Here is a 180,280-nt window from a genome sequence, read left to right on the forward strand (position 1 = left end):
GGGAGTGAGCTTGCTCACGAAGACTGACTTCCAGGCACAACCCTTCGACTGAGTACAACGCCCCCTTCGCGGAGGAGTCCGCTCCCACTGGCTGAATGTACCTGCCTATTCGTGGACGAGCAGGCGTGAAACCTGCCCTCACTTCGCCTCGCTGACAATCTGCCGGATCGCACTGACGAACACGTCCACCGGCTGCCCGCCCGATACGGCGTACTGGTCGTTGAAGACGATGGTCGGCACTGAGCTTACGCCGCGAGACGTCCACAGCTTTTCAGCTTCACGCACTTCACTCGCGTACTCGTTGCTGTCGAGCACGGCCTGAGCACGCACGCGATCCAGTCCCACTTTCTGCGCAGCATCCGCCAGAGCCTGGTGGTTTGAAGGGTCTTTCAGCTCGCTGAAGTAAGCCTCGAACAGCGCGTCCTTCAAGGCGTGTTGTTTGCCTTCAAGCTCGGCCCAGTGCAGCAGACGATGCGCGTCGAAGGTGTTGTAGATACGCCGCTCGCCTTTGGCAAAGACAAAGCCCTGCTCGGCACCACGCTCACGAATCGTGTCGTGAATGCTTTCGATCTGTTCGGGCGTGGAGCCGTATTTCTCGGCGATATGCTCTTTGATGTCCTGGCCTTCGGCCGGCATGTTCGGGTTCAGCTCGAAAGGCTGAAAATGGATGTGCGCCTGGACTTCATCACCCAGCTCTGCCAGCGCCTTGTCCAGCGCCCGCAGGCCGATGACGCACCAGGGGCAGGAAACGTCGGAAACGAAATCGATTTTCAGTGCAGTGCTCATAGTGGCCCTCGCTCAATCGGCAAAAGCCACACGATACACCTCTGCCCACCCCTTTCAACCGCACGGGCTTCTACAACTGCGCCAGATTCCTGCCGTCGTCATGCTGCGCTTTCAGATAAGGCAGCACCGCACCGAGCAGCGGAGCCTTGAACGCCTCTTGAAACCGATGCGCAAGCCCCGGAATCAAACGCAACTGACTGCCCTGAATGTGCGCCGCAACGTGCACGCCATGCATCACGGGCAACAGCGGGTCGGCGGTGCCATGAACCACCAGTACCGGCAGACGCAGGCGATTGAGCAGTTCGACCCGGCTGGGCTCGGCCAAAATCGCCATGATCTGACGCTTGACGCCCTCGGGGTTAAAGGCGCGGTCGTAGGAGACCGCCGCCTGATGCAGCAGCTGTGCGCGATCATCCTTGACCTGCGGGCTGCCCAACGCCGCCAACAGATCGGCCTGTTGCTCAATGGCGATTTCCCGGTTCGGCGCGCCACGGCGGGCCAGCAATTGCATCAACGCCGCACTGGGCATCGGCAGGCCCTGAGCGCCGGAGCTGGTCATGATCAGCGTCATGCTCTCAACGCGCGAAGGCGCAAGGTCCGCCAGATGCTGGGCGATCATCCCGCCCATGCTTGCGCCCAATACGTGAAACTGCCGAATCTGCAGGCTATCCATCAGGCCCAACGCATCATCGGCCATATCAGTCAGTGAATAAGGTGCGGAAACCGGCAGGCCGAGCTTGTAGCGCAGCACTTCGTAGGTGAGGTTGGCATCGGCAGGCTGTTGCACCCACGTGGAAAGGCCCACGTCACGGTTGTCATAGCGAATCACCCGATAACCCTGCTGACAGAGCGCGACCACCACCTCGTCAGGCCAGTGAATCAGTTGCCCGCCCAGGCCCATGACCAGCAGCAAGGCAGGGTCGGATTCACTGCCAATACTCTGGTAGGCAATTCGCACTTGCTTGAGTTCGGCAATTTGCACAGGAACATCGACGTCGCAACGATCGGCCGCAAAAGACTGCAAGCTGCACAGAAGCGCGGCCAGAAAAATTAACACCCGCATGAAAAACACCAAAAAACAGATCCCCAGTAGGCAACAAGTCTGATGATGTTTTGCAAAGCGCGCTGCCACAGTTGCGTGACAATTTGATGAAGGGGGCTCAACGGTCGTCTACGAGACCGGCATGCACTCGATCAGGCGCAGGCCAGCAGCAGGTTTTCGCCAAAACGGGCGCGTGCTTCCTGAACCAGCTCGACCTGATCGCCGACGAGACCGAGGGACAGGACCTTGTAGGTCGGCAGACGATCGAACACCGGCGCCAGTTGCTCTGACACGCTGACACGGTCGATGTGCAGGCCGGTGACCGGCAACAGAGCCGCCACGCCAAGGTTGTCCTTGAGGTCGCCGCGGTAGGTCGCCACCAGCTTTTTCAGCGGCGAGTACTGAAGAATGTGGTAAGCGCGTTCGAATGCATTGCGCCATTCCAGGGGCAGGTCGAGGGTCAGGATCGGCTCATCAATCTGCACCCACTCAACACCCCTGGCCGCCAGACGACCGAAGATTTCGCCATAGGCTGGCAGCAGGCGATCAAGCAGATCGAGCTTGTCGAAGTCCTGGAATGCCTGAGAAAACCAGAGGTACGTGAGTGGACCGATAAGCGAGGGCTTGCGACCTTGCTCGCTGGCCGCTTGTGCATCCTTGAGCAGCCGTTCCCAGTCCGGCTGAAAACGCTGATTCTGAGTCAGTTGTGGAATCAGTGATGGACACTGAACGGCCAGCCATTCGGCGGCGCCGGTCATGGACGACTCTTCGCGCTGCCAGCACGCCTGCAAAGCCTGCTGCAGTTCATGATCAGCGCCTATGCGCAGGTAGTCAGCGTTGAGTGCCAGGGCCATGAGGCGTCCTCCATAAAAGATGGCGCTATTGTCGACAGCCGGAGCAACATGAGACAAACTCATTTTTTTCGTGTTGATCACAAATACTATTCATGGAGCACTGACCGTGCTTGAGATACGCCACCTTAAAACCCTCCACGCGCTGCGTGAGGCCGACAGCCTGGTGGAAGCCGCCGAACGCCTTCACCTGACACAATCGGCGCTGTCGCACCAGTTCAAGGAGCTGGAAGAGCGCATGGGCATGCCGCTGTTCGTGCGCAAGACCAAACCCGTGCGCTTCACCAGTGCCGGGTTGCGCTTGCTACAACTGGCCGATTCGATCCTGCCTCAGCTTCGCGGCGCAGAACGGGATATCGCACGTCTGGCGGGCGGTACTGCGGGCCGCCTGCACATGGCCATCGAATGCCACAGTTGCTTTCAGTGGCTGATGCCGACCATCGACCAGTTCCGCGATGCGTGGCCTGAAGTCGAGCTGGATCTGTCTTCAGGCTTCTCGTTCGCGCCGCTGCCCGCGCTGGCCCGAGGAGACCTGGACCTGGTAGTGACCTCGGACCCGCTGGAACTGCCTGGTATCACCTACGTGCCGCTCTTTACCTACGAGGCGATGCTGGCCGTCGCCAATCAGCACGCGTTGGCCAGCAAGCCTTACATCGTCCCGGAAGATCTGCTGGACGAAACCCTGATCACCTACCCCGTAGAGCGTGATCGACTGGACATCTTCACGCGCTTCCTGGAGCCGGCCGATATCGAGCCCGCGCAGGTGCGGACCTCGGAACTGACCGTGATGATGATGCAACTGGTCGCCAGCGGACGCGGGGTGTGCGGGATGCCGCATTGGGCGCTGCACGAGTACAGCTCGCGGGGCTATGTGAAAGCCAAGCGTCTTGGAGAGAAAGGGTTGTTCGCAACGCTCTATGCCGGCATACGCGCCGACATGCTCGACGCGCCTTACATGCGCGATTTCCTGCTGACGGCCAAGGACACGTCATTCTCGACGCTGGATGGCGTCAGCGCAGTGCGCTGACGCCCGGCGTATGCTCAGGCCACCTCGATCTGGCGCTGCCGGTACAACGGCAGAATCAGGTCGCGGGTCAGCGGGGCCAGATGCAGCTCCGGATGAGGTTCTGCTCCAATCCAGATCACCTCCTCGATCTCGGCAGCCGGTACCACCGGCGCATCGGTCATGACTTCGAACAACTGACAGTGCACTTCAAAGCCCGGCTCGTTGGCGGCCGGTGCCGTGAACTCGCCGAGAAAAACCGCCTGCTGCGGATCGATGATCAGCCCAAGCTCCTCCTCCAGCTCACGGGCCAGCGCCAGTGACGCAGCTTCGCCAGGCTCGATCTTGCCGCCCGGCTGCATGAAGGCCTGGGTGCCGCGCTTGCGCACCAGCAGGGTCTGGCCGTCAGGATTGACTAACAAGGCTGCCGCAATGGTGATGAGCTTCATGCAAAAATGTCCGTTTTGAGCAGTCGCGCCTCGTCAGCGCGCTCCAGTGCCAGTGCGATCAGACGATCAATCAGCCCGGCGTAGGACAGACCGCTGGCCTGCCACAGTTTGGGGTACATGCTGATGGAGGTGAAACCGGGAATGGTGTTGACCTCGTTGATGATAATGTCGCGTGCTTCGGTGACGAAGAAATCGACCCGTGACAGCCCCTCGCACCCCAGCACCTTGTAGGCTGTCAGCGCGACGTTACGTACCTCATCACTCAGATCGGCCGCCAGCTCTGCCGGAATGGCAATGCGTGCCTGATCACCGTTGAGGTATTTGGTGTCGTACGCGTAGAACTCGTCGTTGGCGACCACTTCGCCACACACACTGACCTGCGGGTCGCGATTGCCCAGCACCGCGCACTCCACCTCGCGGCCAGCGATGCCTTGCTCGATCAGCAGCTTGTGATCGAACTGAAACCCGAGTGCCAGAGCGGCCTCGAAACCGGCTTCGTCGACCACCTTGCTGACACCGACCGACGAACCCTGACTGGCAGGCTTGACGAACATCGGCAGGCCGAGCTGTTCGGCAACCTGCGAAAACCGGACGGCCTGACCACGGCTCAGCACCACGAAAGGCGCAACCGCGATGCCTGCATCGCGCAGCAGGCGCTTGGTCACGTCCTTGTCCATGCAGACAGCGGAGCCCAGCACCTCCGGCCCCACGAAAGGAATCGCCAGCAGACGCAGCAGGCCTTGCAGCGAACCGTCCTCGCCATAGGCACCATGGATCAACGGGAACACCACGTCGATGCGCGGCAGTGGTTCCCCGGAGCGAACCTCGACGAACTGCCCCTCGGTGCTGCCGGGCAGCAATGCCAGGCGCTTGCCGGACGCGCTCAAGCTGATTTTTGCCGGATCGCCCGCGTTGAGCAGGTAATCGCGCTCATCGAACCGCAGCCAGCCGCCGTGTTTGTCGATGCCTATCAGGGTCAGCTCATAGCGTTCACGATCAATTGCATTGATCACGTTGCGCGCTGACTGCAACGAAACTTCATGCTCGCTGGATTGCCCACCGAAAATGATGGCCACTGACTTTTTCAAAGCGGGTACTCCTGTTTTTCAGGCCGCGAAGATAAAAGCAATTCCTGCTGTTAGTCCAGAGGACGAGTGGTCGCAACCCTCACTCCGGGCAAAAAAAATCCCGGCCCAGAGCCATCCTGTGCGGATGCCCTCGACCGGGACGGCAGATGGAACATTATTCGGCCGACGTGTCTTTCTTGCCAGCGGAACCAAAAGTGGCAAAACGCTTGTTGAAGCCTGCGATTCGACCTTCGCTGGTGGTCTTGCGCTGTTGGCCCGTGTACATCGGGTGCGACGCGCTGGACACGTCCAGAGCGACATACGGGTAGGCATTACCGTCGGTGTGCTGCTGCGTACGATCAGTGTCGACGGTGGAGCCGATCAGGAAAAACGCGTCAGCGGCCGTGTCGTGAAACAGCACGGTGCGGTAAGCGGGATGGATATCGGGTTTCATGGAGACCTCCGGTCACACAGGTGATTTAAGTGTTACACAGTAACATAATGAATCCTGTAGATGATAATGATTCCTGTCGATGGGCCGTATCGAGAGGCTTGATCGGGCAGGCACTTGAAGCTAAGGTTCGACGCGCCTCTGCCAATCGGTGCCCAGGGACGGCCCCCGAGCCGCGGAGGGGACAACAATAAAAGCCAGTAGGACTTTCATGCCTGACACCGCCCGCTACGACCTGCCTGCACATGCTTATGAACGCCTGATCGAAGCCCGGGATTCACTGCGGCTGCTCGATGGTTACGTCAACAAGACCCACGTCATGTGCAACCCTTCGATGCTGGTGGGTTATGTGTCGCTACTGCAGAACGTACTGCAGGACGTGATCACAGCCAGCACACCCGCCCAAGCTCGCGACAACTTCATGAACAAGGCAGATGAACCAGGTTTCGTGGCCCTCAACCCTAAGGAACTGGCCCTCATCCAGCACCTGCGCTGGATCAACCTGGAGGGTCGCGAAGAGGTGTACGCCGCCACAGAGCGCTTGAGACACCAGAAACCCTGGGTGCTGGAAAGCTGAACGAACGCTGCAGCACCACCAGAAGCCATCGCTGGCGCCGCACTTACTGCTCACATCCATGGCGGCAATCCGCTACATTTCAGTTGCGCCCTGCGCTGGATCGCTTATGCGAACCGGCCAGGGTGCGCAAAGTCCGGTAGCCCTGCGGTCCTGCATGCACTCATTCGCAGGCGAAGACGGGGCGCCTGGCGCTGAAAACCATTAGCCCAAGGATGTCGTATGAGCCTCTCACTACTCAGCCGTTACGCAGTCTTCGTCGGATGCGTACTCTTCACCCTGTTCAGTCTGCCGTTCTGGCATCACGAGTGGCTATGGCCGTTCACCCTCCTGACCGCACTACTGAGCGTTGTCGGCATCATCGACCTGCTGCAGAAACCGCACTCGGTACGCCGCAATTACCCGATTTTGGGCAACATCCGCTACGCGGTTGAAGCCATACGCCCGGAGATTCGCCAGTACCTGCTCGAATCCGACAGCGACGCCCTGCCCTTTTCCCGCGCGCAACGCTCACTGGTGTATTCGCGCGCCAAAAATGAGTCGGCCGACAAGCCGTTCGGCACGCTGATCGATGTCTATCAGACCGGTTTCGAATTCATCGGCCACTCCATGCGACCCGCTCCGTTGAGCGACCCCAACAGCTTTCGCGTGTCGATCGGCGGCCCGCAATGCACGCAGCCGTATTCAGCCTCTATCTTCAACATCTCGGCCATGAGTTTCGGCTCGCTGAGCGCCAACGCCATCCGTGCGCTGAACAAGGGCGCGAAACTGGGCAACTTCGCCCACGACACCGGGGAAGGCAGCATCAGCCCTTATCACCGAGAGCACGGGGGCGATCTGACCTGGGAACTGGGCAGCGGCTATTTCGGTTGTCGCACGGCGGATGGCCGCTTCGACCCGCAGCGGTTTGCCGAGCAGGCCAAGGACCCGCAAGTGCGCATGATCGAAATCAAGATGAGCCAAGGGGCCAAGCCCGGTCACGGCGGCATCCTGCCCAAACACAAAGTCACTCAGGAAATCGCCGACACTCGGGGTATCCCGATGGGTGAAGACTGTATTTCGCCGTCACGGCACAGCGCGTTCTCCACACCCTTCGAGCTGATGCAGTTCATTGCGCAGTTGCGCGAACTGTCGGGCGGCAAGCCGGTCGGCTTCAAGTTCTGCCTGGGCCATCCATGGGAGTTCATGGGCATCGCCAAGGCCATGCTCGACACCGGCATCTACCCGGACTTCATCGTGGTCGATGGCAAGGAAGGCGGAACCGGGGCCGCGCCGGTCGAATTTACCGACCACATGGGCACGCCGATGCGCGAGGCGCTGCTGTTCGTACACAACACGCTGGTCGGCCTGAACCTTCGCGATCAGATCCGACTGGGCGCCAGCGGCAAGATCGTCAGTGCTTTCGATATCGCCAGCGTGCTGGCCATTGGCGCCGACTGGGCCAACGCCGCGCGCGGCTTCATGTTCGCCATCGGTTGCATTCAGTCACAAAGTTGTCACACCAACAAATGCCCCACCGGCGTCGCCACTCAGGATGCCCTGCGTCAACGCGCACTGGTCGTGCCGGACAAGGCCGAGCGGGTGTACAACTTCCATCGCAACACGCTCAAGGGGCTGGCCGAGATGCTCGCCGCAGCAGGTCTGGATCACCCTTCACAACTGGAAGCCAAGCACTTGGTGAGGCGCATGTCGGCCACTGAAATCAAGCTGTTCTCGCAAACTCACGTGTTCCTGCAACCGGGCCAGTTGCTCAACGGCGTGAAGGACGACAGCTTTTATTCACGCATGTGGCAGATGGCGCGAGCCGACAGTTTCGAGCCCGCCGACGTCGCCTAAGCAGGCTGGTGTGGAGACATTCTGTAATAGCCTGATTTTGCAATTATCCTGATTTAACGCCACCCTGCCGCGCCGCCGAAAGACACTGACTGGCGGCGCGGAACCTCAGCCCTCTGTGGCCCATCTTATTAGCAACTTTCAAGAGTCCACCGTTATGACTAACGGACGCGATCATCGAATCGACTTCTTTCGGGGCCTGGCGCTGATCTTCATTTTCTGGGATCACGTGCCAGACAACCCGCTGGCCCAACTGACCGTGCGCAACTTCGGTTTCAGCGATGCGGCGGAGATCTTCGTCTTTCTGGCCGGTTACGCGGCGATTCTTGCGTACGGGCGCATTGCCCGACGCGAGGGCATGCTGGTCGCAGGCGTGCGTATCCTGCGGCGCACCTGGGTGCTGTATGTGGTGCACATCTTTCTGTTGACCTTGCTGATGGGCATCGTCTTCGTCGCCAACAACCATGTCGAGACCCGCGATATGGTGCAGCAGATGGGGCTCGAATACTTCGTCGGCAACCCCCAGCAGGCGCTGGCCGATGAACTGCTGCTGCGCTTCAAACCCAACCTGACCGACCCGTTACCGTTGTACATCGTCCTGTTGCTGACGCTGCCTTTGATCCTGCCGCTCATGCTGCGCAAGCTGGAGCTGGCGGTCGGCCTGTCGATTGCCCTGTACCTGATGGTGCCGCTGTTTGGCTGGAACCTGCGCGCCTATGAAGGCGGCGGCGTCTGGTATTTCAACCCGGTGGCCTGGCAGTTGCTGTTCATCCTCGGCGGTGCCTGTGCGCTGCGGGCCGAGACGCAAATCGCCAGGGAACGTGTCCCGTTGCGTCAACAACCGCTGTTCATGCTTGCCGCCGTTTACGTGCTGATCGCTGGCGTACTGACCTTCAGCGAGAAATGGCCAGGGTTGCACACCGCACTGGTATCGACCCTGCAACTGGAAAGCCTCTACCCCATCAGCAAGACCGACCTGGCACCTGTGCGGCTGCTGCACTTTCTGGCGCTGGTCTACGTGGTCGCCCGCTTGCTGCCCGCCACCAGCACCTGGCTCGAAAATTGGCCTGCTCGCCAGACCTGCCGCATGGGCCGCTACTCACTGGAAGTGTTCTGCCTGGGCGTACTGCTCGCCCCTTTGGCCGACATGGCCAATGCACTGGCGGGAGACACCTGGCCAATGCAAGTCACCACCGCGATCGTCGGCCTCGGGTTGATGATGCTGATGGCCAACGGGCTTGAGTTGAACAAACGCTTCGATAAAGCGCCCCGTCTCTTGCCAACCTGAGAATCGCATCACATTCAATCGCCCTCTCGGAAAGTTCCTACTGCTTTATCAGGCCAAGTTTTTCTTGAAATGGCCGTTATTCGGTATGAACTTAACGGGAGGGTAATGCCTTGAATATTGATACCGTCACAACCCACATGAAGACCTTGCAGCCTACGGCCATGCCACGCGCATTGGAATCGGGAATGGTTGGCGGCGCTGCGCCAAAAAAAGAGGCTATGACGGCTGACGCCACAACAGCGAAAGAAAAGCCTTTTTATGAATGTGAGAAAGAACCCTGGCTTTCAGAGCCAGTGGATCCGCTGATCACGAATCGTGAAGAGTATGTGGCGCATCAAAAAATGTTCAATGCTATCGATTTGAGACTCATGCAGATCACGTATGACGCTTACAGAAAAGAGCTGATAGATACCCATCCAGACATCGCAAACAAAAAATTTGGCTTCACACTGGACGAAAGCGCATCCCTGAAAATCATTGGTTATGACAACAGCTTAACCGAAACCGACAGAGCGGTGCTGACGGAATCCATCAACAACTTCCAAGAACTTAAAAGCATGGTCCAGGCAAATGCAAAAATGCTCATGACCCTGGTGGACCATGATCACGAAACGTTCGGAAATCGATACAACCTGAACATCGAGAATTTTCACAGCATTATAGATTACGACAAGATACTAAACACTGGCATTAACCTTATGCAAAGTGAATGGGTACGGCAAGTTCAGAGCAATGCTGAAAAGATCAGCCATTCATATATTTCTGTATCGGCATAAAAAGTCTGGCGGGATTTTTTTCATACCAGAGCTTAACGCCACACTGAAAAATACAGGCACAAGCCAGAGGCAGACGTATCTCTTGTAAATCATCCTCATTATAATTTTTTAGACAGGGCTGAATGCCGCTGATAAAACCGACATAATAGAAAGCCACCCCATCAGTCAACCCACACTAACCAAAACAAGAAAACTCCTACAATAAAATCATCCATTCAAATTCTAGAGAAAAATCCTACAACATTATCAGGGCAAGTTTTTCAACCTAAGGCCGTTAGCGAGTTAACTCATCAGCAGGAATACCTGACATGAAAATCAGTGCAGCAACCATGAGCCTCGCGTTCCAACCTGACCTCATCAAAAAAGCGACCTCCAGCCCGGCACTTGCGGAGTTGTCAAAACCTCTGCCGACGCCTGTCAAACCTCCGCGCGATCCAAATGAAGAATTTTACCGGTTCGAAGAAAGCCCTTGGCTGCCAAAAAACGACAAAGGGGAAATTGACGAAATTTACAAATTCCTTTCGGCCGAAGACATAAAACCAATGAGGGATAAGTTTCTCGAAATTGAACTGAAAAAATTTGAAAGCTCGATCTGTAGCATGTTCGACGACTTTCACAATTTCAAACAGCAACTCGCCTATTTGAACCCCGGACTTGCAGGCAAGCACTATGGCTTCACCTTGAGCTTCGACGAAACCATAAAGATAACTGACCCGGATGGCGTATTAACGCCCGCGGAGCACACCTACCTCACCGAAGAACTCAACAAACGCAAGCCGCTCAAGGATGCGTTGATCACCAACGCCAAAAGCATCATGACCTTGCTGGATCACTACTCAGAAAAATTCGGTACCGAGCACACGCTCAACCTGGAGAAATTCAGCAAGGTCATTGACTACGGACAAGTGTTCAGCCGCAACACCATTGGTAACTTCATGGACACCATCATCTACCAGATCGAACGCTATGCACCAAAGCGCGAGGTCAAGGAGGAACCGTTGGTGGACGTTCACGCTTGAAACCGAGAAAGGCATCACACCACCGCCCTCATCCGGAAACTTCCTACAGGGTTATCAGGCAAAGGTTTTCTCCACATCGCCGTTATCAAGGAAGCGTCATCCATTCAGCAAGGAGCGAGACATGAATATCAACAGCGCAATTCCATACTACATACCCGCTCAAACACCTCGGCAGACTCTTGCGCCTCTGCCGACCAACCCGCCCTCGTCCGATGTGTCAACGCATCAGGAGAAGAAAGAAGCCTATGCGAAAGAGTTCTACACAAGGGAGGAAGAGCCTTGGAACAAAATATCTTACGATTACATGCAGGACGGTGTACCCGTATCAATGCAGCATTATGCGAAGGAATGCTATTTACTGTCCATGAGAGTGTCGGCCGCTAGAGAGCTGGGCAACCAAGAACTATTTTTTGGTGCTTTTAAAAAACAAGTCGCACATATCCGACCGGACTTGGCAGAGAAAAACTTCAGCTTTACTCTTGGCGACGACGCGGAGATCAAAATATTGGACCCCGGAAAAAAACTGAACGACGACGACTTACAATGGTTAACCAGAGCCATTAATTCAGACGGCGACTTCAAGGGTTCGGTAAGAGAAGGTGCGAAGCTTATAATGACGATATTTGACCATGACTCCAAAAATCTTTCAGGAAAAACCAACCTGAACCTTTTGAACTTTCAGGATATTGTCGACCTCGGGAAGGTACTCTCAGACCCGATTGACATGACTGAAGGATGGATGAAGCAAGTGAAGGAGCATGACGAGAAAAATGGGAATTCTCTGATAAACACCTACGCGTAGGTGTCAAAAAGGGCGCTCCGTAGACAAGCGGAGCCGCCCTTTCTTAAAATTTACGGCCTTGTATGCAAATTGGTTAGCCAACGCTTACACAAATGCCCTAGCTTGAACTCATAAACTTTGTCCTCCAGCCGCCCCGTCAAAATATTACTGGCACTATAAACCCCCTCCTCGTAACGCGTACTCCACGTAAGCCTTTTCTTATCGACGTTTTCATATATGCTGTCTGCGAGCCAGCCTCCTTCGCAACGCTTGAATTCTATCAGCTCTGATATTTTTCCATTTTCATCAGATAAAAAGGTTTTTTTCACCTCCTCTCCGGCACCCGTAGTCAGTGAAAAGAACAACTGCCCCCCCTCCAAGGGATACGCCTTGCTGTCCGTAAAATTCGCCTCCAGCGTTACCTCCTTGAATCCTTGAGTGGCTAGAAACCCTTTCTTGTCACTCTGAATTGCCGAAATCGGTAAAATACCTTTCTCGTTGAGCAGGTCGTAACTCATGTGAGGAAACGACCCGAGCACAATCCTGTATTCCGCGCTTTCAAACTTGCTCCCTTCAACGGTGATTACGCGGACATTGACCTGAGCACCGGGGTTCAAGCCGGATATCAGTTGAGCGCTTGCAAAGCGTTTAGGCTTCCACTCGCCACTGTCAACTTGATATTCAACTTTCCAGAGTTTGTCGTATTGACTGCCAGGCGTTGCCAACAAAACATTCTGGCCACGAACCGCGGTAAAGCTGTACTGATGGACCGCCGAAACACTTTCCAGCGTCTGAGTAATTTGGTGAATCTTGTCGGAGAGCACGACCACACCTGGGTTTTCTGCGCGCAACACCGATGTTTCGTGCAGCGCATCCGACGCAATGCTGACAACACCGCTTTCACCCTGTGCAAGCGCATGGCAGGACATTGCCAGAAACAGTCCCGACACGAGCATGCGGCACGTATTACTTTTATTGTTTTTCATTTTAAATTCTCAACGTAAGTCCATTAATGTACGCCGGGCCTCATTGCCACTGACTGCCTGGACGTAATCAGCGAATACGTTGAAGATCAATACCGAGAACAACTTTACGGAAACATCCTACACATTAAAAAATCGTGCGTATTCAAACAACATGCTGGATCAGTCACTCCAGGACGCCCCCGACTGCAATTTTTCTGACCGCCCCGCATCGGCTGCACAGTCTCACATTGAGCCCGACAATTTCTCCTGTAATCCCAACCAGCGTCTAAGCTTGTCTCAGGTGCGTTAACAGGGTGACGGGCCATCGACTATGGGCGTATTCAGGCATTCCGATAGCAGGCAAGATGTGATTTCCGCTGACCGTCAGGATGACCCACGCGCGCCGCAGCAGCCCCGTCGTAAACGTTATGGATGGCGGGTGTTCTGGGTGGTCGTGGCACTGGGCGGTGTCGCGCTGGGCGCAGCGGTGGCCGTGGAAAGCCGCAGTTCCAGGCTTCAGGCACGCGAATTCAGTCGCTTTGCCGCCAGCCTCGGTTATTCGGTGCAGCCAGGGCCGAGTACGCAGGTGGTGTATCCGGGTGACGGGCCTTTCGATAAACGCTTGGGCTACTCATCGCTGGATGAATTCCTGCCGCGTTTGCTCAAGCGCGATTATGTGATCACGCGGCAGGCGCGCTTTTCCCCCGAACTGATGCGCTACAGCCAGCACGGCTTCTTCGTGCCGTATCAGGAAAAGATTCAGGCCGGGCTGTCGATCACCGACTGCCGTGGCGCGCCGCTGTATGAGTTTCGCTATCCGCAACAGTTCTACCCGGCATTTGCCGACATTCCGCCAGTGGTGGTGCACAGCCTGCTGTTCATCGAAAACCGCGACCTGCTTGACCCGCAGCAGCCGCTGGCTAACCCGGCGGTGGACTGGCCGCGATTTGCCAAGGCCGCGTGGTCGCAAGTGGCACGGCTGCTGTCGCTGCCTGGTCAGTCAGCGGGCGGCAGTACGCTGGCCACGCAACTGGAAAAGTATCGCCACTCGCCGGATGGGCTGACGCAGTCTGGCTCGGAGAAAATCCGGCAGATGATTTCCGCCAGCGTCCGGGCTTATCAACCCGGCGCACAGACGCTGGAAGCACGTCAGCATGTGGTCAGGGATTATCTGAACAGTGTGCCGTTGTCCGCGGTTCCCGGGCACGGCGAGGTGCATGGTCTGGCCGAGGGTTTGCGAGTCTGGTTCGGTGTGGACTTTGCCAGAACCAATGAAATCCTCGCGTCCAGTCCTGCAGACCCAAAAAGCCTGGCCGAAAAAGCGCTGGCCTTGCGCGAGGTGCTGTCGCTGGTGATTGCCCAGCGCCGCCCTTCCCATTATCTGGCCAAGGGTCGTCTGGAACTGGCTGAGCTCACCGACAGCCACATTCGCCTGCTGGCCCAGGCCAAAGTGATCGATCAGCCCCTTGCAGATGCGGCGTTGGCGGCGACTGTCACCTACCGCGACTGGGTGCAGCAGCCGACGATTCAGCCCATTGAAACCAACAAGGGCATCAGCGTTGCGCGCACCCGGCTGTCGAACCTGCTGAATCGTCCGCTGTATGACCTGGACCGCCTCGATCTGTCGGCCACCAGCACCTTGCACGGTCAGTTGCAGACCCAGGTCAGCCAATACCTGCGCGACCTGGCCGACCCGGCGTTTGCGGGCAGCATCGGTCTGATGGGTGAGCGTCTGCTGACCCCTGCCAGTACCACGCAAGTGCGTTACAGCTTCACGCTGTTCGAGCGCGGGACGGATGGCTCGCGGGTGCGCGTGCAGACCGACAGCACCGATCAGCCGTTCGACATCAACGAGGGCAGCAAGCTGGAACTGGGTTCGACCGCCAAGATGCGGGTGCTGACGACCTACCTGGAAATCATCGCCGAACTGCACGGGCGCTATGCCGACATGAGTGTCGCGCAACTGAGGAAAGTCCCCATCGAAGAGCCCGATCGCCTGACACGCTGGTCGGTGGACTACCTGATACAGAACAAGGACCGCGACCTGTCGAAAATGCTTGCAGCCGCGCTGGATCGCACCTACTCGGCCAGCCCCGGCGAGGCGTTCTTCACCGGCGGCGGTATGCATCGTTTCAACAACTTCCGACACGAAGACGACGGGCGAATTCCGACCTTGCGTGAGTCGCTGCGTGAGTCCATCAACCTGCCGTTCATTCGTCTGATGCGCGATATTGTGCGCTACAGCACCTATCAGGCCCCCAGCAACAGCGCGGCACTGCTCAAGGACGACGACAACCCGCGTCGCCAGGAATACCTGAGCCAGTTCGCCGACCGAGAAGGCACGGTGTTCCTGCTGCGTTTCTGGAAGCGCTACAAGGACAAGACCACGCAGGAACGTCTCGACACGTTTCTGGACGGCATCAACCCGACCGCCATCCGTCTGGCCGCCGTGCACCGTTACCTGTTGCCGGGGGCTGACCGCAACACCTTCAATGCCTTCGTTCGTGCGCACCTTGAAGACCCGAGAGCCACAGTGAAACTGACCGAAAAACGTCTGACGGATCTGTATGACAGCTATGGTCCGGGCGCGTATGACCTGCCGGATCAGGGTTACATCGCGCGCGTGCATCCTCTGGATCTGTGGCTGGTGGGCTATCTGCTCAAGCACCCCGACGCGCAGTTCAAGGACGCCGTGTCGGCCAGCCGCTTCGAACGTCAGGAAGTCTATGGCTGGCTGTTCAAGAGCCGGCACAAGGGCGCGCGTGACAGCCGGATCCGCACCATGATGGAAGTCGAGGCGTTTCTGGACATCGAGCAACGCTGGCAGCGCGTGGGCTATCCCTTCGATCATCTGGTGCCCTCGCTGGCGACGGCCATCGGCAGCTCCGGCGATCGCCCGGCAGCCCTGGCCGAGCTGATCGGTATCATCCAGAACGACGGCATCCGTCTGCCCGCTGTGCGTATCGACAGCCTGCAGTTTGCCGCCGCTACGCCTTATGAAACCGAACTGACCATCAACCCGGAACTGGGCCAGCGGGTGTTGCCGTCCGAAGTGGCCGCAGCGATGCGCGAAGCGCTGTCGCAGGTAGTGGACGGCGGCACCGCAAAACGGGTGCAAGGCACCTTCAAACTGCAAGACGGCAGCGTGCTGGCCATGGGCGGCAAAACCGGCACCGGCGATAACCGTATCGAAAGCATCGGCGCAGGCGGACGCGTCATCAGTTCGCGGGCCATCAACCGTACCGCGACCTTCGTGTTTTATATCGGCGAGAACCATTTCGGCGCCCTGACAGCGTTCGTGCCGGGCCGCGCCGCTGAGGGTTTCCGTTTCACCTCGGCACTGCCGGTGCAGGTGCTCAAGGGCATGGCACCGATATTGACGCCTTATCTGGAGCGCAATGGAAAAGCGATGTGCAACGCGCCGCCTCTCGACAACCGCACGCAGACATAGCCCGTTACCGTTCGTCATGATCACTTGCAGCTCAGTTTAGATATATCTTAAGGTATATCTAAATCGGACAACGAGAGATGACAACTATGCGTGATGACGCTCATCACCCCCACCCCCGCCCCCATCATGTTCGTGAAGACCGCGACGGCTTTGAAAAGCGCCCCGGCCGTGAACGTGGCGGACGTGGCCCGCGTGTATTTGCCCCGGGCGACCTGAAATTACTGCTGCTGGCGTTGATCGCCGAGCAGCCTGCCCACGGCTACGACCTGATCCGCAAGATCGAAGGCCTGTTCGACGGTGCGTATTGCCCAAGCCCAGGCGTGATCTATCCAACCCTGACCTTCCTGGAAGAAAGCGAGCTGATCCTCGGCGACGCCCAGGCAGGCAAGAAGCTTTACACCGTGACCGATGCCGGTCGCGCCTCCCTGCTGGAACAGGCCGTTGCGCTGGACGGCGTGCGTACACGCATCGACGTCAGCAAGCGCTCGTTGCGCGGACATGATCGGCCGCCGGAAATTCACGAAGCGGTGCACAACCTTCGCCATGCCATGCACATGCATGACGGCCGCTGGAGCCCGGAAGAAATCATTCGGGTTCGTGATCTGCTCAATAACACCGCCAAAGCCATCGTCGATGGGCCGCAATCAGCCTCGGAGCAGTCGCAATGACGTCAGAACCCACGACTCAGGAGCAAACAATTCACCGCGTGATGCACGACATCAAGCGCCGCAAGCTCACGGTGCTGCGCGTGACCCAACTGACACCGCTGATGCGCCGTATCACCCTGCAAGGCCCGGAACTGAACGGGTTCATCAGCCTGGGCAGCGACGATCACGTCAAACTGTTCTTCCCGCGCACCCCGCAGGAACACGAAGCGCTGGAAACCCTGACGCCCGCCACCGACAAGGACGCGCCACGTCCGCCGATGCGCGACTACACGCCACGTCGCTATGACGCAGCCAACGGCGAACTGGACATCGATTTCGTGCTGCACGGCGAGGGCCCTGCCGCTACCTGGGCGGCTCAGGCTGAGCCGGGGCAGTTTCTGCATATTGCGGGACCCAAGGGTTCGATGGTGGTGCCGGACATGTTCGACAGCTACTTGCTGATCGGCGATGAAACCGCGATCCCGGCCATTGCCCGACGCCTGGAATCGCTGCCAGCCAACCGCGCTGCACTGGTGGTGGTCGAAGTGGCCAACGAGCAGGAGCAGCAGGTGTTCCAGAGCGCGGCGCAGGTCGATGTAATCTGGATCGTGCGCGGCGAGCAGAACCTGATTGACGTGACGCGTCGTCTGGAAATGCCCGAGGGCAAGCTCTATGCCTGGGTCGCCACCGAATCCGGTCTGTCACGCAAGCTGCGTCGTGTGCTGCTGGAAGAATTCGGACTGGATGAGGCGTTCGTCAAGGCTGCCGGTTACTGGAAGCTGGACGGCGAAGAAGCCTGAACCTGAGCGGTCTGGCGCTATCGGCAACGTCAGACCACCCTACTGTGCGCCTGATCATTTCTGACGGCGCGACGCCCAGTGGTCCACACCCAGCAGCACCAGCGCAATCATCACGAACCCCAGCAGAACGCCCAGCGCATTGATGAAGGCCTGGGTGTAACCGATGGTGCCGATATCAATGAACGGGTACATGTAGTCGCCGATCACATCGCCGCGCAGCAGGATGTAAGCGAAGTACACCACCGGGTACAACGCCCACAGCAACACGTGGCCCAGACGCAGCCCCCCTTTGGGCACGCACAGCCACCAGTACGCCAGAAACGCCAGCGGCATCACGTCGTGCAGCAGCTCATCGGCGATGAACTGCCAGCCCTGCGGATGCCACAAATGGCGCAGCAGGATGTTATAGGCGATGCCGACCACGGCAATGCTCACTGCAATACCGCTGCACACCACGGGACTGCGGAAAAACCGATGCCCCGCCGACTGCCGCTCGCTGAGCGCACAGCTTAGTGCAATCGCCACCAGCGTATTGGTGAGCACCGTAAAGAAGCTGAAGAACCGGACCAGCCCGCCCAACAGGCTGGCGTGATCCATCCAGCGCCCGATAAAGATCAGATAAAGCTGAATCGCAAGCCCTGACCAGCCCAGGCAGGCGGCCAGAAGAATGAAGGTGCGCTGCCGTCGGGAACGAGGCAGGTGTTGACTGTGCATCGGTGTGCTTCCTTGAATATCAGCCTCCCTGCCATGTGTTGATTACCAACCCTTGCTGCGGTGCAGCTTTGCGTACAGGCGTTCCACCTTTTCCCGCGCCCAAGGGGTCTTGCGCAGGAACGTCAGGCTGGATTTGATGCTCGGGTCGCTCTTGAAACAACGAATATCGATGCGCTCGGCCAGGCCTGACCACTCGTAGTGCTCGACCAGGGCGTTAAGAATCTGCTCCAGCGTGACGCCGTGCAGCGGGTCGGTAGTGGGTGTTGTCATGTCGAACCTTGAAGCCGATGAGTGACGCGATAAAGGAAGGTGCGCACCTTAGCCGAGCGCTCGCACGGCGCAAAGCACTTCGTGCGCAAAGCGTCGCAGCGCCTTTAACCATAGTCGCTCAAAGCACTGTTACCAAACCTGCAATGATCCATGTCAGGTTAATGTCTTTTTGCAAACTCGTTAGCGTCCTATCATTACGGCTCTAGCTGAACCGATTCTCTGCATTGGAAGTATTTCCCCGACGACTGCCCAGACAGTCGCGGGAGAGCCTTGTCGTTCCCAAAAAACTTAATAAAGAATGCCCCTTTTCATGCCTAGTTCATCCAAGCATCATCGCGTCGTCACGGTTCATCGTGCTGTCAGTCTGTGGGGGCTGACGCTCATCGGCCTGGCGAGCACCGTCCATGCCGCGCCGGCCCTGTCCACCGATTCGCCCTGGATGCTGGGCGATTGGGGCGGCAAGCGCACCGACCTCTCCACGCAAGGTATCGACTTCAAACTCGACTACACCAGCGAGACGGGTGCCAATCTGCACGGCGGCTACAACCACGACAAGGCGACCCGTTACAGCGACCAGATCGCCGTGGGCGCTCACCTGGACCTGCAGAAAATCCTTGGCTGGCACGACGCCGAATTCCAGCTGACCCTGAACAACCGCAACGGCGACAACATCAGCAACGACCGAATCGGCGACCCACGCACCGGCACACTCTCCTCTTCCCAGGAGGTCTGGGGGCGCGGCAGCGTCACCCGGCTGACGCAGATGTGGTATCAGCAGGCGTTCTTCGACCAGGCCTTGAGCATCAAGCTCGGCCGTTTCAACGAAGGCGAAGACTTCAACAGCATGCCGTGCGACTTCCAGAACCTGTCGCTGTGCGGCTCGCAGGCCGGCAACTATGTCGATACTTGGTACAACTGGCCGATCAGCCAATGGGCGATGCGTATCAAGTATCAGCTCACGCCCGAGGTCTTCGTTCAGATCGGTGCCTTCGAGCAGAACCCGTCCAATCTGGAAAACGACAACGCATTCAAACTCAGCGGCAGCGGCACCCAGGGTGCGCTATTGCCGGTCGAGCTGGTCTGGTCGCCCAAGGTCAACGGGCTGCCGGGTGAATACCGCGCCGGTTATTACTACAGCACCGCTGATAGCAAAGACGTCTACAAAAACAGCGACGGGCAACCCGCCGCCCTCACCGGGACGGCGTATCGTGGTGCCTCAAGTAAACACGGTCTGTGGCTCAACCTGCGCCAGCAGGTCACGCAGCATGACGGCGACGCCAGCCGTGGCCTGAGCCTGTTCGCGAACGGCACGCTGCACGACAAGAAAACCAACAAGGTCGATCACTATGTTTCGGTCGGTATGGTCTACAAAGGTCCGTTCGATGCCCGCACTCAGGACGACATCGGCCTGGGCCTGTCGCGCATTCACGTCAATCCTGCGTACCGCAAAAACGCTGATGCACGAAATCAGGCAGCGGCGGTCTACGACTACAACGACCCATCCTTCATGCCTCTGCAGGACACGGAATACAACGCCGAGCTGTATTACGGCGTGCACGTGGCCAACGGGTTGACCGTGCGACCGAACCTGCAATACGTCCGCCATCCAGGCGGGCTGGACGAGGTCGATGATGCGCTGGTGGCCGGGTTGAAGGTGCAACTCTCGTTCTGACCGGCGGTTGAATTCAACCGGCGGTAAATCGTCTCAACAGTACGCTTGGTTTCAAAGGCTGTTCAAGAGTGACATCAAGGTCTGCCTTACAGCATTCCAGGGCGTCAATCATTCAATTCTCGCGGAGATTCGCATTATGAGCACTGATGGTGCTTCGGGTAGAAATCGTCTGTTACCGACATTGCTCGGCCTGGTGATTTTGTTGATGGGGCTGGCCTTGGTGGTCGGTGGCATCAGATTGCTGCAACTGGACGGTTCGCTGTATTACCTGCTGGCCGGTCTCGGCTTCGCGGTGACTGGCCTACTGCTGATCACCGGACGCAGCGCTGCGCTTGGCCTGTACGCGCTGCTGCTGTTCGCCAGCACCGTCTGGTCTCTTTGGGAAGTCGGTCTGGACTGGTGGCAACTGGTACCGCGTCTGGCGTTGTGGTTCGCGCTGGGTCTGGTGTTGCTGATGCCCTGGTTCCGCCGTCCACTGCTGCGTAACGGCCCGGCCCGCATGGGCACCGGTGCGTTGAGCATCGCGGTGGTGCTTGCCGGTCTGACCGCGCTGGCCAGCCAGTTCACCCACCCTGGCCGCATCGAAGGTCAGCTGGACCGCGAGACGGCCGGTACGTCCAACACCGCGCCAGCCATGCCTGACGGCGACTGGCAGTCTTACGGCCGCACCGGTTTCGGTGATCGCTACTCGCCACTGGCGCAGATCACACCGGAAAACGTGAGCAAGCTGGTGCCGGCGTGGACCTATCGCACTGGCGACATCCCGGGGCCGAATGATCCGGGCGAGACGACTGCCGAGAACACCCCGCTCAAGGTCAACGGCATGCTGTATGTCTGCACGCCGCACAGCCAGGTCATCGCGCTTGACCCGGATTCGGGTAAGGAAATCTGGCGCTTCGATCCGAAGATCAGTACCCAGAACGCCGAGAACTTCAAAGGCTGGGCGCACATGACCTGCCGCGGCGTTTCGTACCACGATGACGCCGCCTATGCCGCCGCTGGGGCTCCAGCACAAAGCCCGGCAGCGCCTGCTGCGCAAGGTACCTCGACAGCCAGCGCCTGCCCACGCCGGATCTTCCTGCCGACCGCCGACACCCGTCTGATCGCCCTGAACGCCGACACCGGCAAGATGTGCGAAGACTTCGGTAACAAAGGCTCGGTCGATCTGACAGCCAACATGGGCACCTTCGCTCCGGGCGGTTACTACTCCACCTCGCCTCCGGCCGTGACCAAGGATCTGGTGATCATCGGTGGTCACGTCACCGATAACGTTTCGATGGACGAACCGTCCGGCGTGATCCGTGCCTACGACGTGCACACCGGTCGTCTGGTCTGGAACTGGGACAGCGGCAACCCTGAAGCCACAGCCCCTATCGCTGAGGGTCAGGTCTACACCCGCAACTCGCCGAACATGTGGTCCATGTTCAGCGTCGACGAAAAGCTGGGCATGATCTACCTGCCGATGGGTAACCAGACGCCGGACCAGTGGGGCGGCGACCGTACGCCGGAATCCGAGAAGTACAGCGCGGGGCTGGTTGCACTGGACATCGCGACCGGTCGCGTGCGTTGGGATTATCAGTTCACTCACCACGACCTGTGGGACATGGACGTGGGCGGTCAGCCGACCCTCATGGACATGAAAACGGCTGACGGCATGAAACCCGCTGTTCTGGCCTCGACCAAGCAAGGCAGCATCTACGTGCTGGACCGCAGCAATGGCCAGCCTATCGTGCCGATCAACGAAGTGCCGGTGCCGCAAGGCGCGGTCGAAGGCGACCACACTTCGCCGACCCAGCCCAAGTCTGACCTGAACTTCATGCCGCCTCCGCTTAAAGAGCGAGACATGTGGGGTGTGACCCCGTTCGACCAGATGTTGTGCCGGATCGACTTCAAGTCGCTGCGTTATGACGGCCCATTCACTCCGCCATCGCTGCAAGGCTCGATCGTTTATCCAGGCAACTTCGGCGTGTTCGACTGGGGCGGTATCTCCATCGACCCGGTTCGCCAGATTGCGTTCGTGAACCCGAGCTACATGGCGTTCCGCTCCAAGCTGGTGCCATCGGCCGAAGTAGAAGGCGGTCCGGGTCGCAAGAGCGAAACCGAAGGCGTACAGCCAAACAAAGGCGCACCTTACGGTGTGATCCTCGAAGCACTGCTGTCGCCGATGGGCCTGCCTTGCCAGGCGCCAGCATGGGGTTACGTGGCTGCGGTCGACCTGACCACTCACAAGACCATCTGGATGCACAAGAACGGCACCGTGCGTGACAGCTCACCGGTTCCGATCCCGCTGACCATGGGCGTTCCAAGCCTGGGCGGTACGTTCACCACGGCCAGCGGCCTGGCGTTCCTGAGCGGCACGCTTGATCAGTACCTGCGCGCCTACGATGTTCGTAACGGCAAGCAACTGTGGGAAGGCCGCCTGCCAGCGGGCGCACAGACGACACCGATGACCTACACCGGCAAGGACGGTCAGCAATACGTGCTGGTCGTGGCTGGCGGTCACGGCTCGCTGGGCACCAAGCAAGGCGACTACGTGATGGCGTTCAAACTGCCGAAGTGATGCGTTGCTGAGGCAAAGGAAAGGCGGCTATCGAAAGATAGCCGCCTTTTTTTGTGCTCTCAGATGAGCGGATGCATTTCCCGTGGGAGGCGGCTTGCCGGCGATGGCGTCAGTTCAGTCACCGATAGGTCGCCCCGGAAAAAGCATCACCGGCAAGCCGGTCTCCCACCGTCCGATGGCTGCAGCAGGACTTGTGTATAACGATGCGCGCGGAGCGATGGACGCGCTCAAGCGCTAACGCGTCTTCCCGCCCGCCTTCCCTCCCGCCCGCAGGATGTCGCTCCAGCGTCGCACGAGATAGTTGTGCTCGTTCATCACCGAGTTCCACACCGCGATATGCCCCATGCGCTCTTCGTATGAGCCGCCGTCACGCACTTCCCCGGCATCGATCAGCGGCAGGCCATCGCTGCCGAGCAGTTGCTCGCGTGCGGGCAATCCGGCGTACCAGTAGTCCCACTCGGCTGCGCTGAGGTGATCGCGGCTGCGTGCCGGGTTGCCGATGTAATAGCCCTGACGCGCCATCACTGCACCCGGCCAGCCGGACAGCCACCAGTTCAGATACGCGTACGCTGCGTCGAGCACCGGACCTTTGGCGTGGCGTGAAAGCGACAGCCCACCGAACCAGCCGCGATAACCTTCCCTGGGCACGGCAACGCGGTACTTGACGCCTGCGCGATGCAGTCGCACCAAGGTCGGCGACCACAGACTCTGAATGTCGATGGTCGGGCTGAGCATCAATTCCGCCGCTTCTTCGTCATCCGACCAGAATGCACCGAAATGCCCTTGTTGCTGTTTGCGCACCAGCACGTCGGCGAGCCGGTCGATTTCCTCGATGCTCATGTTGCCGATGTCCTTGAACTGCGCCAATCCCGCGCCCTGCACCGCCAGTGCGGCGTCGAGCGCACCGATGGCGGCATCACTCTGTAACGCGATGCGTCCGCTCCAGACCGGGTCCAGCAGCCAGCCCCAGCTTTCATCGGCGGTGCTGAGGCTTTCCGGAAGGCGCTCCGGGCGGTAGGCGAAACTGTCGGCGTTGTGGGTCAGCGGCAGCATACTGATGCGCTCGGTGACCGCGCTGCCCAGGCTACCGTCGTGCTGCACGAACAGGCGCTCGCTGGGCACGCTGCCGCTGCCGGGTTGATCCGTGGGCCTCAAACGCCCACGCTTGGGCAGGTCGTTGATCTCGTGCCACAGCGCGATACGCCGCGTATCGATAGGCTGAATCGCCCGCGCCGGCCAGACAAAATCGACGTTGTGAAACCACTGATCGTAAAGGTCGTAACTGTCCGGCTGCATGACCGCAATGCGCTGCGCGGTCTGCACGTCGTGAATCTGATAGACCAGTTTGATGCCCAACTCCTGCTCGGCCCGTTCACGCAGGGAGTCGAGCAAGGTGACCGAGGTGCCCAGCACACGCAACGTGATGGTCATGCAGCGGTCTCGCTCTGGAGTAAGGTCAGGGGCGGTGCGAAGGTGCTGGAAAACACCTCGAACGAGCGACGCAGCAATTCAGGGTCAAGCCCGCGCAGGATGAACACCAGCCGCGAGGTGCGATCCTCACCCGGCCAGGTCGCAAGGTGGACTGGCGCATGCAGGCAATGCTGCACACCATGGATCACGACAGGGGCCTGATTGGCATTCACGTTGAGCAGTCCTTTGACACGCAGGATACGTTCGCCATGGCATCTTAACAGCATCGACAGCCACACCCCGAACCCGACCCAGTCCAGCGCACGCTCCAGGGTCAGGCAGCAGACCTGTGCGTCCCCATGCCGGGGCAGTGTCGATTGCGGCCGATGCAGTTGCCAGCGGGTCACTTCCTGCGCAGGTTCCGCGCTGCGGATGCCCTCCCCCAGCAACAACTGATCACCACTGTGGACCTGTGCCGTGTCGAGCAGTGGCGCGGAAAAATTAAGGGCCTGTAAATGCAGACGCAAAGCGTCGAGGTTCGCCTCGTCGACCAGATCGGTCTTGCTCAGCAGCAACCGGTCCGCTGCAGCGACCTGCGCCAGCCACTCAGGGTGCAGACGCTCCTGCAGCGCGGCATGACAGGCATCGACCAGGGTGACGATCAACCCGATATGAAAACGTCCGCGCAATTGTGGATCGTTGCTCAGTGTTGTGAGGATCGGTGCCGGATCGGCCAGACCGGTGGTTTCCAGAATCACGCGACGAAACGCAGGGATTTCACCGCGACTGCGGCGCTCCAGCAAACCGAGCAATGCGTCTTTCAGTTCACCGCGAATCGAGCAACAGATGCAGCCGCTGGGCAACAACACAGTGTCGGGTGCGACCTCCTCGACCAGCAGATGATCGATACCGACATCACCGAACTCGTTGATCAGCAGCGCGGTGTCGCCCATGTCTTCGTCGGCCAGCAGGCGCTTGAGCAGCGTGGTCTTGCCACTGCCCAGAAAACCGGTGATCACGTTCAACGCAATACTCATGAGGACCTCTGCAAATGGTCAAGCAGCTGGGAGTCGAGTGGGTCCAGCGGACGACCGATCAGAAGTTCGGCCTTCTGCCAGAGCTGTTCCAGGCCTGTCGCCAGTTCCTGCTTGCCGGTAGCGCCAAGCAACAGGTAGGAGACGCCCTGAAAGTCCTCGACCCTCAGGCGAAACGGCGCCATCACCTTATTGATGGCGGCAATGCGTCGCAGGCGTTCACGCCGTCTGGGTAGCTCACCACTCAATGGATCGCTCCAGTGCACGTCTTCGCCCAACAGGCCGCACAGTCCACACATGGGTTATTCCTCGTTCAAATGCATCACGGCATTACATCGCCTGAGTTGGGCCCCAGTGTCTGACCGACAAACAGGTTGCCGCCCGGCTCGCTGGCCAGCAGCACCGCAACAGGCGCCACTTCTTCTGCAAGGCCAAAGCGGCCCAACGGCAGCTCGGCCGCCTTGGCGGTTTTCCAGGCGCTGCTGATGCCGGCCACCAAGGGGGTTTCAATCGGACCGGGCGCGATGGCATTGACCAGCACGTTGTCCTTGGCCACTTCCAGCGCCAGGGACTTGGTGAAGCCGATCACACCGGCCTTGGCCGCGGCGTAATGAGTCAGCTCCGCGCCGCCCTTGATGCCCAGTTGCGAGGCGACGTTGATGATCCGCCCCCAACGCTGCGCCAGCATGTGTGGCAGGGCCCGCTGACTGGCGACGAACACGCTGGTGAGGTCGACGCGCAGCATGTCGTTCCACATCTCTATGCTCAGGTCTACGCAACGTGCTTGCGTCAGCATGCCTGCGTTGTTGACCAGAATATCGATGCCGCCGAACTGCTCGACGCACGCATCGACACTGGCCTGTGCGCCTTCGACGGTCCCGACGTCGGCCACACATTCCTGCACCTGCGCGCCGAGCGTGCGGCATTCCCCGGCGATCTTCGCCAGACTGTCGGGATTACGATCGCCCAGCACCAGACGTGCGCCTTCGGTGGCGTAGGCACGCGCAATGGCGGCGCCTATCCCGCTGCCTGCGCCGGTAATCACGGCGCGTTTGTCTTTGAGTTGTTGCATGGTGAGTTCCTTACTGATCAACGAAATGAAGCGCGCTCGCTCACATCACACAGGCAACCGGCTGAATAAGCGCAGCCCCAGTAGGAGCGAGCTTGCTCGCGAAGGCCATGTTTCAAGCACAGCCTCTCGATTGGACGCACCGGCCCTTTCGCGAGCAAGCTCGCTCCCACAGGTGTTGCATTCGGTCAGCAAGATCGCCTTGTGTTCTGGCAGCGATCAAACAGGTCACTCCGGCCAGCGCACGGTCAGGCCGCCGTCGATCACGATGCTTTGCCCGGTCAGGTAGCTGGCCTCGTCGCTGCACAGAAACCGCACCAGCGCTGCCACTTCATCCGCCCGCCCGACTCGCCCGAGCGGAATGGCTCTGGCGGCCTGTTTCAGGCCTTCCGGGCCCAGCGAGTTCTTGCTGTCCAGCGACTGGGGCGTCTCGATCAGGCCCGGAATCACGGCGTTACAGCGGATCCCTTTCGGCGCCAACTCAACCGCCAACGAACGGCACAGACCCGGCACACCCGCTTTGGCCGCGGCGTAATGCGAATGGTCCTGCCAGCCATACACGCCACCGGCAATCGACGAGATTGCCACCAACGCGCCGCCCTCACCCATGTGTCTGGCGGCGGCGCGAAAGGTGCGCATGACACCGGTCAGGTCCACGTCGAGCATTTCATTCCAGCGCTCGTCGGTCATCTCCAGCAGCGGCGCACGACGCAGCAAGCCTGCGTTGGCCACCGCGTAATCGATCCGGCCAAACGCGTCCAGCGCCTGGCTGGCCAGATCGTCCACCGACTCGGTACTGGTCACATCAAGCGGCAGCATCAGGCATTCGCCGCCCGCCTCTTCGACCAACCGACGGGTTTCATCCGGGTCGTGGGGGTCAGCCGGGTAAAACCCGCCTGCCACTGCCACACCCTGCCGGGCAAACGCTACGGCCAGGGCCTGACCGATGCCGCTGGCGGCACCGGTGACCACTGCAACTTTACGCGTCATATCCCACTCCTCATTTGACGGTTTCAGGACGCACGTGACGAGCGGCAAACATCAGCGCGCCGGACAGGAAGCAAGGCAGCGCACCGAAATACAACGCCGAGGTCTGCCAGTCGCCGCCTGCGCTCAAGACCGAGGTAGCGCCGAAGCCAGCGACCACTGCGCCGATGGGCCCCATGGCATGGATGATCGCGCCACCGGTGGCACGGATGCTGGTAGGAAAGCTTTCACTGATGAAGAACAGCGCGGCCGAGTAAGGCCCGATCAGAAAGAACAGACCCAGGCTGTACAGTCCGACGACCGTCGGCATGTTGCTCGGCCCGTAAAGCATGCCCGCAAACGCCAGACCGCCCAGCATCCAGCCCAGACCGATCACATTGCGACGGCCGATCTTGTCGCCCATCCAGCCGTGGGTCAGGTAACCGCAATAGCCCACCAGGTTGGACAGCACCAGAATGATCAGCGAGTTCTCGAACGAGATGTGATGCACGCTGACGATGACCGTGGTGCCCAAGACGCTGAACACCTGAATCGCCGCCCAATTGAGCAGAATGGCTGCACCTATCACCAGGGTTGCGCGCAGCGAGGTGCCGCGAAATGCAGCGCCGATACCCGCCTTGCTGTGTTCGTCATAATCGACGCCGTAGGTGTGCGCCACGGCCTGCGCCTGACTCACATCGCCCTTCTTGCGCAGTTGCGTGATGCGCTGATGGATCTGGAACTGCGGGCTCTCCTTGAGCTTGCGCGCCATGATCGCGATGACGATGGCCGGAATGGCCGCAAACACAAAGCAGCCCTGCCAGCCGATGATCGGCAAGAGCACCGCCGTGAGCCCCGCCGCAATCAGCGCACCTACCGGCCAGCCGCCCTGCACCAGGCTGTAGATGAAGCCACGGCGTTTGGCCAGACGCGGATCGTCGGATGCCGCATAGATTTCACTCAGATAGGTCGCATTGACGGTCTCTTCCGCATACCCCAGACCGCCGAGCGAGCGGATCAGGATCAACGGCGACTTGCCCCACGATCCACCAATGGCCGTGAGCGCCGAACAGATGGCCGACCCGCTCACGGTAAACATGATCCCCACGCGCCGTCCCAGGCGATCCACCAACGGGCCGATGGCCAGCGCCACTACCGCCGTACCGACCGCGACCCAGGTCGCGATTTCGGCCTGTTCCACTTCACTCCAGGAAAAATGCCGTCCGATTTCGGGCAGCAGGGTTCCGAACAGAATGAAGTCGTATACCGCAAACACCCACGCAAAAAAGGCTATCCATGTGGCGAAGCGCACTTGCTCCGGCGTCAACTGCTCTGGCTTCCAGCCGGTCAGGTCAAGCTTGTTGTATATGGACATGAGTGATGCCTCGGACAGGGCTATGAATCAACGGTTACGTGGGTTGCGACGCACGAAGTCGTCGGCGATCTCGTCGAAGGTGACGAACTTGACGCCCGCATGGCTCTGGATGTGCTCGATCAGGCGCTCCAGCATCAGCAGCACCTGTGGGCGACCGGAGACATCGGGGTGAATGGTCATGGTGAATACCGCGTGCTCATGCTCGCGATAGACCCAGTCGAACTGGTCGCGCCACATTTCTTCCAGGTGACGCGGGTTGACGAAGCCGTGGCTGTTGGGCGCTTTCTTGATGAACATCATCGGCGGCAGGTCATCCAGGTACCAGTTGGCCGGGATCTCCACCAGATCAGTCTCTTCGCCACGCACAAGCGGCTTCATCCAGGTGTCCGGGTGCTGGCTGTAATCGATCTTGGTCCACTTGTCGCCCACACGAACGTAGTACGGATGGAAGTCGTTGTGCATCAGGCTGTGGTCGTACTTGATGCCTTTCTTGAGTAGCAGTTCGTTAGTGACGTTGCTGAATTCCCACCACGGCGCGACATAGCCGGTGGGGCGTTTGCCGGTCATTTGTGTGATCAGTTCGATTGACTTGTCGAGGACGATTTCTTCCTGCTCGGGCGTCATTGCAATCGGGTTTTCATGGCTGTAGCCATGCACGCCGATCTCATGGCCCGCATCGGCCACAGCTTTCATCTGCTCAGGGAAGGTTTCCATGGAATGACCCGGAATAAACCAGGTGGTGCGCAGCCCGTAGCGCTCGAACAGCTTGAGCAGGCGCGGCGCACCGACCTCGCCTGCGAAGAGGCCGCGTGAGATATCGTCCGGCGAATCCTCACCGCCGTAAGAGCCCAGCCAGCCCGCAACCGCATCCACATCTACGCCAAACGCACACAGAATTTCTTTAGCCATTGTTGTTTCTCCGCGGGTTGATCAGACCGGTTTCACCCCATCGAACATGGGCGCCGGTCAGCCATTGATAGGGTGTTCAAGAGCTTGCCATCAGCGTTTCCAACGCCAGAGCGGCGCGCAGCAGCCGTGCGTCCTCGCCTGCCGGGGCGCTGAGCAACAGGCCGGTGGGCAAGCCGCTGCCATCAGTACCGCTGGGCAACGACACACCCGGCATGTTCAGCAGGCTGCCGGGCATGGTCAGGCGCAGCGTGGCGAGGTTGGTCTGAATGAACAGCTCCTCGTCCGCCAGCAAAGGCGCGAGGGCCGGCGCGACGTGAGCGACGCTCGGGGTCATCAGCAGTGCGCCGTCCAGCTCAAGGGTCAGTTGTTCCTGCAAGCGCTCGCGGGCTGCATACAAATGAATCAGCAGGCTGGCAGGCATGTGCCGTGCCGCCTCAAGACGCTTGCGCACTCGAGGGTCAAGCTGGCTGGCGGCATCGCTGTCGAGTAATGGCTGATGCAGAGCGAACGCTTCGGCCGCGCCCAGCCAGCCGCTGTGCTGGATAAGCTGCAGGGTGGCTTGAAAGGCCTCGCAAGGGCGCACCTCGACCAGCGCGCCGCTGCTGCGCAACGCTTCGACGGCGCGCAGCAGGTTGTCGCGAACCGCAGGCTCGACACGCGCATCGTCCAGCACCGCCTGATCGACGATGAAACGCTGGCCGGCCAGGCTGCGCGGCACCCGTGACGTCGGCTTGCTGCGCGCGCACAGCAGGTCGTCGATCACCAGTGCGTCACGAACGCTACGGGTCAGCGGCCCGACACTGTCGAGGGTGAGCGCCAGTGGAAACACGCCATCGCGACTGTAGCGGCGGCTGGTGCTGCGAAAGCCCACCAGGCCATTGAATGCGGCGGGAATGCGAATCGAGCCAGCCGTGTCGGTACCCATCGCGATCGGTACGATGCCCGCAGCGACCGCGACACCTGAGCCTGAGGACGAACCACCGGGAATGCGTGGCGAGTCGTCGCTCAATGGATTGACCGGGGTGCCGAAATGCGGATTCAGGCCAAGCCCGGAATAGGCGAACTCACTGAGGTTGGTCTTGCCCAGGCTGACCAGGCCGGAGCGGGCCAGCAGCCCGACAACCGGCGCGTCCAGCCAGGCGGCCGACACTTGTCGGCGGGTCGCCGAACCTGCCGTGGTGACGGATCCGGCGACATCGAACAGGTCCTTCCAGGCAATTGGAACGCCATCGAGCGCGCCGAGCGGTTGCCCTTGTTTCCAGCGGACGGCCGACGCCTCGGCTTCACGGCGGGCGCGTTCTTCGCTCATTGAAATGAACACGTGGTCGACCTGACGGGCTCGGTGCAGCGCCTGTTCCAAAACCTGCACGGGGTCAGTGCGACCCTGGGCGAAGTCCTCAGCCAGTGCGCAGGCATCAGGCGCAAGTGCGTTGGCAGCGGTATCCATCATCGACATGGCGGACTCTTAAAATGTACTTATTAATAAAATGTACATTTAACGAAGGCAGAATCCGTGCCAATCTCTCGCTCAAGGTTCTTTCGCCCCCCCTCGATCACGACTGAATGCGCCAAGACCATTGGATTAGAAACCTTGCAGGGACAGGACAAAAAGTACGTTCAGGATCAATGTCGCGTTTGGTCGGTGGTCACAATGAAATAATGTATCTTTTATAAAAGATACATTTTAGTGCAGATAGGTAACGGTAGCCCTATGAGTGAGCGCGCAGATGTACCTCAAGGTGACAGTGGCGCATCTGTGCGAGAATCATTCGTCAACCGCCAGAAGTGTAAGAAAACGATGTCAGATGAGGACACGCGCACCGCCTCGCGCTACGCCACGATCCGTGAAGTGTTACGCAATGCCATCCTCACGGGTGCGGCCGCCAATGGACTGGTGCTGCTCGAAGCACCGCTGGCAGAACTGTTCGGCACCAGCCGCGTGCCGGTGCGCAAGGCACTCAATCTGCTGCACGACGAAGGGCTGATCAGCCGCTTCGACGGTCGCGGCTATCTGGTCAACCCCGAAGGCCGTACGGTCGAGCCCTTGCGTCTGAGCCTGAGCCACAAGCAGTTTGGGCTGGACATCGGTGAAGAACTGGTCGACACCCGGCCGTTGGGTGAGCGTATTCATGATGAGATTGGCGCAGCGCTGTCGGCGTGCATCGCGTTCGGTCATTACCGTCTGGATGAACAGAGCGCCGCCGAATATTTCGGCGTCAGCCGCGCAGTGGTTCGTGAGGCGCTGATGCGCTTGCGTGATCGCGGGCTGGTGGAAAAAGAACCCTACTCCCAATGGCTGGCCGGGCCACTGACAGCGCGTGAAGTGACGGATGATTACGAACTGCGCGCCTGCCTTGAACCAGAAGCCTTGCGCCAGACCGCACCGAACCTGAGCCGCGAACACCTGGAAGCCATGCTGGCCAGAGTCATCGAGGCGCAGCAGGCTGAAAGCTGCAGCCTGGAACAGATCGAGCGGCTTGAGGACGATCTGCACCAGCAGTGCCTGGCGGGGCTGCAGAATCGCAAGATCGCGACCCTGATCAGCCAGGCGCAGAGCCCGATGATCATCAACCGGATCTTTTACAAGTTGCTGAGCATCGGTGCCGATGAGGCGATGCTCGCTGAACACCGGATGATCCTTGAGCTGCTCCTGCACGGCGCCTTTGACGCCGCCGCGCTCAACCTCAAGGAACACCTGCACCGCGCCCGCCAACGCATGCTTCAGCGCCTGAAAGTGTTGTCGGTGCTGCCCGAGCAGGAAGTGCCGGGGTATCTGACGCGGCTGAGTTGATCAGCAACGTCAGTCGCCCCCCGTTCTGATTGTTGCCATCTGCGCGTTGGCACGATCAGGTCTGTGCGGGTACTACTTGCCGATCACTTCCCCACGCAACGCAGCCAGGCGTGCGATGAAGCGGTTTTGCACGGGCACCGGAATTTTCTCGGCATCCATGGAAGCAATCAGGTTTTCGACCAGTGCATTGAAGTCGCTGGGGCTCAGGTTCTGCCCCTTGTGGGATTCGGCCAGGCTGTCGCCGGTGTAGGTGCACGGGCCGTCTGCCACGACGCAGAACTTGTCGACCAGCCGGTCGCGCAGCAGCACGATATTGACCCGCCTGAACCGTTCGACGATCCGCTCATCCTTGGCAGCATTGAGCAGCATGCCCTCGACGATGCGCTGAATACCGGCTCGCTGGCCGAGGTCTTGATAAAGGCGATCATCCTTGGCCGGTTGTTGTGCGCAACCCACCAGCAATGCCAGCGTCAGGCACATCAGCAAGCGCATCATCAGAAGCTCCCCTGAACAGACAGATAGGTGCCGTTCTGGTTATCCAGCGTGGCAATTTCCCCCAGGCGTGCGTAAGCCAGCACGAAGGACAGATGCTTGTTGGGGAAGTACCCCACGAACACGTCCGCCCAGTCGCTTTCGCCGGCAAACGACAGGTTGTCGGGCTTTTCGCGGTACTCCACGCCCATGGCCCAGCGCGGGTTGAACAGCACGGCCACCGAGCCTTCCTTGAGCAGACTGCGCGTGTCGCGTCGATCCCCACCAAAACCCAGCAGACCGGTTTCGTTGGCACGGCTGTAGCGCACGCCGCCGTTGACCACCACGTTGTAGCCAAACGCCGCCCCCATGAACAGGCGGCTGGCGGTGAGGTAGCCTTCCACGTCGGAATCGCGCTGCGCGCCGACAAGGCTCGGAATCAGGAAATCGTTCTGATGCTTGTACTGCACGCCCAGCGATACCTGCGGAAGGCTGTCGTAGATCAGATCACCGAACAGCCGCACCTTGACGCCAAATACGTCCTGGCTGAGGTTGTCATCCGGCAGGCTTAGCCGATGTTGCAAGGTGCTGATGTCGAAACGCTGATGCGCGTAGGACAACTCCACGCGATTGCCATAGGCGAAGGCCACGCCTGCCACGTCCAGGTTGTAGTCGGGCAGGTTGACGTGGGTGGCAAACGCTGTCGCGCCCCACTCACCCTGCTCGCTGTAGCCGGTAATCACCGCCCAGGGCGTAATGCCGCCGCCCGCGCTGCCCTCGATGTTGCTGGCACCGCCAGTGGCGATCAAACGACCATTATCGGCCAGGGCAAGGGGCGCAACGGCTCCCAACAGACAACCCAACAACAGCGGTAATTTATAGTGCATGGCTCAGTTCACCATCAGGCCGGGTGTTCTCATGGACTGGACGATCCAGGTTTCAAACGCAGTGGCCGCCAGCGGCCGGCTGATCAGATAGCCCTGCGCGGTATCGCAATGCCAGCGCTGGAGCAGGTCCAGACTGTGCTGATATTCCACACCTTCGGCCACGACCTTGAGCCCCAGGTTGTGGCTCATTTCGATGGTCGAACGCACGATGACCGCGTCCTCGCTGGTTTCATCCAGATTGCGGACAAAGGACTGGTCGATCTTCAATTCCTGGACCGGCAGACGCTTGAGGTGCGCCAGCGACGAATAACCCGTGCCAAAGTCATCCACCGACAGGCTGATACCGCAATCGCGCAGGCGATGCAGCACCACCAATGCCTTTTCCGGCTCGCTCATGACGGCGCTTTCGGTGATTTCAAACACCAGCTGTTCGGCTGGTACGTTGTAGTGCTTGAGCAGGCGCACCACGAATCCGGCCAGGTCGTCACCCAACAGGTCGTCGGCGGAGATGTTGACCGACACCTGCAGCACCAGCCCCCGCTGACGCCATTCGGCCAACTGGCGCATCGCCTCTTCGATGACCCAGTTGGTCAGCAGATGAATGCTGCCGGTGCGCTCGGCCAGCACGATGAATTCCGCAGGCGATACATTGCCGAATTGCGGATGGGTCCAGCGCAACAAGGCCTCGGCCTGGCGTACGGTGCCTTGGCGGATATCCAGTTTGGGTTGGTAATGCAGCGCCAGTTCGCCGTTTTGTGGCGCCTTGCGCAAATCCCGAATCAGACTGATCTGGCGCTGATGCGCCAGGTCACGACCGTCCTGATAGATCTGCAAACGGCCCGGCAGTAAGGCAGCATCCTTGCGAGCGATGGCCGCTCGGCTGACCAGTTCCTGCGCCGAATGACCACTTTCGGGGTAGACGGTGATACCAATGCTGCACTCCAGCGTAATGTCGTGGCTGTCCAGACGCTGTGGCTCGCTGAGCAAGCGTTGCAGGCTGTCCGCCATGGCGACCGCGCCGTCGCTGGTCGTGTGGTCGAGCAGCAACAGAAACTCATTGGCGCTCAGCCGGGCGACCGTATCGCCCGCGCGCAAGGTGCTCTGCAGGCGCTGTCCTATCTCGCGCAGCAACTGCTCCACGCCTTCGGCACCCGAGCCCTCATTGATCAAGGCGAGGTTTTCGATCCCCATGTACAGCAACGCCACCGGACGTTCAGCCGCAACAGCACTGCCAAGGCGCTCCATGACCAGCGCGCGGTTGGGCAGCCCGGTCAGGTTGTCGTGCAGCGCGTTGTGCGCCAGTTGCCCTTCACGCACCGCGATACCGTGTTGCATGCTGTTGATCGCATGCGCCAGCATCCCCAGTTCATCACTGCGGGCCATGTTCACCGGCGTTGCATAGTCACCGTCGCCGATGCGTTTGGCGGCAACGGCCAGCGCGCGCACCGGCAGCGAGACGCTGCGCGCCAGCGCCAGGGTGCCGATCAGCGACGCCAACAGTGCCGCCAGGGAAATCCAGAAAATCTTTTCATCCAGTGGCGCAAAGGCTTGCAAGGCTTTGTCGAGCGGGCTCTGCAGCAAGGCGATCACTTGTCCGTCGCCTGCATTGCCTGTATTGGCGAGCATCAGGGCCTGGCTGAGAAAGTTCAGGTTCGACTGCTCCGTGACCCGCATTTGCCCACCGGACGAGCTGCGCATCAATTCAATCAGACCGGCATGCAGCGCCTCGGGCTGGGTGCTGATCAACTCACCAGGCTGACCGTTTTCAATCGTGAGGAACGACACCTCAAGACCGCTCAACGAGCGAAGCTCCTGAGCGATGTCGCTGTCGATGGAGAAGCCCATCACCACGCGACCGATCGGCAGCGGTGCCAGCACCGTGCTCTCTACCAGAAGATGCGGCGTGCCGCCGCCCGGTACGATCAGCACCGACTGGCTGTTGCGTTTGGCATTACGCAACGCCTGGTCGTAGACGAATTTCGACCCTTCGGGCACTTCGGCCTCGGTACTGGCAATCACAGTGCCGTCCATGCCCAGCAGAAACATGTCGCTGGCGTTGATGCGCTTACCATGGTTGAGCAACACCGAGCGAATGGTCGACGAGTCGGAGCTGGCCACGGCATCACGAAACCCGAAATCAGAGGACAGCAATTGCACGGTATCCCGCAGGCGCTTGCCGCGCAGGTCGATAAGGCGTTCAAAGACCCGGCTACCGACTTCCAATTGCGCCTGGGCTTGCGTGCGAACGGCATCACCCGTCGCGACTTTGACCGCAAGAAAGACGGCACCGACCACAATCAGCAGCAGGGCAGTCAATACGACGGCGATGCGCGCCTGGAAGCTGAGCTTGAGGTTCATTCATGCGCAGCCTTGTGAAAGGCGTCACCGAAACCGCTGGTGGCCGGTTTGGCGGGCGTGTCGGCGGCTTTAGGCTGGCCCGGCAGGATGAAACGTTGCGTGAGGCCCGCAGCCGGAATGTCGAATTCGCCACCCGATATGGGCTGCATGTCCTCGACCTGCGGATGCCAGAGCGTGGCCTGATAATGACCGGCCGGCATCGAATCGAGCTTGAGCTGACCAGTGCTGTCGGTCACGCCAAACCAGGGCTCGTCGGTGACGTAGATATAACCGACCATCCAGTCATGAATGTTGCAGCCCAGCACCACGACGCCCGGCTTGTCGAACAGCAAGGGCTCCGAAGGCGTGCCTTCATAAAGGCGCAACTCGAATCGCTTGGCCGGGGAAAACGAATAGACCTGATGGCGAATGTTATCGCTGTTGGGAAATTTCACCTGCGTGCCGACACGCACGGCCAGAACGTGAGGCGAAAACTCCTGATCACGTTGGTCCATGGCCGCCTTGAGCGGCGCAGGCGAGGCATTCGACGGGCCTTTGAGCGTCACCACGGCATCGGCAAGGGGCGTGCCCTGCTTATCGAGTATTTGCGCCGTCAACGTAGCAGCCGACGCATTCGCCGCCGACGCTATCCATAGCCCGGCAAGCACTGCTGAGAAAAATATGTTGGTCATCACCGATTCAACCCGCCACGGCAGCGCCGTAAATAAATAAGCCAGCCTTGGCGACAATTGAAAGGTCCTGGAAAACCGCTGAACCCGCGGTTTTATCGCCACTCTTCACACTATCGACCAAAGCCATTGAAACCTGAGGATGCTTGCCCCATCTAAGAGCCATGTTCAACTTCTCAGGTGCCCCATGAGCGACCAGCAGACAGACTCGCCAGATTCGCCGAATGACCAGACCGAGCACGAAGTGTCCCTGAGTTCCGACAGCACCTCCCTCGCCCTGCCCGGCCAGAACCTGCCGGACAAGGTCTACATCATTCCGATTCATAACCGCCCGTTTTTTCCGGCTCAGGTCCTGCCGGTCATTGTCAATGAAGAGCCTTGGGCCGAAACGCTGGAACTGGTCAGCAAGTCCGAGCATCACTCGCTCGCCCTGTTCTTCATGGACACGCCCCAGGAAGACCCGCGCCACTTCAATACCAGTGCGTTGCCCGAGTATGGCACTTTGGTCAAGGTTCATCACGCCAGCCGCGAAAATGGCCGCCTGCAGTTCGTGGCACAAGGGCTGAGCCGGGTTCGGATCCGTACCTGGCTCAAGCATCATCGCCCGCCTTATCTGGTAGAAGTCGAATACCCGCAACAGCCCAATGAGCCGACCGACGAGGTCAAAGCCTATGGCATGGCCCTGATCAATGCGATCAAAGAGCTGCTGCCACTCAATCCGCTGTACAGCGAAGAGCTGAAAAACTACCTCAACCGCTTCAGCCCTAATGATCCTTCACCGCTGACCGACTTCGCCGCAGCCCTGACTTCGGCGACGGGCGTGGAATTGCAGCAGGTGCTGGATTGCGTGCCCATGCTCAAGCGCATGGAAAAAGTCCTGCCGATGCTGCGCAAGGAAGTGGAAGTTGCGCGCTTGCAGAAAGAGATTTCCGCCGAGGTCAATCGCAAGATCGGCGAACACCAGCGCCAGTTCTTCCTCAAGGAACAGCTCAAGGTCATCCAGCAGGAGCTGGGCCTGAGCAAGGATGACCGCAGCGCCGACATCGAACAGTTCGAGCAGCGCCTGGAAGGCAAGACCCTGCCGGCACAGGCACGCAAGAAAGTTGACGAAGAAATCGGCAAACTCAAGGTCCTGGAAACCGGCTCGCCCGAATACGCCGTGACCCGTAACTATCTGGACTGGGTCAGCTCCCTGCCCTGGGGCATCTATGGTGCGGACAAGCTGGACCTCAAACACGCGCGTAAAGTGCTCGACCAGCATCATGCAGGCCTGGATGACATCAAGGCGCGGATTCTCGAATTCCTCGCCGTCGGCGCGTACAAGGGTGAAATCAGCGGCTCGATCGTGCTGCTGGTCGGCCCGCCGGGCGTGGGCAAGACCAGTGTCGGACGCTCGATAGCCGAGTCTCTGGGGCGACCGTTCTATCGCTTGAGTGTCGGCGGTATGCGCGACGAAGCGGAAATCAAGGGGCATCGTCGCACCTACATCGGCGCGCAGCCCGGCAAGCTGGTGCAGGCGCTCAAGGATGTGGAAGTGATGAACCCGGTCATCATGCTCGATGAAATTGACAAGATGGGACAAAGCTATCAGGGCGACCCGGCGTCGGCGCTGCTGGAAACGCTGGATCCGGAGCAGAACGTCGAATTCCTCGATCATTACCTGGACCTGCGTCTGGACCTGTCCAAAGTCCTGTTCGTCTGCACCGCCAACACGCTGGACTCGATCCCCGGCCCGTTGCTGGATCGTATGGAAGTGATTCGCCTGTCCGGCTATATCACCGAAGAAAAACTCGCCATCGCCAAGCGCCACCTGTGGCCCAAGCAACTGGAAAAGGCCGGCGTTGCCAAGAGCAAACTGACCATCAGCGACAGCGCATTGCGTGCAGTGATCGAAGGCTATGCGCGCGAAGCGGGCGTGCGGCATCTGGAGAAGCAACTCGGCAAGCTGGTGCGCAAGGCCGTGGTCAAACTGCTGGACGCGCCTGACTCGGTGATCAAGATCGGGCCCAAGGACCTTGAAGCGTCGCTGGGCATGCCAGTGTTCCGCAGCGAGCAAGTGTTGTCGGGCACAGGCGTCATCACAGGTCTGGCCTGGACCAGCATGGGCGGCGCTACGCTGCCCATTGAAGCGACCCGAATCCACACACTGAACCGCGGCTTCAAACTGACAGGTCAGTTGGGCGACGTGATGAAAGAGTCGGCGGAAATCGCCTACAGCTACGTGAGTTCCAACCTGTCGAAATTTGGCGGCGACGCGAAGTTCTTCGATGAAGCATTCGTGCATTTGCACGTACCGGAAGGCGCAACGCCAAAAGACGGCCCGAGCGCAGGTGTGACCATGGCCAGCGCGTTGCTGTCCCTGGCCCGCAACCAGCCGCCGAAAAAAGGCGTGGCCATGACTGGCGAACTGACGCTCACCGGGCATGTGCTGCCGATTGGCGGCGTACGGGAGAAAGTCATCGCGGCGCGTCGTCAGAAGATCAATGAGCTGATCCTGCCGGAGCCCAACCGCGGTCACTTCGAGGAGCTGCCCGATTACCTGAAAGAAGGTATCACCGTGCACTTTGCCAAGCGCTTTGCGGACGTGGCGAAAGTGCTGTTTTAAGCTGTAACGGGTATCGCGCGGGAGTGAGCTTGCTCACTCCCCTACGATGCTGATCGTGCGCCATGTTCTGTGACGGCACTCACCTGCACCTCAAGCTCCCCTCCAAAACCCTGATCGGTTATTCTCCAGCATCGTCTCGCAAAACCGGACCTTGCCATGACTCCTGCCCGCCTCATCGCGCCGTTGAGCCTCGCCCTGTTGAGTGCCTGCGCTCAAACACCTAAAAATATCGTCTCCATCGACAGCCAGAACGACTGCCCGTTGAGCCTGAAAACCGGGCAAACGCTGATTCTGACGCTGCCCAGCAACCCGACCACCGGCTTTCGCTGGCTGACCCAGAACCCGGCGCAAAACATTCTGCGCAGTCTGGGGCCTGAGGTGTACGCCAACGGCGCAAACAAGGAAATGATCGGCAGCGGCGGCGAGTCGGTGTGGCGTTACAAAGCGACCGAGGCCGGCACCGGACGCCTGATGATGGTCTACCAGCAGCCTTGGGCACCGGAAGTCCCGCCGGAGCAGACGTTCGACTGCGCCATCACGGTCAACTGAAGCCTTTCAGGCGCCTGGCGCGGCGACTCATCCGAGAAGCTGCGCTGTACCATGCATCCCGGCGACAACTTGGCTAGAATGCCCGCCTTTCAAAAGCCTTCGCCGGAATCGCCGTGAGCAAAGAACCCGACCGCCTATTCGCCCAGCCTCTGGCTCAGGTGCCTGACTTCGCCTTCAATGAAGACGTGGTGCGGGTGTTCCCGGACATGATCAAGCGCTCGGTGCCGGGCTACCCGACGATTGTCGAAAACCTCGGCGTGCTCGCGGCGCAGTTCGCACAACCCGATACCGTTCTCTACGACCTGGGCAGTTCGCTGGGTGCTGTCACTCAGGCACTGCGCCGCCATGTGCGTGGCGAGGGTTGCCGAGTGATCGCCATCGACAACTCGCAGGCCATGGTCGAACGCTGCCGCGAGTACCTTAACGCGCAGAATTCGATGTTTCAGGAGCTGTTGCCGGTGGAGGTCATCGAGGGCGATATTCTGGGTCTGACGTTCCAGCCCGCCTCGGTGGTCGCCTTGAACTTCACCCTGCAATTCATCGCACCCGAGCAGCGTCTGGAACTGCTGGGCCGGATCCGCAACGCGCTGGTGCCGGGCGGTGCGTTGATCCTGTCGGAAAAGTTGCGCTTCGAAGACGAGCAGGCGCACGCGCTACTGACTGACCTGCACATCGCCTTCAAACGCGCTAATGGTTACAGCGATCTGGAGATTGCCCAGAAACGCAGCGCCATCGAGAACGTCATGAAACCCGACAGCCTCGAAGAACATCGCCAACGTCTGCTCGCCGCCGGTTTTTCCAAGGTGGTGCCGTGGTTCCAATGCCTTAACTTTGCCTCGTTGATTGCCCTGCCATGATTGATCTCGCTCCACTTGCCCGCCGTCTGGCAGGCACCCCGCTTGCTGAGTGGGCCAACGGCCTGCAAGCCCAGCTCGACACCAAGATGACCAAGGGCCACGGCGACCTGCAGCGCTGGCAGAGTGCGCTGGACGCCCTGCCGCCGCTAACGCCGAGCCGCGTGGATCTGGCCGACAGCTTTACCCTGGAAACCGAGTGCAACGGCGAAACCCGGACGGTGCTGCGCAAGGCCTTGATGGGCCTGTCGCCATGGCGCAAGGGACCGTTCAACGTGTTCGGCGTGCACATCGACACCGAATGGCGCTCGGACTGGAAATGGTCGCGGGTATCGCCACACCTTGACCTCAAGGGCAAGCGCGTACTGGATGTGGGCTGCGGCAATGGCTATTACCAGTGGCGCATGCTGGGTGCCGGGGCTGACTGCGTAATCGGCGTTGACCCCAACTGGCTGTTCTTCTGCCAGTTTCAGGCCATGCAGCGTTACTTGCCCGACCTGCCCGCCTGGCACCTGCCTTTCGCGCTTGAGGACCTGCCTGCCAGCCTGGAAGGGTTCGACACGGTGTTTTCAATGGGCGTGCTGTATCACCGAAAATCGCCCATCGACCATTTGCTGGCATTGAAAGACTGCCTGGTCAAAGGTGGCGAGCTGGTCATGGAAACGCTGGTGGTGCCGGGCGACGTACATCAGGTGCTGGTGCCCGAGGATCGTTACGCGCAGATGCGCAACGTCTGGTTTTTGCCTTCCGTACCCGCCCTGGAACTGTGGATGCGTCGCGCAGGCTTCACTGATGTGCGCTGCGTGGATGTCAGCCACACGACGGTCGAGGAGCAGCGCAGCACCGAGTGGATGCGCTACCAGTCGCTGGGCGACTTCCTCGACCCCGAGGACCATAGCAAGACCGTCGAAGGCCTGCCCGCGCCGATGCGGGCGGTGATTGTGGGGCGTAAGCCTTAAAAATCACCAGGACACGATCTGCGGGAGGTCTCGTCTCGTCTAAGACGGCCGCGCTGTCGCGCAGCAAACCTTGTGGGAGGCGGCTTGCCGGCGATGAAGTCGGCGTGATTTATCGCCAGCAAGCCGCCCTCACATGCGGACAGTAGCGCTGCCTATCGTGCTGCCGCGACAATCAGTGCCTTCATCTCAGCCACAGCCGCCTTGAAGCCCACGAACAGCGCATGCGCCACCAGTGCATGGCCGATGTTCAGTTCGTTGATGCCCTTGATCGCTGCCACGGCTTCAACGTTGTGATAATGCAGGCCATGACCGGCGTTGACGATCAACCCCTGTGCCAGACCGAACGCAACGCCATCGGCAACCCGCTGCAGCTCTACCGCGACCTCAGTCGGCGTTTGCGCGTCGGCATAACGGCCGGTGTGAAGCTCGATGGCAGGCGCACCGACACGTCTGGACGCCGCAATCTGGCGCTCATCGGCGTCAATGAACAGCGACACTTCACAGCCGATTTTCGACAGGCGCTCGACGGCCGCCTGGATACGGGCCTCCTGACCGGCAACGTCCAGACCGCCCTCGGTAGTCAGCTCCTGGCGCGTCTCTGGCACCAGGCACACATGAGCAGGACGAATCCGCTCGGCAAACGAGAGCATCTCTTCCGTGACGCCCATTTCGAAGTTCATGCGGGTCTGCAATACGTCCTTGAGCAGCAGGACATCGCGCTCCTGAATGTGGCGACGGTCTTCGCGCAGGTGCACCGTAATGCCATCGGCACCCGCCTCTTCGGCATCCAGCGCAGCCTTGACCGGGTCCGGGTAGCGCGTGCCACGGGCCTGACGCAACGTAGCCACGTGATCGATGTTCACGCCAAGAAGGATGCGGGTGCTTTGAGTCACGGGAGGTCTCCTGATAGTTGATCGAAGCAGGCCGCAGAGCATAAAGCCTGTTTACGGCTTGCGAAACAGTTCACGGCTGACTAATGGACGGCCGCCCAGATGCACGGCCAGTGCCTGACGCATCAAACGCTTGGCAGCCGACAACGCGCCCGGCGCACTCCAGTCCGCTTCGGCCATGGCCAGCAACTCGACACCCTGAAACAGACCGGGCTGCAATAGGTAGACCCGCTCAAGACCGGCGTCCACTTGCAGGCGGTACATCCCGTCTGCGGCGAGTGGCTCGCCATGGATGTCGGCGTCCAGCGCGAAGCCGTAGCCGAGGTCGTCCAGCAAACGCCATTCGAACGAACGCAGCAAAGGTTCGAGCGCACGCCCTTCTGCCAGCGCCATCAACGTGGCGGCATAGTGATCGAATACGGCAGGATGGGGGTCTTCGGAAGGTAGCAGGCGAATCAGCAACTCGTTGAGGTACATGCCGCTGAACAGCGCCTCACCGGTCATCCAGGTAGCGACACCGGCGCTTTCCATACGACCGACATTCTTGAGTTCGCCGCGCCCGCGGAACTCGACTTCAAGCGGTACGAAAGGGCGAGCCAGCGACCCGGCCTTGCCTTTGGCACTGCGCAACACGGCACGCAGTCGACCCTGGGGCGTCAGAAAATCGACCAACGCGCTGTTTTCGCGATACGCACGGCTGTGCAGCACATAAGCAGATTGGCCGGTTGGCGTGCTCATCGGGCGGGCTCGAAAAGAGAAAAGTTCACCCGACCGAAGGCCGGGTGAAAAGACAACCTAGAGGTCGCCGTAGCCCAGCGAACGCAGTGCGCGTTCGTCGTCGGACCAGCCGCCTTTGACCTTGACCCAGAGATTGAGCATCACCTTGGAGTCGAACAGCAGCTCCATGTCGCGGCGGGCATCGCTGCCAATGCGCTTGATGCGCTCGCCCTTGTCGCCAATGATGATCTTTTTCTGGCCATCACGTTCGACGAGGATCAGCGCATGGATATGCAAGGTGCGCCCCTGCTGCTTGAACTCTTCGATCTCGACGGTGATCTGGTACGGAAGCTCGGCACCCAGCTGGCGCATGATCTTCTCGCGAACCAGCTCGGCGGCCAGAAAGCGGCTGCTACGGTCGGTGATCTGGTCTTCCGGGAAGAAGTGATCGTTCTCCGGCAGATGTGAAGCGATCAGACCTTCCAGCGCTTCCAGATTGTGGCCGTGCTGCGCCGAGATCGGCACGATGGACGCATTCGGCAGCTGGCCTTGCAACCACTCCAGATGCGGCATGAGATCGCTTTTGTCTTCGATGCGGTCGGTCTTGTTGATCGCCAGAATGACCGGACCCTGCACGTACTGAACACGCTCCAGCACCATCTGGTCTTCATCGGTCCAACGTGTGCGGTCGACGACAAAGATCACCACATCGACGTCTTTCAAGGCCGCCGATGCGGTCTTGTTCATGTAACGGTTGAGCGCTTTTTCGCCATTCTTGTGCATGCCGGGGGTGTCGACGTAGATCGCCTGCACGGCGCCTTCGGTCTTGATGCCCAGCATGTTGTGGCGGGTGGTCTGCGGCTTGCGCGAGGTGATTGCCAGCTTCTGGCCCAGAATATGGTTGAGCAGCGTGGACTTGCCTACGTTGGGGCGGCCGACGATGGCAACATAGCCACAGCGTGTTGCGGTTGTATCAGTCATGACCGTTCTCCACGCCAAGGGCAATGAGCGCTGCGGCTGCGGCTACCTGTTCGGCAATCCGGCGGCTGACACCCTGACCTCGACTTTTTTCATTCAATAGGGTGATCTCGCACTCGACGAAAAACGTCCGGCAATGAGGCTCACCCTGGATATCCACCACTTCGTAACGCGGTAGATCACAGGCCCGGGACTGCAGAAACTCCTGAAGCCGGGTTTTCGGGTCCTTGTTGGTGTCGACCAGCGTCAGGCTGTCGAACTCGGTCGTCAGCCATGCCAGTACACGCTCGCGCGCCACGTCCATGCCTGAGTCGAGGTAGATCGCACCGATCAACGCTTCCAGTGCATCGGCAAGAATCGACTCGCGACGGAATCCGCCGCTTTTCAGTTCGCCTGAGCCCAGACGCAGATACTCGCCCAGATCGAAACCACGCGCCAGCAATGCCAGGGTCTCGCCCTTGACCAGCCGTGCCCGCAAACGGGACAACTGACCTTCACGCGCCTGCGCAAAACGCTCGAACAGCGCCTCGCCGGCCACGAAGTTGAGAATGGCATCACCGAGGAATTCCAGCCGCTCATTGTTGCGACCGGCAAAACTGCGGTGGGTCAGGGCCAGGACCATCAGTTCCTGATCCTTGAAGGTGTAGCCGAGCTGACGCTCAAGGCGGCTCAAGGATACGCTCACGGTCTGCCCACGCTCAGTTGCTTGTCGAACTTGAGAACCACGTCGATGTTCAGAATCAACGGCTCACGCTGTTCGTAATTCAAACGGGCGTTGAACGCATTGTTCTCCACCGTCACTCTTAACGCCTGTTTCAAATCTATATCCCGGATGCTATTGAGCTGCATGCTCTTTTCGACATAACTGTAAAAATCGCTGACCGTGGTGATACCCAGGCCCTGATTGCTCTCGACCGCCTCGATGATATTTTTCATCCGGCTGTAGTCAAGATAATGGGGGACAAGCTTGAATGCGGTACTGATCGCAAACACGGCCAGAACCAGCATCACCAACCCGCCTACCAACGACAAACCTTTTTGAGAAGCAGAGAACGTCATGTTCCTGTTGACCTCCTTGGATACACACTGGCGCACTGTAAAACGCAATGCCTGCTCAGGACGTGCCTGAAGCGCCCCCAAATGACATACGGCGCTGCCCAGGCAGCGCCGCATCGATTACTTGATCAACCCTACGCGTGAAAAATTAGGGAAGTGGCTCAGCTTGGGTTCGGGCCAGCTCATCCAGACGGCAAAGGCCTTGCCTACGATGTTCTTGTCCGGAACCATGCCCAGCTCGTCCTTGGGAATGTTGGGATCATCCCAGTAACGGCTGTCATTGGAGTTGTCGCGGTTGTCGCCCATCATGAAGTAGTGCGCGGCCGGAACGGTCCATTCGCTGTCGGGCGGTGCACGATAGCGGCTCATTTCCTGACGGATCTGATGCTCTACGGTGCCCAACTGCTCTTCGTACAGCTCGGCACTGCCCAGCGTGCCAGGCTCGGTGCCAATCAGTTTCTTGGCAACCAGTTCGTTGTTGACGAACAGACGCTTGTCGCTGGTGTAGCGAATATGATCACCCGGCAGGCCGATCACCCGCTTGATGTAGTTGACGCTCGGGTCGCTCGGGTAGCGAAAGACCATCACGTCACCGCGCTGCGGATCGCCGACCTGAATCACTTTCTGGTCCAGCACTGGCAGGCGAATGCCGTACGAGAACTTGTTGACCAGAATGAAATCACCCACGTCGAGTGTCGGTTTCATGGAGCCGGACGGAATCTGGAAGGGTTCGACCAGAAACGAGCGCAGCACCAGAACAATGAACAACACCGGGAAGAACGACTTGCCGTACTCGATCAGCAAGGGCTCTTTGTTCAATCGCTCGACGACGGCGATGTCAGGCTCTCCGACACTGCCCTGATACTTCGAAATGGCGACCCGACGACGAGGCGCCAGGAAGACCAGATCGATCAGTGCAAGCACGCCGCAGACGAAGACAGCGATGACCAACAACAGCGGGAAATTTAGTGACATAGGACCTGACTATTCCAACCTGAGCACTGCAAGGAAGGCTTCCTGTGGGATTTCCACGTTGCCGACCTGCTTCATGCGTTTCTTACCGGCCTTCTGCTTCTCGAGCAATTTACGTTTGCGACTCACGTCGCCACCGTAACACTTGGCCAGTACGTTCTTTCTGAGTGCCTTGACGGTTGTCCGGGCCACAATCTGGCCACCAATCGCGGCCTGAATGGCCACATCGAACATCTGCCGCGGGATCAGCTCTTTCATTTTCTCGGTCAATGCACGTCCTTTGTAGTGCGCATTGTCACGATGAACGATCAGGGCCAGTGCATCGACCTTCTCGCCGTTGATCAAAACATCCAGTTTCACCAGATTGGCTGACTGGTAACGGTCGAAATGATAATCCAGCGATGCATAACCGCGGCTGACTGACTTGAGACGATCGAAGAAATCCAGCACCACTTCGTTCATCGGCAAATCGTAGCTGACCTGGACCTGAGTCCCGAGGAACAGCATGTCATGCTGCACGCCGCGCTTTTCGATGCACAGCGTAATGACGTTGCCCAGATGCTCCTGAGGCACAAGAATATTTGCCCGAACGATAGGTTCGCGCATGTCTTCAATGGCTGACAGGTCTGGAAGTTTGGATGGGTTGTCGACGTAGATCGTTTCACCGGTCTTCAGCAACAACTCGAAGATAACGGTTGGCGCCGTGGTGATCAGGTCCAGGTCGTATTCGCGCTCAAGGCGCTCCTGGATGATCTCCATGTGGAGCATGCCCAGGAAGCCGCAACGGAAGCCGAAGCCCAGCGCGTCGGAGCTTTCCGGCAGGTATTGCAGCGACGAGTCGTTGAGCGTCAGCTTCTGCAACGCTTCGCGGAAGTCTTCGAAGTCATCGGAGCTGACCGGGAACAGACCGGCGTAGACCTGTGGCTGGATGCGCTTGAAGCCTGGCAGTACATCAACGTCCGGGGTGGAACTCAAGGTCAGGGTGTCACCGACCGGCGCACCATGAATGTCCTTGATGCCGGCGATGATGAAGCCCACTTCGCCAGCCTTCAGATCGACGGTCGCGGTGTGCTTGGGATTGAACACCCCGACGCTGTCCACCAGATGCATCTTGCCGGTGGATTTGACGAGAATCTTGTCGCCTTTCTTCACGCGGCCGTGGCGAACGCGCACCAGGGACACGACGCCCAGGTAGTTGTCGAACCAGGAGTCGATGATCAACGCCTGCAGCGGATCTTCGATATTGCCGGTGGGCGCCGGAATGGTGGTCACCAGGCGCTCGAGCACTTCGTCAACGCCCATGCCGCTCTTGGCACTGCAGGCCACAGCGTCGGTGGCGTCGATGCCGATGATCTTCTCGATCTCCTCCTTGACGCGGTCCGGATCGGCCTGCGGCAAGTCCATCTTGTTCAGTACCGGCATGACCTCAAGGCCCTGCTCGATGGCGGTATAGCAGTTGGCAACCGACTGCGCCTCGACGCCCTGACCCGCATCGACCACCAGCAAGGCCCCTTCACAGGCTGCAAGCGAGCGGCTGACTTCATAGGTGAAGTCCACGTGGCCCGGGGTGTCGATGAAATTCAACTGGTAGGTGATACCGTCTTTGGCCTTGTAGTACAGGGTTACGCTGTGGGCCTTGATGGTGATCCCGCGCTCGCGCTCAAGATCCATGGAGTCAAGCACCTGCGCTTCCATTTCGCGCTCGGACAGGCCGCCGCACATTTGAATGAAGCGGTCGGCCAGCGTCGACTTGCCATGGTCAATGTGGGCGATGATGGAGAAATTGCGGATATGACTCAAATCACTCACGGATCAACACTCAAAAAGGTTGCAGGCAGATTGCCCGCCGAAAAATAGCCGGGAATTGTACCTGAAGTAAGCCAAGGGCGTCACGCTTGCAGGCACCCGTATCGGTCCTAACCCGAAGCCGGGTCATGAAAAAGGGCGGCCATGGCCGCCCTTCCTCATCAAACCGACCGGTTATTCAGCCAGTTTGAAGGTGATAAACGTCGCACGACCCTGACGCAGGACGCGCATCGAGACCGAACGATCCTTGGGCAGGCTTTTCGCCACATCGGTGAATTGCTTCGCCGAGGTGATGGCCTGGTTGTTCAGATGCGTGATCACATCACCCGCCTGCAGACCGATCAGCGAAGCCGGACCACCGGTCACTTCCTTGATCGCCACGCCGCCTTTCAGGTCAAGCGTCTTCTTCTGCTCGGCCGTCAGCTCAATCACCGACACACCCAGGCGATTGCTGCTGCGTTCAGCACCCGCGCCTGGCACACCGCCCATTTCCTGGCCTTCATCCGGCAGTGCGCCGACCGTGACGGTCAGATTCTGACGCTTGCCGTCGCGGATCACTTCCAGTTCGGCCTTGCTGCCGTCCTTGAGGTTACCGATCAGGTGCGGCAAGTCTGCCGACATGATGATCGGCTGACCGTTGGCGCTCAGAATCACGTCACCGACCTGCAGCCCACCCTTGGCGGCCGGGCCATCTTCAAGCACCTGCGCAACCAGCGCGCCGGCTGGCTTGTCCAGGCCGAACGATTCAGCCAGGTCCTTGTTCACTTCCTGAATCACAACGCCCAGCCAGCCGCGGCTGACTTTGCCGCTTGCCTTGAGCTGATTGGCAACGTCCATGGCGACATCGATCGGAATGGCAAACGACAGGCCCATGAAACCGCCCGAGCGGGTAAAGATCTGCGAGTTGATGCCCACGACCTCACCGGCCATGTTGAACAGCGGACCACCCGAGTTACCGGGGTTGATCGCCACGTCGGTCTGGATGAACGGCACGTAGGTGTCATTCGGCAGGCTACGACCCTTGGCGCTGACAATACCTTTGGTCACCGAGTGATCGAAACCGAATGGCGAGCCAATCGCCAACACCCACTCACCCACCTTGAGCGTGTTGGAATTGCCCAGCTTGGCGGTCGGCAAGTCCTTGCCCTCGATTTTCAGCACGGCCACGTCAGTGCGCGGATCAGTGCCGACCAGCTTGGCCTTGAGTTCGCTACGATCGGAAAGCCGCACGAGAATTTCGTCTGCGCCGTCGATCACGTGGTTGTTGGTCAGGACATAGCCATCAGGAGAGATAATGAAACCGGAGCCCAGCGACTGAGCTTCGCGCTGACGATCACCCTTGCCTGGCGGACGCGTTCCTGGCGGCATGCTGCGCTCGAGAAACTCGCGCAGCATCGGCGGCAGGCCTTCAAGATCCGGCACCTGCTGGTTGGCGATGGCACGATCAGGCAATTTCTGGCGCGTGCTGATGTTCACGACCGCTGGCGATGCCTGCTCGACCAGCCCGGTGAAGTCCGGCAGGTTCTCGGCCTGAACGGCAGCGACCTGTCCGAGCATCAGCACGGCGGCAATGAGAGATAGATAAGATTTCACACGTGGTATCGACATACGACTCCCGTTCACAACGAGCAGAGTTAAGCAGTACAGATCAACCAACCCAGGGAACCAGACATCGTTCGATGCGCTCCCCGGCAGGTTTTCAAGGCCCCACAAACGACAAAGGCCAGAGCTGCGAGGCTGTGACCTATAGAAAAAAATGAGAGTTTTTGCAACTTGCAAACCTCACCAAACATTTCAGTATCTCGGCCCGAGGCCAGGTTGACTGCGGTCTGGGAGAACGTCGAACCCAAGATGAAACCTTTTACATCCCGGGCGATTTTCATCGAATCGACTTATTTTTTGCCTTGAGCATCGGCACCACGTATGGACAGCGCGATACGCTCGGCAGTACCCAAGGGTATCTCTCCAACCACCGTGACCATGGTGTCACCCTGAGGCGTGGTCAGACGTCGTGATACGGCGACCGTCGGGCCCAACTGGGTACGAATGTCAGACGATGCATTGCCGCTGACAGGCTCGATGAACACGGAAAAACGCGCAAGGCCATCACCATACATCAGGCTGGTGACCGGCGAATTCGTTCCAGCGTCCTTGCGAACACCACTGCTGCTCAGCTCGAAGCCAGGCGGCAGCCAGTCGGAACGCCAGGAAACGGCATTGATCTGCGCCTGAGGCTTGCCCTTGGTCGCCATAGCAACCACAGGTTTGCACTCGGCACTGGCCTGAAGCGACTGGTCCGATGGACCATTGGCGGTATCAAAATCGGTGAACTGAAACCGCTCAAGCAACTGACCCTTGTCACTCAACAGCAATGACTTGAGCGCCAGCCCGGTTTCATTATCGATATGCAGTTCCATGCCATAGCGATGCTGATCCTTCGGTGTCACTGCAACAATGGTTGCCGCACGACCGGCCACCCGGGATTTGCCGACAATTTTCATGTCGTACCAGGCAGACAGCTTCTTGACATCGAATGAGCGAGCAGCGGCATCAGGAATATTGGTGACGCCTGCTTCCAGAGTGCCACTGACGCACTGAGTCAGCCCGTCAACACGTGACACTTCCTGAGCAGAGCCATCAAGCTGGAGCAGTCGCTCATGGACTTTGCCATCCGCTACGCGGTGCCAGACCCGATGAGTCGAAAAACTGCCATTACGCTCGTAAACGAACGTACCTTGATAACTCTGCTGTTGATCGACCTGCCCAAGACGCTTGAGCAAGTCCTGTGCATCATCGGCATGAACCGGGAGGGCAAGCCATCCACCTAACAGCAACGGCAATAGCGGAACGGCTCGCATGATCCTCCTTAACGGTTTTCCAGGCTGGCAGCACGAGCGTAAGGCAGCGCACTTTCAGTGCCCTTCAACGCAGCTTCCTGAGCATGTTGGCGCAGGTAGCCTGGCAGACGCTTGTCGCCCTCGCCAGCCTGACCCTGCAACACACCGTTGGCCATAGGGCCTGGTGCCTGCTCGGCGCTCTCGGTATAACCAGCCAGTACGGCCGGACCTTTGACTTGTGGAACAGTCAGGTTGGCAGGCTGTTGGGTCTGCTGTGCCAATTGCGTACCGGTGATTTCGTCCTGGTTGTACAGGCGAACACCAGCCAGAACAGCAACGGTTACCGAAGCGGCGACGGCCAGACGACCCAGCGAACGCCACGGACCGCGCGCTGCTTTAAGAGGGCTGACTTCATCGGCGATCGCGGCAGATACAGCTGCCGAGATGTCCAGATGAGGGACCAGCAATTCTTTGTGCATGGCTGCACGGGCAATCTGATAACGCGACCATGTGGCACGCGTATCTGCATCGTCAATGGCATTCAATACCCGACGCAATTCCAATTCGTCCGCTTCGTTGTCCATCACTGCGGACAGCGATTCCTGCAGGGCTTCACGACTCATGGCGGGTTCCTCTCTTGGGCTATCGCCGCTGTCTCAGGATTCCTGCAACAACGGCTGCAGGGCTTTATCGATGGCTTCCCGAGCGCGAAAGATGCGAGAGCGCACGGTACCAACAGGACATTGCATGACGCTCGCAATGTCTTCGTAACTCAGACCATCGAATTCACGTAAAGTTAGTGCAGTACGCAAATCTTCCGGGAGAAGCTGGATGGTCCGATGGACAGTGCCCTCGATCTCATCCCTCAACAATGCACGCTCCGGCGACTCGATGTCTTTGAGGCCATGATCGCCATCGTAGAACTCCGCGTCCTCAGACCTCACATCGCTATCAGGTGGCCGCCGACCGCGCGACACCAGATAGTTTTTCGCCGTGTTGATGGCGATGCGGTACAGCCACGTATAAAACGCACTGTCGCCGCGAAAATTTCCGAGTGCGCGATAGGCCTTGATAAAGGCTTCCTGCGCAACGTCCTGAGCCTCATGGGTGTCGTGCACGAACCGCACGATCAACCCTAGAATCTTGTGCTGATACTTCAGCACCAACAGATCAAATGCTCGCGTGTCACCGCGCTGAACGCGCTCGACAAGCTGCTGATCCTCTTCCTGGGTTAGCATGAACACTCCTCATTGAGCTTAAAGGAGCGTTGCAACTGATATTGTTCAGGCTCGCAAACATAGACTCGGGCTTTGCGCAAAAGTTCTCCCCCTTCAAGCAAGTTTCCTGCAGACAGTCATTCGGCCTGCACGAAAAACGCAGCGCGACACGGTCGACTGCGTGAATAGTCTTGTCGTCGGTGCGCAGCCGATGATCACTTATCGAACCCTGCGCAAGCCAACGCTGTTCCTTTATAGGCAACCTGCTATTGAGCCCGGATCCCTCTGAAAAGTTCCATGAGCACAAACGCAGGCGTTAACCTCGATCTGCACGCCCCGCCTCCCCATCGTTGCGCCTGAGGCGCTTGAACAAAGGAATCCGGAGCAAAAGCGTATGCATGTTGGCAAGGACTGAAGCACAATCCTCGTTCACCGTGGTTCCACAATGCCATGAGGCGCGGCTATTGTGCCGATCCCCCAAAACTTATACTAGTGGCCGCTAGAGGCAGAACTTACAGATGAGCCAACATTTTCAGCATGACGTACTGGTGATCGGCAGCGGCGCAGCGGGCTTGAGCCTGGCGCTGACTCTGCCCGAACATCTGCGCATCGCGGTCCTGAGCAAGGGCGATCTGTCCAACGGCTCGACATTCTGGGCTCAAGGCGGCGTGGCTGCTGTGCTTGACGACACAGACACGGTGCAATCCCACGTCGAGGACACCCTGAATGCCGGAGGCGGACTTTGCGATGAAGAGGCCGTGCGCTTCACCGTCGAACACAGCCGCGAAGCCATCCAGTGGCTGATCGATCAGGGTGTTCCGTTCACCCGTGGCGACCATGCTGACACCGAGGAAAGCGGCTTTGAGTTCCACCTGACCCGCGAAGGCGGCCACAGTCATCGCCGGATCATTCATGCCGCCGACGCCACGGGCGCTGCCATTTTTCGCACGCTGCTCGAACAGGCCAGCAAACGACCGAACATCGAACTGCTTGAACAACGCGCCGCCATTGATCTGATCACCGAGCGCAGACTGGGACTGCAAGGCCAGCGCTGCCTGGGCGCCTACGTGCTCAATCGTACAACTGGCGAGGTCGACACCTACGGCGCCCGCTTCACGATTCTGGCCTCAGGCGGTGCGGCCAAGGTCTACCTGTACACCAGCAATCCGGATGGCGCCTGCGGCGATGGCATTGCCATGGCCTGGCGCTCCGGCTGCCGGGTGGCGAACCTGGAGTTCAACCAGTTCCACCCCACCTGCCTGTATCACCCACAGGCCAAGAGCTTTCTGATCACTGAAGCACTGCGCGGCGAAGGTGCCTACCTCAAGCTGCCGAACGGCGAGCGTTTCATGCCACGTTTCGACGAGCGGGCAGAACTGGCCCCGCGCGACATCGTGGCCCGCGCCATCGACCACGAGATGAAGCGCCTGGGTATCGACTGTGTCTACCTGGACATCAGCCACAAACCCGAAGCGTTCATCAAGAGCCACTTCCCGACGGTGTACGAACGCTGCCTCGAGTTCTCCATCGACATCACCCGGCAGCCGATCCCGGTGGTTCCTGCCGCGCACTACACCTGCGGCGGCGTGATGGTCGACAGCCACGGGCGCACTGATGTGCCCGGCCTGTATGCCATCGGCGAAACGAGTTTCACGGGGTTGCACGGTGCCAATCGCATGGCCAGCAACTCATTGCTCGAATGCTTCGTCTACGCACGCTCTGCGGCGGCGGACATTGAACAGCAGCTCGGTGATATCCGGATGCCGAGCAACCTGCCGGGCTGGGACGCCAGTCAGGTGACCGACTCCGATGAGGACGTCATCATCGCGCACAACTGGGACGAGCTACGGCGATTCATGTGGGACTACGTCGGTATCGTGCGCACCAACAAGCGCCTGCAACGCGCACAGCATCGCGTACGACTGCTGCTGGATGAAATCGACGAGTTCTACAGTAACTACAAGGTCAGCCGCGACCTGATCGAGCTGCGCAATCTGGCGCAAGTCGCCGAATTGATGATTCGCTCGGCAATGGACCGCAAGGAAAGCCGCGGCCTGCATTTCACGCTGGACTACCCGGATCTGTCGCCGCAGGCGCTGGACACTATTCTGATACCACCCACCTACGCCGGCTGAATTTCAGGCGTACGCGCAGACGTCGATGACCATCCGGCGTCAGCGCATCAAAGGGAATGCAGCAGCTGCTTACCCGCCGCGAAGGCCGCCCGGCACTGACGGTGCGAAAACGCAGAATCACCACCAGCGGCAGCGCCAGGCTGTCCTTGCATAACTGCACGGGCTGCCAGCCGCCCCGTTCGCTCCACACGCGCCACCCCTGATGATCACGCTGCAATCCACTGAACGCCGTGGCACCACGGAGCAGTATCGATCCAGGCAAAACCCGGATTGCATGCACAGCACAGAGCGCAACACCGACGGCTGCCGTCAGGGTTGCAATATCCATCCAGTACAGGGCAAACAGCGCCAGCACCTGGGCCGCGAGGTAGGCCGCCAGTAGCAGGCGAGAAGCCTGCCAGCGGCACTCGAAGCGATCATTTGGGCTGAACACGGTCCAGAATCATGCGAACCATGCGCTGCAATTCAGCATCTTCGGACTCGGCACGCTGCATGAACCAGCCGAACATGTCCTGATCCTCGCACGTCAGCAGACGGCGATACAGATCGCGGTCCACGTCGTCCAGATGTGGATAGACCTCGCGAACGAACGGCACCAGCAGCACGTCCAGTTCAAGCATGCCGCGACGGCTGTGCCAGTAAAGGCGGTTGAGTTCAACGTCTTCGACCATGGAGCGCTCCTCAAAGTAGGCGGCGAGTATACAGCCGTGAGACGACTGAGCGAATCGCGCAATGGTCGCAGCAGTTTTCATGTAGCCGTATTCATATTCATGACTGGGCACTATGATGTGCCCCAGACTTTTCCATTTGCGATGACCATGGCCCACTCAGCTTTCTTCTGCACGCTATCCCATGAGGGCGTTCTTGCCGTTCGCGGCGTGGATGCCAGCAAGTTTCTGCAGGGACAATTGACCTGCAACTTCAATTATCTGAGCGACGACCGGTCCAGCCTCGGTGCCCGCTGCACCCAGAAAGGCCGGATGCAGTCCAGCTTCCGGGTCCTGCTGGAAGGCGACGGATGCCTGCTGGCCATGGCGCTGGAGCTGATCGAGCCGCAATTGCTGGACCTGCGCAAATACGCCGTGTTCTCCAAATCGAAGCTGACCGACGAAAGTGCGGCCTGGGTACGCTTTGGCCTGCACAATGGCGACGGCGCGCTGGTCAGCCTGGGGCTCGACCTGGCGCAGGAAACCGACTCGGTGACACGTGCCAATGATCTTATCGCGATTCGCGTGTCACCTTTGCGAGCCGAACTCTGGGTTCGCGCCGAACAGGCCGGCACCGTGCAGTCACGGCTTGCCTCGCAACTCAGTGAAGGCACGCTCAATGACTGGCTGCTTGGCCAGATCGATGCAGGCATCGGCCAGGTGTTCGCCGAAACCCGCGAAGAGTTCATCCCGCAGATGATCAACCTGCAGGCGGTGGGCGGGGTCAGCTTCAAGAAAGGCTGCTACACCGGGCAGGAAATCGTGGCGCGCATGCAGTATCTGGGCAAGCTCAAGCGCAGGCTGTACCGACTGTCGATGCAGGGCAGCGAAGTTCCAGCGCCAGGGGCGCCGCTGTTTTCGCCCGTGCATGCAAGTGCCGTAGGCAACGTTGTACTCGCGGCGCGGTCAGAGCAGGGTATCGAGCTGTTGGCCGTCCTGCAGGCCGATGCAGCAGAAAGCGCTCAGGTGCACCTCGGCGCTGCCGATGGTCCGGCCCTGCAATTGCGTGAACTTCCCTACATTCTGGACAGCAAGCTCGAAACGCAGCGCTGAAACGAACGAACGCTTCCAGGATCCTACTGTCATTAAAGCGACCCAGCATCCTGGCGCTCACTGAGCGCCAGAAAGACTCTGGACACCCCTAAAGGCTGCGAGACGCAACATGAGCAAGATGGCTGACGAGGTGCAGAGAAATTTGATCAAGGCCATCGACAGAGATGCCTTGTTTCTGCCAACCCTGCCCGAAGTAGCACTGAAAATCCGCCTTGCCGCTGAAGACACTGAAATCAGTATCGCCGCACTGAGCAAGGTCATCGGTAGCGATACCGCGCTGTCCGCTCGCCTCATAAAAGTGGCGAACAGTCCGTTGCTGCGACCCAATTTCGAGGTCAGCGACGTCAACACAGCGATTCGCCGTCTGGGCGTCAATTACACCTGCAATCTGGCCATTGGCCTGGTCGTGGAGCAAATGTTCCATGCCAAGTCGGAAGTCATCGAACAGAAGATGCGCGAGATCTGGAAGCAGAGCCTGCAGGTCGCCGGAATAAGCTATTACCTGTGCCAGCAATACACCAACCTGAAGCCGGACCAGGCCACGCTGGCCGGGCTGATTCACCTGATCGGGATTTTGCCGATCCTGACCTATGCCGAAGACCATTTCGATCTGTTGGCCGACCCTGTCAGCCTCAATCATGTGATCGACAACATTCATCCGGTGATCGGCGAACGCTTGCTGCGTTCCTGGGACTTCCCTGAGCCACTGGCCAGCGTGCCAGGTAAGTTCCAGGACTTCACCCGCGTATCCAGAAGCCCCGATTACATTGACCTGGTGCAGGTCGCGGCGCTGCACATCCACAAGAACACCGACCATCCGTTCAGTCAGATCGACATCGCAGATTTGCCCGCCTACAGCCAGCTGCGGCTAAGCAGGGCCAACGGCATGCTCAGTGCCGAAATGGATGACGCCAAGGACATGCTCTACTGAGCCTGAGCCATACCAAAGCTGACCCTGACCTTCAAACCACGCTCAACGCCATCGTGCAGGGAGATACGGGCAAGATGCGCCCGACAGATCTCCCCGACAATCGCCAGCCCCAGCCCGGCACCACTGCCCTGCTGACTGCGCCGGTAGAAGCGCTCGAAGACGCGTTCACGCTCGGCCTGCGGAATACCGGGGCCGTCGTCTTCGACTTCCAGAATGCCCGGCGCGTAGACGCGCAGCACCACGTTGCCGCCAGACGGCGTATGGGCCAGCGCGTTGTCGATGAGGTTACTCAACAGCTCGTTGAGCAGCGTCGGCTCGCCTCTCAGCCAGACTGGCTCGTCAGCCTCCAGCGCCAGCGCCACGCCGCGTGAATGCGCCAGCGGTGCCATTGCCATCCCTAGCTCCCGTGCCAGCTGACTCAGATCCAGCTGTTGTGCGCCGCCCTCGGCAATCGCTCGGGCTCCGTTTTCGATACGCGCCAGCGACAACAACTGATTGGCCAGGTGGGTCAGACGATCGGTGCCCAGTGCTGCGGATTCAAGTGTGGTGCGCCATTGCTGCGGATCGCGCTCGCGCAAGCCCAGTTCCACACGCGCCTTGAGAGCCGCCAACGGCGTGCGCAACTCATGCGCAGCATCGGCGATAAACTGCGCCTGACGCTCGAACTGCAGGCGCAGACGCTCGGTGAAATGGTTGAGCGCCCCGACCAGTGGTCGCAATTCGTGCTGCACCTCGACCATGGGCAGCGCTCGCAGATCGTCGGGCTGGCGCTCTTCAACGGCGGTGCGCAAACGCTCCAGCGGGCGCAACGCGGCACTGACCGTAAACCACACCAGCAGCAAGGCACCACCGCCCAGCATACCCAGACGCAGCAAGGTATCAGCCATCAGGCTGCGGGCCATGCCCTTGCGCGCTTCCTGGGTTTCGGCCACGCGGATTTCCGCCATGCCGTTCATGCCTGGGTCGGTGACGGGCTTGAGCATACTCACGACCCGCACATCCTGACCTTGGTACGTGCCGTTGTAGAATTTGGCGAGCGCCGGATAATCATCCGTACGCAAGGTGCCTGGCGGTGGCGAAGGCAGGTTTTCGTAGCCGGAAATCAGCTTCTGTCTAGTATCGTTGACTTGATAGTAAATCCGGCCTTCGCTGTCGTTGGCAAAGGTATCCAGCGCCACGTAAGGAATGTCGGCGCTCAGCGTGCCATCGCGCTGAGTCAGGCCGGCCGCGATGGTTCGTGCCGAGGCCAGCAGGGTGCGGTCGTAGGCGGTATCGGCCACTTCACGCCCGTTCCAGTAAGCGCTCATGCCGCTGGCCAGCATCAATACGACCAGCAACAGCGCAAGGTTCCACAACAATCGCCAGCGCAGGCTGTCGTTAATCATCGCGACTTTCCAACAGATACCCCAAACCACGAAAGGTCACGATGGCCACCGAATGCCCGTCGAGCTTCTTGCGCAGACGGTGCACGTAGATTTCGATGGCGTCAGGGCTGGCCTCTTCATCCAGTCCAAAAACATGTGCGGCCAGTTGCTCTTTACTCATGACCCTGCCCGGCCTTGCGATCAGCGCTTCAAGCACGGCCTGTTCGCGGGACGTCAGGGTCAGCAGTTCGTCACCGAGTGTGAAACGCCGTGTATCCAGGTCGTACGTCAGCACACCGCAGCGTTGCTGCCGCTCGCCGCCCAGCACACTGCGGCGCAACAGCGCCTTGACCCGCGCTTCAAGCTCGGACAACTCAAATGGTTTGGCCAGGTAGTCGTCGGCGCCCAGATTCAGCCCGTGAACCCGGTCCTTGACGTCGCTGCGCGCGGTCAGCATCAAGACGGGCAGATTCTTGCTGCGCGCTCGCAGGCGGGCAAGCACTTCAAAGCCATCCATGCGCGGCAGTCCGACATCCAGAATGGCGACGGCGTACTCCTCGCTGGTCAGTGCCAGGTCGGCAGCGACGCCGTCGTGCAAGACGTCGACCGTCAAACCTGCACTCTTGAGCGCCTGCGCGACACTTTCAGCCAGTTGCAGATGATCTTCCACAAGAAGAACCCGCATCGCCGTCTCCTGTTTGTCGGTGTTGTCATGTTGTTATTGAGGCGTGTGAAGGCGGAGTTTACAGGCGTGTCGCCCGCTGTGAAGCACTGAAACAGCTCAACGCGCCTGGACGCCGATCTGAAAGGTAACTGAAAGGTTCGTCGTTTAGCATCGCGATACGACCCGACAAAGGGTACGTAAACAAGGCGCCCGGATGCGTCTGAAAATAAAAACAATAAGTTGGTCAATGGAGTCACGACATGTCTACGCCCTCTCAGGCCAGGCAGCGCATCTATTGCGCTCCCCTCTCGACCGCTACAGGTCGATCCCCCGCACCCGCACCTCTCCAGACGTTCGATGCAGCCTGCTGCAGCGCCGCCAGCGTTCGCGTGTCCGTCACGTCATCGAATGCACCTGACCGACATCCCTTGAGCTGAACAGCTTTCCACATCCAAAAACAAAAACACCTCAGGAGACTGCACATGAAATTTTCCCTGCGTCAGGTAGCCATGACCGCCGGCTGCATGCTGGTTGCCACTCAGTTGCTGGCCGAGCCCAAACGCCCTGAATGCATCGCACCGGCATCGCCGGGTGGCGGTTTCGACCTGACCTGCAAACTGGTGCAGAGCGCGTTGATCAACGAGAAAATTCTCAGCACGCCGATGCGCGTGACTTACATGCCTGGTGGCGTGGGTGCTGTGGCGTACAACGCCGTGGTCGCTCAGCGTCCCGCCGATGCCGGTACGCTGGTGGCCTGGTCCAGCGGTTCGCTGCTCAATCTGGCGCAAGGCAAGTTCGGGCGTTTCGATGAAAACGCCGTGCGCTGGCTGGCGGCAGTCGGCACCAGTTACGGTGCCATCGCGGTCAAGAGCGACTCCCCATACCGCAACCTCGACGACCTGGTCAAAGCGCTCAAGGCCGACCCGAGCAAAGTGGTGATCGGGTCAGGTGGCACGGTCGGCAGCCAGGACTGGATGCAGACGGCACTCATCGCCAAGGCGGCCGGCATCAACCCGCGTGCGCTGCGATACGTTGCCCTTGAAGGCGGAGGCGAAATTGCCACCGCCCTGCTCGGCGGTCACATTCAGGTCGGCAGCACCGACATCTCCGACTCCATGCCACATATCCTCAGCGGCGACATGCGTCTGTTGGCCGTGTTTGCCGAGAAACGCATCGACGAACCGGAAATGAAAGACATTCCGACCGCCAAGGAACAGGGCTACGACATTGTCTGGCCGGTGGTGCGTGGCTTCTACCTCGGGCCGAAGGTAAGCGACGAAGACTACAACTGGTGGAAAGCGTCGTTCGACAAAGTGCTGGCCTCGGAAGACTTCGCCAAGTTGCGTGACCAGCGCGAGCTGTTCCCGTTTGCGATGACCGGCCAGGAGCTGGACACCTACGTCAAGAAACAGGTGGCCGACTACAAGCTGATGGCCAAGGAATTCGGCCTGATTCAGTAATTGCACCCAATTGACTGACATGCGGTTGCGCCCGCACTGCGGGCGCGACTCAGGAGCTTTTCATGGTCATACAACGCATTTTTGCGGGCGTCCTGCTATTGGTCTGCATCGGCCTGGCCCTCATGGCCTGGCCCTACCAGGCGCCCTTTTCCTACGAACCGGTCGGCCCTCGGGCGTTTCCACTGCTGATGCTCGGCTTGATGGGTGCTGCCCTGCTGTACCTGCTGATTCGTCCCACGCCCCTCGTACACAGTGAAGACGAGCCGCCGCTGGACCGCGAAACGCTGGTCAAGATCGGCATCTGCATCGCCTTGCTGCTGGTGTTCGCCGGCCTGTTCGAACCGCTGGGCTTCATTCTCAGCAGCATCCTGATCGGCATTCCCATGGCGCGCCTGTACGGCGGGCGCTGGGTACCCAGTGTGGTGGTGGTGATTCTGATGAGCGTCGGCCTTTACCTGCTGTTCGATAAAGCCATGGACGTTCCCTTGCCTTTGGGCCTGCTCAGCGTTCTGGAGAATTAAACGTGGATACTTTCAGCTATCTGGGCCAGGGCTTCGGCGTTGCCCTTACCCCTTACAACCTCATCACGGCACTGTCGGGCACGTTGATCGGTACCATCGTCGGCCTGCTGCCGGGGCTGGGCCCGATCAACGGCGTGGCGCTGCTGATTCCCATCGCATTTGCACTCGGTTTGCCACCTGAATCAGCCTTGATTCTGCTGGCCGCCGTGTACCTGGGCTGCGAGTACGGCGGTCGTATCAGCTCGATTCTGCTGAACATTCCGGGCGAAGCGTCCACCGTGATGACCACGCTGGACGGCTATCCGATGGCACGCAAGGGTCTGGCAGGTGTTGCATTGTCACTGTCGGCCTGGAGTTCGTTCATCGGCGCCTTTATTGCCACCTGCGGCATGGTGCTGTTCGCGCCGCTGCTGGCCAAGTGGGCGATAGCCTTTGGTCCTGCGGAGTATTTCGTGCTGATGGTCTTCGCCATTGTCTGCCTGGGCGGGATGGCCGGTGACAAACCGCTCAAGACCTTTATTGCGGCACTGATCGGGCTGTTTCTGTCAGCCATCGGGATCGATGCCAACAGCGGCGTGTACCGCTTCACGGGCGACAATATCCATCTGGCCGACGGCATCCAGTTCGTTGTGCTGGTGCTGGGCCTGTTTTCGATCAGCGAGATTCTGTTGCTGCTGGAGAAGACCCATCGCGGTCAAGAGGCGGTCAAAGCCACCGGACGCATGATGTTCAACCTCAAGGAAGCGGCGGCAGTGTTCACGGTGAACATTCGTTGCGGCCTGATGGGTTTTATCCTCGGCGTATTGCCGGGCGCAGGCGCAACACTTGCCAGCGCCGTTGCCTACATGACCGAGAAACGTATCGCAGGCCCCACCGGCACGTTCGGTCAAGGTGACATGCGCGGTCTGGCGGCCCCTGAAACCGCCATTGGCGCAACGGCCTGCGGCGCACTGGTGCCAATGCTGACCCTGGGCGTTCCGGGTTCCGGCACCACAGCGGTGATGATCGGCGCACTGTCGCTCTACAACATCACGCCGGGCCCGATGCTGTTCCAACAGCAACCGGACATCGTCTGGGGCCTGATCGCTTCGCTGTTCATCGCCAACATCATGCTGGTGATTCTGAACATACCGATGATCCGCATCTTCACCCGCATCCTCGCGGTGCCGAACTGGGCGCTGGTGCCGGTCATTGCGATCATCACCGGGATCGGCGTCTACGCCGTACACGCCACCACCTTCGACCTGTTCCTGATGGTCGGCATCGGCATCTTCGGTTACATCCTGCGCAAGCTGGATTTCCCGCTGTCGCCAATTCTGCTCGGGTTCATTCTGGGCGGTCTGATGGAGCAGAACCTGCGTCGCGCGCTGTCGATCTCCAACGGCGAACTGGGGATTCTCTGGGCAAGCCCCATCACCCTCGGTGTCTGGGTACTGACTGTGCTCATGCTGCTGTTCCCGTTGATCCGTATCTGGCGCAAGCGTGCCAGCCAGCGTGCTGCCGTGGCTGATGTCTGATTCATCCTTGCGTAGATGGTGGCCGACCCCGGTGGTCGGCCTGCTGGGCGGTTACCTTGCCAGTCTGGTCGGCTGGCCGTTGCCCTGGATGGTCGGCTCGTTGCTGGCGATCATCCTGGTGCGCTGCCTGACACGCTGGCAGATCACACAGATCCCCGGTGGCCGCAAATGCGGCCAGTTGATCATCGGGATCGGCATCGGGCTGCACTTCACTCCCGTGGTGATCGAGCAAGTGCTGGCGCACTTCGGGCTGATTTTCTTCGGTGCGCTGGTGACGAGCCTGTCGTGCCTGGTGGGTGTCTGGCTGATGTTGCGCACGGGCGAGGACCGACCGACGGCGTTCTTTTCCAGCATGCCGGGCGGTTCCGGCGAGATGGTTAACCTCGGCGCGCGTAACGGTGCAACCCTGAGCAGCGTCGCGGCCGCACAGAGCCTGCGTGTGCTGGCAGTGGTGTTGTGCGTGCCAGCGATCTTCAAATACTTGCTGGGCGATGGCGCGCCAGCGCTGCACGCCACCAGCGTCGATTGGCGCTGGCTGGCATTTTTGCTGCCGTTCGGCGCGTTACTGGCCTGGCTGTGGCAACGTCTCAAGCAACCCAATCCATGGCTGTTCGGGCCACTGCTGTTGAGCGCGGTGGTGAGTGTGGTCTGGGACCTGAAAATCGGTCTGCCCAATGGCGCCAGCCAGTTGGGACAATTGCTGATCGGCAGCGGGCTGGGCTGTCACTTCAACCGGGAGTTTTTTCGTCGTGCACCGTCGTTTCTGGGGCGCACGCTTCTGGGAACCGCACTGACGATGCTGATTGCCGCCCTCGCCGCCTTCGGCCTGAGCGCGTTGACTCATCTGGATCTGCGCTCGCTGACGCTGGGTATGATGCCCGGCGGCATTGCCGAGATGAGCCTTACGGCCGAGGTGCTGCAACTGTCGGTGCCACTGGTCACGGCGATGCAGGTCATGCGCCTGCTGTTCGTGCTGTTTCTGGCCGAGCCGCTGTTCCGGCGCTGGAACAGACGGCTCGCTGACTGAGCGCTTCAGATGTTCGGCAAACGCCAGTCGATCGGCGTAAGGCCGTTCTGCTCCAGGTATTTGTTGGCCCGTCCGAAATGCCCGTTGCCCAGAAAGCCCTTATAGGCCGACAGCGGCGAGGGATGGACCGAGGTCAGTACCAGATGCTTTGTGGCATCGACCAGCTTCTGCTTGCTCTGCGCATGGGCCCCCCACAGCAGAAACACCAGGTGCGGCTGATGCTCGCTGACCACCTGAATGATTCTGTCAGTGAAATGCTGCCACCCCTTGCCGGCATGAGACGCCGCATTGGCCCGCTCGACCGTAAGGGTGGTATTAAGCAGCAGCACACCCTGATCCGCCCAGGCTTGCAGGCAGCCATGGTTGGGAATGTCGATGTTCAGGTCACGCTTGAGCTCTTTGTAGATGTTGACCAGCGAAGGGGGTGTCGGCACGCCGGGCTGCACCGAAAAGCACAAGCCGTGGGCCTGATTGGGGCCGTGGTACGGATCCTGACCGAGGATCACGACTTTCACGTTATCCAGCGGCGTTGAGTTCAGCGCGTTGAACATCAGCGGGCCGGGCGGATAGATTTCCTTGCCTGCGGCATGCTCCTGACGCAAAAACTCACGCAACTGATGCATGTAAGGTTTTTCGAATTCCTCACGCAGTGCCTCCTTCCAGCTCGGCTCAAGCTTGATGCGGTCGTCGCTCGTCATGGTCACATCCGGTAAAAAGATTGCGCGGACACTAGGAAAGCTGGCGGACAATGTCAAATACCCCCCATCGACTTCACCCTTTTCCTACACTGCAGATTTCCCCTTGCAACTTAACAGCGCAGCGCGAAGACCAAGGTTAACGGCAGCGTCTTTATAGAGAGGGTCACGATGAACCTGCAATTCGAAGAACTTCATGCTCAAGGCGGCGCACGTATCGGCGTTGCCACGCTGGACGCCGAGAAGTCGCTCAACGCCCTGTCGCTGCCGATGATTCTGGCCCTTCAGGATCAGCTCGACGCCTGGGCAAGCAATCCACAGATCGCCTGTGTACTGCTGCGCGGCAATGGCCCGAAAGCCTTCTGTGCCGGTGGCGATGTGCGCACGCTGGTGGAAACCTGTCTTGAGGAGCCCGGCACCGTGCCCGCATTGGCCGCAAATTTCTTCGGTGCCGAGTATCGCCTGGACTACAGCCTGCACACGTATCCCAAGCCACTGATCTGCTGGGCGCAGGGTTATGTGCTGGGCGGCGGCATGGGCTTGCTGCAGGGTGCGAACATCCGGGTCGTCACCCAGAGCAGTCGTCTGGCGATGCCGGAAATCAGCATCGGTCTGTACCCCGATGTCGGCGCAAGCTGGTTTCTGTCACGGCTGCCAGGAAAACTGGGTTTGTTTCTGGGCCTGACCGGCTCGCACATCAATGGGCGTGACGCGCTGGATCTTGACCTGGCCGACCGCTGCCTGCTCGATGAGCAGCAGCCGGATCTGATCGAAGGCCTGCTGCAGCTCAACTGGCAGGAACAGACCGATGTGCAGCTCAACAGCCTGCTCAAGGCACTGCAGCACGAGGCGAACAGCCAGTTGCCCGAAGCTCAGTGGTTACCGCGCCGGGAGCGTATCGATGCGTTGCTGGACGTGGGTAACCTGGTCTGTGCCTGGCAGGCGATCAGTCACCTGCAACATCAGGACGACGCCTTACTGGCCAAGGGAGCCCGGAATCTGCTCGAAGGCTGCCCGGTGACTGCGCATCTGGTCTGGGAACAGATCGATCGTGCCCGTCACCTGTCGCTGGCGCAGGTGTTTCAGATGGAATACACCATGAGCCTCAATTGCTGTCGCCACCCCGAATTCAGCGAGGGCGTGCGGGCAAGGTTGATCGACAAGGACCACACGCCTCACTGGCACTGGCCGGACGTAAGCAAAGTGCCGCCTGCGGTCATCGAAGCGCACTTTGAAAAGGTCTGGGAAGGACGGCACCCGTTGGCCGATTTGTCGGAGTATTGATTCCGCATGGCAGGCCGGACGTGGGAGACATCGCAGCCCTGAAGAGGCAGCGGTATCTCCCACCGGCAACAGCGTGTGGCTAGCAACGTTCAGCCATCACGACCGGGCTTTAGCGATGCCCGCCGCGTCCATCACCACGACCGCGCCCATCGCCTCTGCCGCCATGGTCACGTCCGCCGCGACCGCCGTGGTCATCCCAGCCTCGGTTTCCACGGTCACCACGCCAGCCGTCATGCCCCTGGAAACGGTCATTGCGCCAGCCATAGCCCGGTGGGCGTCCGGGTGCGTAATAGCGGGGCTGCGGCGGCGGTGCGTAATACCGGGGTTGTGTGTAGTAACGCGGTTGTTGGTAATAACGGGGTTGAGGCGCCACATAGATGCGCCGCTCCTGGTAATAGGTAGAACGATAGCCGTTGTCATACGCGTATCCGCCCGCCACGACTGTCGTCGGCTGCGTGTACGCATCGGATTCATAGTAACCAGGGCCTCCATAACAACCAGCAAGGAAGAGGGTCAGCAAAACGATAAGCGAGGGTCTTCGATACATAGCGGCCTCCTGGACCGCGATTGGCACAAACCAGCGACGCTGGCCGGCATCCGCCAAACGGGTTGGCAGACAACGAATAAGACACTAAAAACACGATCTAGTGCTCAGTCGCCGGCTCCGCCCATCGGCCGTACGAACGGCTTTCAGGGTGCCAGGCTTGGAAATCAAGGCCTGCAGGGTTGTAGTGCCTTCTTACAAAGATGCTACAAAACATTTCATATTGACGCTTCATCAAGGTGCGCCCGCGCACCAGCACAAGGCAAATCCCACGCCTCCATCAAGCCTCAAAATCTCAGGAGCCTTGCCAGCCGGGCCTTTTGGCGAGTTGGCACAACTCTCGCTTGGTTCTTGTTGTGCAGGAGTCAACACACGGTTCGCGGCACCACAATTTGCAATAGCTGACTAGGGTTCCGGCTTGCCAGAGGGCAAGTGGCTGGTCCGAGAGTTGGCGACCTCCAGTAGAGGTTACACGGCGGGACAAAAGCCCGGGAGACAGGACACCAGTGGTGTCACGTTGCTCCTGGCCGCCCTTTTCACTACTGGAGATATCTCTCGATGCTCAAGTCAACGTCCCGTCTCTCAAGCCTGCTCTGCGCCGGCCTTTTCGCTGCATTGAGCTTCTCGGCAAACGCCGCTCCCAAAGACCACTTCAACGTCTGCTGGACTATCTATGCAGGCTGGATGCCGTGGGAATATGCGGGCACCCAAGGCATCGTCGACAAATGGGCCAAGAAGTACGGCATCAAGATTGATGTCACCCAGCTCAATGATTACGTCGAGTCGATCAACCAATACACCGCCGGACAGTTCGATGGCTGCACCATGACCAACATGGACGCCCTGACCATCCCGGCGGCCGGTGGCGTGGAAAGCACCGCGCTGATCGTCAGCGATTTCTCCAACGGCAACGACGGCGTGGTGCTCAAGGGCGAAGGCAAGAAAATCGCCGACCTCAAGGGCATGGACGTCAACCTGGTCGAACTTTCGGTTTCCCACTACTTGCTGGCCCGCGCGCTGGACACTGCCAGGCTCAGCGAGAAAGACCTGAAAGTGGTCAACACCTCGGACGCCGACATCGCAGCGGCCTTCAACACCAAGGACGTCAAGGCCGTCACCACCTGGAATCCGATGCTCTCGGAAATCAAGGCCAAACCGGGCGTGACTGAAGTGTTCAATTCCAGCCAGATCCCCGGCGAGATCATGGACATGATGGTGGTCAACACCCAGACCCTGAAAGACAACCCGGCCTTGGGCAAGGCCCTGACCGGCGCGTGGTTTGAAGTCGTCGCGCTGATGAACGCTAAAAATGCCCAAAGCAAAGCCGCGCTGGAACACATGGCCAAGGCTTCGGGCACCGATCTGGCGGGCTTCCAGTCGCAACTGGACACCACCAGACTGTTTGCCACGCCCAAGGAAGCGCTTGAGTTCGCCACCAGCAAGCAACTGCCAGACACCATGGGCAAAGTCGCCAGCTTTTCGTTCGCCCACGGTCTGCTCGGTGAAGGCGCCAAAGATGACAAGGCAGTGGGCATGACGTTCGCCAATGGCGTGACCACCGGCGACAAGGGCAATCTCAAGCTGCATTTTGACCCCAGCTACGTGCAGATGGCCGCCGACGGCAAGCTGTAAACCACGTTTCGCACAAAGGTCACTGCCATGCGCTTGATAAACCGCCACCCGGATCGCGCCGGTCGCCTGATCCTGGTGATCCTGCCGTTCGCCCTGCTGCTGTTCGCCTATTTTCTGGGCTCGGCCGGCAGGCTTGCGGAAAACCCCAACGACAAACTGTTGCCCAGCGCGGTGCAGATGGCCGACGCGGTCAATCGCATGGCGTTCAAGGCCGACACTCGCACCGGCGAATACCTGTTGTGGCAGGACACCGCGTCCAGCCTGCAACGGCTGGCGGTGGGTCTGGGCATCAGTGCCTTGCTCGGGCTGTGTCTGGGTATAGCGGCGGGCATTCTGCCGATGTTCGGCGCGCCGCTGTCGCCGTTGCTGACGGTGCTGTCGATGGTGCCGCCGCTGGCGATCCTGCCGATTCTCTTCATCGTGTTCGGTCTGGGCGAGCTGTCGAAAGTGATGCTGATCGTCATCGGCATCACGCCCATTCTGGCGCGGGATCTGGAACAACGGGCACGTGAAATTCCGGTGGAATTGCTGATCAAGGCACAGACCCTCGGGGCCTCGACCTGGACACTGATCCTGCGGGTGATTCTGCCGCAACTGCTGCCCCGTCTGTTGATTGCGCTGCGGCTGGTGCTGGGTTCGGCCTGGTTGTTCCTGATCGCAGCCGAGGCTATCGCCTCCACTGACGGCCTGGGTTACCGGATCTTTCTGGTACGCCGCTATCTGGCAATGGACGTGATTCTGCCTTACGTGGTGTGGATCACCCTGCTCGCCTGGCTGATGGATTGGGGCCTCAAAGCCCTGACCCGGCGTGCATTTCCCTGGTACGAAGGAGCGCGGACATGAGCTTTATCTGCGTGCGCAATGTGTGGCAGCAATACGACGATCAGGTGGTGCTCGAAGGCCTGAATCTGGACGTTGCCGAGGGTGAGTTCTGCACCCTGGTTGGCGCGTCGGGCTGCGGCAAATCGACCTTTCTGCGCCTGCTGCTGGGTCAGGAAACCTCCAGCCGTGGCGCGATCACCCTCGATGGCCAACCGCTTGCCAATGAACCGGACGCCAGCCGTGGAGTGGTCTTCCAGCGTTATTCGGTGTTCCCGCACCTGAGCGTGCTGGACAACGTGGCGCTGGGTCTTGAGCTGCCTCGTTCGCGCTGGATCGGCCGGTTGTTCGGCCAGGCCAAACGGGACGCTCGGGAACAGGCGGCGCAACTGCTGCACAAGGTCGGCCTGGGCCATGCGCTGGACAAGTACCCGTCGCAGCTGTCTGGCGGTATGCAGCAACGCCTGGCCATCGCTCAGGCACTGATCATGAAACCTCGCGTGCTGCTGCTCGACGAGCCGTTCGGCGCGCTCGACCCTGGCATTCGCAAGGACATGCACCACTTGCTGCTGGAGCTGTGGCGCGAAACGCAACTGACCGTGTTCATGGTCACTCATGACCTGTCCGAGGGTTTCAACCTCGGCACGCGCCTGCTGGTGTTCGACAAGGTTCGCTACGACCCGCACGCCCCCGGCGCCTATGGCGCGCGCATCACCTACGACATTCCCCTCAACAGCGAACGCCGCGCCGAGCGTGCGGCACTCGAACTGCTGAAACCGGCTTTAGAGGAGCCCACTCAATGACTGACTCCACCACGCTATACCCCGTTTTCGCCGAAGAACTGCTGCCCGGCGGCGGGCATCGCTCGTTTATCCTCAAGCGCGGCGAACTGTTACGCCTGACCGATCTGCACGGCAACGCCAACGTCAGCCTGACGCTGCTCAACGCTCACGAAAAGACCGAGCGCCTCAATCTGCCTGACAGCCTCAAAGGCCAACACACTGCGCGCCTGAGCGCCGGTCACTGTCTGTACTCGGACATGGGCCGCGTGCTGGCTGCCATCGTCACCGACACCTGCGGTTGGAGCGACAGCATCGGCGGCGTGCTCAACGCTCAGGAAGTCGCCGAAAAATACGGCCAGGGACGCTATCAGGAACTGCGTAACGGATTCTTCCGCAACGGCGTGGATAACCTGCTGGTCGAGCTGGGCAAATGGGGCCTGGGCCTGTCGGACCTGTTGATGACCCTGAACCTGTTCAGCCGGGTCAACGTCGACGGAACCGGCGCCCTGCACTTTGTGCCGGACAACTCCAAAGCCGGCGACTACATCGAGCTGTATGCGCCGATGGACACGCTGGTGGTACTGACTGCCCTGCAACACCCGATGGACCCCAACCCGACCTACGCGCCGCAACCGCTCACGCTGAGCTGGATGAAGGCCGACGCCAGCATTGCCGAACATTGCCGGACCTCGCGCCCGGAAAACGAGCGCGGTTTCATCAACACCGACCGCCTGTTCGCCTGAGGAGAGCCCTGTCATGAATCTGCATGCCCACGACCATCACCACTGTGACGCAACCATTCCTGCCGGTGAACCGTTTCTGGCCGAAGTGAAAGCCGGACAAACGGTGCGCATCCTTGACCTGGAAGGCAATCAGGCCATCGATACGCTGTTCTTCAGCCTCGCCAACCCGCGCGAACGCTATGACGTGCAGCGCACTCTGCGTCGCCAGAACAGCGTCTACCTGACCACCGGCAGCGTGCTGTATTCCAACCTCGGCCAGCCGATGCTGACCATCGTCGAGGACACCTGCGGTCGGCACGACACGTTGGGCGGCGCCTGTGCGCAGGAAAGCAACACCGTGCGCTACGCACTGGAAAAGCGCTACATGCACAGCTGCCGCGACAACTACCTGCGCGCCTGCCTGCACGACGGTCGCCTGAGCAAAAGTGACATCGGCCCGAACATCAACTTCTTCATGAATGTGCCCGTGACAGCGGACGGCGGTCTGACCTTCGAAGACGGCATTTCCGCCCCCGGCAAATACGTCGAACTGCGTGCCGAGATGGACGTGATCGTGCTGATCTCCAACTGCCCGCAACTGAACAACCCCTGCAACGGCTACAACCCGACGCCTGCGCAGCTGCAGGTTCGCGACTAGTTGATGCTTTAAGCCCCACATCTGGGCGGCAACGGACGACCGTTGCATCGAAACGTTTATAAGCGGGACGGCCCGCTTCCCATCACGAAACCGACTCAGTCCGGTTTCCGGGGTCATGCCATGTTCGACAAACTGCTGATCGCCAACCGTGGCGCCATTGCCTGCCGCATCCTGCGAACCTTGCGTAACTTGCAGGTCAAGGGCGTGGCGGTCTATTCCGAAGCCGACGTTGCCAGCCTGCACCTGATGCAGGCCGACGAAGCCCACAGCCTGGGTGAAGGCGGCGCGGCTGACACCTATCTGGCGGTGGACAAGATCCTCGCCATCGCCAAAGCCAGCGGGGCCGGGGCGATTCATCCGGGTTATGGATTTCTGTCCGAAAACGCCGCCTTTGCTCAGGCCTGTGAAGACGCAGGCATTGCCTTCGTCGGTCCGACGCCTGAGCAACTGCGCGTGTTCGGCCTCAAGCACACCGCTCGGGCCTTGGCCAGGCAACACGGCGTGCCGATGCTGGAAGGCACCGAACTGCTGGACAGCGTCGAGGCAGCCCTCACAGCCGCCAGGCTGATCGGCTATCCGGTGATGCTCAAGAGCACCGCAGGCGGTGGCGGCATCGGCATGCGGGTGTGCCGCAGCGCCGAGGAACTGGCCGACTCGTTCGAAGCAGTCAAGCGTCTGGGTCAGAACAATTTCAGCGACGCCGGTGTGTTCATCGAGAAGTACATCCAGCGCGCCCGCCATCTGGAAGTGCAGGTGTTCGGCGACGGTCAGGGCGAAGTGCTGGCGCTGGGCGTGCGGGATTGTTCAGTGCAGCGCCGCAATCAGAAAGTGCTGGAAGAAACCCCCGCGCCCAATTTGCCGCAAGGCATGGCGGATGATCTGTGCGCCGCAGCGATCAAGCTTGCAAAGGCAGTGAATTATCGCAGCGCCGGAACCGTGGAATTCGTTTTCGACAGCCAGGATCAGCGCTTTTATTTTCTGGAAGTGAACACCCGTCTGCAGGTCGAGCACGGCGTCACCGAGCAGGTGTGGGGCGTGGACCTGGTCAGCTGGATGGTGCAACTGGCCGCCGGTGATCTGCCGCCGCTGGCTGAACTGCAAGCGACGCTGAAACCCAGTGGACATGCTATTCAGGCGCGCCTGTATGCCGAGGATCCAGGCCGCGATTTCCAGCCCTGCCCTGGCCTGCTGACCGCCGTGAGCTTTCCGCCTGCCGACGGCCAGGCGCTGAGGATCGATACCTGGGTTGAAGCCGGTTGCGAGATCCCGCCGTATTTCGATCCGATGATCGCCAAACTTATCAGCTGGGCACCCAGCCGCGACCAGGCCAGCGCTGCACTGGCCCACGCGTTGGGCGAAAGCCGTCTGTATGGCGTGGAGACCAATCGCGACTATTTGCGGCAGATCATCGCGGACGTGCCATTCGCCAGCGGGCAGCCGTGGACGCGCTGCCTGGAGGATCTGGTGTATCACGCCGACACCTTCGAAGTGCTCAGCGGCGGCACGCAGACCAGCGTTCAGGATTATCCGGGACGTTTGGGCTATTGGGCCGTGGGTGTACCGCCATCCGGGCCAATGGACAGCCGTGCCTTGCGTCAGGGCAATCTGTTGCTGGGCAATGCCGAAGGGTGTGCCGCGCTGGAAATCACCATGAGCGGGCCTCTGCTGCGCTTCAACACCGATGCCGTAGTGGCCGTGACCGGCGCGACGATTGCGCTGACGCTGGATGGCGAAGCGTGCCCCATGAACACCACGCTGCTGGTGAACGCGGGTTCGACCCTGGCGCTGGGCGCCATCACCGGGACCGGCGCGCGCAGTTACCTGTGCGTGCGGGGCGGGCTGGATGTACCGGATTATCTGGGCAGCAAAAGTACCTTCACCCTGGGCCAGTTTGGTGGGCATGGCGGGCGTGCATTGCGGGCCGGGGATGTGCTGCATATTGCGCCGTTGACCGATCGCAGTGTCGGCGAGCGCATCGCCGATGATGCGCTCGAGGTACTCGGCGAAGTTCGCAACATGCGCGTGATCTACGGGCCGCATGCGGCGCCCGAGTACTTCACTGAGGCGTACATGGAGACGTTTTTCGCCACGGACTGGGAGGTTCACTTCAACTCCAGTCGCACCGGCGTGCGACTGATCGGCCCCAAGCCAGAGTGGGTGCGTGCCGATGGTGGAGAAGCCGGGCTGCACCCGTCCAACATTCATGACAACCCTTATGCGATCGGTGCGGTGGATTTCACCGGCGACATGCCCGTGATCCTCGGGCCGGACGGGCCGAGCCTGGGCGGTTTCGTCTGCCCGGTCACTATCATCGAAGCCGACCTGTGGCAGCTGGGCCAGCTCAAGGCCGGTGACAAGGTGCGGTTTCATCCGGTGAGTGTCGAGGCGTGTCATGCCATGGCATCTGCGGCGCTCGCTAATGCCTTTTCGCGGACAAGTCCGCTCCCACAGGAGAATGCGCCCCCAAGTGAGAGCACATTCCAGAGTGGGGACACATTCCAAAGTGGGAGCGGACTTGTCCGCGAAGGCGATGTAAGCCACACCTCAATCATCGCCCAGTTGCAAAGCCCGATCGTTCTGGACATCGGCCAGGACGACAAACGCCTCGTGGCACGTCTGTCCGGCGACACGCATGTGCTGCTGGAGATCGGCGCGCCGGAGCTGGATCTGGTACTGCGGCTGCGCGGTCATGCGTTGATGCTGGCGCTGGAGGCCAAGGCTCTGCCGGGCGTGATCGATCTGACGCCGGGGATCCGCTCGCTGCAAGTGCATTACCGCCCTGCGCAACTGCCGCTCAAGCGACTGCTGGAGATCGTCGCTGGCGAATGGGATGCCGTGTGCGCCGCGAAAGACCTGCAAGTGGCCTCGCGCATCGTGCATCTGCCCTTGTCCTGGGATGACCCGGCGTGCCAGTTGGCCATCGAGAAGTACATGACCACCGTGCGCAAGGACGCGCCGTGGTGCCCGAGCAATCTGGAGTTCATCCGTCGCATCAACGACCTGCCCAACCTCGACGAAGTGCAACGCACCGTGTTTGACGCCAGCTATCTGGTGATGGGCCTGGGCGACGTCTACCTCGGCGCACCGGTGGCCACGCCACTGGACCCGCGTCATCGTCTGGTCACCACCAAGTACAACCCGGCCCGCACCTGGACCGCGGAAAACTCGGTCGGCATCGGCGGTGCCTACATGTGCGTGTACGGCATGGAAGGCCCCGGCGGCTATCAGTTCGTGGGCCGCACGCTGCAAATGTGGAACCGCTACCGCGAGGTCGCGGCGTTCGAAGGCAAACCCTGGCTGTTGCGTTTCTTCGACCAGATTCGCTTCTACCCGGTCAGCGCCGAGGAACTGCTGCGCATCCGCCGCGATTTCCCGCTGGGACGTTTCGACCTGAACATCGAACACAGCACCCTGAACCTCACGGATTACCAGACTTTCCTGAGCAACGAGGCCGAAGGTATTGCGGCGTTTCGAGCGCAGCAGCAAGCAGCGTTCAACGCCGAACGCGAACGCTGGATCGCCAACGGGCAGGCCCACTTCGAGAGCGAGGAAAGCGTTGCCCCGACCACTGACGAAACCGCACTGGAGCCCGGCCAGCAAGGCGTCGATAGCCACATTGCGGGCAATCTCTGGCAGGTGCAGGTCAAGTCCGGCGAACGGGTCGAGGCAGGCGATGTGCTGGTGGTGCTGGAGTCCATGAAGATGGAAATCCCGGTGCTTGCGCCGATCAGCGGCATTGTGCGCGATGTGCGGGTGCAACCCGGCTCCGCCGTGCGTGCAGGCCAGCGCGTCGTCGTGCTGGACGCCGATTGAACCCAATCACTCAATTTGATGGAACATCACCATGATCCCTAACGACCTGTTGAATGATCTGCGCCTGGATTCTGTTCGCGCCGCGTACCAGTCCGGCACCCTGTCGCCACGTCAGCTGATCCTGGCGCTAAGGGAAAAAGCCGCCGGGCTGAACCCTGAGTATCACCTGTTCATCCATCTGCTCAGCACTGACGAGCTGGAGCCTTACCTGGCCGATCTGGAAGGTCGCGATATCCAGGATCTGCCGCTGTACGGCGTGCCGTTCGCGATCAAGGACAACATCGATCTGGCAGGCGTCCCGACCACTGCCGCCTGCCCCGACTACGCCTACCTGCCAGAAGCCTCGGCGACCATTGTCGATCAACTGATCGCGCTGGGTGCCGTGCCCATGGGCAAGACCAATCTGGACCAGTTCGCCACCGGCCTCAACGGCAGCCGCTCACCCTACGGCCCCTGCCCTAACAGCGTGCTGAAGGACTATCCGTCCGGCGGTTCCAGCTCAGGCTCATCGCTGGCCGTGGCATTGGGCGTGAGCAGCTTCTCGCTGGGCACCGATACCGCAGGGTCCGGCCGAGTGCCTGCCGCGCTGAACAATCTGGTCGGCACCAAAGCCAGTAAAGGCCTGATCTCGACCGCCGGCGTAGTCCCTGCCTGTCGTACGCAGGATTGCGTATCGCTGTTCACCGCCACGGCCAGAGAAGCCAGCCAGTTACTGGGACTGGTCGCACAACCCGACCCACGCGATGAGTACAGCCGCCGCAACCCTGCGTGGAACGACGCGGGCGCATTTGGCAGCCCGCGCCCGTTCCGCTTCGGCGTGCCACGTGCCGAAGATCTGGAGTTCTTTGGCTGCATTCAGGGGCCGCTGCTGTTCAGCGATGCCATCGATCACCTGACTGCATTGGGCGGCGAAGCGGTGACAGTCGACCTGTCGCCGTTTCTGGAGGCCGCCAGCCTGCTGTACGACGGCCCGTGGGTTGCCGAACGCTACAGCGTTGCCGGGCAATTGATGCAGGACAATCCCGCTGCCGTACTGCCGGTCATCCGCGCGGTACTGGCCAAGGCACCTGGGGTAACGGGCGTGGACACCTTTCGCGCCCAGTATCGTCTGCAAGCCCTCAAGGTCATCTGCGACCAAGCGCTGGAAGGGCTTGATTGCGTGGTAACGCCGAGCATCGGCCGGCCAGTGACATCGGCTGAACTGCTCGCCGAACCTGTGTTGCGCAACTCCGAACTGGGCTACTACACCAACTTCGTCAATCTGCTCGATTACGCAGCCGTCGCCGTCCCCTGCACGTTCATGGACAATGGCCTGCCTTGGGGCGTGACGCTATTGGGGCGTGCCTTCACCGATCAATACCTGCTCAGCCTCGCCGACGCCTTTCAGCGTCACACGGCATTGCCCTTGATCGCCGGTGGAGCGCCGCAACTGCCCACGCCGAACAACGCAGCGCGCAACGACAGGGTCAGGCTGGTGGTGTGCGGCGCGCATCTGGACGGTCTGGCGCTCAACGGGCAACTCAAGCAACGCGGCGCTCGCTTGCTGGAAGCCACGCAAAGCTCACCCGACTATCAGCTTTACGCACTCGCTGGCGGTCCGCCGTTTCGACCCGGCATGGTCCGTGTGGCAGAAGACGGCGTGGCGATAGACGTGGAAGTCTGGGAGCTGCCGAGTGCCGAGCTGGGTTCGTTCCTGACCGGCATTCCCGCTCCGCTGGGGCTGGGCAAGGTGCAGTTGGCCGATGGACGCTGGGAAACAGGGTTCATCTGCGAGCACTACGGGCTTGAAGGTGCACGCAATATCAGCGAACTGGGCGGCTGGCGCGCTTACCTGCGGCAGTCGTAAACCTGCTAGTCGATCAGATACATAGTTGTGTCTGATCGACCCAGGCGGTGCGCCATAGTGCGGGATCATTTCCTTCGATCAATAGCCATGAACGCTACACACAGCCCCCTCACTCCAGACACCTCGCTTCACGCTTCGGCGCCGCCATCAGAGTTGCCGCCGAAGCGGCCCACTACCGGAGGCGATCCTGATCGAGCCATCGAGCAACGGCTCAAGGCCCTGCGCGAAAGCCCCGGGTTTGCACTGATCGCCGACTCGCCCCTGCTGCTCAAGGCCTGCCAACTGGATATGGACGCCCCGCCCTCCAGGCGTCACTTCCTGCGCGAGCAACTGGCCTCGTACCTGAAGAACAAGACCGGACTGGCACTGGACCCTGACCAGCTACACATCACCTTTTCCAACAAAGCTCATCCTGAAGTGAACGACGATGGAAGCGAGCACGACGAAATCCGCCTGTCGCTGACCGAGCTGGCGCTCGTCAGCTTCGATCCGCCGCGTTTTATGGCGCTGCACCGCAGCACGCTTGAGGATACTCAGCTCACAGACGATGCACCGTCGGTTGGCGCATCAGAAGTGTTCGCGCTGATACTCAACGCCACGTGGACCCGCGACTACACCATCGCCCTGGAAACATTCTGGTCGCGGCACAGAGCAACCTATCGAGCCTTATCCAGGCTGGGCTTCCTCGACACGCTGGCGCGCCAATATGCCCGTCGCCAGATCAGCCGCTACGGCTACTTCCTGACGCTGGATGCATTGGGGCTCAACGACTTTCCAACAGACATCTCCACACTGGATCAGAGCGCACGCGGCAAGCAGGCACAGGTACGGATGCTCACGTTCAACGGCAAACCCGTGCCGGGCATCTTTCAGGTCAGCTCGGATAACACCTCGCACTGTTTCATTCATGTGCTGGGCAGCAAAGGGCCGGTGGTGGAATTCATCAGCAACGAGCCGCAGCAGATGACCCGCAATCTGCTGGCCGCACTGAATGACTCGGCCCTTCAGGAACACGCATTCCATCTGCTTGAATGTGAAGAAAAAACCGCGCCCGCCTTCGACTCGATACAGCTTGAGGGCGACGTGTTCACCGCACTTGCACAGGCCCAGGAGTACCTTGCCCGTCAACTGCTTGGCGAAGAGCGTTATGACCGTTTCGATTATCTAAAACCGATCGCACGCGGCCTTACCCTGGCAAGCGGCGTGGACCTTTGGCAATCCCGTCCGTCCGTGCTGGAGCAACTGCCCGCGCCGTCGAAACTGGCAGCACAGATCATGGCCCGGTACCTCAAGGCCCAAGGGCTGGAACATGAGCCCGATCACGTCTTCGTTGCCTATCGACGCGGCACGTCAACGACGCCACTGGGAGACGCCCGGACACCCCCCATCCAGGTCAGTACGCCAGACGAACGCCCCATGAGCCTGAGCACGGCACTGGTCACTCAGTACCGCGTTCAGACCCCTATGGGCTACCTCGACCACGGCGCAGCGACGGTGGTGTTTCTGGACACCACGGGCCAGGGCACCTGGCGTGAAGACCAGGTACTGGAACTTGACCCGCGCGCGCTGGAAGATCATCTGAAAACCATCGATTTCCTTCACCTGATGACCGAACGACTCGATGCGTTCTGGGAGCAGAACCAGACCGGGATTGAATCGGCCTTCAGGTCAATGTTCATCAGCCAGGCCCTGATCGGTCTCAAGCAGGAACGCCTGTCACGCGGCAGCTTCGACCTGATTGTGCAGGCGCTTTCCACTGACAGGAAAATGCCCTGGTACAGCCTGAGTTTCTACGTCAAAGGCTCCCTGCTCGATGGTCTGATGACGCAATGCACAGGACTGTTGGCCCTTGAAGAGCCTGGCTTGCCGATCGTGCTGTATCAGGCAGGCCATCCCAAGGCGTTCATGGAGTTCGCCGACGAAGACGCCCTCAACCGCTACCTCAGGGTCGCCACCGCTGATAGCGAGTGGCGCGAGACAGTCTTGCGCCATGTGCCGGTGCGCCATCAGGCACGCCTGAACTACCTGTTCAGGGTCTGGGGCGGCGTCAAGGCACCCACACCGGCGGCGTCTGTCCTGCGTCCCTGGACAGACCTGATCTACAACCCCGATACACATAAGGCCGTGCAGCACTTGTGGTATCGACACGCAGTGGACGACTCGCCCTTTACATTTATGCATCACTTACTGAAGCAGCACGCGCTGATGGATGCGCAGGACCAGATCGTCACGTCCGTACAACTCTCGTTGAGCGAGTGGACGCAACGACTCAATCATCTGCAGCTACTTCTGGCCCCGATGGCTGTGTTGCTGACACCTGCACTGATCGCGTCACTGGCGACCGAGGTTGGCATCACGTCCCTGAACATCGCATCCGCGAACCTGCCTGGCAGCCGTTACGCCGAAAAAAATCAGGCCGTGCTGGCCACTTTATCGCTTGGGTTGATGCACCTTGGCCCGCGAACCCCGGGGCTGCTGCGTTCCATGAACAGACTCGTGAAGCCTGCTCGTCAGGCAACGCGCATCGTTTCGCAGGTGCGCAAGACGCTTAAAGGCCCAGGTACGCGGGCCAGCACTTCGATGTCTGGACACCCGACTCAGCTAGAAACATTCTTTCACACAGACGCACTGCTCAAGCGCTGGACCCTTGTCGGCAGGGCACATTTTAGCGGTGTGCCGGTACACGCCTGGAAACTGGGCCGTCGGTTTTTGCTGTGGACGTCGGACAAGGGTCAGGCCCGCACACTGGTGGTCAGTACGCATGGTCACTACATGCCCTGGGCGTCCAGCGTGAAAATCCCCAATGGCACCGAACTGCGCACCTATGCCCCTCATGGCTACGAACTGGTCGACCCGATGCTGCACAACATTGTCAGCAAGCGTGTACTGCCCTTCGCGATTTCAAACTCAGCCGGCAACATACCTGTTGCCCTTGCGCCCTCACTCGAACCGTTGGTCATGACCGACAAGCTCATGGCGGGCACGTCGCTTCTTGGCCGGTTCAAGAACTACTCACTGGCAAAATTCCAGACACTCCATAATGAGCCCTATGGAGACATCGCCAACGTCGTGCGCAACGCCAACGCATCGCCGTTGCTCGGGCACCTGCCGCCTACGCCCATGGACGTGCTGACGGTGCGTAATCGCTTCGGCATGACTTCCCCTACACTGGCTGACTTGTTCAGCACGCTGTCGGCGCACGGCATTCACTACGACAAAATATTGCTGGTGCATTGCCGCTGCGCTGCCATCGCCGCCGTGCTGCAACGAGCGCCGGTGTATCGGGCGCCGACATTGAAGCCTGCGATTGTTAAGATGCCCTGACGTGATTGCCCCTTCGCCTGGTCCCGATATCGCCATGACAACCGCCGACGATGTAACCCACCTCTGCCCGGTGTGCGGCTTCAGCAACCGCTGCAGCCTGGCCGACCCGCGCACCGCCAGCCAGCCGTGCTGGTGTTTTTCCGAAACCATCGACCCGGCGCGGCTTGAAGCCCTGCCCGATGAAGTGCGCAACAAGGCCTGTCTGTGTCCGCGTTGCGCAGGCGTTGAACAGACGGCGCTGAGCCAACCTGCACGCTAGATCGCGTACCATACGCCACCTCCTTGACCTTGCTCCGACACCATGCGCCTTGACCGTTTTCTCAGCAACCTGCCCCGTTTCAACCGCAAGGAGGTCCGCCTGGCGCTGGTCAGCGGCCGAGTGAAGATCGACGGGCGCGTCACGAGCGACCCGCATCATGATGTGCGGGAATTCAACTGCGTAGCCTTCGACGACGAGATCATTCAGGCAGGCAGACCGGCGCGCTATTTCATGCTGCACAAACCGAAAGGGTGCGTGAGTGCCACTGTTGATCCACATCACCCGACGGTACTGGAGTTGCTGGATGAACCTGACAAACATGAACTGCATATTGCAGGGCGTCTGGATTTCAACACCACCGGTCTGATGTTGATTACCAATGATGGTCACTGGTCACGACGCTTGACCCAACCGCAAACAAAGTTGCCAAAGGTGTATTACGTTGAAACCGAACAGGTTATCGACGAACGGTATATCACCCGATTTGCCGAAGGCTTTTACTTCCCGTTCGAAAACATCACCACACAACCGGCGGTATTAACCGTACTGGGGCCGTATTGCGCTCGGCTGAGTATCGTTGAAGGCCGCTACCATCAGATCAAGCGGATGTTTGGTCACTTCAACAATAAAGTGTTGAATCTGCATAGGGAAAGCATGGGCGCACTGGCTCTGGACCCCGAGCTAGAGCCCGGCAGCTACCGCGCGCTGCACGTCGCGGAAATAGCGCTGTTCTGAAAAAGTCACAACCGTTCGGCGGAATGCGCAACAAGCCTCTGAATGGCACTTGCGGGTTTACGTATCCACTGCTTGAATCCAACCCGTCAGTCCACATGTGACTGAAGAGTCAGGACATCATTCCAAGAAACCTTTTACCGTATTGAGCCGTCAGGGCTCACGGCAAATTGCCCGCCAATAACAATACCTGTCGGACAGATCGTTCGGATCGACATGGGCCTTTAATCGGCTAATGCCTGCCTGTCACGAAACTCGTGCAACGTCGTTGTACGCATACCTGTTTACGCCAGGAGTTATACCTATGTCGCCAGAAAAAGCCGTGCTTGATATACAAGGACAGTTTCGGGTTTACACGGAGTTCTATCGCGCAGATGCCGCGGAAAAAACCATCATCATGGTAAACGGCTCACTGGCCACCACTGCGTCATTTGCACAGACCGTTCGCAACCTTCACCCGACCATGAACGTGGTTCTCTACGATCAGCCGTATGCCGGAAGATCCAAACCTCACAACCTGCATGAACAGCCACTGAGCCGGGAAATGGAAGGCCAGATCCTGCTGGAACTGATTGACCACTTCAACGCCGAACACGTCATGTCATTTTCATGGGGAGGCGCGGCGGCACTGGTTGCGTTGTCGCATCGCCCCAAGCGTATCGAGAGCGCTGTCATCAGCTCGTTTTCGCCGGTCATCAACGAACACATGCGTGACTACCTGAACCGGAGCCTCACCCATCTGGGCGCGCACAATCGTTACGAAGTCGGCCACCTGATCAACGACACCATCGGCAAGCACCTGCCATCGCTGTTCAAGCGCTTCAATTATCGCCACGTCAGCAGCCTGGACCTGCACGAGTACGACCAGATGCACCACCACATCAGCCAGGTACTGGAGATCGATCCGGGCAACTACCTGACCGCTGCGAAGAACATCAACGTACCCGTTTTATTCATGAACGGTGCCTGGGACGAATACACCGCCGCGAACGACGCCGTGCATTTCGCACACTATGTGAAGGACTGTACCTTCAGCACCATCGACACTGCCGGGCATTTCCTGGACATGGAAAATAAGGCCGCATGCCGGGATTCAAAGCTGGCACTGCTGAGTTTCCTGCAACCGGAACCGGCCACGACGCAAGCGTCGCGCCACGCGTACAACCTGGTTCAGAACCATCATGCCCTCGCCCTCTGACACCAGCGCTCGACAGAGCCAGGGAACCCTCCGCCAGCGCACGGACAGCGGCACTCGGCGGAAGGCTTCCATGGTGAAAGTCCGGGAAAAAAGCAGGGATTGGGGAAATTAACGCTTCAAATGCGGGACCGCATCTGGTACAAAGTCAGCCGCTTCGAGCGGGTATAGTTTAGTGGCAAAACGAAAGCTTCCCAAGCTTTAGTTGAGGGTTCGATTCCCTCTACCCGCTCCATCGTTTCATCCCCGAATGATCCCTCTAAGCACCAAACGACCTACAGCCCAGCTATAACGAGCCTTTCCGGGTCAAACTACAAATCCGCATGATCCCTAATATATCCCGCACAGGATTGATTTCCGTGTATGGCGCTATGTATGGCGCTGCGTAGGGTGAGACATAAATCGAACCACACCATACGCCAACGGCCAGCAGGATCAGCAGCACGCCGGCGAGCCGCACACAAATCGATGTCATGGCACGTCCTTGAAGAAAACATTCCGCCCCAGCCTCAGCGTCTGCTTTGCCTTTACAGCCCAGGCAGGCGGCTTTGGCATGGTGGTCGCGTCATAGTGGGTGACACCCGCCGTCGAGTCTGGCTGCATGCCGTCGATAATCAGGTCAGCCGCGATTCGCGCTTGGGCGAACTCACAAAAAGCAATCGGCTTTGCTCCGCTCAAAAACTGGAATTCGGGTCGTTTTTGTTCCAGCATCTGAACTGCCAAGGCCGCTGGCATACACCGGCGTAGCCCTCGCCCCACCAATCCGGCTTAGCGGCCCGTTTTTTGTGGCACAGTACGTCCGCGCATTTGGCTCAGCACCTTTGGTGGCCTAGGCAACATCAGATCGATCATGCTCATAACGGCTGCCCTGTAACCACATCAACGACTTCGAGGGTACGAATTGAAGATAAGTCGCAAGCGTGCCGAGAATTTAAGGCCCGTAGCGGCGATCAGCTGAACGTAGATTCCACTGGCTAGCCTTGGCAACATAGCCAGACCGAAAATCAACCGAGGGCGACAGAATGTTCAAGTTCATGTCCACGCTATTCGGCGACAAGCCATCTGAGGTAGCGCCAACAGAGAAGTCGGAACAGCCAAGTATCGTTTCAACGGCACAGGCACCGCATCCAGTGGTGCCATCTGAATGCATCGCACCACCGATACACCGCGGTAACTCGCCAAAAACAACCACCGCACGGGATCGAAGCGAAGTACATGTGGAAATTAGCAGCCCGCTTAGTCCGCCGATCCAAGTCGGCCATGCCGTTTACAGCTCAAGCGACGACACACTGTCACGTTCGCACTACGGCGGATTCAGCAGTGGCGACAGTTACGACAGTTACGACAGTTACGACAGTAGCTCGAGTTGCTCAACCAGCGATAGCGGCTCGACCGGATCAGGCGACAGCGACTAAACAACCAGCGCCAGCATCAGCCTGACGAAAGCTGCCCGAAGCCCTGGTTCCCGATCGCCTGGCCGCATCGAAGATTGATCGTACCGGGCCCAAGCGGGCTGCAGCGCCAGGATCGCAAAGCCCAGGAAAAGTCCTGAGCCTGATCTGCCGGCCACTACCAGAAACGCGGCGGGAACCAGGCAGGGATTGCGCCCTGGTGTTCCGATCAATATCCGATGCTGATGAGTCCAAACCGTTAAATAGCCCCCCCTGCATCACCTCTCCCTCAAATCAAACGACCGCATCGGCAGGTGCCTGGCCTGGCGTTCTTCGCAATGTACGGTGCTGGGTGATGATCAGCCAGATGCTTGGCATGCAAACTCAGTCCGGCCTGAACAAACTCCGGAACAAAGACGCCACGTTCCCCAAGCCGATCAAGACAAACGATTCGCGTCAGGCACGCCCACGCTGTGAACTGGCTGAGATGGAGGAATGGATCAGGTTGAAGAAGGCGGCAAGAAACACCCGGGAAGATGCCGCTGTGTAAGTTGATTGGCATGCTGCCGATACGGGGCTGGACGATTCATAACAGCCCCCCGAATCCTTATATGACGTCATGTTTGGAGGCGATCTATATAGCCCTGAAAGCCGCGTAAAATAGGGCAAATTCGACTCCCTCTACCCGCTCCATCGTTTCATACCCGCCATTCCCTGCAATATCGCTGTAGCCCCCACACCTTCGTCACCCTGACTCTCGGCCAAGACCGGTCAATGCTGCGTCCTTTCGGCCCTGATTCAGCGCATGGCTGGACGTACGGCGTGCGTAGCCTCAAGTCAGCCGCCTACACTTAACCGTCATCAAACTACTCGAAGTCAAGCCTCGACCATTGGCCAGTACGGTGCCACTCCATGGATCATGAATACCGCACCGCCAACGATGATCAAACCGTCAATCAGTTGCAGGAATACCTCACGCAGAGCCGCGCCTTAGCCAGACGGCACATCACTTTCTTTTTGTACGCATTCCTGGCCGTCGTCGTCCATGGCGTCTCGATGCTGGTGCCGCCGATGCAATCGCCTGATGAGATAGACCATTTGCAGCGCGCATACCTGCTTGCCCATGGGCAGATTTTTCTGCAAACGCCAGCCGGAGCGTCTTCAGGTGGGCAAGTCGATACTGGCCTTGTGGGCTACCTGGTGAATTACGCAACGCTTGCTGGCAAGCCTGATGCACGATTGACTGCCGATCTGAAACGCCACGGCGAAGCGGCACAGTGGACAGGTGTGCACGGCTTCAGCTCCTTGCCCGGCACCGGGTATAACCTTCCTGCGATCTACGCGCCCCAGGCGCTGGCCCTTGCCATTGGCGAGCAGTTGAATCTCAGCATCGACGCCAGTTATCGAATGGCGCGACTTTTCGTACTCATTACGACCCTGTCGTTGCTAATCGCAGCCTTTAAACTCTACAGGCCCAGCCCGCTGGCCCTGATCGTCCTGGTGCTGCCGATGAGCCTTTTTCAGATGACCGCATCAACCATCGACGGAATGTCAATGGCGCTGGCGTTCTTCGCTGTGTCGTGTTTCAAGCGTGACTGGGAGCAAGAAAACACTGATCGGCGAGTATTCATGATGCTCACGGTTTCGGTTGCCGTGCTTGTTACTTGCAGAGCCTACATGGCGCCCATGTTGCTCATGCTCATCGCTCCGGCCATCCTGCACAGATCAAGGCAGAGGCTGATCATAGCGGTCGCAGCGACAGGCGCTGTGGTTGCCTGGACAGTACTGGGCATGGCGGTCACAACAGACCTCAGGTCGGGCCACAAGGTTACGCCGGGAGCGATAGCAAAGTATTACCTGACTGACCCGGCTGCGCTGTGGAATGTCATGTATGCGACGCTGTCAGACGCGGGCTTGACCGCCCAATACTGGCGATCATTTATCGGAACGTTAGGGTGGCTCGACACCACAATGCCCATGTCGGTCTACATTGGCATATCGACACTCATTGCCTTGGCTCTTTTGATAAATGTCAGGCTCAGTGCATTCAAGCCACGCAGCGCATGGGTTCTTTTGCTGTGCGGTTTCGCATCGATGGTTCTCGTATTCCTTGCCATGCTAGTCATCTGGACGCCACACCCTGCACAGGTTATCGACGGCATACAGGGCAGGTACTTTGCCCTGCCTGTGATAGTGATCCTCTGCGCGCTGGATTCAAAATCCGGAGGGTCGCGATGGCTTGCTACCTATGGGATCGTTTTCATGGTGTTCCTCGTGTCCACCTTCAGCATGATTACCACCCTTGCAGATCGATATTACCTGTCAAACACAGGTACGGTGGCTCAATGACCTGTTGCACTAAAAACGAGGCCGGTTCAGAAGCCATCAGTGTGCTCACGGTTGGTGGAAAATTGATGAGTGCCGGGTTTGTTTTCCAATCGCGAATGGCTTGCGGCCCGACCTTATTGATCAACCTCTCGATTTGGCGTCTGGCAATGAGCATCAAAAAACCCCGCCTGGGCGGGGTTGTGTCAGCTCAGAGCAAAGCCGATCCAGTCATTCCAGGATCAGCCTCTCAACGATACCGCTCAAGCCAATGCGCGTAAGGCGCCGGCAAGGTCCAGGACGCGTTCTCCACGCCCAGTTCCTTGGCGGCAAAGTACGCCCAATGCGGATCCGCAAGGTGTGCGCGGCCAATCGACACCAGATCGAGCTGGCCCGATTTGATAGACTCTTCAGCCAATTGCGGTGTACCAAAACCCCACGCCGAGGTCACAGGGATGCCCGCTTCGCGACGCAAGCGCTCAGCGACCGGCCCCATGAAAGCAGGCCCCCACGGGATGTTAGTGTCAGGGATGGTGAAGCCGACGCTGACGCTCAACAGGTCAAGACCACCCGCCTTGAAACGGCGCGCCAGTTCGATGGATTCGCTGAGGGTCTGCTCGTCACGGCCGTCGTATTCGATAACGCCGAAACGGGCGGTCAGTGGCAGGTGCTCTGGCCAGACCTCACGCACAGCGGCCAGGGTTTCCAGCAAAAAGCGGCTGCGGTTGTCGAAGCTGCCACCGTAAGCGTCATTGCGCTGGTTGGAGTGTTCGGAGAAGAAGCTTTGTCCCAGATAGCCATGGGCGAAGTGCAGCTCGATCCATTCAAAGCCGGCCTCCAGCGCACGACGTGCGGCGTGGACGAAGTCCTGCTTAACGCGGGCGATGTCGTCCAGGGTCATTTCACGCGGCACCTTGGGCAGGTTGGCGCCGAAAGCAATGGCGGATGGCGCGATGGTTTCCCAGCCGCGTGCGTCAGACTCGGCAATATGGTCGTCGCCTTCCCACGGACGATTGGCGCTCGCCTTGCGGCCCGCGTGGGCAATCTGGATGCCTGGAACAGACCCGGCGGCCTTGATTGCTTTCACGATGGGAACGAATGCCTGGGCTTGCTGGTCATTCCAGATACCGGCGCAACCGGGTGTGATTCTGCCTTCAGGTGCAACAGCCGTCGCCTCGACCACCACCAGCCCTGCCCCGCCACGCGCCATGCTGGCCAGGTGAACGTGGTGCCAGTCGTTGATCAAGCCATCGTCGGCCTTGTATTGGCACATCGGTGGAATGGCGATGCGGTTACGCAGGGTGATGTCTTTGAGGGTGTAGGGTTGAAACAACGCTGACATGGAAATCTCCAGATACATCGAATTACGATTGTTCGATAGTATTCGAAATATAGCGCTAATTGAAACCCCTCGTTATCATGGCGCCCATGCGAACTCTAAAACACCCAGAACCCGATGCCTTCACTCTCGACCGTGTGCTTTATGCGTTGAGCGATCCCGTGCGGATGGAAATCGTGCGCTATCTGGCGGGCGTACCAGAGGCAACCTGCGGTGAACTGTGTGGCGACCGGCCCAAGTCCAGCGCCTCCCACCACTTCCGCGTACTGCGTGATTCAGGGCTCGTGCATACCCGCAACGTAGGCACGACGCACATGAACTCGCTGCGCAATGAAGAACTCGAGACACGCTTTCCCGGACTGTTGGCAACCATTCTTCGGCAACTGGGATGATGCATAAAGACGTGACTTGCCTGGTTGCCTGCTGACTCACGGTTTCGATTAAAATGGCCTGATCGTCGCATAGAAGCAGGCCGGACATCCCTGCAGCGCTTGCGCCAGAGTCTGACACACGCGGCATAACCAAAAGCACCCGGTGCGTCAGATCGCATGAACCCCTTGAGGGGACCCATGCCCTACGGTAAAGCCGTTTTCAGCGCGTTCTCGCAAGTCAGGTGCTGGGTAAGAGGCGGCTTATCGGGAGAAGGCACGCCACTCACGACCAATCCAGAACCGGCCAGCCTTGCTCCTGCGCATACGCCCGCAGCGTCGGGTCCGGGTTCACGGCAATGGGATTGTCGACACGCTTCAGCAGCGGCAGGTCGTTCCTCGAATCCGAGTAAAAGAACGCGCCTTCCAGAATTTCGTCCTGCACCCTGAGCCACTCCTTCAGCCGCAGCACCTTACCTTCGCGGTAAGTCAGGATGCCCTCGGTGAGACCGGTGAACTGACCTTCCTGCACGTCCAGATCGATGGCCAAAACCTCATCGATACCCAGATGCGCTGCAACAGGCGAGACGATGTGGAAGCCTGTCGCCGAAATGACCAGCAGCCGGTCACCCGCCGCCTTATGCCTGGCGATGGTCTGACGAGCTTCGTGATACACGAGCGGCTCGATGACGGCCTCGATGAAGTGCGCGACGGCCTCGGCCACGTCCTCCACAGTACGCCCGGCCATCGGTGTGAGGCTGAACGCCATGTATTCCTCCATGGCCAGTTTTCCTTGGCTGTAGGCGTTCATCAGTTCCTGGTCGAGGCTGAGAAACGCTTCGTCCTCCACCCAACCCAGTCGCACCATTTCCCGACTCCAGAGGCTGGCACTGTCGCCATGAATCAAGGTGTCATCCAGATCAAAAATCGCTAAAGCCATCGGGTCCTCTCAACTGTTGAACTGCGCCGAACGAGCGCGCCCGAAACGGGCGCGCGCCTGTATCAATTCATGGCGGGAAAGGCGTTGATCGCCTTGGGAGCTGGCGCTGCAATCGCGAACAGATCATCGACCCGCTTCACTTCCGCGGCACTGGGCTTGATGGCGAATGCACACGCGACGAAGATCAATGCGTTGAAGATCAGCCCGATGATCCCGCTGGTCAGGGAACCCAGTTGAGGGATGTCGTCCGGGTAAATCGTCGTCAGCACGATGGCCACGAAGATGCCCACGACCATGCCGGCAATCGCGCCCTGTTTATTGCCTCGCCGGGAGAAGATGCCGAAGAACAACGGCACAGCCAACTGGATGATGCCCTGATAGGAAATCTGCGCCAGCAACTGAAGTCGGGCATAGTCGAAGGTCAGGTAGGCCAGTACCGACGCAGCACTGATGAACACCACCATGCCCACCTTGGCGAGGATGGTCTTCTGCCGGTCGGTTCGTGGTTTGTTCCAGGTCGCCAGGTCGTTGGCGAACTGCGTGCCGCAGACTTGTACACAGCCGTCCACGTGGCCGATGCTGGCGGCCAGCACGATCACGATGGCGACCGCCAACAGCCACGGCCCGCCAATGTCGAACAGCGACAGGAACCAGCCATGCTGTGGATGCGCTGCGACGTTCGGGTCCTGACTGATCGCGGCAGCGAACAGCATCAGAATCCCGTAGAAGCCTGCGACCAGCAGAATGGTAATCAGCGTGCCTTTCTTCACAGACCGCACGCCGCTGGCGGTGTAGATACGCTGGAAGCTCATCGGCCAGCACATCGAACCGATCACGCCAGTGAAGATCAGGCTGAACATGTAAAGCGGTCCGTAGGTGCTGCCTGCGCCGCCCGGAATCACCAGCATGCCGGCGGGCAATTGCGCGAGGTTGGAAAACGACGCCTGATCACCGAACAGAAGGATGATGCAGAGCGCGGCACAGAGTACGTAGGCAATCAGTCCCTGATACATGTCGGTCATGATCAGACCACGCATGCCCATGCTTACGGTCCAGTACTGCCGAATCAGGATCACAACGACACCCACCGTCAGGCAGGTCGTCACGCCCCAACGCCCGAAGCTGGCGAACTGAAACAGCGTGGCCAACGCCTGGATGCCCATCACCACCCACGGAAATACCGAGATAATGCCGATGATCGAGGCGATGCGTTTCACGGCCGGGCTGTCGAAGCGCATGCCCAGCAAATCGGGTTGGGTGGTGAGGTTGAAGCGTTTGCCCCAGGTCCAGGCGCGATTGGCCATCAGGTACATGGCGGTGACCCCGAGGGTCGCGTACACCATGCCGTAAAAGCCCAGCGCACCGCCGACCGAAAGGGCGAAGAACGCTGTGAACGTTGCGCCCGGCCACCACGAATTGGTGTAGCACATCGCGATGTACCACGGCCCGTAGGAACGGCCGCCCACCGCGTAGTCGGAAAATGAGTCACTCTTGCGATTGGTGGCGTACAGCACGCCGATCATCCCGGCCAGAAACAGGCTGATGAGCCCGAAGGTTATGTACAGATCCGAATTGACGAGTGTGCTGATCATTGTGCGCCCCCGTCTTCAGGAATCTCGCCACTGGCGGACTCAACCATATAAAGCACCCAAAGGCCGAGTCCCATCAGCGCAGCGTTCAGAATCCAGTAAAAGATCGGCAACGGAATACCCAGCACGATGACCGTACTGCCACTGACCTGAAGGTAAAACGGCGGGAACAGCGCCATCATCAACAATGCAAAAAAGTAAACGCCGAACACGAGCGTTTTCACACGCCCTGGCCGCGCAATCGAAACAGTACTCATGGAAGACTCCTTGAATTTTGGATCTTGCGATTAATCGATCAAGTAAAACTCAAGCAGTAAAAAAGTTGCCGCCGATAGCCCGATCTTGTGGTTGTCGGGTCTTGTCATACGCAGGTTCAGACCTGTCTAAGCCAGGTTTCCCAGCGCGGATCGTTGATGGCGTTACGCGCCCTCATTTGCTTCCATGCACCGTATTTGTAGAAGTCGAAGTCCAGTTGCGACACGGCATGCTGCACCATCGCCCAGGTGGACCACTTGATATCCGCCAGCGCTTTATTGACCTTGATCCGGGCCAGCGTCCGGGTGTCGACGCGGCCGAAATAGTCTTCGACCAATTCAAGTTCCACCTCGTCGGTGAAGAACATTTCGCCAAACCAGAGCGCCAACTCGTAGTGCCGATCGTTATTGGACGCGTATTCGAAATCGACCAACCTGACGTGCTGCCGGTCGTTGAGCATGAAGTTACCGGCCAGCGTGTCGTTCATGCACGGCGCCAGATCGATGCCTGAGGCTTGCAGCGCAGATTTCGCCCTCTCGTATTGCAGGGATAACCAGGCACCGTCCTGGGGTTTCAAGGCGTTGAGTTCAGCCACCTGAGTCTGATGTTCGGCAATCATGTCGAACACGGTCTTGGTCTGACACAGCAGCGCCTGATCATTGAATGCCTTGAGCCCGAGCAGTGCGTTATGGCGCACGTCGCGCTGCAGAAAATCGAGATTCGACGACGCCCGCCAGCCTTCCATGAACTCGAACACTTCGACACCTAACTCTTCCAGAAACGCAAACACCGGCGCGCCGTATCCCGTCGCCGCTGCGGCGACACTGGCGTCATGAGCCGTGCGGCGATCAATGAACATCTCGGTCCCGGCACCCGGAATCTTGAAGAAATACGCGGTATCGGCGCCCTCGACTTCGACACGCCAGTTGGTGTTGGAAATGCCGCCGCTGACCGGCCTGTACGTGATCCGCTTGCCGCGCCACTGGCTGATGCTGGACACCGCCGCTTCAAGTTGCTGTTCATGAATACTCATGGCCTCTCCCAAAACGTTCATGCGCGCGACTCCTCAACCTGACGTAGCCAGCTCTCCAGACGTGGATCCCGGGTGCTCTGCAAACAGCGCAGGAAGGTCCATTGCCCGAGCTTGGAAAACTCGAGCGACCGGGAAGACACCGTGCCTGCCCAGAACCCCCATAGCGTCCAGTACCAGTCGTTGATCAGCGCATACAGACGGCAGACGGCGTAATCCACTTCAAGGCATTGTCCTGCCCACGCTTCGATACCTTCGCGCCACTGCGCTTCGAACGAAAACAGCTCGTTCAGGGTGATGGCGACGTCGTACCAGGCATCCATGCAGCCGCCGTAATCAAAGTCGACCAGCTTCAGACGCCCGTCCCGCGACACCATGACGTTGCTGGTAACACCATCGCCGTGAATCGGCACCGCATGAAACGGCCGGTTTTGCAGTGCGTCCCAGGCCATGTTGACGCATCGGTCGATCCACGCGTGTTCTGGCGGCAACACCACCCGGTCCCGCGCGCACAACACCCGCAGGCGTTGCAGATCGTCCATTGGCGAACGGATAAAATCCGGTACTGCGCCGGTATGAACAACGCGCTTGAGATCCCACAGCCGCTCAAGTCGCCCCGGCGCGATGAGTTCGTCCAGCCGAGCACAGCGCCAGTCTTTCGGACTCAGCGATTCGAAAATCAGCACGCCGCTGGCGCTGTCTGCACTGATCAGGCGAGGTGCTGAGCCGCTCAGGCCCGCACACTCGCTGGCCTGCACACTGCGCTCGACATCAATCAAGGGCGTCATGTCAGCCTGCAACACTTTTGCGTACCAGGCGGTCTGGCCGTCAGTGACGTGATACCCCAGCCACTCGGTGGCCAGCCTGGACGGCGAGGCAATGCCTGACGACCCGTCCTGTACATTCAGGTTGTCGCCCAACCCTGCTTCCGATAATGCAATGTGAAGACGATCCAGCGGTGCGGTCTCTTTGAACATGGTCTGCCCTCAGCGAAAGGAATCCGGCGCCGTGCAGGCGCGATGAAGCAAGGCAGTCAGCATTTTCAAACCGTTGTGCATGTCCTCGTCGCTGGTGTACTCGGCTTCGTTGTGCGAAAGGCCGTTACGACTGGGGATGAACAACAGGCAGACCGGGTATTTGCTGTTCATGCTGATCGCATCGTGACCGGCCACCGTTGCGCTATCGGTGATGGGCAGACCCAATTCGGTCGCCACTGCATGCGCCAGTTCGGCGAAGCCGTCGGGAAGTACACCGGGGGGGCGCAGCACGCTGCTTTCGATGTGGAAACGGGTCTGGGTCCGGTCGGCGATCTCATGCAATGTAGCGTTCAGACGCTCGGCGGCTGCGCGCAGCAGTTCAGTGTCCCGCGAGCGATGTTCCGCCAGCAGCGACACGCGGGACGGCACCACGTTGGGCGAGTTCGGCCAGATTTCCACGCGGCCTACCGAGCTGTGCATCTGCAACCCGTGCAGGTCGGCTTCCGCACGCACCGCAACGATGGCATGTGCGGCAGCGAGCATTGCATCGCGGCGCGCGGCCATGGGCGTTGGCCCGGTGTGGTTCTGCTCGCCGTCGAAACGAATGCGTTGTTTCAGCGCGGCCCAGGTTTCCCTGACAACGCCAATCGACAGCTTCCGGCTCTCCAGCGCGGTGCTCTGCTCGACATGAATTTCCACGTAACCCGCGATGTCGAGGCTGACCGGGCCACCGCCCAGATAACCGATATCCTGCAATGCCTGCCTAAGGCTGATACCGTCGCCATCGCAACTGTTCCAGGCGTGCTCAAGACTCAGCGCGCCGGTGAACACGCCGCTGCCGATCAGGCTCGGCTGAAAGCGAGCGCCTTCTTCATTGGTCCAGTTCACGACAGCAAGATTGCAGGCCGGCTTTTCTCCGCGTTCCCGCATCTGTCGCCCGAGGCTGGAAACCGCCACGGCACCGGCGAGTACGCCATATACACCATCGAATCGGCCGGCACTTGGCTGGCTGTCCAGGTGCGAACCACACACCACATATGGAGCATGTGGGTCGAAGGTCATCAGGCCGAAAATATTGCCCACCGGGTCGATGTGAACCTCAAAGTCATGCGCCCTGAGCCAGTCGCAGAACAGGTCGCGGACCTGACCGTCCTCAACCGATGCAGCGAGCCGATGCAAACCACCCGCCGGTGTCGCGCCAATGGCCGAGCTCTCGGCGAACAGCGCCTCGAACCGGGCATGGTCGGCTGCATCGGGCGTCAGCAAGTCATGCGTACAGGATGTCGACATCATCTCTCTCCAGGCGAGCCGTAAACTCAGCCGATAGCGGACGGTTCGTGACCAGGGTTGTGATTGCACTGAATGGCAGGGTGTTAACAAAAATCCGGTGACCGAACTTGCCGTCGTCGGCGAGGATCACACGCTGCCGGGAATGCTTGACCAGCGTGCGCCGCAACATGGCTTCCGGCTCGTGGTAATCCATCAGGCCTTGTTCAAGGTCGATGGCGCCGATGCCCATGAACGCGATGTCGTAATTGAACTGGCTGGCGAATGCCAGCGTGTGCGGGCCGATCAATGCGTTGTCGTTGCGGCGCACGTCTCCGGGAGCGACCAGCACCTGGTTGTCGCTTTGATGGGTTACCACCTGAGCGATGTCCAGCGAGTTGGTGATGATCCTCAACCGGCTGAACTGGGACAGCATCTGCGCCAGTGCGAGCGTCGACGTGCCGGTGTCGAGAAACAGCACCATGCCGTCGCTGATCAAGCCTGCCGCCTTGCTGGCGATACTCGCCTTGGCTTGCGGCTTCATGCGACTGCGGACCTGCAACGGCGGCTCGTCATTCAACTGCGGCAGAATCGCCCCGCCATGAATGCGCCGCAGCTTGCCCATCTCTTCCAGGTACTTGAAGTCGCGGCGAATGGTCTCTTCCGACACATAAAGCGACTGTGCGAGCTCGGACGCTTTGACGCGCTGTTGCTGAGCCAACAGGCGCATGATTTCGTCCAGACGAGGCTGATTGAGCATGGGGCTGACATTCCGTTGTGAAGAAAGGCGTTCAGTGTACCCATCTGTCTTCGGCTGCTGATGGCTGCTCATGTCGGGCGTGCTCATTGCGCAAGCATCGGTGGCAACTGTTGATCCCACGGCGAAATCGCCTCGAAGGCGGCGCAGAATTGCAGGACATCACCGTCCGCGAAACGAGGACCGACCACCTGCAGACCGATGGGCAGCCCTTCCGGGGCAAAGCCGCAGGGAATGGTTGCCGCCGGATTTCCTGAAAGATTGAAGGGATAGGTGAACGGCGTCCAGCGTGCCCACGGCACGGCGCCATCCTGATCGGCAAAACCGGAAGGTGCGACCTCATCTGCATCGAAAGGCAGCACGGGAAGGGTCGGCATGATCAGCAGATCATAATCGTCGAACAGCGCATGCACCCGATTGGCGAAGGCGGCACGCTGTTCGAGGGCTTGCAGATAACCGGCAAGATCGTAGCGGGCCGACTGCTCGATCAAATGGGCGAAACCGGGGTCCAGTTCGCCCAGTCTGTCCGCTAGCGCGCGTCCGTAGACGATGCCACGCCCTCCCACCCAAAGCGTTTCAAAGGTGGCCAACGGATCCGGCCAATCAAGCGAAAGAATGCTCACCTCTACCGGGAGTTTTGCAGCGATCTTTTCGACAGCAGCTTCGACCGCGGCCGCAATAACCGGCTCGACGGGCGTGTTGAACAACGTCGGGACGAAAGCGATGCGCAGCGGACCAAGCGGCTGGTCACAGCGGGCCAGATAAGATTCCGTGGGCACCGGAAGCGCCTGATGGTCCAGCGGATGCGGCCCTGAAAGAATGTCGAACAACAGCGCCGAGTCGCGCACGGTACGGGTCATAGGGCCTGCATGGCTGAGCATTTCAGTCGCGGACCATGGCCATGTGGGAATTCGTCCCAGTGAACCCTTGAGGGCGAATATCCCGCAGAACGAACCGGGAATCCTCACCGACCCGCCGCCGTCCGATCCCAGAGACGCTGGAACCATGCGCGCCGCAACCGAAATCGCAGAGCCTGAGCTGGAGCCGCCGCTGGTCAGGCTCGGATTCCACGGTGTGCGCCCGTTGCCGAAAAGCCGCGAGGTACTCGCCCCTGTCCAGCCAAACTCGGTTGTCGCCGTCTTGCCGAGAATGATGGCGCCAGCGTTTTTCAGGCGCTGAATGATGGGCGCGTCCTTGAGCGGGACACTGTCCAGACTCGTCAGTGACCCTTTGGTGGTCCGCAGACCTGCCGTGGAAAACAGGTCCTTGATGCCGAACGGGATGCCATGCAGCGGCCCTTGAACGCGACCGTCGCCCGCCTCGTCATCCTGACGTCGTGCCTGTTCGAGCGCAGCGTCTGTATAAACATCACCAAAGGCATTCAATGTGTGATTGTGGGTTTTGACCGATTCAAGGCTTGCTTCCACCAATGCCACAGACGTGATCGTGCCTGCGTCCAACTGCTCGCGGGCCTGAATCACGGTGGGCATGGAGAAGCGTTTTGACTCAATCAATGGGGATGCTCCGGCAAGTCATGGGCGTTTCGCCCAGGCCAGCGCATTACTGATCAGGTGGTAAAAACCGTCAAGTGGTAAATGTTGCTTTTGTTGTATTTATGGACTTTAAATTTGTAACAGCACCGCTGGGGTGCGAAAAAACACCCCATTTTCAGCCTGCGCCCAACGCTGGGGCAAAAAAAAGGGCCTGCCCGTTTGTGGGTTTCAGGCCCAAAACACTTCAATGCTTCATCAACGTCTCGATCGCTCCCGGCTTGTCATGCACCCCGAACCGGTCCACCAATGTGGCAGTCGCGCTGTTCATGCCGATTACATCCACAGCGATCCCGGCTTGCCTCAGTTTCAACACCACCTTGTCCAGCGCGGCCACGGCGGTGATGTCCCAGAAGTGCGCATCTCTCAGGTCGATAGTCAGGGTTTCAAGCGGTTCCTTGAGGTCGAACGTGCGGGCGAACCGGTCTGCCGAACCGAAGAACACCTGACCGGTGACGTAGTAGGTGCGGTGACTGTAATCAGGGTCGTGTTTCGAACTGACGTCCAGGTAGTACGCGATCTTGTTGGCAAAGAACATCGCCGCCAACAGGGTTCCGGCCACCACGCCGTACGCCAGGTTATGCGTGGCGACAACCACGACGACGGTCACGATCATGACCAGGCTGGTGGACAGCGGGTATTGGCGCAGGTTACGGATCGAGCTCCAGCTGAACGTGCTGATCGACACCATGATCATCACCGCCACCAGCGCAGCCATGGGAATGCGCGCCAGCCAGTCGCCTAGAAAGATCATCATGGCCAGCAGCGAAACACCTGCACTCAGCGTGGACAGGCGCGTTCTGCCACCAGACTTCACGTTGATCATCGACTGACCGATCATGGCGCAACCGGCCATGCCGCCGATCAATCCGCTGGCGATGTTGGCGACGCCCTGGCCTTTGCACTCACGGTTCTTGTCGCTGGACGTGTCGGTCAGGTCATCGACGATGGTGGCGGTCATCATCGACTCCAGCAAACCCACCACTGCCAACGCCGCCGAGTACGGCAGCACGATCAGCAATGTTTCCAGATTCAGCGGCACCTGCGGCCACAGGAAGACCGGCAGACTGTCGGGCAACGCGCCCATATCGCCGACCGTGCGGACGTTAAGCCCCATGTAAATCGAGATCGCGGTGAGCACCAGAATGCACACCAGTGGCGACGGCAGCAGCGTGCCCACGACGGGAATTCGTGGCAGCAGATAGATGATCGCAAGTCCCCCGGCCGTCAGGGCGTACACCACCCAGGTGACGTTGGTGAGTTCCGGCAACTGCGCCAGGAAGATCAAAATGGCCAATGCATTGACGAAGCCGGTCACCACCGAGCGGGACACGAAACGCATCAGCTCACCCAGCCGCAGATAACCCGCGATGATCTGCAAAACTCCGCAGCCCAGGGTGGCCGCCAACAGATAATGCAAACCATTGTCCTTGACCAGATTCACCATAAGCAGCGCCATGGCACCCGTGGCCGCAGAGACCATCGCCGGGCGGCCGCCCACGAACGCGATGACGGTACAGATACAGAAGGAGGCGTAAAGCCCGACGCGCGGGTCGACCCCGGCGATGATGGAAAAAGCGATGGCTTCGGGAATGAGGGCCATCGCGACAACGAGACCCGCCAGTACGTCAGCCCGGACATTGGAAAGCCAGGCAGCCTTTATATTTTCAAGCATTGATTCATCCATGCAGGCACGGCATGGCGCGCAGCGTCGGGCGCTGGGCGATGCAGGTGCGTCTGTCTTCAGTGGTGTTGAGGATGTGCTGCGGCCGAATCAGGCACAGCAGAAATAGACCGCAGCCAGAGGGCGGTCAGGGTGTTGCGAGGGGGCGTAGCGCTAAGGCGGCGTAGGCAGCCAGTTGGAACGAGGCAAGAGGATTCCTTCGTCAGCTCGTGAATTGACCGACCGGATAATAACGCTCGCGGATCACAGGGACAACGTGCAGGTCATTGCACATGACCGACGGCAGAACAGGCAATTTCCGATAGGCAAGCTGCGCAGCACTGTGCTTCCATCACGTCCCCGAATCAGATCCTCAAGGACGAACAATGCGTTTTGCCGCTCTGCCGTTGATCATCGCCTGCGTCGCGGGCTGCGCCTCTACACCCGACTACTACATCTCCCCTGCTCCTGTTTCGATTCCCAAAACCGCCACTTATTGGGTGGACTCTTTCAAGCTCAAACTGGAGGGCGAAAGCGAGCTGTTCATGTCTCGGGAGCAACTGGAAAACGGTATCAGGCTCAAGCTCATCGAGCGCCTGCAACAGGCCAATCGCTATGCGGCCAGCAAGGAGAGCGCCGATTATCTGCTGGATGTCGACAGTGTCTACAGGCGCCGCCTGGGTGATTCGAAAGGCGGGCTGATGTCGCACATCGTGGATGACAACAAGGTCATGGCCAGCGTGGACTTCGGCTATCAGGTTTCGGTAGAGCGATCAGGCAAGCAAGTGCTGCACTTCGGCCAGGAGAGAACAGGCTTGCAGCCTGGCGGAGCAATCGGGCACTGGCAGAATCTCAAGACAGCGGCCAGCGTACTGACCAACAAGAGCAACGCAAGCGTGGAGGACTACAACGTCAACCTGCTACCACGCTTCATTGTGGATGACATCGAGAATATTCCGTCACGCTAACGGCGTGCCTGATCCGGCAAGTGTGGATAAATCGATTATCCGCACTTGTGGGCTTTCAGCCTGATTCGCGGCCTGCAAAGTTTGAAACTTATCGTCGTCTTTTTTACCAGTGTTTAGCAGACGCCTGACGGTAATCCAGCGCCGAAACCGGCACCTGGTTCATCGACATCAGCAGGCGTGCTTCACCTACCAGTTCCGAAATGGCACGACTGGATACCATGCGTTCCAGCTTGATGCCCGTTACGCAGATGGCGTGATCCGGGTTGCCCGGGTTGGTCAGGGTCAATGCCAGGGTACCGCCTTGAGCGGCTTCCCATGTGCAGCGATGGGGCAATAAAGCCTGCTCGACCATGTGTTTGATTTCAAGCGTTGAGAGTCTGTATGCGTTCATGATTGCCTGCTTTACATAAATAAAAATGGGTTATCGACGGTATTCAGAGGATGGGTGTCCGCCAGCGTTCCACATAAATATTTATCAGGGCACCGCTTTTTTAATGCCGCGTCTATTCTTGTACAAAGTCTTAAAAGCCGTATCGATTAAGCTCAACATTCGTAACCTGAAACAGTGCTTTTTATATTGCCCGTTCAATAAACGTGTCTTTTTTCGTTACAACTTCAGATGCATTTCAACGCTGTCGAGCCCCTTGCCATGTCCATCTCGTTTAAAACGGGTGAGGTTGAAGCCCAGCCCCTCATAAAAGCCCTGCACGCGCTGACTGGTATTGATGTAGGCCTGCGAAACGCCGGGAATGGTCTTCATGGCATCCAGCCGGGCGAGGGTCAGAAATGAGCCAAGGCCGCTGCCCTGATGAGTGCAGTCCACCATGCCCCAGGTCAGTTCGGCCACCGAGGGTGGCGACAGGACGAGGTAGCCGCCGCAGGCCATAACCGTAGCGTGACGTTCGACCACGAAGTAAGACCCAATGGGCTCCAGCAAGAAGCGGGCAAATTTGTCACGCTCCGAGGGATCGAAGTAGCGCGGGACATTGCTGTCGAAAATACGCAAACAGGTATCTCGATCCATGAGGGCATAAGGGCGAAGCGTATCCATTGGCGAACCTTGTTCTTTTCAATGCTGCACGCAAGCATAGCCAACGGGCTAAGACCTTACCGATAAATTTGCAAACCTTGTGCCTGCTGTACACCTGGGTACGGACAGTGCATCGTTTTCACGGCCTTTGCCTGGAAAGGATAACGCCCATGCTGCACGCGCATCTCACCACACTGAACGCTGTTTCGCTGATCCTCGATACCTTTGCAGACGAAGGCTACGCCCGTGAAACCTTGCTACAAGGCAGCGGGATCAGCGTGGCGGAGATGGAACGGGCGGACATCCGCATTACTACGCATCAGGAAATGCGCGTCTGCGCCAATGCGGTCGCCTTGCGTCCGGACATTGGCCTTCAACTGGGCCGACGCATGCATGTGTCGTCCTATGGGATTCTGGGTTACGCCCTGCTGACCAGCGCCACGCTGGGTGACGCCCTGCGCCTGGCGCTGGCGTATCCGGCCCTGCTGGGTACGTTGTTCGAATTGCAGTTGATCACGACTGACGACACCGTCTGGCTGAGCGCGAGCAACTACGGTGACGAGGTGCAACTGCACGTGTTCAACACCGAGTTGTGCCTGGCATCGCTCAAGGTCATTTGTGACGACATGCTGGGCTTTTCATTGCCGCTGCTGGAGGCCTGCTTCTCGTATCCGGCGCCTGAATATCGGTACCGTTATGACGAAAGCTTTGCGTGCCCTGTGCAGTTCGAGCACAGACAGAACGCGTTCGCTTTTTCCCGCGCCTGGCTTGAGCAGCCGCTGCCGCTGGCCGATCCCATCACCCACCGCGACATGCACGAGCGTTGCCGGCGTCAGAACACCGAGTTCACGGGCCGCCAGGCCTGGCTGGCGCGTATTCGCGAAGTCATCACCCGCCAGTTGCGCAGCACGCCGAGCCTGAGCGCCGTTGCGCAGCACATGAACTGCTCCGAGCGCACCTTGCGTCGACATCTGCACGCCAACGGCAGCACTTATCAAACGCTGCTGGATGAGCTGCGTTTCGAAAAGGCCAAGCAACTGCTGCAGGAAGACCGCCTGCCCATCCATCGCATCGCTGAAGAGCTGGGGTTCAGCGAAACCGCGAGCTTTCGTCACGCGTTCACGCGCTGGAGCGGCGTTGCGCCCAGCCACTACCGGGCTTGAACGCTGCCTCGAAACGGGGCGTGACGCCTCAATAAGGGGCGATATACGGTCAATCTTAATGTCCGCATTTATCCCTTTTTGGCCGTTCTGATCGTTCACCTGTGCAGCGCCTCTCGCCAAGAATGAACACACACGCCAGCCGAGAGGAGAACAAAAATGCTGACGATCTATTCGGATGATCACCACCTTCATCATGGACGCTGCGAGCTGATCGACGGGCAACTGATGCCCTGTTTCGAGATGCCATCGCGGGCCGACCATGTGCTTGAGCGCATCCGCACTCGTGCAATCGGCCAGGTCCTGCCGCCGGAAGATTTCGGGCTTGGCCCCGTACAGCGCATTCATAGCGCCGATTACCTGACCTTCTTCCAGAATGCCTGGCAGCGCTGGAGCGAAATGGGCCGTGACGGCGATCTGCTGCCCTACACCTGGCCGGCGCGCACCTTACGCGGTGTCACCCCGCGCAGCCTGCATGGCGAACTGGGTTACTACAGCTTTGACGCCGGCGCGCCGATCACCGCCGGAACCTGGCAAGCCGCATACAGCGCAGCCCAGGTGGCCCTGACCGCGCAGCGCGCAATCAGCCAGGGCGCCCACAGTGCTTTCGCGCTGTGTCGTCCGCCCGGACACCACGCCGCCAGTGATCTGATGGGCGGTTACTGCTACCTGAACAACGTCGCGATCGCCGCGCAGGCGTTTCTCGATCAGGGCTGCGCCAAGGTTGCGATCCTGGATGTGGACTACCACCACGGCAACGGCACGCAGTCGATCTTTTACTCGCGCAGCGACGTGCTGTTCACCTCCATCCACGGGCACCCGGAGGCAGAGTTTCCGTTTTTTCTAGGGTATGCCGACGAGCCAGGCGAAGGCGCGGGTGAAGGCTATAACTTCAATTATCCCCTTGCAGCCGGCAGCGGCTGGGCGTGCTGGAGCGAAGCGCTGGAAAAGGCCTGCCAGGAAATCGACCGTTACGATCCGGAGGTGGTGTTGATTTCACTCGGCGTCGATACGTTCAAGGACGACCCCATTTCCCAGTTCAAACTCGACAGCGACGACTACCTGCGCATGGGCGAGCGCATCGCACGCCTTGGCAAGCCCTCCCTGTTCGTCATGGAAGGCGGTTATGCCGTCGAAGAAATCGGCGTCAATGCCGTGAATGTGCTGGAAGGTTTTGAACGCGTCTGAGCTTATCCCCTCGCCCTCTGGAGACCACCATGAACCGACTCAAACGCTTTATCCCGGCACGCGTTATCCCGATGTTGTGCGCCTCCCTGCTATGCGCCGGCGCACAGGCCGACGAACCCCGCACCTTGCGTGTCTACAACTGGTTCGACTACATCACCCCACAGACGCTGACTGACTTCAAGGACCAGACCAAGGTCAACCTGATCTACGACATCTTCGACACCAACGAGGCGCTGGAAGCCAAACTGCTGACCGGCAACTCGGGTTACGACGTAGTGGTCCCTTCCAACGTGTTTCTGGCCAAGCAGATCGAGGCCGGGGTTTTCCAGCCGCTGGATCGCAGCAAGCTGACCCACTACGCAAACCTTGACCCCAAGTTGATGAAGCTGCTGGAGGCCAACGACCCCGGCAACAAATACGCCGTGCCCTACATGTACGGCACGATCCTGATCGGTTTCAATCCGGCCAAGGTCAAGGCCGTGCTGGGCGATGATGCACCCGTCGACAGTTGGGATTTGATCTTCAAGGAAGAAAACATCAGCAAGCTCAAACAGTGTGGCGTCGCCCTGCTCGACTCGCCTTCGGAAATCCTGCCGCTGGCGCTTCAATACCTAGGCCTGCCGCCCAACAGCGTCAAGGCCGATGATTACAAGAAGGCCGAAGCGTTGATGCTCAAGATCCGTCCGTACATCACTTACTTCCATTCCTCCAAATACATGGCCGACATCGCCAACGGTGACATCTGCGTGGCGGTCGGTTATTCCGGGAGCTTCTCTCAGGCCGCCAACCGCGCCAAGGATGCCAAAAACGGCGTGATCGTCGACATGCGCCTGCCCAAGGAAGGCGCGCCGATCTGGTTCGACATGCTGGCAATTCCCAAAGGTGCGAAGAACACGCAGGACGCTCTGACCTTCATCGACTACCTCCTGCAACCAAAAGTCATCGCGCCGATCAGCGATTTTGTCGGTTATCCGAACCCCAACATGAACGCCACCGACCGCGTTGATCCGGCGATCCGCAACAACCCCAATCTGTACCCGACCGAAGAGGCCATGAAAACCCTGTACACGCTTCAACCATTGCCCGCTGCGGCCGAAAGGGCGCGCACACGGGCCTGGACGAAAATCAAATCGGGCACGTGAAGAAGCCTGAACAGGCTCGTTTTTACCAACTGTACGGCCGAATCAGACCGTAGCTGTAAAGGAAAAGCGGGTCTGTTCTATGGCTCAATGCCGGTCCTTGAATACAGAACTACAAAGACCGGATCGAATCATGTCGTCTCGCGAAAACATGGGTATGGCCCTGGGCCTGCTGGGTGTCATTATCTTCAGCCTGACGCTGCCGATGACCCGCGTGGTTGTGCAGGAAATGCACCCGTTGCTCAACGGCATCGGCCGCGCCCTGCTGGCAGCCATCCCGGCGGCGGCCTTGCTGTACTGGCGTCGGGAAAAATGGCCCACGCTGCAGCAACTCAAAGGTCTGTCGCTGGTGATAGCCGGGGTGATCATCGGTTTTCCGATTCTGTCCGCATGGGCCATGCAGACCCTGCCCGCCTCGCACGGCGCGCTGGTCAATGGCATACAGCCGCTGTTCGTGGCGATCTACGCCGCGTGGCTGTCCCATGAACGTCCCTCGAAAGCCTTCTGGGCCTGCGCCGCGCTGGGCAGCGCGCTGGTGCTGGGTTATGCACTGATGAGCGGGGCCGGCAGCATTCAGGTGGGTGATCTGTGGATGCTTGGCGCCATTGCGGTCGGCGGCCTGGGCTATGCCGAAGGCGGTCGACTGGCGAAGGAAATGGGCGGCTGGCAGGTAATCTGCTGGGCGCTGGTGCTGTCGAGTCCGATCCTGCTCGGGCCTTTCCTGTACATGGCGGCACAGCATCAAGGCCCCATCTCGATGAGCACCTGGTGGGCGTTCGGCTACGTTGCGTTCTTCTCGCAATTCATCGGTTTCTTTGCCTGGTATTCAGGGCTGGCGATGGGAGGCATCTCGCGGGTCAGCCAGGTCCAGTTGCTGCAGATTTTCTTCACCATGGCATTGTCGGCGCTGTTCTTCGGGGAACACATCGAGCCCATGACCTGGGTGTTCGCAGCCGCCGTGATTGCGACCGTCGTGCTGGGGCGCAGGACAGCTGTCATCGCGCCCAAACCGGCGGCTGCCATCAGCTAAGAAAGCCGTCTGCCAAAAGCAGTGTTTCCAGACACTGCTCGGTGATGCCGTAGAACGTCTTGAGCTCCTGAATGCGCGCCAGCAAGTGAGCCGGGGCGGCAGGCTCGGCACGCTTGACCGCCAGAATCATCTTGTTCTTGTTGGTGTGCTCCAGCGAGATGAACTCGAACACCTTGGTCTCGTAACCGCAGGCCTCAAGCAGCAAGGCGCGCAGGCTGTCAGTGACCATCTCGGCCTGCTGGCCCATGTGCAGGCCGTACTGCAGCATGGGTTTGAGCAGCGTCGGGCTCTGGATCTGCAGACGAATCTGTTTGTGGCAGCATGGTGAGCACATGATGATCGACGCGCCGGAACGAATGCCCATGTGAATGGCATAGTCGGTGGCGATGTCGCAGGCGTGCAGCGCGATCATCACGTCCAGCGCGCTCGGTGCAACGGTACGCACATCGCCGTGCTGGAAAACCAGTCCCGGATGCTCAAGACGCGCGGCCGCGTTGTTGCACAGTGTCACCATGTCCTCGCGCAACTCGACACCGGTTACCTCGCCTTGCGCCTGCAGGGTGTTGCGCAGGTAATCGTGAATGGCGAACGTCAGATAGCCTTTGCCCGAACCGAAGTCCGCCACCTTGATCGGCTGATCCAGTTTGAGCGGCGATGACGTCAGCGCGTGGGAGAACACCTCAATGAACTTGTTGATCTGCTTCCACTTGCGCGACATGGCCGGGATCAGCTCATGTTGACGGTTGGTCACCCCAAGGTCGCTCAGGAAGGGACGGGTCAACTCCAGATAGCGCTTCTTCTCGCGATCATGTGCGGCGGTGGGCGCCTCGCGCTCCTGCTGGGCCTTGCTCTTGAACAGCGTGCTTTTGCCCTTCTTGCTGAATTCCAGTTGAACCTCATCGGTCAGCGACAGCAGGTGCGCGTTCTTGAACGACTCGGGAATCAGGCCCGCGATGACCTCCACAGCCTCGGCAAGCGGGAAGTTCTTGGTGATGTCACGGGTCTTGTAGCGATACACGAAGGACAGGCAAGGCTGCTCACGGACCGTCAGCGGCTTGATGATCACCCGCTGCAACTCGGCCTCACTGCCCACGTATTTGGCCAGCACCAGCTTGATCAGCGAGTTCTGGGAAAGGCTGGTGTCCAGCAGGCCGAGAAATTGCGCACGATGATCCTGCGCGGCAGAGGATGGAGCGGTGGGTGTGACGGACATCGAAAGCTGCCTCAAGCGTCCCCGCAGGGACTCGAAAAAATCAGGCAGGCATTTTAAGCGTGCTGGCGAGGATCAGGCAGGACTATTTTCCGACCTGGCGATGAACGCCCGATGATCGTGCGCTTTGCAACCTGCCGGTAACGACGCAACACTTTGTGGGCGGTCCTATATAAATATGTTTTTACGCTGAAAAACACCGTTATATTCAAATCCATTGAAGCGACACAACGGCTTAACCCCTGATTATTATCTGAACTTGCACAAGGATCGTGCACCATGAACACGCCACTCCCTACCTTCGAAGACCCTGACTTTGCCAGGGTGAAGATCACCCCCATCGAGTTCATCAAAGCGCTGGCCGAAGATGAAAAAAACAACGGCCGGGCCGCAGCGCTTATTCTCACCAAAGAAGACATCCTCAGTATCAAACGGTATGAACGACGCAGTTTGAATCTGCCCAATACACTTCTTCGTGTGGAACAAGACATCGGCTTCACACGCAGCGGTATCCCTGGCCTGGAACCCAACGACCTGCTGCTGACGTACCGCGCTATCAACGAGCACGGCAGAAGCTGGTCAGCCATCGAGAGCGATATCAAATCCAACGGTTTCAACCTCGATCTTTTTGCCGGAGCGTTTTCCTCTCAGGGCCGTCAGATCCTCGACTACATCGACAAGATGGAAGTTGTCCAGCTACTTGAGTTGACGGTCGCCGATCTCACCGTTGAAACAATCAACCATGTCAAACCCGGTCCGCTGACCGAGACCGACCTAAAAGTCTGTCAGGTGCTGGCAGACTTTCTCAAAAAAATCGCAGCGCAGATCGAAGAACACAGGGTGTCATCGGCAAAGCTTGCCGAGGACATTGGTCAGTTCACGCAAACATTGACCGTAGAACTGATCCCTGCCATCAGCGACAAGGTGCGACTGGCCAGCCGCTCTGACCTGGACGAGGAAATACTGGCGCTTGAACAAAACATCGACCAGCTGACGGCGGAAATTGATCGAAAGCACGATGAGTACTACACGACTGCAAACAATATCGCATGGGGCATTTTCGGCGGCCCCATCGGGGTCGGCATCACGGGTGGCATCTTCGGGAGCAAGGCGGAAAAGATTCGCAAGGAAAAGAACCGGCTGATCAAAGAGAAAGAAGCGAATGTGCAGTCACTGCAGCAAAAACGTCCCCTCGCCGCAGCGGTACGCAGCCTGGAACTGCTGTTCGAAGACATGAAAATTCGCATGCTCGACGCTCACCAGAGCGCCACCAACCTGCAAGACCTCTGGGCATTGCTGGTCAACTACATCGCGAGCTCTGCCGATGGACTGGCGCAGATCCGCGACGACCAGGCGTTACTGACGTTTGCCCTTCAGTTTCGAAGCGTTGTCACCCCCTGGACCGATATCAAAGGCATTACGGCTCAGTTGCTGACGCTCTTTGAAAGCGCAGTGAATCAATTTTTGAACGAACAAAGCAAATAATCATAAGGACATGAATATGAACATCAGTACGCCCACCCCTGCGGTATTCGATTTACCTGACAAAGCCAGCATGGACACCGCCCGACAACTGATTCACACCCAGGTGGCGTCGTTGTCGCTTGAATTTCTGCCGGTCATCAAAGAAAAACTGCCCTCATTGAAAACCGCCCTCAATGTTGCGGATACGCAATGCCTGAACAAACTGGCCGCGATCACCGCCCAGTTGAACACCGCGGGCCTTGCAAACATCGATCAGAAACAACAGCAGGTCGAAGCCGACACACGACTGAGCAATGAACAAAAAGAACAGGCGCTCGGCATGCTGAATGCTCAGCGCGCCCGGGAGGTGTCAGCCCTCACAGCCGTGGTGCGCTCGGGGGCTCAAGCGATTGCGCAAAGCACGGATGATCTTCAGCAGATCAAGTTGCAGCCCACCAACAGCAGTATTCACGAGGCACTGCAACGACAACTCGATACGCTCACTCAACAGTCTGCCGACAAGGAAGACAAGATGAGCACCATTGCAGAAGATCGCCGACTGCTGGATGAGACGATCAAGACGTATGAGCAACACAAACTGGTGGACCTATTCAAAGAGACACTGCCCAGCACCGAGGAGCTGTCGGCCCTCTCCATGCCTTCACCGCACCTTATGGCACTGCAAGTCGGAATTGTCCGACTGCAGAAGCTGCTGGGCAAGATCAGCAGCGCACTGACGTATTCTGACCTCGTTGACGAGCGGGACAAGTTGCGCAATCGCTACAACAGCCTGATGGCCGAATCCAGATCAGCCCAAAAGGAAGCCAAGGCAATTGCCCGAAACCTCGAGGAACTCGCCACGCTCGCCAGCCTGGACAATAACCGGATGATTTGGGTTCAGCAGTCCAAAAAGCTCAGTGAGTCGCTCTACCACTTTGTGAACAATGGCCTGACCCAAACCGACGACCCGGCGGCAATCAGTCTGCATGTGAGCCAGCTCAGCGCTTACATAAAGTCGCTGTACAGCGTGACGCGCACCGTCTGAGCCTTTCCGGCAGCCTTCAGGCAGGCAGCGGCTTTGCCCGCGTCTGCCTGTTTCCCCTAGCTCAGCACCACCAGCCGATTGGGCAGCTCATTGCGACCATGGGTGACCGGTACATGATCGGCCAGCAACTCACCGCAGGCATGAATGCAGCCCAAAAAACCCTGCAGGGTCTGCCCGTTTCTCACTTGCTGAGTGAACACGTCCACCATCGCTTTCCAGGTGTCATCGTGGAGACGGCTCGCAATGCCGTGATCAACGAGGATTTCAACGTAGCGCTCGGCTTCACTGACAAAGACCAGAATGCCGGTCCCGTCATGCGTCTTGTGCAGGTTCTGCTCCAGAAACTGACGCCGCGCCAGATTCCCGGCCCGCCAGCGACGCACAGACGCCGGGACGAGGTGGGCGGTGACCCTCGGAATGCGACACACCAGTGCCACGACAATAAAGGTCGACATCTGGGCAAGCATCAACTCGTCGGCACTCAACCACTGCAGGCAATAGTTGACCGTGCCAGGCAGCAGCAGACCGATCAGGCCGCCCCAGATCAGTGGCATGTACGCATAGTCATCGGCACGCGCAGCCAGCACCGTCACCAGTTCGGCGTCGGTGCGTTGCTCGACACGATCTATCGCTTGCGCCACTTGCCGTTGTTCGTCTTTACTCAATAACGCCATGAAGTTCTCTTTTCTCGAATCCACCGGTTACCAGTTGCCAGAAGCGCCACCGCCGCCAAACCGGCCGCCGTCGCGCTCACCAGCCTGCTCGCCGGGACGAAGGCGGCAGACAGAGCGCCGAATGCTGATAGCCACAATCAGCATCACGACCAGGGTCAACGCAATAGCCGATAGCCAGATCCTGACATCACTGATCGGATCTTCATAGCCCGCCAGCCTCGCTGTCGGTTCAGGGTAGTCAGGGACCTGGCCGCCCAGCGCCGTGATCACCGCCTGCGTACCGCGCTCGATGCCGCTTGCAAAACGGCTGTCATTGAACTCGGGGGTGATCAACATATTGATGATGAGTGAAGATTGGGCATCGCTCAGACGCCCTTGCAGGCCAGAACCGACCTCCATGAGCACCTTGCGCTTGTCACGGTCGACCACCAGCAAGGCGCTGTTGGCCTTGCCGCCGCGCCCCAGATCCCAGGCATCGCCAAGTTGTGAACCGAACTCTTCAATGCTGGCGCCCTGCAGATCACCCAGCGTGACGACGACTATGCGCTCACCGGAGGCCTGCTCGTAAGCGCGCAGCAATTTGGACAGCCGCACCGAGGTCTGACTGTCGAGCATCTGACCAGCATCCACGACGCTGCCGGTCATGGGCGGAAACACCAACACCGGCTGCTCGGCATAGGCGCGAAATGCCGTACCCCACATCATTAATGCGCAGAACATCATCTGTGACACACACTTCAAATCAGACCTCCGGTACATTTTGAATCCATTGAAACGACACGCCTTACCTAAAACCCGCGTTCCCCGGCATAATCCCCCGCCGATGCCGTGCATGGGCTGCCGCTTGAGCGAATCAGGATGTGTACAAAAATCAATCAACCCGAAGATTTTCGTACACACCCTGGAAAGAGGCCGGGCAGCCACTATCCTTGCGCCGTGCTCGAACAATAACGCCAAAGGTCCATAACCCAAAAACTGGCTGTCGGATATTACACGCGAGTTGTCGACAAAAGCCTTGAGAAATTATTCATGAATAAGCTGTGTTTATTAGGATTGCTGGTGGGGTTGGCCAGTCATTCAGTGATGGCCCAAAGCGCCGCCACCGTTACCGCTCCGGCTCAATCTGCGGTTTCGAACAAGGCCACGTTGCAGGCCAAGAATGCGTTCATCAGCAACCTGATGAAACAAATGACCCTGGACGAAAAGATCGGTCAATTGCGCCTCATCAGCATCAGCGCAGAAATGCCACAGCCGATGATTCTCAAGGAAATTGCCGCCGGACGCATCGGTGGTACGTTCAATTCGATTACACGCTCGGAAAACCGTCCCTTGCAGGAAGCGGCAGTCGCCAAGAGCCGTCTGAAAATTCCGATGTTCTTCGCCTATGACGTGGTTCACGGTCATCGCACGATTTTCCCGATCAGCCTCGGCATGGCCGCCAGTTGGGACATGGACGCCATCGCCCTGACCGGCCGCGTATCGGCCAAAGAAGCCAGTGCCGACGGCCTGGACATGACTTTCGCCCCCATGGTCGACATTTCCCGAGATCCACGCTGGGGCCGCAGCTCAGAAGGCTTCGGTGAGGACACCTATCTGGTGTCGCGCATCTCGGACGTCATGGTCAGATCGTTTCAGGGCAAGAACGTTGCCGCGAACGACAGCATCATGGCAGCCGTCAAGCACTTCGCCCTGTACGGCGCGGTCGAAGGCGGACGCGATTACAACACCGTGGACATGAGCATGACCCGGATGTACCAGGACTACCTGCCACCGTATCGCGCCGGTATCGACGCGGGCGCAGGCGGCATCATGGTTGCCCTGAACTCGATCAACGGCATTCCGGCCACCTCCAACACGTGGCTGATGCAAGACCTGCTGCGCAAGGACTGGGGCTTCAAAGGCGTCACGATCAGTGACCACGGCGCGATCAAGGAGTTGATCGAGCACGGCGTGGCCAAGGATTACCGTGAGGCAGCCAAGCTGGCGATCAAGGCGGGCGTGGACCTGAGCATGAACGACGTGGCCTACGGCGAGCAATTGCCGGGGCTGGTCAAGGACGGTGAGGTGTCCATAAAGGAAATCGACAACGCCGTGCGCGAAGTGCTGGGTGCCAAGTACGACATGGGCCTGTTTGCGTCGCCTTACGGCCGCATTGGCGTGGCTGCAGATGATCCTGCCGACACCTACTCCGACGACCGACTGCATCGTGCCGAAGCCCGCGAAGTAGCGCGCAAGACGCTGGTGCTGCTGAAAAACCAGAACGATACCCTGCCGCTGAAGAAGCAAGGCACCATCGCCGTGATCGGTGGCCTGGCGCAGAGCCACCTCGACATGCTCGGCAGCTGGTCGGCAGCCGGTCGCCCGAACCAGTCGGTAACCGTGTATGAAGGCCTGCAAAACGCCGTCAGTGACAAGGCAAAACTGGTGTATGCCCGCGGCGCGAACGTCAGCGACAACGAGCACATTCTCAACTACCTGAACTTCATCGAGAAGGAAGTGGAGATCGATCCGCGTCCGGCTCAGGAAATGATCGACGAAGCGGTCAAAGTGGCGGAGCAATCCGATGTGATCGTGGCAGTGGTGGGTGAATCGCGCGGCATGTCCCATGAGTCGGCAAGCCGCAGCAGCCTGAACATTCCAGGCAAGCAGCGCGACCTGATCAAGGCACTCAAGGCCACCGGCAAGCCACTGGTGCTGGTGCTGATGAACGGCCGTCCACTGGTGCTGGTCGACGAACAGGAACAGGCTGACGCCATGCTCGAAACCTGGTTCCCGGGTACTGAAGGCGGCAACGCCGTGGCTGACGTGCTGTTCGGCGACTACAACCCATCGGGCAAGCTGGCCATGTCGTTCCCGCGCTCGATCGGGCAACTGCCGGTCTACTACGCGCACCTGAACACCGGTCGTCCGTACCACGAAGGCAAGCCCGGCAACTACACCTCGCACTATTACGAGGAGCCAAACGGCCCGCTGTTCCCCTTCGGTTATGGCCTGAGCTACACGCAGTTCGACGTCTCGGACATCAAGCTGTCGGACGCCAACCTGCAGCGCAAAGGCAAACTGACCGCCAGCGTGACGGTCAAGAACACCGGCAAAGTGGCGGGCGCGACGGTCGTGCAGTTGTACCTGCGTGATATCGCGGCCTCGATCAGCCGTCCGGTGAAAGAGCTGAAAAACTTCGAAAAGATCACGCTGGAGCCGGGTGAAGAAAAAGTCGTTACGTTCACCCTCAGCGAGAATGACCTGAAGTTCTACAACCCTCAGCTCAAGTACGCCGCCGAGCCGGGCGAGTTCAAGGTCATGATCGGTCTGGACTCCCAGGCAGTCAAAGAAGCGACCTTCAATCTGTTGTAATGACCGCGGCGGACGCATTCACGGGCATTGATCCGTGAATGCGTCGCCACGGCCTGTTCAGGCAGTGCACGTGACATGACGTTCAAGCATCGCTACTGGCGGCTCTCCCTGTATGTCCTGTTGATTCTGGCCGGTGCCGCTGTGTCGGCCGGTCTGGCGATGCGTCAGGCACAGCGTCATGCGCTGCTGGAGGATGCTTCTCGCGCCAGCGGGCAGCTCGCCCTTTACGCCAACACACTGCACACCCTCATCGAACGCTACCGCGCCCTGCCCTCTGTATTGGCGCTGGACCCGGAGATTCGTGCGTCGTTGAGCGCTCCAGTGACCGACAGTGTTCAGAACGCGCTCAATCTGAAGCTGGAAAAAATCAACGCCACGGCGCACTCCTCGACGCTGGAACTGCTGGACCGTCATGGTCTGGCCATCGGCGCCAGCAACTGGCAATCGCCCAACAGTTACGTGGGCCACAACTACGGCTTTCGCCCCTATTTTCTGCAAACCCGCGCTCAAGGCGTCGGGCGCTTCTATGCGGTCGGTGTGACCACAGGCATTCCCGGCTACTTCCTGTCCAGCGCAGTGCTGGACGATGCCGGCAGCTTCATCGGGGCCATGGTGGTGAAACTGGAATTCCCGACCCTGGAGCAGGAGTGGGGCCAGGGCGATGACCTGTTGCTGGTCAGTGACGACAAAGGCATCGTATTCATCGCCAACCAGCCCGGCTGGCGTTATCGCGAACTGGAGCCTATCTCGGTCGAGAACCGCACCGAGCTGCTGCGTACCCGCCAATACGATAAAAAACCACTCTCGCCGTTGCGCAGCAAGGTGCTTGAGCGGCTGGGAGAGCACAGCCAGTTGCGCAGGGTCGATGCACCGGACGGTACGGCTGACTACCTGTGGCAGTCCCTGCCGCTGCCAGACGAAAACTGGACGCTGCATTTGCTGCGCAAGCCGCCGATGGCCAATGAAGACATCCGCAACGCCGCAATCGCCGCTGCCGGTATCTGGCTGGCCATTGTGTTTCTGGGCCTGTTTCTCTACCAGCGCTGGCGCTTGGCGCGCCTGCGCGAGCGCAGTCGGGACGAACTCGAACGCCTGGTTCGGGAGCGCACCCGCGATCTGCAAACCGCTCAGGATGGCCTGGTGCAGTCGGCCAAGCTGGCCGCGCTGGGCCAGATGTCGGCAGCTTTGGCCCACGAAATCAATCAGCCGCTGACGGCCCAGCGCATGCAACTGGCAACGGTGCGTCTGTTGCTGGATCAGGAACGCGTCGAAGAAGCCTGCAAGGCACTCGTTCCCGTCGATCAGCAATTGACCCGCATGGCGGCACTGACCGGCCACCTCAAAACCTTTGCGCGCAAGAGCCCCAGCGGCCTGCGCGAACGGCTGGACCTGGCCACGGTGGTCGATCAGGCGCTGCTGTTACTGAACCCGCGTCTGCGTGAGGAGCACATCGAGTGTGTGCTGCAGTTGTCCCGCCCCGCCTGGGTTCGAGGCGACGCCATCCGCCTGGAGCAGGTATTGATCAACCTGTTACGCAACGCGCTGGACGCCATGCGTGACCAAACGCCTGCCCGCCTGGAAGTGAGCATCGAATCTGTCGGGGACCAATGGTGCCTGAGCGTCAGCGACACGGGCACAGGCATTGCGCCGGAAAACCTGAACCATATCTTTGACCCCTTCTTCACGACCAAGCCGGTCGGTGACGGACTGGGTCTGGGGCTGGCGGTGTCGTCTGCGATCATTCATGAACTGGGCGGTCAACTGACTGGACACAACCACGCCCATGGCGCGGTGTTTTCATTCAGCCTGCCCAACGATTTTCTGGAGACCTGACCCGGCATGTTGAACTCGGTCATCGTAGTAGACGACGAAGCGCCCATCAGGCAGGCCGTCGAGCAGTGGCTGACGTTGTCGGGCTTTACCGTGCAGGTCTTTGCCCGTGCCGAAGAATGCCTGGCCCATCTACCCGAACACTTTCCGGGCGTGGTGCTCACGGACGTGCGCATGCCGGGCATGAGCGGTCTTGACCTGCTGGCGCGCCTGCAAGGCCTGGACAAGGACTTGCCCGTCATCCTGCTGACCGGCCATGGCGATGTCCCCATGGCGGTCGAAGCCATGCGCGAAGGTGCCTATGATTTTCTGGAAAAACCGTTCAGCCCGGAAACATTGATCAGCAATCTGCGCCGTGCGCTGGAAAAACGACAGCTAGTTCTGGAGAACCGCCGACTGCACGAACAGGCCGACGCCCGCACCCGGCTGGACGCCACGCTGCTGGGCATGTCGCCGAGCCTGCAGACCTTGCGACGCCATGTGCTGGAGCTGTCACAGCTTTCGGTCAACGTCATCATTCGCGGCGAGACCGGCAGCGGCAAAGAGCTGGTCGCTCGCTGCCTGCACGACTTCGGTCCACGCGCGAGCAAGCCGTTCGTCGCGCTCAATTGCGCAGCCATTCCCGAGCACCTGTTTGAAGCGGAATTGTTCGGTCATGAGAGCGGCGCGTTCACCGGCGCTCAGGGCAAGCGCATCGGCCGGCTGGAATACGCCGACGGCGGCACAGTGTTTCTCGACGAAATAGAAAGCATGCCGATGGCGCAGCAGGTCAAGCTGCTGAGGGTGCTGCAAGACAAGCGCCTTGAACGGCTGGGCTCCAATCAAAGCATCGAGGTCGATCTGCGGATCATTGCCGCCACCAAGCCTGACCTGCTGGAAGAAGCCCGCGCCGGACGCTTCCGCGAGGACCTTGCGTACCGGCTCAATGTGGCCGAACTGCGCTTGCCGCCGCTGCGCGAACGACGTGAAGACATTCCCCTGTTGTTCAACCACTTCGCACGTGCCGCAGCGACGCGTATGGGCCGTGAGGCCGCGCAGGTCAGCGCAGCCCGCCTGAGCCAGTTACTCAGCCACGACTGGCCCGGCAATGTGCGCGAGCTGGCCAATGCGGCCGAGCGCCAGACTCTGGGGCTGACGCAGCCGGATTCGGACAGCCCCTTCGAGTTCACAGGCCAGTCCCTGGCCACCCAGCAGGAAGCCTTCGAAGCTCAGTGCCTGCGCGCTTCGCTGACTCGCCACAAAGGGGATATCAAGGCTGTGCTCCATGAACTTCAACTGCCTCGCCGCACGCTTAACGAGAAAATGCAGCGTCACGGCCTGATGCGGGAAATGTTTCTCGGTTGACGCCTTGAAATACCTGAACAACTTGCTCGGAGCGAAGCGAACATTTTCAGATACGCCGGGTCTGCATACTGTCACGCCGCCTTCGGTCGTGATGGCTGGATAATGGCAAGGCATAATGACATCATGCCGACCTTATTCTTCCAGCCAACCTCAGCAGTCCGAAAGATGGGGCATTTTCTACCGTGAATACTCCCCTCGACCTCCCACTGGGTGGCGGCGAAATGGGTCGGCTGATCCGAGAGACAGACTGGTCGGCGTCTGCCATGCGAGCCAGGGATACATGGCCCTGCGCGCTGATATCGTCGCTGAACCTGATGCTCAACTGCCCGGACAGCATGTACCTGCTGTGGGGGCCTGAATTCACGCTGTTTTTCAATGACGCCTACCGCTCAGTCCTGCCAATGGCTGCTGAGCAGGCTCAGGGCCAACCTATCGCGGCCGTCTGGGGCGATGCCTGGGTAGATGTGCAGCATCTGGCCGAGCAGGCACTGACGGGAAGCAGCTGTCGATCAGACAATATCCAGCGCACCGTAACCCGCAATGGCAGGCCCGAAAGAACCTGGTGGTCGCTGTCCTACTCGCCGTTGTACGGCGACACCGGTCTGATCGAAGGCGTGTTCTGCCGCGTCAACGAGACTACATCGCAGGTGCTGGATCAGGCCCGCCAGAGCGAAAGTGAAGCCTTTACCGATCGCGTGCTGTCGAGCATTAATGACTGCATCAAGGTCCTGGATCTCGAGTCACGCCTGACGTTCATGAGCGAAGGGGGCCAGCGCATCATGGAAGTCAGCGACTTCAATGCCATTCGCGGCTGCCCGTGGCCCGACTTCTGGCAAAACCAGGGCAACCTCGACGCCGTCGCTGCCATTGAGGCCGCGCGCGCAGGCAACAGCGCCAACTTCATGGGTTCGGCGCAGACCATGGCCGGCACCGTCAAATGGTGGCACGTACAGGTCAGTCCGATCTTCGGCAAAGACGGCAAGCCGGAAAAAATCCTGTGCGTATCCCGCGACATGACGCAATTGCGCGACGCTGAAGAGGCGCTGAAATCGCTCAACGAGTCGCTCGAACAACGCGTGGTCGAACGCACTCGGGACCGCGACCGGATCTGGCGACTGTCGACCGACCTGATGCTGGTGGCGCAATTCGACGGCATCATCACGGCCGTCAACCCGGCCTGGACCCAGGCCTTGGGCTGGTCGGAGCAGGAACTGCTGAATAGCCAGTTCCTGACACTGGTGCATCCCGATGACCTAGAGAGCACACTGGGTGCCATGAGCGGGCTGGAGAGCGGCCAGAACATTCCGCACTTCAAGAATCGATACCGCCATCTGGACGGGTCGTACCGCACGATTGCCTGGACGGCGGTGCCGGACACGCATTTCATCCATGCCGTAGGGCGTGATATTCAGGCCGAAGAAGAGGCAAACGAGGCGCTGAGACTTTCTCAGGATGCGCTTCACCAGGCGCAGAAACTGGAAGCCATCGGTCAGCTTACGGGCGGTGTTGCGCACGATTTCAATAACCTGTTGACCGTGATTCGGTCCTGCAGCGACCTGTTGAAACCTGCCGATCTGGATGAAGCACGCCGCGTAAAGTACGTCGAAGCCATTTCAACCACGGTGGACCGCGCCGCGCGCCTGACTGGACAGTTGCTGGCGTTCGCCCGACGCCAGGCCTTGCAGCCGGAAGTGTTCGACGTGGGTAAAAGTGTGTCGCGTATCGGGGAAATGATGGACACCCTGACCGGATCGCGTATCCAGGTCGACATCGACGTGCCTGCCGAACCGTGTTTCATTTTTGCCGATGGCAGCCAGTTCGACACGGCACTGGTCAACATGGTGGTGAACGCACGCGATGCGATGGCAGGGTCTGGCCGCCTGACAATCAAGGTGGAACGATGCACCTGCCCCTCCAGTGAACTGACGTCTTCGCTGAGCGAGGGCGACTACGTAACGGTGTCGCTGACCGATACGGGCTCAGGCATCGCCCGAGAAAAGCTCGGGTTGATCTTCGAACCGTTCTACACCACCAAAAGCGTGGGTCAGGGCACGGGGCTGGGCTTGTCGCAGGTGTTCGGTTTCGCCAAGCAGTCCGGTGGAGAAGTGTTGGTCGAAAGTGAACTGGGCAGCGGCAGCCGCTTCACGCTGTGCCTGCCCAGCGCTCAGGCGCACGAAGCCGATCCCGAAAACGAAAACCCTGCACTGGGCGCTCTGCCCGGTTTATGCGTCCTGATGGTGGAAGACAATCAGGATATCGGCACCTATACCTTGCCCATGCTCGAACAATTGGGCTTTCAGGTGGTCTGGGTAACGAGTGCCAGCGAGGCACTGGATGAGCTGCGTGGCAATCCCGAAAGCTTTCACGTGGTGTTCTCGGACATCGCCATGCCGGGCATGAGTGGTCTGGAGCTGTACGCCGAGATCGAAGCGCGGTATCCGTGGATGCCGGTCGTGCTGACAACCGGTTACAGCACCGAATTCGCCCAGTTCGCTCAGGATGAATCGCATCGCTTCGACCTGTTGCAAAAGCCGTACGCGCTGGAAGACCTCGCAGCCCTTCTGCACAAGGCCGCCTCGCGCAGCACCCGGCAGGAGGAGTGACCCCCGCGTCATGAACGGCTCGCGATGAGTACGTTGAAAACCTGCGGTAGCCAGAGGGTGTTCTTTTCGAGAAGAACGCCCGCCACACACCTCGTCTTTTGCACGCTTCTGGACTGTCGTACGCAAGGAGGAATGTAGACATGATTGTCGGTATTGATTTGGGCACGACCAACAGTCTGGTCGCGGTATGGCGTGACGGTCGCAGCCAGTTGGTCACCAATGCCCTGGGTGAAACGCTCACCCCAAGCGTCGTCGGGCTCGATGACAATGGTCAGATTCTGGTCGGCAAGGCCGCCCGCGAACGCCTGCAGACCCACCCCGATAAAACCACTGCGCTGTTCAAGCGCTACATGGGCAGTGCCCAGCAAACCCGGCTCGGCCCGGACACCTACCGACCCGAAGAATTGTCCTCACTGGTGCTCAAAAGCCTGAAGGCCGATGTCGAGCGGGCGTTTGGCGAGCCTGTCACCCAAGCGGTCATCAGCGTGCCGGCCTACTTCAGTGACGCCCAGCGCAAGGCGACCCGGATCGCTGGCGAACTGGCGGGCCTGAAAGTCGAAAAGCTCATCAACGAACCTACAGCCGCTGCCCTGGCTTATGGACTGCACCAGAAAGAAGGCGAAACCTCGTTCCTGATCTTCGACCTGGGCGGCGGGACGTTCGACATCTCGATTCTGGAACTCTTCGACGGGGTGATGGAAGTAAGGGCCAGCGCCGGAGACAACTTTCTGGGCGGCGAAGACTTCGACCGGGCCTTGCTCGATCACTTTTTGACCCTGCTTCAGGGCGAATCCGCGTTCCCTGCCCGAACGCTGATCGAACCTGCCTTGCGGCGTGAGGCCGAGCGCGTGCGCAAGGCACTGGGGCAGGATGAACGCGCCGACTTCGTTGTGCGCCATGGCGATCGCGAATGGCGCCGCACGATCACCCAGGAACAGCTTGCCGACCTCTATGCGCCACTGTTGGCTCGCCTGCGCGCGCCCATCGAGCGCGCGCTGCGTGATGCGAAGATCCGGGTCGCCGACCTCGATGAAATCCTGCTGGTGGGCGGTACTACGCGCATGCCACTGATTCGTAAACTGGCCGCGGGCATGTTCGGACGTTTCCCGTCCATCACCCTCAACCCGGACGAGGTGGTCGCCCAGGGCGCGGCGATTCAGGCGGCGCTCAAAGAGCGAGACGCGGCGCTGGAAGAGATTGTGCTGACCGATGTCTGCCCTTACACGCTGGGCATCGAGACGGCTCAGCAGGTGTTCAACGGTTATCAGTCGGGGCACTACTTGCCCATCATCGAGCGCAACAGCGTGGTGCCGGTGAGTCGTGTGCAAACGGTCAGTACCGTCAAGGATCATCAGACACACGTTCTGGTGAAAATCTTTCAAGGCGAAAGTCGCCTGGTGAAAGACAACATCGCGCTGGGCGAGCTGAGCATCCCGATCCCGAAAGCCAAAGCCGGGGAGATTGATCTGGAAGTCCGATTCACCTATGACAATAACGGCCTGCTGGAAGCCGACGTCCGGATACCGGCAACCGGTCTGAATCACAGGCTGGTCATCGAGAACAACCCGGGCGTGATGACGCCCGCTGAAATCCAGGAACGACTCCAGGTGCTGCAGGCCCTCAAGGTCCATCCTCGCGAGCAGCAGGTCAACACCCACCTGAGCGCCCGGCTGGAGCGGCTTTACCAGGAATACCTTGGCGAGGCACGGGAGATGATCGGCGTCTGGGCGGCGCAATTTCAACGCGTTCTGGAAACCCAGGACGACAGGCAGATCAGCGAGATGCGCCGGCAACTGGAGCAGCAGGCAGACCGCTTTGAACGAGGTGAGTGGTGACGACAATGGATTGTTGGGCTGTTCTGGAGCTGGACCGTAACGCCGACGAACGCAGCATCAAGCGCCAGTACGCAAAGTTGCTGAAAACCAATCGGCCCGATGATGATCCCGCAGCGTTTCAGACCCTGCGTGACGCCTACGAACAAGCGCTGGGGTGGGCTCGCAATGGCGCCAAAGAAGACAGCGATGACAACGACGGCGCTGTGGACACCCTCGATGCAAGAGCCCTGACGCCGTTGCCCTTCGCCCCGGCGCCCGTCGTTCAGCCTCCCGAGACAAGACCATTGCCGTCTGTGGAGAAACAGCAGGAGACGGAGCACGAGCAGCCCTCGCTGCGTCCTGCCGTGGAAACAAGCTGGTACGAGCAGGCGAGTCTGACCACGCCGCAGAATCTGGCATCACAACGCCAGACGGCAAGGGACCAGGGCTGCGATGAAAAATTTCAGCAACACCTGGCCAGGCGCTGTTTGCTGGACCTGGATGATCATCTGGAGCTCATTCAGGCAGCCGTAGCCCAACTGCAATGGCTGACCCCGTGGCAGAAAGTGCAGTTCAGTTCACATCAGACGCGCCGCCTGACGCTGGCGCTGCTGGACAGCTCAAGGCCTGCGTTGCGCGCGCTCCTGGAAGACCATAAAGAGCGTGAATTTCTGGAGGCGCTGAAAGCGCTCAAGCAACAGCCCTGGCTGTCGTCACTGGATCAGCATGATCAGCTGGAACACTGGATCATGACGCTGCTGCTGAGCAGCGATGAATGGAGCGCGCCGCTTTTCGAGCGCATTTGCGACCTCTTCGACTGGGATCAGAAACATGACGTGCATGCCGGCACGCCCTCGCTCTGGATGCACCTGATCGAGCGTTGCGAGAAAAAAGAGTTCGTCATACGCCAGCAGCAGTTGCTCGAAGGCCCTATGGACAGCTCTCCTGCCTACGCTGCGCATTTGCTCCTCGATCCACCGACCTTGAAGACACAACTGCGTATCGCCAGAGAATGTCACGACTCCGTCTGGGAAGCCTGCGAACGCCTGTACATGGACCTGACACACCGTTTTCCAGACCTTCTTGAGCATTTCCCCTATGCCGATCTGCAGGGGTGGCAAAAACGGCGTGCCCAAGTGACGTTCAGGCCCAAGGTCCGGGTGTACCTGGTTGGCATCGTCCTGACCATCATGATGCTGCTATCGCGGTCCACTACCGGCAAAATCGGCTGGTCCGACGTCATCATCTACACAATGACCTTGCCGCTGCTGGTGCTGTGGGGATTTTACATTGCCAAATCGATCTGGAACGCTGGCTGCGATCAGATCAAGCCTCTGGACGTCTGGCTGAGCGAGCGATTACTGCCCGAGGCGCTCAGTTGGCCAGGCTATCAGGCCCTGCTGATCCGCCATGGCGCGCCTGTCCTCTTTATCGGCAGTGTGTATGCGCAGGAAAATCCGCTACTGCTGCTGCCTTACAGTGTGGCCATGCTGCTCTGGATCTACTTGTCGCCCTATCGAATGTCGCTGATATCTGAGGCCATTGCCCGGAAAACAGGTGGATGGACAGGATTCAAGCATTACTGGGCTAGAAACACAGGGCGGTGGGTCATGATCACGTTGGGCATCATGCTTATCTTCGTCATCGCAGTCATCATCTCCAGTCCAGACCCTCGGCACTGAAAATCCCGGCGCCACCCTGCGCATCGGCAATAATCCGCTCATTCAAATCCGCCGAATGAGCGGATTATTGCTTATAAAAAACCAGAAACCCCTCTAAAACAGCCTTTTCAGGTGTGGCACAGCTCCTGCTATGTATAGGCTCAAGGCCTTGAACGCCTACTTCTAAAAATAATGACATAAAGGTACATCATGGAAATTTCCAACTCCGCCCCCGCAGGGTCGGCCGGTGCCTCGGCTGCCCCGAAGACCACCTCCAGTCGTCTCAAATCCATTTTCAGCGGCTCGGTCGGCAACATGGTCGAGTGGTATGACTGGTACGTCTACGCTGCCTTCTCCCTGTATTTCGCCAAAGCCTTCTTCCCCAAGGGCGACACCACCGCTCAACTGCTGAACACCGCGGCGATCTTCGCCGTCGGCTTTCTGATGCGTCCTATCGGTGGCTGGCTGATGGGCCTGTACGCCGACTATAAAGGCCGCAAGGCTGCACTGATGGCCTCGGTGCTGTTGATGTGCTTCGGCTCGCTGATCATTGCCCTGACCCCGGGTTACGAGAGCATTGGCGTCGGCGCGCCCATTCTGCTGGTGTTTGCTCGCCTGCTGCAGGGCCTGTCGGTCGGTGGCGAATACGGCACCTCGGCCACCTACCTCAGCGAAATGGCGACCAAGGAGCGTCGCGGCTTTTTCTCCAGCTTTCAGTACGTCACGCTGATTTCCGGCCAGCTCATCGCACTCGGTGTGTTGATCGTGCTGCAACAGACGCTGACCACCGAGCAGCTGTACGCATGGGGCTGGCGTATCCCGTTCGTCATCGGCGCACTGTGTGCCGTGGTGGCGCTGTTCCTGCGTCGCGGCATGGAAGAAACCGAGTCGTTCACTCGCAAGAAGAAAGAAAAGGCCAAGGAAAGCCTGATGCGCACCCTGATGCGCCACCCCAAGGAACTGATGACCGTGGTCGGTCTGACCATGGGCGGTACGCTGGCCTTCTACACCTACACCACCTACATGCAGAAGTACCTGGTGAATACGGTCGGCATGAGCATCACCGACTCGACCACCATTTCCGCCGCGACGCTGTTCCTGTTCATGGTGCTGCAACCGGTGATCGGTGCGCTGTCCGACAAGGTCGGCAGACGTCCGATCCTGATCGCCTTCGGCGTGCTGGGTACCCTGTGCACCGTGCCGATCCTCACCACCCTGCACACCATCCAGACCTGGTGGGGCGCGTTCTTCCTGATCATGGCGGCGCTGATCATCGTCAGTGGCTACACCTCGATCAATGCAGTGGTAAAAGCCGAACTGTTCCCGACTGAAATCCGTGCACTGGGTGTTGGGCTGCCGTACGCACTGACCGTCTCGGTCTTTGGCGGCACGGCTGAATACATTGCGCTGTGGTTCAAGAGTATCGGCATGGAGACGGGCTATTACTGGTACGTCACGGCCTGTATTGCGTGCTCGCTGCTGGTCTATGTGTTCATGAAAGACACCCGCAAGCACTCACGGATTGAAACCGACTGATCCCGTGCTGCAGTGATGAGAGGGCAGTCCGTGGTCGGGGCTGCCCTTTTTTGTGAGCGCAAACATCATCGACATGATCAATACAACGCCACTGGACAGCCGTGATACACGTAATCATTTAAGCGCTTACCTGTCTCATAACGTTTCAACGTGGTGCAGACTTTTCGATCATTTCGCTCGTAAACTCATGAATTAAATGGCTTTTCAATTTGTCAAGAGGCTTTATTGCAAGAAATTTCAAAAATTGCACCACGTCGAGGCGTTACCGCCTGAAACGCCCGAAAGCCGTGCGCTGCAGCGCATTATCATTTTCAGCGATGGTCGCTAGCAATCCGATTAACTTCTTAATAATCCGTCAACGCGTAGCATTGCCTCCATACCGGGATGACAACTCACCCGAACCCAAATTGGAGACACCCCCATGAAAACCACTCAATTGATCTTTGGCCTTGCTCTCACTGCTCTGGCTTCGAGCGCGTTCGCTTTGCCTGCCGTCACCACCAGCGACCTGTCCAACGCAACGATCGTTGCCGAGGGCGGCACCAAGCACACCAATGTGGGCTCGATTCGCGTAGCCGCTGATGGCGCTGAACGTGTCGGCCCGAACCGTCAAGCCGCTGATGGCGCTGACCACGTCGGTGCAAACCGTCTGGCGGCCGATGGCGCGGATAACGTTGGCCCGAATCGCCAAGCCGCCGACGGCGCTGACCATGTCGGTGCAAATCGTCTGGCCGCTGACGGTGCCGACCGTGTAGGTGCGAACCGTCTGGGCTGATCAGCCGCTTCACAACACTCCAAAGCCCGGCACATGCCGGGCTTTTCAGTGTCTGAGGGAATGCGCGACACTCTGCCCCCTTGTTGAAGCGCAGCACTTCGCTGCGACACCCGTCATTGATCTGATCAGGAATCGAGCATGTCAGACGCTATTCACTCCTACGAACCCTCCAAAGGTCACGGCCTGCCTCACGACCCCTTCAACGCGATTGTCGGGCCGCGTCCCATCGGCTGGATTTCATCTCAGGATGCCAATGGGAAATTGAATCTGGCGCCCTACAGCTTTTTCAACGCGTTCAATTACATTCCGCCGATCATCGGGTTTTGCAGCGTGGGCCGCAAAGACAGCCTCAATAACATCGAGCAGACCGGCGAGTTCGTCTGGAATCTGGCGACACGCGACCTGGCAGAGGCCATGAATCAGACGTGCGCACCGGTCGGCGCAGAGGTGAGTGAGTTCGAACTGGCCAACCTGACGCCGCTGGCGTCACAGATCGTGGCCGTGCCACGTGTGCTCGAAACACCGGTTTCCTTCGAGTGCAAGGTGACGCAGATCGTCCAGTTGCAGCGTGCAGACCAGGCGCTGGTGCCCAGTTGGCTGATTCTGGGCGAAGTGGTCGCGGTGCATATCGCCAAGTCGCTGCTCAAAGACGGCATCTACGACACCGCCGCGGCCGAGCCGATTCTGCGTGGCGGTGGCCCGGCGGACTATTTCCAGCTGGGCCCCGAGGCCTTGTTCAAAATGTTCAGACCGGGAGCCTGATCAGGGCTTGTCCCATACCAGCTCGCCCTCGGCGTCGACATTGACCAGCCGCTCCAGCTCCTGGACAGCGGCCAGATCGGCGTCATGGGCGGTCTTGAAGGTCTGCCCCGGCAACACCGCATGAAAGCGAGGCGCACCACCGGCCCGCGCTTTGACCGCGATTGCCGCCCGATAACCTTCCTCGCCAGGTATAACTGCCGATACTGCCTCGAACTCTTCGTATTCCGTGCGCGCCATCCGTCTTGATCCTGTCCGATTGATAAAAGCGCGGATTCTAGCCTGTCCGCCCGACCCTGTGTGGGCTGCAGTTTCCTGCTAATCGCCCAATCCTGTCCTACACTTCAGTCAGCTCTTTCACATTGCTCTGCCACTGAAGTGAGGCGTGCGTCATGAAAGCGAAAACAAGAAAATGCATGGCTGTTGTGGGTGTTATCACGGTGCTGGGTGTTTATGCAGCAGGTGTCTATCGTGTCGAACTGGCACGTCAGGCAACGACCGTCGTCAGTTGTTCGTTCGGTCATTGCGTGCCGAACGAATCCACCTTCAGCGCGTTGCGATGACCGGTACAGGCTTCGCCTGTTCCACCGCAGATTGAACAAAGGGTGCTATCGATTAGCAACCTATCGGATTAGACTGGCCAGACTTCTCCCGCCACGCTTCGGGCGGGTCAACACTGCCATCAGGTTCTGCCTTGACCAGTCTTACTCAAACCCCTCCTGCTATCCGCAGCATCCTGTTCGCGTTGATGATGGCCGTGCTGCTCAGCGCGCTGGACCAGACCATCGTCGCCGTTTCGATGCCGGCCATTTCCGCTCAATTCAAGGACATCGACCTGTTGGCGTGGGTGATCTCCGCCTACATGGTTTCGCTGACCGTGGCCGTGCCGATCTACGGCAAGCTGGGTGACCTGTACGGACGACGCAAATTGATGCTCTTCGGCCTGGGCCTGTTCACCCTCGCCTCGCTCTTTTGCGGATTTGCCCAGAGCATGGAGCAATTGGTACTGGCGCGCGTGCTGCAAGGCATCGGCGCGGGCGGCATGGTGTCTGTGAGCCAGGCGATCGTTGCCGACATCGTTCCGCCGCGCGAGCGGGGTCGCTATCAAGGTTATTTCAGCAGCATGTACGCGGTCGCCAGCGTGGCTGGTCCGGTACTGGGTGGCCTGATGACCGAATACCTGTCCTGGCGATGGGTCTTTCTGATCAACCTGCCTCTGGGCATCATCGCGTGGGTCGTGGCGTGGCGCACGCTGGTCGGGCTGCCGGTTCCGCAACGTAAACCGATCATCGATTATCTGGGCACCGTGCTGATGATCATCGGCCTGACAGCCCTGCTGCTGGGCATCACCGAAATCGGCCAAGGCCATGACCTGAGAAATCCACAGGTTCAATTGCTTCTGGCTGTCGCGTTGCTGGCACTGGCTGTTTTCGTCTGGTACGAACGCCGCACACCCGAACCCCTGCTGCCTATGCACCTGTTCGCCAACCGCAGTGCAGTGCTGTGCTGGTGCACCGTGTTTTTCACCAGCTTTCAGGCCATTTCGCTGATAGTGTTAATGCCGCTGCGTTACCAGACAGTGACGGGAGGCGGGGCCGACAGCGCTGCGCTGCATTTGCTGCCGCTGGCAATCGGCATGCCCATGGGCGCGTACTTTGCCGGACGACGCACGGCACTGACTGGCCGTTACAAACCGTTGATCACCACGGGCGCTGCGCTTATGCCCATCGCGATTCTGGGCATGGCCTTCACGCCCCCTCAATCGATCGTACTGATGAGTCTGTTCATGATCCTGACCGGGATCGCCACCGGCATGCAGTTCCCGACGTCACTGGTAGGAACCCAGAACTCGGTTGAGGTGAAGGACATGGGCGTGGCCACCAGCACCACCAATCTTTTCCGCTCTCTGGGTGGCGCGGTCGGCGTAGCCATGATGTCGGCGCTGCTGCTGGCGATGCTGCAGCACACCGGTGTGGGCCAGTTAGGTAGCGCGGTGCTGGCCCACGAAGGCGGGTCTGGAAATGTGCTGCTCGACAGCCTGAATGCCGCAACAGGCCCGGCGCTGGAAGCCTTGCGCGCAGAGCTTGCTCTGACATTCAGGCATTTGCTGATGATCAGCGCTGCTGTCTCGCTGCTCGGACTGGCGGCCGCATGGGCGATGCCCAACAACCTGCTGCGCGGCCGGGATCAGACCTGACAGGGAGAACTGCGGATGCCCGTCAGTCCGCCTGGGCCGCCCAGAACCACTGGGTGCGCTTGCCCTTGATGTGCTCGAAGGCCGGCATGATGTCACCCTCGTTGAACAGCCGTCTGGAGCGGGCCTGGGCGTTGCTGAACCAGTAACCCGACTGCGGGCAGGCGTGACCGGCATCGACCGGCGGCAGAACCTTTTCATCGAAGCGGGCAAACCATTGGGCGGTGGTGTCTTCGTTGAAGCCCGTGCCCGGCACGATGTAGGGGTGAAGATTACCGGTGTCCTGGAGGCGGATCGGCTTGATCACCTTGTTGACCGCCATGTAGGCCTTGGGCACCGACTTGTCCCTGCCCCCCAGCTCAGGCACTGCGCCGGCACGAATCATCAATCCGTTGCTGTAGCTGTGGAACACTACCTCGCTGTACGGGCTGAGCTGGCCACGCAGTTTGTCACTGCCCCCCAGACGCCTGACGAACGCCTCCCCCAGCACGGTGTACCAACCAACGCCCTTGATGCGGTCCAGCAGCCGCAGACTTTCGATATGCGGGCCGGGATCGACCATCAGGCCGACATATTCCCGGGCCAGGCGATACTCCCATGGCAGAAGATGATGTCCGTCGCAGGGCAGAATGCACGCAAGCCCCCCAAAGCCATGTTCGGCCTGCACTTCGCTGCTGAGGTAGCGGATCCAGGTTTCGTAATTTTTCAGACCGTCAGGCTCAGCCAGGTAAGACCATGGCAGCACCATTTTCAGGCAGGACAGATCATTATCAGCCTGACCTTGCGGCGTGTTCATGACGAACAGGCTGTATGAGGAAACCTCCGCCTGGGTTGCACTGGCTAGCGACCAGACAAACTGATCATCGGGCGACCCCAACAACACATGGCGCTTGCACGACGCGAATCCCGATGCCGACAAGCGGCGCATGCGCGCGTACAACTGCCACTTGAGCACGGGTTTGAACGTTTGGTAGAAGCGCGAGAAACACGCCGCAATCCGACGCTTCACTTCCTGTGTATGGCCTTGTTTGAAATACAGCGTAGTGATCAGCCCCAGCCGTACAACCGGTGTACCCAGTGCCGAGTCCACGGCGATACGTTCAGATTGTCGCTCGAGTCTGTCCAATAAACTTACGCCGTCAGATACCGCTTCCGACATCACCTGCCTCCCTTTCATACCTTGAGGTTGAGGTGGCGCCTATTCCATGAGTAACGCCCGCGGGGACAGCCGCCACCGATCCGGTTATCCAGACAATGCGACCGCAGCGTCGCGACGTGTCTGTCTCCGGGCAGCTGTCAGTGCTTTCAGACCCTGAGGGCGCGGGATTCCGCAAGAACATGCAACCTCCTCCCACCTTGTCGATTAAGGCGCGAAGAGTGAAGGGAGTTTTCAAGCGGAGCAATACACGGAATTTAGTTTGGGAAATCAGCTACATGTATCAGGAAATGTCCTACCGACTTCCTACAAACTTTTGTCATCCCGCCGCATAAACAGCCCCTTGGAAGGACGGTTAAAGTCCTGACGGGACAGCAAGCGTTAAACTTTTTGTTTATTCAGCATTAAATTAAAGACAGACAGTGCCCACGGGGAACCGTCGGGCGTTATATTCGGTCATCTTTGAGGTCGCCGAGACGAGCGATTCGCAATGTCGGGCTGAAACGCAGCATGTCCATGCAGACCTCGACCAGTTGCTCGGACTCAGAGGGCAGCGAATAGCTGTCGGGAACCAGCAGCCACTGATAAATGATGCCGTTGATGTACGAGAACAACGCGACCGCAGCGCGGGCCGTGTCCAGATCGGCAGGCAACTGCCCTTGACGCACGGCGTTGCTCAACGCGAGGCGAATTCGAACATGGCACTGGATGGCGTTTTCCTGGCGTTGACGACGGAAATCACACATCTCATCGGTAAACTCGCACTTATGAAAAAGGATTTCATTGATGCGACGGGTTTTCGGGTCAAGTGCAAGCTCATGAAACAAGTGAACCAGCAGATTTTTCATGCACCCCAACGGGTCTTCTTCGTCTTCGCTCTGGCTTGCCTGAGACATTTCATCAAGCGGCTCCTGCAGGCTGTCCAGCATCGCCTGGACCAAATCAGCCTTGTTGTTGAAGTGCCAGTAGATCGCCCCCCTCGTCACGCCTGCAAGGGTCGCGATGTCAGCCAGCGTCGTGCGTGCCACACCACGCTCATAAAAAGCTTGCTCGGCGGCCTCCAGAATCTGGCTGCGAGTGACTTGGGCTTCCTCTTTGGTGCGACGAACCATGGCAATCAAACCTCAAAAAATTCGCGTCAGGCCGCTGCTGTGCTGCAAGCCTTACGACGTAACCGGGCGGCATTTGTCTCGCCTTGTCCCGAACCCGCTGATGGTGCCCTTCGTAGTGGCAAATCTCACATAGAAGGTGTTTACAAACAACCGTGAATGTAAGTATATTCCTTAGCATGCTACTTATCTAGCCGAAATATTTTTTAACACTTCAACTTTCTGTTGAACGAACAGGCTCCTGCCCCCGAGGATCTTCATGCATTTCAAGCCAGCTGTTACCGTTCTGGTCACTGCCGTCGCCCTGGCAACCCTGCTCAGCGGTTGTAGCAAGAAGGAGCAGGAGGCGCCGCCTCCGCAGAAACCTGAGGTGGGTGTTGTCACCCTCAAAGCTCAGCCCTACACGCTGACGACCGAGCTACCGGGCCGCACGACCGCTTTCCGTGTGGCCGAGGTTCGTCCTCAGGTGAACGGCATCATTCTTAAGCGCCTGTTCACCGAAGGGGGTGACGTGAAGGCCGGACAGCAGCTGTATCAGATCGATCCGGCCATTTACGAAGCCAACGCCAACAGCGCCAAGGCCACCCTGCAATCTGCCAAATCGATGTCCGATCGCTACAAGCAACTGGTCAACGAGCAAGCGGTAAGCCGTCAGGAATACGACACCGCCCTGGCGAACACCCAGGAAGCTCAGGCAGCACTGGAAACCGCTCAGATCAATGTGCGCTATACCAAGGTGCTGGCACCGATTGCCGGTCGCATCGGTCGCTCCGCTGTCACCGAAGGTGCTTTGGTCAGCAGTGCGCAGACCACCGCGATGGCAACCATCCAGCAACTGGACCCGATCTACGTCGACGTCAACCAGTCCTCGGCAGACATGCTCAAACTGCGTGCTGATCTGGCCAGCGGCAGACTGCAGAAGTCCGGTGACAACGCAGCGTCGGTCAAGCTGACCCTGGAAGATGGCAGCGAGTACGCGAAGGAAGGCAAGCTGGAGTTCTCCGAAGTGTCGGTCGACCAGGCAACCGGTTCGGTGACGTTGCGCGCCGTGTTCCCCAACCCGGACCACATTCTGTTGCCCGGCATGTTCGTTCACGCACAGTTGAAAGCGGGTGTGAACAGCAAAGCGATCCTCGCGCCGCAGCAAGGTGTGACGCGCGACCTCAAAGGTACGCCGACCGCTCTGGTGGTCAACAAGGACAACAAGGTTGAGCAGCGTGAGCTGGTCACCAGTCGCACTGCCGGTGCCTACTGGCTGATCGAGAAAGGTCTGGTCGAGGGTGATCGCGTGATTACCGAAGGCCTGCAATACGTCAAACCAGGCGCTGAAGTGAAGGTCAAGGAAGCAACCAACCTCAACACTGACCAGTCTGCCAATGCTGCCCCTGCTGCCACTGGCAAAGGTGAGTGATAGATGTCCAGATTCTTTATTGACCGCCCCATCTTCGCCTGGGTATTAGCCCTGGTGATCATGTTGGTAGGCACGCTTTCGATCATGAAGCTGCCGATCAACCAATACCCGGCCATCGCGCCGACGGCCATCGATATCCAGGTCAGCTACCCGGGTGCTTCCGCACAGACCGTGCAGGACACCGTGGTACAGATCATCGAGCAACAGCTCAACGGTATCGACAACCTGCGTTATGTTTCGTCGGACAGTAACTCCGACGGCAGCATGACCATCACCGTAACCTTCAATCAGGGTACCAACCCTGACACCGCTCAGGTACAGGTACAGAACAAGCTGAACCTGGCCACCCCGCTGCTGCCGCAAGAAGTGCAGCAACAGGGTCTGCGCGTGACCAAGTCGGTGAAGAACTTCCTGCTGGTGATCGGTCTGGTTGCCGAAGACGGCACCCTGACCCGCGAGGACTTGTCCAACTACATCGTTTCCAACATTCAGGACCCGATCTCGCGTACTTCCGGCGTCGGTGACTTCCAGGTGTTCGGTTCGCAGTATGCAATGCGCATCTGGCTGGATCCGGCCAAGCTCAACAACTTCCAGTTGACCCCTGTGGACGTGACCACAGCGGTCAGCGCGCAGAACGTGCAGATTGCGACCGGCCAACTGGGCGGCCTGCCAGCGCTGCCCGGCACTCAGTTGAACGCAACCATCATCGGCAAGACCCGCCTGCAGACCGCTGAACAGTTCGGCAACATTCTGCTCAAGGTCAATACCGACGGTTCGCAGGTTCGTCTCAAGGATGTCGCGCGTATCGCGCTGGGCGGCCAGAACTACAGCATCGACGCACAGTTCAACGGCAAACCGGCCTCCGGTATGGCGATCAAACTGGCCTCCGGTGCCAACGCACTGGACACTGCCAAAGCCATTCGCGCCACCATCAGCGAGCTGGAGCCTTTCTTCCCGCCGGGCATGAAGGTCGTTTACCCGTATGACACCACCCCGACCGTCACCGAATCGATCAGCGGCGTGGTTCACACCCTGATCGAAGCCATCGTGCTGGTCTTCCTGGTGATGTACCTGTTCCTGCAAAACCTGCGCGCCACGATCATCACCACGATGACCGTGCCGGTGGTACTGCTGGGTACATTCGGCATTCTGGCCGCCTTCGGTTTCACCATCAACACGCTGACCATGTTCGGCATGATTCTCGCCATCGGGCTTCTGGTGGACGATGCCATTGTGGTGGTGGAGAACGTCGAGCGGGTGATGGCCGAGGAGCATCTGTCGCCCAAGGAAGCCACGCAGAAGTCCATGGACCAGATCCAGGGCGCCCTCGTCGGTATCGCCATGGTGCTGTCGGCGGTTCTGCTCCCGATGGCGTTCTTCGGCGGCTCTACGGGGGTGATCTACAAGCAGTTCTCGATCACCATCGTGTCTGCCATGGGCCTGTCGGTTCTGGTAGCTCTGATCTTCACCCCGGCGCTGTGCGCCACCATGCTTAAACCCATCGATCCGGAAAAACACGGCCAACCCAAGCGTGGCTTCTTCGGCTGGTTCAACAGAACCTTCGACCGCAGCGTGGTCAGCTACGAAAACGGCGTGAAGCGCATGGTGACCCACAAGTTGCCGGCCTTCGTCGTCTACCTGATCATCGTCGCGGGCATGATCTGGCTGTTCACCCGCATTCCGGCGGCGTTCCTGCCTGAAGAAGACCAGGGCGTCATCTTCGCCCAGGTACAGACTCCGGCCGGCTCGTCCGCAGAACGTACCCAGAAAGTCATCGACGAGATGCGCGACTTCCTGCTCGACAAGGAAAAAGGGGAAGGCAAAGGCGTGAACTCGGTGTTCAGCGTCAACGGCTTCAACTTCGCCGGTCGTGGCCAGAGCTCGGGCCTGGCATTCGTGATGCTCAAGCCGTGGGACGAGCGTGACGATGAAAATACCGTGTTCAAGATCGCCGCACGCGCTCAGGCCCATTTCGCCAGCTTCCGTGACGCCATGGTCTTTGCCGTAGTACCGCCATCGGTACTGGAACTGGGTAACGCCACCGGTTTCGACGTGTACCTGCAGGATCAGGGCGGCGTCGGCCACCAGAAACTGCTGGATGCACGCAACCAGTTCCTGGGCATGGCAGCGCAAAGCAAGATTCTCGCGGGCGTACGCCCTAACGGTCTGAACGACGAGCCGCAATACCAGCTCACCGTGGACGACGAGAAAGCCAGCGCACTGGGCATTACCCTGTCCAACATCAACCAGACCCTGTCCATCGCGTTGGGTGGCAGTTACGTCAACGACTTCATCGACCGTGGTCGAGTGAAGAAAGTGTACGTGCAGGGCGAAGCGTTCAGCCGAATGACGCCTGAAGACTTGCAGAAGTGGTACGTGCGTAATGACAGCGGCACGATGGTGCCCCTGTCGGCCATCGCCAGCGGTGAGTGGATATACGGTTCGCCCAAGCTGTCGCGCTATAACGGTGTAGCGGCCATGGAAGTACTGGGTACGCCGGCTCCGGGCTACAGCTCCGGCCAGGCCATGGCCGAGGTTGAAGCCATCGCCAAGAAACTGCCTGCTGGCATCGGCTACTCGTTTACCGGTCTGTCGTTCGAAGAACGCCTCTCCGGCTCTCAGGCACCGGCCTTGTACGCACTGTCCATGCTGGTGGTGTTCCTCTGCCTGGCGGCGCTCTATGAGAGCTGGTCGATTCCGATCGCGGTCATGCTGGTGGTGCCGCTCGGCGTGATTGGTGCGTTGATGGCGACCAGCCTGCGCGGGTTGTCCAACGACGTGTTCTTCCAGGTGGGCCTGCTGGTGACGGTGGGTCTGGCGGCGAAAAACGCCATTCTGATCGTCGAATTTGCCAAGGAACTGCATGAGCAGGGCAAGTCCCTCGTCGAGTCGGCGATGGAAGCTTGCCGGATGCGCTTGCGTCCGATCATCATGACCTCGATGGCGTTCATCCTGGGTGTGGTTCCGCTGGCCATTTCCAGCGGTGCAGGTTCGGGTAGCCAACACGCCATCGGTACGGGTGTAATCGGCGGTATGATTACCGCAACGGTCCTGGCGATCTTCTGGGTGCCTATGTTCTACGTCGCAGTGTCGTCGGTGTTCAAAGGCAAAGACAAATCAAGCAAGCAACAAGTCAAACCTACCGAGGCTGGCCAATGAGCAAGTCCCTGATCTCTCTGGCAGTTACCGCGTTCATTCTCGGCGGCTGCTCTCTGATCCCCGAATACAAGCAGCCGGAGGCCCCGGTCGCCGCTCAGTACCCGCAAGGTCCGGCGTATTCGCCGGCCGAGGCGGCCAACATGGCCGCCGCAGAACAGGGCTGGCGCGAGTTTTTCAAGGATCCGGCGTTGCAACGCCTGATCCAGACCGCGCTGGTCAATAACCGCGACCTGCGTGTCGCGGCCTTGAACATCGACGCCTACCGCGCGCAATACCGCATCCAGCGTGCAGACCTGCTGCCTGCGGTCTCTGCCACCGGCAGCGGCAGCCGACAGCGCGTGCCGGCCGACCAGTCGCAGACCGGCCAGTCGGGCATCAACAGCAGCTATTCGGCCACCCTGGGCGTCAGCGCCTACGAGCTGGATCTGTTCGGCCGCGTGCGCAGCCTGAGCGAACAGGCACTGGAAACCTACTTCGCCAGTGAGGAAGCACGTCGCAGCACCCAGATCAGTCTGGTTGCCAGCGTGGCCAACGCCTACCTGACCTGGCAGGCCGACAAGGAACTGCTCAAGCTGACGCAGGACACCCTCAAGACCTACGAAGAAAGCTATCGCCTGACCTCGCGCAGTAATGAAGTGGGCGTTTCTTCGGCACTGGACCTGAGCCAGTCGCGCACCGCCGTCGAAAGCGCGCGCGCCCGACTGGCGCAGTATCAGCGTCTGGTCGCCCAGGATCAGAACAACCTGGTGCTGCTGCTTGGCACCGGGCTGCCTGACAACCTGCCTGCCAGCCAGTTGCTCGCCTCCGACGTACTGACCGAAATGCCAGCGGGCCTGCCCTCGGACCTGTTGCAGCGTCGCCCTGACATTCTGCAAGCGGAACACACGCTCAAGGCCGCCAATGCCAACATCGGCGCCGCACGTGCGGCGTTCTTCCCAAGCATCAGCCTGACCGCAAGCGCAGGCACCAGCAGCACCGAACTGTCCGGTCTGTTCAAGGGAGGCTCCGGCACCTGGCTGTTCCAGCCAAGCATCAATATCCCGATCTTCAACGCCGGCAGCCTGCGCGCCAGCCTGGATTACTCCAAGATCCAGAAGGAAATCAGCGTCGCCAACTACGAGAAGGCGATTCAGACCGCCTTCCAGGAAGTGTCCGACGGCCTGGCTTCGCGCAAGACCTACGACGAGCAGCTCCAGGCGCAGCGTGACTTCGTCACCGCCAACCAGGACTACTACCGTCTTGCCGAGCGTCGTTATCGTATCGGGATCGACAGCAACCTGACCTTCCTCGACGCCCAGCGTTCGTTGTTCAGCGCGCAACAAACGCTGATTACCGACCGCCTTGCGCAGCTGACCAGCGAGGTTAACCTGTACAAGGCCCTCGGCGGCGGCTGGTATGAGAAGACCGGTCAGACGGCAACCATCGACAAGGAAAAACCGTCGATTCAGTTGTTCTGACGGCTCCGCTCAGACAGACGCCCAATAAAAAACCCACCGGATCCGGTGGGTTTTTTTATGCGTGCCGAACAGCTGCGATCAATGATCGTGGTGCAGGTAGGCAGGCTGTTTGGGCAAGCGCAGGCTGAACAGGAACGCCACCGCCATCATCACCGTCACGTACCAGTAGAAGCTGTTTTCCATACCGGCACTTTTCAGCTTCAAGGCAACAAACTCAGCCGAGCCACCAAAGGCTGCGTTGGCCACGGCGTAAGCCAGACCGACGCCCAGAGCACGCACCTGAGGCGGGAACATCTCAGCCTTCACCAGCCCACTGATCGAGGTATAGAAGCTGACGATGCCCAGTGCCAGCGTGATCAGCACGAACGCCATGAACGGGCTGGTGGTGGTTTTCAGGGTCATCAGGATCGGCACCGTACACAGCGTACCCAGCGCGCCGAACCACAGCATGGAGTTACGCCGGCCGATACGGTCAGCCAGCATGCCGAACAACGGCTGCATGCACATGTACAGGAACAGCGCGCCGGTCATGATGTAACTGGCGGTCTTGGCTTCCATGCCGCCGGTGTTGACCAGGTATTTCTGCATGTACGTGGTAAAGGTGTAGAAAATCAGCGAACCACCGGCGGTATAGCCCAGCACGGTAATGAACGCGGCCTTATGGTGCTTGAACAACGCCGTGATACTGCCTGCGTCCTTGTCCTGACGGCTTTCGGCTGTGGTGGTTTCATTCAGCGTGCGACGCAGCAGCAAGGCGATGACCGCAGCCGCTGCGCCAATGACGAACGGGATTCGCCAGCCGTAGGCGCGCAGTTCTTCAGTGGTGAGAAACTGCTGAAGGATGACCACGGTCAGTACCGCCAGCAACTGACCGCCGATCAGGGTCACGTACTGGAACGAGGCGTAGAAACCGCGCTGCCCGCGTAACGCCACTTCGCTCATGTAGGTGGCTGTGGTGCCGTACTCCCCGCCCACCGACAAGCCCTGGAGCAGGCGCGCCATCAGCAGTAACGCCGGTGCCCAGGCGCCAATCGAGGCATAGGTTGGCAGACAGGCGATGATCAGCGAGCCGGCGCACATCATGGTCACCGAAATCAGCATGGAGTTCTTGCGACCATGCTTGTCGGCCACCCGCCCGAACAGCCAGCCGCCTATCGGCCGCATCAGAAAACCGGCAGCGAACACGCCTGCGGTGTTGAGCAACTGAACGGTCGGATCATCGGAAGGAAAGAAAGCGGGCGCGAAGTAGATCGCACAGAAGGCATAGATATAAAAGTCGAACCATTCGACCAGGTTCCCGGAAGAAGCGCCGACAATCGCGAAAATTCTTTTGCTTCGCTCCTCGCCGGTGTAGTGCGGTGCTTTCGATGTTGTGGTCATTGTTATCCCCAAGCAGAACTATCCATAAGACACAATCTGTAACACCCTGCTGCTCCAAGCACAACAACCCGCGCCCCTGACTTGCCTTTTCGTGGAGGCAAAACAGAGACACGGGTTGCTGAACAACTCAACAATACGGGTTGCGATCAGCGCTCAATGGCCAGCGCCAGACCCTGTCCTACGCCGACACACATGGTCGCCAGACCTTTGCGACCATTGGTCTTTTCCAGCTGATGCAATGCAGTCAGCACCAGACGCGCGCCGCTCATGCCCAGCGGATGACCCAACGCAATTGCGCCGCCATTGGGATTGACCTGAGGGGCATCATCGGCAAGGCCCAGCTCACGCAGCACAGCAATACCCTGGCTGGCGAAGGCCTCATTCAGTTCGATGACATCGAAGTCGGAGACCGCAAGCCCCAGACGCTCGACCAGTTTGCGCACTGCAGGCACCGGGCCGATGCCCATCACGCGAGGCTCGACGGCTGCGCTGGCCATGCCGAGAATTCGGGCACGAGGCGTCAGACCGTGTTTCTTCACGGCTTCGGCGGAGGCGAGAATCAACGCGGCAGCGCCGTCGTTGACACCGGAAGCATTGCCCGCAGTGACCGTCTTGTCCGCACCGTTGACCGGCTTGAGCTTGCTCAGGGTTTCCAGGCTGGTGTCGGCACGTGGGTGCTCGTCCTTGTCGACGATGGTTTCGCCTTTCTTGTGCGCCACACGGACCGGCACGATTTCTTCCTCGAAAAAGCCCGCAGCCTGGGCAACGGCAGTGCGTTGCTGGCTGCGCAGGGCGAAAGCGTCCTGATCGGCTCGAGAAATAGCGAAGTCTGTGGCCACGTTGTCGCCCGTTTCGGGCATGGAGTCCACGCCATACGAGGCCTTCATCGCCGGGTTGATGAAACGCCAGCCGATGGTGGTGTCTTCCAGTTTCATGTTGCGCGAAAACGCTGTGTCAGCCTTGCCCATGACGAACGGCGCGCGCGACATGGACTCCACACCGCCCGCAATCGCCAATTCCATCTCGCCAGCGGCGATGGCACGGAACGCCGTACCGATGGCGTCCATGCCCGATGCGCACAGGCGATTGAGGGTCACACCCGGGACAGTCGTTGGCAGACCGGCCAGCAGCGCGGCCATGCGCGCAACGTTGCGGTTGTCTTCGCCAGCCTGGTTGGCGCAGCCGAGAAACACCTCGTCGACTTCGTTCCAGTTGACCGTCGGGTTGCGCTCCATCAATGCCTTGATCGGGATCGCCGCCAGATCGTCGGCACGCACCGAAGAAAGACCGCCACCAAAGCGGCCGATCGGGGTGCGAATCGCATCGCAGATAAATACGTCACGCATCATGCTTCTCCTGCGACCTGACCATGGGCAGCGGCGGTCCGGGCTTCCAGATCGCGCAAGGCGGTCAGCTCGACATCGGTCGGATCTTCGGAATAAACAACGTTGTCGGCAAAGCGCACTTCCCAACCGGTCGCAGCAACGACTTGCTCACGGGTGACACCCGGGTGCAGCGTGGTCACTACAAATTCGTTGCTGCCTTCTTCGGGCTCCATGATGCACAGGTCGGTGATGATGCCCACCGGCCCCGCGCCTGGCAGGCCCAGACGTTTGCGCGAATCGCCGCCTTCGCCATGGCCCACCGAGGTGATGAAGTCAAGCTTGTCGACGAACGAGCGCGCCGACTGCTTGAGAATGATCAACACCGACTTGGCCGAACCTGCGATTTCCGGCGCGCCACCGGCACCCGGCAGACGCACTTTAGGATTGTGGTAGTCGCCGACGACCGTGGTATTGATGTTGCCGAAACGATCAACCTGTGCGGCACCGAGAAAACCGACATCCACACGTCCGCCCTGCAACCAGTAGCGGAAAATCTCACTGGTGGCGACGACTGTGTCTGCCGTTTCGGCCAGTTCGCCATCACCGATGGACAGCGGCAGCACGGTCGGTTTGGCACCAATCGGGCCGGATTCGTAAATCAGCACCACATCAGGTGCAGACGTCAGGCGTGCCAGGTTCGCCGCCTTGGACGGCAGGCCGATACCGACAAAGCAGACCGCGCCATTGCGCAGACGACGGGCCGCAGCGACGGTCATCATTTCACTGGTGGTGTAAGTCATTATTTTGCCTCCGAAGCGCGAGCCAGCTTGCTCTGGAATTCGCTGAAATCCGCGGTACCGTGGATGTATTCGTCAATCCAGGCCTTGAAGGTTTCGCGGTCTCGGGCAATCGGGTCCCAGGCCTGATAGAAAGGATTGTCGCGTTCGTAGTAGCCATGCGCGTAGGAAGGATGAGCGCCACCGGGTACCAGGCACACCGCGCTCAAGGCCCAGGTCGGCAGCACGCAGGAGTTCATCGGAGCCTTGAGGTCATCAACGATTTCCTCGACGGTAACGATGCAGCGCTTGGCAGCCAGCGCCGCTTCCTTTTGAGCGCCGAGAATGCCCCAGAGCAGCACATTGCCCTTGCGGTCGGCTTTCTGGGCATGAATGACCGTCACGTCTGGGCGCACCGAAGGCACGGCCGCCAGCACTTCACCGGTAAACGGACAGGTCACGGTCTTGATCAGCGGGTTGACCTTGGGCAGATCGGAGCCGGCGTAGGCGCGCAGCACCGCGAACGGCAGACCCGAGGCGCCTGCAACATAGGCGTTAGCCAGGTCAGCGTGGCTGTGTTCTTCTATTTCCATAGCACGCGGCCACTGCTTTTCGACCGCGTCACGCAAGCGATGCAGCGAACCGACACCAGGGTTGCCACCCCACGAGAAGATCAGACGTTTCGCACAGCCGGCACCGATCAATTGGTCATAGATCAGGTCGGGGGTCATGCGCACCAGCGTCAGGTCTTTTTTACCCTGACGAATGATTTCATGGCCAGCGGCCGTAGGGATCAAATGCGTGAAGCCTTCCAGCGCAACGGTGTCGCCATCGTTGACCAGTTGCTTCACCGCATCGCGTAGAGAAAGAATATCTGCCATGAGGTGCTCCGAACCCAACATCACGTTCAATGATCAGCGCGAAGACCTGCGCCGGAATGAAAATGAGGTTATGCCTGAGCATCGCTGCAAACAATCCGATAATCGACTAACTGTTCGGTAATCGAACAAATTCAGGTAAACAATTGGGTGCTCAGATCGCGGCTGGCATCAAGCATGATCGGCAGAAAGCGCTGCTCCAGTTCGCTGCGAGCCACCCGCCCGGCGCTGGTACTGACATTGAGCGCGGCGAGTACCTGACCCGATGCATCATAGACCGGCACGGCAATCGAGCGAAGCCCCTGCTCCAGTTCCTGATCGACAATACACCAACCTTGTTGACGCACCTGCTGCAGGCATTCGAGCAGCGCTTCGGGCGTACGGATGGTCCGACTGGTCTTGGGTTGCAGGTCCACGTGATCAAGGTATTCATGCAACGACACGTCATCCAGCGCCGCCAGGAGAATGCGCCCCATCGACGTGCAGTACGCCGGCAGGCGACCGCCGACTGAAAGATCGACCGATATCAACCGCTGGGTCGTCGCCGATCTGGCTATATAAAGGATGTCGTCACCCTCAAGCGTGGCCATGTTGCAGGCCTCATGCAACTGGTCGCTCATGCGGTCCAGATAAGGCTGCGAGGAAATCGCCAGCGGCGTTGACGACAAATAGGCATGACCCAGCGTCAGCACCTTGGGCAGCAGCGAATAGGTGCGGCCATCGGTGGTGGCATAGCCCAGCTTGATCAACGTGTGCAGACAACGACGCACCGCCGCCCTCGGGATTTCCGTGCGGTGACTGATCTGCGCGATGGTGAGGTGCCGTTTGCGCTCCTGGAAGGCATGAATCACTGCCAGCCCGCGCGCCAGCGAGGTCATGAAATCAGGGTCGCCTGTCAGCGCCTGAATACGCTTGGCAGGCGATGCCACGATTGGCGGAGCCAGCGAGGAAAAAGAATTACGCAGTTCGTCGTTCATTGCCGCAACCTCTATACACCCTTTCAGGCCTTGTGAACCGGCGGTTTCAGGCCCATGCAGCGCATTGACCCACCTCGGCTTGTGCGATTATCGAACCAATGGCCGATAATCGCAATTGACCCATCGTAAATATACTTATACCTTTACGACTGCCACGAAGTGACTTCTTGGAAATTACTGGTCAGGTACCCACTGAGAAGTCCAAGGCAGCGGCCTTGCCCATTAAGCAAGGCCGTTTTCATTACAGCGCATCCTGTGCCCCGCCTGCATCCGGTCCTCTCGGACACTCTTCGCTGCAGCACATGTATCGCACTCGTCATCAAGCGTTCGGCCTCACTGAATTCCGACGCCGGTTTTCCGTTCCACCCCCGTCAACTTTTCGATCATGAAAGTTCCGTCATTTACATGACCCACTCATACTTCAGAACAATCGTACAAAGCTCGTATATCTTTTCAAATATTCCAACTGCTGTAGTTGACGTCTCCGAACTTCTTGGAGATAGTATCCGTCAATTGACCGGCTCACCTCCGTGTATGATCGCGCCATTGGCGAATCCACAGAAGCCTGGTGCACTGAGTGCGCCTACCTCCTTGCACAGCCGCCATGACGCTGCTGCAAATGCCGGTCAATGCAGGCCTTGCGCCTGAACCCGAAAACCGTATGTTGCTACGACAGTTGTTATCTCTGGTGACCGTAGCCGCTGGCACCGCGATAAGTTCATTCCTTTTCAGGACAATCCGACAAGGCCACCAGGCTATACGGAGACTGCAACCTGACACTGAATAGAACCTGTTTGCGCGGTGCATTGCGTTATCACCGGACTCATTTGACTTGATCAGGTAATACAGTGACTAAAGAAGAACTGCGCGCCGAACTTGAGCGCCAGGAGCAACGTTTCAAGGATGTCTACGGCGGCGAAATCACCACCTATGCCGCGCAACCGGAACCTGAGCGCAAACCCTGGCGTAAACGAGCCAGCCTTCGGGACCAGGCGTTCAAGCAGGAACTGCAAAAAATGGAAGAAGAACTCAAGCAAGAGTCATAACTGACAATTCTTGAAGGCGCTTTCTGTCCGAACTGCGTCATCGTCGCCCGGAATCACCGTGTCACTGCCTCGCTGCATCTTCAGAGAGGCGGCGCTCATGCGTCTTTTTTTTGGTTTCAGGCGACACCGGTCGAGGCCGACAAGTCGATCCGTATTTTTTCTGTCATAATCGCGCCCCCTTCAGACCGGGTCAGAAAATCTACATGATCGAATTATTCAGCGGGCTAGATGCTTGGGTGCTTGTGAGCCTGTTGCTTGCCCTGGCCTTCGTCCTTGCCTTCGAGTTCATCAATGGCTTTCATGACACCGCGAACGCGGTGGCAACTGTCATTTACACGAAAGCCATGCCGCCTCACCTGGCTGTCATCCTTTCCGGTGTGTTCAACTTTCTCGGCGTGTTGCTGGGCGGCGTGGGCGTTGCATACGCCATCGTTCACCTGCTGCCGGTCGAACTGCTGATCAACGTCAACACCGGTCACGGCCTGGCCATGGTGTTCTCGCTGCTGGCAGCAGCGATCACCTGGAACCTGGGCACCTGGTACTTCGGGATTCCGGCCTCCAGCTCCCATACGCTGATCGGCTCGATCCTCGGCGTCGGCCTGGCCAACGCCCTGATCAACGACATTCCGCTGGCCGATGGCGTTAACTGGCAGAAGGCAATCGATATCGGTGCGTCGCTGGTGTTCTCGCCGCTGGCAGGTTTTCTGGTGGCAGGTCTGGTACTGATCGCACTGAAATGGTGGCGCCCGCTGTCCAAGATGCACAAGACGCCGGAACAGCGTCGCAAGCTCGACGACAAGAAACACCCGCCGTTCTGGAACCGACTGGTACTGGTGATTTCCGCCATGGCCGTCAGCTTCGTGCACGGTTCCAACGATGGTCAGAAAGGCATCGGCCTGATCATGCTGGTGCTGATCGGCATCGTGCCGAGCCAGTTCGTACTGGACCTCAACAGCACGACCTACCAGATCGAACGTACACGCGACGCCACTCAGCATCTGAGCCAGTTCTACCAGCGCAACAGCAGCACACTGGGCGAATACCTGGCGATGGGCAAGGCAGAAAAAGGCGACCTGCCTTCCAGCTCCGCGTGCAACCCGGAACAAACCGAGCCGACCATCGACGCGCTGCTTGATCGTCTGAAAGGTGTTTCCGATTACCATTCGATGCCGTCCGAAAGCCGCATCGAAGTCCGTCGTTACCTGCTGTGCCTGGACGACACGGCCCGCAAGGTCGGCAAACTGCCAGGCCTGGAAGCGCGTGAGAAGTCCGACCTCGAGAAGCTGCGTAAAGATCTCACCGGCACCACCGAATATGCACCATTCTGGGTGATTCTGGCGGTGGCATTGGCTCTGGGTATCGGCACCATGGTGGGCTGGAAGCGTGTGGTGCTGACCATTGGCGAGAAGATCGGCAAGCAGGGCATGACCTACGCCCAAGGCATGTCGGCGCAGATCACGACCGCCTGCGCCATCGGCATGGCCAACGTGTTCAGCCTGCCGGTTTCGACCACGCACATCCTGTCTTCGGGCGTGGCCGGCACCATGGTCGCGAACAAGAGCGGCCTGCAAGGCGGCACCGTGCGGACCATTCTGCTGGCCTGGGTACTGACCCTGCCCGCCACGGTTGCGTTGTCGGCCTGCCTGTTCTGGCTGGCTTCCAAGGCGCTGTCCTGATCTGAAGTCACTCGGGCGGTGCGACCGCGCCGTCCGAGTGAATCTGCCTTACCTGCGCTTCTTCGTCCCCAGCAACGACCCCATCAAACCCCGCACCAACTCCCGTCCCAACTGACTCGCCGCCTGACGCATCGCATTCTTCATCGCCTGACCGGCCAACCCGCCCAAAAAATCCCCCGCTTTGTCACTGAAGCTCTCTTCGGGCTGGTCATCCGCTTTCGCACCATCCGCTACATCAGGCCCGGACACCTTGCGCGCCGCCAGCATCTCGTAAGCCGACTCCCGGTCCACCGGCTTGTCATAACGCGTGCCGAGTGCTGAACGTGCGATCAGCCCCGCACGCTCGTCTGTCGTCAAAGGCCCGATGCGAGACTGGGGCGGGGCAATGAGCACACGCTGCACCATGGCGGGCGTGCCCTTGTCCTGCAACGTACCGATCAGCGCTTCGCCGGTGCCCAGCTCAGTCAATACACTCAGCGTGTCGAACGCGGGGTTGGGCCTGAACCCGTCGGCCACAGCGCGCAGTGACTTCTGTTCCTTGGCCGTGAACGCGCGCAAGCCATGCTGAATCCGCAGCCCCAACTGGGCAAGCACCTCATCGGGCAGATCACTGGGTGACTGGGTCACGAAATACACACCCACGCCTTTGGAGCGGATCAGGCGCACCACTTGCTCAAGCCTTTCCTGCAATGCCTTGGGCGTATCGGCAAACAGCAAGTGGGCTTCATCGAAGAACAAGGCCAGCAGCGGCTTGTCGGCGTCGCCTCGCTCAGGCAGTTGCTCGAACAGCTCCGCGAGTAGCCACAGCAGGAATGTCGCGTAGACCTTCGGTGCTTGATGCACCAGCCGACTGGCGTCCAACAGATGGATGCGCCCTCGTCCGTCACTGTCCGGCTGAAAAATGTCCTCCAGTTGCAGAGCAGGCTCGCCGAACAGCGCCTCGACACCCTGCTGCTCAAGCACGGCCAGACGCCGTTGCAGCGCCTGGCTTGAACCGGTGGTCATCAGTGCGCTGTCCTCGCCCAGCAATTGTGGGTTGTCACGCAGGTGATTGAGCAGCGCCTTGAGGTCCTTGATGTCCAGCAGCAACAGGCCTTCGCGGTCAGCCACCTTGAACGCCGCGTACAGCGCTGATTGCTGGCTGTCCGTCAGCTCCAGCAGGTTGCCCAGCAGCAAAGGCCCCATTTCGCTCAATGTCGTGCGCAGCGGATGACCCGACTTGCCATCAATGTCCCACAGGGTGACCGGATAGGCCTGAGGTCGGTGGTTGAGCCAGGGCATCCCGGCGATCCGCTCGGCGACCTTGCCTTGCGGATTGCCCGCAGCGCCCAGACCACACAGATCGCCTTTGATATCGGCCGCAAAGACTGCAACCCCGGCATCACTGAAGAGTTCGGCCAGACGCTGCAGCGTGACCGTCTTGCCAGTGCCTGTCGCGCCCGCGATCAGCCCGTGGCGATTGGCCAGGCGCATGGCCTGAGAGACGGGCTGCCCGTCTGCGGTGGCACCTGGAATCATTTCCTGAGAATCGTGCATGTTTCACTCTCTCCAAACCATGAGACGCGCAGGCCTTGAGCGCAGCGATTGCGGTATCGACCCGTCCAGGCGCGAACGCCTGCACCGTGCATCATCCCCCCAACAGGCGCTCGCGTCTGCCGCCTGCCCGCCGGGCGGTCCATCCCGCCACGAGCATCTATTCTTTGGGAGGGGCAAGAAAGGATGACCCCGGATCGGAGGAACGTTGCCGTGCATATCGCGGACATCACCATGTTCTATGCGCCCGCCAGTGGTGGGGTGCGCACCTACCTGGACGCCAAGCACCGGCATCTGGGGCGATTGCCAGGGGTGCGTCACAGCCTGCTGATTCCGGGCGCTCGATCCACGCACACTGATGGCGTGTACAAGGTCCCGGCCCCTGCCCTGCCTTTCAGCAACGGCTACCGCTTTCCGCTGCGGGTCTCGCCGTGGTGCAACCAGTTGCAGGACCTGCAGCCGGACCTCATAGAAGCAGGCGATCCGTACCTGACCGCCTGGGCCGCGCTGGATGCGCGTCGGCAACTGGATGTGCCGGTGATCGGTTTCTATCACTCCGACCTGCCGTTGCTGGTCAGCAACCGTATGGGCCACTGGATGGGCAGCAGCGCACAGGCGTATATCAGCAAGCTGTACAACAACTTCGACCGGGTTCTGACACCCAGCCGGATCATGGCGGAAAAACTGGCAGGCATGGGCGTGGACAATGTTTACGTGCAACCGCTGGGTGTTGACCTGAAAACGTTCCACCCCCGCCACGCAGACAGCGGCTTGAAAGCCGAACTGGGATTGCGTGAAGACACACGGCTGCTGATCTTCGCCGGACGCGGTTCTAAAGAAAAGAACCTGACGGTCCTGCTGCAGTGCATGAAAAAACTCGGTCCGCGTTACCACCTGTTGCTGGTGGGTTCGCACATGCCCGCGCAGGTTCCCGACAACGTCAGCGTCATCCATCGGTTCTGCCGGGTTGACCATCTGGCGCGCCTGCTGGCCAGTGCCGATGCGCTGGTGCATGCCGGTGACCAGGAAACCTTCGGGCTGGTGATACTCGAAGCCATGGCCAGCGCAACGCCCATCGTCGCGGTGGATGCCGGCGCGTTCAGCGAGATTGTTCCGCCTCACTGCGGTCAACTGTGCGAGGCCAATAATCCCAGGGCCATGGCCTGCGCAATTAAAGAACTGTTTGCCTGCGACCTTCACAGCAAGGGCCTTGCGGCCAGGCATTACGTGGAGGACCGCTACAGCTGGGACGTCGTGGTCATGCAGCTGCTGCATCATTATCAAGCCGTGCTGGGTACCTATGCCTCAGCGTTCGCTCATGGTTGACCCCCTCACCCCGGCGGTTCTACGTAGCTTCATGCTGGTGCTGCACGACGTCGCACCGCACAGCTGGACGATGTACGAGCCTTTCGTGAGTGCCGTCGACCAGCTAGGGGGCGTGAACATGACCTGGCTGGTCGTACCGGACTTTCACCGGCGCAGCCCGATAACAGACGACATCCGGTTTCAACATCGGCTGAGCGAGCGACTGGACCGCGGCGACGAACTGGCCCTACACGGCTACTGCCACTGCGATGAAAGCCCTGCTCCCAGGACGCTGCGTGATTACTTCATGCGGCGCATCTACACCTGGGAAGGCGAGTTCTACTGTCTGGATGTGCGTGAGTCGCTGGCACGACTTGAGGCTGGCATCGAAGTTTTCCATCAACTGGACTGGCCATTGCATGGCTTCGTCGCGCCTGCATGGCTGATGAGCGAGGGTACGCGCGAAGCGTTGTGCCAGTTGCCACTGAGTTACACCAGCGACCCGCAGCACCTGTTCGTTCTGCCGGACTTCACTGCTCTCGAAGCGCCCGGGCTGGTATGGAGTGCCCGAAGCGCCTGGAGACGCGCGGCGTCGAGTCTTTACTGCAGTGCAAGGGAGCATCAACTGCAAGACGCACCGACCCTGCGCCTGGGCCTGCACCCGGTGGACATGCTCCATGAATCTTCACGCGACTACTGGTTGGAACTGCTCACTCGCCTTCTGCAGGCTGGCAGGCAGCCCATGACCAAGATGCAGTGGCTACGCACGCATCAACTGCCCTCGGGTTGATCTTCAGCGGGTTGCTGCAACTGGTGCCACAACTCGGCTGCACCCTCGAAGTCGGTACCGTTTTCAGGTGTCAGGGCATCGGGATCGTAACGGCTCAGACAGCCTTCGCCGAGCGTGGCCGGCGCGGTGGAAGTGGCTTTATCGAGAGGGTCGGTCATGGGAATGTCCGCCTGGGAGATGGGCAGGAGCGCCGTACAGGCGATCCTGCCACAACGCATCAGTCGAAAACGACTGTCTTGTTGTCATGAACCAGTACACGGTCTTCAAGGTGCGCACGCAAACCACGCGCCAGCACCATCTTTTCGACGTCACGGCCGAAACGCACCATGTTCTCGATACTGTCGCGATGGCTGACGCGCACCACGTCCTGTTCGATGATCGGACCTGCGTCCAGTTCTTCAGTGACGTAGTGACAGGTTGCACCGATCAGTTTCACGCCACGCAGCGAAGCCTGGTGATAAGGCTTGGCCCCCACGAACGACGGCAGGAAGCTGTGGTGAATGTTGATCACCTGATGCGCGTATTCGCGGCACAGCTGCGGCGGCAGAATCTGCATGTAACGCGCCAGTACCACCACATCGGCCTGATGATGCCCGACCAGACGTGACACCTCGGCAAACGCCGGCTCCTTGTCCTTGGGATCGACAGGCACGTGGTAATAAGGAATGTCATGCCACTCGACCATGCTGCGCAGGTCCTGGTGGTTGGAGATCACGCAGGCAATGTCGCAATCGAGTTCATCGCTGTGCCAGCGGTGCAGCAAGTCCGCCAGACAGTGTGATTCGCGGCTGGCCATCAGCACCACGCGTTTCTTCTGAGCAGAATCGGTGATGCGCCAGTCCATCGAGAACTCTTCGGCGATCGGGGTGAACGCCTCGCGAAAACCGTCCAGGTCGAACGGCAGCGTGTCGGCCCGGATCTCGTGACGCATGAAAAACCAGCCGCTGAGATTATCCGAATGATGGCTCGCTTCGGTGATCCAGCCGTTATGGGAAGCCAGAAAGTTACTGACTTTGGCAACGATGCCGACACGGTCCGGGCAAGCAATCACCAGACGAAAAGTGCGCATTAGGGGAAACTCCAGAACTTCGCAAAGCCGCCATTCTAGCGACTGCGCGGGAAAACTGCAGTATCTGTGTTGCCTGAATCCAGGCGGTCACGCGGGCACGACGAGGGTAGAAGATTGCATCGTGCCAGTACGGCATTTTTGCGCAGGCGATGCTAAAAACAAGCCCCATACTTAAGCAGGGTTTTATCGCAAGGCTGTTAGTAATGAAAACCGCGCCGATCTAGTTCGACAGTCTGTAGGACGTGTGTATATTTCTAAATAATTCAAATAAAACTTTTATTTAATGTTTACTTGCCCAGTGCCTCTGACTATTATTGCGTCACTGTCTCCCTGCCACCCTTCACAACATAAGGTCCCCTCATGTCCCTGATCAACGAATACCGCGCCACAGAAGATGCCATCAAAGAACTGCAAGCCCGTTTGAAGAACCTGTCGCAAGACGGCAAATTGCAAACCGAGCTGGAATTCGAGGGTAAACTGCGCACGCTGATGGGCGAATATCAGAAATCGCTGCGTGACATCATTGCTCTGCTGGATCCGGACTCCAAGGTCAACAAAGCCCCTCGTGGCGGCGCCGTGAAAACTACCGGCACCAAGCGCGCCCGTAAGGTCAAGCAATACAAGAACCCGCACAATGGCGAAGTCATCGAAACCAAAGGTGGCAACCACAAAACACTGAAAGAGTGGAAAGCCAAGTGGGGCGGTGACGAGGTAGAAAGCTGGGCTACCCTGCTGGGCTAAGCCTCACGAAATCGTTTATTCGCGACTTGAAAACGCCAGCTTGCTGGCGTTTTTTATTGCCCACCGTTCGGTCCTCAGGCCTCAGGCACCCACTCGGGCGCGCAGCAACTGGACATAGTCCTGCCACTGTCTGAGCACCTCCAACTGCTCTGGGCTGGCACTAAGCGACAACTCCACCAGCGCGTTGGTGAACGCCTGCAAAGTATTTGGCGCACCCGCTTCAGGGCGGTGCAATCTTGTCTGACAAAAATCACGCCACCGCTGTTGCTCTTCCGTGCTCAGGGTCTCTGGAAAGTTACGGGCCCGATAGCGAAACAACAACTCGGGCAAGCGCGCATCATCAAATGGCCATGCGTCACGCGCCAGTTGCTCGGGCTCTGCACTGCGAACTTGTTCACAAAGCCGGCGGTCCCGGTCGCCGATAAATCCATCATACAATTGCTGCTCGGGATCTTCACTGGCAACGAAATCATCCTTGCCGTAAATCACGTGTAGTTTTTCCTGCCAAACTTCCTGACCCTCCCTCAATCGCAACGCGCGGTCCTGATAGCCCGTCATGTCCAGTTGCAAACGTTCTTGATCTTCGGGGCGCAGCACACCCAATGGGGCAACCACCGGACAGCGATTTATATGCAAGAGTTTGAGCGGGACCGGCAGCTCACCCTCGGCCAGCGCGTCATGGCGGGTATATAAGCGTTGCTTCAGCGTTTCAGCGTCATGCTCGAGTAAGGGCGAAGGGTCTTGATATAAATCGCACACAATCAGTGCATTTCGATTATGCGGATGCCAGGCCAGAGGCAACACCACCCCGAGGTAATTACGGGCCGCAGAAAAACGTCCCGAGATATGCACCAGCGGCTGCATCAGACGAATCTGATCCTGAACCTTCTGTTTACTGCGCAGTGTGAACAAATAGTCATACAGCCGGGGTTGTTTCTCACGAACCAGCCGCGCCAGGGCAATGGTTGCGCGCACATCGGACAAGGCATCGTGGGCCTGGCCATGATCAATACCGTTGGCCGCCGTAAGACGTTCAAGCTTCAGCGTGACGCGCCCGCCTTCCTCGGGCCAGACGATCCCGTCAGGCCGTAACGCATAGGCAGCGCGCACGACGTCGATCAGGTCCCAACGACTGTTTCCGCCCTGCCACTCACGGGCGTAAGGGTCGAAAAAGTTGCGATAAAGGCTGTAACGCGTCACTTCATCGTCGAAACGCAACGTGTTGTAGCCAGCGCCACAGGTACCGGGCGCCGAGAGTTCGGCATGCACCCGCGTCATGAAATCGGCTTCGCACAATCCTTTCTCGGCCAGCGTGGCCGGGGTGATACCGGTGATCACACAGGCGGCAGGATGCGGCAGGATGTCGTCGCTGGGCTGGCAGTAAAGATTGACCGGCGGCGCAATTTCGTTGAGCTGGGCGTCGGTACGGATACCGGCCATCTGCAGCGCTCGATCATTGCGCGGGTTGATCCCGGTGGTTTCGTAGTCATACCAGAAGATGCTGGAGGTCACGGGCTGATCCTGAACAAAAGACCCTTGAAGTGTAGGGCGTGGAGCAGGAGGTTGGCTAATAGGAAGACGCGCCAGGCTCACGATACGTTTTCTTACAGGATCTGTTTTGACAGGTCGGTTGCTTAGCATCGCCGTGGTAGCTAGCATCAGTTTTCGCCTTTAGGTAATGCCTCCCGATCATGTCCCCTCCTCCCGCTTCGCAAGGGATTGCAGCGCACAGTGTGCAGCTCGATACCCGCATCGCTATCGAGACCCCGGAAGGCATCGACATGGTCCTTCGCCCAGCGGGTCTGGTTCCACGTGCGCTGGCATTCGGCATCGACCTGAGCATCCGTGCGGCGGCCCTCGGCGCGTTGTTCGTCGTTCTTCAGCTATTCGACACGTTCGGCATGGGCCTGGCTGCTATCGCGATTTTTGTGGTCAATTGGTGGTACATGGTGCTGTTCGAGGTACTGAACCAGGGCCGCACACCCGGAAAGCGGGCCATGAAGCTGCGAGTGGTCAATGATGACGGCACGCCTGTCGGCTGGGCGTCGTCGCTGGTGCGCAACCTGCTGCGCTTTGTCGACATGCTGCCCCTGGCCTACAGCGTTGGAGCCGTCAGTTGCCTGAACCATCCTCAGTTCAAGCGTCTTGGTGATCTGGCTGCCGGAACACTGGTCATCCACATGGACGTGCCGGTTCATCGCCCGGTTGTGCCGCACGCCGAGCCTGTCGTCGTGGCGTTTGCCCTGCAACTTGAGGAACAACGAGCAGTGCTGAGTCTGGCCGAGCGACAAGGCGACCTGTCCGCGGCACGTGTTCATGAACTGGCGCAGATTCTGGTCGAGCCGCTGCAACTGCATGCTGACAACCCGGTCAACCAGGTCAATGGCATTGCACGCAGCCTGATGGGGGCGACATGAAGCAGAGCCAGTTCGAAGCACGCCACCAGGCTGAATGGCAGCGTTTTGGTGAATGCCTGGACGCACTGGAACGCGGCAAGGCCGGCCCTGAAGTGGGTGCCATGTTTCCAGCGGACTATCGACGCATTTGCCATCAATTGGCATTGGCCAATGAGCGTGCCTACAGCAGCCACCTTGTCGATCCGCTTCATCAGTTGGCCATGCGCGGCCATCAACAGCTGTACCGTCATCGCAGCGCGCTGGGCGCTCAGTTTCTGGCCTTCATCCTTGCCGACTTTCCACGTCGGGTACGTACCGAATGGCCTTTCGTGCTGGTCGCCTGTGTTCTGTTCTTCGGGAGCCTGATGGGCATGGGTCTGCTGGTTTACGGCTTCCCTGACCTGATCTACAGCGTCGTCAGCCCTGAACAGGTCAGCGACATGCAAAGCATGTATGACCCGGCCGCCGGCCGCATCGGGCAATCCCTGGAACGAGGGTCCGACGATGACTGGATGATGTTCGGCTACTACATCATGAACAACATAGGCATCGCCTTTCAGACCTACGCCAGCGGACTGCTGTTCGGACTGGGCAGCCTGTTCTTTCTGTTCTTTAACGGCTTGATGATCGGCGCGGTTGCAGGCCACCTGACCGAGATCGGTTACGGCCAGACCTTCTGGTCTTTCGTGATCGGTCATGGTGCTTTCGAGCTGACCGCCATCGCACTCGCTGGAGCCGCCGGCCTGAAACTGGGTTGGGCACTGCTGGCTCCAGGCAGGCTCACACGCGGCGAAGCCCTGCGGATCGCGGCACGAAGCAGTGTGCAGTTGATCGGCGGCGTGATGCTGTTCCTGCTGATCGCCGCGTTCATCGAAGCGTTCTGGTCCTCAATGACCTGGCCCGGCCCCTTGATCAAGTACCTGGTGGGCGCCGCCCTCTGGGTGCTGGTCGGCGCTTATCTGACACTGGCCGGACGGACCGCTCATGCGCCTGACTGAATCGAGTGTCGCCATCCGCCCGCGCTCGCCCTGGGAAGCCTTGGACCTGGGCGTGCTGATGGCGCGCGAACATCGTGCGGTGCTGTTCGGCAGTTGGGCCATCGTCACCCTGCCGGTCTTCGCCCTGCTCACCCTGTTGCTCTGGGATTACCCGACCATCGCGCTGCTCCTGTTCTGGTGGCTCAAGCCCGCCTTCGATCGCCTCCCGCTGCTGATTCTTTCGCAGGCACTGTTCTCGGAAACGCCGACCCTCAAACAGGCACTGCGGGCCTGGCCAGCGACCCTCAAGAACCAGTTGCTGCCCAGCCTTTTGTGGCGACGCCTGAGCCTGACCCGCAGCTTTCAGCTCCCCGTGCAGCAACTGGAAAACCTGTCCGGGGACGCACGTGCGCTTCGCATCAATCTGCTCAGCCAGAAAGACCTGCGGGCCGCGCAGCTGCTGACGATCGTGGGCGTGCATCTGGAGTATTCGCTATGGATCGGCCTGCTGGTGCTTTTCTATCTATTGATTCCGCAGCAAATCGAAATCGACTGGCAGTGGCTGAGCCTCGTCGACACGCAGGCCGACTGGAACTGGCTCGAACACCTGACCAACCTGTTCTACGTGCTGGCGCTGATCATCTGGGAGCCTGTCTACGTGGCCTGCGGCTTCACCCTTTACCTCAATCGCCGCACGGCCCTCGAAGCATGGGATATCGAACTGACATTCAGGCGATTGCGCCAACGCCTGATCGGCACGGCGTATGCCTTGCTACTCGGTGTCGGACTGATTATCGCGGCAGTGCCAGAAGCGGCCATGGCCGAGCCCCAGGACTACAGCTGCCCGCTGCCCGAATCGGCGCTGCCAGAACGGCCGACCGTGCTCGCTGCGCCCGACTCGCCACGCCTGACGCACCAGCCCCTGACCAGCGAAGCAGCGCGCAGCGAGATTCAGGGCATCCTGCAGCAGCCGCTGTTCAAGAATCCGAAAACATTCTCTGGCTGGCGCTTCCCGGAACCGGACAAAAAGACGGCAACGCCTGGCAGCAGCGATCATCAGACGCTGATTGTGGACTGGCTTAATCGGTTGCTGCGGGCAGCCAACGCCGTCGCAGGTTTTCTGGAAGCGGCGCTCTGGGGAGCGGCCCTGATCATGGTCGGCATGCTGGTGTGGCGTTATCGCACGTGGTTCAGCACATTCGTCAGTCGCACGCCTGCGCCGGTCAGGCAGGTTCGCGAGGCACCCGAGCAGCTGTTTGGCTTGCAGGTCAATGCGGCGAGCCTGCCTGACGACGTAGCTGGCAGCGCCGAGAAACTCTGGGCTGATGCGCCACGCGAAGCACTGGGCCTGTTGTATCGGGCACTGCTCAGCCGCCTGCTGATCGACCATCGCCTGGCGCTCAAGAAATCCGACACCGAAGGCCAGGTGCTTGAGCAGGTCGCGCAATTGAATCAGCCACACTTGAGCGAGTTCAGCCGCACACTGACCACCCATTGGCAAAATCTCGCCTATGGCCATCGCCTGCCGCCACCCCCTGTGCAGCAGGAGCTGTGCAACGCCTGGCGTCGCCTGTTCCAGGCAGGTCATACGCCATGAGCAAACGCGGGCTATTGATCACAGGCGCAGTGCTGACACTGCTGGTATTGATCACCCTCTATATCGGCAGCCATCTTGAACGCTACGAGACCACTGTGGACCAGGGGCCATCACCCGAGGTGCGGTCCAATCCCTATCTGGCTGCGGCGCAATTTCTGCGTCAGCGCGCCTTGCCGGTGAACATCACCAGGACCCTGGTCGACCTGCCTGATACCCGCCAGCGTACCCAGACCTTGCTGCTGCTCGACAATCGCGAAAACATGACACCCGCCCAGGCCGAGCGACTGCTGACCTGGGCCAGATCCGGCGGGCACCTGCTGTTCGTGGCCGAGCAGTTATGGGACGAGCAAAAAGGCCGCAGCGGTGACCTGCTGCTCGACAAGGTCAAGGTTCGCCAATACCTGACCACTGACCTCAAGGTGCAGGATGAGCCGACAGATAACGTGCGCCCTCCTCTCCCCATCCCTCTGATGGCCCCGTCCGCCAAAAAGCAGAAGGCGAAATGGCCCGAGTTGACCCGCCTTTACCTGGAAAACGAAGAGGCTCCGGCCTACATGAGCTTCGACCCGGCCTTCCATCTGGAAGACCCGGAGGACCTTGCCCAGTCATGGGCCAACAGCGCCGAGGCCACCCACATGCTGCAACTGAGCTACGGCGAAGGACTGATTACCGTGCTCACAGATGCCAACCTCTGGAAGACCCGTTCGATCGGCAAGTACGACAACGCATGGCTGCTGTGGTACCTGACTCAGGACAGCGACGTGACCCTGTTGCTGCAAACCGAACATGACAACCTGCTGAGCCTTTTGCTGCGCCACTTTACAATGGCGCTGGTCGCCCTGGCGCTGCTGATCGGCCTGGGCCTGTGGCATGTCGGGCTGCGTGAGGGACCGCTTCAACTGCCTGCGACACGGGCCAGACGACAATTGACCGAGCACCTGCACGCCAGCGCCGAGTTTCTGCGCAGGCGCAGCGGACAACAACAGCTGCTCAAAGGCCTGCAAGTGGACATCCTGCGACGTGCCCGACGCCTTCATCCAGGTTTCGAGCGACTGCCTGTTGCCGAGCAGTGGCAAGTCCTCTCGCGCCTGACTCGCCAACCCACCAGCGCCATCAGCGACGCGCTGCGACCAAGACCGCAGCAGCGCCTTTCCCACAGCGATTTCACCCGTCAGGTGGCCCACCTGCAAACCCTCAGGAATGCCCTATGAGCGATCAAGCGCCCGAACAGTCCGGCAGCATCGAGCCGGTTACGACGGCGAACGCCGAATCTCCTGCCAGCACTCAGGCCCAGCAGCGCCAGCGCGCCAGCCAATTGGCCCAGGCCTTGCGCAATGAATTGCAAAAAGCAGTGATCGGCCAGAATGCCGTCATCGACGATGTGCTGACCGCCTTGATTGGCGGCGGGCACGTTCTGCTCGAAGGGGTTCCGGGTCTGGGCAAGACGCTGCTGGTACGCGCACTGGCCAGCTGTCTCGGCTGCGAGTTTGCGCGCATTCAGTTCACCCCCGACCTGATGCCCAGCGACGTGACCGGTCACGCCGTGTACGACCTGCAGACCGAGCAGTTCAAGCTGCGCAAGGGGCCGATTTTCACCAACCTGCTGCTGGCTGACGAAATCAATCGGGCTCCGGCCAAGACTCAGGCTGCGTTGCTTGAAGCCATGCAGGAACGGCAAGTCACACTGGAGGGCCGGGCACTGCCCATCACCCAGCCATTCATGGTGCTGGCCACGCAGAACCCCATCGAACAGGAAGGCACCTACCCGTTACCGGAAGCCGAGCTGGACCGGTTCATGCTCAAGCTGCACATGGACTACCCGCAGGCCCAGGAAGAGCTGGACATGGTTCGTCAGGTCACTCGCTCGACCCGGGCGGACATGCTCGATGTCAGGCCGTTGAGGGTCATCATGCAGGCCCGCGAGGTCCAGGCACTGCAACGCATTGCCAGCGAACTGCCGCTGGACGATCAGGTGCTGGACTACGCCGTGCGGCTGGCCCGTGGTACCCGTACCTGGCCAGGCCTGAGCCTGGGTGCCGGCCCGCGTGCGTCCATTGCCCTGGTGCGAGGCGGCCGGGCGCGGGCATTGCTGCGCGGGGGCGAATTCGTGGTCCCGGATGACATCAAGGGCTGCGCCCTGGCCGTGCTGCGCCACCGTGTGAGGCTGTCTCCAGAGCTGGACATCGAAGGCCTTTCGGTGGATCAGGTCCTGCGGCAGATCCTTGATCAGGTTCCGGCGCCGCGTCTGTGAAACAGGTATTGAAGCCCTCGGCGCGCCTGCTGCGCTGGCTTGGCACGCTGGCAGCTATTGCCGTAGTGCCAGGGGTGATTCATGCGCTGGGCATCACCTACCCTGCGCAGGTCGATACCCTTTTTTGGGGGGCGTTACTGGCTCTGGCAGGGCTGAGCGTGTTCGATGCGCTGGGGCTTGCGCGTCGCGCGTCGCCCCGCTTGCGACGGCATCTGCCGGGCAGCCTGGCGTTGAGCCGCTGGAACGAAGCCCGACTGGACGTCGAGCACGATGGCGCGGCCACCCTGAGCATGAGCCTCTTCGACCACCTGCCGCATGGGCTGGAGTCCGAAAACCTGCCGCAATCCATCACCCTTGCAGCGCGCGGAAAAGCGCAGCTTGGCTACCGGATTCGCCCACTGCAGCGCGGCCACTTCACCTGCGAGCACTGCGAAATCCACCTGCACAGCCGCCTTGGGCTCTGGTCTTCGCGTCGGCGTATCGCCTTGCCGGGGGCCACTCGCGTTTACCCCGACTTTGCGCGCGTGTACGGCGGGCAACTGCTGGCGGTGGACAACTGGCTCAGCCAGATCGGTGTGCGGCAGTCGCAGCGCCGTGGCCTGGGACTGGAATTCAACCAGCTGCGCGAATTTCGCGAAGGCGACAGCCTGCGGCAGATTGATTGGAAAGCCACTGCCCGCCAGCGCTCACCCATTGCGCGGGAATACCAGGACGAGCGAGACCAGCAGATCGTGTTCATGCTGGACTGCGGACGACGCATGCGCAGCCAGGACGGCGACCTGTCCCATTTCGATCACGCACTCAATGCCTGCCTGCTGCTCGGTTACGTTGCGCTGCGTCAGGGCGATGCCATCGGCCTGATGACCTTCGCTGGCGACAAGGACCGCTATGTGTCGCCGGTCAAGGGGCACGGTCAGTTGAACCTGTTGCTCAATACCGTCTACGACCTGCAGACCACCCAGCGACCCGCCGATTACAGCGCCGCCGCCCGCCATTTGCTGGCCCGACAGAAGCGGCGCTCGCTGGTGGTTCTGATCACCAACCTGCGCGATGAAGACGACGATGAGCTGCTGTCGGCGATCAATCAACTGGGGCGCAGGCATCGTGTGCTGGTTGCAAGCCTGCGCGAGGAAGTGCTCGACAGTCTGCGTCAGGCACCCGTCGAGACCTATGACGAAGCGCTGAGCTACTGCGGGACGGTGAGTTTTCTGAACGCGCGCACAACGCTGCACGACCGGATGGTCGCGCATGGCATCAACGTGGTGGACGTGCGCCCAGGGGAACTGGGCGCACAATTGGTGACTCGTTATCTTGGCTGGAAGAAAGCGGGAACGCTCTGACCCGCTCTTCCGACTGCTGACCTGTCAGGCCGAAGCCTCGAGGCTGGGGTAGAAACAGAAATACTGCCGCAGGATGCGAACCAACTCGAGATAGTCCGTGGACATCTCGGAAAGCTCGAAGCCGGAGTCATAGCAGCCGGGTGTCTCGTCTTCATGACACCACATGCACGTCGCGCTGACGTCGATGGTCTTGAGCCCCTCACTACGGGGCATCTTCACACGCAAATCAAACCTGGCACCGACCAGCAGAGGAATGCTGCTGATCAGCATCAGCCCCTCTTCTGAAACGTTACCCAGACAACCGAGTGGTCGGTCGGTGTGTCTATTGAAAACCTGAAGATATTCCTGCAATTGGTGTCGTTCGATTTTTCGCTCTTTTAGCATGGCAGGCCGCCTTCAGAGACCAGTGAACATGGTCACGTAGAACTTTGATCCTGCGGGTTTTCGAAACTGGCAGTGCCGCAGGAACTCCTTAGACCAGAGCCTTATGGCTCTTTCATTCCCTTGACAGTCAGCCTAGCGCAAATCTTTGTAACATCCACCCGTATACGACACCAATCACCCGATCGGGTGTAATTATTTTGAGGCAGGAATCGCTCTGGCGGGTTGCGCCGCCGGGTAGTGGCCCAATTGCGCCAGTGTGTCGAGCCGGGCCTTCGCGCGGTACGCATATTCACTGGCTGGATACTGGTTCATCAGAAACTGATAGGTCGATGCCGCATCGACGTAAAGCTTCTGACGCTCCAGGCACTGTCCGCGCAACATCGAGACCTCCGGCTGGACGTAACGCCGCTCGCGACTCTGACGTTCAACTTTGGACAGGTCGAGCATCACGCGATCACAGTCGCCTTCCTGATAAGCACGATAGGCATGATCCAGATTGGAGTTCATTGCCCAACGGGTGCAACCGCTGACCGCAGCCAGTAATACAACAATCGTTACAATACGCATGGGACTCTCCTGTTCTCTGCCATTTATCGGCTCGACATCCAATTTCTTCAGGCCGATCGAGCACCGGCCGTCAGCCGATTGCCCTGCCTGCCAGCAGCAAGGTAGTGCAAAGGAACAATGACTAAAGAGACAGACAGGAGTAGCCTCTCGCTGCGCTTCAATTAAGGAGTTTGTGCATGACCGTTCGCCGCACCAAAATCGTCGCCACACTTGGCCCTGCCAGCAACTCGCCGGAAGTCATCGAACAACTGATCCTCTCGGGTCTTGACGTTGCTCGTCTGAACTTCTCCCACGGCACCCCGGATGAGCACAAGGCTCGCGCCAAACTGATCCGTGACATCGCCGCCAGACACGGGCGCTTCGTCGCTCTGCTGGGCGACCTGCAAGGTCCCAAGATCCGTATCGCCAAGTTCACCGACAAGCGGATAGAGCTGAAAGTCGGTGACAAGTTCACCTTCTCCACCGCTCACCCGCTGACCAGTGGCAACCAGCAGATCGTGGGTATCGATTACCCGGACCTGGTCAAGGATTGCGGCGTGGGCGACGAGCTGCTGCTCGACGACGGTCGCGTGGTCATGCGCGTCGACACCCAGACCGCTGACGAACTGCACTGCACCGTGCTGATCGGTGGCCCGCTGTCAGACCATAAAGGCATCAACCGTCGCGGCGGCGGCCTGACTGCGCCGGCACTGACCGAAAAAGACAAGCAGGACATCAAGCTCGCCGCTGAAATGGACCTGGACTACCTGGCCGTTTCCTTCCCGCGCGACGCGGCCGACATGGAATACGCTCGCCAGTTGCGTGACGAAGCCGGCGGAACAGCCTGGCTGGTCGCCAAGATCGAACGCGCCGAAGCCGTTGCCAACGACGAAGTGCTCGACGAACTGATTCGTGCCAGCGACGCGGTCATGGTTGCCCGTGGCGACCTGGGCGTGGAGATCGGCGACGCCGAGCTGGTCGGCGTGCAAAAACGCATCATTCTGCACGCACGTCGCCACAACAAGGCGGTGATCGTAGCCACGCAGATGATGGAGTCGATGATCTCCAGCCCCATGCCGACCCGCGCTGAAGTGTCCGACGTGGCCAACGCCGTGCTCGACTACACCGACGCAGTCATGCTGTCGGCTGAAAGTGCTGCTGGCTCGTACCCGATCGAAGCGGTTCAGGCCATGGCGCGCATCTGCGTCGGCGCTGAAAAGCACCCGACCGGCAAAACCTCCAGCCACCGCATCGGTCATTCGTTCACCCGTTGTGACGAAAGCATCGCGCTGGCGGCCATGTACACCGCCAACCACTTCCCGGGCGTGAAAGCGATCATCGCACTGACCGAAAGCGGCTACACCCCGTTGATCATGTCGCGCATTCGCTCCTCGGTGCCGATCTACGCGTTCTCCCCGCACCGTGGCACCCAGGCCCGCGCGGCGATGTTCCGTGGTGTCTACACCGTACCGTTCGACCCGGCATCCCTGCCGCCAGGTCAGGTCAGCCAGGCAGCCGTTGACGAACTGCTCAAGCGCGGTCTGGTCGAGCAAGGCGACTGGGTCATCCTGACCAAGGGCGACAGCTACCACACCATCGGTGGCACCAACGGCATGAAGATCCTGCACGTCGGCGACCCATTGGTCTGACGTCAGCGCAACACGCAAAAGCCCCGTCTCGCGAGAGCCGGGGCTTTTTTATGGGTTTCAGGAATGGACAATCCATCGTGGGAGGCACCACCACGTCTTCGACATAGCGCTGTCGCGCAGCAAACACCGGGCGTCGTGGGAGCGGACTTGTCCGCGAATGCTGCATTTCAGTCGCTGAACCTTCATCGGCCGCACCGCACCTTCGCGGACAAACGGAACGCCGCCCGGTCCGCTCCCACAAAATCCAGTTCCTTCAGTGGCTTACAGGTTGTTTGATAAGAGGCGGCTTGCCGGCGATGCGGTTTATCAAGCGCCCTATCAGTGGCTGAACTGACGCTATCGCCGGCAAGCCGCCTCCCACAGTCCGGAGTCTGTCAGCGAACCGTGTGTTTACCGCTAGCTGCGCGTCACATCACTCCCGCCGAACGAACACATCCGCCAGCAACTGATTACGTGGCAAACCGGCCAGGTACAGCCGCTTGGCAAACACCTCGACACTTTCGGGACTGCCGCACACCAGCGCCATGGCATGCCGCGACAGCATGCGCAGCTCGGCCAGCGCGTCCTGAAGCGTTTCCTGAGTGATTAGCTGAACCTGCAGGTTCGGGCAACTGATAGCGAGCGCCTGCAACTCGGCTTTCAGATAATGCTCCTGCTCGTCATGCGCCAGATGAATCAACCGAATCGCGCCCTGATGTTCCTGACGCAGCGCCTCACGCAGGATTCCCCACAACGGCCCAAGCCCGGTGCCCGCCGCCAACAGCAGCAAAGGCTTGTCCTGCCAGTCCGGGTCGTAACGCAACGCCCCGCCGCGCAATTCGCCGAGCCTCACGCCATCGCCCACCTGCAATTGCCGCGCATGGTCGCAAAACGCACCGGGGCGTCGGCAATCGAGATGAAACTCCAGAAACCCGTCATCACCCGGCAGGCTCGCCAGCGAGTAAGGCCGCGCCACGCCCTGCTCCGTCCACAGCACCTGATGCTGCCCCGCGCGATAACGCAACGGCTTGCCCGGTTCCAGACGCAACCGCAGCACCGTCGGGCTCAGCCAGTCGCGGCTCTGCACCGTCGCAGGCAAACCGTCCTGCATCGGGTCATACACTTCGACGGTCAGGTCCTGAACCACCTTGCACTGACACGCAAGCCGCCAACCCTGCTGGCGTTTGTCAGCGGGCAGCGCCAGTGGCAACGCATCCAGCGGATCGCCTTTCACGCAGCGCACCAGACACGCATGACAGCTGCCCGCCCGGCAACTGTAGGGCACAGACACACCGGCCTGATTCAAGGCGTCGAGCAGATTACTGGCTTCGCTGACCGCCCAACTTCGGTCACCGACGTGCAAATGCGGCATCAAGGCGCCCCGTGCAGAAAATAACAGCGATTGTACAGACTGGCCTGTCGGGCGGGTTATACTGCCGCGCCTTTTTGCGCCCGCTACGGCTACCCTGACAGCTCTGGTTCAAGCCGCAGTCCCCGACTGTCGCCGATAGCGTAATTGAATGTTCCCGTCCTTACAGAGGAGCGCGCCGCATGACCGTGATCAAGCAAGACGACCTGATTCAGAGCGTTGCAGACGCACTGCAATTCATTTCCTACTACCACCCCGTGGATTTCATCCAGGCCATGCACGAGGCGTATCTGCGTGAAGAGTCGCCTGCGGCCCGCGACTCCATCGCCCAGATCCTGATCAACTCGCGCATGTGCGCGACCGGTCATCGCCCGATCTGCCAGGACACCGGCATCGTCACCGTTTTCGTGCGCGTCGGCATGGATGTACGTTGGGACGGCGCCACCATGGGCCTGGACGACATGATCAACGAAGGCGTGCGTCGCGCCTACAACCTGCCTGAAAACGTACTGCGTGCCTCGATCCTGGCCGACCCGGCCGGTGCTCGCAAGAACACCAAGGACAACACTCCAGCGGTCATCCACTACTCCATCGTCCCGGGCAACACCGTGGAAGTGGACGTAGCAGCCAAGGGCGGCGGTTCGGAAAACAAATCGAAGATGGCGATGCTCAACCCGTCCGACTCGATCGTCGACTGGGTCCTGAAAACCGTACCGACCATGGGCGCGGGCTGGTGCCCACCGGGTATGCTTGGCATCGGCATTGGCGGTACTGCCGAGAAGGCAGCGGTCATGGCCAAGGAAGTGTTGATGGAGTCCATCGACATTCATGAACTCAAGGCCCGCGGCCCGCAGAACCGTATCGAAGAGATGCGCCTGGAGCTGTTCGAGAAGGTCAACCAACTGGGTATCGGCGCTCAGGGCCTGGGCGGTTTGACCACCGTACTCGACGTCAAGATCATGGATTACCCGACCCACGCGGCCTCGCTGCCGGTGTGCATGATCCCCAACTGCGCCGCCACCCGCCACGCGCACTTCGTGCTCGACGGCACGGGCCCGGCTTCGCTGGAAGCGCCACCGCTGGACGCCTACCCGGAAATCGTCTGGGAAGCCGGCCCATCGGCGCGCCGCGTCAACCTCGATACCCTGACCCCGGAAGAAGTGCAGAGCTGGAAGCCGGGCGAAACCGTCCTGCTCAACGGCAAGATGCTCACCGGCCGCGACGCTGCGCACAAGCGCATGGTCGAAATGCTCAACAAGGGCGAAACCCTGCCGGTCGACCTCAAGGGTCGCTTCATCTACTACGTCGGTCCGGTCGATCCGGTGCGCGAAGAAGTCGTTGGCCCGGCAGGTCCGACCACTGCCACGCGCATGGACAAGTTCACCCGTCAGATCCTCGACCAGACCGGCCTGCTGGGCATGATCGGCAAATCCGAGCGCGGCCCGACCGCTATCGAAGCCATTCGTGACCACAAAGCCGTCTACCTCATGGCCGTCGGCGGCGCCGCCTACCTCGTCGCCCAGGCGATCAAGAAATCCAAGGTCGTTGCCTTTGCCGAACTGGGCATGGAAGCGATCTACGAGTTCGAGGTCAAGGACATGCCGGTGACCGTTGCGGTCGACAGCAACGGCGAGTCGGTTCACATCACAGGCCCCGCGATCTGGCAGAAGAAGATCAGCGACAGCCTGGCGGTGGAAGTGCAGTAATCACTGATGCACGTGTCAGGCCCGTAGTCATAGGGCCTGACAGCTGGCTGATGCGCAATTTTTGCCTCAGGCCCGGCATGCGCCAGGTCACGAAAATTCAGGCCCCAGCGCTCGGGCCCAGATCACTAACCCTTCATTTCAGTTTGACGGCCAGCGCCGACGCCTCGGCCAGCGCAGCCGTGAAATTGGCCTCTGCCGTCGCCGGATCCGCGAGGGTCGCTTCCGACACCACCGCGTCGATGGCCGGGATACCGACCATGCGGGCCCAGGTTTTGAGATACGCGACCTGGTGATCGAAGTCCTCCGTGGGGAAGTCCTCTCCAAGCGCCACGCCACGCGAAGCGAACACCACCACCTGTTTGCCTTTGAGCAAACCGCGCATGCCCTGGGCGTCGAAATCGAACAGCACCCCGCGCTGCGACACGGCGTCGATCAAGTGCTTCAGGCGATATGGAATCCCGAAATTCCACATCGGCACATTGAAGACGATCACATCGGCACGGTGGAAACGCTCACCCAGTGCGTGGATCTGCTTCCACACCGCCTGCTGCTCAGCGCTCATTTGCAGACCTTGCAGGTCCGCGTACTTGGCATTCAGAGCCGGGCCGTCGAAGGGCAACAGATCCGTTGTCCATACGTCCAGAACATCCACCGTGGTGTCGGCATGAAGCGAGGTCAGGGTCTGGAGGTAGCATGCGGCCAGTTTGAGAGAAGCAGACCGCTCCCCGCGTGGTGAGCTGGCGATGTGAAGGATATGCATTGAATTCGTTCCTATGGGGCTGGCCGTAAAAGCGATTCAATTTAGTCCATCAGGCTGAGGCTGATGTTCCCGGTATGTGGGTGGGTTGAGGGGTGGAGTTGCGTCCAGTCGTAGGACTTTCAGGCCATGTCCCTGGACAGGAGTGGGTGCTTGTGGCCGATTTCTGCCCTGTCCGAATGTCAGCTATGGGTCGGTTGCAGCCCTTTAGGAGGGGCAGTAATCGGCCAGAAGCAGACGCTGGACAGGACAGCTACCCAACCTCGACCAGATTCTAATTCGATCTTCTGAATCGCCGTACTGCCGAGGTTTGGTTATCAGTCGCTGGCGAATGCACATGTTTTGAGGGAAGATTTTGTGCTTTAGATATTAGCCGCCAAGGAACGGACATGGCACTGACCAGCAAGATCACTCCTTACAACCCCACTTGGCCCGCCCGCTTTCTGGCAGACAAGTCACTCATCGCTTCGGCCTTTGGCGATGAACTGATTGCCATACAACACGTTGGAAGCACCTCTGTTCCAAGGCTCGCTGCGAAGCCCGAGATCGATGTGCTCATCGAGGTTCACGATCATCGCAATGCCTCGGCGCGGGACGAGGTGTTGATGGGTCTGGGATATGTACGAGGAAGTGATCTATCGGAAGGGCATCATTTCTATCGGCGTAATGTGGATGGGATTCGCACGCACAAGCTCCACGCTTGTACCCGTGGCCACCTTACGATCACACAGATGCTGGGGTTCAGAGATTTGCTTAGGCGCGATGCCTCGATCCGCCAGCAGTATGAAGCGCTGAAGCTTCAGTTGGAGTCGAGCAATACTGGTGGGATGGCTGAGTATCTGGAGAAAAAGTCTCCGTTTATTATCGCGGCGCTACTTCATGCCGGAATATCCATTCCTGAATGACCGATGGGTCGGTGAGCGACCCCGGTATCAAATGTCCGCTTTGGGTCGAAAGCAGCCGGTCGTGGCTGACCGATTTCGACCCAAAGCTGCCGGTCAGATCCCGTGGATGTCGGACAAATAGCCCAAACGCCTACGCATTCCCAGGCTGATATTTGAGAGGGTAAACTGAGCACCGTTCCATCTGTGTGGTACCGATATGGACATCAATCTACTGACCGAATCCATGCTTGGCCACTGGCGTGCTCCCTCGGGTGTCTGGCAATGCGAATTCCAGTTCGGCAGCCGATTGATTTACGTCCAGCACCACAATGACGAGCCACCTTACGCCAGGCTCGCCGCTGCGCAACGCGCGGTCAAGGCTACGTGGGATGATTTGCCCCAGGCACTGACGTTTGCCGAACAGCACTGTAAAGCACAGATGCCCGAACTGATGCGGTTGTACGAAACCCACATGCCGTGGGAATCTCCGTTATTCGTGTACTCGATCCACTTCGATCTCGACAAACCTTACCCTAGCTATACCATTTCCAAGAACCCTGACTTCGATTGGGATCGCATCCTGATCGACGAAGATGAACTGTGCCAGGAACACAGTGTTTGCATGGAGCAATATGAGCCAAAGGATAACTTTTGGGTTTACGTCAGGCGCTTGGGGTTTCAGCAATTCGAGCTTGGGGATTAGCTTGGCAATCAACTATGGATACCCACCAGCCCCTGAATCATCGCTGATTAAGTAGACACTGGAGAGCGTCCGCTTCTGGCCGCTTCCCGACGTACACGAAGGGCTGAAATCGGCCAGAAGCAGACGTTCACAACGGCCTGTTTTTTTCAAATTGGCGTCTACGAAACCAGGGTCCACTCACTTCAAGCCTCGAACCAAAAACAAACAGAATCAGGCTGACCCTGCCTGGCCTTCAGCCTCTCAGGTTTCGCGGCATTCGGTTATGGATCAGCCTCTTTACCAAGCATGAGCATGCACTAAAATCATTCTCACGGGATCTGAACACGCCTCATCATGGAAATGTCATCACTTATGGAAAATAAACTAGTTTCCAAGACAGCGGTCGTCACCGGCGCGGCTCAAGGCATAGGTGCCGCCATTGCAAAGCTCTTTGTGCAAGAAGGTTGCTTCGTTTACATCACTGATATTAACGACGACCTTGGTAATGCGTTTGCAGGTTCGCTGGGTGATCGCGCCTGTTTTATACGTCTGGATGTCCGGCGTGAAGAGGATTGGCAACGATTGGCCGCGCAGATTTCAAATCAAGGCCGGAGTTGGAATATTCTCGTGAATAACGCGGGCATCACCGGATTCGAGAATGGCACTAAGCAGCATGACCCTGAAAATGCAAAGCTGGAAGATTGGCGTTCGGTGCATGAAACCAATCTCGACGGTGTATTCCTCGGATGCAAATACGCCATTCGCTCGATGCGCCAGTCAGGAGCCGGTTCCATCGTCAACATTTCCTCTCGCTCAGGCCTGGTTGGAATTCCAGGTGCCGCAGCGTACGCGTCGTCCAAAGCTGCCGTTCGCAATCACACTAAAACGGTGGCGCTTTACTGCGCCGAGCAAGGACTGAGCGTTAGATGCAACTCAATTCATCCGGCGGCCATCCTTACCCCCATGTGGGAACCCATGTTAGGTAGCGATGCCGGTCGTGAAGAGCGAATGGCCGCGCTGGTTCGAGACACTCCGCTCAGACGATTCGGAATGCCTGAAGAAGTGGCCGCTCTGGCCTTGTTGCTCGCGTCGGACGACGCCACTTACATCACGGGTAGTGAGTTCAACATTGATGGCGGTCTATTGGCTGGGACGACTGCGACTCCGGCAGTCCTGGACGACAGCGAAACCTAGGGCATTAAGATCGCGCCTGCGAAAGACAGTTTTTGGTCGATTACTGCCTATCGTGAAGGACAGCTTTCGACCGGATTCTGTTAAAAACAATGGTAATTTCAGGCTGGAAGAAGTCGACCTTGGCCCTCACTTCAGAACCTGTTCATCACGTTGCGTGGCTTCAGGCTCTGCGTTGATCGTTGCAGCTTGGTTGATAGGTTAATGTGAGTTTTTTGCTGGTAGCGGGCTTATCTATCCCGTGTTCGGCGGACCTTGTGAGGTCAGTTTCGCCAGTAGCCTTAGATTCTGTACCGCAGCCGCCAAAGTGAATTCGTCGGTTGCACCGGTCATTCCTCCTAGTCGCAACCGATCCAGTTTCCGGACTAGCTTGATGTGAGCGAACAACATCTCGACCTTCTTGCGTTCGTGGCGAGAGCACACGCATTGAGGTGTCTTTGCGATGCGGCACGCGACATCGCACGCCGCTTCATGGACGCTGCGTGCGTTTTTTCGAGACGATGTGTTCGGGCAGCAGCGATCTTTCATTGAGCATGTAGCGCAGTCGGTTTGCCGGGATCTAAAGATGATGTTGTCGGCTTTCGTGACATGTGAGCGCCGGCCGTCGACACAATGTTGCCGCACGCCAGGCAGGAGACCTGATTTTCCAACAGAATCGGCCATTTTCATCCGGCCGCCACAGCCAGAACTCGGCCCAACGCGGCCGGTCAATCAAGGGATGGACTGAACAACTGTTCAAGTGAAAAGCAATGGCATCAGGTCGGATGCGTTTGGGTCTATAGTCTCGTCTCTCGAACATGGGAAGAATTTGAAATGAACGTGTCGTCTTCGACCTCGCCGCCAAGGTATGTCGCCCTGCTGGGCTATGGCGGCTTGCTGCCGTTTATGGGGCTCGCGCTGCTTATCCTTACTTATCCAGAATATCGACCGCTTTGGGCTGCGGCATTGGTCAACTATGGCGCTGTGATCCTGAGTTTCATTGGCGCCTTGCACTGGGGCTTCGCCATGTCAGTACAAGGCATGAGTGCCAGACTGCGCCGCGACCGGTTTATATGGAGCGTGATCCCGGCTCTTATTGCCTGGCTCAGCACATTACTGCCCATGCCATTGGGTTGCTCGCTGTTGATCGTCGGATTCGTTGTCCACTTCTGGCAAGACAGACAGTGGGTCAGGGTTGTGAGCCTGCACGCCTGGTACCTGCCAATGCGATTACGCCTGACAACGGTGGCTAGCGTTTGCCTGCTTATAGGTGCAATCGCTGTAGCAATGTATTCGTGACATTGAATCGCGCAGCAGGAAATGTTCATGGGCAAGTTCACAGCGGTCACAAGGCTGAGCCGTCGGTAAAAGAGCTCGACCGCACCTGACCGGCCGGGAACACACCATCCCTTGTGGGAGGCGGCTTGCCGGCGATGCGATCTACCAGCCAACCTTGCAATGACTCGCCTGACGCCATCGCCGGCAAGCCGCCTTCCACCGTTTCGGGTTCGCCGCAGCAACGATGCCGCCAGGAAAATCAGGGGCTCGGTTTACTGGGCCTTGCTCTGGATCATGCTCCGGTTGATGGGGTTGCGGCGATTATGGAGCGGGGGCGTGGCGTGCACGTCAGACCTGCCCCAGGATGGCGGTCACGGCATTGATGATCCGTTGCACTTGGGCATCGCTCAATGCCGGGCTCAACGGCAGGCTGACGGTGCGCTGGCCAATGGCGCTGGCGTGGGGCGTGTCCTCGGGTCGCCAGCCCAGGTGATCCTGATAGTAAGGGTGCGCGGGCAGCGCCAGATAGTGAACACCGACCCCGATCCCGACGGCGGTCATGCGCCTGATAAAAACGTCACGGCTGACGGGGCTGTGGGTGGCGTCGATCTGCAACGTAAACAGGTGATAGGCGTGGCGCACGTAGCCGGGTGGCTCGGCGGGCAGAATAACCGGCAAATCCGCTAACGCTTCGCGGTAGCGATTCCAGATGGTTTTCCGACGCTCCCAGCCATCGTTGACCCGCGCAAGCTGGTGCACGCCAATCGCCGCTTGCATGTCCATCATGTTGTATTTGAAACCGGCCTCGACCACTTGGTAGTGTTCGTAGCCTTCATCCGAGAAGCGTTTCCAGGCATCGCGGGTCATGCCGTGCAAGGCCAACATCCGCATGCGCCGGGCCTGTGCGATGTTGCGGGACAACACCATGCCGCCCTCGCCGGTTGTGATATTTTTCGTGGCATAGAAACTGAAACAACCAAAATCGCCCAGCGTGCCCGTAGCCCTTCCGCGATAGGTGGCTTCTACAGCATGCGCGCAGTCCTCGATCACGGTTAAACGATGGTCGCGAGCGATCGCAAGAATCTCGTCCATGGCGCAAGGCAGCCCGGCGAAGTGCACCGGCATCAGCGCCTTGGTGCGCGGCGTGATGCGCGCGGCAATGCCAGACGGATCGATGTTCATGGTCTGCGGGTCCACGTCCACCAGTACCGGGGTGGCGCCGGTGTGCAAAATCGCGTTAGCGGTCGCGCAGAACGTCAGTGGGGTAGTCAAGACCTCGTCACCCGGACCGACTCCCGCTGCCAGCAGGCTGAGGTGCAACGCGGCCGTGCATGAGTTGACCGCCACAGTCTGCTCGGCGTCCATCCCTTTGAACGCGGCGAAGCGCTCTTCGAATTCCTTGACCTTGGGGCCAGTGCCCAGCCATCCGGAACGCATCGTCGTGATGACATCGAGGATCTCTTCCTCGCCGATGTCAGGTGCGCCAAAGACGATAAAATCCTGGCTCATGAGGTCATCCCCAGACGATCTCTGATCGCCGTTGTGGACAACAGCGGGCGCTCCAGCAGATGCGCCTGAGCGATGACCCGCTCGATCAGTCGTGTGTTGCTGGCCAGAACCGTCCGTTGCTGGTCGAACCAGAGATTGTCTTCAAGCCCCACGCGTACCCCATCGGCGGCAAGCAGGCCCAGCCCGTTGGCGGCCAGCTGGAAGCGGCCAAGTCCGGCCACACCGACGATGCAGTCGTGAGGCAAGGCCGCCAGAATTGCCGCGAGTTGTAGAAGATCCGCTTGCGCACCGGCGACGTTGCCCAACAGCACGTTGACGTACAGCGGTGGCTTGAGCAGGCCTTCTTTGAGCAGCACCGCGGCGAAGTTGGCCATGCCTGCGTCGAACACTTCAAGCTCCGGCTTGATGCCGTTTGCCGCCATGCGTTCTGCGAGCTGGCGGATAGTATCCGGGGCGTTGACGCTGGCCGACTGCGCGAAGTTGAGCGAACTCAAGGTGAGGCTGGCCATGTCCGGTTTGGCCAAGCCATCCAGTTCCAGCACGCGCGAGCGCGACTGGAAACCAGCGTCCTGGCGCCCGCTGGTGGTCACCCCGACGATCAATTCCCGACCGCCCGGCAAGGCACGAATAGCCTCCACCAAACGGCCGTACGGCGCGGGGTCAGCGGTCTGTATGCCCGCATCGTCACGAGCGTGCAAGTGCACCATCTGCACGCCCAGCGCCAAGGCTTGGGCGACATCGGCCAGGATTTCTTCATGATGTAATGGCACGTGGCTGTTCATAGCCTTGGTCGGCATTACGCCAGTGCACGCCAGATTGATGAAATACGGCTTGCCGACCTGCATTCAGCCTCCGCACGCTTGCAGCGCGGTCTTGGACGCTTTTCGCGCCGGGTTGCCGACGTACAGGCCGTCGGCGTCGGTGTCTTTGAGCACCACCGCCCCGGCACCGACGAAGGTGCGTTCGGCGATGCGAATGCGATCGCGTAATACGGCGCCGACGCCGATGAACGCCTGCTCGCCGACCTGCCCTTCACCGCCCATGGCGACCTCGGCGGCCACGAAAGCGTGATCGGCAACCTGGCAGTGGTGGGAAATGTGCGCGCCACTGCGGATGATGCAATTGCTGCCAATGCGCGCGAACGGCTGGATGATCGCGTGTTCGTAAATCAACACGTTTTCGCCAATGTCCAGGTCCGGCCAGACACTGGCGCGGCTCGACACGTAGCTGACGAAATCGTAGCCCCTGCGCTTTGCCGCCTCGAAACGTTCACGACGCACGCCGTTGATCTGTTGGTAGCCCATGGGAATCAGCAAACGGTAATCACTGGGAGGGTAGTACGCTTCCAGGTGTTCGAAGGAAACCAGCGGCAGGCCTTCAAACGTAGGGCTGGTGATGTACGCCTGGTCGACGGTAAAGGCTGCGACTTGCCACGGCGTGTCGTGGCACAGGCAGTACCAGGCCAGGCTCGCGGAGCGCAGGTTGCCGAACACCACCACCGGACGGGTATCGTCCAGCGCGGTCTGATAAAAGTTACTCACAGGTCAGCCCTCGACGTTGCTGGAAGGAAACACTCGCCGCGTAGCAGGCGTCGATCAAGCCTTGGGTGGCGGCGGCACTTGAAAAATCCAGGCGCTCGAAGAAACGCTCTTTGAGCGCGGCACCGGCCTGGCTGCGCACCTCGGGTCGGGCGATCCAGTCTTCCAGCGTGGCAAAGTACTGATCGATGCCTTGCGCTGCAAATGGCCCCAGTTTGTCCCCGGCATCACCATCGCACAACGCCGCCACCGCCACGCCTTGCTCCATGGCCATTGCCACGGCGCCGCCACCGCCCACCCGCGGCGGGTTCACAAAGATATCGCTCGCTGCCAGCCAGGCCTGCACCTGGGCTTGCGGAACGACGCGGTAGATCCTGGCATGGCGCGGCAAGCTGTGCATGGCAACGTTCTCGCCCACACCGACCAGCAGCCAGTGCGTATCGGGGTGACGATCAACCAGCGCAAGCATGCGCGCTTGCCACTCAGCGGTCAGTTCGACTTCGAGGCGATAACCGACAGAAATCAGCACAGTCGCGCCCGCGGGCAGGTTCAGCGAGGTAAGAGGCACCGCAGCGGCTTGCCCTACCGGCCAGAAACGGTAGGTGAACGGGTACGCAACAGGCGCCGGCAAGCCTTGCCAGCATGCCGCATCGGCTTGGGGATCCGCGCAAAGCCAGCAGTCGACCGGTGCCAGCGGAGGCAGGGCATGCACTGACAGGCCTAGCACCGGGTAGCGCTCATAGAGGCTGTGCACGAGGGGCGATATAAACCCGACAAACAGCACCACATCCGGGGCAAATGCATCGATGGCGTCCGACACCGATTGCAAGCGCCCATGCAGCGATAAATCCGGATTGGGCAAGGTGATCGGCGCCTCGCCTGCACGTTTGAGCTGCAAGGTCTGCGGCTGCGCGGCGACCGGAACCACGTATTCGTTGCCGCCGAGGTAGCTGCCGATCGCCGGTATAGCGTTTTCCTGGGCGGTGAAGGTATGAATGTCGACAGATGCCTGGGCCAGTGCGCTCATCACATTAAGGGTGAACAGCGTGCCCCCGTGGTTGGGGTTGGCGATGTGCGGGGTATAAAGCGCAATGCGCAGGCGTCGGGTGCCAGGGCGTGCTATGGGCCTGGCGGGAACAAGGCGTTGCGGTACGGCCAGTTGTGCGGCGATGAGACGTTGCAGGCGCAGTACATCGACATTGCGCAGGCGGTCGATCATCTGCGTACGGTCGCTCGCTCGCGCCAAGGCGTTGTGCCAGGCCAGCCCCAGCAGGCTCATCAAGGCATCGGCAGGCCAGCTCGCGTCAGCTTGCGCGCCTTGCCGGGCATACCAGAGCGGGTCTTTGGTCAAATCGGCAAGTACCGAACACCGCAACCATTCTGCCTGGCCAGTTTCGACTTCAAGCGCCGTAATGCGCTGGACCATCTGCGCCCGCGCATCGCCTGACAACTCACCGACGTATTTGCACAGCCGTTGCCACAGCAGGGACGAATGCGCTGCACGCTTAACGGTTTCCAATGCATCCAGTGCCAACGTCAGTTCCATGGTGCCTAAAGCCTTAGTGCCGCGAAGGAAGGGTGCAGACGACGCAGTGTACAAGGCTGCCCCGGCGACCTTTCAAGTCTTTTTAAGCGGCCAATCCTGGCGCTTGAAAATATTTGGCTGATCCATCCAGTCTGGCCTGTTGGGCCAACGAGGTCGCTGCGGCGGATGGCAGCTTCGCCACAGTGGTTGTTGGATTCTCGGCATCTGCGCAATTCAGGTCGCTATACGGCTCGATGAGTGCCGACCAGGTGATCAGCGAGCTACGCCAACCTGTTCAATCGCCAACCGCACGCCCCACGCCTGGCCACTGCAGCAACAACTGGACGACGGCGTCGTGCATCAGCCGCACATTGTGCTGTTCGGTGAGCAAACCAGCGACGCCACGACCCGGATGCCGCGACACTGGGTGAAGGCAGCACACATCGTCCAGGACTCCTCGGCCAGCACGACCCTCGCGATAAGACGACAGCGTGATCAAATTCTCAGACCTGGTCGATCTGACCAACACAGTCGCCATCAGCGAGATAGTGGCGTCAGGCCATGTCGCAGATATTCCGCAGGCCTTGTAATAGAGCGCCTGCGTGTCACTGAGCTCGATGACTGGAGAAGCCGCTGCCCGCAAAAGCATTGGTTTTACTGGTCTTGGAGCTGATAAAAATTATTTTTCACACAAGATATTTCTCGAATCTCATGCTAGAAGTAGCGTATCAATCGAGCATTCCGCGACGTTGTGATGGAGTCTTAACGATGGCTGCTTCAGCGTATTTTGATCAGATTCAACAAATCTACCTTGCTTACCTCGGACGTCCGGCTGACCCCGACGGTCTGGACTACTGGGCCAACCAGGTAGATGCCGAAGGCGGCAGTCTCGCCGGGGTCATCGGCGGGTTTTCGGCGTCGGCAGAATCCGCTGCGCTGTACGGCCAACTGACCACTGATCAGGTGATCACCGCTATCTACGCCAACCTGTTCAATCGTCAACCTGACGCTGCCGGTCTGGCTTACTGGAAGCAGCAACTGGACGACGGCGCAGTGCCCCAGGCACAAGCCGCCCAGGCCATCCTGTTTGGCGCCCTGACGAGCGACGTCACGGCGGTGGCCAACAAGCTGACAGTCGCCAAAGCCTTTACAGCGCAGGTCGATACCTCCGCAGAGCTCAGCGGCTACGGTGGCAGCGCCTCCCTGGACTACGCCCGCTCGTTCCTTAAAACCGTTGGCGCAGATGCCGCTTCGTTACAAGCGGCGACCAACAGCCTGAGCACCGCCGTGGCCATCGCCACCGGCACCCAGACCACACCAAGCGGCCAAACCTTCACCCTGACTGCTGGCGTTGACACCATCAGCGGCACGGCCTCGGCTGACACCATTCGCTCCACGCTGAATGGCGCCTTTTCCTCCGGTGACTCGATCAATGGCGGCGGTGGCAACGACACGCTGCTGGTGACTGGCGCGTCGCAGATAGTGACCTCAGGCATCACCGTCACCAATGTCGAGACAGCCTCTCTCACCACCGGCGGTACGCTGACCGTCGACACGACCACGTGGACCGGCCTGACCCACCTGACGACCTCCAGCCAAGGCTACGCCACCGTTACAGCGGGCAGCAGCACGGTGATCAATGCCACTGTGGAGAACATGGCCAATACGAGCCTGACGTTCCAGGGTGGATCGGATGTGACCGTCAACGCCCGTGGGCCAAGTGGCGCAGAAATTCTAATAGGCAACGTTATCGCCCCGACGGGTGCCGTAGACGTCACCCACATCGCTATCGACACGACTCCGATGGGTACGATCAGTGTGGCCGGTGGCACCACTGTCCATGTGACCCAGGGCGCTGAAAACGCAGTCAACACCACCGCCCGCCTTGGCAGCGTCTACGTGCAGGGCAGCGCCGATACCACCTCGGTGATCGTCGACAATGCCGCTGCCGTCACGGCAAGCGCGCTCGTCGCAGGTATCACCAAGGCAGACGTGCGGATCAGCGATGACTCACAGGGGGCCAATACTCCAGGCACGATCACGAACATCACGATTAACAACTACACGTCTGCCTTTATCGCAGACAACGCCTTGACCAACCTGACCCTCAAGGGCGGTTCAGGCAACATCATCATTGATAACAGCGGACTGAACACCCCGACCAACACCACCCTCAACCTCTCCATCAATGGTCTTACCGGCGGCACGCTGGACGACACCGACATCTACCAGACACTGAACATCACCACCACGGGCACAGCGTCCACGCTGGCCAATAACACCTTTGGCGGCCTTCAGCATCTGACGCTCAACGGCACTCAGGTATTGACCCTGAACTCCACGGCGGGCTTGTCGGCCATTCAAGACGTGACAGTCAGCGGCGCAGCAGGGCTGACTGCCAGCTTCAACTCTTCGACGCTGTCAAAGATCGACGCAAGCTCGACCAGCGGTAATATGACCATTGGCATCAACGGCGCCTCAGGAGCTATCGACTACAAAGGCGGCTCAGGTGTCGACACGCTCACCATCGGCAGTGGTTCAGGGACGATCAGCACTGGGGCGGGCAATGACATTGTCAACGTGGGGGCTATCAACGCTCCGCTGAACATTGATGTTGGCACAGGCACCGACCGGATCAACCTGACCGCTGCGTCCACCTCAGCAACGGCAATTGCCAAAGTCACCGGGCTGGGTAATGGCGACATTATCAGCTTCGCCGGGGCGTTGGGCGGCGCAACGGGTGTTTCAACGCAGACGAGTTTGTCCGGGCCAGTGACGACGCAAGCCTCCCTCCAGGAGTATCTGGATGCCGCTACGGCTGGGGATGGCAGCGGGAACACAGTACTCAGTTGGTTCCAGTACTCGGGTAATACTTACATCGTCCAAGACAGCTCAGCCAGCGCCACCTTCTCGGCAGGTCATGACAGCGTGATCGAATTGACGGGGCAGCAAACGCTAACTGGGGCCTCCATTGCCAGTGGTATTGTGACGCTACCCACCTTGCCTGCATAACTCCCGTTGCAGCATCGGCGTATCGAGATAACCGGTATCGCCGACCGAAAGAAAAAACCGCTGCTCAAACAGGCAGCGGTTTTTTTATGTCTCACCCAGGACATGTGGGCTGCCCGCCGGCAAACCAGTGGGTGGATGTACTCCAACGGCTAATCCGTTTTCATACGCAAACGAATTCCGGACAACGCCGGTATCGCTCCTTTCAATCTCTACAGAGTAGGCTCCGCACGCAATGTTCCCGCATTTTGGACGGCTGTAAATAATGACAAATTTACTCGGCAACGCGGCGTTTCTCGCTGCGCTACTTCTGGTCGATTACGATCTGCCACGCATGACAAGCTGAGTAGGCGCGCCGCTATTGATCAAGCCGGAATTCGACCGTTGCGCCTAAGGCCTCCAGCTTGTCGCGCAATGGGCGCAGTTGACGTCTTGTGCCACTCCCGGCCTTGAGTTCAGACGCGTCGGCAAGTCTCAGTACTTCCTTCAATGACAACTCGCTCCCTTTGCTGACTAGCTGAACGACCTTGAGCTTATGGAGACCCAAGGCAATAACGATCAATTCGCCGCTTTCATAATCAGCCGGATCATAGGCACTGATTTCGGGTGTCAATTGCTCCAGGTGCTCTGCTTCCTGACGCGCGTCGATTACTTCCCGCCAGTACTGATGCGCAGAGCCGATCTCGGCCATGATCAAGCGATTGAATTGGGCGGCGTCATGATTCACTTCTGCCAATGCTTCCAGCAAACGGCGAAAAACCATAAGGCTCGGTGCTATCTGTATTGCGTCCCACCGACCTGCTCCATGGACTGCGGTATAGACGGGATAGCCGCTTGGAGCTTCGGTCGCGGCAATAAAAACCGGGTCATCCAGGCCAGTCATTGCAAGGACATACCAGTCGGGATTCCATTCGCCTTCAGTTTGGGATACCAGGCTTTCGCCGGTATTCCCGTGGGTCCGGAAGCCAGCCTGAAAATCATCAAGACGATCCAGTTTGGCATAGTGCGTGGGTAAAAGAAGATCACCCACAACGATGCCATTGATAAGAAACTGTCGGATGTCTTCGTGGGCCAAATTCATACGTCGATAGGTCTCCCTATGGGGGGCTCGTGCACACTAGCGGCATAAGCATCTCCCGGCAATCATCGGTCTTAGCCTATAGTTGCCTGAGTCAGGTGTCGCTCAAGCACATGGAGTGGGTGGCATCGTCATGATCTATTCGCATAAAGCCACATTGCAGATAAAACGCGTCGCCCGCGCAGGTATCGGTGGCCAGACGCACGTTTTGAAAGCGCAGCGCTGCGTGCGCAACAAGCGCCTTTACCAGCGTCTGCCCCACGTGATGCCCTCTTGACGAAGCCCTGACGTAAACGCGTCGTAGCCTTGCCGTGTTCGTGTTGACGTACGGATCAACTGAAAGGCCTCCTATGCCTATGAGTTGCTGGTCTAAATACGCCGCTATAAGACATTCGCCGGGAGCATCGAAACGATTAGCCCCTGAGTGCCACTCGTCAATGAGGCGGGTAATAAACCTGAAACCCTCCCCAATCGCCTCTTTCTCTAGCACAAGAATTTGCGCGGGGAGATGGGTGATGTGTCGAATGTCTACTTGGCTCATGTATTGCCCTGGATTTGGTGAATGCAATAAGTCACCAGACAATGGGGGTGTCGTCCCAGGCCCAGAAAGTCCCGCTGTCGGCCGCCCCATGTCCGCCCACCAACTCAAGAATGCGTTCCGCCGAAAAAGCCGGTTCGAACAGTTGCCCATCAGGCACGTTCGCCTGGAAAGGCTGAGACAGCTCCGTGTCAGTGGTGCCTGGGTGTATCGCCAGGACAGTGGAGGCAGGATTCAAGCGTTTCAGCTCGATACTGGCCGTGTGCAGCAACTGGTTGAGCGCCGCTTTGCTGGCTCTGTAGCTGTACCAGCCACCCAATCGGTTGTCGCCAATAGAGCCAACCCTCGCGGAGAGCGCCGCGAAAGTAGAGGGTTGTTTGCGTAACAACGGGAGTAAGTGTTTAAGCAACAGAATCGGAGCAAAAGTATTGGTTGCAAAACTCGCTTGCAGGCTCGCCAGCGTCAGTTGTGCCAGACCCTTTTCTGCTTTTGCGCCGTCCTGATGAAGAATGCCTAGCGCACTGATGACCAGATTCAGATGAGCACATCCTTTAAGCGTTTCGCTCACCAGTGCTTCGAGGGATTGCTCATTGCGCGCATCGCAGTCCACTCGTTTCAAGCGTTGGCCGTATTGCTCTCCAAGCTTTGCCAGTTCTGTGGAAGTGCTGGCTTTTCGCGCGACGGCCCATACCTGAGCTACGTCGTCGCGAGCAAGCAAGGCAGCGCACAGCGCCAGGCCGATACCTCGGCTGGCTCCGCCGATCAGCACGTGAGCTTCGCTGTTCAGTTCGGGTATCAAACTCATAAGGCACCTTGAGGAGCATGGCTGAAGTGTTTTTATGACTTCGGAACAAGGCATGACGTTCAGGTGGACGACTTGTGACAAACGCACCTGACGAAAACGGCCTTAGGCTGAAGGCTCACCTTGGCGCTGAGCGATAGTCGGCCAACTCAAACGCTGCCCTCACGTTCGATAACCAGAATCCGTGCTTCTCCACGAGGATGCGCAACATGTTCACATCCAACCCCTGCGAAAAACACGTCGCCCACCTCCAGGGTCACGACGCGCTCGATGCCTGATTCGCGATAATGCATATCTACGCTACCGTCGAGGACGGCAAATACTTCCTCACCGTCGTTGACATGCCACTTGTAGGGCTGGTCGGTCCAGTGCAGGCGCACGGTAGTTCCATCCATGTTGGCGATGTCATCAGCTCCCCAGGCGCGAGTGGCGGTGAAGTCTTTGCTACGGATAACTCTCATTGATCGCGGTTCTCAGACAGGTCGTAATGTCTGCCAATCTATCAGAACCTTTGCCCTCCTCACTGCTGACCGAAAAGAAGGCTGAACTGACGGGCCGTTGTTTGAAGGAAGCGAACTATCGCCAACGGCGGGTTTCAAGTTCACCCCATCGTACGATCAGCGGTTCAAAACATGGAGCGCTCGCCAGGATGCCTTTGCTTGATTGTCTGACAGAGACTTAGCAATGGTTTCAGAACTGTGGCGTCTGAGTCGCGAGGGGCGTTCGTTCTAGCATGCGCACCCGTAATTGGCGCAGGCAATCCGGTAACACTGAGCGATTGACTCTCCTGTCAGGGGCAGGCTTTACCCTCAGGGCTTCATGTTCAGGAATAAGTGATGATGAGCAAACGCGTTCTTGTGATATTGGGCCATCCTTCAGACGAGAGTTTCTGCGGTGCACTGACCGGCTGTTATGTCGAGGCAGCCAGACGTGCCGGCCATGACGTACGGGTTTTACGACTCGATTCCTTAAACTTCGACCCGCTGCTACGCGCAGGTTACAGGGTGCCTCAGCCACTGGAACCCGACCTGATCAAGGCACAGGCAGACATCACCTGGGCCGAACACCTGGCATTTATCTACCCCATTTGGTGGGGCGGTATTCCGGCCTTGATGAAAGGTTTTTTCGACCGGGTCTTCCTGCCCGGTTACGCTTTTCAGTACCGGCCAGGCAAAGCCTTCCCGGAGCAACTGCTGAAAGGCCGAACGGCGCATCTGCTGGTCACGATGGACACACCACCCTGGTACTACCGGTGGGTCTATCGTATGCCTGGCCTTCATCAGGTGCGCAAGAACACGTTGCAGTTCTGCGGTATCAAACCGCTGAACACGCTGATGTTCGGGCCATTACTGGGCTCCAGTTCACGGCAGCGGGATGCCTGGCTCAAACAGGCTGAAGGCATCGCCAGCCGCTGACCAGGGACCGGGTTTCCCGATCCGGTAGCGCTATGCAAAAATGCGCAATACCCATGTAAAAAGGACGTTCATGTACATCGGCAAAGCCGCCCAGCTGTCGGGCACTACGGTCAAGACCATCCGTCATTATGAAAAGATCGGCCTGTTGCCGCCCCCCGAACGCCAAGGGACCTATCGCGTTTATACCCAGCAAAGCGTTGAACTGTTGACGTTCATCAAATGCGCGCAGCAGCTAGGTTTCAAGCTTAAGGAAATGCACACGATTCTTAAGGGCCATCGGGGATTTGATTTGCCGTGGGAGTTAGCGGGCAAGGCCATTGCCGATAAGAAGCTGGAAGTGATGGGGCAGATCAATGGGTTGCAGCAGATATATGCCGGACTTGAGGCATTTGAAGCGAGCCTTGAAGGTGCCAGCTATCAGTGCGGGGGCGAGCGTTTATCCTGACCGCAACAACTGCACATTTAGACGCAGAAACGTCTACGAAATGCTGGCGATTCACAACTTGGCGATGGGTGGCCCCGTTGCTCTCGGTCGACAGGTGACACCGTTATTGAGTGGGGCAGTCATGCTTGCTGCGCGAGCGGAAGGTGACTTCACTGAACGCTTGCGGTGGGATACCCTCCAGATATGACCCAGGCTGTGGTCTCATAAGCAACCGACTTTTTCCGATTGATCTTAAGACTCAAGTGCCCCGAACAGCCGGGCTAGCGACACCAAAAACCAGAGAGGCGCACTTGGACTACCTAGCCGCACTGACCGCTTTCGTAGAGTCTGCCAATGGGAACAGCTTCTCCAAAGCAGCAGGGCGTTTGGGGATCAAAGCTTCTACGGTTTCGCGTTACATCAAAGATCTAGAGCAAGATCTCGGCATTGCACTTTTCAATCGATCAACACGAAAACTCGCATTGACGGAGGGTGGGCAAACGTTCTTGTACCACGCCCAAAAAGTCCTCTTTGAATTGTCAGAAGCCAGGGCGGCAACGTCCGCCCTCAATCAAAATCCCCGAGGGAGATTGAAGGTTAGTCTTCCTCCTGCTTTTGCACGTCATCATATACTCCCTCTAGTAGGCGAGTTTATCGAGCGTTACCCAGACATCACACTGGATCTCAGTCTTGATGAGTCACAAGTCGATCTGATCGCCAATGGAATCGACCTTGCGATTCGAATTGGCAAGTTGGCCAACTCCAATCTCAAGGCGAGAAAGCTGGCTGAGGTAAAGACTTTCCTATGTGTGAGTCCAGAGTTTGCCACTCGTTATCCTCAACCGGATTGCCCTGATCAACTGCCCGTCGACATGATGATCATCGGGCGTGAGTGCCCAGAGGTGTTGATATGGGCCAACGACAACGAGCAGGTTGCGTTGCCCGTTGATCCTGTACTTTGGATAAATGACCTTGACGCTCAGCTAATGGCGGTGAGCAGCGGGTTGGGAATGGCATTGCTCCCAGACTGGCTTGCTAGCGCCGGTTTGCGCGATGGTCGACTGGTGCGTTGGCTGCCTGATTGGGAGGTCAAGGGCTCACAGGAGTCTGGCGCCGTCTGGTTTGTATATCCCCCGAAGCGAATCGTTTCTTCGAAGGTGCGATGCTTCATCGATTTCATTGCTGATCGCGTGGTTGACCGGCCTGTATGGCAGTGATGATTCCCGGTATGAGCCAGTCATACCGGGAGTCCATTTAGCTGTAACCGTCCGGCAAAGTCACCTATCAAATCGATTTGAGTTAAACCTAGGGAATCTCCGAACAAGTCCCAAGATGTGATGAAATACGCCTGACCACCTGATCCGAGCCGCCCATGAGCCAGATGAGCTTTTCCGATTTCG

At 59.4% G+C, this 180,280-nt stretch carries 158 protein-coding genes, 1 tRNA gene, 2 pseudogenes and 1 riboswitch; of the genes and pseudogenes, 82 read left to right on the plus strand and 79 right to left on the minus strand.

All coding sequences use genetic code 11. From position 1 onward, the window contains the following. Positions 1-138 precede the first annotated feature (138 nt). The 3 genes from BUB69_RS19375 to BUB69_RS19385 all read right to left on the minus strand — a co-directional run bounded on the left by BUB69_RS19375 (position 139) and on the right by BUB69_RS19385 (position 2,682). Positions 139-786 carry a DsbA family oxidoreductase gene (locus BUB69_RS19375; protein ID WP_073169559.1) on the minus strand — a complete coding sequence of 216 codons (648 nt, stop codon included), beginning with the start codon at positions 784-786 and terminating at the stop codon, positions 139-141. Between the two features lie 70 nt (positions 787-856). After that, a complete protein-coding gene (locus BUB69_RS19380; protein ID WP_073169790.1) occupies positions 857-1,849 on the minus strand; it encodes an alpha/beta fold hydrolase in 993 nt (330 codons plus the stop codon). A 131-nt stretch (positions 1,850-1,980) separates the two neighbouring features. Next, positions 1,981-2,682 (minus strand): uroporphyrinogen decarboxylase/cobalamine-independent methonine synthase family protein, encoded by a 702-nt coding sequence (locus BUB69_RS19385; RefSeq protein WP_084537130.1) that lies wholly within the window; start codon positions 2,680-2,682, stop codon positions 1,981-1,983. A gap of 106 nt (positions 2,683-2,788) precedes the next feature. On the opposite strand from BUB69_RS19385, the gene metR reads away from it, so the two are divergent. Continuing rightward, entirely contained in the window at positions 2,789-3,706 is a 918-nt protein-coding gene (gene metR / locus BUB69_RS19390; RefSeq protein ID WP_024688531.1) for a transcriptional regulator MetR, read from the plus strand. Between the two features lie 14 nt (positions 3,707-3,720). Here the strand turns inward: metR and BUB69_RS19395 are convergent, their stop codons facing one another. The 3 genes from BUB69_RS19395 to BUB69_RS19405 form a co-directional block, all read right to left on the minus strand. Further along, a complete protein-coding gene (locus tag BUB69_RS19395) occupies positions 3,721-4,131 on the minus strand; it encodes an NUDIX hydrolase (protein WP_073169561.1) in 411 nt (136 codons plus the stop codon). Continuing rightward, on the minus strand, positions 4,128-5,219 hold the full coding sequence (gene ddlA / locus BUB69_RS19400) for a D-alanine--D-alanine ligase (protein ID WP_073169562.1): 1,092 nt from the start codon (positions 5,217-5,219) through the stop codon (positions 4,128-4,130). Before ddlA ends, BUB69_RS19395 begins: the two co-directional genes overlap by 4 nt. A gap of 154 nt (positions 5,220-5,373) precedes the next feature. Next, positions 5,374-5,652, minus strand: coding sequence for a type B 50S ribosomal protein L31 (locus BUB69_RS19405; protein WP_073169564.1), 279 nt, complete (start codon positions 5,650-5,652; stop codon positions 5,374-5,376). Between the two features lie 208 nt (positions 5,653-5,860). On the opposite strand from BUB69_RS19405, the gene BUB69_RS19410 reads away from it, so the two are divergent. The 6 genes from BUB69_RS19410 to BUB69_RS28285 all read left to right on the plus strand — a co-directional run bounded on the left by BUB69_RS19410 (position 5,861) and on the right by BUB69_RS28285 (position 11,941). Further along, positions 5,861-6,226, plus strand: a complete 366-nt coding sequence (locus BUB69_RS19410) for a hypothetical protein (protein ID WP_073169567.1) — start codon at positions 5,861-5,863, stop codon at positions 6,224-6,226. A gap of 219 nt (positions 6,227-6,445) precedes the next feature. Next, positions 6,446-8,059 (plus strand): FMN-binding glutamate synthase family protein, encoded by a 1,614-nt coding sequence (locus BUB69_RS19415; RefSeq protein ID WP_073169569.1) that lies wholly within the window; start codon positions 6,446-6,448, stop codon positions 8,057-8,059. 154 nt (positions 8,060-8,213) lie between these two features. Further along, positions 8,214-9,344 carry an OpgC domain-containing protein gene (locus tag BUB69_RS19420; protein ID WP_073169794.1) on the plus strand — a complete coding sequence of 377 codons (1,131 nt, stop codon included), beginning with the start codon at positions 8,214-8,216 and terminating at the stop codon, positions 9,342-9,344. Positions 9,345-9,454: 110 nt separating this feature from the next. Continuing rightward, positions 9,455-10,120: a hypothetical protein gene (locus BUB69_RS19425; protein ID WP_245825305.1), complete on the plus strand. Its 666-nt coding sequence runs from the start codon at positions 9,455-9,457 to the stop codon at positions 10,118-10,120. Positions 10,121-10,428: 308 nt separating this feature from the next. Beyond that, positions 10,429-11,139, plus strand: coding sequence for a hypothetical protein (locus BUB69_RS19430; RefSeq protein ID WP_073169572.1), 711 nt, complete (start codon positions 10,429-10,431; stop codon positions 11,137-11,139). 121 nt (positions 11,140-11,260) lie between these two features. After that, positions 11,261-11,941 (plus strand): hypothetical protein, encoded by a 681-nt coding sequence (locus BUB69_RS28285; protein ID WP_084537131.1) that lies wholly within the window; start codon positions 11,261-11,263, stop codon positions 11,939-11,941. Between the two features lie 50 nt (positions 11,942-11,991). Here the strand turns inward: BUB69_RS28285 and BUB69_RS19440 are convergent, their stop codons facing one another. Beyond that, a complete protein-coding gene (locus tag BUB69_RS19440; protein ID WP_084537132.1) occupies positions 11,992-12,906 on the minus strand; it encodes a hypothetical protein in 915 nt (304 codons plus the stop codon). Between the two features lie 310 nt (positions 12,907-13,216). Between BUB69_RS19440 and BUB69_RS19445 the strand changes: the two genes are divergently transcribed. The 3 genes from BUB69_RS19445 to BUB69_RS19455 all read left to right on the plus strand — a co-directional run bounded on the left by BUB69_RS19445 (position 13,217) and on the right by BUB69_RS19455 (position 17,783). Next, positions 13,217-16,336, plus strand: coding sequence for a transglycosylase domain-containing protein (locus BUB69_RS19445; protein WP_073169574.1), 3,120 nt, complete (start codon positions 13,217-13,219; stop codon positions 16,334-16,336). 77 nt (positions 16,337-16,413) lie between these two features. Further along, a complete protein-coding gene (locus BUB69_RS19450) occupies positions 16,414-17,004 on the plus strand; it encodes a PadR family transcriptional regulator (protein WP_073169576.1) in 591 nt (196 codons plus the stop codon). Continuing rightward, on the plus strand, positions 17,001-17,783 hold the full coding sequence (locus BUB69_RS19455) for a siderophore-interacting protein (protein WP_073169578.1): 783 nt from the start codon (positions 17,001-17,003) through the stop codon (positions 17,781-17,783). The genes BUB69_RS19450 and BUB69_RS19455 overlap by 4 nt, the downstream gene beginning before the upstream one ends. Before the next feature lie 54 nt (positions 17,784-17,837). Here BUB69_RS19455 and BUB69_RS19460 read toward each other — a convergent pair whose 3' ends face one another. Continuing rightward, positions 17,838-18,497 carry a Pr6Pr family membrane protein gene (locus BUB69_RS19460; RefSeq protein ID WP_073169580.1) on the minus strand — a complete coding sequence of 220 codons (660 nt, stop codon included), beginning with the start codon at positions 18,495-18,497 and terminating at the stop codon, positions 17,838-17,840. Positions 18,498-18,539: 42 nt separating this feature from the next. Further along, positions 18,540-18,767, minus strand: a complete 228-nt coding sequence (locus BUB69_RS19465) for a VF530 family protein (protein WP_073169582.1) — start codon at positions 18,765-18,767, stop codon at positions 18,540-18,542. Positions 18,768-19,077: 310 nt separating this feature from the next. On the opposite strand from BUB69_RS19465, the gene BUB69_RS19470 reads away from it, so the two are divergent. Together BUB69_RS19470 and BUB69_RS19475 are read left to right on the plus strand one after the other, a co-directional pair. After that, positions 19,078-20,439 carry a carbohydrate porin gene (locus tag BUB69_RS19470; protein WP_073169584.1) on the plus strand — a complete coding sequence of 454 codons (1,362 nt, stop codon included), beginning with the start codon at positions 19,078-19,080 and terminating at the stop codon, positions 20,437-20,439. Between the two features lie 136 nt (positions 20,440-20,575). Continuing rightward, positions 20,576-22,999, plus strand: a complete 2,424-nt coding sequence (locus BUB69_RS19475) for a glucose/quinate/shikimate family membrane-bound PQQ-dependent dehydrogenase (RefSeq protein ID WP_073169586.1) — start codon at positions 20,576-20,578, stop codon at positions 22,997-22,999. A gap of 234 nt (positions 23,000-23,233) precedes the next feature. Here BUB69_RS19475 and BUB69_RS19480 read toward each other — a convergent pair whose 3' ends face one another. The 8 genes from BUB69_RS19480 to BUB69_RS19515 all read right to left on the minus strand — a co-directional run bounded on the left by BUB69_RS19480 (position 23,234) and on the right by BUB69_RS19515 (position 31,218). Continuing rightward, positions 23,234-24,430: an ABC transporter substrate-binding protein gene (locus BUB69_RS19480; RefSeq protein ID WP_073169588.1), complete on the minus strand. Its 1,197-nt coding sequence runs from the start codon at positions 24,428-24,430 to the stop codon at positions 23,234-23,236. Further along, the gene (locus BUB69_RS19485) at positions 24,427-25,446 is read right to left on the minus strand and encodes a CobW family GTP-binding protein (protein ID WP_073169590.1); all 1,020 of its coding nucleotides are present in this window, start codon (positions 25,444-25,446) and stop codon (positions 24,427-24,429) included. Before BUB69_RS19485 ends, BUB69_RS19480 begins: the two co-directional genes overlap by 4 nt. After that, positions 25,443-25,742, minus strand: coding sequence for a hypothetical protein (locus tag BUB69_RS19490; RefSeq protein ID WP_073169592.1), 300 nt, complete (start codon positions 25,740-25,742; stop codon positions 25,443-25,445). The genes BUB69_RS19485 and BUB69_RS19490 overlap by 4 nt, the downstream gene beginning before the upstream one ends. Before the next feature lie 23 nt (positions 25,743-25,765). Beyond that, positions 25,766-26,515: an SDR family NAD(P)-dependent oxidoreductase gene (locus BUB69_RS19495; protein ID WP_073169594.1), complete on the minus strand. Its 750-nt coding sequence runs from the start codon at positions 26,513-26,515 to the stop codon at positions 25,766-25,768. 225 nt (positions 26,516-26,740) lie between these two features. Beyond that, entirely contained in the window at positions 26,741-27,502 is a 762-nt protein-coding gene (locus BUB69_RS19500) for an SDR family NAD(P)-dependent oxidoreductase (RefSeq protein WP_073169595.1), read from the minus strand. A 10-nt stretch (positions 27,503-27,512) separates the two neighbouring features. Beyond that, positions 27,513-28,853 carry an MFS transporter gene (locus BUB69_RS19505; RefSeq protein WP_073169597.1) on the minus strand — a complete coding sequence of 447 codons (1,341 nt, stop codon included), beginning with the start codon at positions 28,851-28,853 and terminating at the stop codon, positions 27,513-27,515. 27 nt (positions 28,854-28,880) lie between these two features. Beyond that, entirely contained in the window at positions 28,881-29,762 is an 882-nt protein-coding gene (locus BUB69_RS19510) for a polysaccharide deacetylase family protein (protein ID WP_024695135.1), read from the minus strand. Between the two features lie 76 nt (positions 29,763-29,838). Further along, positions 29,839-31,218 (minus strand): amidase, encoded by a 1,380-nt coding sequence (locus tag BUB69_RS19515; protein WP_425439388.1) that lies wholly within the window; start codon positions 31,216-31,218, stop codon positions 29,839-29,841. Between the two features lie 342 nt (positions 31,219-31,560). On the opposite strand from BUB69_RS19515, the gene BUB69_RS19520 reads away from it, so the two are divergent. Then, a complete protein-coding gene (locus BUB69_RS19520) occupies positions 31,561-32,553 on the plus strand; it encodes a GntR family transcriptional regulator (protein WP_163032198.1) in 993 nt (330 codons plus the stop codon). 72 nt (positions 32,554-32,625) lie between these two features. Here the strand turns inward: BUB69_RS19520 and BUB69_RS19525 are convergent, their stop codons facing one another. From BUB69_RS19525 to BUB69_RS19540, 4 genes are read right to left on the minus strand one after another with little or no spacing between them, the layout of a single operon-like run. Beyond that, positions 32,626-33,048, minus strand: coding sequence for a group I truncated hemoglobin (locus tag BUB69_RS19525; protein ID WP_073169601.1), 423 nt, complete (start codon positions 33,046-33,048; stop codon positions 32,626-32,628). Beyond that, positions 33,048-33,911 carry a DUF3034 family protein gene (locus BUB69_RS19530; protein WP_073169603.1) on the minus strand — a complete coding sequence of 288 codons (864 nt, stop codon included), beginning with the start codon at positions 33,909-33,911 and terminating at the stop codon, positions 33,048-33,050. Before BUB69_RS19530 ends, BUB69_RS19525 begins: the two co-directional genes overlap by 1 nt. A 3-nt stretch (positions 33,912-33,914) precedes the next feature. Then, positions 33,915-36,269 (minus strand): putative bifunctional diguanylate cyclase/phosphodiesterase, encoded by a 2,355-nt coding sequence (locus BUB69_RS19535; protein ID WP_073169605.1) that lies wholly within the window; start codon positions 36,267-36,269, stop codon positions 33,915-33,917. Next, complete coding sequence (locus BUB69_RS19540) at positions 36,266-36,940, minus strand: methylamine utilization protein (RefSeq protein WP_073169606.1); 675 nt, start codon at positions 36,938-36,940, stop codon at positions 36,266-36,268. The genes BUB69_RS19535 and BUB69_RS19540 overlap by 4 nt, the downstream gene beginning before the upstream one ends. Before the next feature lie 184 nt (positions 36,941-37,124). Between BUB69_RS19540 and lon the strand changes: the two genes are divergently transcribed. From lon to cmoB, 4 genes are all read left to right on the plus strand, one after another. Further along, positions 37,125-39,542, plus strand: coding sequence for an endopeptidase La (lon, locus tag BUB69_RS19545; protein ID WP_073169608.1), 2,418 nt, complete (start codon positions 37,125-37,127; stop codon positions 39,540-39,542). Between the two features lie 156 nt (positions 39,543-39,698). After that, a complete protein-coding gene (locus tag BUB69_RS19550) occupies positions 39,699-40,091 on the plus strand; it encodes a protease inhibitor I42 family protein (RefSeq protein WP_073169610.1) in 393 nt (130 codons plus the stop codon). A gap of 113 nt (positions 40,092-40,204) precedes the next feature. Next, positions 40,205-40,948, plus strand: a complete 744-nt coding sequence (gene cmoA, locus BUB69_RS19555; RefSeq protein WP_073169612.1) for a carboxy-S-adenosyl-L-methionine synthase CmoA — start codon at positions 40,205-40,207, stop codon at positions 40,946-40,948. Then, entirely contained in the window at positions 40,945-41,904 is a 960-nt protein-coding gene (gene cmoB, locus BUB69_RS19560) for a tRNA 5-methoxyuridine(34)/uridine 5-oxyacetic acid(34) synthase CmoB (protein ID WP_073169613.1), read from the plus strand. The genes cmoA and cmoB overlap by 4 nt, the downstream gene beginning before the upstream one ends. Positions 41,905-42,056: 152 nt before the next feature. Here the strand turns inward: cmoB and pdxJ are convergent, their stop codons facing one another. The 11 genes from pdxJ to rpoE form a co-directional block, all read right to left on the minus strand. Beyond that, positions 42,057-42,797, minus strand: coding sequence for a pyridoxine 5'-phosphate synthase (gene pdxJ / locus BUB69_RS19565; RefSeq protein ID WP_073169615.1), 741 nt, complete (start codon positions 42,795-42,797; stop codon positions 42,057-42,059). A gap of 51 nt (positions 42,798-42,848) precedes the next feature. Then, positions 42,849-43,532: a DNA repair protein RecO gene (gene recO / locus BUB69_RS19570; RefSeq protein WP_073169617.1), complete on the minus strand. Its 684-nt coding sequence runs from the start codon at positions 43,530-43,532 to the stop codon at positions 42,849-42,851. Positions 43,533-43,589: 57 nt separating this feature from the next. Next, positions 43,590-44,492, minus strand: coding sequence for a GTPase Era (gene era, locus BUB69_RS19575; protein ID WP_004881778.1), 903 nt, complete (start codon positions 44,490-44,492; stop codon positions 43,590-43,592). Next, positions 44,485-45,174 (minus strand): ribonuclease III, encoded by a 690-nt coding sequence (gene rnc, locus BUB69_RS19580; RefSeq protein ID WP_073169619.1) that lies wholly within the window; start codon positions 45,172-45,174, stop codon positions 44,485-44,487. Before rnc ends, era begins: the two co-directional genes overlap by 8 nt. Continuing rightward, entirely contained in the window at positions 45,171-45,548 is a 378-nt protein-coding gene (locus tag BUB69_RS19585; RefSeq protein WP_073169620.1) for a DUF4845 domain-containing protein, read from the minus strand. Before BUB69_RS19585 ends, rnc begins: the two co-directional genes overlap by 4 nt. A gap of 117 nt (positions 45,549-45,665) precedes the next feature. Beyond that, on the minus strand, positions 45,666-46,520 hold the full coding sequence (gene lepB / locus BUB69_RS19590) for a signal peptidase I (protein WP_073169622.1): 855 nt from the start codon (positions 46,518-46,520) through the stop codon (positions 45,666-45,668). Positions 46,521-46,529: 9 nt separating this feature from the next. After that, positions 46,530-48,326, minus strand: a complete 1,797-nt coding sequence (lepA, locus tag BUB69_RS19595; RefSeq protein WP_073169624.1) for a translation elongation factor 4 — start codon at positions 48,324-48,326, stop codon at positions 46,530-46,532. 171 nt (positions 48,327-48,497) lie between these two features. Next, positions 48,498-49,880 (minus strand): DegQ family serine endoprotease, encoded by a 1,383-nt coding sequence (locus BUB69_RS19600; RefSeq protein WP_240033514.1) that lies wholly within the window; start codon positions 49,878-49,880, stop codon positions 48,498-48,500. A 335-nt stretch (positions 49,881-50,215) separates the two neighbouring features. Next, positions 50,216-51,181: a MucB/RseB C-terminal domain-containing protein gene (locus BUB69_RS19605; protein WP_073169628.1), complete on the minus strand. Its 966-nt coding sequence runs from the start codon at positions 51,179-51,181 to the stop codon at positions 50,216-50,218. Between the two features lie 8 nt (positions 51,182-51,189). Then, positions 51,190-51,783, minus strand: coding sequence for an anti sigma-E factor RseA C-terminal domain-containing protein (locus BUB69_RS19610; protein WP_073169630.1), 594 nt, complete (start codon positions 51,781-51,783; stop codon positions 51,190-51,192). Between the two features lie 33 nt (positions 51,784-51,816). Further along, positions 51,817-52,398: an RNA polymerase sigma factor RpoE/AlgU gene (gene rpoE, locus BUB69_RS19615; protein WP_002554912.1), complete on the minus strand. Its 582-nt coding sequence runs from the start codon at positions 52,396-52,398 to the stop codon at positions 51,817-51,819. Between the two features lie 497 nt (positions 52,399-52,895). Between rpoE and nadB the strand changes: the two genes are divergently transcribed. Beyond that, the gene (gene nadB, locus BUB69_RS19620) at positions 52,896-54,512 is read left to right on the plus strand and encodes an L-aspartate oxidase (protein ID WP_073169632.1); all 1,617 of its coding nucleotides are present in this window, start codon (positions 52,896-52,898) and stop codon (positions 54,510-54,512) included. On the opposite strand, the gene BUB69_RS19625 is transcribed toward nadB, so the two are convergent. Together BUB69_RS19625 and BUB69_RS19630 are read right to left on the minus strand one after the other, a co-directional pair. After that, positions 54,481-54,945 carry a protein YgfX gene (locus BUB69_RS19625; protein WP_073169634.1) on the minus strand — a complete coding sequence of 155 codons (465 nt, stop codon included), beginning with the start codon at positions 54,943-54,945 and terminating at the stop codon, positions 54,481-54,483. The two genes, nadB and BUB69_RS19625, sit on opposite strands and share 32 nt — an antisense overlap. Then, positions 54,929-55,183: an FAD assembly factor SdhE gene (locus BUB69_RS19630; protein WP_073169636.1), complete on the minus strand. Its 255-nt coding sequence runs from the start codon at positions 55,181-55,183 to the stop codon at positions 54,929-54,931. The genes BUB69_RS19625 and BUB69_RS19630 overlap by 17 nt, the downstream gene beginning before the upstream one ends. Before the next feature lie 147 nt (positions 55,184-55,330). Here BUB69_RS19630 and ygfZ point away from each other — a divergent pair, with 147 nt between their 5' ends. Both ygfZ and BUB69_RS19640 read left to right on the plus strand, forming a co-directional pair. Next, on the plus strand, positions 55,331-56,272 hold the full coding sequence (ygfZ, locus tag BUB69_RS19635) for a CAF17-like 4Fe-4S cluster assembly/insertion protein YgfZ (protein WP_163032197.1): 942 nt from the start codon (positions 55,331-55,333) through the stop codon (positions 56,270-56,272). A 109-nt stretch (positions 56,273-56,381) separates the two neighbouring features. Next, entirely contained in the window at positions 56,382-57,203 is an 822-nt protein-coding gene (locus tag BUB69_RS19640; RefSeq protein WP_073169638.1) for an HDOD domain-containing protein, read from the plus strand. On the opposite strand, the gene BUB69_RS19645 is transcribed toward BUB69_RS19640, so the two are convergent. Together BUB69_RS19645 and BUB69_RS19650 are read right to left on the minus strand one after the other, a co-directional pair. Further along, positions 57,197-58,588, minus strand: a complete 1,392-nt coding sequence (locus BUB69_RS19645; RefSeq protein ID WP_073169640.1) for a sensor histidine kinase — start codon at positions 58,586-58,588, stop codon at positions 57,197-57,199. The genes BUB69_RS19640 and BUB69_RS19645 overlap by 7 nt on opposite strands. Beyond that, a complete protein-coding gene (locus tag BUB69_RS19650; protein WP_024695149.1) occupies positions 58,581-59,252 on the minus strand; it encodes a response regulator in 672 nt (223 codons plus the stop codon). The genes BUB69_RS19645 and BUB69_RS19650 overlap by 8 nt, the downstream gene beginning before the upstream one ends. Positions 59,253-59,707: 455 nt before the next feature. Between BUB69_RS19650 and BUB69_RS19655 the strand changes: the two genes are divergently transcribed. From BUB69_RS19655 to BUB69_RS19670, 4 genes are all read left to right on the plus strand, one after another. Next, positions 59,708-60,691, plus strand: coding sequence for a Bug family tripartite tricarboxylate transporter substrate binding protein (locus tag BUB69_RS19655; RefSeq protein ID WP_175561798.1), 984 nt, complete (start codon positions 59,708-59,710; stop codon positions 60,689-60,691). A gap of 62 nt (positions 60,692-60,753) precedes the next feature. Then, positions 60,754-61,212 carry a tripartite tricarboxylate transporter TctB family protein gene (locus BUB69_RS19660; RefSeq protein ID WP_073169643.1) on the plus strand — a complete coding sequence of 153 codons (459 nt, stop codon included), beginning with the start codon at positions 60,754-60,756 and terminating at the stop codon, positions 61,210-61,212. 2 nt (positions 61,213-61,214) lie between these two features. Next, positions 61,215-62,729: a tripartite tricarboxylate transporter permease gene (locus BUB69_RS19665; protein WP_073169645.1), complete on the plus strand. Its 1,515-nt coding sequence runs from the start codon at positions 61,215-61,217 to the stop codon at positions 62,727-62,729. Beyond that, positions 62,722-63,756, plus strand: a complete 1,035-nt coding sequence (locus tag BUB69_RS19670; RefSeq protein ID WP_073169803.1) for an AbrB family transcriptional regulator — start codon at positions 62,722-62,724, stop codon at positions 63,754-63,756. The genes BUB69_RS19665 and BUB69_RS19670 overlap by 8 nt, the downstream gene beginning before the upstream one ends. 5 nt (positions 63,757-63,761) lie before the next feature. Here the strand turns inward: BUB69_RS19670 and ung are convergent, their stop codons facing one another. Next, entirely contained in the window at positions 63,762-64,454 is a 693-nt protein-coding gene (gene ung / locus BUB69_RS19675; protein ID WP_073169647.1) for a uracil-DNA glycosylase, read from the minus strand. A gap of 168 nt (positions 64,455-64,622) precedes the next feature. Here ung and BUB69_RS19680 point away from each other — a divergent pair, with 168 nt between their 5' ends. After that, entirely contained in the window at positions 64,623-65,735 is a 1,113-nt protein-coding gene (locus BUB69_RS19680; protein WP_073169648.1) for an enoyl-CoA hydratase/isomerase family protein, read from the plus strand. A gap of 109 nt (positions 65,736-65,844) precedes the next feature. On the opposite strand, the gene BUB69_RS19685 is transcribed toward BUB69_RS19680, so the two are convergent. Then, positions 65,845-66,282 carry a hypothetical protein gene (locus BUB69_RS19685; protein WP_073169650.1) on the minus strand — a complete coding sequence of 146 codons (438 nt, stop codon included), beginning with the start codon at positions 66,280-66,282 and terminating at the stop codon, positions 65,845-65,847. Positions 66,283-66,673: 391 nt separating this feature from the next. Further along, positions 66,674-66,776, plus strand: a riboswitch (guanidine-I (ykkC/yxkD leader). A gap of 61 nt (positions 66,777-66,837) precedes the next feature. Between BUB69_RS19685 and BUB69_RS19695 the strand changes: the two genes are divergently transcribed. The 12 genes from BUB69_RS19695 to BUB69_RS19750 all read left to right on the plus strand — a co-directional run bounded on the left by BUB69_RS19695 (position 66,838) and on the right by BUB69_RS19750 (position 82,296). Further along, positions 66,838-67,911 (plus strand): putative urea ABC transporter substrate-binding protein, encoded by a 1,074-nt coding sequence (locus tag BUB69_RS19695; RefSeq protein ID WP_073169652.1) that lies wholly within the window; start codon positions 66,838-66,840, stop codon positions 67,909-67,911. A 27-nt stretch (positions 67,912-67,938) separates the two neighbouring features. Further along, complete coding sequence (locus BUB69_RS19700; protein ID WP_073169653.1) at positions 67,939-68,754, plus strand: ABC transporter permease; 816 nt, start codon at positions 67,939-67,941, stop codon at positions 68,752-68,754. Further along, positions 68,751-69,533 carry an ABC transporter ATP-binding protein gene (locus BUB69_RS19705; RefSeq protein ID WP_024688644.1) on the plus strand — a complete coding sequence of 261 codons (783 nt, stop codon included), beginning with the start codon at positions 68,751-68,753 and terminating at the stop codon, positions 69,531-69,533. The genes BUB69_RS19700 and BUB69_RS19705 overlap by 4 nt, the downstream gene beginning before the upstream one ends. Next, on the plus strand, positions 69,530-70,255 hold the full coding sequence (locus BUB69_RS19710; protein ID WP_073169655.1) for an urea amidolyase associated protein UAAP1: 726 nt from the start codon (positions 69,530-69,532) through the stop codon (positions 70,253-70,255). The genes BUB69_RS19705 and BUB69_RS19710 overlap by 4 nt, the downstream gene beginning before the upstream one ends. A gap of 13 nt (positions 70,256-70,268) precedes the next feature. Beyond that, positions 70,269-70,892 (plus strand): urea amidolyase associated protein UAAP2, encoded by a 624-nt coding sequence (locus BUB69_RS19715; protein WP_425439389.1) that lies wholly within the window; start codon positions 70,269-70,271, stop codon positions 70,890-70,892. A gap of 120 nt (positions 70,893-71,012) precedes the next feature. After that, positions 71,013-74,705: an urea carboxylase gene (uca, locus tag BUB69_RS19720; protein ID WP_073169657.1), complete on the plus strand. Its 3,693-nt coding sequence runs from the start codon at positions 71,013-71,015 to the stop codon at positions 74,703-74,705. 31 nt (positions 74,706-74,736) lie between these two features. Beyond that, positions 74,737-76,551: an allophanate hydrolase gene (gene atzF, locus BUB69_RS19725; RefSeq protein WP_073169659.1), complete on the plus strand. Its 1,815-nt coding sequence runs from the start codon at positions 74,737-74,739 to the stop codon at positions 76,549-76,551. 87 nt (positions 76,552-76,638) lie between these two features. Next, positions 76,639-79,875 carry a dermonecrotic toxin domain-containing protein gene (locus BUB69_RS19730; RefSeq protein ID WP_073169661.1) on the plus strand — a complete coding sequence of 1,079 codons (3,237 nt, stop codon included), beginning with the start codon at positions 76,639-76,641 and terminating at the stop codon, positions 79,873-79,875. Positions 79,876-79,909: 34 nt separating this feature from the next. After that, complete coding sequence (locus BUB69_RS19735) at positions 79,910-80,134, plus strand: cysteine-rich CWC family protein (protein ID WP_073169806.1); 225 nt, start codon at positions 79,910-79,912, stop codon at positions 80,132-80,134. A 42-nt stretch (positions 80,135-80,176) separates the two neighbouring features. Beyond that, positions 80,177-80,869: a pseudouridine synthase gene (locus BUB69_RS19740; RefSeq protein WP_073169663.1), complete on the plus strand. Its 693-nt coding sequence runs from the start codon at positions 80,177-80,179 to the stop codon at positions 80,867-80,869. Between the two features lie 301 nt (positions 80,870-81,170). Further along, complete coding sequence (locus BUB69_RS19745) at positions 81,171-82,064, plus strand: alpha/beta fold hydrolase (protein ID WP_073169665.1); 894 nt, start codon at positions 81,171-81,173, stop codon at positions 82,062-82,064. Between the two features lie 158 nt (positions 82,065-82,222). Continuing rightward, positions 82,223-82,296 (plus strand) — tRNA-Gly (locus BUB69_RS19750). Between the two features lie 236 nt (positions 82,297-82,532). Here BUB69_RS19750 and BUB69_RS19755 read toward each other — a convergent pair. Next, positions 82,533-82,822: pseudogene (locus tag BUB69_RS19755) on the minus strand (cell wall hydrolase); the annotation flags it as partial. Positions 82,823-83,807: 985 nt separating this feature from the next. Between BUB69_RS19755 and BUB69_RS19760 the strand changes: the two are divergent. Beyond that, positions 83,808-84,002, plus strand: coding sequence for a hypothetical protein (locus BUB69_RS19760; RefSeq protein WP_073169667.1), 195 nt, complete (start codon positions 83,808-83,810; stop codon positions 84,000-84,002). 362 nt (positions 84,003-84,364) lie between these two features. Continuing rightward, complete coding sequence (locus tag BUB69_RS19765) at positions 84,365-85,801, plus strand: DUF2142 domain-containing protein (protein ID WP_073169669.1); 1,437 nt, start codon at positions 84,365-84,367, stop codon at positions 85,799-85,801. A 226-nt stretch (positions 85,802-86,027) separates the two neighbouring features. Here the strand turns inward: BUB69_RS19765 and BUB69_RS19770 are convergent, their stop codons facing one another. After that, entirely contained in the window at positions 86,028-87,119 is a 1,092-nt protein-coding gene (locus tag BUB69_RS19770) for an NADH:flavin oxidoreductase/NADH oxidase (protein ID WP_073169671.1), read from the minus strand. A gap of 86 nt (positions 87,120-87,205) precedes the next feature. On the opposite strand from BUB69_RS19770, the gene BUB69_RS19775 reads away from it, so the two are divergent. After that, on the plus strand, positions 87,206-87,508 hold the full coding sequence (locus BUB69_RS19775) for an ArsR/SmtB family transcription factor (RefSeq protein ID WP_073169808.1): 303 nt from the start codon (positions 87,206-87,208) through the stop codon (positions 87,506-87,508). 262 nt (positions 87,509-87,770) lie between these two features. Here the strand turns inward: BUB69_RS19775 and BUB69_RS19780 are convergent, their stop codons facing one another. The 9 genes from BUB69_RS19780 to BUB69_RS19820 form a co-directional block, all read right to left on the minus strand. After that, on the minus strand, positions 87,771-88,424 hold the full coding sequence (locus BUB69_RS19780) for an HAD family hydrolase (RefSeq protein WP_073169673.1): 654 nt from the start codon (positions 88,422-88,424) through the stop codon (positions 87,771-87,773). A gap of 62 nt (positions 88,425-88,486) precedes the next feature. Continuing rightward, a complete protein-coding gene (locus BUB69_RS19785; RefSeq protein ID WP_073169675.1) occupies positions 88,487-90,016 on the minus strand; it encodes a sodium:solute symporter family protein in 1,530 nt (509 codons plus the stop codon). Further along, the gene (locus tag BUB69_RS19790; RefSeq protein ID WP_073169677.1) at positions 90,013-90,270 is read right to left on the minus strand and encodes a hypothetical protein; all 258 of its coding nucleotides are present in this window, start codon (positions 90,268-90,270) and stop codon (positions 90,013-90,015) included. Before BUB69_RS19790 ends, BUB69_RS19785 begins: the two co-directional genes overlap by 4 nt. Before the next feature lie 116 nt (positions 90,271-90,386). Next, positions 90,387-91,322 (minus strand): choline kinase family protein, encoded by a 936-nt coding sequence (locus BUB69_RS19795; RefSeq protein WP_073169679.1) that lies wholly within the window; start codon positions 91,320-91,322, stop codon positions 90,387-90,389. Continuing rightward, positions 91,319-92,275, minus strand: a complete 957-nt coding sequence (locus BUB69_RS19800; protein ID WP_073169681.1) for a phosphotransferase family protein — start codon at positions 92,273-92,275, stop codon at positions 91,319-91,321. Before BUB69_RS19800 ends, BUB69_RS19795 begins: the two co-directional genes overlap by 4 nt. Positions 92,276-92,284: 9 nt before the next feature. Further along, the gene (locus BUB69_RS19805) at positions 92,285-93,565 is read right to left on the minus strand and encodes a Zn-dependent hydrolase (protein WP_073169683.1); all 1,281 of its coding nucleotides are present in this window, start codon (positions 93,563-93,565) and stop codon (positions 92,285-92,287) included. Next, a complete protein-coding gene (locus BUB69_RS19810) occupies positions 93,543-94,301 on the minus strand; it encodes a DeoR/GlpR family DNA-binding transcription regulator (RefSeq protein ID WP_073169685.1) in 759 nt (252 codons plus the stop codon). Before BUB69_RS19810 ends, BUB69_RS19805 begins: the two co-directional genes overlap by 23 nt. Positions 94,302-94,384: 83 nt before the next feature. Continuing rightward, positions 94,385-95,788 (minus strand): amidase, encoded by a 1,404-nt coding sequence (locus BUB69_RS19815; protein ID WP_073169686.1) that lies wholly within the window; start codon positions 95,786-95,788, stop codon positions 94,385-94,387. A 247-nt stretch (positions 95,789-96,035) separates the two neighbouring features. Beyond that, the gene (locus BUB69_RS19820) at positions 96,036-97,523 is read right to left on the minus strand and encodes a SulP family inorganic anion transporter (protein WP_073169688.1); all 1,488 of its coding nucleotides are present in this window, start codon (positions 97,521-97,523) and stop codon (positions 96,036-96,038) included. Between the two features lie 374 nt (positions 97,524-97,897). Here BUB69_RS19820 and BUB69_RS19825 point away from each other — a divergent pair, with 374 nt between their 5' ends. Further along, positions 97,898-98,479, plus strand: coding sequence for a hypothetical protein (locus BUB69_RS19825; RefSeq protein ID WP_073169689.1), 582 nt, complete (start codon positions 97,898-97,900; stop codon positions 98,477-98,479). A 103-nt stretch (positions 98,480-98,582) separates the two neighbouring features. On the opposite strand, the gene BUB69_RS19830 is transcribed toward BUB69_RS19825, so the two are convergent. Both BUB69_RS19830 and BUB69_RS19835 read right to left on the minus strand, forming a co-directional pair. Next, positions 98,583-98,870 (minus strand): DUF1652 domain-containing protein, encoded by a 288-nt coding sequence (locus BUB69_RS19830; RefSeq protein WP_073169691.1) that lies wholly within the window; start codon positions 98,868-98,870, stop codon positions 98,583-98,585. A gap of 216 nt (positions 98,871-99,086) precedes the next feature. Beyond that, the gene (locus tag BUB69_RS19835; protein ID WP_073169693.1) at positions 99,087-99,530 is read right to left on the minus strand and encodes a GNAT family N-acetyltransferase; all 444 of its coding nucleotides are present in this window, start codon (positions 99,528-99,530) and stop codon (positions 99,087-99,089) included. Positions 99,531-99,679: 149 nt separating this feature from the next. Here BUB69_RS19835 and BUB69_RS19840 point away from each other — a divergent pair, with 149 nt between their 5' ends. From BUB69_RS19840 to BUB69_RS19855, 4 genes are all read left to right on the plus strand, one after another. Beyond that, a complete protein-coding gene (locus tag BUB69_RS19840; RefSeq protein WP_073169695.1) occupies positions 99,680-100,672 on the plus strand; it encodes an AraC family transcriptional regulator in 993 nt (330 codons plus the stop codon). Between the two features lie 156 nt (positions 100,673-100,828). Beyond that, a complete protein-coding gene (locus BUB69_RS19845) occupies positions 100,829-101,857 on the plus strand; it encodes a histone deacetylase family protein (protein ID WP_073169696.1) in 1,029 nt (342 codons plus the stop codon). A 29-nt stretch (positions 101,858-101,886) separates the two neighbouring features. Further along, the gene (locus BUB69_RS19850) at positions 101,887-102,999 is read left to right on the plus strand and encodes a polyamine ABC transporter substrate-binding protein (protein ID WP_084537134.1); all 1,113 of its coding nucleotides are present in this window, start codon (positions 101,887-101,889) and stop codon (positions 102,997-102,999) included. Positions 103,000-103,129: 130 nt separating this feature from the next. Next, a complete protein-coding gene (locus tag BUB69_RS19855; RefSeq protein WP_073169698.1) occupies positions 103,130-104,026 on the plus strand; it encodes a DMT family transporter in 897 nt (298 codons plus the stop codon). Here BUB69_RS19855 and BUB69_RS19860 read toward each other — a convergent pair. After that, positions 104,019-105,239: a class I SAM-dependent methyltransferase gene (locus tag BUB69_RS19860; protein WP_073169700.1), complete on the minus strand. Its 1,221-nt coding sequence runs from the start codon at positions 105,237-105,239 to the stop codon at positions 104,019-104,021. The genes BUB69_RS19855 and BUB69_RS19860 overlap by 8 nt on opposite strands. A 276-nt stretch (positions 105,240-105,515) precedes the next feature. Between BUB69_RS19860 and BUB69_RS19865 the strand changes: the two genes are divergently transcribed. Next, on the plus strand, positions 105,516-106,721 hold the full coding sequence (locus tag BUB69_RS19865; protein ID WP_073169702.1) for an alpha-xenorhabdolysin family binary toxin subunit A: 1,206 nt from the start codon (positions 105,516-105,518) through the stop codon (positions 106,719-106,721). Positions 106,722-106,737: 16 nt separating this feature from the next. Further along, positions 106,738-107,745 carry an alpha-xenorhabdolysin family binary toxin subunit B gene (locus tag BUB69_RS19870; protein ID WP_073169704.1) on the plus strand — a complete coding sequence of 336 codons (1,008 nt, stop codon included), beginning with the start codon at positions 106,738-106,740 and terminating at the stop codon, positions 107,743-107,745. Positions 107,746-107,801: 56 nt separating this feature from the next. Here BUB69_RS19870 and BUB69_RS19875 read toward each other — a convergent pair whose 3' ends face one another. Both BUB69_RS19875 and BUB69_RS19880 read right to left on the minus strand, forming a co-directional pair. Continuing rightward, positions 107,802-108,419, minus strand: a complete 618-nt coding sequence (locus BUB69_RS19875; RefSeq protein ID WP_073169706.1) for a TPM domain-containing protein — start codon at positions 108,417-108,419, stop codon at positions 107,802-107,804. Between the two features lie 27 nt (positions 108,420-108,446). Then, complete coding sequence (locus BUB69_RS19880; RefSeq protein ID WP_175561800.1) at positions 108,447-109,139, minus strand: TPM domain-containing protein; 693 nt, start codon at positions 109,137-109,139, stop codon at positions 108,447-108,449. 309 nt (positions 109,140-109,448) lie between these two features. On the opposite strand from BUB69_RS19880, the gene bglX reads away from it, so the two are divergent. The 9 genes from bglX (at position 109,449) to BUB69_RS19925 (ending at position 124,098) form a co-directional block, all read left to right on the plus strand. Further along, positions 109,449-111,773 carry a beta-glucosidase BglX gene (gene bglX, locus BUB69_RS19885; protein ID WP_073169708.1) on the plus strand — a complete coding sequence of 775 codons (2,325 nt, stop codon included), beginning with the start codon at positions 109,449-109,451 and terminating at the stop codon, positions 111,771-111,773. A 75-nt stretch (positions 111,774-111,848) separates the two neighbouring features. Then, positions 111,849-113,606: a sensor histidine kinase gene (locus BUB69_RS19890; RefSeq protein WP_073169709.1), complete on the plus strand. Its 1,758-nt coding sequence runs from the start codon at positions 111,849-111,851 to the stop codon at positions 113,604-113,606. A gap of 6 nt (positions 113,607-113,612) precedes the next feature. Further along, positions 113,613-114,947: a sigma-54-dependent transcriptional regulator gene (locus BUB69_RS19895; RefSeq protein WP_073169711.1), complete on the plus strand. Its 1,335-nt coding sequence runs from the start codon at positions 113,613-113,615 to the stop codon at positions 114,945-114,947. 221 nt (positions 114,948-115,168) lie between these two features. Further along, a complete protein-coding gene (locus BUB69_RS19900; RefSeq protein ID WP_073169713.1) occupies positions 115,169-117,550 on the plus strand; it encodes a PAS domain S-box protein in 2,382 nt (793 codons plus the stop codon). Positions 117,551-117,690: 140 nt separating this feature from the next. Next, positions 117,691-119,385, plus strand: a complete 1,695-nt coding sequence (locus BUB69_RS19905) for a molecular chaperone HscC (protein ID WP_073169715.1) — start codon at positions 117,691-117,693, stop codon at positions 119,383-119,385. A gap of 5 nt (positions 119,386-119,390) precedes the next feature. After that, entirely contained in the window at positions 119,391-121,046 is a 1,656-nt protein-coding gene (locus BUB69_RS19910; protein ID WP_073169717.1) for a J domain-containing protein, read from the plus strand. A 189-nt stretch (positions 121,047-121,235) separates the two neighbouring features. Continuing rightward, positions 121,236-122,561, plus strand: a complete 1,326-nt coding sequence (locus BUB69_RS19915) for an MFS transporter (RefSeq protein WP_073169719.1) — start codon at positions 121,236-121,238, stop codon at positions 122,559-122,561. A gap of 421 nt (positions 122,562-122,982) precedes the next feature. Further along, the gene (locus BUB69_RS19920) at positions 122,983-123,336 is read left to right on the plus strand and encodes a hypothetical protein (protein ID WP_073169720.1); all 354 of its coding nucleotides are present in this window, start codon (positions 122,983-122,985) and stop codon (positions 123,334-123,336) included. Positions 123,337-123,474: 138 nt separating this feature from the next. Continuing rightward, positions 123,475-124,098 (plus strand): flavin reductase family protein, encoded by a 624-nt coding sequence (locus BUB69_RS19925; RefSeq protein WP_073169722.1) that lies wholly within the window; start codon positions 123,475-123,477, stop codon positions 124,096-124,098. On the opposite strand, the gene BUB69_RS19930 is transcribed toward BUB69_RS19925, so the two are convergent. Next, positions 124,099-124,335 (minus strand): hypothetical protein, encoded by a 237-nt coding sequence (locus BUB69_RS19930; RefSeq protein WP_024688693.1) that lies wholly within the window; start codon positions 124,333-124,335, stop codon positions 124,099-124,101. Positions 124,336-124,487: 152 nt separating this feature from the next. Here BUB69_RS19930 and BUB69_RS28930 point away from each other — a divergent pair, with 152 nt between their 5' ends. After that, positions 124,488-124,658 carry a hypothetical protein gene (locus tag BUB69_RS28930; RefSeq protein ID WP_175561792.1) on the plus strand — a complete coding sequence of 57 codons (171 nt, stop codon included), beginning with the start codon at positions 124,488-124,490 and terminating at the stop codon, positions 124,656-124,658. A gap of 131 nt (positions 124,659-124,789) precedes the next feature. Further along, positions 124,790-126,292 (plus strand): MDR family MFS transporter, encoded by a 1,503-nt coding sequence (locus tag BUB69_RS19935; RefSeq protein ID WP_073169724.1) that lies wholly within the window; start codon positions 124,790-124,792, stop codon positions 126,290-126,292. Between the two features lie 22 nt (positions 126,293-126,314). Here the strand turns inward: BUB69_RS19935 and BUB69_RS19940 are convergent, their stop codons facing one another. Together BUB69_RS19940 and pmeR are read right to left on the minus strand one after the other, a co-directional pair. Beyond that, positions 126,315-127,448 (minus strand): DUF3396 domain-containing protein, encoded by a 1,134-nt coding sequence (locus tag BUB69_RS19940; protein WP_073169726.1) that lies wholly within the window; start codon positions 127,446-127,448, stop codon positions 126,315-126,317. Positions 127,449-127,891: 443 nt separating this feature from the next. Then, positions 127,892-128,557 (minus strand): auxin-lysine conjugate-binding transcriptional regulator PmeR, encoded by a 666-nt coding sequence (pmeR, locus tag BUB69_RS19945; protein WP_073169727.1) that lies wholly within the window; start codon positions 128,555-128,557, stop codon positions 127,892-127,894. A gap of 256 nt (positions 128,558-128,813) precedes the next feature. Between pmeR and BUB69_RS19950 the strand changes: the two genes are divergently transcribed. From BUB69_RS19950 to BUB69_RS19960, 3 genes are read left to right on the plus strand one after another with little or no spacing between them, the layout of a single operon-like run. Further along, entirely contained in the window at positions 128,814-129,965 is a 1,152-nt protein-coding gene (locus BUB69_RS19950; RefSeq protein WP_073169729.1) for an efflux RND transporter periplasmic adaptor subunit, read from the plus strand. A 3-nt stretch (positions 129,966-129,968) separates the two neighbouring features. Then, on the plus strand, positions 129,969-133,124 hold the full coding sequence (locus tag BUB69_RS19955; protein WP_073169731.1) for an efflux RND transporter permease subunit: 3,156 nt from the start codon (positions 129,969-129,971) through the stop codon (positions 133,122-133,124). Beyond that, a complete protein-coding gene (locus tag BUB69_RS19960) occupies positions 133,121-134,581 on the plus strand; it encodes an AdeC/AdeK/OprM family multidrug efflux complex outer membrane factor (RefSeq protein WP_073169733.1) in 1,461 nt (486 codons plus the stop codon). The genes BUB69_RS19955 and BUB69_RS19960 overlap by 4 nt, the downstream gene beginning before the upstream one ends. A gap of 78 nt (positions 134,582-134,659) precedes the next feature. On the opposite strand, the gene BUB69_RS19965 is transcribed toward BUB69_RS19960, so the two are convergent. The 5 genes from BUB69_RS19965 to pcaR form a co-directional block, all read right to left on the minus strand. Then, positions 134,660-135,961: an MFS family transporter gene (locus BUB69_RS19965; RefSeq protein ID WP_073169735.1), complete on the minus strand. Its 1,302-nt coding sequence runs from the start codon at positions 135,959-135,961 to the stop codon at positions 134,660-134,662. A gap of 146 nt (positions 135,962-136,107) precedes the next feature. Next, positions 136,108-137,310 carry a 3-oxoadipyl-CoA thiolase gene (pcaF, locus tag BUB69_RS19970; protein WP_175561794.1) on the minus strand — a complete coding sequence of 401 codons (1,203 nt, stop codon included), beginning with the start codon at positions 137,308-137,310 and terminating at the stop codon, positions 136,108-136,110. Next, on the minus strand, positions 137,307-138,086 hold the full coding sequence (locus BUB69_RS19975; protein ID WP_073169738.1) for a CoA-transferase subunit beta: 780 nt from the start codon (positions 138,084-138,086) through the stop codon (positions 137,307-137,309). The genes pcaF and BUB69_RS19975 overlap by 4 nt, the downstream gene beginning before the upstream one ends. Beyond that, complete coding sequence (locus tag BUB69_RS19980) at positions 138,086-138,943, minus strand: CoA transferase subunit A (protein WP_024688703.1); 858 nt, start codon at positions 138,941-138,943, stop codon at positions 138,086-138,088. Before BUB69_RS19980 ends, BUB69_RS19975 begins: the two co-directional genes overlap by 1 nt. A gap of 131 nt (positions 138,944-139,074) precedes the next feature. Next, complete coding sequence (pcaR, locus tag BUB69_RS19985; RefSeq protein ID WP_024688704.1) at positions 139,075-139,917, minus strand: pca regulon transcriptional regulator PcaR; 843 nt, start codon at positions 139,915-139,917, stop codon at positions 139,075-139,077. An 848-nt stretch (positions 139,918-140,765) separates the two neighbouring features. Between pcaR and BUB69_RS19990 the strand changes: the two genes are divergently transcribed. Together BUB69_RS19990 and BUB69_RS19995 are read left to right on the plus strand one after the other, a co-directional pair. Then, entirely contained in the window at positions 140,766-140,963 is a 198-nt protein-coding gene (locus tag BUB69_RS19990; protein WP_073169740.1) for a hypothetical protein, read from the plus strand. 203 nt (positions 140,964-141,166) lie between these two features. Then, positions 141,167-142,639, plus strand: a complete 1,473-nt coding sequence (locus BUB69_RS19995; RefSeq protein ID WP_073169743.1) for an inorganic phosphate transporter — start codon at positions 141,167-141,169, stop codon at positions 142,637-142,639. A gap of 48 nt (positions 142,640-142,687) precedes the next feature. Here the strand turns inward: BUB69_RS19995 and BUB69_RS20000 are convergent, their stop codons facing one another. Beyond that, positions 142,688-144,175: a helicase HerA-like domain-containing protein gene (locus BUB69_RS20000; RefSeq protein ID WP_073169745.1), complete on the minus strand. Its 1,488-nt coding sequence runs from the start codon at positions 144,173-144,175 to the stop codon at positions 142,688-142,690. A gap of 210 nt (positions 144,176-144,385) precedes the next feature. On the opposite strand from BUB69_RS20000, the gene gpgS reads away from it, so the two are divergent. Beyond that, on the plus strand, positions 144,386-145,498 hold the full coding sequence (gene gpgS / locus BUB69_RS20005; RefSeq protein ID WP_073169747.1) for an N-acetylglucosaminyl phosphatidylglycerol synthase: 1,113 nt from the start codon (positions 144,386-144,388) through the stop codon (positions 145,496-145,498). Next, positions 145,491-146,267: an N-acetylglucosaminyl phosphatidylglycerol deacetylase gene (gene gpgD / locus BUB69_RS20010; RefSeq protein WP_073169814.1), complete on the plus strand. Its 777-nt coding sequence runs from the start codon at positions 145,491-145,493 to the stop codon at positions 146,265-146,267. Before gpgS ends, gpgD begins: the two co-directional genes overlap by 8 nt. Here gpgD and BUB69_RS28620 read toward each other — a convergent pair. Next, the gene (locus BUB69_RS28620) at positions 146,249-146,425 is read right to left on the minus strand and encodes a hypothetical protein (RefSeq protein WP_141121879.1); all 177 of its coding nucleotides are present in this window, start codon (positions 146,423-146,425) and stop codon (positions 146,249-146,251) included. The two genes, gpgD and BUB69_RS28620, sit on opposite strands and share 19 nt — an antisense overlap. A 59-nt stretch (positions 146,426-146,484) precedes the next feature. Further along, positions 146,485-147,336, minus strand: a complete 852-nt coding sequence (purU, locus tag BUB69_RS20015) for a formyltetrahydrofolate deformylase (RefSeq protein ID WP_003363851.1) — start codon at positions 147,334-147,336, stop codon at positions 146,485-146,487. Positions 147,337-147,696: 360 nt separating this feature from the next. On the opposite strand from purU, the gene mvaT reads away from it, so the two are divergent. Then, positions 147,697-148,077 (plus strand): histone-like nucleoid-structuring protein MvaT, encoded by a 381-nt coding sequence (gene mvaT / locus BUB69_RS20020; RefSeq protein WP_024688708.1) that lies wholly within the window; start codon positions 147,697-147,699, stop codon positions 148,075-148,077. Positions 148,078-148,158: 81 nt separating this feature from the next. Here the strand turns inward: mvaT and sbcB are convergent, their stop codons facing one another. Next, positions 148,159-149,589, minus strand: a complete 1,431-nt coding sequence (gene sbcB / locus BUB69_RS20025; protein WP_073169748.1) for an exodeoxyribonuclease I — start codon at positions 149,587-149,589, stop codon at positions 148,159-148,161. Between the two features lie 179 nt (positions 149,590-149,768). Here sbcB and BUB69_RS20030 point away from each other — a divergent pair, with 179 nt between their 5' ends. The 6 genes from BUB69_RS20030 to BUB69_RS20055 are packed head-to-tail and all read left to right on the plus strand — an operon-like array spanning position 149,769 to position 156,638. Next, the gene (locus BUB69_RS20030) at positions 149,769-150,494 is read left to right on the plus strand and encodes an RDD family protein (RefSeq protein ID WP_073169750.1); all 726 of its coding nucleotides are present in this window, start codon (positions 149,769-149,771) and stop codon (positions 150,492-150,494) included. Further along, positions 150,491-151,471 carry a stage II sporulation protein M gene (locus tag BUB69_RS20035; protein WP_073169815.1) on the plus strand — a complete coding sequence of 327 codons (981 nt, stop codon included), beginning with the start codon at positions 150,491-150,493 and terminating at the stop codon, positions 151,469-151,471. Before BUB69_RS20030 ends, BUB69_RS20035 begins: the two co-directional genes overlap by 4 nt. Beyond that, positions 151,458-153,047, plus strand: coding sequence for a DUF4129 domain-containing protein (locus tag BUB69_RS20040; protein WP_073169752.1), 1,590 nt, complete (start codon positions 151,458-151,460; stop codon positions 153,045-153,047). The genes BUB69_RS20035 and BUB69_RS20040 overlap by 14 nt, the downstream gene beginning before the upstream one ends. Continuing rightward, positions 153,044-154,258, plus strand: coding sequence for a DUF4350 domain-containing protein (locus BUB69_RS20045; protein ID WP_073169753.1), 1,215 nt, complete (start codon positions 153,044-153,046; stop codon positions 154,256-154,258). Before BUB69_RS20040 ends, BUB69_RS20045 begins: the two co-directional genes overlap by 4 nt. Then, positions 154,255-155,298 carry an AAA family ATPase gene (locus BUB69_RS20050; RefSeq protein ID WP_073169755.1) on the plus strand — a complete coding sequence of 348 codons (1,044 nt, stop codon included), beginning with the start codon at positions 154,255-154,257 and terminating at the stop codon, positions 155,296-155,298. The genes BUB69_RS20045 and BUB69_RS20050 overlap by 4 nt, the downstream gene beginning before the upstream one ends. Next, on the plus strand, positions 155,295-156,638 hold the full coding sequence (locus BUB69_RS20055) for a DUF58 domain-containing protein (protein WP_073169756.1): 1,344 nt from the start codon (positions 155,295-155,297) through the stop codon (positions 156,636-156,638). The genes BUB69_RS20050 and BUB69_RS20055 overlap by 4 nt, the downstream gene beginning before the upstream one ends. 24 nt (positions 156,639-156,662) lie before the next feature. Here BUB69_RS20055 and BUB69_RS20060 read toward each other — a convergent pair whose 3' ends face one another. Further along, positions 156,663-157,022 carry a PilZ domain-containing protein gene (locus tag BUB69_RS20060; protein ID WP_025994850.1) on the minus strand — a complete coding sequence of 120 codons (360 nt, stop codon included), beginning with the start codon at positions 157,020-157,022 and terminating at the stop codon, positions 156,663-156,665. A 192-nt stretch (positions 157,023-157,214) separates the two neighbouring features. Continuing rightward, on the minus strand, positions 157,215-157,589 hold the full coding sequence (locus BUB69_RS20065; RefSeq protein WP_025994849.1) for a tetratricopeptide repeat protein: 375 nt from the start codon (positions 157,587-157,589) through the stop codon (positions 157,215-157,217). A gap of 176 nt (positions 157,590-157,765) precedes the next feature. Here BUB69_RS20065 and pyk point away from each other — a divergent pair, with 176 nt between their 5' ends. Further along, entirely contained in the window at positions 157,766-159,217 is a 1,452-nt protein-coding gene (gene pyk / locus BUB69_RS20070) for a pyruvate kinase (RefSeq protein ID WP_073169758.1), read from the plus strand. Between the two features lie 412 nt (positions 159,218-159,629). Here the strand turns inward: pyk and BUB69_RS20075 are convergent, their stop codons facing one another. Beyond that, on the minus strand, positions 159,630-160,568 hold the full coding sequence (locus BUB69_RS20075; RefSeq protein ID WP_073169760.1) for an iron-sulfur-binding ferredoxin reductase: 939 nt from the start codon (positions 160,566-160,568) through the stop codon (positions 159,630-159,632). Positions 160,569-160,747: 179 nt separating this feature from the next. Between BUB69_RS20075 and BUB69_RS20080 the strand changes: the two genes are divergently transcribed. Then, on the plus strand, positions 160,748-162,271 hold the full coding sequence (locus tag BUB69_RS20080; protein WP_073169761.1) for a fumarate hydratase: 1,524 nt from the start codon (positions 160,748-160,750) through the stop codon (positions 162,269-162,271). A gap of 133 nt (positions 162,272-162,404) precedes the next feature. Here BUB69_RS20080 and BUB69_RS20085 read toward each other — a convergent pair whose 3' ends face one another. Beyond that, the gene (locus BUB69_RS20085; RefSeq protein ID WP_073169763.1) at positions 162,405-163,031 is read right to left on the minus strand and encodes an FMN-dependent NADH-azoreductase; all 627 of its coding nucleotides are present in this window, start codon (positions 163,029-163,031) and stop codon (positions 162,405-162,407) included. A gap of 386 nt (positions 163,032-163,417) precedes the next feature. Here BUB69_RS20085 and BUB69_RS20090 point away from each other — a divergent pair, with 386 nt between their 5' ends. The 3 genes from BUB69_RS20090 to BUB69_RS20100 all read left to right on the plus strand — a co-directional run bounded on the left by BUB69_RS20090 (position 163,418) and on the right by BUB69_RS20100 (position 165,788). Continuing rightward, positions 163,418-163,933: a GrpB family protein gene (locus tag BUB69_RS20090; protein WP_073169765.1), complete on the plus strand. Its 516-nt coding sequence runs from the start codon at positions 163,418-163,420 to the stop codon at positions 163,931-163,933. 196 nt (positions 163,934-164,129) lie between these two features. Continuing rightward, on the plus strand, positions 164,130-164,615 hold the full coding sequence (locus BUB69_RS20095) for a hypothetical protein (RefSeq protein WP_073169766.1): 486 nt from the start codon (positions 164,130-164,132) through the stop codon (positions 164,613-164,615). A 351-nt stretch (positions 164,616-164,966) separates the two neighbouring features. Beyond that, positions 164,967-165,788, plus strand: a complete 822-nt coding sequence (locus BUB69_RS20100) for an SDR family oxidoreductase (RefSeq protein WP_073169768.1) — start codon at positions 164,967-164,969, stop codon at positions 165,786-165,788. A 231-nt stretch (positions 165,789-166,019) separates the two neighbouring features. On the opposite strand, the pseudogene BUB69_RS20105 reads toward BUB69_RS20100, so the two are convergent. Next, a pseudogene (locus tag BUB69_RS20105) lies at positions 166,020-166,385 on the minus strand (transposase); the annotation flags it as partial. 213 nt (positions 166,386-166,598) lie between these two features. On the opposite strand from BUB69_RS20105, the gene BUB69_RS20110 reads away from it, so the two are divergent. Further along, the gene (locus BUB69_RS20110; protein ID WP_073169770.1) at positions 166,599-167,063 is read left to right on the plus strand and encodes a DUF3429 domain-containing protein; all 465 of its coding nucleotides are present in this window, start codon (positions 166,599-166,601) and stop codon (positions 167,061-167,063) included. A 327-nt stretch (positions 167,064-167,390) separates the two neighbouring features. Here BUB69_RS20110 and BUB69_RS20115 read toward each other — a convergent pair whose 3' ends face one another. The 4 genes from BUB69_RS20115 to BUB69_RS20130 are packed head-to-tail and all read right to left on the minus strand — an operon-like array spanning position 167,391 to position 171,635. Next, on the minus strand, positions 167,391-168,551 hold the full coding sequence (locus BUB69_RS20115; RefSeq protein ID WP_073169772.1) for a DegT/DnrJ/EryC1/StrS family aminotransferase: 1,161 nt from the start codon (positions 168,549-168,551) through the stop codon (positions 167,391-167,393). Then, on the minus strand, positions 168,548-169,396 hold the full coding sequence (locus BUB69_RS20120) for a beta-keto acid cleavage family enzyme (RefSeq protein ID WP_073169774.1): 849 nt from the start codon (positions 169,394-169,396) through the stop codon (positions 168,548-168,550). Before BUB69_RS20120 ends, BUB69_RS20115 begins: the two co-directional genes overlap by 4 nt. Then, on the minus strand, positions 169,397-170,092 hold the full coding sequence (locus BUB69_RS20125; RefSeq protein ID WP_084537137.1) for an acetyltransferase: 696 nt from the start codon (positions 170,090-170,092) through the stop codon (positions 169,397-169,399). After that, positions 170,085-171,635 (minus strand): glycosyltransferase family protein, encoded by a 1,551-nt coding sequence (locus BUB69_RS20130; RefSeq protein ID WP_073169776.1) that lies wholly within the window; start codon positions 171,633-171,635, stop codon positions 170,085-170,087. The genes BUB69_RS20125 and BUB69_RS20130 overlap by 8 nt, the downstream gene beginning before the upstream one ends. A gap of 747 nt (positions 171,636-172,382) precedes the next feature. On the opposite strand from BUB69_RS20130, the gene BUB69_RS20135 reads away from it, so the two are divergent. Further along, entirely contained in the window at positions 172,383-174,626 is a 2,244-nt protein-coding gene (locus tag BUB69_RS20135; RefSeq protein WP_073169777.1) for a DUF4214 domain-containing protein, read from the plus strand. Positions 174,627-174,981: 355 nt separating this feature from the next. Here BUB69_RS20135 and BUB69_RS20140 read toward each other — a convergent pair whose 3' ends face one another. From BUB69_RS20140 to BUB69_RS20155, 4 genes are all read right to left on the minus strand, one after another. Beyond that, the gene (locus tag BUB69_RS20140; protein WP_084537139.1) at positions 174,982-175,704 is read right to left on the minus strand and encodes a hypothetical protein; all 723 of its coding nucleotides are present in this window, start codon (positions 175,702-175,704) and stop codon (positions 174,982-174,984) included. A 91-nt stretch (positions 175,705-175,795) separates the two neighbouring features. Then, positions 175,796-176,242 carry a GNAT family N-acetyltransferase gene (locus BUB69_RS20145; protein WP_073169779.1) on the minus strand — a complete coding sequence of 149 codons (447 nt, stop codon included), beginning with the start codon at positions 176,240-176,242 and terminating at the stop codon, positions 175,796-175,798. A 31-nt stretch (positions 176,243-176,273) separates the two neighbouring features. Further along, positions 176,274-177,044, minus strand: a complete 771-nt coding sequence (locus BUB69_RS20150; protein WP_073169781.1) for an SDR family NAD(P)-dependent oxidoreductase — start codon at positions 177,042-177,044, stop codon at positions 176,274-176,276. A 146-nt stretch (positions 177,045-177,190) separates the two neighbouring features. Next, a complete protein-coding gene (locus BUB69_RS20155) occupies positions 177,191-177,502 on the minus strand; it encodes a cupin domain-containing protein (RefSeq protein WP_073169783.1) in 312 nt (103 codons plus the stop codon). Between the two features lie 375 nt (positions 177,503-177,877). Between BUB69_RS20155 and BUB69_RS20160 the strand changes: the two genes are divergently transcribed. From BUB69_RS20160 to BUB69_RS20170, 3 genes are all read left to right on the plus strand, one after another. Further along, positions 177,878-178,456 carry an NAD(P)H-dependent oxidoreductase gene (locus BUB69_RS20160; protein WP_073169785.1) on the plus strand — a complete coding sequence of 193 codons (579 nt, stop codon included), beginning with the start codon at positions 177,878-177,880 and terminating at the stop codon, positions 178,454-178,456. A 70-nt stretch (positions 178,457-178,526) separates the two neighbouring features. After that, the gene (locus BUB69_RS20165; protein ID WP_073169787.1) at positions 178,527-178,901 is read left to right on the plus strand and encodes a MerR family transcriptional regulator; all 375 of its coding nucleotides are present in this window, start codon (positions 178,527-178,529) and stop codon (positions 178,899-178,901) included. Positions 178,902-179,191: 290 nt separating this feature from the next. Continuing rightward, a complete protein-coding gene (locus BUB69_RS20170; RefSeq protein WP_073169789.1) occupies positions 179,192-180,097 on the plus strand; it encodes a LysR family transcriptional regulator in 906 nt (301 codons plus the stop codon). The last annotated feature ends 183 nt before the right edge of the window (positions 180,098-180,280 follow it).

The sequence above is a fragment of the Pseudomonas asturiensis genome, assembly GCF_900143095.1.
In the GTDB taxonomy this organism is placed as follows: domain Bacteria; phylum Pseudomonadota; class Gammaproteobacteria; order Pseudomonadales; family Pseudomonadaceae; genus Aquipseudomonas; species Aquipseudomonas asturiensis.

Excerpts from the sequence above, each read along its gene's own strand:
- nadB (WP_073169632.1), top strand. The coding sequence starts at position 52,896 with ATGAGCCAACATTTTCAGCATGACGTACTGGTGATCGGCAGCGGCGCA.
- BUB69_RS28620 (WP_141121879.1), bottom strand. The coding sequence starts at position 146,425 with ATGACCGACCCTCTCGATAAAGCCACTTCCACCGCGCCGGCCACGCTC.
- atzF (WP_073169659.1), top strand. The coding sequence starts at position 74,737 with ATGATCCCTAACGACCTGTTGAATGATCTGCGCCTGGATTCTGTTCGC.
- BUB69_RS20150 (WP_073169781.1), bottom strand. The coding sequence starts at position 177,044 with ATGAGTTTGATACCCGAACTGAACAGCGAAGCTCACGTGCTGATCGGC.
- BUB69_RS19975 (WP_073169738.1), bottom strand. The coding sequence starts at position 138,086 with ATGACTTACACCACCAGTGAAATGATGACCGTCGCTGCGGCCCGTCGT.
- BUB69_RS19745 (WP_073169665.1), top strand. The coding sequence starts at position 81,171 with ATGTCGCCAGAAAAAGCCGTGCTTGATATACAAGGACAGTTTCGGGTT.
- BUB69_RS19980 (WP_024688703.1), bottom strand. The coding sequence starts at position 138,943 with ATGGCAGATATTCTTTCTCTACGCGATGCGGTGAAGCAACTGGTCAAC.
- BUB69_RS19850 (WP_084537134.1), top strand. The coding sequence starts at position 101,887 with ATGAACCGACTCAAACGCTTTATCCCGGCACGCGTTATCCCGATGTTG.
- BUB69_RS20140 (WP_084537139.1), bottom strand. The coding sequence starts at position 175,704 with ATGAATTTGGCCCACGAAGACATCCGACAGTTTCTTATCAATGGCATC.
- BUB69_RS19685 (WP_073169650.1), bottom strand. The coding sequence starts at position 66,282 with ATGTATCGAAGACCCTCGCTTATCGTTTTGCTGACCCTCTTCCTTGCT.
- ung (WP_073169647.1), bottom strand. The coding sequence starts at position 64,454 with ATGACGAGCGACGACCGCATCAAGCTTGAGCCGAGCTGGAAGGAGGCA.
- BUB69_RS19710 (WP_073169655.1), top strand. The coding sequence starts at position 69,530 with ATGACTGACTCCACCACGCTATACCCCGTTTTCGCCGAAGAACTGCTG.
- BUB69_RS19495 (WP_073169594.1), bottom strand. The coding sequence starts at position 26,515 with ATGCAACAACTCAAAGACAAACGCGCCGTGATTACCGGCGCAGGCAGC.
- BUB69_RS19505 (WP_073169597.1), bottom strand. The coding sequence starts at position 28,853 with ATGTCCATATACAACAAGCTTGACCTGACCGGCTGGAAGCCAGAGCAG.
- BUB69_RS19765 (WP_073169669.1), top strand. The coding sequence starts at position 84,365 with ATGGATCATGAATACCGCACCGCCAACGATGATCAAACCGTCAATCAG.
- BUB69_RS19695 (WP_073169652.1), top strand. The coding sequence starts at position 66,838 with ATGCTCAAGTCAACGTCCCGTCTCTCAAGCCTGCTCTGCGCCGGCCTT.
- BUB69_RS20130 (WP_073169776.1), bottom strand. The coding sequence starts at position 171,635 with ATGGAACTGACGTTGGCACTGGATGCATTGGAAACCGTTAAGCGTGCA.
- BUB69_RS19950 (WP_073169729.1), top strand. The coding sequence starts at position 128,814 with ATGCATTTCAAGCCAGCTGTTACCGTTCTGGTCACTGCCGTCGCCCTG.
- BUB69_RS19840 (WP_073169695.1), top strand. The coding sequence starts at position 99,680 with ATGCTGCACGCGCATCTCACCACACTGAACGCTGTTTCGCTGATCCTC.
- BUB69_RS20075 (WP_073169760.1), bottom strand. The coding sequence starts at position 160,568 with ATGCCGCATTTGCACGTCGGTGACCGAAGTTGGGCGGTCAGCGAAGCC.
- BUB69_RS20060 (WP_025994850.1), bottom strand. The coding sequence starts at position 157,022 with ATGCTAAAAGAGCGAAAAATCGAACGACACCAATTGCAGGAATATCTT.
- BUB69_RS19420 (WP_073169794.1), top strand. The coding sequence starts at position 8,214 with ATGACTAACGGACGCGATCATCGAATCGACTTCTTTCGGGGCCTGGCG.
- BUB69_RS20065 (WP_025994849.1), bottom strand. The coding sequence starts at position 157,589 with ATGCGTATTGTAACGATTGTTGTATTACTGGCTGCGGTCAGCGGTTGC.
- BUB69_RS19995 (WP_073169743.1), top strand. The coding sequence starts at position 141,167 with ATGATCGAATTATTCAGCGGGCTAGATGCTTGGGTGCTTGTGAGCCTG.
- pcaF (WP_175561794.1), bottom strand. The coding sequence starts at position 137,310 with ATGATGCGTGACGTATTTATCTGCGATGCGATTCGCACCCCGATCGGC.
- pmeR (WP_073169727.1), bottom strand. The coding sequence starts at position 128,557 with ATGGTTCGTCGCACCAAAGAGGAAGCCCAAGTCACTCGCAGCCAGATT.
- lepB (WP_073169622.1), bottom strand. The coding sequence starts at position 46,520 with ATGTCACTAAATTTCCCGCTGTTGTTGGTCATCGCTGTCTTCGTCTGC.
- BUB69_RS19880 (WP_175561800.1), bottom strand. The coding sequence starts at position 109,139 with ATGTTCTGCGCATTAATGATGTGGGGTACGGCATTTCGCGCCTATGCC.
- BUB69_RS19640 (WP_073169638.1), top strand. The coding sequence starts at position 56,382 with ATGAGCAAGATGGCTGACGAGGTGCAGAGAAATTTGATCAAGGCCATC.
- BUB69_RS19835 (WP_073169693.1), bottom strand. The coding sequence starts at position 99,530 with ATGGATACGCTTCGCCCTTATGCCCTCATGGATCGAGATACCTGTTTG.
- BUB69_RS19480 (WP_073169588.1), bottom strand. The coding sequence starts at position 24,430 with ATGACCATCACGTTGCGTGTGCTGGGCACCTCGGTCACCTTGCTCGAC.
- BUB69_RS19915 (WP_073169719.1), top strand. The coding sequence starts at position 121,236 with ATGGAAATTTCCAACTCCGCCCCCGCAGGGTCGGCCGGTGCCTCGGCT.
- BUB69_RS19605 (WP_073169628.1), bottom strand. The coding sequence starts at position 51,181 with ATGCGAGCCGTTCCGCTATTGCCGTTGCTGTTAGGTGGATGGCTTGCC.
- BUB69_RS19705 (WP_024688644.1), top strand. The coding sequence starts at position 68,751 with ATGAGCTTTATCTGCGTGCGCAATGTGTGGCAGCAATACGACGATCAG.
- BUB69_RS19585 (WP_073169620.1), bottom strand. The coding sequence starts at position 45,548 with ATGACGTTCTCTGCTTCTCAAAAAGGTTTGTCGTTGGTAGGCGGGTTG.
- BUB69_RS19485 (WP_073169590.1), bottom strand. The coding sequence starts at position 25,446 with ATGAGTATTGCGTTGAACGTGATCACCGGTTTTCTGGGCAGTGGCAAG.
- BUB69_RS19660 (WP_073169643.1), top strand. The coding sequence starts at position 60,754 with ATGGTCATACAACGCATTTTTGCGGGCGTCCTGCTATTGGTCTGCATC.
- rpoE (WP_002554912.1), bottom strand. The coding sequence starts at position 52,398 with ATGCTAACCCAGGAAGAGGATCAGCAGCTTGTCGAGCGCGTTCAGCGC.
- era (WP_004881778.1), bottom strand. The coding sequence starts at position 44,492 with ATGACTGATACAACCGCAACACGCTGTGGCTATGTTGCCATCGTCGGC.
- BUB69_RS19815 (WP_073169686.1), bottom strand. The coding sequence starts at position 95,788 with ATGCCCACCGTGATTCAGGCCCGCGAGCAGTTGGACGCAGGCACGATC.
- BUB69_RS19825 (WP_073169689.1), top strand. The coding sequence starts at position 97,898 with ATGCGTTTTGCCGCTCTGCCGTTGATCATCGCCTGCGTCGCGGGCTGC.
- BUB69_RS19430 (WP_073169572.1), top strand. The coding sequence starts at position 10,429 with ATGAAAATCAGTGCAGCAACCATGAGCCTCGCGTTCCAACCTGACCTC.
- BUB69_RS20155 (WP_073169783.1), bottom strand. The coding sequence starts at position 177,502 with ATGAGAGTTATCCGTAGCAAAGACTTCACCGCCACTCGCGCCTGGGGA.
- BUB69_RS20085 (WP_073169763.1), bottom strand. The coding sequence starts at position 163,031 with ATGCATATCCTTCACATCGCCAGCTCACCACGCGGGGAGCGGTCTGCT.
- BUB69_RS28285 (WP_084537131.1), top strand. The coding sequence starts at position 11,261 with ATGAATATCAACAGCGCAATTCCATACTACATACCCGCTCAAACACCT.
- BUB69_RS19785 (WP_073169675.1), bottom strand. The coding sequence starts at position 90,016 with ATGATCAGCACACTCGTCAATTCGGATCTGTACATAACCTTCGGGCTC.
- BUB69_RS20050 (WP_073169755.1), top strand. The coding sequence starts at position 154,255 with ATGAGCGATCAAGCGCCCGAACAGTCCGGCAGCATCGAGCCGGTTACG.
- BUB69_RS19955 (WP_073169731.1), top strand. The coding sequence starts at position 129,969 with ATGTCCAGATTCTTTATTGACCGCCCCATCTTCGCCTGGGTATTAGCC.
- BUB69_RS20095 (WP_073169766.1), top strand. The coding sequence starts at position 164,130 with ATGGACATCAATCTACTGACCGAATCCATGCTTGGCCACTGGCGTGCT.
- ygfZ (WP_163032197.1), top strand. The coding sequence starts at position 55,331 with ATGGCCCACTCAGCTTTCTTCTGCACGCTATCCCATGAGGGCGTTCTT.
- BUB69_RS19795 (WP_073169679.1), bottom strand. The coding sequence starts at position 91,322 with ATGAACGTTTTGGGAGAGGCCATGAGTATTCATGAACAGCAACTTGAA.
- BUB69_RS28930 (WP_175561792.1), top strand. The coding sequence starts at position 124,488 with ATGAAAGCGAAAACAAGAAAATGCATGGCTGTTGTGGGTGTTATCACG.
- BUB69_RS19455 (WP_073169578.1), top strand. The coding sequence starts at position 17,001 with ATGACGTCAGAACCCACGACTCAGGAGCAAACAATTCACCGCGTGATG.
- BUB69_RS19525 (WP_073169601.1), bottom strand. The coding sequence starts at position 33,048 with ATGATGCGCTTGCTGATGTGCCTGACGCTGGCATTGCTGGTGGGTTGC.
- purU (WP_003363851.1), bottom strand. The coding sequence starts at position 147,336 with ATGCGCACTTTTCGTCTGGTGATTGCTTGCCCGGACCGTGTCGGCATC.
- BUB69_RS19715 (WP_425439389.1), top strand. The coding sequence starts at position 70,269 with ATGAATCTGCATGCCCACGACCATCACCACTGTGACGCAACCATTCCT.
- BUB69_RS19670 (WP_073169803.1), top strand. The coding sequence starts at position 62,722 with ATGTCTGATTCATCCTTGCGTAGATGGTGGCCGACCCCGGTGGTCGGC.
- BUB69_RS19680 (WP_073169648.1), top strand. The coding sequence starts at position 64,623 with ATGAACCTGCAATTCGAAGAACTTCATGCTCAAGGCGGCGCACGTATC.
- mvaT (WP_024688708.1), top strand. The coding sequence starts at position 147,697 with ATGTCCCTGATCAACGAATACCGCGCCACAGAAGATGCCATCAAAGAA.
- BUB69_RS20145 (WP_073169779.1), bottom strand. The coding sequence starts at position 176,242 with ATGAGCCAAGTAGACATTCGACACATCACCCATCTCCCCGCGCAAATT.
- BUB69_RS19830 (WP_073169691.1), bottom strand. The coding sequence starts at position 98,870 with ATGAACGCATACAGACTCTCAACGCTTGAAATCAAACACATGGTCGAG.
- BUB69_RS19910 (WP_073169717.1), top strand. The coding sequence starts at position 119,391 with ATGGATTGTTGGGCTGTTCTGGAGCTGGACCGTAACGCCGACGAACGC.
- BUB69_RS19415 (WP_073169569.1), top strand. The coding sequence starts at position 6,446 with ATGAGCCTCTCACTACTCAGCCGTTACGCAGTCTTCGTCGGATGCGTA.
- BUB69_RS20135 (WP_073169777.1), top strand. The coding sequence starts at position 172,383 with ATGGCTGCTTCAGCGTATTTTGATCAGATTCAACAAATCTACCTTGCT.
- BUB69_RS19740 (WP_073169663.1), top strand. The coding sequence starts at position 80,177 with ATGCGCCTTGACCGTTTTCTCAGCAACCTGCCCCGTTTCAACCGCAAG.
- BUB69_RS19530 (WP_073169603.1), bottom strand. The coding sequence starts at position 33,911 with ATGCACTATAAATTACCGCTGTTGTTGGGTTGTCTGTTGGGAGCCGTT.
- BUB69_RS19930 (WP_024688693.1), bottom strand. The coding sequence starts at position 124,335 with ATGGCGCGCACGGAATACGAAGAGTTCGAGGCAGTATCGGCAGTTATA.
- BUB69_RS19500 (WP_073169595.1), bottom strand. The coding sequence starts at position 27,502 with ATGACGCGTAAAGTTGCAGTGGTCACCGGTGCCGCCAGCGGCATCGGT.
- BUB69_RS19865 (WP_073169702.1), top strand. The coding sequence starts at position 105,516 with ATGAACACGCCACTCCCTACCTTCGAAGACCCTGACTTTGCCAGGGTG.
- BUB69_RS19780 (WP_073169673.1), bottom strand. The coding sequence starts at position 88,424 with ATGGCTTTAGCGATTTTTGATCTGGATGACACCTTGATTCATGGCGAC.
- BUB69_RS19470 (WP_073169584.1), top strand. The coding sequence starts at position 19,078 with ATGCCTAGTTCATCCAAGCATCATCGCGTCGTCACGGTTCATCGTGCT.
- pcaR (WP_024688704.1), bottom strand. The coding sequence starts at position 139,917 with ATGAACGACGAACTGCGTAATTCTTTTTCCTCGCTGGCTCCGCCAATC.
- BUB69_RS19920 (WP_073169720.1), top strand. The coding sequence starts at position 122,983 with ATGAAAACCACTCAATTGATCTTTGGCCTTGCTCTCACTGCTCTGGCT.
- BUB69_RS19385 (WP_084537130.1), bottom strand. The coding sequence starts at position 2,682 with ATGGCCCTGGCACTCAACGCTGACTACCTGCGCATAGGCGCTGATCAT.
- BUB69_RS19510 (WP_024695135.1), bottom strand. The coding sequence starts at position 29,762 with ATGGCTAAAGAAATTCTGTGTGCGTTTGGCGTAGATGTGGATGCGGTT.
- BUB69_RS20045 (WP_073169753.1), top strand. The coding sequence starts at position 153,044 with ATGAGCAAACGCGGGCTATTGATCACAGGCGCAGTGCTGACACTGCTG.
- BUB69_RS19440 (WP_084537132.1), bottom strand. The coding sequence starts at position 12,906 with ATGAAAAACAATAAAAGTAATACGTGCCGCATGCTCGTGTCGGGACTG.
- BUB69_RS19405 (WP_073169564.1), bottom strand. The coding sequence starts at position 5,652 with ATGAAACCCGATATCCATCCCGCTTACCGCACCGTGCTGTTTCACGAC.
- uca (WP_073169657.1), top strand. The coding sequence starts at position 71,013 with ATGTTCGACAAACTGCTGATCGCCAACCGTGGCGCCATTGCCTGCCGC.
- pyk (WP_073169758.1), top strand. The coding sequence starts at position 157,766 with ATGACCGTTCGCCGCACCAAAATCGTCGCCACACTTGGCCCTGCCAGC.
- recO (WP_073169617.1), bottom strand. The coding sequence starts at position 43,532 with ATGAGCACGCCAACCGGCCAATCTGCTTATGTGCTGCACAGCCGTGCG.
- BUB69_RS19770 (WP_073169671.1), bottom strand. The coding sequence starts at position 87,119 with ATGTCAGCGTTGTTTCAACCCTACACCCTCAAAGACATCACCCTGCGT.
- BUB69_RS19630 (WP_073169636.1), bottom strand. The coding sequence starts at position 55,183 with ATGGTCGAAGACGTTGAACTCAACCGCCTTTACTGGCACAGCCGTCGC.
- BUB69_RS19380 (WP_073169790.1), bottom strand. The coding sequence starts at position 1,849 with ATGCGGGTGTTAATTTTTCTGGCCGCGCTTCTGTGCAGCTTGCAGTCT.
- BUB69_RS19760 (WP_073169667.1), top strand. The coding sequence starts at position 83,808 with ATGATCAGCCAGATGCTTGGCATGCAAACTCAGTCCGGCCTGAACAAA.
- BUB69_RS19520 (WP_163032198.1), top strand. The coding sequence starts at position 31,561 with ATGTCAGATGAGGACACGCGCACCGCCTCGCGCTACGCCACGATCCGT.
- BUB69_RS19515 (WP_425439388.1), bottom strand. The coding sequence starts at position 31,218 with ATGTCGATGATGGATACCGCTGCCAACGCACTTGCGCCTGATGCCTGC.
- BUB69_RS19890 (WP_073169709.1), top strand. The coding sequence starts at position 111,849 with ATGACGTTCAAGCATCGCTACTGGCGGCTCTCCCTGTATGTCCTGTTG.
- BUB69_RS19965 (WP_073169735.1), bottom strand. The coding sequence starts at position 135,961 with ATGACCACAACATCGAAAGCACCGCACTACACCGGCGAGGAGCGAAGC.
- gpgD (WP_073169814.1), top strand. The coding sequence starts at position 145,491 with ATGGTTGACCCCCTCACCCCGGCGGTTCTACGTAGCTTCATGCTGGTG.
- BUB69_RS20000 (WP_073169745.1), bottom strand. The coding sequence starts at position 144,175 with ATGCACGATTCTCAGGAAATGATTCCAGGTGCCACCGCAGACGGGCAG.
- BUB69_RS19700 (WP_073169653.1), top strand. The coding sequence starts at position 67,939 with ATGCGCTTGATAAACCGCCACCCGGATCGCGCCGGTCGCCTGATCCTG.
- BUB69_RS19600 (WP_240033514.1), bottom strand. The coding sequence starts at position 49,880 with ATGCTCGGACAGGTCGCTGCCGTTCAGGCCGAGAACCTGCCGGACTTC.
- BUB69_RS20120 (WP_073169774.1), bottom strand. The coding sequence starts at position 169,396 with ATGCAGGTCGGCAAGCCGTATTTCATCAATCTGGCGTGCACTGGCGTA.
- BUB69_RS19650 (WP_024695149.1), bottom strand. The coding sequence starts at position 59,252 with ATGCGGGTTCTTCTTGTGGAAGATCATCTGCAACTGGCTGAAAGTGTC.
- BUB69_RS20160 (WP_073169785.1), top strand. The coding sequence starts at position 177,878 with ATGATGAGCAAACGCGTTCTTGTGATATTGGGCCATCCTTCAGACGAG.
- BUB69_RS20080 (WP_073169761.1), top strand. The coding sequence starts at position 160,748 with ATGACCGTGATCAAGCAAGACGACCTGATTCAGAGCGTTGCAGACGCA.
- BUB69_RS20040 (WP_073169752.1), top strand. The coding sequence starts at position 151,458 with ATGCGCCTGACTGAATCGAGTGTCGCCATCCGCCCGCGCTCGCCCTGG.
- BUB69_RS19445 (WP_073169574.1), top strand. The coding sequence starts at position 13,217 with ATGGGCGTATTCAGGCATTCCGATAGCAGGCAAGATGTGATTTCCGCT.
- BUB69_RS19540 (WP_073169606.1), bottom strand. The coding sequence starts at position 36,940 with ATGACCAACATATTTTTCTCAGCAGTGCTTGCCGGGCTATGGATAGCG.
- BUB69_RS19535 (WP_073169605.1), bottom strand. The coding sequence starts at position 36,269 with ATGAACCTCAAGCTCAGCTTCCAGGCGCGCATCGCCGTCGTATTGACT.
- BUB69_RS19800 (WP_073169681.1), bottom strand. The coding sequence starts at position 92,275 with ATGTTCAAAGAGACCGCACCGCTGGATCGTCTTCACATTGCATTATCG.
- BUB69_RS19735 (WP_073169806.1), top strand. The coding sequence starts at position 79,910 with ATGACAACCGCCGACGATGTAACCCACCTCTGCCCGGTGTGCGGCTTC.
- BUB69_RS20030 (WP_073169750.1), top strand. The coding sequence starts at position 149,769 with ATGTCCCCTCCTCCCGCTTCGCAAGGGATTGCAGCGCACAGTGTGCAG.
- BUB69_RS19775 (WP_073169808.1), top strand. The coding sequence starts at position 87,206 with ATGCGAACTCTAAAACACCCAGAACCCGATGCCTTCACTCTCGACCGT.
- BUB69_RS19645 (WP_073169640.1), bottom strand. The coding sequence starts at position 58,588 with ATGATTAACGACAGCCTGCGCTGGCGATTGTTGTGGAACCTTGCGCTG.
- BUB69_RS19860 (WP_073169700.1), bottom strand. The coding sequence starts at position 105,239 with ATGTCCGTCACACCCACCGCTCCATCCTCTGCCGCGCAGGATCATCGT.
- BUB69_RS19900 (WP_073169713.1), top strand. The coding sequence starts at position 115,169 with ATGGGTCGGCTGATCCGAGAGACAGACTGGTCGGCGTCTGCCATGCGA.
- BUB69_RS19610 (WP_073169630.1), bottom strand. The coding sequence starts at position 51,783 with ATGAGTCGTGAAGCCCTGCAGGAATCGCTGTCCGCAGTGATGGACAAC.
- BUB69_RS19870 (WP_073169704.1), top strand. The coding sequence starts at position 106,738 with ATGAACATCAGTACGCCCACCCCTGCGGTATTCGATTTACCTGACAAA.
- BUB69_RS19550 (WP_073169610.1), top strand. The coding sequence starts at position 39,699 with ATGACTCCTGCCCGCCTCATCGCGCCGTTGAGCCTCGCCCTGTTGAGT.
- BUB69_RS20100 (WP_073169768.1), top strand. The coding sequence starts at position 164,967 with ATGGAAAATAAACTAGTTTCCAAGACAGCGGTCGTCACCGGCGCGGCT.
- BUB69_RS19875 (WP_073169706.1), bottom strand. The coding sequence starts at position 108,419 with ATGGCGTTATTGAGTAAAGACGAACAACGGCAAGTGGCGCAAGCGATA.
- BUB69_RS19395 (WP_073169561.1), bottom strand. The coding sequence starts at position 4,131 with ATGAAGCTCATCACCATTGCGGCAGCCTTGTTAGTCAATCCTGACGGC.
- BUB69_RS19465 (WP_073169582.1), bottom strand. The coding sequence starts at position 18,767 with ATGACAACACCCACTACCGACCCGCTGCACGGCGTCACGCTGGAGCAG.
- BUB69_RS19730 (WP_073169661.1), top strand. The coding sequence starts at position 76,639 with ATGAACGCTACACACAGCCCCCTCACTCCAGACACCTCGCTTCACGCT.
- BUB69_RS20035 (WP_073169815.1), top strand. The coding sequence starts at position 150,491 with ATGAAGCAGAGCCAGTTCGAAGCACGCCACCAGGCTGAATGGCAGCGT.
- BUB69_RS19810 (WP_073169685.1), bottom strand. The coding sequence starts at position 94,301 with ATGCTCAATCAGCCTCGTCTGGACGAAATCATGCGCCTGTTGGCTCAG.
- BUB69_RS19820 (WP_073169688.1), bottom strand. The coding sequence starts at position 97,523 with ATGCTTGAAAATATAAAGGCTGCCTGGCTTTCCAATGTCCGGGCTGAC.
- cmoB (WP_073169613.1), top strand. The coding sequence starts at position 40,945 with ATGATTGATCTCGCTCCACTTGCCCGCCGTCTGGCAGGCACCCCGCTT.
- bglX (WP_073169708.1), top strand. The coding sequence starts at position 109,449 with ATGAATAAGCTGTGTTTATTAGGATTGCTGGTGGGGTTGGCCAGTCAT.
- BUB69_RS19855 (WP_073169698.1), top strand. The coding sequence starts at position 103,130 with ATGTCGTCTCGCGAAAACATGGGTATGGCCCTGGGCCTGCTGGGTGTC.
- BUB69_RS19805 (WP_073169683.1), bottom strand. The coding sequence starts at position 93,565 with ATGTCGACATCCTGTACGCATGACTTGCTGACGCCCGATGCAGCCGAC.
- BUB69_RS19905 (WP_073169715.1), top strand. The coding sequence starts at position 117,691 with ATGATTGTCGGTATTGATTTGGGCACGACCAACAGTCTGGTCGCGGTA.
- BUB69_RS19845 (WP_073169696.1), top strand. The coding sequence starts at position 100,829 with ATGCTGACGATCTATTCGGATGATCACCACCTTCATCATGGACGCTGC.
- BUB69_RS20165 (WP_073169787.1), top strand. The coding sequence starts at position 178,527 with ATGTACATCGGCAAAGCCGCCCAGCTGTCGGGCACTACGGTCAAGACC.
- BUB69_RS19375 (WP_073169559.1), bottom strand. The coding sequence starts at position 786 with ATGAGCACTGCACTGAAAATCGATTTCGTTTCCGACGTTTCCTGCCCC.
- BUB69_RS20115 (WP_073169772.1), bottom strand. The coding sequence starts at position 168,551 with ATGAGCCAGGATTTTATCGTCTTTGGCGCACCTGACATCGGCGAGGAA.
- lon (WP_073169608.1), top strand. The coding sequence starts at position 37,125 with ATGAGCGACCAGCAGACAGACTCGCCAGATTCGCCGAATGACCAGACC.
- BUB69_RS19460 (WP_073169580.1), bottom strand. The coding sequence starts at position 18,497 with ATGCACAGTCAACACCTGCCTCGTTCCCGACGGCAGCGCACCTTCATT.
- BUB69_RS19410 (WP_073169567.1), top strand. The coding sequence starts at position 5,861 with ATGCCTGACACCGCCCGCTACGACCTGCCTGCACATGCTTATGAACGC.
- BUB69_RS19490 (WP_073169592.1), bottom strand. The coding sequence starts at position 25,742 with ATGTGTGGACTGTGCGGCCTGTTGGGCGAAGACGTGCACTGGAGCGAT.
- BUB69_RS19925 (WP_073169722.1), top strand. The coding sequence starts at position 123,475 with ATGTCAGACGCTATTCACTCCTACGAACCCTCCAAAGGTCACGGCCTG.
- BUB69_RS19475 (WP_073169586.1), top strand. The coding sequence starts at position 20,576 with ATGAGCACTGATGGTGCTTCGGGTAGAAATCGTCTGTTACCGACATTG.
- BUB69_RS19790 (WP_073169677.1), bottom strand. The coding sequence starts at position 90,270 with ATGAGTACTGTTTCGATTGCGCGGCCAGGGCGTGTGAAAACGCTCGTG.
- BUB69_RS20110 (WP_073169770.1), top strand. The coding sequence starts at position 166,599 with ATGAACGTGTCGTCTTCGACCTCGCCGCCAAGGTATGTCGCCCTGCTG.
- BUB69_RS19450 (WP_073169576.1), top strand. The coding sequence starts at position 16,414 with ATGACAACTATGCGTGATGACGCTCATCACCCCCACCCCCGCCCCCAT.
- BUB69_RS19960 (WP_073169733.1), top strand. The coding sequence starts at position 133,121 with ATGAGCAAGTCCCTGATCTCTCTGGCAGTTACCGCGTTCATTCTCGGC.
- BUB69_RS20090 (WP_073169765.1), top strand. The coding sequence starts at position 163,418 with ATGGCACTGACCAGCAAGATCACTCCTTACAACCCCACTTGGCCCGCC.
- BUB69_RS19895 (WP_073169711.1), top strand. The coding sequence starts at position 113,613 with ATGTTGAACTCGGTCATCGTAGTAGACGACGAAGCGCCCATCAGGCAG.
- BUB69_RS19940 (WP_073169726.1), bottom strand. The coding sequence starts at position 127,448 with ATGTCGGAAGCGGTATCTGACGGCGTAAGTTTATTGGACAGACTCGAG.